At 61.2% G+C, this 219,663-nt stretch carries 223 protein-coding genes, 5 pseudogenes, 1 riboswitch and 1 other annotated feature (2 of these 230 only partly in view); of the genes and pseudogenes, 123 read left to right on the top strand and 105 right to left on the bottom strand.

What is annotated here, in order from left to right; translation table 11 throughout:
• From AC25BC_RS12970 to AC25BC_RS12940, 7 genes are all read left to right on the top strand, one after another.
• Positions 1-544: the 3' portion of an MYG1 family protein gene (locus tag AC25BC_RS12970; RefSeq protein ID WP_012758049.1), read on the top strand. Its footprint begins 380 nt before the window's first position; only the last 544 of its 924 coding nucleotides appear in the window; its start codon lies off the left edge, out of view; its stop codon occupies positions 542-544.
• Positions 545-766: 222 nt separating this feature from the next.
• Positions 767-1,156, top strand: coding sequence for a c-type cytochrome (locus AC25BC_RS12965; protein WP_012758048.1), 390 nt, complete (start codon positions 767-769; stop codon positions 1,154-1,156).
• A gap of 147 nt (positions 1,157-1,303) precedes the next feature.
• On the top strand, positions 1,304-2,122 hold the full coding sequence (locus tag AC25BC_RS12960) for a cytochrome c oxidase subunit II (protein WP_012758047.1): 819 nt from the start codon (positions 1,304-1,306) through the stop codon (positions 2,120-2,122).
• Positions 2,123-2,176: 54 nt separating this feature from the next.
• Positions 2,177-3,955, top strand: a complete 1,779-nt coding sequence (gene ctaD / locus AC25BC_RS12955) for a cytochrome c oxidase subunit I (RefSeq protein WP_012758046.1) — start codon at positions 2,177-2,179, stop codon at positions 3,953-3,955.
• On the top strand, positions 3,952-4,665 hold the full coding sequence (locus tag AC25BC_RS12950) for a cytochrome c oxidase subunit 3 (protein ID WP_012758045.1): 714 nt from the start codon (positions 3,952-3,954) through the stop codon (positions 4,663-4,665). Before ctaD ends, AC25BC_RS12950 begins: the two co-directional genes overlap by 4 nt.
• A gap of 11 nt (positions 4,666-4,676) precedes the next feature.
• Positions 4,677-5,396: a heme-copper oxidase subunit III family protein gene (locus AC25BC_RS12945; RefSeq protein ID WP_012758044.1), complete on the top strand. Its 720-nt coding sequence runs from the start codon at positions 4,677-4,679 to the stop codon at positions 5,394-5,396.
• Positions 5,397-5,403: 7 nt separating this feature from the next.
• Entirely contained in the window at positions 5,404-5,769 is a 366-nt protein-coding gene (locus AC25BC_RS12940) for a cytochrome C oxidase subunit IV family protein (protein ID WP_012758043.1), read from the top strand.
• 156 nt (positions 5,770-5,925) lie between these two features.
• Here the strand turns inward: AC25BC_RS12940 and AC25BC_RS12935 are convergent, their stop codons facing one another.
• The gene (locus tag AC25BC_RS12935; RefSeq protein ID WP_041935544.1) at positions 5,926-6,174 is read right to left on the bottom strand and encodes a hypothetical protein; all 249 of its coding nucleotides are present in this window, start codon (positions 6,172-6,174) and stop codon (positions 5,926-5,928) included.
• On the opposite strand from AC25BC_RS12935, the gene AC25BC_RS12930 reads away from it, so the two are divergent.
• Positions 6,173-7,693 (top strand): FAD-dependent monooxygenase, encoded by a 1,521-nt coding sequence (locus tag AC25BC_RS12930; RefSeq protein WP_012758042.1) that lies wholly within the window; start codon positions 6,173-6,175, stop codon positions 7,691-7,693. The two genes, AC25BC_RS12935 and AC25BC_RS12930, sit on opposite strands and share 2 nt — an antisense overlap.
• A gap of 203 nt (positions 7,694-7,896) precedes the next feature.
• Complete coding sequence (locus tag AC25BC_RS12925) at positions 7,897-8,478, top strand: dienelactone hydrolase family protein (RefSeq protein WP_012758041.1); 582 nt, start codon at positions 7,897-7,899, stop codon at positions 8,476-8,478.
• Between the two features lie 94 nt (positions 8,479-8,572).
• On the opposite strand, the gene AC25BC_RS12920 is transcribed toward AC25BC_RS12925, so the two are convergent.
• Together AC25BC_RS12920 and AC25BC_RS12915 are read right to left on the bottom strand one after the other, a co-directional pair.
• Positions 8,573-8,947 (bottom strand): VOC family protein, encoded by a 375-nt coding sequence (locus AC25BC_RS12920; protein WP_012758040.1) that lies wholly within the window; start codon positions 8,945-8,947, stop codon positions 8,573-8,575.
• A 9-nt stretch (positions 8,948-8,956) separates the two neighbouring features.
• Positions 8,957-9,133 carry a hypothetical protein gene (locus AC25BC_RS12915; protein WP_012758039.1) on the bottom strand — a complete coding sequence of 59 codons (177 nt, stop codon included), beginning with the start codon at positions 9,131-9,133 and terminating at the stop codon, positions 8,957-8,959.
• A 266-nt stretch (positions 9,134-9,399) separates the two neighbouring features.
• On the opposite strand from AC25BC_RS12915, the gene AC25BC_RS12910 reads away from it, so the two are divergent.
• From AC25BC_RS12910 to AC25BC_RS12885, 6 genes are all read left to right on the top strand, one after another.
• Positions 9,400-10,380 (top strand): SDR family oxidoreductase, encoded by a 981-nt coding sequence (locus AC25BC_RS12910; protein ID WP_012758038.1) that lies wholly within the window; start codon positions 9,400-9,402, stop codon positions 10,378-10,380.
• A gap of 249 nt (positions 10,381-10,629) precedes the next feature.
• Complete coding sequence (locus AC25BC_RS12905) at positions 10,630-11,703, top strand: helix-turn-helix domain-containing protein (RefSeq protein ID WP_012758037.1); 1,074 nt, start codon at positions 10,630-10,632, stop codon at positions 11,701-11,703.
• 278 nt (positions 11,704-11,981) lie between these two features.
• Positions 11,982-13,295 (top strand): efflux RND transporter periplasmic adaptor subunit, encoded by a 1,314-nt coding sequence (locus tag AC25BC_RS12900; RefSeq protein ID WP_012758036.1) that lies wholly within the window; start codon positions 11,982-11,984, stop codon positions 13,293-13,295.
• A complete protein-coding gene (locus AC25BC_RS12895; RefSeq protein ID WP_012758035.1) occupies positions 13,292-13,996 on the top strand; it encodes an ABC transporter ATP-binding protein in 705 nt (234 codons plus the stop codon). Before AC25BC_RS12900 ends, AC25BC_RS12895 begins: the two co-directional genes overlap by 4 nt.
• Entirely contained in the window at positions 13,993-15,132 is a 1,140-nt protein-coding gene (locus AC25BC_RS12890; protein WP_012758034.1) for an ABC transporter permease, read from the top strand. The genes AC25BC_RS12895 and AC25BC_RS12890 overlap by 4 nt, the downstream gene beginning before the upstream one ends.
• A gap of 4 nt (positions 15,133-15,136) precedes the next feature.
• Positions 15,137-16,339 carry an ABC transporter permease gene (locus AC25BC_RS12885; RefSeq protein WP_012758033.1) on the top strand — a complete coding sequence of 401 codons (1,203 nt, stop codon included), beginning with the start codon at positions 15,137-15,139 and terminating at the stop codon, positions 16,337-16,339.
• A gap of 97 nt (positions 16,340-16,436) precedes the next feature.
• Here the strand turns inward: AC25BC_RS12885 and AC25BC_RS12880 are convergent, their stop codons facing one another.
• The 3 genes from AC25BC_RS12880 to AC25BC_RS12870 form a co-directional block, all read right to left on the bottom strand.
• Entirely contained in the window at positions 16,437-17,315 is an 879-nt protein-coding gene (locus AC25BC_RS12880; protein WP_012758032.1) for an NmrA family NAD(P)-binding protein, read from the bottom strand.
• Between the two features lie 73 nt (positions 17,316-17,388).
• Positions 17,389-17,817 carry a limonene-1,2-epoxide hydrolase family protein gene (locus AC25BC_RS12875; protein WP_012758031.1) on the bottom strand — a complete coding sequence of 143 codons (429 nt, stop codon included), beginning with the start codon at positions 17,815-17,817 and terminating at the stop codon, positions 17,389-17,391.
• A 69-nt stretch (positions 17,818-17,886) separates the two neighbouring features.
• On the bottom strand, positions 17,887-18,783 hold the full coding sequence (locus AC25BC_RS12870) for a helix-turn-helix domain-containing protein (protein ID WP_012758030.1): 897 nt from the start codon (positions 18,781-18,783) through the stop codon (positions 17,887-17,889).
• A gap of 328 nt (positions 18,784-19,111) precedes the next feature.
• Between AC25BC_RS12870 and AC25BC_RS12865 the strand changes: the two genes are divergently transcribed.
• The 3 genes from AC25BC_RS12865 to AC25BC_RS12855 all read left to right on the top strand — a co-directional run bounded on the left by AC25BC_RS12865 (position 19,112) and on the right by AC25BC_RS12855 (position 24,048).
• Positions 19,112-20,083: a DMT family transporter gene (locus tag AC25BC_RS12865; protein ID WP_041935543.1), complete on the top strand. Its 972-nt coding sequence runs from the start codon at positions 19,112-19,114 to the stop codon at positions 20,081-20,083.
• 526 nt (positions 20,084-20,609) lie between these two features.
• Complete coding sequence (locus AC25BC_RS12860) at positions 20,610-22,097, top strand: right-handed parallel beta-helix repeat-containing protein (RefSeq protein ID WP_012758028.1); 1,488 nt, start codon at positions 20,610-20,612, stop codon at positions 22,095-22,097.
• A gap of 457 nt (positions 22,098-22,554) precedes the next feature.
• Positions 22,555-24,048 carry a right-handed parallel beta-helix repeat-containing protein gene (locus tag AC25BC_RS12855; RefSeq protein ID WP_012758027.1) on the top strand — a complete coding sequence of 498 codons (1,494 nt, stop codon included), beginning with the start codon at positions 22,555-22,557 and terminating at the stop codon, positions 24,046-24,048.
• A gap of 65 nt (positions 24,049-24,113) precedes the next feature.
• On the opposite strand, the gene AC25BC_RS12850 is transcribed toward AC25BC_RS12855, so the two are convergent.
• From AC25BC_RS12850 to AC25BC_RS12840, 3 genes are all read right to left on the bottom strand, one after another.
• The gene (locus AC25BC_RS12850; RefSeq protein ID WP_012758026.1) at positions 24,114-24,395 is read right to left on the bottom strand and encodes a hypothetical protein; all 282 of its coding nucleotides are present in this window, start codon (positions 24,393-24,395) and stop codon (positions 24,114-24,116) included.
• Positions 24,396-24,532: 137 nt separating this feature from the next.
• Positions 24,533-25,177: an NrsF family protein gene (locus tag AC25BC_RS12845; RefSeq protein WP_012758025.1), complete on the bottom strand. Its 645-nt coding sequence runs from the start codon at positions 25,175-25,177 to the stop codon at positions 24,533-24,535.
• The gene (locus tag AC25BC_RS12840) at positions 25,174-25,722 is read right to left on the bottom strand and encodes a sigma-70 family RNA polymerase sigma factor (RefSeq protein WP_012758024.1); all 549 of its coding nucleotides are present in this window, start codon (positions 25,720-25,722) and stop codon (positions 25,174-25,176) included. Before AC25BC_RS12840 ends, AC25BC_RS12845 begins: the two co-directional genes overlap by 4 nt.
• 235 nt (positions 25,723-25,957) lie before the next feature.
• On the opposite strand from AC25BC_RS12840, the gene AC25BC_RS12835 reads away from it, so the two are divergent.
• The 3 genes from AC25BC_RS12835 (at position 25,958) to AC25BC_RS12825 (ending at position 27,945) form a co-directional block, all read left to right on the top strand.
• On the top strand, positions 25,958-26,242 hold the full coding sequence (locus AC25BC_RS12835; RefSeq protein WP_012758023.1) for a pentapeptide MXKDX repeat protein: 285 nt from the start codon (positions 25,958-25,960) through the stop codon (positions 26,240-26,242).
• 87 nt (positions 26,243-26,329) lie between these two features.
• Complete coding sequence (locus tag AC25BC_RS12830) at positions 26,330-27,172, top strand: cytochrome b/b6 domain-containing protein (RefSeq protein ID WP_012758022.1); 843 nt, start codon at positions 26,330-26,332, stop codon at positions 27,170-27,172.
• Positions 27,169-27,945 (top strand): molybdopterin-binding protein, encoded by a 777-nt coding sequence (locus tag AC25BC_RS12825; protein WP_012758021.1) that lies wholly within the window; start codon positions 27,169-27,171, stop codon positions 27,943-27,945. The genes AC25BC_RS12830 and AC25BC_RS12825 overlap by 4 nt, the downstream gene beginning before the upstream one ends.
• 100 nt (positions 27,946-28,045) lie before the next feature.
• Here AC25BC_RS12825 and AC25BC_RS12820 read toward each other — a convergent pair whose 3' ends face one another.
• Complete coding sequence (locus AC25BC_RS12820; protein ID WP_012758020.1) at positions 28,046-28,822, bottom strand: dioxygenase family protein; 777 nt, start codon at positions 28,820-28,822, stop codon at positions 28,046-28,048.
• A gap of 343 nt (positions 28,823-29,165) precedes the next feature.
• On the opposite strand from AC25BC_RS12820, the gene AC25BC_RS12815 reads away from it, so the two are divergent.
• Complete coding sequence (locus AC25BC_RS12815; protein ID WP_012758019.1) at positions 29,166-30,746, top strand: Na+/H+ antiporter; 1,581 nt, start codon at positions 29,166-29,168, stop codon at positions 30,744-30,746.
• 85 nt (positions 30,747-30,831) lie between these two features.
• Here AC25BC_RS12815 and AC25BC_RS12810 read toward each other — a convergent pair whose 3' ends face one another.
• Positions 30,832-32,733 carry a potassium transporter Kup gene (locus tag AC25BC_RS12810; RefSeq protein WP_113545934.1) on the bottom strand — a complete coding sequence of 634 codons (1,902 nt, stop codon included), beginning with the start codon at positions 32,731-32,733 and terminating at the stop codon, positions 30,832-30,834.
• 342 nt (positions 32,734-33,075) lie between these two features.
• On the opposite strand from AC25BC_RS12810, the gene tyrS reads away from it, so the two are divergent.
• The 3 genes from tyrS to AC25BC_RS12795 all read left to right on the top strand — a co-directional run bounded on the left by tyrS (position 33,076) and on the right by AC25BC_RS12795 (position 36,730).
• Complete coding sequence (tyrS, locus tag AC25BC_RS12805; protein WP_206642360.1) at positions 33,076-34,341, top strand: tyrosine--tRNA ligase; 1,266 nt, start codon at positions 33,076-33,078, stop codon at positions 34,339-34,341.
• Between the two features lie 289 nt (positions 34,342-34,630).
• Positions 34,631-35,806: an MFS transporter gene (locus tag AC25BC_RS12800; RefSeq protein ID WP_113545948.1), complete on the top strand. Its 1,176-nt coding sequence runs from the start codon at positions 34,631-34,633 to the stop codon at positions 35,804-35,806.
• A gap of 501 nt (positions 35,807-36,307) precedes the next feature.
• Positions 36,308-36,730: a TIGR02594 family protein gene (locus tag AC25BC_RS12795; RefSeq protein ID WP_012758016.1), complete on the top strand. Its 423-nt coding sequence runs from the start codon at positions 36,308-36,310 to the stop codon at positions 36,728-36,730.
• A gap of 68 nt (positions 36,731-36,798) precedes the next feature.
• Here the strand turns inward: AC25BC_RS12795 and AC25BC_RS12790 are convergent, their stop codons facing one another.
• Positions 36,799-37,584 carry a class I SAM-dependent methyltransferase gene (locus tag AC25BC_RS12790; protein WP_113545932.1) on the bottom strand — a complete coding sequence of 262 codons (786 nt, stop codon included), beginning with the start codon at positions 37,582-37,584 and terminating at the stop codon, positions 36,799-36,801.
• A gap of 154 nt (positions 37,585-37,738) precedes the next feature.
• Between AC25BC_RS12790 and AC25BC_RS12785 the strand changes: the two genes are divergently transcribed.
• A complete protein-coding gene (locus AC25BC_RS12785; RefSeq protein ID WP_113545931.1) occupies positions 37,739-38,215 on the top strand; it encodes a GNAT family N-acetyltransferase in 477 nt (158 codons plus the stop codon).
• A 114-nt stretch (positions 38,216-38,329) separates the two neighbouring features.
• On the opposite strand, the gene AC25BC_RS12780 is transcribed toward AC25BC_RS12785, so the two are convergent.
• Positions 38,330-38,650, bottom strand: a complete 321-nt coding sequence (locus tag AC25BC_RS12780; RefSeq protein ID WP_128438374.1) for a low molecular weight protein tyrosine phosphatase family protein — start codon at positions 38,648-38,650, stop codon at positions 38,330-38,332.
• A gap of 77 nt (positions 38,651-38,727) precedes the next feature.
• The gene (locus AC25BC_RS12775; RefSeq protein ID WP_113545929.1) at positions 38,728-40,131 is read right to left on the bottom strand and encodes a pyridoxal phosphate-dependent decarboxylase family protein; all 1,404 of its coding nucleotides are present in this window, start codon (positions 40,129-40,131) and stop codon (positions 38,728-38,730) included.
• 314 nt (positions 40,132-40,445) lie between these two features.
• Between AC25BC_RS12775 and AC25BC_RS12770 the strand changes: the two genes are divergently transcribed.
• From AC25BC_RS12770 to AC25BC_RS12760, 3 genes and pseudogenes are all read left to right on the top strand, one after another.
• A complete protein-coding gene (locus AC25BC_RS12770) occupies positions 40,446-40,895 on the top strand; it encodes a hypothetical protein (protein ID WP_113545928.1) in 450 nt (149 codons plus the stop codon).
• A 135-nt stretch (positions 40,896-41,030) separates the two neighbouring features.
• Positions 41,031-41,537, top strand: coding sequence for a GNAT family N-acetyltransferase (locus AC25BC_RS12765; protein WP_113545927.1), 507 nt, complete (start codon positions 41,031-41,033; stop codon positions 41,535-41,537).
• 62 nt (positions 41,538-41,599) lie between these two features.
• Positions 41,600-42,070: pseudogene (locus tag AC25BC_RS12760) on the top strand (ornithine cyclodeaminase family protein); the annotation flags it as partial.
• 15 nt (positions 42,071-42,085) lie between these two features.
• On the opposite strand, the gene dapB reads toward AC25BC_RS12760, so the two are convergent.
• Both dapB and AC25BC_RS12750 read right to left on the bottom strand, forming a co-directional pair.
• Complete coding sequence (dapB, locus tag AC25BC_RS12755) at positions 42,086-42,856, bottom strand: 4-hydroxy-tetrahydrodipicolinate reductase (protein ID WP_113545926.1); 771 nt, start codon at positions 42,854-42,856, stop codon at positions 42,086-42,088.
• A 131-nt stretch (positions 42,857-42,987) separates the two neighbouring features.
• Positions 42,988-43,203 carry a hypothetical protein gene (locus AC25BC_RS12750; RefSeq protein WP_029870545.1) on the bottom strand — a complete coding sequence of 72 codons (216 nt, stop codon included), beginning with the start codon at positions 43,201-43,203 and terminating at the stop codon, positions 42,988-42,990.
• 193 nt (positions 43,204-43,396) lie between these two features.
• On the opposite strand from AC25BC_RS12750, the gene AC25BC_RS12745 reads away from it, so the two are divergent.
• Together AC25BC_RS12745 and AC25BC_RS12740 are read left to right on the top strand one after the other, a co-directional pair.
• On the top strand, positions 43,397-43,786 hold the full coding sequence (locus AC25BC_RS12745) for a VOC family protein (RefSeq protein ID WP_062941689.1): 390 nt from the start codon (positions 43,397-43,399) through the stop codon (positions 43,784-43,786).
• 222 nt (positions 43,787-44,008) lie between these two features.
• The gene (locus tag AC25BC_RS12740) at positions 44,009-45,013 is read left to right on the top strand and encodes a carbon-nitrogen hydrolase family protein (RefSeq protein ID WP_128438375.1); all 1,005 of its coding nucleotides are present in this window, start codon (positions 44,009-44,011) and stop codon (positions 45,011-45,013) included.
• Between the two features lie 189 nt (positions 45,014-45,202).
• Here the strand turns inward: AC25BC_RS12740 and AC25BC_RS12735 are convergent, their stop codons facing one another.
• Positions 45,203-45,847 carry a histidine phosphatase family protein gene (locus AC25BC_RS12735; RefSeq protein ID WP_128438376.1) on the bottom strand — a complete coding sequence of 215 codons (645 nt, stop codon included), beginning with the start codon at positions 45,845-45,847 and terminating at the stop codon, positions 45,203-45,205.
• Between the two features lie 268 nt (positions 45,848-46,115).
• A complete protein-coding gene (locus tag AC25BC_RS12730) occupies positions 46,116-46,589 on the bottom strand; it encodes a nucleotidyltransferase family protein (protein WP_313903784.1) in 474 nt (157 codons plus the stop codon).
• A gap of 140 nt (positions 46,590-46,729) precedes the next feature.
• Here AC25BC_RS12730 and AC25BC_RS12725 point away from each other — a divergent pair, with 140 nt between their 5' ends.
• Positions 46,730-47,203: a VOC family protein gene (locus tag AC25BC_RS12725; RefSeq protein WP_128438377.1), complete on the top strand. Its 474-nt coding sequence runs from the start codon at positions 46,730-46,732 to the stop codon at positions 47,201-47,203.
• 78 nt (positions 47,204-47,281) lie between these two features.
• Here the strand turns inward: AC25BC_RS12725 and AC25BC_RS12720 are convergent, their stop codons facing one another.
• A complete protein-coding gene (locus AC25BC_RS12720) occupies positions 47,282-47,683 on the bottom strand; it encodes a GFA family protein (protein ID WP_012758003.1) in 402 nt (133 codons plus the stop codon).
• Positions 47,684-47,789: 106 nt separating this feature from the next.
• A complete protein-coding gene (locus AC25BC_RS12715) occupies positions 47,790-48,794 on the bottom strand; it encodes a LysR family transcriptional regulator (protein ID WP_012758002.1) in 1,005 nt (334 codons plus the stop codon).
• Between the two features lie 130 nt (positions 48,795-48,924).
• On the opposite strand from AC25BC_RS12715, the gene AC25BC_RS12710 reads away from it, so the two are divergent.
• Both AC25BC_RS12710 and AC25BC_RS12705 read left to right on the top strand, forming a co-directional pair.
• Entirely contained in the window at positions 48,925-49,449 is a 525-nt protein-coding gene (locus AC25BC_RS12710) for a YybH family protein (protein ID WP_245459799.1), read from the top strand.
• 164 nt (positions 49,450-49,613) lie between these two features.
• Positions 49,614-51,494, top strand: a complete 1,881-nt coding sequence (locus AC25BC_RS12705; RefSeq protein ID WP_128438379.1) for an ABC transporter ATP-binding protein — start codon at positions 49,614-49,616, stop codon at positions 51,492-51,494.
• Between the two features lie 31 nt (positions 51,495-51,525).
• Here AC25BC_RS12705 and AC25BC_RS12700 read toward each other — a convergent pair whose 3' ends face one another.
• From AC25BC_RS12700 to AC25BC_RS12685, 4 genes are read right to left on the bottom strand one after another with little or no spacing between them, the layout of a single operon-like run.
• On the bottom strand, positions 51,526-51,972 hold the full coding sequence (locus tag AC25BC_RS12700; RefSeq protein WP_244432221.1) for a LysE family translocator: 447 nt from the start codon (positions 51,970-51,972) through the stop codon (positions 51,526-51,528).
• 11 nt (positions 51,973-51,983) lie between these two features.
• Positions 51,984-52,139, bottom strand: coding sequence for a hypothetical protein (locus AC25BC_RS12695; RefSeq protein ID WP_244432220.1), 156 nt, complete (start codon positions 52,137-52,139; stop codon positions 51,984-51,986).
• A 29-nt stretch (positions 52,140-52,168) separates the two neighbouring features.
• Positions 52,169-52,456, bottom strand: a complete 288-nt coding sequence (locus tag AC25BC_RS12690) for a hypothetical protein (RefSeq protein WP_041935542.1) — start codon at positions 52,454-52,456, stop codon at positions 52,169-52,171.
• A gap of 3 nt (positions 52,457-52,459) precedes the next feature.
• Positions 52,460-53,236, bottom strand: coding sequence for a phosphodiester glycosidase family protein (locus AC25BC_RS12685; protein WP_012757998.1), 777 nt, complete (start codon positions 53,234-53,236; stop codon positions 52,460-52,462).
• A gap of 252 nt (positions 53,237-53,488) precedes the next feature.
• Between AC25BC_RS12685 and AC25BC_RS12680 the strand changes: the two are divergent.
• A pseudogene (locus AC25BC_RS12680) lies at positions 53,489-53,871 on the top strand (VOC family protein).
• 41 nt (positions 53,872-53,912) lie between these two features.
• On the opposite strand, the gene AC25BC_RS12675 reads toward AC25BC_RS12680, so the two are convergent.
• The gene (locus tag AC25BC_RS12675; RefSeq protein WP_012757996.1) at positions 53,913-54,743 is read right to left on the bottom strand and encodes a class I SAM-dependent methyltransferase; all 831 of its coding nucleotides are present in this window, start codon (positions 54,741-54,743) and stop codon (positions 53,913-53,915) included.
• A 342-nt stretch (positions 54,744-55,085) separates the two neighbouring features.
• Between AC25BC_RS12675 and AC25BC_RS12670 the strand changes: the two genes are divergently transcribed.
• Complete coding sequence (locus tag AC25BC_RS12670; RefSeq protein ID WP_012757995.1) at positions 55,086-55,676, top strand: TetR/AcrR family transcriptional regulator; 591 nt, start codon at positions 55,086-55,088, stop codon at positions 55,674-55,676.
• 97 nt (positions 55,677-55,773) lie between these two features.
• Here the strand turns inward: AC25BC_RS12670 and AC25BC_RS12665 are convergent, their stop codons facing one another.
• On the bottom strand, positions 55,774-55,947 hold the full coding sequence (locus AC25BC_RS12665; RefSeq protein WP_012757994.1) for a hypothetical protein: 174 nt from the start codon (positions 55,945-55,947) through the stop codon (positions 55,774-55,776).
• 346 nt (positions 55,948-56,293) lie between these two features.
• Positions 56,294-57,505, bottom strand: coding sequence for an argininosuccinate synthase (locus tag AC25BC_RS12660; protein WP_128438380.1), 1,212 nt, complete (start codon positions 57,503-57,505; stop codon positions 56,294-56,296).
• 124 nt (positions 57,506-57,629) lie between these two features.
• On the opposite strand from AC25BC_RS12660, the gene AC25BC_RS12655 reads away from it, so the two are divergent.
• Positions 57,630-58,097 (top strand): Lrp/AsnC family transcriptional regulator, encoded by a 468-nt coding sequence (locus AC25BC_RS12655; protein ID WP_003540841.1) that lies wholly within the window; start codon positions 57,630-57,632, stop codon positions 58,095-58,097.
• Between the two features lie 17 nt (positions 58,098-58,114).
• Here AC25BC_RS12655 and AC25BC_RS12650 read toward each other — a convergent pair whose 3' ends face one another.
• On the bottom strand, positions 58,115-58,483 hold the full coding sequence (locus tag AC25BC_RS12650; protein WP_012757991.1) for a hypothetical protein: 369 nt from the start codon (positions 58,481-58,483) through the stop codon (positions 58,115-58,117).
• Between the two features lie 122 nt (positions 58,484-58,605).
• Here AC25BC_RS12650 and AC25BC_RS12645 point away from each other — a divergent pair, with 122 nt between their 5' ends.
• On the top strand, positions 58,606-59,040 hold the full coding sequence (locus AC25BC_RS12645; protein WP_012757990.1) for a MarR family winged helix-turn-helix transcriptional regulator: 435 nt from the start codon (positions 58,606-58,608) through the stop codon (positions 59,038-59,040).
• Positions 59,041-59,113: 73 nt separating this feature from the next.
• On the opposite strand, the gene AC25BC_RS12640 is transcribed toward AC25BC_RS12645, so the two are convergent.
• Positions 59,114-59,845, bottom strand: a complete 732-nt coding sequence (locus AC25BC_RS12640) for an SDR family oxidoreductase (RefSeq protein ID WP_012757989.1) — start codon at positions 59,843-59,845, stop codon at positions 59,114-59,116.
• A gap of 43 nt (positions 59,846-59,888) precedes the next feature.
• Positions 59,889-60,368, bottom strand: a complete 480-nt coding sequence (locus tag AC25BC_RS12635; RefSeq protein WP_012757988.1) for a VOC family protein — start codon at positions 60,366-60,368, stop codon at positions 59,889-59,891.
• A 178-nt stretch (positions 60,369-60,546) separates the two neighbouring features.
• Here AC25BC_RS12635 and AC25BC_RS12630 point away from each other — a divergent pair, with 178 nt between their 5' ends.
• Positions 60,547-61,434 (top strand): transcriptional regulator GcvA, encoded by an 888-nt coding sequence (locus tag AC25BC_RS12630; protein WP_128438381.1) that lies wholly within the window; start codon positions 60,547-60,549, stop codon positions 61,432-61,434.
• 152 nt (positions 61,435-61,586) lie between these two features.
• On the opposite strand, the gene AC25BC_RS12625 is transcribed toward AC25BC_RS12630, so the two are convergent.
• The gene (locus AC25BC_RS12625) at positions 61,587-62,399 is read right to left on the bottom strand and encodes a hypothetical protein (protein ID WP_026157403.1); all 813 of its coding nucleotides are present in this window, start codon (positions 62,397-62,399) and stop codon (positions 61,587-61,589) included.
• Between the two features lie 146 nt (positions 62,400-62,545).
• Between AC25BC_RS12625 and AC25BC_RS12620 the strand changes: the two genes are divergently transcribed.
• Positions 62,546-63,421 (top strand): bifunctional helix-turn-helix transcriptional regulator/GNAT family N-acetyltransferase, encoded by an 876-nt coding sequence (locus AC25BC_RS12620; protein WP_128406301.1) that lies wholly within the window; start codon positions 62,546-62,548, stop codon positions 63,419-63,421.
• Between the two features lie 140 nt (positions 63,422-63,561).
• Here AC25BC_RS12620 and AC25BC_RS12615 read toward each other — a convergent pair whose 3' ends face one another.
• Positions 63,562-64,593, bottom strand: a complete 1,032-nt coding sequence (locus AC25BC_RS12615) for an aldo/keto reductase (RefSeq protein ID WP_128438382.1) — start codon at positions 64,591-64,593, stop codon at positions 63,562-63,564.
• 138 nt (positions 64,594-64,731) lie between these two features.
• Between AC25BC_RS12615 and AC25BC_RS12610 the strand changes: the two genes are divergently transcribed.
• Entirely contained in the window at positions 64,732-65,352 is a 621-nt protein-coding gene (locus tag AC25BC_RS12610; RefSeq protein WP_041935541.1) for a TetR/AcrR family transcriptional regulator, read from the top strand.
• A gap of 67 nt (positions 65,353-65,419) precedes the next feature.
• Here the strand turns inward: AC25BC_RS12610 and AC25BC_RS12605 are convergent, their stop codons facing one another.
• Complete coding sequence (locus AC25BC_RS12605) at positions 65,420-66,073, bottom strand: O-methyltransferase (RefSeq protein ID WP_012757982.1); 654 nt, start codon at positions 66,071-66,073, stop codon at positions 65,420-65,422.
• 88 nt (positions 66,074-66,161) lie between these two features.
• Here AC25BC_RS12605 and AC25BC_RS12600 point away from each other — a divergent pair, with 88 nt between their 5' ends.
• Positions 66,162-66,806, top strand: coding sequence for a TetR/AcrR family transcriptional regulator (locus AC25BC_RS12600; RefSeq protein ID WP_012757981.1), 645 nt, complete (start codon positions 66,162-66,164; stop codon positions 66,804-66,806).
• Positions 66,807-66,950: 144 nt separating this feature from the next.
• Here the strand turns inward: AC25BC_RS12600 and AC25BC_RS12595 are convergent, their stop codons facing one another.
• Complete coding sequence (locus AC25BC_RS12595; protein ID WP_012757980.1) at positions 66,951-67,154, bottom strand: hypothetical protein; 204 nt, start codon at positions 67,152-67,154, stop codon at positions 66,951-66,953.
• 188 nt (positions 67,155-67,342) lie between these two features.
• Positions 67,343-67,984, bottom strand: coding sequence for a dihydrofolate reductase family protein (locus AC25BC_RS12590; protein ID WP_128438383.1), 642 nt, complete (start codon positions 67,982-67,984; stop codon positions 67,343-67,345).
• Between the two features lie 92 nt (positions 67,985-68,076).
• Here AC25BC_RS12590 and AC25BC_RS12585 point away from each other — a divergent pair, with 92 nt between their 5' ends.
• Entirely contained in the window at positions 68,077-68,598 is a 522-nt protein-coding gene (locus tag AC25BC_RS12585) for a winged helix-turn-helix transcriptional regulator (protein WP_012757978.1), read from the top strand.
• A gap of 25 nt (positions 68,599-68,623) precedes the next feature.
• Here AC25BC_RS12585 and AC25BC_RS12580 read toward each other — a convergent pair whose 3' ends face one another.
• The 3 genes from AC25BC_RS12580 to AC25BC_RS12570 are packed head-to-tail and all read right to left on the bottom strand — an operon-like array spanning position 68,624 to position 71,228.
• Positions 68,624-69,427, bottom strand: a complete 804-nt coding sequence (locus tag AC25BC_RS12580) for an ABC transporter permease (RefSeq protein WP_012757977.1) — start codon at positions 69,425-69,427, stop codon at positions 68,624-68,626.
• A gap of 2 nt (positions 69,428-69,429) precedes the next feature.
• A complete protein-coding gene (locus AC25BC_RS12575; protein WP_012757976.1) occupies positions 69,430-70,230 on the bottom strand; it encodes an ABC transporter permease in 801 nt (266 codons plus the stop codon).
• Complete coding sequence (locus tag AC25BC_RS12570) at positions 70,227-71,228, bottom strand: ABC transporter ATP-binding protein (RefSeq protein WP_012757975.1); 1,002 nt, start codon at positions 71,226-71,228, stop codon at positions 70,227-70,229. Before AC25BC_RS12570 ends, AC25BC_RS12575 begins: the two co-directional genes overlap by 4 nt.
• Positions 71,229-71,391: 163 nt before the next feature.
• Here AC25BC_RS12570 and AC25BC_RS12565 point away from each other — a divergent pair, with 163 nt between their 5' ends.
• Positions 71,392-71,934, top strand: a complete 543-nt coding sequence (locus tag AC25BC_RS12565; RefSeq protein ID WP_012757974.1) for an NADPH-dependent FMN reductase — start codon at positions 71,392-71,394, stop codon at positions 71,932-71,934.
• Between the two features lie 16 nt (positions 71,935-71,950).
• Here AC25BC_RS12565 and AC25BC_RS12560 read toward each other — a convergent pair whose 3' ends face one another.
• The gene (locus AC25BC_RS12560) at positions 71,951-72,097 is read right to left on the bottom strand and encodes a hypothetical protein (protein ID WP_012757973.1); all 147 of its coding nucleotides are present in this window, start codon (positions 72,095-72,097) and stop codon (positions 71,951-71,953) included.
• A 140-nt stretch (positions 72,098-72,237) separates the two neighbouring features.
• On the opposite strand from AC25BC_RS12560, the gene AC25BC_RS12555 reads away from it, so the two are divergent.
• The 3 genes from AC25BC_RS12555 (at position 72,238) to AC25BC_RS12545 (ending at position 75,372) form a co-directional block, all read left to right on the top strand.
• On the top strand, positions 72,238-72,909 hold the full coding sequence (locus AC25BC_RS12555; protein WP_012757972.1) for a response regulator transcription factor: 672 nt from the start codon (positions 72,238-72,240) through the stop codon (positions 72,907-72,909).
• On the top strand, positions 72,909-74,261 hold the full coding sequence (locus AC25BC_RS12550) for a sensor histidine kinase (RefSeq protein WP_128438443.1): 1,353 nt from the start codon (positions 72,909-72,911) through the stop codon (positions 74,259-74,261). Before AC25BC_RS12555 ends, AC25BC_RS12550 begins: the two co-directional genes overlap by 1 nt.
• 211 nt (positions 74,262-74,472) lie before the next feature.
• On the top strand, positions 74,473-75,372 hold the full coding sequence (locus tag AC25BC_RS12545; RefSeq protein ID WP_017994463.1) for a DUF3313 domain-containing protein: 900 nt from the start codon (positions 74,473-74,475) through the stop codon (positions 75,370-75,372).
• A gap of 131 nt (positions 75,373-75,503) precedes the next feature.
• Here AC25BC_RS12545 and AC25BC_RS12540 read toward each other — a convergent pair whose 3' ends face one another.
• The 3 genes from AC25BC_RS12540 to AC25BC_RS12530 form a co-directional block, all read right to left on the bottom strand.
• Positions 75,504-76,094, bottom strand: a complete 591-nt coding sequence (locus AC25BC_RS12540; protein WP_012757969.1) for a GNAT family N-acetyltransferase — start codon at positions 76,092-76,094, stop codon at positions 75,504-75,506.
• Positions 76,095-76,349: 255 nt separating this feature from the next.
• Positions 76,350-76,871, bottom strand: coding sequence for a BA14K family protein (locus tag AC25BC_RS12535; RefSeq protein ID WP_012757968.1), 522 nt, complete (start codon positions 76,869-76,871; stop codon positions 76,350-76,352).
• A gap of 266 nt (positions 76,872-77,137) precedes the next feature.
• Positions 77,138-77,620, bottom strand: coding sequence for a BA14K family protein (locus AC25BC_RS12530; RefSeq protein ID WP_012757966.1), 483 nt, complete (start codon positions 77,618-77,620; stop codon positions 77,138-77,140).
• A gap of 448 nt (positions 77,621-78,068) precedes the next feature.
• On the opposite strand from AC25BC_RS12530, the gene AC25BC_RS12525 reads away from it, so the two are divergent.
• Both AC25BC_RS12525 and AC25BC_RS12520 read left to right on the top strand, forming a co-directional pair.
• A complete protein-coding gene (locus AC25BC_RS12525; protein WP_245459800.1) occupies positions 78,069-79,061 on the top strand; it encodes a calcium-binding protein in 993 nt (330 codons plus the stop codon).
• Complete coding sequence (locus tag AC25BC_RS12520) at positions 79,057-79,125, top strand: hypothetical protein (RefSeq protein ID WP_487778560.1); 69 nt, start codon at positions 79,057-79,059, stop codon at positions 79,123-79,125. The genes AC25BC_RS12525 and AC25BC_RS12520 overlap by 5 nt, the downstream gene beginning before the upstream one ends.
• A 159-nt stretch (positions 79,126-79,284) precedes the next feature.
• Here AC25BC_RS12520 and AC25BC_RS12515 read toward each other — a convergent pair whose 3' ends face one another.
• The 3 genes from AC25BC_RS12515 to AC25BC_RS12505 form a co-directional block, all read right to left on the bottom strand.
• The gene (locus tag AC25BC_RS12515) at positions 79,285-79,494 is read right to left on the bottom strand and encodes a hypothetical protein (protein WP_012757964.1); all 210 of its coding nucleotides are present in this window, start codon (positions 79,492-79,494) and stop codon (positions 79,285-79,287) included.
• Positions 79,495-79,690: 196 nt separating this feature from the next.
• A complete protein-coding gene (locus AC25BC_RS12510; protein WP_012757963.1) occupies positions 79,691-79,972 on the bottom strand; it encodes a hypothetical protein in 282 nt (93 codons plus the stop codon).
• 43 nt (positions 79,973-80,015) lie between these two features.
• Positions 80,016-80,852: an alpha/beta fold hydrolase gene (locus tag AC25BC_RS12505; RefSeq protein WP_012757962.1), complete on the bottom strand. Its 837-nt coding sequence runs from the start codon at positions 80,850-80,852 to the stop codon at positions 80,016-80,018.
• A 593-nt stretch (positions 80,853-81,445) separates the two neighbouring features.
• Between AC25BC_RS12505 and AC25BC_RS12500 the strand changes: the two genes are divergently transcribed.
• Positions 81,446-82,402: a S1C family serine protease gene (locus AC25BC_RS12500; protein WP_128438384.1), complete on the top strand. Its 957-nt coding sequence runs from the start codon at positions 81,446-81,448 to the stop codon at positions 82,400-82,402.
• Between the two features lie 38 nt (positions 82,403-82,440).
• On the opposite strand, the gene dusA is transcribed toward AC25BC_RS12500, so the two are convergent.
• The 9 genes from dusA to AC25BC_RS12455 all read right to left on the bottom strand — a co-directional run bounded on the left by dusA (position 82,441) and on the right by AC25BC_RS12455 (position 97,013).
• Positions 82,441-83,442 carry a tRNA dihydrouridine(20/20a) synthase DusA gene (gene dusA / locus AC25BC_RS12495; RefSeq protein WP_012757960.1) on the bottom strand — a complete coding sequence of 334 codons (1,002 nt, stop codon included), beginning with the start codon at positions 83,440-83,442 and terminating at the stop codon, positions 82,441-82,443.
• A 179-nt stretch (positions 83,443-83,621) separates the two neighbouring features.
• Complete coding sequence (locus AC25BC_RS12490) at positions 83,622-83,834, bottom strand: cold-shock protein (RefSeq protein ID WP_003540801.1); 213 nt, start codon at positions 83,832-83,834, stop codon at positions 83,622-83,624.
• A gap of 217 nt (positions 83,835-84,051) precedes the next feature.
• Complete coding sequence (locus AC25BC_RS12485) at positions 84,052-84,180, bottom strand: hypothetical protein (protein WP_260687155.1); 129 nt, start codon at positions 84,178-84,180, stop codon at positions 84,052-84,054.
• A gap of 197 nt (positions 84,181-84,377) precedes the next feature.
• Positions 84,378-84,845, bottom strand: a complete 468-nt coding sequence (locus tag AC25BC_RS12480) for a DUF3828 domain-containing protein (RefSeq protein ID WP_012757959.1) — start codon at positions 84,843-84,845, stop codon at positions 84,378-84,380.
• Between the two features lie 228 nt (positions 84,846-85,073).
• Positions 85,074-87,902: a metal-binding protein gene (locus tag AC25BC_RS12475; protein ID WP_128438385.1), complete on the bottom strand. Its 2,829-nt coding sequence runs from the start codon at positions 87,900-87,902 to the stop codon at positions 85,074-85,076.
• Between the two features lie 227 nt (positions 87,903-88,129).
• Positions 88,130-90,928 (bottom strand): metal-binding protein, encoded by a 2,799-nt coding sequence (locus AC25BC_RS12470; protein ID WP_012757957.1) that lies wholly within the window; start codon positions 90,926-90,928, stop codon positions 88,130-88,132.
• A 381-nt stretch (positions 90,929-91,309) separates the two neighbouring features.
• The gene (locus tag AC25BC_RS12465; RefSeq protein WP_026157400.1) at positions 91,310-91,696 is read right to left on the bottom strand and encodes a GNAT family N-acetyltransferase; all 387 of its coding nucleotides are present in this window, start codon (positions 91,694-91,696) and stop codon (positions 91,310-91,312) included.
• A 203-nt stretch (positions 91,697-91,899) separates the two neighbouring features.
• Positions 91,900-94,893 carry an excinuclease ABC subunit UvrB gene (uvrB, locus tag AC25BC_RS12460; protein ID WP_012757955.1) on the bottom strand — a complete coding sequence of 998 codons (2,994 nt, stop codon included), beginning with the start codon at positions 94,891-94,893 and terminating at the stop codon, positions 91,900-91,902.
• A gap of 329 nt (positions 94,894-95,222) precedes the next feature.
• On the bottom strand, positions 95,223-97,013 hold the full coding sequence (locus AC25BC_RS12455; RefSeq protein ID WP_012757954.1) for a glycoside hydrolase family 15 protein: 1,791 nt from the start codon (positions 97,011-97,013) through the stop codon (positions 95,223-95,225).
• Between the two features lie 795 nt (positions 97,014-97,808).
• Between AC25BC_RS12455 and AC25BC_RS12450 the strand changes: the two genes are divergently transcribed.
• Both AC25BC_RS12450 and AC25BC_RS12445 read left to right on the top strand, forming a co-directional pair.
• Positions 97,809-98,201 carry a DUF982 domain-containing protein gene (locus tag AC25BC_RS12450; RefSeq protein ID WP_012757952.1) on the top strand — a complete coding sequence of 131 codons (393 nt, stop codon included), beginning with the start codon at positions 97,809-97,811 and terminating at the stop codon, positions 98,199-98,201.
• Positions 98,202-98,351: 150 nt separating this feature from the next.
• Positions 98,352-98,741, top strand: coding sequence for a hypothetical protein (locus AC25BC_RS12445; protein ID WP_012757951.1), 390 nt, complete (start codon positions 98,352-98,354; stop codon positions 98,739-98,741).
• A 259-nt stretch (positions 98,742-99,000) separates the two neighbouring features.
• Here AC25BC_RS12445 and AC25BC_RS12440 read toward each other — a convergent pair whose 3' ends face one another.
• Positions 99,001-99,768, bottom strand: a complete 768-nt coding sequence (locus AC25BC_RS12440) for an adenylate/guanylate cyclase domain-containing protein (protein WP_026157398.1) — start codon at positions 99,766-99,768, stop codon at positions 99,001-99,003.
• 244 nt (positions 99,769-100,012) lie between these two features.
• Here AC25BC_RS12440 and AC25BC_RS12435 point away from each other — a divergent pair, with 244 nt between their 5' ends.
• On the top strand, positions 100,013-101,752 hold the full coding sequence (locus AC25BC_RS12435) for a rhomboid family intramembrane serine protease (RefSeq protein WP_128438386.1): 1,740 nt from the start codon (positions 100,013-100,015) through the stop codon (positions 101,750-101,752).
• A 220-nt stretch (positions 101,753-101,972) separates the two neighbouring features.
• Positions 101,973-104,189 carry an adenylate/guanylate cyclase domain-containing protein gene (locus AC25BC_RS12430; RefSeq protein ID WP_017994447.1) on the top strand — a complete coding sequence of 739 codons (2,217 nt, stop codon included), beginning with the start codon at positions 101,973-101,975 and terminating at the stop codon, positions 104,187-104,189.
• A 19-nt stretch (positions 104,190-104,208) separates the two neighbouring features.
• Here AC25BC_RS12430 and AC25BC_RS12425 read toward each other — a convergent pair whose 3' ends face one another.
• Together AC25BC_RS12425 and AC25BC_RS12420 are read right to left on the bottom strand one after the other, a co-directional pair.
• Positions 104,209-104,700 (bottom strand): YHS domain-containing (seleno)protein, encoded by a 492-nt coding sequence (locus AC25BC_RS12425; RefSeq protein WP_041935540.1) that lies wholly within the window; start codon positions 104,698-104,700, stop codon positions 104,209-104,211.
• Between the two features lie 78 nt (positions 104,701-104,778).
• A complete protein-coding gene (locus AC25BC_RS12420; protein WP_080518550.1) occupies positions 104,779-105,426 on the bottom strand; it encodes an ankyrin repeat domain-containing protein in 648 nt (215 codons plus the stop codon).
• Between the two features lie 210 nt (positions 105,427-105,636).
• Between AC25BC_RS12420 and AC25BC_RS12415 the strand changes: the two genes are divergently transcribed.
• From AC25BC_RS12415 to AC25BC_RS12395, 5 genes are all read left to right on the top strand, one after another.
• Positions 105,637-106,425 carry a DUF899 domain-containing protein gene (locus AC25BC_RS12415; RefSeq protein ID WP_012757945.1) on the top strand — a complete coding sequence of 263 codons (789 nt, stop codon included), beginning with the start codon at positions 105,637-105,639 and terminating at the stop codon, positions 106,423-106,425.
• Between the two features lie 271 nt (positions 106,426-106,696).
• Entirely contained in the window at positions 106,697-108,454 is a 1,758-nt protein-coding gene (locus AC25BC_RS12410; RefSeq protein WP_017994444.1) for a phospholipase D-like domain-containing protein, read from the top strand.
• A gap of 280 nt (positions 108,455-108,734) precedes the next feature.
• Positions 108,735-109,112: a response regulator gene (locus AC25BC_RS12405; protein WP_012757943.1), complete on the top strand. Its 378-nt coding sequence runs from the start codon at positions 108,735-108,737 to the stop codon at positions 109,110-109,112.
• Between the two features lie 76 nt (positions 109,113-109,188).
• Entirely contained in the window at positions 109,189-109,440 is a 252-nt protein-coding gene (locus AC25BC_RS12400; protein WP_012757942.1) for a hypothetical protein, read from the top strand.
• 144 nt (positions 109,441-109,584) lie between these two features.
• Positions 109,585-109,640, top strand: a sequence feature (sul1 is cis-regulatory element that is thought to sense ions involved in sulfur or methionine metabolism; They are found in Alphaproteobacteria).
• Positions 109,641-109,710: 70 nt separating this feature from the next.
• The gene (locus tag AC25BC_RS12395; RefSeq protein ID WP_012757941.1) at positions 109,711-111,177 is read left to right on the top strand and encodes a SulP family inorganic anion transporter; all 1,467 of its coding nucleotides are present in this window, start codon (positions 109,711-109,713) and stop codon (positions 111,175-111,177) included.
• 137 nt (positions 111,178-111,314) lie between these two features.
• Here the strand turns inward: AC25BC_RS12395 and AC25BC_RS12390 are convergent, their stop codons facing one another.
• A complete protein-coding gene (locus AC25BC_RS12390; protein WP_012757940.1) occupies positions 111,315-112,238 on the bottom strand; it encodes a LysR family transcriptional regulator in 924 nt (307 codons plus the stop codon).
• A gap of 100 nt (positions 112,239-112,338) precedes the next feature.
• Here AC25BC_RS12390 and AC25BC_RS12385 point away from each other — a divergent pair, with 100 nt between their 5' ends.
• Complete coding sequence (locus AC25BC_RS12385; protein ID WP_012757939.1) at positions 112,339-113,211, top strand: NmrA/HSCARG family protein; 873 nt, start codon at positions 112,339-112,341, stop codon at positions 113,209-113,211.
• 299 nt (positions 113,212-113,510) lie between these two features.
• On the opposite strand, the gene AC25BC_RS12380 is transcribed toward AC25BC_RS12385, so the two are convergent.
• Positions 113,511-114,248 (bottom strand): SDR family oxidoreductase, encoded by a 738-nt coding sequence (locus AC25BC_RS12380; RefSeq protein WP_012757938.1) that lies wholly within the window; start codon positions 114,246-114,248, stop codon positions 113,511-113,513.
• Positions 114,249-114,341: 93 nt separating this feature from the next.
• Between AC25BC_RS12380 and AC25BC_RS12375 the strand changes: the two genes are divergently transcribed.
• From AC25BC_RS12375 to AC25BC_RS12365, 3 genes are all read left to right on the top strand, one after another.
• Complete coding sequence (locus AC25BC_RS12375; RefSeq protein WP_012757937.1) at positions 114,342-115,253, top strand: AraC family transcriptional regulator; 912 nt, start codon at positions 114,342-114,344, stop codon at positions 115,251-115,253.
• Between the two features lie 82 nt (positions 115,254-115,335).
• Positions 115,336-116,145 carry a class I SAM-dependent methyltransferase gene (locus tag AC25BC_RS12370; protein ID WP_012757936.1) on the top strand — a complete coding sequence of 270 codons (810 nt, stop codon included), beginning with the start codon at positions 115,336-115,338 and terminating at the stop codon, positions 116,143-116,145.
• Between the two features lie 438 nt (positions 116,146-116,583).
• A complete protein-coding gene (locus tag AC25BC_RS12365) occupies positions 116,584-117,834 on the top strand; it encodes an MFS transporter (protein WP_012757935.1) in 1,251 nt (416 codons plus the stop codon).
• Between the two features lie 79 nt (positions 117,835-117,913).
• Here AC25BC_RS12365 and AC25BC_RS12360 read toward each other — a convergent pair whose 3' ends face one another.
• Positions 117,914-118,741, bottom strand: a complete 828-nt coding sequence (locus AC25BC_RS12360) for an RDD family protein (RefSeq protein WP_012757934.1) — start codon at positions 118,739-118,741, stop codon at positions 117,914-117,916.
• A gap of 313 nt (positions 118,742-119,054) precedes the next feature.
• Here AC25BC_RS12360 and AC25BC_RS12355 point away from each other — a divergent pair, with 313 nt between their 5' ends.
• The 3 genes from AC25BC_RS12355 to AC25BC_RS12345 all read left to right on the top strand — a co-directional run bounded on the left by AC25BC_RS12355 (position 119,055) and on the right by AC25BC_RS12345 (position 122,424).
• Entirely contained in the window at positions 119,055-119,402 is a 348-nt protein-coding gene (locus tag AC25BC_RS12355) for a DMT family protein (RefSeq protein ID WP_012757933.1), read from the top strand.
• Positions 119,403-119,613: 211 nt separating this feature from the next.
• The gene (locus tag AC25BC_RS12350; RefSeq protein WP_012757932.1) at positions 119,614-121,125 is read left to right on the top strand and encodes a DUF1800 domain-containing protein; all 1,512 of its coding nucleotides are present in this window, start codon (positions 119,614-119,616) and stop codon (positions 121,123-121,125) included.
• A gap of 114 nt (positions 121,126-121,239) precedes the next feature.
• Complete coding sequence (locus tag AC25BC_RS12345; RefSeq protein ID WP_128438388.1) at positions 121,240-122,424, top strand: DUF1501 domain-containing protein; 1,185 nt, start codon at positions 121,240-121,242, stop codon at positions 122,422-122,424.
• 101 nt (positions 122,425-122,525) lie between these two features.
• Here AC25BC_RS12345 and AC25BC_RS12340 read toward each other — a convergent pair whose 3' ends face one another.
• Positions 122,526-123,515, bottom strand: a complete 990-nt coding sequence (locus tag AC25BC_RS12340) for an aldo/keto reductase (RefSeq protein WP_017994438.1) — start codon at positions 123,513-123,515, stop codon at positions 122,526-122,528.
• 155 nt (positions 123,516-123,670) lie between these two features.
• Here AC25BC_RS12340 and AC25BC_RS12335 point away from each other — a divergent pair, with 155 nt between their 5' ends.
• The 5 genes from AC25BC_RS12335 to AC25BC_RS12315 all read left to right on the top strand — a co-directional run bounded on the left by AC25BC_RS12335 (position 123,671) and on the right by AC25BC_RS12315 (position 127,546).
• Positions 123,671-124,570, top strand: coding sequence for a LysR family transcriptional regulator (locus tag AC25BC_RS12335; protein WP_012757929.1), 900 nt, complete (start codon positions 123,671-123,673; stop codon positions 124,568-124,570).
• A gap of 141 nt (positions 124,571-124,711) precedes the next feature.
• On the top strand, positions 124,712-125,800 hold the full coding sequence (locus AC25BC_RS12330) for an alpha/beta hydrolase (RefSeq protein WP_128438389.1): 1,089 nt from the start codon (positions 124,712-124,714) through the stop codon (positions 125,798-125,800).
• A gap of 25 nt (positions 125,801-125,825) precedes the next feature.
• Positions 125,826-126,242 (top strand): carboxymuconolactone decarboxylase family protein, encoded by a 417-nt coding sequence (locus tag AC25BC_RS12325; RefSeq protein WP_012757927.1) that lies wholly within the window; start codon positions 125,826-125,828, stop codon positions 126,240-126,242.
• Positions 126,243-126,313: 71 nt separating this feature from the next.
• Positions 126,314-126,796, top strand: a complete 483-nt coding sequence (locus AC25BC_RS12320) for a cytochrome P460 family protein (protein ID WP_113545884.1) — start codon at positions 126,314-126,316, stop codon at positions 126,794-126,796.
• A gap of 33 nt (positions 126,797-126,829) precedes the next feature.
• Positions 126,830-127,546, top strand: a complete 717-nt coding sequence (locus tag AC25BC_RS12315) for a DUF4405 domain-containing protein (protein WP_012757925.1) — start codon at positions 126,830-126,832, stop codon at positions 127,544-127,546.
• A gap of 255 nt (positions 127,547-127,801) precedes the next feature.
• On the opposite strand, the gene AC25BC_RS12310 is transcribed toward AC25BC_RS12315, so the two are convergent.
• Positions 127,802-128,389, bottom strand: coding sequence for a hypothetical protein (locus AC25BC_RS12310; protein ID WP_012757924.1), 588 nt, complete (start codon positions 128,387-128,389; stop codon positions 127,802-127,804).
• A gap of 19 nt (positions 128,390-128,408) precedes the next feature.
• Complete coding sequence (locus tag AC25BC_RS12305) at positions 128,409-128,795, bottom strand: acyl-CoA thioesterase (protein ID WP_012757923.1); 387 nt, start codon at positions 128,793-128,795, stop codon at positions 128,409-128,411.
• Positions 128,796-129,085: 290 nt separating this feature from the next.
• Here AC25BC_RS12305 and AC25BC_RS12300 point away from each other — a divergent pair, with 290 nt between their 5' ends.
• The 3 genes from AC25BC_RS12300 (at position 129,086) to AC25BC_RS12290 (ending at position 132,855) form a co-directional block, all read left to right on the top strand.
• Entirely contained in the window at positions 129,086-130,903 is a 1,818-nt protein-coding gene (locus tag AC25BC_RS12300) for a methyl-accepting chemotaxis protein (RefSeq protein WP_012757922.1), read from the top strand.
• A gap of 150 nt (positions 130,904-131,053) precedes the next feature.
• Complete coding sequence (locus AC25BC_RS12295; protein ID WP_113545882.1) at positions 131,054-132,370, top strand: extensin-like domain-containing protein; 1,317 nt, start codon at positions 131,054-131,056, stop codon at positions 132,368-132,370.
• Between the two features lie 137 nt (positions 132,371-132,507).
• A complete protein-coding gene (locus AC25BC_RS12290; protein WP_012757920.1) occupies positions 132,508-132,855 on the top strand; it encodes a CAP-Gly domain-containing protein in 348 nt (115 codons plus the stop codon).
• A gap of 17 nt (positions 132,856-132,872) precedes the next feature.
• Here AC25BC_RS12290 and AC25BC_RS12285 read toward each other — a convergent pair whose 3' ends face one another.
• A complete protein-coding gene (locus AC25BC_RS12285) occupies positions 132,873-133,670 on the bottom strand; it encodes a class I SAM-dependent methyltransferase (protein WP_012757919.1) in 798 nt (265 codons plus the stop codon).
• A 262-nt stretch (positions 133,671-133,932) separates the two neighbouring features.
• On the opposite strand from AC25BC_RS12285, the gene AC25BC_RS12280 reads away from it, so the two are divergent.
• Together AC25BC_RS12280 and AC25BC_RS12275 are read left to right on the top strand one after the other, a co-directional pair.
• Entirely contained in the window at positions 133,933-134,328 is a 396-nt protein-coding gene (locus AC25BC_RS12280; RefSeq protein ID WP_012757918.1) for an Ohr family peroxiredoxin, read from the top strand.
• A gap of 117 nt (positions 134,329-134,445) precedes the next feature.
• Complete coding sequence (locus AC25BC_RS12275; RefSeq protein WP_012757917.1) at positions 134,446-135,507, top strand: DUF3095 family protein; 1,062 nt, start codon at positions 134,446-134,448, stop codon at positions 135,505-135,507.
• Positions 135,508-135,548: 41 nt separating this feature from the next.
• On the opposite strand, the gene AC25BC_RS12270 is transcribed toward AC25BC_RS12275, so the two are convergent.
• Positions 135,549-135,965, bottom strand: a complete 417-nt coding sequence (locus AC25BC_RS12270) for an NUDIX domain-containing protein (protein WP_012757916.1) — start codon at positions 135,963-135,965, stop codon at positions 135,549-135,551.
• A gap of 231 nt (positions 135,966-136,196) precedes the next feature.
• On the opposite strand from AC25BC_RS12270, the gene AC25BC_RS12265 reads away from it, so the two are divergent.
• Positions 136,197-137,498, top strand: coding sequence for an epoxide hydrolase family protein (locus tag AC25BC_RS12265; protein WP_487778519.1), 1,302 nt, complete (start codon positions 136,197-136,199; stop codon positions 137,496-137,498).
• A 32-nt stretch (positions 137,499-137,530) separates the two neighbouring features.
• Here the strand turns inward: AC25BC_RS12265 and AC25BC_RS12260 are convergent, their stop codons facing one another.
• Together AC25BC_RS12260 and AC25BC_RS12255 are read right to left on the bottom strand one after the other, a co-directional pair.
• Entirely contained in the window at positions 137,531-138,004 is a 474-nt protein-coding gene (locus tag AC25BC_RS12260; protein WP_018074510.1) for a MarR family winged helix-turn-helix transcriptional regulator, read from the bottom strand.
• Between the two features lie 151 nt (positions 138,005-138,155).
• Complete coding sequence (locus AC25BC_RS12255) at positions 138,156-139,211, bottom strand: GlxA family transcriptional regulator (protein ID WP_128438444.1); 1,056 nt, start codon at positions 139,209-139,211, stop codon at positions 138,156-138,158.
• Between the two features lie 162 nt (positions 139,212-139,373).
• Between AC25BC_RS12255 and AC25BC_RS12250 the strand changes: the two are divergent.
• The 6 genes and pseudogenes from AC25BC_RS12250 to AC25BC_RS12225 all read left to right on the top strand — a co-directional run bounded on the left by AC25BC_RS12250 (position 139,374) and on the right by AC25BC_RS12225 (position 144,984).
• Positions 139,374-140,253, top strand: a pseudogene (locus AC25BC_RS12250) (ABC transporter substrate-binding protein).
• A gap of 183 nt (positions 140,254-140,436) precedes the next feature.
• On the top strand, positions 140,437-141,189 hold the full coding sequence (locus AC25BC_RS12245) for an amino acid ABC transporter ATP-binding protein (protein WP_029870632.1): 753 nt from the start codon (positions 140,437-140,439) through the stop codon (positions 141,187-141,189).
• A 7-nt stretch (positions 141,190-141,196) separates the two neighbouring features.
• Positions 141,197-141,856, top strand: a complete 660-nt coding sequence (locus AC25BC_RS12240; RefSeq protein ID WP_017994424.1) for an amino acid ABC transporter permease — start codon at positions 141,197-141,199, stop codon at positions 141,854-141,856.
• On the top strand, positions 141,853-142,515 hold the full coding sequence (locus AC25BC_RS12235; RefSeq protein ID WP_012757909.1) for an amino acid ABC transporter permease: 663 nt from the start codon (positions 141,853-141,855) through the stop codon (positions 142,513-142,515). The genes AC25BC_RS12240 and AC25BC_RS12235 overlap by 4 nt, the downstream gene beginning before the upstream one ends.
• Before the next feature lie 23 nt (positions 142,516-142,538).
• Complete coding sequence (locus tag AC25BC_RS12230) at positions 142,539-143,768, top strand: Atu1372/SO_1960 family protein (protein WP_012757908.1); 1,230 nt, start codon at positions 142,539-142,541, stop codon at positions 143,766-143,768.
• A 1-nt stretch (position 143,769) separates the two neighbouring features.
• A complete protein-coding gene (locus AC25BC_RS12225; RefSeq protein WP_128438391.1) occupies positions 143,770-144,984 on the top strand; it encodes an FAD-dependent oxidoreductase in 1,215 nt (404 codons plus the stop codon).
• Positions 144,985-145,174: 190 nt separating this feature from the next.
• On the opposite strand, the gene AC25BC_RS12220 is transcribed toward AC25BC_RS12225, so the two are convergent.
• Positions 145,175-145,945, bottom strand: a complete 771-nt coding sequence (locus AC25BC_RS12220) for a siderophore-interacting protein (protein WP_012757906.1) — start codon at positions 145,943-145,945, stop codon at positions 145,175-145,177.
• A gap of 262 nt (positions 145,946-146,207) precedes the next feature.
• Between AC25BC_RS12220 and AC25BC_RS12215 the strand changes: the two genes are divergently transcribed.
• Both AC25BC_RS12215 and AC25BC_RS12210 read left to right on the top strand, forming a co-directional pair.
• Positions 146,208-146,819 (top strand): O-methyltransferase, encoded by a 612-nt coding sequence (locus AC25BC_RS12215; protein ID WP_012757905.1) that lies wholly within the window; start codon positions 146,208-146,210, stop codon positions 146,817-146,819.
• A 120-nt stretch (positions 146,820-146,939) separates the two neighbouring features.
• On the top strand, positions 146,940-147,335 hold the full coding sequence (locus AC25BC_RS12210; protein ID WP_003540671.1) for a hypothetical protein: 396 nt from the start codon (positions 146,940-146,942) through the stop codon (positions 147,333-147,335).
• A 5-nt stretch (positions 147,336-147,340) separates the two neighbouring features.
• Here the strand turns inward: AC25BC_RS12210 and AC25BC_RS12205 are convergent, their stop codons facing one another.
• Complete coding sequence (locus AC25BC_RS12205) at positions 147,341-148,033, bottom strand: GntR family transcriptional regulator (protein ID WP_012757904.1); 693 nt, start codon at positions 148,031-148,033, stop codon at positions 147,341-147,343.
• Positions 148,034-148,404: 371 nt separating this feature from the next.
• On the opposite strand from AC25BC_RS12205, the gene AC25BC_RS12200 reads away from it, so the two are divergent.
• A complete protein-coding gene (locus AC25BC_RS12200; protein WP_012757903.1) occupies positions 148,405-149,187 on the top strand; it encodes an alpha/beta fold hydrolase in 783 nt (260 codons plus the stop codon).
• Positions 149,188-149,226: 39 nt separating this feature from the next.
• Here AC25BC_RS12200 and AC25BC_RS12195 read toward each other — a convergent pair.
• Positions 149,227-150,733, bottom strand: a pseudogene (locus AC25BC_RS12195) (epoxide hydrolase family protein).
• Between the two features lie 42 nt (positions 150,734-150,775).
• Positions 150,776-151,447, bottom strand: a complete 672-nt coding sequence (locus tag AC25BC_RS12190) for a TetR/AcrR family transcriptional regulator (RefSeq protein ID WP_012757901.1) — start codon at positions 151,445-151,447, stop codon at positions 150,776-150,778.
• Between the two features lie 93 nt (positions 151,448-151,540).
• Here AC25BC_RS12190 and AC25BC_RS12185 point away from each other — a divergent pair, with 93 nt between their 5' ends.
• The 3 genes from AC25BC_RS12185 (at position 151,541) to AC25BC_RS12175 (ending at position 153,928) form a co-directional block, all read left to right on the top strand.
• Positions 151,541-152,161, top strand: coding sequence for an NAD(P)H-dependent oxidoreductase (locus AC25BC_RS12185; RefSeq protein ID WP_012757900.1), 621 nt, complete (start codon positions 151,541-151,543; stop codon positions 152,159-152,161).
• 82 nt (positions 152,162-152,243) lie between these two features.
• Entirely contained in the window at positions 152,244-153,203 is a 960-nt protein-coding gene (locus AC25BC_RS12180) for an acetylxylan esterase (protein WP_012757899.1), read from the top strand.
• Entirely contained in the window at positions 153,200-153,928 is a 729-nt protein-coding gene (locus AC25BC_RS12175) for an esterase family protein (RefSeq protein ID WP_012757898.1), read from the top strand. Before AC25BC_RS12180 ends, AC25BC_RS12175 begins: the two co-directional genes overlap by 4 nt.
• 16 nt (positions 153,929-153,944) lie before the next feature.
• Here AC25BC_RS12175 and AC25BC_RS12170 read toward each other — a convergent pair whose 3' ends face one another.
• The 13 genes from AC25BC_RS12170 to AC25BC_RS12110 form a co-directional block, all read right to left on the bottom strand.
• Complete coding sequence (locus AC25BC_RS12170) at positions 153,945-154,937, bottom strand: dihydroxyacetone kinase subunit DhaK (protein ID WP_012757897.1); 993 nt, start codon at positions 154,935-154,937, stop codon at positions 153,945-153,947.
• 51 nt (positions 154,938-154,988) lie between these two features.
• The gene (locus AC25BC_RS12165) at positions 154,989-155,402 is read right to left on the bottom strand and encodes a hypothetical protein (protein WP_011652427.1); all 414 of its coding nucleotides are present in this window, start codon (positions 155,400-155,402) and stop codon (positions 154,989-154,991) included.
• A gap of 1 nt (position 155,403) precedes the next feature.
• On the bottom strand, positions 155,404-157,008 hold the full coding sequence (locus tag AC25BC_RS12160; RefSeq protein ID WP_012757896.1) for a putative PEP-binding protein: 1,605 nt from the start codon (positions 157,006-157,008) through the stop codon (positions 155,404-155,406).
• Entirely contained in the window at positions 156,992-157,336 is a 345-nt protein-coding gene (locus AC25BC_RS12155; protein ID WP_017994418.1) for an HPr family phosphocarrier protein, read from the bottom strand. The genes AC25BC_RS12160 and AC25BC_RS12155 overlap by 17 nt, the downstream gene beginning before the upstream one ends.
• On the bottom strand, positions 157,336-157,734 hold the full coding sequence (gene dhaM, locus AC25BC_RS12150; protein ID WP_003540653.1) for a dihydroxyacetone kinase phosphoryl donor subunit DhaM: 399 nt from the start codon (positions 157,732-157,734) through the stop codon (positions 157,336-157,338). The genes AC25BC_RS12155 and dhaM overlap by 1 nt, the downstream gene beginning before the upstream one ends.
• Entirely contained in the window at positions 157,731-158,351 is a 621-nt protein-coding gene (gene dhaL / locus AC25BC_RS12145) for a dihydroxyacetone kinase subunit DhaL (protein ID WP_017994417.1), read from the bottom strand. The genes dhaM and dhaL overlap by 4 nt, the downstream gene beginning before the upstream one ends.
• Before the next feature lie 46 nt (positions 158,352-158,397).
• Positions 158,398-160,041 (bottom strand): dihydroxyacetone kinase subunit DhaK, encoded by a 1,644-nt coding sequence (locus AC25BC_RS12140; protein WP_487778518.1) that lies wholly within the window; start codon positions 160,039-160,041, stop codon positions 158,398-158,400.
• 53 nt (positions 160,042-160,094) lie between these two features.
• A complete protein-coding gene (locus AC25BC_RS12135; protein WP_012757893.1) occupies positions 160,095-161,123 on the bottom strand; it encodes an ABC transporter ATP-binding protein in 1,029 nt (342 codons plus the stop codon).
• Positions 161,116-162,213: an ABC transporter ATP-binding protein gene (locus AC25BC_RS12130; protein WP_012757892.1), complete on the bottom strand. Its 1,098-nt coding sequence runs from the start codon at positions 162,211-162,213 to the stop codon at positions 161,116-161,118. The genes AC25BC_RS12135 and AC25BC_RS12130 overlap by 8 nt, the downstream gene beginning before the upstream one ends.
• 3 nt (positions 162,214-162,216) lie before the next feature.
• Positions 162,217-162,429: a hypothetical protein gene (locus AC25BC_RS12125; RefSeq protein ID WP_003560267.1), complete on the bottom strand. Its 213-nt coding sequence runs from the start codon at positions 162,427-162,429 to the stop codon at positions 162,217-162,219.
• On the bottom strand, positions 162,426-163,379 hold the full coding sequence (locus AC25BC_RS12120) for a carbohydrate ABC transporter permease (protein ID WP_017994415.1): 954 nt from the start codon (positions 163,377-163,379) through the stop codon (positions 162,426-162,428). Before AC25BC_RS12120 ends, AC25BC_RS12125 begins: the two co-directional genes overlap by 4 nt.
• On the bottom strand, positions 163,376-164,344 hold the full coding sequence (locus tag AC25BC_RS12115) for a carbohydrate ABC transporter permease (RefSeq protein ID WP_017994414.1): 969 nt from the start codon (positions 164,342-164,344) through the stop codon (positions 163,376-163,378). Before AC25BC_RS12115 ends, AC25BC_RS12120 begins: the two co-directional genes overlap by 4 nt.
• 123 nt (positions 164,345-164,467) lie before the next feature.
• Positions 164,468-165,793: an ABC transporter substrate-binding protein gene (locus AC25BC_RS12110; RefSeq protein WP_011652417.1), complete on the bottom strand. Its 1,326-nt coding sequence runs from the start codon at positions 165,791-165,793 to the stop codon at positions 164,468-164,470.
• 71 nt (positions 165,794-165,864) lie between these two features.
• Between AC25BC_RS12110 and AC25BC_RS12105 the strand changes: the two genes are divergently transcribed.
• The 6 genes from AC25BC_RS12105 (at position 165,865) to AC25BC_RS12080 (ending at position 172,830) form a co-directional block, all read left to right on the top strand.
• Positions 165,865-166,215, top strand: coding sequence for a hypothetical protein (locus AC25BC_RS12105; RefSeq protein ID WP_245274017.1), 351 nt, complete (start codon positions 165,865-165,867; stop codon positions 166,213-166,215).
• 149 nt (positions 166,216-166,364) lie between these two features.
• A complete protein-coding gene (locus AC25BC_RS12100; protein WP_017994413.1) occupies positions 166,365-167,810 on the top strand; it encodes an MFS transporter in 1,446 nt (481 codons plus the stop codon).
• A gap of 277 nt (positions 167,811-168,087) precedes the next feature.
• The gene (locus AC25BC_RS12095; protein WP_012757887.1) at positions 168,088-169,152 is read left to right on the top strand and encodes a sensor histidine kinase; all 1,065 of its coding nucleotides are present in this window, start codon (positions 168,088-168,090) and stop codon (positions 169,150-169,152) included.
• Between the two features lie 120 nt (positions 169,153-169,272).
• Positions 169,273-169,824, top strand: coding sequence for a DUF924 family protein (locus AC25BC_RS12090; protein ID WP_128438392.1), 552 nt, complete (start codon positions 169,273-169,275; stop codon positions 169,822-169,824).
• Positions 169,825-169,916: 92 nt separating this feature from the next.
• The gene (locus tag AC25BC_RS12085) at positions 169,917-172,451 is read left to right on the top strand and encodes a mechanosensitive ion channel family protein (RefSeq protein ID WP_017994412.1); all 2,535 of its coding nucleotides are present in this window, start codon (positions 169,917-169,919) and stop codon (positions 172,449-172,451) included.
• Positions 172,452-172,563: 112 nt separating this feature from the next.
• Positions 172,564-172,830: a hypothetical protein gene (locus AC25BC_RS12080; RefSeq protein ID WP_017994411.1), complete on the top strand. Its 267-nt coding sequence runs from the start codon at positions 172,564-172,566 to the stop codon at positions 172,828-172,830.
• A gap of 21 nt (positions 172,831-172,851) precedes the next feature.
• Here the strand turns inward: AC25BC_RS12080 and arsK are convergent, their stop codons facing one another.
• Genes arsK through AC25BC_RS12045 form a run of 7 tightly spaced genes read right to left on the bottom strand, consistent with a single transcriptional unit; the run spans position 172,852 to position 177,239 of the window.
• Entirely contained in the window at positions 172,852-174,087 is a 1,236-nt protein-coding gene (gene arsK / locus AC25BC_RS12075) for an arsenite efflux MFS transporter ArsK (protein ID WP_012757883.1), read from the bottom strand.
• On the bottom strand, positions 174,084-174,809 hold the full coding sequence (arsH, locus tag AC25BC_RS12070) for an arsenical resistance protein ArsH (protein WP_012757882.1): 726 nt from the start codon (positions 174,807-174,809) through the stop codon (positions 174,084-174,086). The genes arsK and arsH overlap by 4 nt, the downstream gene beginning before the upstream one ends.
• On the bottom strand, positions 174,784-175,212 hold the full coding sequence (arsC, locus tag AC25BC_RS12065; RefSeq protein WP_012757881.1) for an arsenate reductase (glutaredoxin): 429 nt from the start codon (positions 175,210-175,212) through the stop codon (positions 174,784-174,786). Before arsC ends, arsH begins: the two co-directional genes overlap by 26 nt.
• Positions 175,209-175,916: an aquaporin gene (locus AC25BC_RS12060; RefSeq protein ID WP_012757880.1), complete on the bottom strand. Its 708-nt coding sequence runs from the start codon at positions 175,914-175,916 to the stop codon at positions 175,209-175,211. Before AC25BC_RS12060 ends, arsC begins: the two co-directional genes overlap by 4 nt.
• Positions 175,913-176,356 (bottom strand): arsenic resistance N-acetyltransferase ArsN2, encoded by a 444-nt coding sequence (gene arsN2, locus AC25BC_RS12055; RefSeq protein ID WP_011652407.1) that lies wholly within the window; start codon positions 176,354-176,356, stop codon positions 175,913-175,915. The genes AC25BC_RS12060 and arsN2 overlap by 4 nt, the downstream gene beginning before the upstream one ends.
• Positions 176,356-176,886 (bottom strand): arsenate reductase ArsC, encoded by a 531-nt coding sequence (locus tag AC25BC_RS12050; protein ID WP_128438393.1) that lies wholly within the window; start codon positions 176,884-176,886, stop codon positions 176,356-176,358. The genes arsN2 and AC25BC_RS12050 overlap by 1 nt, the downstream gene beginning before the upstream one ends.
• Positions 176,883-177,239, bottom strand: coding sequence for an ArsR/SmtB family transcription factor (locus AC25BC_RS12045; protein WP_012757878.1), 357 nt, complete (start codon positions 177,237-177,239; stop codon positions 176,883-176,885). The genes AC25BC_RS12050 and AC25BC_RS12045 overlap by 4 nt, the downstream gene beginning before the upstream one ends.
• 42 nt (positions 177,240-177,281) lie before the next feature.
• On the opposite strand from AC25BC_RS12045, the gene AC25BC_RS12040 reads away from it, so the two are divergent.
• The 3 genes from AC25BC_RS12040 (at position 177,282) to AC25BC_RS12030 (ending at position 179,073) form a co-directional block, all read left to right on the top strand.
• Entirely contained in the window at positions 177,282-177,806 is a 525-nt protein-coding gene (locus AC25BC_RS12040; protein WP_017994409.1) for a DUF6428 family protein, read from the top strand.
• 132 nt (positions 177,807-177,938) lie between these two features.
• Entirely contained in the window at positions 177,939-178,442 is a 504-nt protein-coding gene (locus AC25BC_RS12035; protein WP_128438394.1) for a DinB family protein, read from the top strand.
• A gap of 79 nt (positions 178,443-178,521) precedes the next feature.
• On the top strand, positions 178,522-179,073 hold the full coding sequence (locus AC25BC_RS12030) for a TetR/AcrR family transcriptional regulator (protein ID WP_245459802.1): 552 nt from the start codon (positions 178,522-178,524) through the stop codon (positions 179,071-179,073).
• On the opposite strand, the gene AC25BC_RS12025 is transcribed toward AC25BC_RS12030, so the two are convergent.
• Positions 179,059-180,042 carry a squalene cyclase gene (locus tag AC25BC_RS12025; RefSeq protein WP_128438395.1) on the bottom strand — a complete coding sequence of 328 codons (984 nt, stop codon included), beginning with the start codon at positions 180,040-180,042 and terminating at the stop codon, positions 179,059-179,061. The two genes, AC25BC_RS12030 and AC25BC_RS12025, sit on opposite strands and share 15 nt — an antisense overlap.
• Positions 180,043-180,389: 347 nt before the next feature.
• On the opposite strand from AC25BC_RS12025, the gene AC25BC_RS12020 reads away from it, so the two are divergent.
• Entirely contained in the window at positions 180,390-181,220 is an 831-nt protein-coding gene (locus tag AC25BC_RS12020; RefSeq protein WP_012757872.1) for a response regulator, read from the top strand.
• A gap of 186 nt (positions 181,221-181,406) precedes the next feature.
• Positions 181,407-182,738: a diguanylate cyclase gene (locus AC25BC_RS12015; protein WP_012757871.1), complete on the top strand. Its 1,332-nt coding sequence runs from the start codon at positions 181,407-181,409 to the stop codon at positions 182,736-182,738.
• Between the two features lie 113 nt (positions 182,739-182,851).
• On the opposite strand, the gene AC25BC_RS12010 is transcribed toward AC25BC_RS12015, so the two are convergent.
• On the bottom strand, positions 182,852-183,871 hold the full coding sequence (locus AC25BC_RS12010; RefSeq protein WP_003540607.1) for a GlxA family transcriptional regulator: 1,020 nt from the start codon (positions 183,869-183,871) through the stop codon (positions 182,852-182,854).
• Positions 183,872-184,338: 467 nt separating this feature from the next.
• Between AC25BC_RS12010 and AC25BC_RS12005 the strand changes: the two genes are divergently transcribed.
• A complete protein-coding gene (locus AC25BC_RS12005; protein WP_128438396.1) occupies positions 184,339-187,131 on the top strand; it encodes a DEAD/DEAH box helicase family protein in 2,793 nt (930 codons plus the stop codon).
• A gap of 186 nt (positions 187,132-187,317) precedes the next feature.
• Here AC25BC_RS12005 and AC25BC_RS12000 read toward each other — a convergent pair whose 3' ends face one another.
• The 6 genes from AC25BC_RS12000 to AC25BC_RS11975 form a co-directional block, all read right to left on the bottom strand.
• Positions 187,318-187,518: a hypothetical protein gene (locus AC25BC_RS12000; protein WP_012757869.1), complete on the bottom strand. Its 201-nt coding sequence runs from the start codon at positions 187,516-187,518 to the stop codon at positions 187,318-187,320.
• 341 nt (positions 187,519-187,859) lie between these two features.
• Positions 187,860-188,507 carry a MarC family protein gene (locus AC25BC_RS11995; RefSeq protein WP_012757868.1) on the bottom strand — a complete coding sequence of 216 codons (648 nt, stop codon included), beginning with the start codon at positions 188,505-188,507 and terminating at the stop codon, positions 187,860-187,862.
• Positions 188,508-188,613: 106 nt separating this feature from the next.
• Positions 188,614-189,018, bottom strand: a complete 405-nt coding sequence (locus tag AC25BC_RS11990) for a hypothetical protein (protein WP_128438397.1) — start codon at positions 189,016-189,018, stop codon at positions 188,614-188,616.
• 54 nt (positions 189,019-189,072) lie between these two features.
• Positions 189,073-191,229, bottom strand: coding sequence for a mechanosensitive ion channel family protein (locus tag AC25BC_RS11985; RefSeq protein ID WP_012757866.1), 2,157 nt, complete (start codon positions 191,227-191,229; stop codon positions 189,073-189,075).
• A 50-nt stretch (positions 191,230-191,279) separates the two neighbouring features.
• Positions 191,280-192,695, bottom strand: coding sequence for an alpha/beta hydrolase (locus AC25BC_RS11980; RefSeq protein ID WP_012757865.1), 1,416 nt, complete (start codon positions 192,693-192,695; stop codon positions 191,280-191,282).
• A gap of 143 nt (positions 192,696-192,838) precedes the next feature.
• Complete coding sequence (locus AC25BC_RS11975) at positions 192,839-194,659, bottom strand: adenylate cyclase (protein ID WP_128438398.1); 1,821 nt, start codon at positions 194,657-194,659, stop codon at positions 192,839-192,841.
• Between the two features lie 146 nt (positions 194,660-194,805).
• Here AC25BC_RS11975 and AC25BC_RS11970 point away from each other — a divergent pair, with 146 nt between their 5' ends.
• The 10 genes from AC25BC_RS11970 to AC25BC_RS11925 all read left to right on the top strand — a co-directional run bounded on the left by AC25BC_RS11970 (position 194,806) and on the right by AC25BC_RS11925 (position 201,806).
• Positions 194,806-195,063: a hypothetical protein gene (locus AC25BC_RS11970; RefSeq protein ID WP_128438399.1), complete on the top strand. Its 258-nt coding sequence runs from the start codon at positions 194,806-194,808 to the stop codon at positions 195,061-195,063.
• Positions 195,064-195,228: 165 nt separating this feature from the next.
• On the top strand, positions 195,229-196,335 hold the full coding sequence (locus tag AC25BC_RS11965) for an HlyD family secretion protein (RefSeq protein WP_128438400.1): 1,107 nt from the start codon (positions 195,229-195,231) through the stop codon (positions 196,333-196,335).
• Complete coding sequence (locus AC25BC_RS11960; RefSeq protein ID WP_128438401.1) at positions 196,325-197,350, top strand: DUF2955 domain-containing protein; 1,026 nt, start codon at positions 196,325-196,327, stop codon at positions 197,348-197,350. The genes AC25BC_RS11965 and AC25BC_RS11960 overlap by 11 nt, the downstream gene beginning before the upstream one ends.
• A 92-nt stretch (positions 197,351-197,442) precedes the next feature.
• Complete coding sequence (locus AC25BC_RS11955) at positions 197,443-198,810, top strand: DUF3300 domain-containing protein (protein WP_128438402.1); 1,368 nt, start codon at positions 197,443-197,445, stop codon at positions 198,808-198,810.
• A 20-nt stretch (positions 198,811-198,830) separates the two neighbouring features.
• Positions 198,831-199,787 carry a DUF2950 domain-containing protein gene (locus tag AC25BC_RS11950; protein ID WP_017994393.1) on the top strand — a complete coding sequence of 319 codons (957 nt, stop codon included), beginning with the start codon at positions 198,831-198,833 and terminating at the stop codon, positions 199,785-199,787.
• Between the two features lie 80 nt (positions 199,788-199,867).
• Positions 199,868-200,101, top strand: a complete 234-nt coding sequence (locus AC25BC_RS11945) for a DUF2171 domain-containing protein (RefSeq protein ID WP_012757858.1) — start codon at positions 199,868-199,870, stop codon at positions 200,099-200,101.
• A 107-nt stretch (positions 200,102-200,208) separates the two neighbouring features.
• Positions 200,209-200,418 (top strand): hypervirulence associated TUDOR domain-containing protein, encoded by a 210-nt coding sequence (locus AC25BC_RS11940; protein WP_012757857.1) that lies wholly within the window; start codon positions 200,209-200,211, stop codon positions 200,416-200,418.
• A 38-nt stretch (positions 200,419-200,456) separates the two neighbouring features.
• A complete protein-coding gene (locus tag AC25BC_RS11935; RefSeq protein ID WP_003560205.1) occupies positions 200,457-200,642 on the top strand; it encodes a DUF3008 family protein in 186 nt (61 codons plus the stop codon).
• Between the two features lie 212 nt (positions 200,643-200,854).
• Positions 200,855-201,337: a transcription elongation factor GreA gene (gene greA / locus AC25BC_RS11930; protein WP_012757856.1), complete on the top strand. Its 483-nt coding sequence runs from the start codon at positions 200,855-200,857 to the stop codon at positions 201,335-201,337.
• Between the two features lie 109 nt (positions 201,338-201,446).
• On the top strand, positions 201,447-201,806 hold the full coding sequence (locus AC25BC_RS11925; RefSeq protein ID WP_128438403.1) for a hypothetical protein: 360 nt from the start codon (positions 201,447-201,449) through the stop codon (positions 201,804-201,806).
• 48 nt (positions 201,807-201,854) lie between these two features.
• Here the strand turns inward: AC25BC_RS11925 and AC25BC_RS11920 are convergent, their stop codons facing one another.
• Positions 201,855-202,748 carry a LysR family transcriptional regulator ArgP gene (locus AC25BC_RS11920; RefSeq protein ID WP_012757854.1) on the bottom strand — a complete coding sequence of 298 codons (894 nt, stop codon included), beginning with the start codon at positions 202,746-202,748 and terminating at the stop codon, positions 201,855-201,857.
• Between the two features lie 100 nt (positions 202,749-202,848).
• Between AC25BC_RS11920 and AC25BC_RS11915 the strand changes: the two genes are divergently transcribed.
• Positions 202,849-203,457: a LysE/ArgO family amino acid transporter gene (locus tag AC25BC_RS11915; RefSeq protein ID WP_012757853.1), complete on the top strand. Its 609-nt coding sequence runs from the start codon at positions 202,849-202,851 to the stop codon at positions 203,455-203,457.
• Between the two features lie 98 nt (positions 203,458-203,555).
• Here the strand turns inward: AC25BC_RS11915 and AC25BC_RS11910 are convergent, their stop codons facing one another.
• Complete coding sequence (locus AC25BC_RS11910; RefSeq protein WP_012757852.1) at positions 203,556-203,744, bottom strand: hypothetical protein; 189 nt, start codon at positions 203,742-203,744, stop codon at positions 203,556-203,558.
• A gap of 73 nt (positions 203,745-203,817) precedes the next feature.
• On the opposite strand from AC25BC_RS11910, the gene AC25BC_RS11905 reads away from it, so the two are divergent.
• Together AC25BC_RS11905 and AC25BC_RS11900 are read left to right on the top strand one after the other, a co-directional pair.
• Positions 203,818-204,759, top strand: a complete 942-nt coding sequence (locus tag AC25BC_RS11905; protein WP_171598639.1) for a LysR family transcriptional regulator — start codon at positions 203,818-203,820, stop codon at positions 204,757-204,759.
• 169 nt (positions 204,760-204,928) lie between these two features.
• Entirely contained in the window at positions 204,929-205,084 is a 156-nt protein-coding gene (locus AC25BC_RS11900; RefSeq protein WP_003560194.1) for an entericidin domain-containing protein, read from the top strand.
• Positions 205,085-205,159: 75 nt separating this feature from the next.
• Here AC25BC_RS11900 and AC25BC_RS11895 read toward each other — a convergent pair whose 3' ends face one another.
• The gene (locus AC25BC_RS11895) at positions 205,160-205,522 is read right to left on the bottom strand and encodes a hypothetical protein (RefSeq protein WP_171815690.1); all 363 of its coding nucleotides are present in this window, start codon (positions 205,520-205,522) and stop codon (positions 205,160-205,162) included.
• A gap of 20 nt (positions 205,523-205,542) precedes the next feature.
• Positions 205,543-206,544 carry a glycine betaine ABC transporter substrate-binding protein gene (locus AC25BC_RS11890; RefSeq protein ID WP_171815689.1) on the bottom strand — a complete coding sequence of 334 codons (1,002 nt, stop codon included), beginning with the start codon at positions 206,542-206,544 and terminating at the stop codon, positions 205,543-205,545.
• A 629-nt stretch (positions 206,545-207,173) separates the two neighbouring features.
• Between AC25BC_RS11890 and AC25BC_RS11885 the strand changes: the two genes are divergently transcribed.
• A complete protein-coding gene (locus AC25BC_RS11885) occupies positions 207,174-208,628 on the top strand; it encodes a cobyric acid synthase (RefSeq protein ID WP_128438445.1) in 1,455 nt (484 codons plus the stop codon).
• Positions 208,629-208,750: 122 nt separating this feature from the next.
• On the top strand, positions 208,751-209,521 hold the full coding sequence (locus tag AC25BC_RS11880) for an SDR family oxidoreductase (protein ID WP_012757847.1): 771 nt from the start codon (positions 208,751-208,753) through the stop codon (positions 209,519-209,521).
• Between the two features lie 79 nt (positions 209,522-209,600).
• Here the strand turns inward: AC25BC_RS11880 and AC25BC_RS11875 are convergent, their stop codons facing one another.
• Complete coding sequence (locus AC25BC_RS11875) at positions 209,601-210,734, bottom strand: helix-turn-helix transcriptional regulator (RefSeq protein ID WP_012757846.1); 1,134 nt, start codon at positions 210,732-210,734, stop codon at positions 209,601-209,603.
• Between the two features lie 186 nt (positions 210,735-210,920).
• Between AC25BC_RS11875 and AC25BC_RS11870 the strand changes: the two genes are divergently transcribed.
• The 4 genes and pseudogenes from AC25BC_RS11870 to AC25BC_RS11855 all read left to right on the top strand — a co-directional run bounded on the left by AC25BC_RS11870 (position 210,921) and on the right by AC25BC_RS11855 (position 213,430).
• The gene (locus AC25BC_RS11870; protein ID WP_012757845.1) at positions 210,921-211,406 is read left to right on the top strand and encodes a hypothetical protein; all 486 of its coding nucleotides are present in this window, start codon (positions 210,921-210,923) and stop codon (positions 211,404-211,406) included.
• 42 nt (positions 211,407-211,448) lie between these two features.
• Complete coding sequence (locus tag AC25BC_RS11865) at positions 211,449-211,721, top strand: DUF4242 domain-containing protein (protein ID WP_003560176.1); 273 nt, start codon at positions 211,449-211,451, stop codon at positions 211,719-211,721.
• An 89-nt stretch (positions 211,722-211,810) separates the two neighbouring features.
• Positions 211,811-212,032, top strand: coding sequence for a DUF1127 domain-containing protein (locus AC25BC_RS11860; protein ID WP_012757844.1), 222 nt, complete (start codon positions 211,811-211,813; stop codon positions 212,030-212,032).
• A gap of 103 nt (positions 212,033-212,135) precedes the next feature.
• Positions 212,136-213,430 (top strand): annotated as a pseudogene (locus AC25BC_RS11855) (adenylate/guanylate cyclase domain-containing protein).
• A gap of 21 nt (positions 213,431-213,451) precedes the next feature.
• On the opposite strand, the gene AC25BC_RS11850 reads toward AC25BC_RS11855, so the two are convergent.
• Complete coding sequence (locus tag AC25BC_RS11850) at positions 213,452-215,242, bottom strand: chloride channel protein (RefSeq protein WP_012757842.1); 1,791 nt, start codon at positions 215,240-215,242, stop codon at positions 213,452-213,454.
• 259 nt (positions 215,243-215,501) lie between these two features.
• Positions 215,502-215,898, top strand: a riboswitch (cobalamin riboswitch).
• A 376-nt stretch (positions 215,899-216,274) separates the two neighbouring features.
• On the opposite strand from AC25BC_RS11850, the gene cobU reads away from it, so the two are divergent.
• The 3 genes in view from cobU to cobN are tightly spaced (at most 4 nt apart) and all read left to right on the top strand, a layout consistent with a single transcriptional unit that may run on beyond the window.
• On the top strand, positions 216,275-216,784 hold the full coding sequence (gene cobU / locus AC25BC_RS11845; protein WP_012757841.1) for a bifunctional adenosylcobinamide kinase/adenosylcobinamide-phosphate guanylyltransferase: 510 nt from the start codon (positions 216,275-216,277) through the stop codon (positions 216,782-216,784).
• Positions 216,785-216,788: 4 nt separating this feature from the next.
• The gene (gene cobW, locus AC25BC_RS11840; RefSeq protein WP_012757840.1) at positions 216,789-217,838 is read left to right on the top strand and encodes a cobalamin biosynthesis protein CobW; all 1,050 of its coding nucleotides are present in this window, start codon (positions 216,789-216,791) and stop codon (positions 217,836-217,838) included.
• A gap of 4 nt (positions 217,839-217,842) precedes the next feature.
• Positions 217,843-219,663 carry the start of a cobaltochelatase subunit CobN gene (gene cobN, locus AC25BC_RS11835; protein WP_487778556.1) on the top strand. 2,349 nt of this gene lie beyond the right edge of the window, so only the first 1,821 of its 4,170 coding nucleotides appear in the window; its start codon is at positions 217,843-217,845; its stop codon lies beyond the right edge, outside the window.

Below are 219,663 nucleotides of genomic sequence, written 5' to 3'. Positions count from 1 at the left end.
GCTCAGCCCCTCGGGGCCGTTGGCCGGGCTGACGCTGCCGGCGCTGCTGGAAACCCTGAAACCAGTTTTCGACGAAGCGGACCCCGAGGCCGATAACCGCGCCTTCCACGCGGCCCTCGCCATTGCCCGCAGTTTCGTCGAGGCCAGGATCGCCCAGAGTGCCGCGAAATTGCGGGCCGAGGCGATCGTGCATCGGGCAATCGAGGCTGCGGGGCAGGGGCGTGTTCTGGAATTGCCGAGGGGCATGCCCTTCCGTCCCGCCATCCTCAAGGCGGGCGCCGATCACCTGCTGTTCGTCGTTCACCCGCGCGAAAAGGATTGGTGCGTGACCGGCATTCGCCGCGCCGAGGAGGGGTTCGAACTCAGGGCAGACCTGCCGGGGGCCTGGGCCGGGCTCACCAATGGCGCACTGGAGGCGGTTTGCGGCATAGAGGGCGCGAGCTTCTGCCACAACGGCCGCTTCATCGCCGCAGCCGGGACCCGCGAGGCGGCGCTTGCCATGGCCGAGCTGGCGGTAAAAGAGGCGCTTTCGATCCGGGGGTAGGTCAAATGGCGGCAGCCGAGGATAGCTGGCCGGATTTTCGATATCAAGGCGGTTATCCCCAGGCCACCGGACATCAGATGGCGTTCAACTGGCCCCAATTTTGGAGCCGATTGACTTGCTGCCGCGAAGGACTAAGCTTTATCCCATAACAACCACTACTCCCACGCGAGAGATTGCGGAGGGTGCAAGTGGCTGGCAACCTTGAGGAGGATGAGGTTTGCCATGGATTACCGTATTGTTCTGCTGATCGCCACATCCGTCATTGCTCTTTCCTCTGGTAACGCCGGAGCGCAGGAGGGCGATGCGACGGCGGGTGCCACTGTTTTCAAAAAATGCGCGACCTGTCATGTCGCCGATTCCGATACGAACAAGGTCGGCCCGTCGCTGAACGGGCTGTTCGGCCGGAAGGCCGGAACGCATCCTAATTTCGCCTACTCGGCCGGGATGAAGGCGGCCGGCGAGGGTGGTCTCGTCTGGGACGAGACGGTGCTGCGCGATTATCTGCACAATCCGAAGGCGAAGGTGAAGGGCACGAAGATGGCCTTCGTCGGCGTGAAGGACGACCAGGAGATCACCGATCTCATCGCCTATCTCAAGCAATACTCGAAATGACGGGCAATACTCCAAATGACGGGCTGCGGCCGGTGGTGCATGCCTAAATTGCCGTAATTGCCGATATTTTCTATCTGTGCGATAATAAACACGGACTTTTTTGCGGAATGCGGTTTCACGGGTCGACCTGCTCGAGGAGGAGCGGACATGGCTGTCGTGCTGATCCTCGTCCTGATTGTCGTCGGCTCCGTGCTGTTCCATGTGCTGAGCCCGTGGTGGTGGACGCCGATCGCGTCCAACTGGACCTATATCGACAGCACCCTCGTCATCACCTTCTGGATCACCGGCGTCGTCTTCGTGGCGGTGGTTTTGTTCATGGCCTACTGCGTGTTCCGCTTCCGGCACAAGCCGGGCAACAAGGCGCATTACGAGCCTGAGAACCGCAGGCTGGAATTGCTGCTGGGAGGGGGAACGGCGGTCGGCGTTGCGGCGATGCTGGCGCCCGGCCTGATCGTCTGGAACCAGTTCATCACGGTGCCTGCCGATGCCGCGTCGGTCGAGGTCGTCAGCCAGCAATGGCTGTGGAGCTTCCGGTTGCCCGGAGCCGACGGAAAGCTCGGCCGCGCTGAGACGCGCGACGTCACCCCCGAAAACCCGCTCGGCCTTGATAAAAACGACGCAAGCGGCCTCGACGACGTCATCATCGAGGGCGGCGAGCTGCATCTGCCGATCGGCAAGCCGGTCCACATATTGCTGCGCTCGGTCGATGTGCTCCACGATTTCTACGTGCCGGAATTCCGCGCCAAGATGGACATGATCCCCGGCATGATCACCTATTTCTGGTTCACGCCGACGCGGACAGGGACCTTCGAGATTCTCTGCGCCGAACTCTGCGGCGTCGGCCATCCGCAAATGCGCGGCACCGTCGTCGTTGACGAGGATGCGGACTACCAGACCTGGCTCGGGCAGCAGCAGACATTCACCCAGTTGACGGCGTCATCGGGAGAGCTACCGCCGGCAAACTGAACCGGCCGGAGGCCGCGTGCCGGTTCAAGGACCGGCGGGAAGGGAAGAGAGATCATGGTCGAGATTCCATCCGACAGCGCAGGCGCCATCCCCTCTGCCGAAGTCGAGGATGTCGAGCTTTATCATCCACACAGCTGGTGGACCAAATATGTGTTCAGCCAGGATGCCAAGATCATCGCCGTGCAATATTCGCTGACGGCGATCGCAATCGGCCTGGTGGCGCTGGTGCTCTCCTGGCTGATGCGGATTCAGCTCGCCTTTCCCGGCTATTTCGCCTTCATCGATGCCGATCACTATTACCAGTTCATCACCATGCACGGCATGATCATGGTGATCTATCTACTGACCGCGCTCTTCCTCGGCGGCTTCGGCAATTACCTCATTCCGCTGATGGTCGGCGCGCGCGATATGGTGTTTCCCTACGCCAACATGCTGAGCTACTGGATCTATCTGCTCGCGGTGCTGATCCTCGCTGCGGGCTTCTTCGCCCCCGGCGGCCCGACGGGGGCGGGCTGGACGCTTTATCCGCCGCAATCGGTTCTGTCAGGCACACCAGGCGGCAAGGACTGGGGCATCCTGCTGATGCTTTCGTCGCTGATCGTCTTCATCATCGGCTTCACCATGGGCGGGCTGAACTATGTGGTGACGGTGCTGCAGGGACGCGCGCGCGGCATGACGCTAATGCGGATGCCGCTTACCGTCTGGGGCATCTTCACCGCGACCGTGATGGCGCTGCTCGCCTTTCCCGCGCTCTTCGTCGCCTGCGTCATGATGATGTTCGACCGCGTGCTCGGCACCAGCTTCTTCATGCCCGCCATCGTCGAAATGGGCACGCAACTCCAGCACGGCGGCGGTAGCCCGATCCTGTTCCAGCACCTGTTCTGGTTTTTCGGGCATCCCGAGGTCTATATCGTAGCACTGCCTGCCTTCGGCATCGTTTCGGATCTGATCAGCACGCATGCGCGCAAGAACATCTTCGGCTACCGGATGATGGTCTGGGCGATCGTCATCATCGGCGCGCTCAGCTTCGTCGTCTGGGCGCACCACATGTATGTCAGCGGCATGAACCCGGCCTTTGGCTTCTTCTTCGCCACCACGACGCTGATCATCGCTGTGCCCACGGCGATCAAGGTCTATAACTGGGTGCTGACGCTGTGGCGCGGCGATATCCACCTGACGCTGCCGATGCTCTTTGCGCTCGCCTTTATCGTCACCTTCGTCAATGGCGGTCTGACCGGCCTCTTCCTCGGCAACGTCGTCGTCGACGTGCCGCTGTCGGATACGATGTTCGTCGTCGCGCATTTCCACATGGTCATGGGTGTGGCGCCGATCCTTGTCATCTTCGGGGCGATCTATCACTGGTATCCGAAGGTGACGGGACGCATGCTCGACGACATGCTCGGCCATATCCACTTCTGGATCACTTTCCTCGGCACCTATGCGATCTTCTTTCCGATGCATTATCTCGGTCTGCTCGGGGTGCCGCGCCGTTACTTCGAGATGGGAGAGACGGCTTTCGTTCCGCCTTCGGCCCACACGCTGAACATTTTCATCACCGTCATGGCGCTTGTTGTCGGAGCCGGGCAGATGGTCTTCCTGTTCAATCTCGTCTGGAGCCTTTTCCGGGGCAGGGAGGCCGGCGGCAATCCGTGGCGGGCAACGACGCTCGAATGGCAGACGCCGCAGACGCCGCCGGCCCACGGTAACTGGGGCAAGGATCTGCCGGTCGTCTACCGCTGGGCCTATGACTACAGCGTGCCGGGGGCGGCTGAGGATTTCATCCCGCAGAATGTGCCGTCAAGCGACGGCGTCACCCGGGAGGTCCACGCATGAACGTCATCCTGGTCTTCCTTGCTGCAATCGGCGCCATCATCATCTGGTGGCTTTCCGGGCAGCGGCTGACCTCGAAGCCCTGGCTGGAAACTGGATCGGTGCAACTGCCGGATCATCACAGCACTGAGCGGCGGCCGATGCCGGCGGTGAAGATCGGCCTCTTCGTGTTTCTCGGCGTCGTTGGCGCGCTCTTCAGCCTTGCCGTCAGCGCCTATTTCATGCGTGCGGCGTCCGCCGACTGGTGGGCGATGCCGGTTCCCCGGCTGCTCTGGGTGAACACCGCGGCACTTGCCTTGAGCAGTGCCTCGCTGCAATGGGCGAAACGAGAAGCGGGGCAGGGCCGCATGGAAAACCTGCGGCCGGCGCTTGCCGCCGCGTTTGTCCTTGCCGTCGCTTTTCTCGTCGGACAGGTCCAGGCATGGCGGGAGCTGGTGGCGGCCGGCTACGTGCTAGTCGACAATCCCGCCAACAGCTTCTTCTACATGCTGACCGGCCTGCACGGGCTGCATATCCTCGGCGGGCTTGCCGTGCTCGCGCACACGACGGTCAGAGCATTTTCAACCGACGTCGCGCCGGAGAGGCTGCGCCTCAGCGTCGATCTTTCCGCCATCTATTCGCATTTCATGCTCGCCGTCTGGCTCTTGCTCTTTGCGCTCTTTGCCGGCTGGGCGAATGATTTCGTCGATCTCTGCCGCACACTACTGAACTAAGGGGTTTGCAGATGGCACAGACTATCGAGACACATGGCGGGGCAGACCTCAGGCCGGCCGGTCTGCGCGGTGTCGCGTCCGATTTCAGCTCCGATCAGCGGGCCTTCAAGACCGCCTCCTGGGGCAAGGCGATGATGTGGATCTTCCTGCTCAGCGACACCTTCGTCTTCGGCTGTTTCCTGATCGCCTATATGACCGCCCGCATGTCGACGCCCGTTCCATGGCCCAATCCGAGCGAGGTCTTCGCGCTCCATATCGGCGGCCAGGACGTGCCGCTGATCCTGATCGCGATTATGACTTTCGTGCTGATCTCGAGCAGCGGCACCATGGCGATGGCGGTCAATTTCGGCTATCGCCGCGACCGCCGCACGACTGCGATCCTGATGCTGCTGACGGCGGTTCTCGGGGCATGTTTCGTCGGCATGCAGGCCTTCGAATGGACGAAGCTGATCACCGAAGGTGTGCGCCCCTGGGAGAACCCGTGGGGGGCGGCACAGTTCGGATCGACCTTCTTCATGATCACAGGCTTTCACGGCACTCACGTGACGATCGGCGTCATCTTCCTCCTCATCGTCGCCCGCAAGGTCTGGCGGGGCGATTTCGATGAGGAACGGCGCGGCTTCTTCACCAGCCGGAAAGGCCGCTACGAAGCCGTCGAGATCATGGGCCTCTACTGGCACTTCGTCGACCTGGTCTGGGTCTTCATCTTCGCGTTTTTTTATCTGTGGTGAGGTCGTCATGAGCGAGACAGCAGCGCACGCACAAACCCAAACGGTGCATGTACAAGCACACACCGGACAGCAGCATCCGCTCCGGCTCTATTTCCTCGTCTGGGGCCTGCTCTTCGTGCTCAGCGCGGCGTCCTACATGGTCGATTATCTCGGCGTCCAGAGCTACTTGAGGTGGACGCTGATCCTCGTGTTCATGATGCTGAAGGCCGGGCTGATCGTTGCCGTCTTCATGCATATGGCCTGGGAACGGCTGGCGCTCGTCTACGCCATCCTGCTGCCGCCGCTGCTGGTGCTGGTTTTCGTGGCGCTGATGGTATCGGAAGCGGACTACACGATCTTCACGCGGCTGGCCTTCTTTGGTGCGGCGCCGTAGGCCAGCGTTCGCCGATGTCTCACACGGCAAATCGGGAGAGCGTCTGCTCTGCCGGGCTGCTGTGATGAAATCGGCCGACTGGCAGATCAGCGCATCTCCCTCACGTCAGACCTGGCATAAGCGGCATTCCCCCGCCGTAAGGGCTTCTCCGTCAGGTCAGACCTTCAGAAGAGCATATCTTCTGTTGCCGATCGATCGCCCGGCGGCTATGTTGCCGATGTCGGAAAAGGCATGACTTGGTGTGGTTGGCCCAAGTCCTTTCGGAAACGAAAGCTCTGTTCCTTGCCTCGTGCATGAGTTCTCCACGACGAACAACGGACGCTGTTCAAGCGTCTCATTGTTCGTCCGCGTGGTTCTCGAAACGACGAACTGCTCCGGTCGAACGACCATAAAGGAGTAGTTCATGCCCGATTTTCTTGTGATTCATGATGTTGTGATTTCAGGTGCAGGCCCGGTCGGTCTGTTTCTGGCCTGCGAGCTGCGGCTGGCCGGCCTCTCGGTGTTGGTGCTGGAGCAGGCCGAAGACCCGCATTCGCCGTTGAAGCGGCTGCCGTTCGGCATGCGCGGCCTTTCCGCGCCGACCATCGAAGCCTTCTATCGTCGCGGGCTGCTGGATGACATCATGGCTCCGCAACGCGAAAAAGATCAATGGACTTCAGCGCATTGGATGCAGCAGCCGCGTCGCCCGGGCGGCCATTTCGCCGGCATTCAGTTCTTTCACGACACCATCGACACCTCGACGTGGCCCTATCGCCTGCCAGGTCCGGCCGGCACCAGCATGGCGGTCGAGATGGAGCATCTCGAATTCGTCCTGGCCGCCCGCGCAAGCGCGATGGGTGTCGAGACCCGGCGCGGGCTCGGTGTCGATGGCTTCGATCAGTCGGGCGGAGGCGTGACCGTTCGCGCGGGTGGCGAGATCTTTCTCGGACGATGGCTCATCGGTTGTGACGGCGGGCGCAGCACCGTGCGCAGGGCAGGCGGGTTTGAATTCGTTGGCACCGATCCCGAGTTCACCGGCTATTCCGTTCAAGTCGAGATGGCCGATCCGGAGAAGCTCGTCCCAGGCCGCCATTACACGCCGACAGGCATGTATACCTACCAAAAGCCCGGCACCATCGCGATGGTCGATTTCGATGGGGGCGCGTTTCACCGAACGCAACCGATCACGCCCGAGCATGTGCAATCGGTGTTGCGGCATATTTCCGGCGCCGATGTCACGGTGACGGGCCTTGAGCTTGCCACCACCTGGACGGATCGCGCCTACCAGGCGACGGCTTACCGCAAGGGCAGGGTGCTGCTTGCGGGTGACGCTGCGCACATCCATTCCCCGTTGGGCGGCCAGGGCCTGAACCTCGGGCTCGGCGACGCGATGAATCTTGGATGGAAGCTTGCAGCGACGATCCGCGGCGATGCGCCGGAGGGCCTGCTCGACAGCTATTTCTGCGAACGGCATCCAGTGGGAGCGCAGATTCTCGACTGGTCGCGCGCCCAGGTCGCACTGATGCGGCCGAGCCGGAGTTCGCGCGCGCTCGAAGCCATCATCCGCGACCTGATCGACACGCGTGACGGCGCGACATACTTTGCCGAGCGCGTCTGGGGTGTTTCTCTCTGCTACGATCTTGGCGGCAGTCACCCGCTGGTCGGCCGCAGCGCTCCTGATTTCGAGCTGGCCGACGGCACGAAGCTCGGTGATCACTTCAGGCAGGGCAAAGGCCTGCTTTTGGACTTTGACGCCGGTGCACCGCTGCAAGCGCTGGCAAGCCGCTGGAATGTGATCACCTATGTCGCCAGTGACGCCAGGGATCGGCTGGGGTTGAGCGCGCTGCTCGTGCGCCCCGACGGCTTCGTGGCGTGGGCTGGTGAGGCTGTGCCTGACAATGAGGAAGCCGCGCAGGCCGCATCGCGGTGGTTCGGCAAAGCCTGAAACTATGAATGGAGCAATCGATGTACAGCTCTCGGAGAGGTTCTTCAACCTTATCAGTCCGGTAGAGCGTCAGGAGGTTTCCCGCCTATCGGTTTCCGGCGGGTTTTCAGATGTTGTTTCGGCAACGTGTCCGCACTCTTTCCGGCGAGGCGGCGACGCTGTAGAGTGGCGATGCGCCCGACCGTCCCGCCCGGAGGCTCCTTATGGCTGAGATCCTGTTGTTCCATCACGCACAGGGGCTGACCCCGGGTGTGCGTGCGTTTGCCGACGATATCAGGGCAGCCGGTCACATCGTGCACACGCCCGATCTGTTTGACGGGCGCACATTCCCAAGCATCGAAGCGGGGATCGCCTATATCGGCGAGATCGGATTCGACGCCGTGCGGGAGCGCGGCGTGCGCCTCGCCGACGACTTGCCTGCCGGGCTCTTCTATGCCGGGTTCTCGTTCGGTGTGCTGCCGGCGCAGAAGCTGGCGCAGACGCGTCCCGGCGCCCGCGGGGCTCTGCTCTTCTATTCCTGCCTGCCGATCAGCGGCGAATGGGCCTTCGGACCCTGGCCGGCCGGCGTCGCGGTGCAGATCCACGGCATGGACAACGACCCGATCTTCGTCGGCGAGGGCGATATCGATGCCGCCCGCGAGATCGTGGAGAAGGTCGAGGACGCGGAGCTTTTCCTGTACCCAGGCGATCAGCATTACTTCGCCGACAGCTCACTGCCCTCCTATGATGCGGATGCGACCGCGCTGCTCACCCTCCGCGTGATCGAGTTCCTGAATCGCGTCTGATCCAGACATTCCGCGGGAGATCCGGTTGGTTCTGGTTAGCAGTCCGGAGATGGGTGCCGTTCATCCTGTAGCGCGCCTTTCGGCCCGGATCGGACTATTCGGACGCCACGCAGAAATTGTTGCCTTCGGGATCATTCAAGACCGTGTAGCCATCCGCTTCGCGGACGAAGCTCGCTCCCAGGGATAGAAGCCGTTCTACCTCCCTGGTCCGATCGGGGGTGGCAATATCGAGATGAAGCCGGTTGCGGGCCGGACGCTCCCCCTGGCGAAGGTGGAAGCAAATGCGGGTTCCGGGACCTTCGACCATCACGGTCGGGTCAGTCTCGGGTGTCAATCCGACCGCGGCAAGGCGGGCCAGTTCTTCGTCGTCATATGGCATCACGTCGTAACCATCGAGCGCTTCCGCCCAGAACCGGGCGACACGCGAGGGGATGTCGCAATCGATGACGATTTCTTTCAGCCTTGCCATGGAACCTCTTCAAGAATTGTTGGGCCGGCGACAGCAAACGCGTTCGACGAGAGCGCCACCGACGGCCGGCAGCAATGCGAAAAGCACGAGCTGCGGTGTCTCCGTCAGCTCCAACAGGCCAGACATGAGGAAGGCGACCAATAATCCTGCCAGCACCCCGGCTGCATAGGGCAGATAATCCTTCAAGAAAGCCTCCGTCTTGTGCTGATCTCAAACAGAAGGGGCATTATTGGCTTGAGATAGAGATCTTTGCGGTATCGGCAATGGCTGGTTGCGGCCGAACCTCACGTCGTCCGATCCGGCTTATGCGGAATGCCACCGCGTTGGTTTACGGGACAGGTCGACCCAAACGACGTGAGCCGGTGCACGTGTTTTGCAGGAGACGACCGATTTCTTTCGCGCTATGAAGACTGACCGCATATCCCGCCACATCCGACACCGAGGTCCTTCCCATGGCTTTGAAAATCCTTTTCGTTGGCGGTACCGGCCAGATTTCCTATCCGTGCGTCGAACGCGCCGTGGTTCAGGGCCACGATGTCAGCGTCTATAACCGCAGCTTGAGAGGCGACCCATTGCCTGCGGGGGTTACCTCGATCGTCGGCGATCTCGCGGCGCCCACCTATGCGGACTTGGCCAAGGCCAATTATGACGTCGTGTGCCAGTTCATTGCCTTTACGCCCGATCAAGTCGCGCGTGACATCAATGTGTTTGCCGGGCACTGCGGCCAGTACATCTTCATCTCTTCGGCTTCGGTCTATGAAAAGCCGCCGCGCCATTATGTGATTACCGAGCAGACACCGGCGATCAACCCCTACTGGCGCTATAGCCAGGACAAGATTGCCTGCGAGACGCTGCTCAAGAATTCCGAGAATCTCGCCTGGACCATCGTTCGTCCCAGTCACACCGTTCGCACGGGCCTGCCCATCATGATGGGCGACAGCGATGTCATGGCGAGACGCATGCTGGATGGCGAGCCCACCATCGTGGCGGGCGATGGCCACACGCCCTGGACACTGACCCGCTCGGTTGATTTCGCGGTGCCCTTTGTCGGGCTTTTCGGCAAGCCGGCGGCGTTGAACGAGATCTTCCACATCACCTCCGACCGCGCCCATATCTGGAACGATATTCAAACGACGATCGCCAGATTGCTTGATGTCGAGGCCAGGATCGTGCACGTGCCGACGGACACGCTGGTCCGGTACAATCCGGAGTGGGTTGGCCCGCTGCGTGGCGACAAGGCATGGTCGGCGATCTTTGACAATTCAAAGGTCAAAAGCGTTGCGGGCGACTTCACCTGCGCCGAGAGCCTTGATGAAATTCTGGCGGAGCCGATCATGCATCTCAAGCAGCGCCTGGCCAAGAACCGTCCGCCAAAGGGCGATCTCGATGCTTTGGTCGATCGGATCTGCGCAGCACAAAGCGATCTCGGGTAGGCGGGGCCCTCGAAGAGCGCGTGCATGGTATTTTATGATCCGCGCTCGCCTGTCGGCGCGCGCCACTGCGGAATGCCAACCGGCGCACGGTTCGCCACAATGATCGCCGCCACTTGTCCTCGACGCAGAATCTGCAGGGCGGCCCCGGACCGTCGGACGAGGGATGGCCCGGCATATCGCTCACAAAAAAATCCCAGCCTAACGCGTCCTAAAACATGATGGAGGTCGCGCCGGGTGAGGATCTCGGCAATGATGGCCATCCATTCGCCACTCCGATCCTATCAGGCCATGCTGTTCATTCCGCTTCCCTTCGTCGTTGCCCTTCTGCTGCTCATCCTCTTCGTCACCGTCCTCAGGCGCGACGAGGAGGCGCAGCCCAACCTGCCGTTTCTGGCATTGATCCTGCTTGCCGTGCTGCAATCCGTCCTCTCCGGCCTGCGCTGGGGCTACGGAGTGCAGGCGGTAGGCGTGATCGCGCCGGTCACCGCGGCGATGGTGCCGCCGCTTGCCTATGCCGGGGTTTCCAGGCTGGTAAGGACGAGCCGGCGGCCGCTGGCGGCGCGGATTGCGCTGCATGCCGTGCCCACGGCCGTCATCCTCTTATTGATGGTGGTCTGGCGGGATGTGATTGATATCGCGCTGGTGCTTGTCTTCGTCGGTTATGCCCTGGCGATCCTGCTTCTGATGCGGCCGGGCGCGGATGCGCTTCGGCTTGCGCCCTTCGAGGGAGCGGTGCCGGCCTATCGGGCCATCATCTTCGCGGCGGCGGCGCTATGCCTGTCGGCCTCGGTCGATATCTTCGTCTTTTTCGATTTCACATGGGCGCATGGCGAGCATGCGCTGACGCTGATCAGCGTCAGCAATCTCGCGGTTCTCGTCATCCTCGGCATTGCGGCAGCCGCCGCCAGCCGAAGCCGGGCGCCGGCCGAGACGATGGAGGCGGTGCTGAAGTTCGAAACGACCGAGGACAAAGAGACGATCGCCACCGTCGATGCGCTGATGGAGGCAAGGAAACTCTATCGCGACGCCAATCTCAATCTCGACCGGCTGGCCCGCAAGGCCGGCATTCCCGCCCGCCAGATCTCGACGGCGATCAACCGGGCGATGGACAAGAACGTCTCGCAATATGTCAATGACCACAGGATCGGCGAGGCCTGCCGGCTGCTTGCCGCTACCCAGAAATCGGTGACCGAGGTGATGTTCGAGGTCGGCTTCCAGACCAAGTCCAACTTCAACCGCGAATTCCGCCGCGTGACCGACATGACGCCGCTTGCCTGGCGGGAGAGGAAGGGCGGGGCGGGGGGCTCTCCGGCCTCGTCCTGAGGTGCGTCCTCTCAGCTCCCACCTCCGCAATCACCCGCCCTCGTGGTTCGAGACGGCCCCCCGGGCCTCCTCACCATGAGGGCTAATCGCAGGTGTCTTTCCGCGCTGAGTGATTGGTGTATCTCAGATCGTGAGAGGAGGCCTCCAGGCTCATCCTGAGGTGCCCCCGCAGGGGCCTCGAAGGATGGGCTGGCCACCGCGTCGCTCTAACAATGCGCCACTCGCCCTCGTGGTTCGAGACGGCCCTTCGGGCTTCCTCACCACGAGGGCTGACCGGTGTGCCTAGCCGCGCCACGTACACAATCGCGATCGAGGACTGTCAGAAACGTGTTCGAGGTCGCGGTTTTGCCGCTGTTGGTCATTGTGGCGGCATGAACACGACATCAGAACATGACCGAGACCTTGCCGCCAAGCTGAGATCACTTTCGATCAGGCTCGCGGCTTTCAAGACAGAGCCGCCGGAGCCTCGTGCCCGACGGTGGGTGATCCCTGGAGCAATGCTGGCCCTTGCCACGACGGCATCGCTGGCGGTGGTTCTTTTCTATCGGCCCGATACGCTGGAGCGCATCGAGACTGTGCTTGCGGGTTTCATAGGCAAGGACGAGGCCGCAATATCCGTCGATGGAACAGACGTGCCCGCCGCCGATCCGATCCGGGCTCTGCCCTCCAATGACCCAGCGGACAGGGCATGGCCGCCCCGGGAAGTCACCGGCTCCGGCTACGTCGTGGCATCCGACATCGCCACCGTCTTCTCCAAATATGAGGGGCGGATCGTCACTGTTGAAGTCGAGGCCGGCGACCGGGTGGCGGTGGGGCAGGTTCTGGTGCGGCTCGATGATGCAGGTGCGCGCTTTGCGCTTGAGGGCGCCGAGATTGCCAGGCGGTCGGCGGAGCTAGCGCTGGCGGCGAAGAGTATTGATCTCTCGCAGGCGCGGTCTTCGCTCACGCGGATCGAGCGGCTGGCCGGGCGCGATGCGATGTCGGCGCAGACACTGGAGGAGGCGAAGACGGCGTTCGACACTGCCGAGAATGCCGCCCTGCAGGCACGGCAGGACGTGGCCAAGGCCGATCTCGATATCGACAGGGCGCGCGAGCAGGTGGAGGCGCTGACCGTCCGGGCGCCGATATCAGGCACAGTTACGCGGCTTACCGCGCATGTCGGCGACACCGTGCTGTCGCGCGAGGACAGCGTGCGGGAGAATGAAAGCCTGCTTGCGATTGCCGACATGGCAAACATGGTCATCGATGCCGATGTGGCGGAGGCGAATATCGCGTTGATGCGGCCAGGCTTGCGTGGTGAGGCTGCGCTCGACGGCTTTCCCGACCTGCCCTTTGCGGTGGAAGTATCGAAGATCGCTCCGGTGATTTCGCGCGAGAAGGGGACGGTGACGCTTCGCCTGTCGCTCTCCTCGCCGCCGCCAGACATGCGCCCCGCCATGGCCGCGCGCATCCGCCTTGTGGTGGGTGAGGCCGCAACCTCTGTTCCCACAGCCTCTAATCCCCCGGGCACCGGCGCACACACGGGCGGACCTACGACCTTTCGGCCGCAGGCCGGGGATACCAGAGACCAGAAGCAAGGAGCAGAGCGATGACCGACACTCAAGAACCTTATATCGCGCTTCGCGGCGTCAGGAAGGCATTCAGGATCGGCGCGGAGACGATCCCGATCTTTTCCGGGCTCGACCTTTCCATAGCACGCGGCGATTTCGTCGCCGTCATGGGGCCGTCGGGCTCGGGGAAATCGACACTGCTCAATATGCTCGGCGGTATCGACAGCCCCGACGGAGGGGAGATCAGGATCGGCCGCAGCCATCTCGAGCAGATGGGCGAGGGCGCCAGAGCCGCATGGCGGGCACACAGCATGGGCATCGTCTTCCAGTTCTACAATCTGCTGCCGATGCTGAATGCGGGCGAGAATATCGAGCTGCCGCTGCTGTTGAAACCGCTCAAGCGCAAGGAGCGGCGGGCGCGCGTCGAAACCGTGATGGATCTGGTCGGGCTCTCCGGGCGGCAGCGGCAGTTTCCATCCAGCATGTCCGGCGGGCAGCTGCAGCGTGTCGGCATCGCCCGCGCCATCGTCAGCGATCCTGATCTGCTTCTCTGCGACGAGCCGACCGGGGATCTGGATCGGAAATCGGCGAATGATATCCTGGAGATGCTCGGCTTTCTTAATCGAGAACTGCGGAAGACCATCATTATGGTGACGCATGATCCCGAGGCGGCTTCCTTTGCCCGGCGCACGCTGCATCTCAATAAGGGCGAATTCGTTGAGCAGGAAAGGTTGGCCCAATGACCTTCTTCCAGCTGATGCGCCGCAATGCTTGGCGCAAGCCGCTCAGGGCCACGCTTCTGATGTTCTCGGTCGGCGTCGCCTTCCTGATCTATGGGCTGACGGCGAGCTTTCTCAGCGGCTCGCAAGGGGCGGCCGGGGCGAGCGATACGCTGCTCGGCGTCTTCAACAGATCGGGGCGGGCGCAGCCGCTGCCGCTTGGCTATCTCAACAGGATCGCCGCCGATAGCGATGTCGCCGCCGTCGCCTACATGACGCGCATGCGGGGCTTCGTCGATGTCGAGAAGAATGTCGTGATGACGAGCGCGGTCGATCCACGATTGATCGCCGCGGCCAATGGCGACGAGCTCAGGCTGACGCCGCAGCTGATATCAGCGCTGGAAGAGGGCCGTGACCGGGTGCTGGTCGGCCGGGCGCTGGCGGAGGCGCAGGGCTGGTCGGTCGGCCAGCGCATCGGCGTCACCAGCCACCTGACAAGGGAAGACGGCAGCCGCAACTGGAGTTTTGAGATCTCCGGCATCTTCGAGGGGGCCGACGCCAGCACCGACACCTATTTCATGATCGCCCGCTATGATGCCGTCAATGCGGCGCGCGCCCGCGGCAAGGATACAGTCGATGGCTTCGTGGTGCGACCGCGATCGGGCGTTTCATCTGCCGTGCTGGCGGCAAGAATCGACGCGCTGTTTGCCAATTCGGCGGCACCGACGCGCACTCAATCAGAAAAGCAGTTCCTCGAGGCTTTCTTGCGGCAGTTCGCCGATATCGGCCTGATCGTCAGCCTCGTCGTCGGCGCCGCCTTCGTGACGATCCTGATGATCGTGGTCAACACCATGCTCTTTGCCGTGAGGGAGCGCAGCTTCGAGATCGGCGTCATGAAGGTGCTCGGCTTTTCCAGGGGGCGGATCATTGCGTTGATCCTCGGCGAGACACTGTTCGTCTTCGCCGTCGGCGGGGCGGGTGGGCTCGTTCTCGCCAAGCTCGCGACGCTGTTTGCCGGGCCGGAATTCGGCCTCGCCTTCACCTCGTCCGTGCTGCTGAAATCCGTCGCCATCATCGCCGGTCTCGGCCTCCTGACTGGATTGCTGCCTGCCGCCAATGCCATGCGCCTGCCCATCGTCAACGCTTTCAGAACGAGATAGTCGAATGTCATTAACGCTCAAGCAGATCTTTCTCATGATCAGAGTCAATCTCGGCAGCCTGCCGCGGCGGCTGTGGATCTCGCTGTCGATGGTACTCTCGGTGGCGCTCGTGGTGGCGGTGCTTGCGGGTTTTCTCGCCATGGCCAGGGGCTTTGAGGCAGCCCTTCAAGGCGCGGGTTCGACCGGCATCGCCGTCATTCTCGGCGGCGGCACCAACCAGGAGACCGGCTCGGATGTGCCGGCCGAAGCGATCCGCAGCCTGACCGCCGCAACCGGCGGGATCGGCGTGGCGCGGAATGCCGCGGGCGGCCTGGCGCTGTCGCGCGAGATCGTCGTTGCCGTCGATGTCACTAGGGCAAGCGACGGCGCCGATCAGACGCTGTCGCTGCGGGGCATGGATCTGGCCGGCCCCGGCTTGCGCGACCGCGCCACGCTGTCGGCGGGCAGGCTGTTTTCACCAGGCGCCCGCGATATCGTCGTCGGCGCCCGCATCGCCGATGAATTCTCCGGCTTCGCCGTCGGCGACAAGGTGCGACTCGGCGCGGTCGACTGGACGGTCGTCGGGCATTTCACGTCAGGCGGCAGCGCCTTCGAATCCGAGATCTGGGCGGATCTGGAGGCGGTGCAATCGGCCTTCGATCGGCAGGGGCAGGTGCAGAGCCTGCGCGTGCGGCTTGCGGGGGCAGGCGGGTTGCCTGTGTTGCAGGAGCATCTCTCCGTATTTCCCGGTGCGCCGCTCACCGCCGTCTCCGAGGCCGATCTTTATGCCGCGCAATCTGAGCGTACCGCGAGCCTCATCCGCCTGTTCGGCTGGCCGCTGGCGCTGTTGATGGCGGTCGGCGCCACCGCTGGCGCGCTGAACACGATGATGAGTTCGGTCTCCGACCGCACGGTCGAAATCGCCACGCTGCGCCTGCTCGGCTTCGGCCGCCTGCCGGCCTTCACTGCCACCTGGGTCGAGGCCGTGCTTCTCTCAGTCGCAGGCGTCGCCCTCGGCATCCTCGCCTCATGGCTCGCCTTCAACGGCTGGCAGGCCAGTACGATGGGCGCTGACAATACCAAGATGGCCTTCCAGCTCGACGTCAGCGCCGACGTCGCGCTCACCGCCGGACTGCTGGGACTTGCCATCGGCATAATCGGCGGCGCGTTGCCGGCACTTGCGGCGACACGGCTGTCGCTGACCTCGGCTTTGCGGGCGAGAGGGTAGAGGCTTGCTGCTTAAACCTGCCTGGCGGGTGAAATCATCACTGCGAACAGCGGATTGCTCTTGCAGTCCGCTCGACTGCAAGAGCCAGGTTTCGACGTCACTGCGGCGGAAGAAGCGGCCGGAGCGCGTCGATCAGTTCGGTCGCGCCATGGCGAACTTCGCCTGTCTGTGGTTCGATGTCGATCAGCCCGCCTTTGTTGTGAGCGTCGTAGAGGTTGATCAGCAGTTCGGTGGCGCTCGGACTCAAGGCGCGCTCAAAGCTCTCCTTCCATTGCGAGCGGGGCACGGCCTGTGCTTCAACTGTTCGGCCAAGCAGCTGGCTCAGCGCCGCCGCCACATCATTGGCGCTGTACCGGCGCGGTCCTTCGGCATGAACAACCTGCGGGTTTTCCTCGGTGGCGGGCTGCAGCAGCAAGCCCGCGGCAATCAAGCCGAGGTCTGCCGCCGAAATCGTTGGGAACTTCATGTCGACCGGGTCGTGAAAGCTCGGCAGGGTAGCTGACGCAATGGCGACCGGAATGACGAGGCCCCATCCTTCCATATGTTCGGCCGATCGCAGGAAGATCTTGTGGGCATCGAGTTGGCGAAGCCGCTCCTCGAACACCCGGAACATAGTGGGCATTCCGACGTCTTCGGCGATATGAGCGCCGTAGTCGGAAATTGCCAGCACTCGTTTCGGGCGCGCTTGCCCGAGCGCCTCGGCAAGGCCTTCGATCGATTGCCGCATTTCGCCGACCGCGTCCTCGGCCCGTAGCGGGGGTGGGAGGATGACCTGGACGGCATCCGCACCGGCAATCGACCTGGCGAGCGCTGCAGGATCCCGCAGGTCGGCGAGCGCAATCTCGCAGCCGATTTCGCTGAGCGGCGCTGCCTTTGCCTCGTCGCGCAGAATCGCTCTGACCGGCAGGCCCGCCTTGCGCAGTGCCAATGATGTTGAATAGCCCACCTTTCCGGCGGCTCCGACAATTGCAAACATATTTGATGTCCTGGTTATGGTGAGAAACGACCAAGGGGTCGACGGTCGTTCGGCATGATTTGAGCGCCGTGGCCTAATCAGGCTGCGCCCCTAAAGCTGCAGCAAAGCCGGCGGTGTCGAAGTAATCGCGCCAACGTGCGATCTTTTTGCCCTCGATCTCCAAGACCCCGAGCGCCCGGACCGTAAGAATGATCGAGCCGTCCGGCCGGCAGAAATGATCGAGCCGTTCGGCATAGACCCGATCGCCGGCGCCGGAAAGGACGAGATCCTCGACCCGCAAATGGTCGAATTTTACCGGAAACGCGCGCGCGAAATTCCGGGCTTCGACAGGCCCGACTGTGGTGGCGACGCCGACATTCTCCCAGACGGTCGCCTCGGTGAAGTATGCGTCGAACGAATTCCAGAAACCGTCCGGCGTCGCCACGGTCGCGTCGAAGAATTCCTTGACGAGCTGGACGGGCTGCGATGTCCCGGATTCGGTGTGTGCAAGACTTGATGACATTCCCTGAACTCCTTTCCCTGCTGAAGACGGGCAAGGAGTAGGGAGCCGTTCGCAATCCGTCGCACAGATTCAGGCGGTTCTTTGCAATTTCGGTCGGATTTCGCTTGCCTGGCGAGCGATCTCGCCCGGCGTCTGGCCGAGGATACGGCGCATCGTCGAGGCCATATGGCTCTGATGGGCAAAACCGGCGGCAAGAGCGACCTCGCTTGCCGGCATCGTCGTCGTGGCGATCAGCGCGCGTGCATATTCAATGCGGCGACGGATCACATATTGATGCACTGGCGTTCCGGTGCTGTTTCGAAACAGTGTTTTGAGACGAGTCATGCTGACACCTGCGACCGTCGCCAGATCGGCAAGATGAAGTTTCCGATCAAGGTTCGTCTCGATAAAATCGGTCAGCATTCGCAGCTGGCGCGTCGACATTTTTGCTGCGCCGGAGCGTTCCGAGTGCTGCCGGCCGCCATCGGCGGTTTCAATCAGCCGGACCGCCAATGCGTTCGCGAGATGATCGATGTAGAGCGGATCAGATGGCGTATCGGCCTCGAGATCCGCCCTTATGGCCCAACCGATCGCTTCGATGCGGGCGTCGCGAAGTTGAAGCCGGGGGATCAGATCGACCATGGCGGCATCTCTTCCAAGATCCTCGGCAACCTGGTCCAGGAGCGATGGGCGAAGGCTCAACCGCAGAATCTGGCAGTCCGCATCGTCCTCCCAGGAGCCGTCCATTCCCGCTGGAACGAAATCGATGTCGCCATGCCTCTGCAAGCGCCGCATCCGTTTGCCGCCACAGGAGCAATCCGCCCTGACGGGAGGGCCGACGTGGATCCCCAGACTGTGCAGTTCACCGTCCCGAACGCGTGACAGCCCACGCGGGACACGCAGGAGAGCGGCATCGAGCCCGCTCCACGCTCTTCCGGCGCTTGAAAGGAGAATGTCAGGCGAAGGCTGCAGGGAGAGGAGTGTCATATCCGGATGTGCTCAAGCCTCAACGTTTTGAACAATGCTATCCCTCAATCGTCGTCGCAGCAACGCATCAACTGAGCGGTGGCTTTACCTAGATGCCTGCTTCTGGCGCGAAGCCGACGCCGCCCTGACCGCCGGCCTGCTCGGCCTCGCCATCCTCGGCGGTGTCCTGCCGGCGCTTGCCGCGACACGGCAACCGCGCTTGTCCTTGCACGGCGGTGGCGAGGACTCCGGACCAAGGTGAACGGCATCCAGGGGGTGTTGTACTCACAACAGGCGGAGCGCCGCCGCCCATCTGTGCAGCCCACGGAAATTGTGGCATAACTGAGCCATGGCAATGAATGTCTTGGCGGTCCATCGCGACACGGTCGGGACGGAACAGGCGGCAGGCAATTCGCTTGCCGCCGCCTATTCCGTGGGCGTTCTCTGTTGGCTGCTGTCGGCCGGCGTCTATATCGCGGCGAAATGGGTTTCTACCGAGATGCCGCCCTGGGCGCTCTGCTTCTGGCGCGTGCTGATCGCCTTCGCGATCCTGATGCCGATCGTGCGCCGGCATTTTGGCGACATGGTCGCGCTGGTGCGGGCTCGCGCCCTCGAACTGCTTCTCATTGGCGGTGTGGGACTGGCGATCTGCCAGGGCATGATTTTTGTCGGTCTCGAACATGCCGATGCCACCACTGCCGGCATCATCATCGCTCTGATCCCGATCATCACCATGATCCTTGCCCGTTTAATGCTGGCCGAGCCGATGGGACGCTGGCAGGTGATCGGATCGATCCTGGCCTTTCTCGGGATCGTGGTCATCATCATCAAGGGCAGTCCGGCCGCGCTGATGCGGCTCGACTTCAACCCGGGTGAACTGTGGATCGTCGCCGGCGCGTTCTGTTTCAGCCTCTATACCGTCCTGCTCCGCCGCGCGAAATTCGACATGAATCGCCTTGCGCTCCTGGTGCTGCTGCTCGGCGCGGCGGTGCTGACGGCGCTGCCCTTCTACCTCTTCGAGCTATTCTCAGACGAGCGCTCGACGCTCAACGGCAGCGGGCTCATCTCGCTCGCCTATGTCGCGATCCCCGGCGGGGCGGTCATGTACTACCTCTTCAATCGCAGCATCGAGGCACTGGGGGCGGCTCGGGCGGGTGTCCTCCTCTACATTCAGACCATCTTCATCGCCGTGCTCGCCTATCTGATCCTCGGCGAGCAGTTGCAACGCTATCACCTCGAAGGCGCGGCACTCATCATTGCCGGCTTGCTTCTCATCATCCTGCTGAAGCCGAAGATCAAGGCCGAAGCGGCTACTGCATAATTCCTTAAATCGGGATCGATTTAAGGATAAAATTATGCAGCAATTCAAAGTGCTACAGCGTCCTTTGCGCGTCTGAAAAGACGCGCGGCGCTGTAGGGCCTGAGGTCTCCCCATCGCTGCGACATGGTTGCCGCTGACCTCGGCTTTGAGGGTGAGGGGGTTAGGGTTTCACCTTGGATTGCGCCTTTCGCTTACGCTCAAGGCGTTCGTCGTTGGCGCTCCTCACGCCTTGAGCGTAAGCGAAGGCAAGAATCACATGGCGTACAGACCGAAGGCGACGTGCGCCTCGCGCAAACACGCCGCGATTTATTCACCTCGAAGTCGCCGATTTCTCGGCCCAAGTTGTAACTTTCGTCACACCAGGCAATTGCCTGTGGAATGAGGCTCGCGAACCCGCCCGCTGCCCCATTGACAACATCTTATCGCCTTCTTGCCGTGGCCGGTTGCCCCGCCGCGTCCGATCGGCCGATTCCTGGACGATCCCGGCGGCGACATAGCGATCCGACGAACAGGGCAACATGGCGATATGACAGTCTACTATGTGAACTCAGCGAGTGGCTCCGACCGCAACAGCGGAACGGGCCAGACATCGGCTTTTGCGACTTTGTCCAAAGTGGAATCCTTGAAGCTGAAACCGGGCGACAGCGTGCTTCTTGCCAAGGGGAGCGTGTTCAACGAGCAGTTCGATATCAAATATTCCGGCAGCGAGAGTGCGCCGATCAAGATCGGCAGTTACGGGACGGGTGCGGCACCCGTCATCCACAGCAGCGGCGACGGCATCCACAGTCTCTATGCCTCGAACATCGTCATCGAGAACCTGAAGATATCGAATACCGGGGGGGCGGGCATTTATGGCGGCAGTATCACGAACTGGACGGTCCGCGACGTCGAGATCGCCAAGACGGGATTGTCGGAAAACTCAGGTGCCGTCACCTTCCGGAGCAGCAAGAACGTCACGGTCGAAGACAGCACGATATCGGGCGTCAAAGGCGACGGCTTCTGGATCGAGAAGGTCAACGGCATCAAGATTCTCAACAACACCGTCACCAACGCCCATGGCGCGACGGCCGATGGCGTGCAGGTGAACGACAGCAGCAACATTCTGATCAAGGGCAATCATCTCGACCAGACGCATGCCGATAGCCCGAAGGGCGTCATCGCGCTCGTCAGGCCGGTGAATGCCGTGGTCGAGGACAATGTGATCATGGGCGGCGGCTTCGGCGTCAGCGCCCAGGCGGGCAAGAACGTCGCCATCCGCGACAACGACATATCGGGATTTCACGGCTACAGCTGGTCCTTCGCCGTCGGTCTCGGCGACACCGGCAATACGCGAGACTACGATATCGCGGGCAACCACATCCATGACGGCGCTTGGGGCGTGGTCATCTCCGCGGCCGGCAGCCCCAGCTATGTCCGCACGAATATCAAGGTCCACGACAATGTCTTCGACGACCTCTCACAGGCGGCGTTAAAGGTCGACAGGCCGGCATCCGGCTCCTTTTCCAACAATACGATCGAGACCGGCACCAAGGCCACCAGCATTTCCCCTTCCATCGTCGACGCGCACACCTTCTCCGTCAGCAACAACCATACGGTCGCCAATGTCGAGACGGCGCTGGCGAGCCCAGTTGCCAAGACTGCCGCAGCGACGGAGGCGGCCGTGGATCCGGCGGTTGTCGCCGTCCATGACAATTTGAAGATCTTCACCGATACGGGTGCTGCCCATCACGGCAATCTCCTCGAAAACGACAGCTCGGACAATGACACCCTGGTGCTGCGCCGATTCGGGGACGAAACCGTCGGCAAGCACGGCCTGACGCTGACCGGGGAATACGGTGACATCCACGTGGACCGGGAAGGCAACTATGCCTACACGCTCGATGAAACGAAGCTCCCTGACCATAGCGGACATGTGAGCGAGTCGTTCAGCTACGGGATCAACGATGGAACCTCGCATCACAGCGACGGGGATACGCTGACCGTCTTCATCCATCTGGATGGCTTGCTGAGCTGAGGTGAGCGTGCCTCGGCACTACGCCGGGGAGGCTGCTTCCGGGGAAGACTCCCTGGGGAAGCGTTGCTCCTGCCACCAAATGGCTCCGCAGCGCCCCTCATCCGGCTGCCGCCGGGTGAGGGTAAGGGGCATGCCACACGGCCTCAACCTTTCTGGCTTGCGACTGACCTGAAACAGGACGCTGCTCCTCCCACGACCATTCGTCGCCGAGGCGTACGATACCGTTCGTTCACCTTTCGGTCGTTGTTGTGTAGATTGTTTGCGTATAAGTTGTAGTCTCGAAGATGCAGCCACCGCCAGGCGCTTCTCGGGACCAAGGCAGGCCCACAGGGTCTGCCAACCGCCGTGAAGGCAATATCGAAGACCTTCTTGAACATGGCCTTTAGCCCCGACCGCATCCGATCCACGCGTCGCAGCCGATCCAGACGGCTGCGCGGCAATTCGAGAACAAGGCGATATGGCAATCTATTATGTGAATCCGGCAATAGGCTCCAACGGCAACAGTGGAACGAGCGAGGACACGCCGTTTGCATCGTTCTGGGCGGTGGAAAACCTGAAGCTGCAGCCGGGCGACAGCGTGCTGCTCGCCGCCGGAAGCGTGTTCAACGACCAGCTCGACCTGAAATATTCCGGCACAGTGAATGCCCCGATCACCATCGGCAGCTACGGGGTCGGCGATGCGCCGGTCATCCATAGCCCCAACGACGGCATCCACAGCCTCTATGCATCGAACATCGTCATCGAGAACATCAAGATCTCCGACACCGGCGGTGCGGCCATCTATGGCGGCTCTGTTTCGAACTGGACGGTCCGCAATGTCGAGGTCGATCACACCGGACTGGCGGGCAAGTCAGGATCGATCACCTTCCGGACCGGCTCGAACATCACCATCGAAAACAGCACGATCAACGACGTCAACGGCGATGGCGTCTGGATCGAAAAAGTCAACGGCGTCAATTTTCTCAACAACACCGTCACCAATGCCCACGGCACCGCGGCAGATGCCGTCCAGATGAACGACAGCAGCAATATTGTGATCAGCGGCAATTACCTTGACCAGACCGGCGCAGCTACGCCGAAGGGCGTAATCGCGCTCGTTCGGCCCGTAAATGCCTTGGTCGAGGACAACGCGATCATCGGTGGCGGATTTGGGATCGGCGCGCAAGCCGGCACCAACGTCGCTATTCACGACAACGATATTTCAGGTTATGGCGGCTACAGCTGGTCCTATGCCATCGGTCTCGGCGATCAGGGCAATACGCGGGACTACGATATATCGGGCAATTACATCCATGACGGCGTATGGGGCGTGGCGATCAGTGCCGCCGGCACGACCAGTTACGTTCGCGAAGATATCAATATCTACGGCAACGTTTTCGATGACCTGTCCTCAGCGGCGCTGAAGGTCGACAGACCGGCATCCGGCTCCTTCCACGACAATGTCATCGCCAGCGATGTCACGCCCTACAGCATATCGCCTGCCATCATCGCCGCGAACACCTTTCCCGTCAGCAACAACACGACGCTCAACGAGGCCCAGGCGACGATGCTTGCGAGCAGCGATAGTCTCGCGGTCGGCGATGTGACGCACACGGACACGGCGCCTGCGCTTGTCGCAACCCATGACAGCCTGAAAATCACCTCCGACCTGGACGCCGCCCATTACGGCAATCTCCTCGAAAACGACAGCTCGGCCAATGGAACCCTGCTGCTTCGCCGCTTCGAGGGCGAGTTCGTCAACAAGGACGGCGTGACGCTGACCGGCCAATACGGCACCATCCATGTCGACGGCGATGGCGACTATAGCTATACGGTCGACGCGGCGAAGCTCGCCGGGCTTAGCGGAGAGGTGAGCGACACCTTCCACTACAAGATCTCCGATGGGACTTCGCTACATTTCGACACGGATACACTGAGCATCTCCATCCATGTCGATGACCTGCTGATCTGATAGGGACGCCGGCAGCAAACGGCTTGCATCATCGCTGCGGCAGTCCGCCCAGCCCTTGCGAAGTCTCATTGATCGCCGAGCAGGATACTAATGACGTCGACTTCGATTTCCGCGCAGATGATCTCGTATTCGGTGATGACTGCGGGATCGGCCGATCTATCCCGGCGCATGCGATCGAGGACGGTGCAGGCTTCGCCGTAGGCGCCGCACAATTCATAAAAATGGGGCTGGCTCGCCGCAACTGCTCTGATCGTTGCCCGCGTCGCAGGCAGCCTCATCATCAGCCTGGCCAGCCCCTGTTCCGCGGACTGCCGGGTGAGGTGGGCTACGCCTTCGTTCCTGACCATGCCGTCATTCCTTGCTGCGTGTGTTTTCCGATCCAAGGGGGTACGCAATACTCATCCCCCGACTAGTACGCAGGAATGCTGCATCTGGTTTCATGCCGGATGAAGGATTAGTGGCGCAGTGCCGCAAACAGCCGGTGCTACCAGCGCAGGAGGCGGGGGCCGAGCAGCGCGCCGATTGCGCCGGTCAAAAGGATGCCAAGCGAATACCAGAGGGTGACGAAGGGCAGGCCGTTTTCCGTGCAGAACCAGGAATAGACCCAGGCGCCGGATGCGCCGGCGGCAATGCCGGCGATGAAGCCTGCGATGCCGAGGTTGCTCGGGGCGCCGCCACGGAGAACCCAGGTATTTGCGATCAGGATCGGCATGGCAAAGGCAAAGATCAGCAGCGGGCAATGCAGGGCGGAGGAGCCAAGCACCAGCACGGGATAGCTTGCGGCCGGCGACAAAGCGAGCTGGACGGCCGCCATGACGGCGAGGGCGAGTATGATGGCCGCGGCAATCCCGAAAAAGCGCCCCTCCGAGCCATCCGGCCGGGACAGGCGGTAAACGGCTGCGAAGGCGGCGATTGCAAGCAGGGCATTGTAGGCGGACTTAATCCAGAAGACCGGCAGCATCAGCGCCTGCGCCATGTCGGTGCGAAGGCCGAGGACGATAAGCATCAGCAGCAGCGAGACTGCTAAGGCCGGCAGGATGGCGAGCGCGAAGCGGCGTTCGAGCGCATGTCTCGGCACCGGCTTCAGATCCCGGACAAGGCTGTCGATCACGTCCTCAGTCTCTCTCACATCCCACCTCGCAATCTTGCCGCCAGCGCCTTGATACCTCTGTGTACGCCAACCTTGACCGCCGATTCCGACTGTCCGGTGCGGCTTGCCGTATCGGCCACCGACTGCCCCTCGAGCTTGATCTGACGGATCAGTTCCTGCTGGTGCTGCGGCAGGCCGTTCAACAACCGTTCGACATCCATGCGCGCTGCAATCGCATCCTCCCTGAAGTCGTCTTCGATCTCCTCGTCCAATTCCATTTCCGCCTTGTACCGGCCGCCATGCTTTCGGTGGTGGTCGATCAGCTTGTAGCGGGCAATCGAGAAGAACCACGCGGTGAACGGCCGCTCCCTGTCATAGGTCGCCCGGCGCGAATGCAGCGCCAGCAACGTCTCCTGCACGAGATCTTCCGTGTCGGATTTCGCGGTAGTGCCGATCCGCCCGCCATAATAACCGACGAGCAGGGTTCGCAACGTCACGAGCAGACGCCGATAGGCTGCCTCGTCTCCGTCTAGGGAAAGAAGCATCAGCATCTTCAGTGCTTGTTCCGAATGGGCGCTCGTCATGTCGTCTGCAATATCATTCGGGTGGATGACGCTTTGGTTACAGGCGGGTTCAAAAAATCTTCCGGCGGCAATTCAAAGTGTACAGCGTCCTTTGCGCGTTTCGAAAAGACGCGCGGCGCTCTAGCGCTATCACATAAGCGTGAGGCTGTAACCGTCTTCGCAAGGGGATCGAATTCAGGACTGTGAGCCGTCGGCGGGTGCCGGCGGACATGTCAATCGATCCGAGGAGACCCTCATGACCAAGATCCTTTCCAGCCTTGCCGCCTGCAGCTTCGTCATCGGCCTGTCGCTTGCCGGTGCTGCCAGCGCCCAGAGCAGCGATGCCATGAAGAAAGACAGCATGAAGACCGACACGATGTCGAAGGATGCGATGTCCAAGGATGCAATGTCGAAGGACGCAATGAAGAAGGACACCATGGCGACCGGCAGCACCAAGGCCGACTGCATGCACAACGCCGGCATGGAGAAGGACACGATGAAGAAGGACACGATGACGAAGGCCTGCGACGCGATGAAGTAAGCTTTGGGCGCGGCCGCTGAAACTATTTGGCCGGCGGCCGCGTCCTTTTCTCGCGAAGACCTTTCATATCGATCCGGAGGAATTACCATGGCCACGACTGATGCCGGCATGGCGAGCGGAGGCACGCTCTTCTACCGCCATGGCCTGCTGGTGCGCCTGTCGCACTGGGTAAACGTGCTGTGCATGACGGTGCTGCTGTACAGCGGCCTGCAGATATTCAACGCCCATCCGGCGCTCTATTGGGGCCAGTACGGCGCCGACAACGATCCGTCCTTTATTTCCATGGAAGCGGAACAGGAAGGCGATGCGCTGAAGGGCGTGACGCGCATCGGCGGATTGAGCTTCGACACGACGGGCATACTCGGGGTTTCGAATGTCGACGGCGAGGCTGCGGTACGTGGTTTTCCGAACTGGCTGACCTTGCCGAGCTACCAGGATCTGGCATCGGGCCGGCGCTGGCATTTCTTCTTTGCCTGGCTGTTCGTCATCAACGGCTTCATCTATCTCGCCTATGGTTTTATCAGCCGGCATTTCCGCCGCGATCTGCTGCCGGCGGCCGTAGAACTGAAGCCTTCGCATCTCGGCCATGAGATCGTCAGTCACGCCCGGCTGCGCTTTCCCAAGGGGGCCGAGGCACGCCATTATAATACGCTGCAGAAACTCGCCTATGTCGCCGTGATCTTCGTTCTGCTGCCGCTGATGATCGGGACGGGGCTTACCATGTCGCCGGGCTTCAATGCGGTTGCGCCTTGGCTGCTCGATCTGTTCGGCGGCCGGCAATCGGCCCGCACGCTGCATTTCCTGACCGCTTTTTCGCTCGTCGCCTTCGTCGCCGTGCATGTGGCGATGGTGCTGGTTTCGGGTGTGTTCAACAATCTGCGCTCGATGATCACCGGTTACTACGATATCGAGCAGGGAGGAAAGTCATGAGCCGCATCATCACCAGGCGTCGCTTCCTGATCGGCGCGACCATGACGGCATCGGCGCTGGGGCTCGCCGGCTGCGATGCGCTCGTCGAAAGCGATCGGACGAAATCGGTGCTGAAGATCGCCGAAGGCTTCAGTATGAAGACGCAACGCTTCTTGCTCGGTGACGACGCGCTCGCCCGCGAATTCACGGAAGCCGATATCTCGCCGACCTTCCGGGCCAACGGCACGAGCATGCCAGATAATGCCCGCTATATCGACTGGATGAACCAGCGATTTTCAAGCTGGAAGCTCGAGGTCGGCGGGCTGGTCGACAGGCCGATGCAGCTGACGCTGGCGGATCTGAAAGCCCTGCCGGCCCGCACGCAGATCACGAGGCATGACTGCGTCGAAGGCTGGAGCGCGATCGGCAAATGGACCGGCGTGCCGCTCGGTGCGCTGCTTCAGACGGCGGGCCTCAAACCCGAAGCCCGCTACATCGTCTTCCACTGCGCCGACGAATATGAAAAGACGCTCGACGGCAGCGGCTGGTACTATGAAAGCATCGATCTCGTCGATGCGTTCCACCCCCAGACGATCCTTGCCCATACCATGAACGGCCGCGATCTCGAAGTCGCCCATGGCGCGCCGCTTCGGCTCCGGGTCGAGCGCCAACTCGGCTACAAGCAGGCAAAATACCTGACCGGCATCGAAGCCGTCGCCGATCTCGGCCAGCTCTACGGCGGCAATGGCGGCTTCTGGGAGGATCGCGGTTATGAATGGTATGCGGGCATATAGTCCCCGACCGATATGCCGACCTTGACGCTTTCCTCGTCTCGGGTTCCACGGCCGGAGAGGTCGTCGTGATCGAGGGTGTGGAACCTCGCCGCTGCCCCGCTCAGGTAGAGAGGCCGATGGTGATGGTAGCGGACAGCACGCCGCTATCGAGCTTTTCGAAATCGAAGATGTGGTCGGCCGCATCCTCCGGGATGAGGCCGTCCTCGTCGTTGCGCGTATCGCGGGCAGGGCGTCCAATATAGTCCGGATGCTCGCCATAGATGATATCGCTCAGCACATCATCGAAATAGATCTGGCTGACGAGAAGCTCCTTGCCCTCGACGAGGATGAGGCAGTGAACATGCGGCGTACGGCCCTTGTACCATCCGGGATAGGCCGTCAAAAAGCTTGCCTGCCCCTTGGCATCCGTCAGTTGGCGCCCGCGGAAGGCAAGCCCGCTGATGGCCTCGGCATCGCCAAGTGTACACATCTGCGCAGCCTCGCGGCCGGAATAGATGCCGCGGTGATCGGTATGCCAGATTTCGATATCGGCATTTTCGACCGGCCGGCAATCGGCTGCGTGGACGATCCGAACGGCCAACCGCAAAGGCAGCCCGGCCTTTCCGTCCGAGATGTCCTGACGAGCCGGGACATTGTTAACATGGCAGGGGCCAAGGGTCTGGGCGACGGTTACGACGCAATTCGGACGGCTGCGGAAGAGCGGCTCGGGCAGCTTTTCCAAGGTAACCGATTTCGTGCCGCCGCTCACGAAATCCGTTCCCTTCCAGTCGAATGTCCTGGCGGCAACAACGACATGCCGCCGTGGCCAGATCGCCACCGCAGCCACGGATGATGCGACAATGGCCGCACCTCCAAGTACAAGGGTTCGCCTCCTCATCTGTCTTCCTTTGCCTCAAGACGCAGGATTTAAGGAGGATGCGCGGAAAATTCCAATTAAATCCAGGCAATGATCGGCGCCAACGAGATCATCGGCATCAGATGCCCGCAGAGCCGTTAGCTGGGTTCGAAGTGGCCATTCCAGTTCGCGCAACGTATTGACGAGAAAGCGTATTCTGCCGATGTTAGCAAGTGGACGGTTGCTCAAAGGCGTCTCGTCGATTCAATCGCGCAAAGACTGCTGTAACGCGTTGAATTGCTGGATAATTTTGTCCTTGAATCGATTCCGCTTTGAAATATGCAGTAGGCATCCAAAATTCGTTTCCGAGCCGGGGCAGAGGCATATGGAACCAACACACTTGTTCGAGCTCGTCATCGCGATGTTTCTTGCGATCATCGCGCTGCATTATGCCGCCCACCGGCTCGGACTGCCGCCGTCCGTCGCGCTGCTGACCGGCGGCGCCTTGCTGGCGTTTGTGCCGGGGTTGCCGGCGATATCAGTCGATCCGGAGCTGGTGCTCGTCATCTTCCTGCCGCCGCTCCTCATGGACGGCGCTTGGGCCATCGCGCTGGCGCGGTTGCGGCGCCATATGATCGGCATCGCCTCGCTGGCCGTCGGCGCGGTGTTGTTCACCTGTGCGGTGGTGGCCGTCGTGGCCCATCTTATCTTTCCGTCGCTTCCCTGGGCCGCCTGCGCGGCCCTTGGCGCGATCGTTGCACCGCCGGACGCGGTCTCGGCGCGCGCCGTGCTCGAGCGCGTCAGGCTGCCGCGGCGGCTGCAGATTCTATTGGAAGGCGAGAGCCTGCTCAACGATGCGAGCGGCCTGGTTCTTTTCCGTTTTGCCGTTGCCGCCGTCGCAACCGGAGCCTTCAGCGCGGGGGAGGCGGTCGGCAGCTTCTTCGTGCTGGCGCTCGGCGGCGCCGTCGTCGGCGTCGTTGTGGGGACGGCATGGGTCAAGCTCGCCCGGCGTCTCGGCGACGAATATCTGATCATCGCAGCCACGGTGCTGCTTGCCTGGATTTCCTATCTGCTCGGAGAGTTGCTGCATGTTTCCGGCGTCATCGCCACCGTCACCACCGGCCTGATCGCGTCCTGGCACCAGCACACCGTATTTTCGGCCGCAACGCGCATGCGCGGCACGTCGTTCTGGACCGTGATGATCTTCCTGATGGAGGCTTCAGTCTTCACGTTGATCGGGTTGTCGCTGCGGGATGTCGTCGAACGCGGCGGCGGCTTAACCACCGTGATCGCGACGATGGGACTAGCGATGCTGGCGATCCTCCTCACGCTGGTGGTGGCGCGGTTTGCCTGGGTTTTCGCCTCCGATCTCATCATCAAGTTCTGTGCGGCCCTGGGGGTGACGCGAGCTCAGCCGCTCGGCGTCGGCGGCGCGACGGTTCTCAGCTGGGCAGGTGTGCGCGGCGTGATCACGCTCGCCCTGGCGCTCAGCCTGCCCGAGGGGTTCCCGGGCCGTGACTTCATCCTTGCCACATCCTTCGCCGTCATTCTCGGAACCGTGCTGGTGCAGGGCACGACATTGGGGCGGGTGATTGCCTGGGCGCGGCTGGCACCGGAGACGGAAAGAGCGCGCCTCACCATGAGCCAGGCCGAAGCCGCCATGGCACAGGTGCAACTCGGGATCGTCAAAAACCTGGCATATGACGCAAAGGGAACGCTCATCCACCCGCAATTGCTGGAGCGCTATCAGCGCAGGGCCACAGCGATCGTCGACTATGCCGAGAGAACGGAGCATTACGTACCGGTGCTCCATGCTCATTTCGACGTCGTTCTCGAAGCAGTTGCCACGGGACGCCGGGAGCTTATTCGCCTCCATCGCGCCGGCGACATCGACGACGAAACGTTAGACGAGCTGGAACGGGATCTCGATCTCGAGGAACTGAGCGCGATCTCGGCCAAGGCGTGAGGTTCAGCGCTTTGCGCCTTCGGCTTCATCGTCAACGCATTGCGATATCTAGGCTGATACCTGCGCGATCCTGATGTCGCCTACCCTAAATGGCGATTTGTTCGCCGAGTTCGACGACGCGGTTGGAGGGCAGGTTGAAATAGTCGGAAGGGTCAATCGCCAAGCCTTCCAGCGCCATGAATATGCGCTCCTGCCAGGCGGGCAACCCGGTGTTCGGCGTCCTGACGAGGTTCCGGCGGCCGAGATAGAAGGAGGTCCTCATGATCTCGAACTTGAAGCCGCCCTCCCGGCAAAGAGCCAATGCCCTGGTGACGTCAGGGTCGTCCATGAAGCCGAAGGTGATGTCGAGGCGGACGAAACGCGGCGAGAGTTGGCTGATCTTGATGCGGCGGCTGTCGGGAACATAAGGTTCGTCCTCGGTCCAGACGGTCAGGATGACGTTCTGTTCGTGGAGCACGTGGTTGTGCTTGAGATTGTGGAGCAGAACGTTCGGCGTCCGATCCGGGACGCTGGTCAGGAAGACTGCCGTTCCCGGAACGGTGACCGGCGAATGGTCCGACTTTCGCTCGATCGACCTGATGAAGGAATCGAGCGGGATCTCGTTGTTGGCCCGCAGTCTCTTCAGATAGGCCTGGCCTCGGGTCCATGTCCACATCAGGATCATGATCGCTAGCGCAAGGGCGACCGGAACCCAGCCGCCATCGTAGATCTTCAGCAGATTGGCCGCCAGGAACATGACTTCGATGGTGAAGAGCGGCAGCAGCCAGGCGGCGGCGAGCACGAGGGAGTAGCCCCAGACGACCCGAAGGAACTGGAAGACCAGCATGGTCGAGATGACCATGGTTCCCGTCACGGAGATGCCGTAGGCGGTCGCCAGCGACTCGGAGTCGCCGAAGGAAAAGATCAGCATCAGCACGCCGACCAGCAGGAGAAGATTGACGGCCGGCACGTAGATCTGGCCGGTGTTGGTCTCCGACGTGAACTTGATCCTGAGCCTCGGCAGGAAGCCGAGGTGAACCGCCGAGCGGGACAGCGAAAATGCACCTGTGATCACCGCCTGGCTGGCGATGATCGTTGCCATCGTCGCCAGGAGAACCATCGGCGGCAAGGCCCAGTCGGGATACATCAGAAAGAACGGGTTGCTCGCCGTTTCGGGATGGGCGAGAACCAGCGCGCCTTGCCCGAGGTAATTCAGCAGCAATGCGGGAAAGACAAGCACGAACCATGCCATTTGGATCGGGCGGCGTCCGAAATGCCCGAGATCGGCATAGAGTGCCTCAGCACCCGTCACCGTCAGAAAAACGGCGCCGAGCACGATGAGGCCGACGCTGCCGGCATGGGTGAGGAACAGGAATGCATTGGCCGGATTGAGCGCGGCCAGGATCCTCCAGTCGTCGCCGATATGGATCAGGCCGCCAGCCGCCATGGCTAGAAACCACAACACCGTGATCGGCCCGAAAAGCTTGGAAACGGCGGCCGTTCCCCTCGACTGGACGGCAAACAGAACGATCATGATTGCCGCCGATGCAAGCGGGACGTATTCGGCAAAGGCGGGTGTGATCAGTTTCAGGCCTTCGAGCGCCGACATGACCGACAAGGCAGGCGTGATCATCGCATCGCCGATGAAGAGGGCGGCGCCAATCAGGCCGGCGAAAAAGAGCACCGGCACGTTTCGTCCCATCTTCTTCATCAGGAGGGCGAGGAGCGAAAGCGCGCCGCCTTCGCCGTCATTGTCTGCCCTGAGAAGGAAGAGCACATATTTGAAGGTCACGATGATCGTCAGCGTCCAGACCATCAGCGAAATCAGACCGATGACCTCGGCCTCATGCACGCCATCGGCGGCAAACGGCCTCAGCGCCTCGCGAAAGGCATAAAGCGGGCTGGTGCCGATATCGCCATAGACGACGCCGACCGCGCCGATGACCAGTCCGACAAAGCCCTTCCCGCCGGCACCATCCCCCGTCTTATCCATATGCGTCGACGTCATGGTTCCCCGCTCATGCCACTTGCCTATGAGAACAAACATATGCCGCATTGCAGAACGGCAAGCAAATTGATGCGGGTGCGAATTTTTTGTGAGGGACAGATGCGGAGATGGGAGGGGCGTTGCGATCCGTTCAAATATCGCCAGTTCGCATCCCCTTGTGATTGCGCTGTCGCATGATAAAAAGAATACATGACCTGCGCCCTGAACCTTTCGAGCTTGTATTACACGCTGCTCCCATAGAGCGGCGCAAGGTCATATTCCTGACACTTGAGACGCCGCACGGTCGGCGGCACGTGTGTCAACAGATGGTCTCCGGCCTCATCGGCCCAAATGGAGACCCTCGTGATACTATCCCCCCAGCCCACCGGACCTAGATCCGACTTTCTTCGCACTTTGAGCGAGCGCGGCTTCCTGCATCAATGCACCGACTTGGCAGCACTAGACAGCTGGCTTTGTTCAGGGGCCGGCACGGCCTATAACGGCTTCGATCTTACCGCCGACAGCCTGCATGTCGGGCATCTCATTCCGATCATGATGCTGCGGTGGTTCCAGAAGACCGGTAACAAACCCATCGCTTTGCTCGGCGGCGCGACAAGCCGCCTGGGCGATCCGAGCTTCCGCGACACGTCGCGTCCCCTTCTCAATCAAGAGCAGATCACGAAAAACCTGATCGGCATCCGGCGTGTCTTCGAGCGGTTCCTCGCTTTCGGGGACAACCCGACCGATGCTGTCATGGTCAACAATTCCGACTGGTTGGGCGGGCTCAACTACCTCGATTTCCTGCGCGATATCGGGCCGCATTTTTCAGTCAACCGGATGCTCACATCGGAGAGTGTGCGCCAACGGTTGGAACGAGAGCAATCGCTGTCATTGCTGGAATTCAACTACATGGTCATGCAGGCCTACGACTTCCATATCCTCGCAGAAAGCTGCGGCTGCCTGCTTCAACTGGGTGGCTCCGACCAGTGGGGCAATATTGTCAGCGGCGTCGAATTTGGACGGCGGATCGGTGGACGCACTCTGTTTGGATTGACTGCCCCGCTGCTAACGACGACGTCGGGCGCGAAGATGGGCAAGAGCGTTTCAGGGGCGGTTTGGCTCAACGCCGATCGGCTGTCGCCCTATGAGTTCTGGCAATTTTGGAGAAACACCGGGGATACCGATGTGGGGCGTTTCCTCAGGCTGTTCACCGAGTTACCCTTAGGCGAAATTGCACGCCTCGAAGTGCTTCGGGATTCCGAGATCAACGAAGCGAAAAAGATCCTTGCCGACCAGATCACGAGGCTGTGCCACGGGCTCGATGCGGCAGTACCAGCTTCCGAAACTTCCCGGCGCATCTTCGAAGCGGGCGAGGTGCCGGCGGGTCTTCCGACGGTCAGGCTCCCGCATAGCCTTCGCGGTGCCTTTCCGCTCGTTGACGCCATGGTCGTTGCCGGGCTCGCCAAGTCGAAAAGCGAAGCACGCCGATTGATCGTCGGCGGCGGTGTGCGGGTGAATGGCCGCAGCGCAAACGATGAGGCAATGCGGCTTGTCGACGCCGACATCCAGAACGGCGTGATCCGGCTATCGGTCGGCAAGAAGCGACACGTCCTCCTTCAGCCGGTTTAGCGTGGTCTGTTCAATTCGGAGAGCGGGCAACCTCGAACCTCCTTGTCGCGCTCTCTGCGGGTGCCGTTGACAAGGTGGCCCTTCGGCCCGACTTATTTTGCAGCCTTCAATTGGAGCGGCTGCTCGGCATTGAATTGTGAAATCAGCGGCGGCGGCATCATGCTGACAGGGAATGTCAGCAGCGGTGGTCGATAATCCTGAGATCGCGGGTTTCTCAGCCAGTCGCCATTTCGTCGGAATGTCCGGTTATGCCGCCGATATCCCGCCCCAATCGGAGCAGAGTGCCGAGATGAAGCCGCACCACCGCATTTTCTTCATCCAGTTTGCCGTGGCCCTTTCCTTAGGCGCGTTTGTTTCGCGGCTGCCCGACCTTCAGCTCAAGTTCAGCTTGACCGAAGGGGAGCTTGGCCTTCTGCTCGCCGTCCTGTCCTCCGGGGTTCTCTGCGGATTGACATTCTCGGTGAGGTTGATCGAGAAGCTCGGTGCGCGCACCACCGCTTTCGTCACCGTCTTTGGTGCGGCGCTGTTTTTCGCGCTGATCCCCTGGATGCCTTCAGCTCTTCTGGCGGTGCCATTGTTCTTCATTGCCGGCGTTTTCACCGGAGCATTCGAGATCAACGCCAATATCGAAACCGATCGCCATGAGGCGCTGCTTGGCTACCGCATCATGAGCCGGGCTCACGGGATGTGGAGCCTCGGCTTCTGCATCACCGCCCTTGTTGCCGCCGGCATGCGGCAGGCTGCCGTCTCCATCGAACTGCATAGCTTCATCGTCCTGGTGACGGTCTTGATTGCCGGGTCGATCGTTTTCTCCGGGATCGAGAATGCGCCCCGGCGGCAGGACGCTCACCCCGGAGATACGCCGATCATCGCTTTTCCCACGATCGGACTGCTCCCGCTTTGCCTTGTCGCCGCAGCTCCGCTTCTTGCCGAAGGCGCAAGCGTCGATTGGTCGGCGATCTATATGCGCGACGTATTCGCGGTCGAACCCTTCGTCGGCGGGCTCGGCGTGACCATTTTCTCCTCGTTCATCGCCATCGGGCGGCTCGGCATGGACCCTGTCATCGACCGTTTCAATCCGCGGCCGGTCGCCATCACTCTCCTTGGGATCGCGGCCATCGGTGTTGTCATGGTTGCGACAGCGATACACCCTGCTATCGCGCTCGCAGGCTTTGGCCTGGCAGGTATCGGCTGCTCTTCAGTCTATCCGCTTGCCATCTCGGCTGCGGCCCGACGCACGGATCGACCCGCACCCGTCAACGTTGCAGCGCTCGGGCAGACGACGTTCCTTGTGTTTTTCGCCGGGCCGCCACTACTCGGTTTCGTTGCCGAACACTTCGGCATCCGCTTTTCGTACTGGGCGGTCGTCCCTGTTCTCGCCGCAGCACTGCTGGTCACCAGGGCACTTGCTGTTGATCCTGCACCGGTCACAGGCCAACCCGAACCGGCGCAACCACACGGTTGACCCGCCACGCCGGCCTGCGCTGTCGTAAGCTCGTTCACGTCCGCAACCGGAGGGGCAACCTCCGGCTTTCGCTGGTGAATTTGGCGAACTCAATGTATTTCCTATCGCGCCGAAGTATTATTGGCGGTTATCGGAAATATAGCTCGTATAGGTGAGGGGTTAATTCCGCGCGCTGTCGTCAACTCTTGGCGAATGGTTTTGCTGCTCAAGCATTGCGGACACAGTCCATCTCCTTTGAATGGACCTGGTTGCGATGGCGAGACTCCAGCCTTTCGGCCTAGCAAAACATATGTATTGCGGGGTTTGTGATGGCGGTCTCCGGCCGCAAGGGGAGGCTCGCCCACGGTGCTCTGCGCCTCGCTTCGGACAAATTTCCGCCGCCAAAATGCCAGTATTAGTTGTTTCTAAATCACGCCATAATTCGCATCTACGTTGCCGCGCCTGTTTTATTCTTCGCCACATTTCGGAATTTCAACATTATACAAACAATGGTGGGTAACTATGAAGGTTATTCTCGTCATCGTCCTCACGGCGCTTGCCGTGCCCTGTGAGGCGGACATGCTCGGCACGGCGTCCAAGTACAAGAGCATGCACGAACGCTCCATCTCCTTCCTCAGCATCAATCCGCGCAGGGTATCGTGGTGCGGGGCGTTCCTGGCCTTTGTCGCCAAGCGATCTTCGCGGCAACCGCCGCCCAACCCCAACATGGCGGCGTCCTGGAGGAAGTTCGGCAAGCCGGTCGGCGTCCGCTCCGCCAGGCGAGGGGATGTCGTGGTGATCCGCACCGGTCGGCGCTTTCATGTCAGCCTGTTCGATCACATCGACCAGCGCCGGCAGTACGTCTACCTGTTCGGCGGCAACCAATCCAATCGAGTCCAGCTGTCGCGCTATCGCGCCAGCTCGGTGGTCGCCGTGCGACGATGATGTTGGGTGAGAACCCGGGTGAGAACTCACCCTCCTTCCAAACCTCGGTGGCGGCGGGAAAACAGGCCTTACGCCTTGCGCGCCCTGATGTGGAGGAAGATCGGCGCGATGCGGGTATCGGCGACCATTGGCTCGGCGAGCGCCACCTCGACTGACGCCATCGGCTCGCCGAAAGCTTCGATCGTCAGCCCCGCTTCGACGATCATCGACACCCAGGTCGACAGCGTCCGGTGAAAACGCGGAACGGCGAACGGCGTCAGCGTCGCCCGTTCGGCCTCGGGGATGGAGGAAAAGATCCAGCGCTCGACCCGGCCGTCGCTTTCGTCGAAATAATCGGCGATCTCCACCGCGACGGGCTCGCCGGCCTGATTGCGGATATTGCGGCGCGTCGGCGGCACGAAACAGGGGTGCAGGATCGAAAACTGCAGGAAGCCGCCCGATTTCAGGACCCGGTGGATGCCTTTCAGCACCTCGCGCTGGTCGGCCATGTCCATCATCGACATGAAGGCGGTGACGAAATCGAAGCTCGCCTCCGGGAAATCGATGCCCTGGCCGTCGCCGAGCACGTAGTCGATGCCGAGCGGCGCTTCTGCCTCGCTCTCGCGGGCATAACGAATGAAGGTCGGGGCGATGTCGAGCCCGGTCATGCGGGCGCCGAGACGGGCGACGGCGCGGGTGTTGGAACCTTCGCCGCAGCCAAGGTCGAGCCCAGCAAGGCCTGCGACCGGCGGCAGCATCTTCAGAAAGGCCGGCGTGTTCAGCGCGTCGCGATATTTGTCATAGCCGGCGCGGCTATAGATCGTCCAGGTCTCAGCATTGCTCTCCCAATGGGCGGCGACATCATTGGCGTTCATCACTCTCCTCCTTGTCCGATCTGAACGGGCGGGGAGCTATAAGCGCAGCCTGTGGCAATGGGAAGACCGGTGGTCCACTGTAAGCGATTCACGCCTATGGATCATGATCAAGTTCGCGTGCACAATCATGCGATCGAGAGGATAGGGGGCTGCTGTGTCCGACGAAGTGATCATCCGCGAACTGGCTGGCCTCGATCAGATGATGACAATTTTCCCGCTGTACAGCCAGGTTAGTCGCCTGAGTGAGGCCGTGGTTTGCCAACGACTTTCAGCCATGTTTGCACAGAACAACTACCGCTGCATAGCAGCATACATCGACGAACGGATGGTGGGTGCGTCGGGTTTTTGGACTGGCACTCAGTTGTGGTGCGGCAAGTATGTCGAGGCGGACAATGTGGTGGTAGACAGCGCCCTGCGCAGTCAGGGCATCGGCGGCAAGATGATGGCGTGGATCGAGGCGGAGGCGGAGCGGACTGAATGCGCGGTGATCCGTATCGCCATGGTGCTGGGCAGGGAGCTTACGCATCAGTTCTACGCGAGAAACGGCTACTTCGACGACGGCCTGTTGATGGTGAAAGCCCTAAGTCGCGGTGCGGCTGAGTTTCCGGAATACGTCTCTCAACAAGTTTGACCATCGGCCCTCGCAGCTTGGCCGCAAGTTGCCACCATTAGAGCAACGCGGGCGGACGGAAGAATTGCACGCCTTCTTGTTTGGGGCGGCGATTTTAGGGTCGCATGACCGAGCTTAGAGATGCCGAGGCACCTTTGCCTTCAGCAACTGAACGAGCGCGGGGTCCATGAAATCGTAGTCATCAGGAATATGAAGGCAGATCAACCGCTTGTCATTGAGAGCTGACCGGTACTTGCCCTGGACTTTCGAACGATGAGCCTTCTCCATGACGAAGACGATATCGGCCCATTCGATCAGCTCGTTCGATAGCGGGTTTTCGGCATCGTTATTGGTGCCGGCCGAGGAGACTTCGATCTCCGGCCAGCCTGCGAAGACCTGTTCGGCCGTCGGGCTGCGAAGTTTGTTCTGACTGCAGACGAACAGGATGTTTTTCACGTTTCGATCTCTCTTGGAGTGAGCGAGGCCGGCGATAGCACAATTCCGTGCCGGGGCGAACCAAGGGAGTTGATGCGTCACCCCAGGCTCACACTCTTGAACGCGGCGATGATGCTTTGGGCGGCGAGTTGGGCCTCATCTGACGTCGTCTGGAAATTGGTGACGGAGAGGCGCAGCACGTCGCGGCCGCGCCATTTGGCGCCGCCGGCGAAGATGATGCCGTCCGCCTGAATCTTTTCGATCGTCTTTCGCGTCAGCGCGTCGCCTTCTTCAGAGGGCAGGTCGGGTCCGAAACGGATGACGAGCTGGTTCAGCGTTACCTCGTTCAGAATGGCGATGCCCGGTTTCTGCGACAGGAGATCGGCCACCAGCCGCGCTGAGGCGCAGCACTGGTCGATCAAGGCGGCGATGCCGTCGCGGCCGAGATGTTTCAGCATCGCCCAGGTGGCAAAGCCGCGCGCCCGTCTCGAAAGCTCGGGCACGTAGTGTGAGGGATCGCGTTCGCCTTCGCCGGCGAGCGGCAGGTAGCTCGCGGCGATCGTCATGGCGCGGCGATGGGCGAGCTCGTTGCGGACGATGGCATAGCCGCAATCATAGGGTGTCTGCAGCCACTTGTGGCCGTCGGTCGCCCAGCTGTCGGCCGCTTCGATGCCGCGGCTGAGGTGGTTGGTCTTCACGGATGCCTGCGCCCAGAGGCCAAAGGCGCCATCGATATGCACCCAGGCGCGCTTCGCCTTCAAGAGCGGGATGATGGCGGCGAAATCGTCGAAGGCGCCAGTATTGATCTGCCCCGCCTGGAGAACGGTGATGACGGGTCCAGAGACAGTATCGAGCGTGCCCGCCAGCGCGGCCGGGTCTATCCGTCCCATCGCGTCGGTGGGCAGGCGCAGCACGCGATCATGCCCGAGGCCGAGGAATTGCAACGCGGAGAAGACGGTCGTGTGGGCGTCATCGCCGATCAGCACGGTAATCTCAGGCGCCCCAAACAGGCCCTTTGCGTCGGCATCCCAGCCCACCTGGCGCAGCACCTCGCCGCGGGCGGCGGCAAGGCAGGTGAAGTTCGCCACCGTTGCGCCGGTGACGAAGCCGACCGAGCTTTCGGCCGGCAGCTTCAGGAGATCGAGAAGCCATCTCGCCGCGACGGTCTCGACGGCTGCCGCGGCCGGGGCGGCGGTATGGTTTCCGGCATTCTGGCCCCAGGCGCTGGTGAGGAAATCGGCCGCGACGCCGACCGGATGGGAGCCGCCGATGACCCAGCCGAAAAAGCGCGGTCCAGTGGTTGCATGCAGCCCGGGCTCGGCGCCGTCCGAGAGACGCCTGATGACATCAAGCATATCGGAACCTGCCGCCGGCAGCGGCTCTTCGAAACAGGCTAGCGAGGCTGCGTAGTCGTGGGTTGGCATATGGCGGGCGGGCGTTGCCTGCCGGAACGCGGCCGCAAGGCGGGCGGCTTCCTGAAACAGAGTTGCAATTGCCGTCATGCGGATCCCCCCTGCCGCCACCGATCCTGGAGGCCTCACCCTCGAAAGCAGGCTGCCGGCACACGCAATCTAGCCCATATCGCCGAGGCTGTCTTCGCCTGGCAGATCTCGGATCTGGGGTTCCGGGGCCTTCCCTGGGCTTGCCGAGACCTCAAGACAAATTGAGCATCGGGGAGGCGCTTCCTAAATATCTACAATAACTACCTTATCCCGTTCTGTGCATTTTTGAAATTTCGCGGCTCTTGTTGAAAATGATTGCCTTCGCTTCAAGTATCGTTCAATGATGCGGAAATATCATTTGCACCATTGTCAAGTTGGTGCTGCCAATCAGCGAGGGATATGCACTGAAATATTTCCTTCTCTACGCGCTGACGTGCACGTTGGTCGGGATAGTTCTTCTCTTCATCATCCGTGAAGTTGTACCGTTCACGATCGACAAGCCAACCGATCAATTGGTCGCCGGACCAACTGATGAGCCAGTTGCCGGAGCAACCGAGCAATCAGCGGCCGGACCAACCGGTGTGCCGTTGAACGCGGCAACCGGCAAGCCGGTGCCGGGGGCAACCGGCAAGCCGGTGCCGGGGGCAACCGGCAAGCCGGTGCCGGGGCCAAAAACCGATCAGTCCGCCGCCCAGCCAGCCGATCCCCTGGTCGTCCGATCCACCGGCCAGCCGGTCGACGGGCCAGCCCGTGAACCGGTGGTCGGGCCAACTGGCGAACCGGTCGTCCGGAAGGGCGGTCGGCTGGGGAGCCCGGCGCAGTGATCGGCGCTGAGATGATGGATTTCCGTTCGATTTCGTCACTTCGAGCATATGCTGAACTACGAAGCTTCCTGGCACCGGTTGCATCGGCTGAGGCCATCTGTATTGACAGTACCTCTCATCTTGCAGGAGGTCCCGATGGATGGAAGTGGCACGACGATCAGGCATGTCAGGGCAGACGAAGTGGAGGCTTTCCGGCGCATCCGTCTGGAAGCGCTTCGAACCGAACCGTCCCTCTTTGCAAGCCGCTACGAGGACTGGGAGGCTCTTTCTCTCGAGGAGTGGCGCAATCGCCTGAATGAGCCGGTTTTCATCGCCTTTCAGGGTGACGAACCCGTCGGCATAACCGGCCTGGTTCGACAGCGGTCGAGCAAGATGGCCCATCGCGCGACGATCATCATGGTTTACGTCAGAAGGAGCCTGCGCGGAACGGGCCTTGCCGGCAAGCTGCTCGGCGCGGTGGCCGATCGCGCGCGCGATACCGGCATCTTGCAACTGGAACTCTTCGTCAGCGCGGAGAACCCGGCGGCAATACGCTTCTATCAACGGGAAGGCTTCTCCGAGATCGGCAGGATTCCCGGCGGGGTTCTGGAGGAGGGCAGGGAGATCGACGACGTTATGATGGCTCGCCGTCTGGTCGGTTAGGTCTCACGCCGATGTTTCAGCGCATGTCGGTTTGCCTCACCTATTGACCTCAAGCGGGGTTGCAGCTCTATAGCCGCGACGAGAAAAATCGCTCCGCCTTTGCAACTGAGATGCAGCACACCTTGGGTATAGAAGTAGAGCCTGCCGGCAGCGCCTCTGAAGCCGTCGATGACGCCGACATCGTCATTTGCGCGACGACGAGCCGAACGCCCGTCATCCATGCGCGGGATTTGAAACCCGGCGTGCATGTCAACACCGTTGGCCCGAAAACGCATGAGGGATATGAACTCGGCCTGGATATCGCCGATGTCGCAGCCGTGATCGCGACGGACTCTCCCGAACAGACGCGCGCCTATGCTTCGCCGTTTTTCCTGGCCGGCTCCGGCAATGAGCACCGCATCGCCGACCTTGCCGATATCATGGCCGGGAAGGCGGCCGGGCGAGGATCTCCTGGCGATACGACGCTGTTTTGCTCCGTCGGATTGGCTGGAACCGAAGTCGTCGTCGCCTCGGCAATCCTCGATATGCTGTGAGCCTGTTTCCCTTATTCACGCCAGACCCAGCACATCCCGCATGGCGTATTGGCCGGGTGGGCGCCCTGCGATCCAGCGGGCGGCGGCAAGTGCGCCGCGGGCGAACATGCCGCGGTCGAGAGCCGAATGCGAGAGCGTCACGACTTCTTCGGCGGCGGCAAACAGGACGCTGTGTTCTCCGACGAGCCCGCCGGCCCGCAACACGGCAAAGCCGATTTCACCGGGCGGCCGCTCGCCGGTGATGCCGTCACGCCCGCGCCGCTCGACGGATGCGAGGGAAACGCCACGGCCCTCGGCGGCGGCTTCGCCAAGCATCAGCGCCGTACCCGACGGCGCGTCGATCTTCCTGTTGTGATGGGCTTCGAGGATTTCGATATCCCAGCCATTCGCGGGAAGGGCGCGGGCGGCCTGGGCGACGAGGCCGACCAGCATGTTGACGCCGATGGAGAAATTACCGGAGCGCAGGATTGGAATCGCGCGGGCGGCCTCTGCGATCCGTTCGAGCTCATCCGGCTCGAAACCCGTCGCCCCGATCACCAGGGCAGGTCCGCCGGCGGAAGCGCACAGGCCGGCAAGTTCGGCGGCAGCACGTCCCGTCGTGAAATCCAGGATCACGTCGGCGGCCTTAATCGCGGACGAACGGTCAATCAGCCCGGCGCCTGCGGAGCCCTCGCGGCCGATGCCGCCGACGAACGCAAAATCCGGATCGGCCGCCAGCAGCGGCAGGATGGCACGACCCATGCGGCCATTCGCGCCGGCGACGGCTATTTTGATTGGTGAGGTCACGGACTTTCCTTGGCTGGCGATATTCCCGACGGACGGCTGTTTGCATCGTCATTACGCCGGCGAACGGGATCTGCAACTACCGCACTTGCGCTCCCGGCGCAAAGCAGGGATCTCTTCTGGTCGTCAGGTGCTTACCAGTTGCCGGGGTCGGCAGTGTGATCGATGCTGGCGAAGTCGTCTGCCTTTTGCCGGTCCAGCTTCACCTCCGTGGCAGCCTTCGTCTCGTCGGTGACCGAGTAGCGGTCGGGGATCGGTCCCCTTGATAGTTCCTGATACAGGAGCAAGGCGGCCTCCTCGGCGGTGTCGGCCTCGATCTCCCGGGTGATTGATACGGTGAACTTGTGCATGGCTTCGGCCCTCTCGATCCGTGCGCCGGCGTGTGCGTGGCTTGCACAGTCTGACACGAGTTTTGTGTCGATGACACTAAAACTGCTCGCTTAGAATTTGATTCATGCGACGGCTTCAGGTCTTTGTTTTTATGAATGTCGTGGTGCCGAGCCGCCGCACAGTTTTGGGCGAACTCAGCCGAGGAGATAGATCATGCGCCTGAATCAAGTAACCGTTACGATGCCTGACCTCGATGCGGGCTGGAACTTCTACTGCGCTCTCGGTCTCAAGCCCGTCGTCGACGCCCGTCCTCGCTATGCGCGCTTCGTCTGCCCGGACGGGGACAGCACCTTCTCCCTGCATCAGGGCGAAGGCGGCGGTGGCGGCACCACGGTGTATTTCGAGTGCGAGAAGCTGGACGAGACGGTCGGCAGTCTCAGCGAGGCCGGTCTTCGTTTCGTCACCGGACCGGAGGATAAGAGCTGGCTCTGGCGCGAGGCGGAGCTTTTCGACCCCGGCGGCAACCGCATCATCCTTTATTTCGCCGGATCGAACCGCACCGATCCGCCGTGGCGCGTGGATAAGGCGGAACGCCCGAAGTAAGGCGCCTCGGGCCTGCCGATTTCGGCCATTCCCCGAATTGACGAATCGCGGTCGCCTCGGCATCTTTGTGTCGGCGTGGCCTAACGCCGAACCTCCCAGGACCTTCCCCAGCAGGGTCTTCAACCGGAGGCAAAGGGACTTTCGTCTCGGGTCGTGATCCTTGGTCCTGATGTTTCGGGCCTGTTGCTGGGGAACGATGTCCGGAACGTGAGAGGCCCTGATATGACTGAGAATGGAAATTTCAAACGGCGGGTGCGTGCGCGCGCCGCCAAGACGGGTGAATCCTATACCGCCGCCCGCATGCATGTTCTTCCCAGGTCGGCGAACGATGCACTGCCTGAGGCAAGACGCTTGCGTCTCGCCGTGGCCCAGACCACCCATGCCGACGATCCCCGCGATGCCGACAAGCTTCGCTGGAGCGGACAGGAGATGCGCCTGCTGATGCGGCAGGCGCGAGAGGCAGGGGCGCGGCTTATTCACTTTCCCGAAGGAACGACATCATCGCCGAACAAGCGCATCATGTCGGAAATCGGGCCAAGAGAGATCGGGCCTTCCGATTGGCGACGGTTCGAATGGGTGGTGCTTCGTGAGGAGCTGGATACAACGCGCAAACTGGCGCACGAACTCGGCCTCTGGGCGATCATCGGCTCGGTGCATCCGCTGACGCCGCCGCACCGGCCGCACAACAGCCTTTATGTCGTCTCCGATCGCGGCGAACTGGTGACGCGCTACGACGAGCGCCTGCTGTCCAACACCAAGATCTCCTTCATGTACACGCCGGGTTCGATCCCCGTGACCTTCGAGGTCGACGGCATCCGCTTCGGCTGTGCGCTCGGCATGGAGTGCAACTTTCCTCAAATTTTCACCGAATACGAGCGGCTCGATGTCCACTGCGTGCTGTTTTCGTCCACTGGGGGGACGTCGGCCAATGATACCTCCTTCGCCGCCGAGGTGCAGGGGTATGCGGCGAGCAACAGGTACTGGGTGAGTTTCTCCATACTGGCACATCCCGGTTTAGCCGATCCGGCCTCTTCCGGGATTGTCGCTCCCGGTGGCCGGTGGGCGGCGCAATGCCCTGCGGATGGAACGGCCGCGATATCGCTCGCCGATATCGACGACAATCACGGCGATATTGCCCGGCCGTGGCGGCGCAAAGCGCTGAGCGGCCTCTACGAGCCGCACCGCGTGGCCGGCGACCCGCGCAGCGACGGGCGGGATATGTTTTAGAGCCGCGTCGAACCTCATCCATGCGACGCGCTTGCCCAGTGATTTTCCAGTGGCTAGCTCAGTTAAGTTTTATCACCGGTGGCTCGACTCCAGCGGTGATGCAGCACCAAAAGAGCCTCACTCTAAGGGGCCTGAAGGTCGATGTTCGCAAGTCGAGGCGTCAACCGATGGCATTGAGCCGCGTTATAGTCAGCATTGGCGGCCGGGCTGGCACTCAGGGAGGAACCCTTCCTCAGCGACCACGTCGGATATCATATCAGCCGAACCGCTTACCAAACTGAACTCACCGTCGCAAAGACAATAAAACCCGTCTTGGGGAACGGGCAATTCCAGCATTTCCTGCTTTGAAAGGCCGGCATATACTCCACGCACCAATCTGCCAAACAGCCCGTGAGAAATCGCAACTGTCGGTCCATGTATGCCTACGATCCAGTCCTTTGCTCGCGCACAGGCAGCATCGAAGCTCTCCCCGTCTGGAGATTTGAAATACCAATCGAAAGCGTCGGACCCGTCCAGCATTCCTGGAAACTCGTTGTCGATCTCGAACTTGGTCATGCCGTCCCAAGAACCGACAGTCACCTCCACTAGCCGCGATTCCGGACGGGCCGCCAGCGGCAACACCCGTTCGATGCGAGCCGCAGTCTCCTGCGTTCTGCCGAGAGGGCTGACATGGAGTTGGAATGATTGTTGGCTCCCTGCCATTTCCTTTTTCAGAAGCTTCGCCATCTGTTCTGCCTGTTCGATGCCGCGCTCTGTAAGCGGTGAATCTTTTTGGCCCTGGAACCGACCTAAGGTGTTCCAAATGGTCTCGCCGTGGCCAAGCAGGTAAATCATTGGTGTTGTCCAAAATGAATTGATGAAACAATTAGCTGAGCTACCCGCCCGAGGGCCGATTGTAGCAGCTAGGTCGTGCGACAGTTCAATGATGACCGCAATTGGCGTGATCCAGGCGAGCCCGACGTTTTTCTACTGGCTCAAAGCTAGCAAGGACCTCATTGGACCTCCTCGCTCGATGCCGCTGGCTCGACACGCAGCCACGGCCAGCGCTGCTGATATTGTCTGCATTTGCGGGCGAACAATTCGGGCTGAGCGTTAAGTGGGTTCACCTGAGTATGCCGTGCCACATATCGTCGAGGTAATCGGGTGCATAGAGGCTGGCGTCATGAACTCTCACCCCTAGCCGAGTACAGGAGATGAGATAACGATCAACGCCGTCTTCAGTGCATTTGAAGGCAGGGAAGTCTTTGCCAAACTTCTCGCCATACCAGAGGTGGACGCGAGCCTGGTTCTTTATGTCAACTTTGTCTGCGAGGTCTCCCAGCAAGGCCTTGCCACGACGGATTACTTTGTCCTCGGCTTCCCATGAGAGATCGTGGTCGTCAAAATAAAAAATGTCATAATCTTTGATGCCGTGCTCTGGATCATTTCCGGTCTTCAAGTTCCATACTGTCTGAAAGAGGCAGCCAGCCGTCAGCATACATTGCGGCAGGCCCAGAGCCGGCAATTTCTCCAGGAGCAGATGGTTGACCGGATTAAGCCGAATGCGGGCTAGAAATTGTTCAGGGGTGATGGTCACGCTTATCCCTTCCTCTCTGCGATCATAGTCGATTCTCGTCTCGCGATCGTCCGCGTAAAATTGCTTCCATGGGCTGGAGAAAGACGGTTTGCCTCTTATTTCAGTGGGCAATGCGAAACGAAGAGCGAAAGGACAGCGCAATGGCAAAGAACACGATCTGCGTATGGTACGACAAAGAGGCTGAGGCGGCTGCCCGTTTCTATGCCGCGACTTTTCCCGATAGCGCCGTGGGTGCGGTCAATCGTGCACCGGGAGATTATCCTGACGGCAAGCAGGGAGACGTACTGGTCGTGGAATTCACCGTTGCCGGCATTCCTTGCATCGGCCTGAACGGCGGTCCTGCGTTCAAACACAACGAAGCCTTCTCATTTCAGATCGCAACCGACGATCAGGAAGAAACCGATCGCTATTGGAACGCGATCGTCGGCAATGGCGGCCAGGAAAGCGAGTGCGGCTGGTGCAAGGACAAGTGGGGCGTGTCGTGGCAGATTACGCCGCGCATCCTCTCCGAAGCGCTCTCGGCAGGCGGTGGCCAGGCAAAGCGTGCTTTTGACGCGATGATGACCATGAGGAAGATCGACATTGCGGCGATCGAGGCGGCGCGGCGCGGCTGAGATGGCCTTGCGCAGGACGATGTTTTGCCAGGGTTCGCATCTGGCGCGATCCGGCCCGGGGCGATCTTCGCAGTCGGCTCAGAACCAGAGATCGCGCACGCAGCGCCCCTTGGATGGAAGGTCTTCAAACGTGTCCAGGCCGTCGAAATGATCGATAGGCAGATGCTGAACGAGATCCGGCGGCGCAAGCCGCATGTTGACGGCCATGCGCCGGCGGCCATCCTTTGGAAGCCGCAGGCCGCGCCAACTCAAGACACAGGCGCAGGATGGGCAAAACAATATTTCGAGAGACGGCTCGTCCCTGTCGGCGCGGGCGTAGGAGGCGGTCTCACCGGTGAGAGCGATGCGCTCTCCTTCGTAGTCATAGGCCCATAGCGTACCGTAGCGTCGGCAGAGCGTGCAGTTGCAGGCGGTGATCGAGCCCGGATCACCTTCGAGTGTCCAGCTTGCCTTGCCGCAATGACATGAGCCCGTCAGCATGAGCGTCGGTTCGATCCTGCTCTCTGTTCAAGGACGGCATCCTGCCTCAATCGCGCGATGACCGCAATTGGGCGATCCAGGCGCCAGGTCTTATGCTATCGGCGGCTCAAGTGCCTGCCTTTCTCCGGGCCGGAGGACTTCCGCTGTGAGCTCCGGTTTTATCTATCGCGTTATCCATGGATGCCTGCAGGAGTCTTACCAGCCAGGCCACGCCTTCGTCACGTATTGCCGCCTTTGGCGCAGTCGCGTTTATGGCGAAGCGTCCGAGTGGCAGGGGAGGATTGACGCTGACGACGCCGAACCGCGCTGCATGCATTTCGACGAAACGGCGTGGCAAGGCCGAGATAAAATCTGTCTCCGCAAGCACGGCGAGCGCGAGCATGAAGTTCGGGACCGTCAGCGCCACCCGCCTGGAGCATCCATGGCTGGCCAACAGATTGTCGACAAAGCCATGTGTATCGCCCAGATGCGAGACCACAAGGTGCTGCGCGGCGCAGTAGGTGGCCAGGGTCTGATCTATCAGAAAAGGGTGGCACTGACGGGCAGCGATGACAAAATCCTCCTCGTAGAGCAGCAGGCTTGCAAAGCGGATTGGAAACCCGGCCTGAGGAATGATGGCGATGTCCATATCACGGGCTTCCAACGCGGCTAGCGCATCGCGCCAAGCCAGATCAGGCGATGGCTCGCCTTGTTTGGGCAGCAATTGCCGGACGCTGATTGCGATGCCGGGAGCGAACTTGGCCAGCAGGTCGAGCAATGGCGGTAGAAACACAGACGAAACGCCATCCGGCGCGCCGATCGTAAATCGTCGCTGAGAGTGGGCTGGATCGAATGGCTCCGCTGTCGCCACCACGCTGCGAACACGTGCCAATATGTCGGCGATGGGTGCCGCAAGTTCTTCGGCCCGATCTGTCGGAACGACGCCCTTCGGTGTTTTAAGAAATAGTGGGTCGCCCAGCAGCATGCGCAGCCGGCCAAGGCCGTGACTGATCGCGGATGGCGAGAGGTTCAACCGCTGCCCCGAACGCCCGACATGGCGCTCCTCCATGACAGTCTCGAACAGCACGAGCAGGTTGAGGTCGATTCTGGATAGATCAATGTGGTTCAGCATATTGCTGAAATCATATCATTGGATTCATTACCCTGAAAATGGGAGATAACGACCATCCGACGGCTGCCACCGACAGGAAGACCCCATGTCCCCCTTTAAGAACAAAACATCGCTTGGCGACGATGAGCCCATGCGCGAGTCCAAAAGCATTTCCCGTCGAGCCGCTCTGGCAATGGCGATCGCCGCGACAGGGCGCGTTGCGCATGCCGCCCCGGCATCCGATCAGGCATTGCCAGACATCATCAGCCGCACAGAACAACAGGCGGCGGCTTTCATGGCCGGCGACATGACAAGGTGGGCGAGCCTCATCCGGCTCGATGACGATTTCACCCTGATGCAGCCCTTCGGTGGTCCGGCGAGCCATGGCTTCGACGACAGTCCGGAGCGTCTGGCCGAGCTCGCCCGGTTCTTCCGCAATGGCGGCGGAACCCTCGAGGTGGAAAAGTCCTATGTCAGTGGCGACCTGATCGTATTGGTGATGATCGAGCGCCAGCATGGTGAGGTAGGCGGTCTGCCCGACCAGAACTGGTCGCTGCGCGTGACTCAGGTCTATCGCCGGCATGGATCAGACTGGCGGCTCGCCCACCGTCATGCCGACCCCCTGGTCGGGAAGATCTCGCTGGAACAGGCCGCAGCCCTGGCCCGGGGCGAGTGATGTCCGTCCGGATTGAAAACAATCGCGTGCTGCGGACGTCTCGTGGTCACGGCTTTTTCAGCGATTTTCTGAAATTTCTAATTGAGACTGCAGCCTGAAGATGATTGTCTGCCACCTTGCGTAGCTGAGTCCACGCCTCCTCCCGATTTTAATCCGAGTGGCCCATGTCGATTTCAGATGCGATCTATCGTCCTTTCGAAAGCCTGATCCGGCCGCTCGATATTCCCTACCGGCCACTGCCGTCCAAGGGGCCGGTGGCAGTGCTCCTGCATTTCATCTCGATGTTTCGCGGCGTGCTGATTGTGGTGACGCTTTGCACCATGGCGAACGAGGCCATGAATCTAAGCATTGTCTGGGGGCTGTCGGTCATCGTCGACGGTGTTACGCAACAGGGTGCATCCGCTTTCCTGGCGAGTGAATGGCCGCTGCTGACCTTCCTCGGCCTGCTGCTCTTTCCGGCCATGCCGATCGCCTCGTTCCTCGTCAACACGCTGACTTCGCATACGCTCGGCATCGGCATGCCGGCCGCCATCCAGTGGCAGGGCCACAAGGCGGTGGAGCGGCAGGATCTCGGCTTCTTCCATGATCTCTACGCCGGCCAGGTCGCCTCGCGCCTGCAGCAGGTGGCCTCTGCTGTCCAGCAGCAGCTCATTTCCGCCTTCCAGTCCATTCCACGCTTCCTGATGCAGATGGTGGGCTCCGTGATCCTACTCAGCGCCTTGTCCTGGCAACTCGCCGTGCCGACCGTCATCTGGATCACGCTCAACGTCCTGCTCGCCGTCAGGCTGGCACCGATCTTTACCGAGCGCGCTCGCCGCTCCGCCAAGCGGCGCAGCCTGATCGCCGGCGCCATCACCGATCTCTACACCAACATGCAGATGGTCAAGCAGTTCGCCGCTGAAGACAGCGAGGCGGGCACCATCCGCGGTATTATCGGCAAGTCGATCGAGACGCAGCAAAGCGAACAACGCATTTATCGCACAGCCGAGCTGACGGTCGTCGTCCTCAACGTGCTGCACTGGCTGTCCATTCTGTCGATCGGCTTTACCGGCCTCGTCGAGGGGTTCGTGACGATCGGCGAATTTACCGGCGCCGTCTATGTCCTCCAACGGCTGTCCGGCCACACCTTCACCTTCCTGCAAATGGGCCAACAGATCTTCCAGGCGATCGGCACGATCAAGGATGCCATGCCTGTTATGACGACACCGCCCACTATCACCGACCGGACGGATGCGAAGAACCTCGTGGTCGAGCGTGGTGAAATCCGTTTCGAAAATGTCCGCTTCGCCTACAAGTCCGGCAAGCCTGTTATCGATGACCTGTCGCTGACGGTTCGGCCCGGCGAAAAGGTAGGGCTCGTCGGCCTCTCCGGTGCCGGCAAGACGACGCTGGTGAGCCTGCTGCTGCGTTTTTACGACATAGAGGATGGTGCGATCTTCATCGACGGGCAGGATATCCGCGCCGTCACCCAGGCGAGCCTGCGCCGCTCCATCGGGGTCATCGCGCAGGACGTCGCGCTGCTGCACCGTTCGGTCGGCGACAATATCCGTTACGGCCGGCCGGAGGCGACGAAGGACGAGATCGAAGCGGTGGCGAAGATTGCGAGTGCCGATGTCTTCATCGCCGATCTTTCCGACGGCGAAGGCCGCAAGGGCTACGAGGCCTTCGTCGGCGACCGCGGCATCAAACTGTCAGGCGGCCAGCGCCAGCGCGTAGCCATCGCCCGCGTTCTCCTGAAGGACGCGCCGATCCTGGTGCTCGACGAGGCGACCTCCGCCCTCGACAGCGAATCCGAAGCCGCCATCCAGGAAAGGCTCAACCTCGTCATGGAGGGAAAGACGGTGATCGCCATTGCACACCGCCTGTCGACCATCGCCAGGATGGACCGGATCGTCGTGCTCGATCACGGGCGCATCGTGGAGGAGGGCAGGCCGGACGAACTGGTCGAACAAGACGGCTTGTTCGCGCGCCTATGGAAACGCCAGACCGGCGGCTTCATTCCCGAAGATATCGACGAACCCTTGCCGGCCTCGCCTACGACCTGAGTGGCTGGTCCTCACGAAAACCGGGATAACATCAGCGGGCTAGGAGCAGGCGACTGCCGATGAGGATCAGGGCGGCGCTCATCACGCGCTCGATGCCGGCCTTGAACCGCAGGAAGCTGGCGGAAACGCGCGGGTTCGAAAAGAAAAAGGCCAGGCCGCAATACCAGAGGGCCGAAAGAAGGAAGCAGGTCAGGGCGATGACGCAATAGAGCCAGATCGGCGCATGTGCAGGGATGACAAGCGCAAAGATACTTCCGAAGAAAGCCACTGATTTCGGATTGGTCATGCTGACGACGTAAGCGAGGCGCATCGCGGAGCGCCATGTGACTTCGGTCGGCCCCGTCGTCTTCAACGGCTTGGCCGCGCCGCGGATCATCTTCAGGCCCAGCCAGATCAGATACAGCGCGCCGACCACCTGCAACGTCACATGCAGCCAATCGAAATGCGTCAGCAGAAAGCCAAGCCCCGCCATCGCCATGACGGCCCAGGTCAGGGATGCGAACGCAAGCCGAGACCCGCAAAGAGCCCGGCGGCGCGTGATACCGTCATGCTTGTGTTGGTGACGATGATGAAATTCGGTCCGGGGCTGACGAGGGAGACGATGTAGACGCTGACGAGCAAGGCGAGTGAATCGATGTATTCCATCCGGCTTTCCTATTTTGCAGGCCGGGAGCCTATGCGAAGCAGGCGGTTTTTGAAAGGCTCGCCCTCCCAAGCATGATGCATCCGCGTACGGGATTGGCACCTTCTCCATCGCCGCACCCCTTGACGATGGCGGCGACCGTCCTGCCTATTGCCGGGAAGGGAAACGGGGGCAGGGTGGTCATGATCAATCCGTCGAGCAGGTCGGGCAGGCGCGACCACGATGGCACCATCCGTCCCCTGGTAACGGCGACCTCCCGCTTCGGTTCCGAAGGCAAACTGATGAGATGCCAGGTCCGGCTGAAAGCGGATTCCCTCATGCGCTATTCGACGAGCCCGAAGATAGGGCCGTAGCCGCCGTGCCAGGATCGGTCGTTGCGGCCCATTTCGGGATTGTAAAGTCCGACACCGCGTCCGCCATCGAGAAACAAGGCGTCGGGGCATTTCAGATGGTCGCGGAAGAGCCGTGCAAAATCGTGGAAATTCACCCCGTCTTCGCTGATCGCGAAACGAACCGCGCCACCGTCGCAGACGCCGACACCGCTGCGGCGGGTCCGGTCCGTCGATCCGACGATGAAGATCGGGTTCAGTTTGTTAGCGATGACAAGCATCGGGCCGGATTGCGTGGCGAACCGCACTTTGGGGCGATGCTTCAGAAATTCATCGGTCGGGAGTATGCCGGCGCTTGCTTCACTCAGAAAAAATATGCCGTTCGGCTTCCTATAGAAATTCGGTACCTGGCCCGAGGAGCTTTCGGCCTTTGTCGTATTGGCGGGCTGCAATTCCCTGCTGTTCTCAACGTAAAGCCCCATCGGGGAAAAATCGACCCGGTACATCCCGGCGTTGACGGCGAAAGCCAGCATTCGCCCCTCGGCGTGAACGGCTTCGGCTAGGCTTGAAAAAGCGCGATATGGCGCGCCATCGGCATTCTTCCAGAACAATCGCAGGTCGGCTTTACCTGGTTCAAGCGCACAGACAACGTATTTCGCCTCTTCGAAGCTTTCCTGCTCACACGGTTGCGCATGCGCCGGATGCGGGTATGTCATCGTTGCTGCCAGCATGATGGCCGCGGCGAGTATGCCATGTTTGAGATGGGTCATTGGTGCAGGACTCTCGTTCATATATCGCCAATGAAGCGTTTATCTATGAGATTGCAATAGTTTGGTGCGGCGAGTGGGGAGGGGTTTCGAGCTCGCAGGTAGCAAAGAGATCCACTATCGCCGCCCTAGTTAGTTTTCGACCTGCTGCAGCGATCCGCTAATTTTTCGCATGACCTCAATCGGGTGTTCTTTTTATGTTCTCATGTTTGCAATGTGAATTCACCCGATCTTGGAGCAGCAAAAGGGAAGACCATGCGTGTCTACGTAACCGTCGGCGCAATCGATTCCGTCAAATCGAATGGCTTTTATGATGCGACCTTGGCAACGATCGGGTGGAGCAAACATGGGGAATTTCCCGGATGGAGCGCCTATTCCGAAGGCGGGAAGGGTGACGGTTTCGTTCTATGGGTTTGCACGCCGTTCAACGGCGAACCGGCGAGCGCCGGAAATGGCTCGATGGTTGGTTTCATGGCCAAGTCCCATGCCGAGGTGAACGCTTTTTACGATGCTGCCTTGACAAACGGCGGAACGGACGACGGCGCGCCTGGTTTACGTCCGCACTACGGGCCGAACTGGTATTCCGCTTATGTGCGTGACCGGCCGGAAACAAGATTGCTGTCGTCTACGACAGCTGAGGCCAGCTCGATTGCAGCAACTCGACATCTCGGGGATTTCCCTATTTCCCGGCGAATATGATGCGGGGACCGGCGCCGCGGTCCGGCGCATCCCGGGGCAGACCGAAGAAGCGTTTTGCCATTTCGGTCGGGCCGATATCCTCCAGAGATGTGAAGCCCAGGCTCAGCAATCGGTTCGCAAGATCCTCGGGATCGAAGTGCGTCAGCCATGGCTCGCCGGCCGCGGCCGTGCGCGCGCCCATTTCCGCGGCGCGGGCACGGCGTTCGGGCGAATAGTTTTCGAGGGGTTCACCGTAGTCGAAGACGATGGATGCGCTCGGCAGGCTGGCGACGAAGCGCAACAGCGTAAAGACCGACGCCTCCGTGAGATATGGCACGACGCCAAGCCAGATGAAGAAAGACGGTGCTTCGGGCTCGAAGCCGGAATCGACGAGACGCGTTTTCAAATCCTCATGTTCGAAATCGACGGGAACGAATGTCGGCAGGCTTTGCGTCAGTCCGGTCTCGCTGAGCCGCATCTGCTTCCAGCTCTGCGTGGCGGGATGATCGACTTCGAAGACCTTCAGGCCGGCATGGGGATTGCGCAGTGCAAAGGTGTCGAGCCCGGCGCCGAGGATGACGGCTTGCCTGTCGCCCCTTGCGACGGAGAGGTCAAGGCAGTCTTCGGCATATCGGCTTCGCGCCGCCACGAACAGGCGAAAGGATCGCGTGGCGGGGTCCTGCGCTTTCAGATCGGCCTCGGCGCAGGCCGCCTCGCCGAGGATGCGGCGGGCGTAGGGGTCAAAGAAAATGGCGCCGCCATCCACACGCTGGTGTGCTGCTCGATAGGCTGCCGCACCCATCGCGGTGCGGCTTGGTTCGGATGCTCGCATGAAGGCCTCTTTCTCTGTAAACCTTGGTTTGTAAACCTTGTCAGTGCCGGGACGCGGCGCCCAGGAGAGCCTCACTTTGAGGTGACCGCAGGGCCTCGAAGGGCGAGGCGGGCGTCGGATGCATGCAAGAAGTAGTGTTGAGCGTGTCCTTCGAGGCTTCGCCCTTCAGGATGAGGTGGATTGGAGGATGCCGCGCGCCCAAAAAAATGAAGGCATTGGGGATGCCGCCCAATGAGGGACGTTGGAGGATACAGCCCCCAATCGCGATCTCCTCTCATCATGCCCTTGTCATGGGAGGCAGACTAGAGCATGATTTTAACACTGTAAAGATTAGATCGAGACATGGCCACGCACGACGGATTGACCCGCTATCATCACGGCAATTTGCGCCCCACGCTGCTGTCCGTGGCGCGGGCGCTGCTGGAGGAGGGAGGCCCGACTGCGCTGAGCATGCGGGAGATCGGCCGTCGTGCCGGCGTCTCGGCTCCGGCGGCATACCATTATTTTAACAGCCTGGACGCCATCGCGGCAGCACTCGCCGAACAAGGGTTTGCCGAACTCAGCGAAAGCATCGATGCCGCGCTAGCCGGTCCTCGACGCAATCTGCTCGCCGGCGGCATCGCCTATGTCGCCTTTGCCCGCGCGAATCCCGGTCTCTACCGGCTGATGTTCGGGGAGGGCTTTCAGGCCTATTCCAAAGGAAATGAGGCGATACGCGCCTTGCGGATGCAGGTCTACCGGCAGATGAAGGACGACCTGGAAAAGCGGCTGACGCCCGAGGACGTGCCGAACGCCGCGCTCTTTCTCTGGTCGCTGACGCATGGCCTCGCCTTGCTGATGATAGACGGCCAGGTCGAACCCGGCGCCGATCCCGACGCCAAGGTCGAGGATATCCTGAAGCTCGCCGGCATGGGGTTGCCTGCCGCGAGATAGGCTATCGACGCGCTCGGGTTTCATCCATCCCGCATGGGCGATCCAGCCAGGATCGCTTCGATCCTATTGTCGACGGCGATGCCGGGACATTCAATCGCTACCAGGCGGTACGGGCGGTGCCGAGCGCGGTCGTATGAGAGGATGAGACCTGGGCGACCTGCGCCTTGAGCGACACGACGCAGTTTCCCGGAACGCTGAGATTGTGCGACGTCAAGTGTTTCAGCAATGTCTCGGCGTCGCGCTTTTCGGTTAGCGGAAATGTCACAGTCATGCGAGTTCTCCAACGAATAAACTGAGCATCCGCACAAATTAATGTCTAAATTCTTTTGCGCTGCAACAAGAAAATTTTAACGATAAAATTAAAATCGATTAGCTTTCGGAGTGGCTATTTTAAAATCGTTTGAAATTGGATTCGGGGCTTCTCCATGGATGCCTGGACTGCTTCGGCCAACCGCGAGGGAAGATGCCGTCAATGCGGGCATTGACCTATCCGCCCATCTGACCCTCGCAGCTTATTGGGATCCGAACCGCTCCGTTTCGTCCGGTTCCTGCCGGTCGAAGTAAAGGCGTTTGGAGCGTCGAGCGTTGAGTGCGCTGGCTGACGTAAGATCGGGCGGTCATCTGCCGTTGCGGGCGGCCCAGCTCCTGAGCCGCAATCCGTTGAGCCTGATGAAACCTTCCGCGTCGTGATGATCGAAGGCGATGGTGCTTTCTTCGAAGGTGACGAGGTCGGCGGAGTAGAGGGAGCAGGGGGAGGCGCGGGAGATAACCGAGGCGCTTCCCTTGTAGAGCCTGAGCGTCACTTCGCCGCTGACGAAAGCCTGGCTGTGGTCGATCAGGGCTTGCAGCATTTCCCGCTCGGGCGCGAACCAGAAGCCGTTGTAGATCATCTCGGCGTAGCGGGGCATGATTTCATCCTTCAGATGGGCGGCGGCGCGATCGAGCGTGATCGATTCAATGCCGCGATGCGCGGAAAGCAGGATCGTGCCTCCGGGCGTCTCGTATATTCCCCTCGACTTCATGCCGATGAAGCGGTTTTCGACCAGATCGAGCCGCCCGATGCCGTGCCGGCTGCCTAGTCCATTGAGCTCGGTCAGCAATGCGGCCGGGGTCATGGACTTGCCGTTCACCGAAACCGGATCGCCCCTCTCGAAACCGATGGTGATGATCTCAGGCGTGTCGGGCGCGTCGACCGGATCGACCGTGCGCTGATAGACATGATCGGGCGCAACTTCCGCCGGATTTTCGAGAATCTTGCCTTCGGTCGAGGTGTGCAGCAGGTTGGCGTCGGTCGAGAACGGCGCCTCGCCGTGCTTGTCGCTGGGCACCGGGATCCGATGCTTTTCGGCATATTCCAGAAGCTGTAAGCGGGAGCGGATGTTCCATTGGCGCCAGGGCGCTATGACCTTGATCGACGGGTCGAGCGCATTGACCGCCAGTTCGAACCGGATCTGATCATTGCCCTTGCCGGTCGCGCCGTGGGCAACGGCATCGGCGCCGACCTCCCGGGCTATGCCAACCAGATGCTTGGCAATCAGCGGCCGTGCGATGGAAGTGCCCAGCAGATATTGCCCCTCATAGAGCGCGTTCGCCCGCAGCATTGGAAAGACGAAATCGCGGACGAATTCCTCGCGCAGATCGACGATACGGATGTCCTTGACCCCCGCCATCTCCGCCTTGGCTCGCGCCGGCTCGAGCTCCTCGCCCTGGCCGAGATCGGCGGTGAACGTCACCACCTCGCATCCGTAGGTTTCCTGCAACCATTTGAGGATGATCGAGGTATCCAGTCCGCCCGAATAAGAAAGCACAATTTTCTCTATCTTCGTCATTTACCCATCTCCATCTCGATGCTGGAACGATAGGCCAAGTCCTGCGCAATGAGCTTGCGAAGCATCCGTAAAGTTGCGAAAGTTTAGCATATCATGCCATTTCAGCATGAATGGGAGCTATGAAATGCCAGTCATCCTGGACCCGATCGACCGCCATATCCTGCGCGTACTTCAGCGTGACGGGCGTATTTCGAATGTCGATCTGGCGAGGGAGGTAGGGCTGTCGCCTTCGCCGTGCCTGCGTCGCGTCCGGTTGCTGGAAGAGGCCGGGATCATCGATCGCTACGTTGCCGTGCTGGACCCTGCAAAGGTCGGGGCGGGACTGACGGTTTTTGCCCGCGTCTGGTTCAAGACCCAGGATGCTGAGGTCACGCTCCGCTTCGCCGAAGCCGTCAGGCGGTTTCCCGAGGTGATGGAATGCTATCTGACGACAGGAGAATGTGATGCCGTGCTTCGGATCGTCACCGCCGATCTGCATAGCTACTGGCGTTTTCAGGCCGATCACCTGACGCGCATTCCGAGCGTCCTCAGCGTCAAAACCGACGTGCCGATGGAGACGCTGAAGCGAAGCTTCGAGCTGCCGTTGAGATAGGCGTCGTGGCTCGATCCTTATCCGAGAGAAGAGGCGCTCCGGCTCCTTGCCAGCCAGACGAGGCCAGTGACCAGGAGCAGGATCATCACGGTATGGGTGATGTAATCGAGGTTGGTTTGCGGGCCGACGCCGACGGCGATGGTGAAGGCGCCGACGATGGTGCCGAGGAGGGCGAAGGACTGGGCGAAGATCGCAGCCGTTCGGCTCCATGATCGGTCAAGGCCGAGCGAGATCAGGCCGAGAAGGAGTACCGCTGATATCACCGCTTCGGCAATCATCGCCTGCCGGTGTTCGTGTCCTTCTAGGACGAACCCGGCATGGGTGAGCGAGGCAATGGCATAAAGACAGGTTTCGATCAGGAAGAGGATGGCGACAGCTGAACGCATGGCATGGCTCCGTAGCAAGGTGGACGCCCAATGGACTTTCCGGGGAAGTCGCCGATAAGGTTTGATTGATACGATAATTTGAGTAATAAAACTATTTTTCAAGTGTGTTGTGAGGATATTTGATGCCTTCTGCCTCCGACCGCCATGCCAAAGCCGCCGCCTCGGCGTGGCGGATGATGTTCGATCTCTTGATGAAATCGGCGCCACAGCGGCTGGAAAGCCTTCAGGCGAGGGGGCTGACGCCAAACGATTCCAGGGCTCTGTTCACCTTGCACGACGAGGGGGAGCCGATCAGCATGCTTGCCCGCCAATGGGGGTGCGACGCCTCGACCGCGACATGGCTGGTCGACCGGCTGGAGCGTGCGGGTCTTGCCGAACGCGTAACCCCGGAACGTGACCGCCGCGTCAAGCTGGTACGGCTGACCGGCAAGGGCGCGGCCACCAAGGATGAGCTTTTGACGGAGCATTATCGCCCGCCGGCGGAACTCCGGCACCTTTCGACCGGAGAGCTCGAAGAACTGGCCAGGCTGCTTGCCAAGACCGAAGGAGAGGGGTGACGGGGTTCGGGACCGATTGCCGTTTACCGCACTCCCTAGACGATCGCATAGAGATGAGAGCGGTTCATCCCGGCTAGATCAGTCTTTGACCGCCATCCACATGGATCGTCTCGCCGGTCGTGAAATCGCTCTCCATGAGGTAGATGTAGGCGCTGGCGACATCGGCGAGGGTGGCGATGCGGCCTGCGGGCAGGCGCCCGGCCATGTCCTTGAGATAGCCGGATTTGGCGCTTCCGACGAGTACATCCCACATTGGGGTATCCACCCAGCCGGGGGAGACGACGTTGACCCGCGAAGGCGCAAGTTCGAGGGCCAGGCCGTGGGCGAAGTAGCTGAATGAACCGGCAATCGCCGCCACGACCGCTCCGCCCGGTACGGGCGGCCGATCCTTGTTGATCCCCGAGGTAATCGTCATCGACCCGCCACGCTTGAGATATGGCGATGCATGCTTGGCGAGGGCGATGGTGCCGATCAGCTTGTTGTCGACGAAGCGCCTGATGACGTCGAGGTCGAGGGCTTCGATCGGTGCGCCCGGCGGCGGCGTGCCGGCCGTGGTAACGAGGTGGTCGAACTCCCCAACCGTCTCGAAGAGGCGAGTGAGATCGGCCTCCCGCTCGAGATCGGCGGCAAAGCTTCGCAGGTGGGGAGGCCCGCCGAGCTCTTCTTCCGCAGCCTGCAGTTTTTCCTCGGAGCGCCCGGCGATGACGACATTGGCGCCGCGTTCGAGAGTGGCCGCGGCAACGCCGAGGCCGATGCCAGAACTACCGCCGAAAATAATAATGGTTTTTCCTGTGAGCGAGGTCATGGCTGCTCTCGTTTGCTGATGAGGTTCGGAGCGTGGACGGCATCTAGCCGGCATAGGCCGCTTCAAGATCGGCGATGATGATCTTCTGCATTTTGTACATGGCCTGGAGCGTCCGCTCCGCTTTCTTGCGGTCGGGATCGCCGATAAGGCGGAGCGTGATCTCCGGGCAGACCTGCCAATTGACGCCGAATTTGTCCCGCAGCCAGCCGCAGGCCCGCTCCGAGCCACCGCGCGATGTCAACGCTTCCCAGTAATAGTCGGTCTCGGCCTGATCCCTGGTTTCGATGAAGAACGAGACGGCGTCGTTGAAGCCGTCGCCGGGGCCTGCGTTGAATGTCCTGAGCCTGAGGTCTTCGAGCGCGAAATCGTAGGTGGCGATTGGCACAGTGCGGTTCGTTCCTGAGACCCAGTCCGGCACCTCCGTGGAGCCGAGTTTCTTCGCGTTTCTGAAGACAGAGAGATAAAAATCGCGGGCTTCTTCAGCCTGGGTGTTGAACCAGAGGAAGGGGAAAATCGTTGCCATGGTCGGTTGCTCCGCAACATCGGATATAGGTGATAGGAAATCACAGATCGTCTCGTTGGCGCCGATGTCGTCTCGTAACGAGACGCGGCGCTCATCCAGAACATATGAAGCGCATGGCTGGACGACAAACCAGATTTCGGCAATGATCTGTGATCAAAACTCACAAATGAGCCGAGCTATGCCGAGACGATTGCCGCCGCTGAACGCCCTGCCGAGCTTTGAGGCGGCCGCGCGCCATCTGAGCTTTTCCCGGGCCGCCGACGAACTGAACGTGACGCATGGCGCGATCAGCAGGGCGATCAAGCACCTCGAGGAGCAACTCGACGTGCAACTGTTCGAAAGGGGAACGCGGTCGGTCCGTCTGACCGCCATTGGAGAGCCTTATGCGCAGTCGGTCCGCGAAGCGCTCGATCTGTTGGCGGCGGCGACGAAATCCGCATCGGCCCGCCATTTGGACAAGACGCTCAATGTCAGCACGTCAGACGGATTTGCCGGCCGGTGGCTGGTGCCGCGGCTCTATCGTTTCCATCAGGCCAACCGCGACATCGATGTGCGGATATCGACGACAGGCCGGCTGACGACCTTCCTCGCCGACGGCATCGACATCGCAATCCGCTATGGCGGAGGCGAATATCCTGGGCTCACATCGGAATTTCTGACCGGCGAAGAGGTCTTTCCCGTCTGCAGCCCAAGGCTTCTGGAGGGCGCACACCCCCTGCGAGCACCTGGCGATCTGAAGCATCACACCCTCATTCACGATGGATTCCCCATCGACTGGGCGACCTGGCTGCGCAGTGCCGATGTCAGGGATGTCGATCCGAAGAGCGGCCTGACCTTCGACTCTGCCACCTTCGCCGTCGAATCCGCCGTGCAGGGGGAAGGCGTGGTCCTGGGGCGCACGATGCTAGTCGCTGCCGACCTTGCCGCGGGTCGGCTGGTCAGACCCTTCAGGCAGGCACTGACATCCGCGTCGCAGTATTTCGTGGTCTATCCGCCGCGCGCAATTCACCAGCGCAAGGTGAAGGCATTTCGTGATTGGCTGCTTGCCGAAATCAGTCATTCTTGAGATGCCGGGTGCAACAGGGCCTTGGCTGTCGCACTTTGAATTGTTGCTCGATGCCTTGGAAGCCATAGCCGCATCCCGATTTGACGGATGCGTCGAATGCAACATGACGACGGCGATCTATATGGCACGGCTACGTTCCTCAGATGCGGCCACTAGTCGACCTGGATATGAATATGGTCGTCGTGGCGGGCGGCGCGGCAGCCTTGAAAGCGGATATGGCCATCGGTGATCCCAAGCGCGTTCTTCAGATGCGGCTCGATGAAGATCTTCTGCAGGCCGAAGCGCGTCACACCTTCGCTCGTCAACCAGCCGATCGCGGCCGACGTACGCTGCTCCTCGATCCGATAGGCCGGAAACAGAGACTGCAGCGCATCGAAGTTCCAGCGGGTGGTGAGCCAGTCGTTGCGCCCTTCGCATGGTAGTTCGTCGCCGGGGACGGGTTGCTCGAAGGCGAAATAGCCGATTGGGGAGCGGGTGGCGCCATTCAGGAAGGCACCGTCCACATCCTTGTAATAATAGGCGAAGTCGAGCTTTTTCCCGTCGGCATGCGACAGGTGCGGCAGCAGCGGAAAGCCGTTCACAAAGGGGAAATTCGCATCCAGCGCGACGGTAATGGTTCCGGGAAATTCCTTGTCCATGTGGGCGGCAAGCGCCTTTGCCAGATCGCGTACCTCGGGTGTGACGTAGTTGCGGTTCAGCAGGCAATAGATCGGGGAGCGGACCACCAGCCTGTCCGCGGCGTTGGCGACGCAGGAGATGGGAACTCGCCCGAAGATCGGCGCGGCGAGGCTCGCGACAAAGGTGGCGCCGGCATAGCAAAGCAGGAAGATCGCAAGCTTTGCCAGAAACCGCCGTAAGCCCGAGGCGCGTGAGGCGGCCAGCGCCGCGAGATAGGCGATGCCGCCGATCTGGGTCAGCAGCGTCAGGATGAGAACGATCAGGGCGTGAAGGGCAAAACGGAACACGGGAAGGCCTTCGGAACGTTGCCATCCCATAGGCGAGGCGATGCTGCTGCGCAAGGCGGATGGCGGGGAAGTGCGCAGCTCATTTATGCCCTTCCTTTGAGTGCTCAGAATTGACAGGAGGAATTAGCTGACTAAAGTCAGATAATATGACTTACGATCCTGTCGCTCGTGTCCGTCGCTTCAACCGTGCCGTCACCTCCGAAGTCGGCGCTCTCGGTACGTCTTTCCTCGGACGCGGCCGTCCGCTGGGTGCTGCCCGCGTCCTCAATTCAATCGGCCGGGGGCAATCGGATGTTGCGGTAATCCGCGATTATCTCGGTCTCGACTCCGGCTTGATGAGCCGTCTGCTGCGCAGTCTGGAAGAGGAGGGTCTGATCGAGACGCTACCGAACCCTCAGGACGCGCGTCGCCGCGTTGCCCGATTGACCGAAACCGGCCGTTCCGAGTTTCAGGCTTATGAAGCGCTTTCCAATGCGCAGGCGAAAACATTTCTGGCGCGCCATCGGCGCCCGGACGAACTGCTGCGCGCCATGGATATCGTTGCTTCCTCGCTGAGACGCGAGCAGATCTTGCTCGAGGAGAAAGATCCTCGGCACGAGGACGCCAGCTATTGTCTGAACGAATATTACGGCGAACTCGCACGCCGCTTCGAGAAGGGTTTCGATGTATCGCTTTCTCGCGATCCCGACGCCAAGGATATGATCCGTCCGCACGGTGCATTCCTGGTGGCCATGTCGGATGGCCTGCCGATCGGCTGTGTCGGGCTGAAGGGCAATGGCGGCGAGGTCGCGGAGATCAAAAGGCTCTGGGTCGCCCCGTCTGCGCGTGGTCTTGGGCTCGCAACGCGCCTTATGACGGCCGCCGAGAACATCGCCCGCGAGCTATCCATCAAGCTCCTGCGTCTGGATACGAATAGCGCGCTGCCCGAGGCAACGCAGCTTTATCGTGGAACCGGCTGGAGTGAGATCGACCGTTTCAATGACGATCCATACCCGGACACGTTCTTTGAGAAACGCCTTTAAGTGACGCTCGCTTTGCGCTGCCCGAATTAGGGGAGGCGCCGCTGCCCGGCCCTTCGCATGGCTCAGGGCGTTCGGCCCTGCGATCGATTCACTGGATAGATCGCTCCTGCTTCGCAGGGCCGGGCCTCACTCCCTGCCAGTCAGGCGGCGAAGCGCTCCGCTATCGGGCGGCGGCGCAGGTTCGGCTGCGTTACCGCAGGCGGGTTATAGGCCGCCTCCAACGGGCCGGTGTCGGTGCCGGGCGGGACGACCGCGTCGATCCGGTCGAGGATTTCGTCCGTCAAACTCACCCCGGCGCCGGCAAGCAGATCGTCGAAGTGCTCCATCGTGCGCGGGCCGATGATGGCCGAGGTGACGGCGGGATGGGCGATGGTGAAGGCCATCGCCATGTGGGCCAGTGCAAGCCCTGCCTGTTGGGCGAGCGGGATGAGCCGTTCGACCGCGTCCAGCCGGCGCTCGTCGTTCATCTGCCTGGGGAAGCGTTTGGCGCGGGCGCTGTCGGGCTGCGGCGCGCCCTTGCGGTATTTGCCGGTGAGCATGCCCATCGCGAGCGGGCTCCACACCATCGCGCCCATTCCATAGCGCTCGCAGGCGGGCAGCACTTCGCGTTCGATGCTACGATTGAGGATCGAATAGGGTGGCTGCTCGGCGCGGAAACGTGCCAGCCCGCGGCGCTCGGAAACCCATTGCGCCTCGACGATTTCCGAGACGGGGAAGGTCGACGATCCCACGGCACGCACCTTGCCCGCCTGTATCAGGTCGGTGAGGGCCGATAGCGTCTCCTCGATGTCGGTATCGGGTGCCGGCCGGTGGATCAGGTAGAGATCGATATGGTCGGTCTGCAGGCGACGGAGCGAATCCTCGACTGCGCGGATCAGCCAGCGGCGCGAATTGCCCTGTCGGTTCGGGTCGTCGCCCATCGGCAGATGTGCCTTGGTGGCGAGCACGACGTCGTCGCGCCGGCCCTTGAGCGCCTTGCCGACGATCTCCTCGGATTCGCCGCGGCTGTAGATATCGGCGGTGTCGATGAAGTTTATACCGGCATCGAGAGCCTTGTGGATGATCCGGATCGAATCCTCGTGGTCAGGATTGCCGGCGGCGCCGAACATCATCGCGCCGAGGCAATAGGGGCTGACCTTGATGCCAGTTCTTCCAAGCGTGCGGTATTGCATGGTCTGTTCCTTTTATTGGGGAGGCGGACTTCGTGCGCATCGATGTGGCCAACACCGTCGCGCTGTGTTAATTTGCATAAACGGAACCGTATTCCGTTTATATACGGAACAATGTTCCGTTTTGCAAGCGGGTGAATGATGGGCGGCGACGAGAGCAAAGAGCAGGAAGACGGGCTGAAGCCCGGGGAAAGGGCGGACAGGCGCGTGCGCGCCGACGCCAAGCGAAATCTCGACGGGCTGCTTCAGGCGGCATTGACGGTGTTTGCGACCTCCGGTGTCGATGCCCCGGTGCGTGAGATCGCGGAAAAGGCCGGCGTCGGCATCGGCACCGTCTACCGGCATTTTCCCGAGCGTTCCGACCTCGTCGTCGCCGTCTTCCGCCGCGAAATCGACGCCTGTGCTGACGCTGCGCCGATCCTTGCCGCCAAACATGCGCCGGGCGAAGCGCTGGCCAAATGGATGCAGCGTTTCGTGGATTTCATCGCGGCCAAGCGCGGGCTTGCGGCGGCCCTGCACTCCGGCAACCCAGCCTTCGATGCCTTGCCCGCCTACTTCCAGCAGCGGCTGCAGCCGGCCCTTCGCTCGCTTCTCGACGCCGCCGCTGCCGCCGGCGAGGTCCGCACCGATATCGCCGCCGAGGATCTTTTGAATGCGGCCGCAAGCCTTAGCATGCACGCCTACGCCCAAGGGTCCGAACATGCCCGGCGCATGGTGTCCCTGCTGGTCGACGGGCTGCGCTACGGCGCTGTACAGCGGTGACGCCCCGACAATGAAACACGCCATTGCCCGGCCGGCACGCGCGCTCGGCCGGGCAACGAACTTGGCTTCAGGTCCGCATCGACAGCTCGATATCCTCTTCGAATGGCGTCGAGAGGTAGCCGGCTGCAGGCGAGCGTACGCGGGCAAGGTATTCCGGGCAGAGGTCGGCATTGTCGGCGATGATGAGGGCGCCAGGCCTCAGGCGGTCTTCCACCAGTTCCAGAATATCGCGATAGAGCGCCTTGGCGCCATCGAGGAACAGCAGGTCGATCGTTTCCGGGAGGTCCGTGCTCAGGGTCTCAAGGGCATCGCCTTCGCGGATCTCGACGAGGTCGATGAGGCCGCCGGCCGTCAGGTTGGCGCGGGCGCGGACCAGCTTCGACGGCTCGAACTCGCTGGTGATCAGCCGACCGCCGCCATTGTCGCGCAGCGCGGCTGCGAGATGGAGGGTCGAGATGCCGAAGGATGTGCCGAATTCGACGATAGTTCGTGCGCGGCTGCTTCGCGTCAGCATGTAGAGCAGCACGCCGGCCTCCCTGGAGACGGGAAGCCAGAGATCCTTTAGGCGCCCGTAAAGGTCGAGATATTCGGTCTTGCTGCCGATCAGGCGCATTCGCTCATCACCTGATAAGCCTGACATTGCCGGGCTCGTCGCCGCAGCGGCTTCTTCGAATAGACCGTTGAGCAGGGGCGCCAGCGGGGCGGTGGTCAGTGTCGTCATGCAAAATCTCCTGGATGACCGCTTCTTGTGTGGGGCGAAAAATACGAGTAATTCGTCGCATCTGCTATTCGCATTGCGGAGCGCTGCCATGACCGATCGTCCAAGAGCCCGGATTTCCTCACGAAAACAGCCCAAACAGGCTCGATCGAGCGAGCTCGTGGCGGCGATCCTGGATGCCGCTGCTCAGGTTTTGGCGCGGGAAGGCGCCCAGCGCTTCACTACGGCGCGGGTGGCCGAAAGGGCGGGCGTCAGCATCGGATCACTCTACCAGTATTTCCCCAACAAGGCGGCGATCCTCTTCCGCCTGCAGAGCGACGAATGGCGGCAGACGACGGACATGCTCGGCGGCATCCTCGCCGATGCGCAAAGGCCGCCGCTCGAACGGCTGCGCCGCCTCGTCCATGCCTTCCTCCGCTCGGAGTGCGAGGAGGCGGCGATGCGCGTGGCGCTCCATGACGCAGCACCTCTTTATCGCGATGCACCGGAGGCGCAGGCGGCGAGGGCATCGGGCGACCGCATCGTCGAACTGTTCATGCAGGAAGTGCTGCCTTCTGCGCCGGAGGCGACACGGGTGCTCGCCGGCGACCTGATCACCACGACCCTCGGCACAGTGGGAAAGCAGTTCTCGGAGGCACCCCGGAGCGATGCGGAGATCGAAGCCTATGCCGACGCCATGGCCGATATGTTCTGTGCCTACCTCGAACAGCTTAGGGCTGGCCGGGACGGGGCATGATGTTCCGGCTGCGATCTGTTGGGCCTGGTGTTCCTGGATGCTGGTGTTCCGGGGCGGCGGCGCGAGGGAGCGGTAAGCGAAAGCGCTGCATCCCAGCGCCTGTCATCGCAGAATGCTATGGTGCTTAGATGGAGGGAGAGGGTTCTACTGGTTGTCCAGTTGCTTCGACAGCTCGGCAAAAAGCCCGTCGTGGTTAGTGTTCATCTGGACGAGATCGACGGCGACGGTGATGGCGTGGCGTCCTTCTATGCTGTCGATGTCGAGTTTCCTCTCGCAGCACCATTGCCGAACGGCATCGGTGACGATGGTTATTTCATCATCGTTGAGCGAGATGAGCGACAGGAGCATCTTCGTATCTTCCATGAAGCGGCAAGAGCACCTATGTCTCTCAAGCGGTCGCGTCGATGATCCGATGGCGTTTACTCTACGCTCATTCCGCAGCAATACCACGGCCATTTTGACACGGCTTGGTGACAGCCGAACGATCCCGACAGGCGGCCGTCAGGGCGGCACCTGCCAGGATTGCTTCGACTCGTTTATTTCGCCAGCACGATATGCGTGGCGTGTTCGGTTGCGACATGCTCGGCGACGCGGAAGCCGAGGGCCGGGAGGTCGATGCCTGTGAACATCGCCTCGCCCTTGCCGAGCACGACCGGCGAGACGGCGAAATGCAGTTCGTCGATCAGGCCGGCCTGCAGGTACTGACGGACGGTGCTGACGCCGCCGCCGATTTTCACATCCTTGCCGCCGGCCGCAGTCTTCGCCTTGTCAAGCGCTTCCTCGACGCCGCCGGTGACGAAGTGAAACGTCGTGCCGCCCTCCATGACGATCGGTTCGCGGGGATAATGCGTCAGGATATAGGTCGGCGCGTGATAGGGCGGGTTCGGTCCCCACCAGCCCTTCCAGGCATCATACGGCCAATCGCCGCGGATGGGGCCGAACATGTTGCGTCCGAGAATGAAGGCGCCGAAATTGGCCATGCCGCGGGCCGCATAACCCTCGTCGACGCCTTCAGAACCGCCGTCCTTTCCGATCATCGCGCGGAAGGTGCGGGTACGGAAAAACCATTCGAACATCTCCGTCCCCCGCTTGCCCAGCGGATCGGTCATGCTTTGCTCCGGCCCGGCGCCGAAACCATCCACGGAAAGGGAAAATGCTGCGACACGCACCTTGGACATGCTACTCTCCTCCATCTGATTGCGATTTGAAACTAGTTGCGTTGTTGCATAAGTGATCCTATATTGCAACCAGTTTTTCGAGGAGAGAATTGGTGGATATTGAACTGCGGTCGGGCTGCCCGATCAACCTGACGATGGAAGTGCTGGGCGACCGGTGGAGCCTCATCATCATCCGGGACATCATGTTTGGCAACCGCCGCCATTTCCGCGATCTTCTGACCCATTCGGAGGAGGGGATTGCCTCCAACATTCTGGCCGCCAGGCTGAAGCGTCTGCTCTCGCTCGGATTCATCAGCAAGCGGGACGATCCGAGCCACAGTCAGAAAGCGATCTACAGCCTCCTGGAGCCAGCGATTCAGCTCGTGCCGGTCTTTGCCATGATCGGCGCCTGGGGACGGCGGCATCTGCCTGTGAGCGAGGAGCTGAGCATCCGCGCACAGCTTCTCGAAGAAGGCGGACCGCCGCTTTGGGACGAGTTTATGGAGGATCTCCGGCAGATCCACATCGCCGACCCGATCGGCGGCGCCAACGGTACATGCACCTCACCGGTGCTGGTGAAGCTGACTGCGGCATTCCTCGAGGTTCGCGCGAGATCGTTGTCGCAGGCATCCTGATATCGAGGAAGGTCGGTCGGCTCGATCAGCCGCCGGCACCCTGGTATTTGCCGGTGGCGTACCGCCAGTGAGTGATTGCCATCAAGACCCAGATCGGCCCGGCCACAAGAGACGCCGGCCCGGCCCAGTCCCCGAGGATCGGGATGGGTTTGCCTAGCAGGGCGCCGACAGGGACCGAGCTGGTGAGGGCCAGCGGAACCGCGGTGATGAGGATGGTCTGGATGCCGCCCGGAAAAATATTGAGCGGGTAGCGCGTCAATTCCCAAAAGCCGAAGAAGATCGAGAACAGGTGGTTGGACCGCACCCAGATCAGCGCTGTGGCGCCGATCATGGTGATGAGTGCCCCCGTCAGCAGCGTCGCGCTGATAAGCGCAGCAATTAAGAATGACGCGGACCAGACCGACCAGGTGAAGTCGACGGACAGAACTGCCCAAGCCATCAGCGCCACTGCGAGGATGACGTGGCCGGCATAGCCGATATTAAGGCCGGAAAAGACCAGATAGGCCCAAGGGCTGAAAGGCTTGACCAACAGCGTGTCGTAAGTGCCGAGCCGTACCAGTTCTTCGAGCTCGCGCAGCTGCACGAAGCTCATCGCAGCGCCGAGCGAATAAGCCAGCAGCTGGAAGCTGAACAGCAGCGCAAGCTCCGGCCAGGTCCAGCCGCCGAGCGTGTCGAAGCGGGCAAGCAGGATTCCGATGGTGGCGAAGACGCTGCCATAGGAAAGGATCTGCGCAAGGCGGTCGAGCCAGAAAGCGCCGCGATATTCCATCTTGGAGCGGACGTGCATCCGCACCAGCAGCGGAAGGACGCGCAGGTGGTGCATGAGCATGATCAACCTCCCTGCACCGTGATGCGGCCGGAGGCGCAGCGCCACAGCCAAAGGACGCCGGCCAGGAACAACGCGGCCCAGGCAAGGCCCAGGCCGAAATGGAGCCAGACATCGGCAGTGGAAAGCCTGCCGAGATAGACGGCATTGGGATAATAGACCACCCAGGCGAAGGGCAGGTGGCGGGCAATCGTGGCCAGCGGTTCGGGGAAGAACCAGAACGGTATCAGCAGGCCCGAGAACAATTGCAGCAGGGCGCCCAGGATCCAGTCCAGCGAGAAGCTCGTCATCAGCCAGAAGGCGACGAGGCCGAAGAGCGCCGACATCAGGAACAGCAGCGTAAAGGACAGCGCCCAGAAGGCGATGAACATCAGGCCATCGAACAGGCTTGCCGGCGGCAGCATGCCGTAAAACAACGCAGTAAAGGCGATGGTCGGAATGACCTGGGTCATCAGGCGATAACCGAAGCTGCCGCATTCGTTGGCGAAGAGATAGAGCGGATAGGACAAGGGCTTGAGCAGCCATACCGCGATATCGCCTGTCTTGAGCGACCGGCCGATTTCGCCGATGATCCTTTCAGGGCGGGTTGCGCCCATCACCGCGCCGCCGAGCAGGGCATAGGTCACCATCTGCTGCAGGGAAACGCCGTCGACTACGATGCCGCCGATGCCGGCATAGGCCGCCTGCCAGATGGCGACACGCGCGAAGACCTGCACGAGTTTGCCGAAGATATTGGCCCATACTTCGTTGCGGTAGGCGAGCTGCGAATGGAAGGAACTGCGCGCGAAGGCGAAATAGGCGCTCATGATGCCAGAGCCTTGGCATTGCGCCGCTGGTAGAAGGTGCGGATGACCTCTTCGATGTCGGGCTCGTGCAGCGCCACATCCTTGAGATCGCGGCCGTTGCCGACCTCCGACAGGATCGTGACCAGCGAGATATCTTCACGCTCGATGAGATAGTTCTTGCGCAGGCCCTCGTCGCTGACGAGGGCCGCGGTGCGCAATGGCAGCGGTCCAGGGTCACTGGCAAATTCGAGTGTCAGCCGCCGGGCCGAGCCCAATGCTGCGCGCAGGCTCTTCAACTCGCCGTCGAAGATGAGCCTGCTATGATCGACCATGATCAGCCGCGGGCAGATAGTCTCGATGTCCTGCAGATCATGGGTGGTGAGGATGAGGGTGACGCCGCGCTCACGGTTGATCTCGGCGAGAAAACGCCGCACGGCATCCTTGGCGACCACATCAAGACCGATGGTCGGTTCGTCCAGAAAGAGGATCTTGGGATCGTGCAGCAGCGACATCACGATCTCGGCGCGCATGCGCTGGCCGAGGCTGAGTTGGCGCACTGCGCGGTCGAGAAAGGGCGTCAAGTCGAGCAACTCGCTGAAGCGTCGGAGATTATCCGCATAGCGGGCGGCGGGGATGTCGTAGATACGCTGGTGCAAGGTAAAACTGTCGACCAGCGGCAGGTCCCACCACAGCTGGCTGCGCTGGCCAAAAACGACGCCGATCTCGCGGGCATTGTCCATCCGCTTCAGATGTGGCGTCCGGCCGAGCACCGAGAGCGTGCCGTCGCTCGGCACCAGGATGCCGGTCATCATCTTGATCATCGTCGATTTGCCGGCGCCATTCGGGCCGAGATAGCCAACGGCTTCGCCTGCCGCGATGTCGAAACCGATGTCGGAAACGGCCAGGACTTCCGTATATTCGTTGGTCACCAACGTCTTCAGCGCGCCCATCAGGCCCGGAAATCTCTTGTGCTGCCGGAAGCGTTTGCTGACGCCCCGCGCCTCGATCAAAGCCGACATGTGTATTTCCTCAAGGGGTAATTCCAGCCGATTCGGCAGCAGCACCCAAGCTAACGCGGGGCTCGGCCAGTTCAAGCTAAAGTCGCTTTTGGGGCGCTACTCAATCGCGCCTAGCCTAGCCTTTTGCGTTGACAGCCATGATCAATCGATTCCTGTTAGGGTCATGAAGATTCTCGCAATATCCGGCAGCGCCCGGCGCAATTCCACCAATACCGCCATGCTGCAGGCTGTTCGCGCCGTTGCGCCAAATGAGATCGAGATTTCGATCTTCGACGGTGTGGGGCGGTTGCCGGTATTCTCGCCCGATCTCGAGGGAGAGCATCTGCCGGAGGCGGTGCGGGATCTCATCGATGTGATCGCTCAGAGTGACGGGGTGATCATTGCCAGCCCGGAATATGTCCGATCCATCCCGGGCGGCCTCAAGAACGCGATCGATTGGCTCGTGTCAGGAGAGCAGATCGTCCATAAGCCGATCGCCCTGCTGCACGCATCACATCGCGGCGACGACATGCTGGCGGGTCTTCGCACCGTTCTTGCGACCATTACCGACCGGTTCGCGGGCGATATTTTCCTCAGGCTTCCTTTGATGAAGTTGGAGCCGACCGAGGTGTTCAACACCATTGAGGCAGCGGAGAACCGTTTCAAGGTGCAGGCCTATCTTCAGGCATTCTCGGCCTATTGTATGGCAGACAGTAAGACCGCCTGAGGGTTCGCTCGCTGCATCATCGGACGTCCATCAGCAGGCCGTTCTCGAATGCCGTCTTTTCGTGAAGCGTGTGCAGAATGACGAGTGGGGCTGCGAGCAGCGCGGCAAGGATGAAGGCGGAGAGAAAGTGTCTCGTCAGGAGACGGAGGATAGGTCGGATCATCTTGATCTCCAGCTGCTGCGGATAGTCTTTGTGCTGGACCTCAACAATTGCAGCAGCATGACCGGCTGCCTTGCAAGCTCCGCAATGCTGCCGCAACCCTTGTGGCAGACAGAAGGGGTGAGCGAGACAATGGACGGGCGATGCGGATACTGCTGATAGAGGATGAGAGGGAGCTGGCCGAGGCGCTGTCGGCCGCACTCGGCAAACATGGGATCGTCACCGACCACACGATGCATCTGGCAGACGCCGTCGAGCTGACGCGGCAGAACCTCTACGATGCGATCCTGCTCGACCGCCGCCTGCCCGACGGGGAGGGGCTGAGCTTCATTCCGGATCTGAGGCGGACGGGGAAGGATACGCCGATCATCGTGCTGACGGCGCTGAACGAACCGAAGGAGCGGATCGAAGGCCTCGACCTCGGGGCCGACGACTATCTCGGTAAGCCGTTCCTGGTGGAGGAGCTGATGGCGCGGCTCAGGGCCGTGCTGCGGCGATCGCCTGAACTGGCGGAACTCAAGATCACGGCCGGACGAATGGTGATCGACCCGCTGCATCTGAGCGTCACCGTCGATGCCGTGCCGCTGGACCTGCCCCGACGCGAACTTTTGGTGCTGGCCGCACTGGCTAGGCGCAACGAGAAGACCGTGCTGCGTTCGACGCTGGAGGCGGCGGTTTATAATTACGAGGAGGAAATCCAGTCGAATGCGCTCGACGCGCATATATCGCGGTTGCGCAAGCGGCTGATCGATGCCGGCGCCGGCGTAGCGATCCATAATATCCGCGGCGTCGGCTATCTCATGAAGGAAGAATGATGCGCGAGGCGACCAAGTCGAACCTTTCACTCTGGTGGACGCTCAGCTGGCAGCTCAGTATCGTTTTCGTGGCTGTTGTTGCGACTGTCATCATCGGGCTTTGCATTTACGCCACCAGCATCCTCTCACCCAATGAAGGAATGCAGGTTCAGCTGACTGCAGCCCTCGAGGAAGCTCTTACGCGTGACTCGCGGGGCAGGATCGTCATAGCTGATAGCCCGCGTCTCAGGTCGTTCAAGGCTGAGAACAACAGGCTCTGGTTTTTCGTCGCAACACCCAGTGGAGAAACGGCCTCCTATGGCGTAATGCCGGCGCCCTATGCGGACCTAGCCCGGTACGTTTACCTCATCAAAGACGCCGACATACGAGGGGCGTCTGGTACGACCGAGGTCGCCTCCATCGACCGTGTCGACACGGCAGAAGGCGAGTACAGAGTGATGTACGGCGGAAACGCCAGCAGAAGCTCCGCATTTCTGGCAATACTCGGCAAAACCTACCTCATTTACACACCACTTTTGGCCATCGCTTTGCCCGGGGTTTTTCTAACGATCCCCCGCGTCGTAGCGCGCGCTTTGGCCGGCGTGAAGGATATAGCGAGCAAGGCATCGGAAATCGAACCCCGCCGGCAAGGAGCCCGATTGCCGGTGGATGGTATTCCCACGGAAATCGCACCATTGGTGATTGCTTTTAACGGAACGCTTGAGCGGCTTGAGAACGAGTTTAAGAAACGTCAGCGCTTCCTGCTCGACGCGGCGCATGAGCTCCGGACCCCGATCGCCATCATGCAGACGCGGATCGACGGCATGCCAGACGGGCGCGAGCGGCAGCGGCTGCTCGATGACGTGGCGCGGCTTGGGCAGGCGGCCGAGCAACTGCTCGATTTTGAGCGCAACGATCAGGCGGCTGACCTCGACGAACCGGTCGATCTCGTCGAGATCGCCCGAATGACGGTTGCCGATCTCGCGCCGCTGGCGATTGTCGCCGGCTACCAAATTTCGTTTCAAAGCGAGGTCGAGAGGCTCGAACGCAAAGGCAGCCCGTCGGCGCTACCGAGCGCGGTGAGCAACCTCGTACGCAATGCCATCGACCACGGAGGCAACAGCGGTATGATCGCGGTTTCTGTGTCGGGTTCACCTTCCGGCGGCGAGCGGATCACGGTCACCGACGAAGGGCCGGGCATTCCGGCTGAACACCGGGAGTTGGTTTTCGAGCCCTTCTATCGCGTCACCCCGAAGAGCAAGGGCGCCGGTCTCGGCCTCAGCCTCGTCAAGCAGATCGTCGCAAATCATGGCGGCGAGGTTAGCATCGAGAGCAGTGCTGCAGGGACGCGGGTGACGATCGAACTCGCATAAAGGTCGGGCCTGCTTGAGCAGTATCCGCCCCCCGAGCCTTTCCTGGTTCTGATCAGGAAAGGCTCTGGATCTGTAATGTTGCGGCAATTGTCGACCGCCACTTTCGCCCGACACTAGAGCGCCGCGCGTCCGACAGGACGCGCCAAGGACGCTCTAGCGTTTTAAACCTGCGCATAATCCTTTCCGAAAATCGATCTCGATTTTCGGGGTTATGCGCTATCGGCGACGGAGGCCAGACAGCGTGCGCAGCAATCCATTTCCATTTTCCCTCCCCGTGGCGTCGAGAGGCTTGTCCCTCGCTCTGCCGGTGGCGCTCGCCATGGCCGCGGCCGGGTGCAGCTCGGTGCCGCTAAAGGAGGCCGGCACGCTCTCCTCCTACGGCAATCTCGGCGCGCCGAAGGGCAAGCTGTCGAAATCGCGCGTCTATGTCGATGGGACGCGCCTTAGTCCGGCAAAGACGGTCAGCATCGTGCCGACGACCTTCGCTTTCAACGCCGCGACCCGCGTCAAATCGAACGCCGACCGCGTGATGGTGGCGAACGCTCTGGACCGGGCGCTCTGCATTTCGCTCAGTGACAAATACCAGCTGGTCTCTGCCGGCCAGCCGGCAGATCTGACTATCCGCTCGGTCGTCACCGACATTGTGCCGACCAACAAGGCGATGGCGGGTGTTTCGACCGTCGTGACCGTCGGCACCGGTTTCGTACTGCCCGTCAGCGTGCCCCGGCTGCCGGCCGGCCTTGGCGGACTGGCGGTCGAGGCGGAGGCCGTCGACAGCGGTGGTGTGCAGCGGGCGGCAATCGTCTGGTCGCGCGGGGCAAACTCGCTGCAGAACAACCCCCGCGTTTCCGAAGTCGGCGATGCCTATAGCCTGGCTTCGAAATTCAGCAGCGAGTTTTCCCGCATGCTGATCAAGGGCAAGGAGCCTAAGGGATTGGATATCTCGCTGCCCTCAGGGCATCGGATGAAATCCTGGCTCGGCGGCAAACCGAAATACGCCGCCTGCGACGCCTTCGGCCGGCCGCCCGGACTGATGGGCGCCGTGGCCGCCAAATACGGCGCGCCGCCGCAGTGGACCGAGAAGAAGCCGAAACCGGCCGCGACCTATTGAGAGACAATACGCAGCGACGCCGCGAGCTGCTGCGCGACCAGCACTCAGCCCCACCCCAGGCTGACGGGACGGACGGAGCAAGGGCGGGCAAGGCCCGTGCTCCGTCCGTCTGAAAATCCGTCGGCTGCACGTCAGCCGGCGATTCCGGGCCTCAGCCAGAAATACAGTTTGATCTGATCGGGCCTGTCGGAGGGATGCGGGCCGCGCATGAACAATTCGCCGCCATTGCGCTCGATCACGCGCCGCGAGGCATCGTTATCCTCGTTGCAGAGGATGACGAGGCGGTCGAGGCCTTCCTTCGATGCCAGTGCCAACAGCAGTCTCAACGCAGCGGTCGCGTGGCCGTTGCGCTGTTTCCACGGCACGACGGAATACCCGACATGACCCGACACCTCGGGCGGCAGCTCCTCTATGCCCGCTTGAAAACGCAGGCTGATGCTGCCGCAGAATTCGCCGTCCCAGATCCAGAACAGACGGGTGGTGAGAGGCGGCGATCCGGACCCGGCGTGCGGTTTGCCATCACGAATGAGATCGTCGGGGAACTTCGCCCGGTCCTGGCGCAGCCGCTGAAGTTCACCGCGAACATAGGTTTCGTCGCCTGCGCGGCGCGGATCGGGAGACCAGCCGGCGGCGAGCGCCGCTTCGAAGCCCGACAGGTTTTCCATATCCGGCGGCAGCAGGATGACGGGCCCGGCGGGCTTTGTTGTCTCTCCGGATGTCATTCCGCACCTAAAGCACGTCGCGATCCTTTAGATTCGCTCCTGACGCATCTTTCTATCCAACGCATGTCGTTATCGCAAAACGGCTGCGCACTATTGCGCGACATGCTTTAGGTTCGTGTCGCCCAACTGAGCGAGTCGACCATGACCGCGCAGACCAGCACGGCCGACCGGCGATCGGAAGCCGTGTAGCGGGCTTCCGATCATCAAAAAAGCCCCGCATCTTCATGCGAGGCTTGCTCTGATGCGTGGGCCGGATTACCGGCACTGGCGGCGCGGGCCATAATTCGGCTGATAGGTATTGTCGTAGGCGCGGTATGACCGATAGCGGCTATAGCAGTATTCAGCATGCGAAGAACCATAGGCACGTGCGCGCGGCTGCGAAGCAATGATGCCGCCGAGGAGGGCGCCTGCTGCCAGGCCGCCGATGATGGCGCCGTTATTGTCATATCGGTTATCATATCGGCGATACCGGCGATCGTGACGGCGATCCCAGCCATAACGGTCGTCGCGGTCGTAGCGGCGATCGCGGTAGCTGCGGCGGTCGCGGTCTCGATCGTTGTCGCGGTCGCGGTTGCGGTAGGATCTGCGGTTATCGCCGTTGCCCGAGCAGACGATGGAGTAAGGGTTGCAGGCGACTGTCATGATCCGGGCATCGATACTTTGAGGCGCCGGCTGGGCCGATTGCATCGGGCTCGCCACGAAGGCCGGGGCCGCCGAGGCCGGCATTCCCGAGAAGGCCGTCGCTATCGACAGGGCAATGATGCCGAATTTGTTCATTTCACTCACCTTGGGTCAACGGATGTATTGGGGGATAACGCGGGGGAAGGGAATAGGTTTCATTTTGGGATCGGGAGGGATTATGTATGTGCGTATCTGCTAACGTACCGTGCTTTCATACATATAGAGCTGGTCGATAGGGGGCAAGGCGATTTGCTGGACGGCGTGACAGTCTACGGTGTCCCCGGGAGAGCCGCGTAACGGGCATTCGGGTATCAAAAAGCCCCGCATCTTCATGCGAGGCTTGCTCCAATGGAACGGGCCGGCTAGCGGCACTGGCGGCGTGGGCCGTAGTTCGGCTGGTAGGTATTGTCATAGGCGCGATAGGACCGATAACGGCTATAGCAATACTCCGCATGCGAACCAGAACTGTAGGCACGCGTGCGCGGCTGCGAAGCGATGATACCGCCGAGGAGGGCGCCGGCCGCCAGACCGCCGATAATGGCACCGGTATTGTCATGGCGGCGATACCGGCGATCATAGCGACGATCCCAGCCATAACGGTCGTCGCGGTCGTAATTCCGGTCACGATAGTGATTGCGGTTGCGATACCACCTGCGATTATTGCCGAACTGACCCGGGCAGTTCGTGAAGTTATTGCAGCCGACGGTCGTGATGCGGGCATCGGTGCTTTGAGACGTCGGCTGCGCCGATTGCACCGGGCTCGGCACAAAAGCCAGGCCTGCCGAGGCGGGCATTCCGGAGAAGGCCGTCGTTATCGACAGGGCAATAATGGCGAATCTGTTCATTTCACTCACCTTGGGTAAACGGATGTATCGGGGGATAACGCAGCGGAAGGGAATAGGTTTCATTTTGGGATGGAATGAGGCGGTGTATGTGCGTGGGTGCTAACGCAGCTGGGTTGCGCGCACTGCTGGACGGCAAATCGGCCGGCCCATATGGGGTCTCGCGAGCACTCCAGAGCAACCGCAGCCCGAGTGCGACAAGGAAGGGGGCGGCCACCTTCATGACGAAGAACAGGATGGCAGAGCGCGGAACGGCATGTTCAACCTCCCAGAAGGGCCGCCAAGGCCCAGAGGGGGACGGGATTTACTGGAGGGGCGCGGGGGCCGGTCATTCTTGCAATAGGTACCGTTAACACAACAGACATCTCAGGGTGGTAATTCCCTCCAAACAGAGCTTGGCTACCGGCGGCGGTTGATGCCACCGGGGCGCGTCTTGCCGGGGACTGGAAGAATGCCGAATTGGCGCGTGCGGCGGACGGCCCTGATCCTTGGGTTGGGCCTGATTTTGTCGATTAGCATCTACGATAGGACATCGCGTGACAGCGGGCGGGTCGTCAACAACATCATCCTTACATCCGATCCCGACAGTAACCAACAGATCCATGCCGGTGCGGGCGATGATGTGGTGTATGGCCGAGGCGGACAGGATGAAATCCGAGGTGACGAGGGAGATGACACGCTCTACGGCAACGAGGATGACGATCTTCTGACCGGCGGCACCGGCAACGACACCTACGGCTATGCCCGCGGCGACGGCAACGACACCATTGTGGAAACGATCGAGGATAGCGGCGACGCCGACACGCTGATCTTTTCCGATATCGGCCCCGGTGATATCGGCCTTCGCCAGGAGGGTGACGATCTCATCATTGCGATCAGGATGAGTGCGGCAGATGCCGCCAAGAACGTATCAATTCTCGAGGAAGCGAGGCTTGCGGCCAAGAGCGACGGCAGGCTCACCTGGGCGCTTGAAAGGACTGCCGCACGTATGGCCGCGGGCGGGTCGATCCTCATCGAGTCGGGACGATCAGGTGGCGATAAGGGGATCGAAAGCATCAGGTTCAGCGACGGGACAATCTGGTCGAAGCAGGACATCGCCGCGCATATCAGTGGGGTTCTGCCCGAGGGTATTGCCGGCACTGTCGGCCGGGAAACTCTAGAAGGCACGATGGGCGACGATCTGATCATCGGACTTGAAGGAAACGACACGCTTTCCGGATCCTTTGGCGACGACACCTATGTCTATACCAGCGGCGATGGCTCCGACGTCATCGATGACATCGTCAACATGTCGAACGAGATCGACACGCTTCGCCTGACCGATCTCACCGCTTCCGACGTGATGTTGCTGCGGAATGCGGCAAAGCTGATGGTGATCGTCAAGCCCACGGGCGAAGTGATCACCGTCGAGAAGCAGTTCTTGGCCGAGCTATTGGGGCATTGAAAAGATCGAATTTTCCGATGGATTGTCCTGGGATAGGGACAAGATTCTTGTGCGCTTGCGCTAGGTGCTGAACCGGAATGACTGCGCCGACCCCATCGTCGTATGTTCATGCAGCGGCGGCGCAAGTTTCTGCGCCGTGGGTCTCCATGTGCGTGTCAAAGCCGGTAAATGGCGGGAGGAGTCGGTCCGCTCTCGTTGTGCTAACGTGAGGCCGCTATCAGGCTCACCTTCCGCCGGCCAGCAACAGAAGCTGCCTTTCGTCATGCACACCCTGGCGGTAAAGCTCGATGATGAGGGCGCCCAGACGGTCGGCCTCCTTGCTCGATCTGTCGATCTTTAGCCCGCTACAGAGAGCTTCGTGGACACGCCTGCACACATCGAGGTCCTCGGAGGCGAGCGGTTCGTCACGCGTGCTGAACAGCTTGTCTGACATCGCAATCTGCCCTTTTTTGGATGCCGTGAATCGCTTTCGTGAAAAAAGATAATTTCGCGATCTTTGCTCTGCAAGATGGGCGAAGGTCCGAAATTCAAAAAGAATTCTGGGCACGCACGGGAAGATACCGGCGAGGGCGGCAGGGCATGGATATGAGACCGATCGGCGTGTCGACAGGATAGAGTGAGCGTGAGATCTACTTGGTTGCGGGGTCCTTGGCGCCCAGCTGCGACAGCCGCAGCTCTTTCAGCCGCTTGGTTTTTTCCCGGCGGGCCCGCTGCTCCGCTTCGATGGTTTCCTTGGCGGCGCGCTCGGTGTTTTCGAAACGATCCTGCCGGTAAGCCTTTGATGAGGGTTCACGTTCTCTTTTCATGGCCGCTAAACGCAAATCGCCGAAAACGGTTTCATAGGAAAATGAGTCACTGGCCGTCAATCGATCGACGTGGCCAGAATGCCGGCGTGCGGGATGGCAAGCCATCGTGGCAACCGGGCGCCTGATCGGCGCCCGGCAACATCACGGATCAGCCTTTGATGAAGGCGAGGATGTCGGGATTTATGATGTCGGCATGGGTGGTGCACATGCCGTGCGGGAATTTCTCGTAAACCTTCAGCGTGGCGTTCTGCAGAAGCTTGGACGAGAGCAGGGCGGAGTCGGCGATCGGCACGATCTGGTCGTCGTCGCCGTGCATGACGAAGGTCGGCACGGTGATGATCTTCAGGTCTTCGGTGAAGTCAGTTTCCGAAAAGGCCTTGATGCCATCGTAATGCGCCTTGGCGCCGCCGATCATGCCTTGGCGCCACCAATTGTTGATGATTGGCTCCGACACTTTCGCGCCCGGCCGGTTGAAGCTGTAGAACGGGCCGGCCGGCAGATCGCGATAGAATTGCGAGCGGTTGGCGGCGAGCTGCTTGCGCAGGTCGTCGAAGACTTCGATCGGCAGGCCGCCGGGATTGGCATCCGTTTTCACCATGAGAGGCGGCACGGCGCCGATGATCACCAGCTTTGCGACGCGGCCCTGCGGCTGGCCGTGGCGGGCGACGTAATGGGTCGCTTCGCCGCCGCCGGTGGAGTGGCCGACATGGACGGTGTTCCTGAGATCGAGATGCTCGACGACGGCTGCGGCATCGGCGGCGTAGTGATCCATGTCGTGACCGTCGCCCACCTGGGTCGAGCGGCCGTGGCCTCGCCGATCATGGGCGACGACCCGGTAGCCCTTCTCAAGGAAGAACAGCATCTGGGCATCCCAGTCGTCGGAGCAGAGCGGCCAGCCGTGATGAAACATGATCGGCTGAGCGCTCTTCGGCCCCCAATCCTTGTAGAAGATTTCGACGCCGTCCTTGGTGGTAACCGTGCTCATCTTTTGGCTCCGTTGGTTGGGGTTGGTTGGATTAATGCGGTCAGAAGTTTGCGCTGTTGCCTGCAGAATTGACAAGGCCACGAGCGCCGTTGGGCCGGAGGCTAGGGGCAAGAAGGTCGCGCCTGATCAACCCGAATATGTTGATGTGCTTATTGAGTTCCTCTTTCTATTCTATTGATATGACAGAAGTTTGTATGTCTACGCGAGATGGGTATAGCACCCGCCCATTTCGCATGACGCGCGGGAGCCCGGGTGATCCTCGCCTGGCTGCTTTGCGCTGCGAACATTGTTTTAATCCACTGTATCTCGGCTGTCGGCCACCTCAGGCTAGTTCGTCACGGGCGAGACGAACGTCTGCAATGAGCCATTTTTTTATTATTCGTTCAATATATCCGTCCGGGTAGTTCAATATATCTGTCCGGGGTAGGTGTGTTCCCATTCTGCCGCCGTGCATGCCGCTGCTGGCGCACACTTGAACGCGGTTCATCGCCCAACCATCTAATCCTCATACAACAGCGCCATGGCGGACCGTCGCAACCGCGACGGCTTCGCCGGCGGCGGGACGGCCGTTACTGCCGCCTGAGGATTCAATAATGGGTTACATGGACAAGCAGATAGCGCCTCAGAATGATGGGGCGCTGATCGATGCCTATTCGCAATCGATCGCAGCAGCAGTCGATACGGTCGGGCCAGCAGTCAGCCGGATCGAGAGGGTGGGAGGCCGGCAGGGGCAGGGGTCCGGCTTCGCGGTCTCGCCTGATGGCCTGATCATCACCAACAACCATGTCGTTGACGATGCCAAGGTCGTTCGCATCACCACGCCTGACGGTTTCGTTACCGAGGGCCGCGTGCTTGGCCGGGATGTGGATACCGATATCGCCCTCATTCGCGCCAATACAAGCACCGGCGCCTGGGCGAAGCTCGGAGATTCCCAGCGCCTGCGCAGGGGCCATATCGCGATCGCGATCGGAAACCCGCTCGGCTTCGAATGGACGGTTTCGGCCGGTATCGTCTCGGCGCTCGGCCGGTCGATGCGGGCGGCCAGCGGCCGGCCGATGGAAGATGTCATCCAGACCGATGCGGCGCTCAATCCCGGCAACTCGGGCGGGCCACTGGTGTCTTCGGGCGGGGAGGTCATTGGCGTCAACACCGCCGTCATCCAGGGCGCGCAGAGCATCGCCTTTGCCGTGGCGTCGAATACGGCCAATTTCGTGGTTTCGGAGATTCTTCGCTATGGCCAGGTCAGGCGCGCCTTCATCGGCATAGCAGGCGATACGATCGTGCTGCCGCGCCGGGTGGCGCTTGCCGCAGGCACGACGCAGACGACCTCGGTTCGCATCCGGCGCGTCGAAGCCGACGGGCCGGCGGCAAAGGGAGGGCTGCAGGAGGGCGATTATATTCTCGCCATCGATGGCAGCCCGGTCGGCGGCGTCGATGATATCGTCCGATTGATGGATGGCAGCAGGATCGGCAGGGATACGGAAATCCTGGTGTTCTCGCTGGCGGGCCGGATCGAGACGAAGATCTTGCTGCCGATGGCGCGGTCCTGACGCTTCACCTCAGCGCCATGACTAGGCATCACCTCACGTCAGGCGCTGACTGCTTCCTGATCCGTCCCCGAGAAATCCACTGCCGCAAAGGCCGCCGCCAACACTTCCGGCCCGGCGCCGGTTTTTGCCGCATCGGTTGAGAGGATCTGACGGTAGCGGCGGGCGCCGGGCAGGCCGGTGAAGAGACCGACCATGTGGCGGGCCACGTGCTGTAGCCGGCCGCCGCCGGCGATGTGGCGTTCGGCATAGGCCATCATCCGGTTACAGAGCGCCTCCCAATCCGGTTCGGCCGCAGGCGCACCAAAGAAGCGCTGGTCGATGTCGGCAAGGATCGCGGCATTCTGGTAGGCGGCGCGGCCAAGCATGACGCCGTCGACATGTTCGAGATGGACGGCGGCTTCGTCGAGCGTGCGGATACCGCCGTTGATGCCGATGAAGACATCGGGCCAGCGCTGCTTCATCCGATAGACGATCTCGTAGTCGAGCGGCGGGATCTCGCGGTTTTCTTTGGGGCTCAGACCCTTCAGCCATGCCTTGCGGGCATGGATCCAGATCGCGTCGGCGCCGGCATCGAGAACGCGGCTGATCAGCTCGGGCAGCGCCTGTTCCGGCTCCTGCTCGTCGACGCCGATCCGGCATTTCACCGTTACCGGCGCGGTCGCAACCCTCTTCATTGCCGCGATGCATTCGGCCACCGTTTCCGGCGTCAACATCAGGCAGGCGCCGAAGGTGCCGGACTGCACCCGGTCGGAAGGGCAGCCGACATTGAGGTTGATCTCGTCATAGCCATAGGGCTGGGCGATTTTCACCGCTTCGGTAAGCTTTGCCGGGTCCGATCCGCCGAGCTGCAGCGCCAGCGGATGCTCGGCGGCGTCATGACCGAGCAGCCGATCGCGCGGGCCGTGGATGATCGCATCGGCCACCACCATCTCGGTATAGAGCAGCGCCTCGCGGCTGATCTGGCGGTGGAAATAGCGGCAATGCCGATCCGTCCAGTCGATCATCGGGGCGACTGCAAAAATCGGCCTCTTCTGCGTCATCGACGTTCCACTGTTCCTTGTTACCGCGCCGCAGTGCGGTGCCCCCGCCGCAGGGGCGGGCATCTATAAAGGGCGCATATAACACTTGCCAATGTGATCGACAAATGACCGCCGATCACCACAAACAGAAACGGCGCCCCTTGCGGAGCGCCGTTATGCCGCGCGAGCGGAAGTCTGACTTACGAAGCCGAGATGTTGACAGCCTTCGGGCCCTTGCCCATGCGGTCCGGCTCGGTGTCGAAGGTAACCTGCTGGCCTTCGCGCAGCGACTGGATGCCAGAAGCCTGCAACGCAGAGATATGGACAAAAACGTCCTTTGCGCCGCCGTCCGGCGTGATGAAACCAAAACCCTTGTCCTGGTTGAAGAATTTTACGGTGCCCTTGGTGGCCATTGGGATCGTCCTTTTCCCTTAGTCTGTGTAGTATCCGCGCCCCCGAGAGGAAGCGGACGGCTTTAGCTTTCGCCCCGATCGATTGGGACGAAGGGTCAGTCGGAGAAGTCACGTACGGGGAAAGAACGTCTACGTAGGCGGGTAGTCCCGCGCCGCCTTCCAAACGGAAGGGATTACCACATCAGTCCAGTCACCGGCATGCAAATGCCCGAGTAAGTCAATTCGTGCCAGCATTTCGGGCAAAAAGCAAGCGGGATTCTTTTGGCATGCCTGCATCGATGTCGGGAAATGCCGAAGATTCAGATACTTGACGATGGGTTAACGGATTCTTGCGCGGCTGTGCCATATCGGGATTCCGTGCCGAAACGGGATGAGCGGCAGATTCGATAGCCGGGCAGGTTTTTTGTTCGTGGGCGGGGCGGCAGGCACGCCGATCAGTCTCATGGTGAGGGTGAGGAGCGGAGCAATCGATCCAGTGAATTGATTGCCCGTGACAAACGCAGGGTCGCCTCGACCGGGAGGGCGGGTGGCTGGGCTGCCAGCCTACTGCGCATCCCCCAGCAACCCGCTCAGGCTCCAGGGATTATCCCCCTTCTGATTGGCGATGTCGTCGACCTTCCAGCCGCCGTGTTCGCGTACCAGCGTATAGAAGAGCGTCACCTCTTCGCCGTTTTCGAACTCCACCTCCACCTCGGCCTTGTCATCCAGCAGGATCGGCTGGCCGATCCTGACGTCGCTGGCGGTGCCATCCTGGCCAGCGATGACGGGATCGAAGTCGATCGCACCGACATCGCCCTCTGCCGTGTTGTCGAGATCGGTCTGGAGGAGCTTGGTCAGGTGGTCGGAGAAGAAGGCGGAATAGGGCGAGGGCGCCTCGGCGTCGCTGTTGTCGGTGTCGTAGCTATAGAGCGCCTTGAGCAGCGCCTTCGGCGTCTTGTAGGTCGCTGCCGATGCAGGCAAGGCTGCGAGCGCCGAGACGGCGAGGGCGAGGATGAATGTGGGCAGGCGCATGCGGGCTCTCCTCGGATCGGCAGGAAATCATAGCCGAATCGGGTGCGAAGGGGGAGCAGCAATTTGGACCGGGCGGTAAGCCGAACTCCCTCTTCTACCCAGTGGGGAAAAGAGATTCGGTGGGGCACCTTGTTCCGCCTGATCGATACGGGGGCTTGCTGACCGCAAGCACCCCGTTTTGAAGGCCATTGGCGACGCATTTCTGCGTCGCCTGGAATCCAGTCGCAGTTAGATCAACGCCTCATGCGAGAAGCTCGAAACCGCCGGCTCGAAGACGTCCTTCACGGCGACCGTGAAATCGTGGCTGGTGACGTTTCCGGCCGTGTCGTAGGCTTCGGCAGTGTAGGTCAGGTTGTGGGTGCTTTCGTAGTCGATTGCAGCCTTCGTCTGGATCTTGTTGCCGACGAGCTTGAAGATGCCGTCGGCATCATCCGTCAGCCGCCATTTTACCGTGCCGCCTTCTGGATCGACCGCCGAGAGAAGGCCGACCGAGGTGCCGATCGCGACATTCTCGGAGATCGAGCTGCGCGAGAAGGCGAGATTGGTCGGCGCCTTGTTGACAGGTGCTTCGTTGACGTCGAGGACATTGATCGTGATGTCCTTTTCGACCGTGACCTTGCCGTCGGAAACGGCAACCTTGATCGTGTGCGACTTGTCGGTCTCGTAATCCAGCGCCTTGGAGGTGACGATACGGTCGCCCTTTATCCGGAAATGATCGTTGGCTCCGTCGAGCAGCGTATAGGTGAGGGCGTCGCCATCGGCGTCCTTGGCGCTGAGCAGGCCAACGGTGGTCCAGATCGGCGTGTCCTCTGAGAGGGCGGTCTTCGAAAGCTGGAAATTGGTCGGCGCGGTGTTATTGCTTGTGAAAGTTTCCGTGGCGAAATCGTAGACGCCGTCGGCAAAACGGGCGAATTCAACATCAGTCAGCGTATCCTTGCCCTCCAGGGCGCTCGTCAGGATGTGGCTGCCATTGTCGATCGCGAAGGAATAGCTGGCGAAATCGCCGGAGAAGACGGCCGTGTCGATGCCGGTGCCTCCAAAGAGCATGTCGTTCCCGCCATAGCCATCAATTCTGTCATTACCAGCTCCACCGTCGAATATGTCGTTACCATCGGTGCCTTCAAGTTGGTCGCTGCCGCCACCGGTCGCGACGTCAATACCGAAGGCCGTGCCACTGATATATGCCGAACGGGTGGCCAACTCGTCCGAGAGATCGACATGGGCACTGTCGGTCAATGTCAAGGAGATGATGCTTTCGTATCCCGGCTCGTAGACTACGATTTTGTCGAAACTTTCGAACTGCGCAGCCGAACCAATAGCGCCCGCTCCGCCCAATTCGAGGATTTCGAAATTTTGGATCGTCAGGCCGCTCAGATTATAGGCTTGCAGCGTGTCGGTGTCGGCACCGCCATTGAGTGTTCCGGACGCCTCGACATCGGAGCCGCGAAACACAGTTACGGTGTCGTTGCCGTTGCCTGCATCTATATCGAAGATTTTTGCATCGGCGTAGTCGTCACCATCGGTGATCGTATCATCGCCCGCACCGCCTCTCAGGACGTCATTGCCGGAGTAGCCATCGATAACGTCATTGCCGGCGCCGCCGTCGAAAATGTCGTTGCCATCAGTACCTTCAAGTTGATCATTGCCGCCACCGGTCGTGACGTCGATGCCGAAGGCATTGCCGCTGATATGCGCCGAACGGGTGGCCAGTTCACCAGCAAGGTCGACGTGAACCCCGTCCGTCAATTTCAACGAGATGGCATAGCTATCGTAGTTTGGATCGTCGTAGACGACGATCTTTTCAAAGCTTTCAAACTGCGCCGCCGAACCAATAGTTTCCATTCCCCCCGTCTCAAGAATTTCGAAATTCTTGATCGTCAAGCCGGTCAGATTATAGGCTTGCAGCGTGTCGGTGTCGGCACCGCCATCAACTATTCCCGAATTTTCGATACTGTATGCGATCTGCAGGTTCACGGTATCATTGCCGTCGCCCCCATCTATATCGAAGACTTCTGGAGGGCCGAAAAAGTCACCGTCGCCGATCGTGTCGTTACCCGTTCCACCCCTGATCACATCATTTCCGGCGCCCCCATAGACTTGGTCGTTGCCTTCGCCGCCGGTCAACAGGTCATTTCCAGCATTGCCATGCAATGTGTCGTTGCCGGCGCCGCCGTCGAAAATGTCGTTACCGGCTGTTCCGACGAAATTGTCATTACCGGCGCCCGTCGTGACGTCTATGCCGAAGGCGGTGCCTGTGATGGAGGTCCGACGGGCTGCCAGCTCGTCGGAGAGATCGACATGAACGCCATCCGCCAATATCAAGGAGATGACGGAACTGTCGTAGATCGGATTGTCACCGTAGATGATCTTGTCGAAGCTTTCGAACTGAGCAGCCGAACCGGCAAGGTGGATCCCTCCCGTTTCAAGAATTTCGAAGTTCTGTATCGTAAAAGCGGTCAGATTGTTCAAGCCGGAAAGAACGTCGATCCCGTTGCCGCCATCGATCGCCCCTGTCAGCGATTCATCGCTTGCTAATATAATTACTTTGTCGTCGCCGTCCCCTGCATCGATCGTCGTTTTCGGTGTGTTAAAGTGCGCAGAGTCGGTGATCGTGTCATTGCCCGCGCCACCATTGATCTTGTCATTACCTTGCCCGCCGTCGAGCGTGTCGTTGCCGTCCCCGCCATTCAGCGTGTCATTACCAGCTCCACCTCGGATCGTATCTTCTCCGGCACCGCCGTTCAGCGTGTCTGCGCCATCGTCGCCATTTAGCGTATCGTTGCCTTCTCCGCCATTCAGCGTGTCATTGCCATTTCCGCCCGATATAGTGTCGTTGCCCCTGCCGGTTGTAATCGCATTGGCACTGCTCGAGCCCGTTATTTCTGCGGAAACCGAGTCCAACTCATCGGCAAGGTTTATCGTGCCGAAATCCGACACCTTCAGAGTGACCATGGCGAGAGGATTATCGGCGGAGTAGCGGATGACGTCGTACGCCTCGAACTGCGCACCGGTCTTGATAACTGTAGCGCCGTTCGTGTCCAGAATATTCAAGGCCATGTAAACTTTCCAGAAGATGCGTTGGATTCTGCAAGAACGAATTGTGTCTTTTCTGCCGTTCCGGGTGGAGAAGGTTCGTGGGGGCAGCCCTCTTATTCGGAAAGACTGCGACCTTAGGCTGTGCGTTCGGTGCGGTGGTAGCGCCCGCGTGCTCGTTTAAAGGAGCACGCGGGCGCATCCTGCCCTTGTCGCGGGACCCATTTCTGCGTCCCGCCACAGTGTTGTGGCTAGATCAACGCCTCATGCGACAAGCTCGAAACCGACGCCTCGAAGACGTCCTTCACGGCGAGCGTGAAATCGTGGCCCGTGAAGTTTCCGGCCGCGTCGTAGGCTTCGGCGGTGAAGGTCAGGCTATGGGTGCTTTCATAATCGATCGCCGCCTTTGTCTGGATCTTGTTGCCGACCAGCTTGAAGATGCCGTCGGCATCGTCCGTCAGACGCCATTTCACGGCGCCGCCTTCCGGATCGACGGCTGTGAGAAGGCCGACCGAGGTGCCGATCGCGACATTCTCGGAGACCGAGCTGCGCGAGAAGGCGAGCTTGGTCGGCGCCTGATTGACAGGGGCTTCGTTGACGTCGAGGACATTGATCGTGATGTCCTTCTCCACGGTGACCTTGCCGTCCGAAACTGCCACCTTGATCGTGTGCGACTTGTCGGTCTCGTAGTCGAATTCCTTCGAGGTAACGATGCGGTTGCCCTTTATCCGGAAGTGATCATTCGCCCCGTCAATCAGCGTATAGGTGAGGGCGTCGCCATCGGCGTCCTTGGCGCTGAGCAGGCCAACCGTGGTCCAGATCGGCGTGTCCTCTGAGAGGGCGGTCTTCGAAAGCTGGATATTGGTCGGCGCGGCATTTCCCTTAGGCGTAAAAGTTTCCGTGGCGAAATCGTAGACGCCGTCGGCAAAGCGCGCCAATTCGACGTCTGTCAGCGTATCCGTCCCTTCCCCGGCGCTCGTCAGGATGTGATCGCCATTATTCAATGCGAAGGAATAATTGGCGAAATTGCCGGAGAATATTGCCGTATCGATGCCGTCGCCGCCATTGATGGTGTCGTCGCCGGCGCCACCGGTCAATTTGTCATTGCCGGCATTGCCATTGAGGATATCGTTGCCGCCGTTGCCGTCGAAAATATCGTTGCCGTCGGTGCCTGTGAACTCGTCGTCGCCGCTGCCGGTCTTGACGTCAATGCCGAAGGCGTGGCCGTCGATGAATGATCCGAGATCTCCCAGCTCGTCGGAGAGATCGAGGTGGGCGCTGTCCGTCAGTGCCACTGAGGCGCGAAAATCGCCGAAGGGATCGGTCGACCAAACGATCTTGTCGAAGCTTTCGAGCTGCGCGCTCGATCCGGCAACCGACCATCCGGCCGTTTCAAGAATCTCGACGTTCTTGATCGTCAGGCCCTGGAGCGAGCTTATCTGCAGCGTATCGATCCCGGCGCCGCCATCGATCGTTCCGGAATTCATTGGGGCGAATGTCTCAAGAGTTATGGCATCGTTACCGTCGCCTGCATCGATATCAACCACTTCAGAGGCAAGGCCAAAAAGCTCACCATCGGAGATCGTATCGTTACCCGCGCCGCCTCTGATAACGTCGTTTCCAAGGTCGCCGGATATGTGGTCGTTGCCGTCACCGCCATTCAGCGTGTCATTGCCATTTCCGCCCTGGATCAGATCGTTTCCGGCGCCGCCGTTCAGCGTGTCTGCGCCGTCACCGCCATTGATGTTATCGTTGCCTGCGCCTGTCGTGATCGCATTATCGCCACTTGAGCCCGTCACATTTGCGGAGCCGGAGCCCAGTTCGTCGGCAAGGTCCACCGCCCCGGAATCCGAGACGACCAGATTGACCGCGACGAGAGGATTGATTTCGGAGTCGCGGATGACGTCGTAAGCTTCGAACTCAGCGCCGGTCTTGGTAATTGTGGCGCCGTTTGTGTCCAGGATATTCAGCGGAGTACCCGGCTCGGTGCTGTTGAGCGTGAAGGTTTCCGTCGCGAAGTCGTAAACGCCATCGGCAAAGCGCGCGAATTCGACGTCTGTCAGCCTATCCGTGCCTTCCAGCGCGCTCGTCACGACACGGCTGCCATTGTCGATCTCGAAGGAATATTCGGCAAAATTGCCGGCGAATGCCGCCGTGTCGATGCCGGCGCCGCCATTGATGGTGTCGTTGCCGTCGCCGCCGGTCAATTTGTCATTGCCGTCGTTGCCATTGATGAGGTCGCTGCCGCCGCTGCCGTCGAAAATGTCGTTGACGTCGCTGCCCGCAAACTCATCATTGCCGTCGCCGGTTTTGACGTCAATGCCGGAGAAGCCGCGGACAAGGGTCCCGAGATCTCCCAGTTCGTCGGAAAGATCGAGGTGGGCGCTATCCGTCACTACCAGTGAGGGGTCAAAATTGAAGACTGGATCGGTCGATCTGGCGATCTTATCAAAGCTTTCGAACTGTGCACTCGAACCGCTAACCCGAAAATCTGCCAATTCAAGCACTTCGACGTTCTTGATCGTCAGGCCCCGGAGCGCCGAGGCACGCAACGTATCGATCCCGGCACCGCCATCGATCGTTCCCGATATCAGTGGAGCGAATCTCTCAATGGTTATCAAATCGTCGCCGTCGCCGCCGTCAATGTCGACGATTTCTGACTGGAGGCTGCCATCAGGTCCGAGCACAAAGCCAAAACCACCATCAGTGATCCTGTCGTTGCCGTCACCGCCGATCAGTTTGTCGTTGCCGGCGTTGCCGTAGATCGTATCGTCGCCGCCGCCGCCGCTCAGCGTGTCCGCGCCTTCGCCGCCTGAGATGTTGTCGTTGCCGGCGCCCGTCGTGACCGTGCTGCCGCCGCTCGATACCGTCACGTTCGCCGATACCAAGCCCAACTCGTCGGCCAGATCTGCCGCCGAGGAATCGGAAACAGTGAGAGAGACAGGTGCGGAAGGGCTGGTTTCAGAGTCGCGGATAACATCGTAAGCTTCGAACTCAGCGCCGGTCTTGGTAACTGTGGCGCCGTTCGTGTCCAGAATATTCAAGGCCATATATATCTTTCCCCAAAAGATGCGTTGTACTCGGCAATATGAGACATCCCCGAAAAAACTGTTTTATTGCTCGGCGGACGACAACCCCTCGGGGATCTATGCCAATCCCTGATTAAGTTTTCAATGCAAAATTGTGTCTTTTCATTGCTTTTTTAATGAAAAACTAAGGATGAAATACTGGGGAAACGAATTTTAATTTGAGAACTCAAAGTCATGGTTTGGTTTCGTAAATAGTATTATCTTTCATTTTCGGGCGGGATGCTCTCGCGAAAATTGTGTTTTCAGCGGGTTTGTCGGTAGCGCTGCGCCGCGCGACCATTCGCGTCACTATCGCAGGTTGGTGTTTGGCTTCGACTTGTTCAGACTTCCCGCGCGGAAGAACTACACGAGCTTGATGAGTCCTGCCTTCGTCGGCCTGAATCCACAGGCGCGGTAGAAGCTGGTCAGATGCGGTTCGAAATCGACATGCAGCCACTCGGCGCCGCGCTCCCCCGCAACCCGCGTCGCTTCCCTGACCAGCCGCGTCGCGATCCCCTGCCGGCGCATGTCAGGGTGAACCGAGGTGTCGAGGATGAAGGCATGGATGCCGCCATCCCAGGCGACATTGACGAAGCCGACGAGCCGGTCGTCCTGATAGGCGCCGATATGGGCGAGGCTGCGGGAGAGGATGGGGGTGAAATCGCGGTTGTGCGGGCTGCCCCAGGCGGCGGAAAAGAGCGCGTTCAGTTCGGCGGCGGAGGGGAAGGGGTCGATGCAAATTTCTGGCATGGGGAATTCCGTCTGTGGACACGCTGCAAGCCAGAAAGGCTGATCCATAAAATCGCCCATGGTGTCTCCAAAGCGATTGCCTAGACACGCACCCATGGTGTTAGCATCCGAGATTCGTCAACCGCGCCGATTACGAAAGGCGCGGCTGACCCAGCGACACACAAACCATCTTAAACCAGGCCGCCTGGTTGGCCGGTTTGTCGTTACCGCCCCGGCCGCCCAGTCTTCCCCTTCGTCCGCCCCTTGCGCTTCTGCTCGCCCGGGTCCTCATAGCTCCCCACGCCCGTCTTCCCACGCACGACCGGCCGCACGTCATCACGCTCCGGCTGGCCTTCGAGCAGCGGTGAAAACCGCTTCGTGCTTTTGGCGGCATCCGGCTTTTCCGGCAGTGCGCCGGTGACCGGCTTTTCGGTTCGGCCGACCGTCATTTCATCGAGGTCGTTCTTGCGGAAGAGGGTCTTCTTTGTGGGCTCGGCAATGTCGCGGCCCATCTCATCCAGAGCGGGTTTGCGGAAGAGGGGGGTGGTGGTGTCGGTGCCTGGGCCCATGTCGTCGATCGAGGGTTTGGCGAAGTAGGAGGGGGTGGGCCCCTCATCCGCCCTGCCGGGCACCTTCTCGCCGGCTGGGAGAAGGGACTCGCGGGTCGCTTTGGCGTTCCGTCTGACGCCTTCCATCGCCTTCGCTTCCTCGCGGGCCATCGGGTCGTCCATGGCGGCGAGTTCCACGGCTTTGAGGCGTTTGATTTCGTCGCGGAGGCGGGCGGCTTTTTCGAAGTCTAGGTCGGCGGCGGCGTCGCGCATGCTCTTTTCGAGCGCGTTGAGATGGGTCTGCAGGTTGTTGCCGACGAGGTTGCCGCCATCGGCGAAACCCTTGCCCGAGGTGCCCGAGATATCGGCGCGGACGTGGTCGCGTTCGTAGACGCTGTCGAGGATGTCGTTGATCCTGGCCTTGACCGATTCCGGCGTGATGCCGTGTTCCTGGTTATAGACCATCTGCTTTTCGCGGCGGCGGCTGGTTTCCTCCATCGCCCGCTTCATCGAGCCGGTGATCTGGTCGGCATAGAGGATGACCTTGCCGTCGACGTTGCGCGCGGCGCGGCCGATCGTCTGGATCAGCGAGGTTTCGGAGCGCAGGAAGCCTTCCTTGTCGGCGTCGAGGATGGCGACGAAGCCGCATTCGGGAATGTCGAGGCCTTCGCGCAGAAGGTTGATGCCGACGAGCACGTCGAAGGCGCCGAGGCGGAGATCGCGGAGGATCTCGATCCGCTCCAGCGTGTCGATGTCGGAGTGCATGTAGCGCACACGCACGCCCTGCTCATGCAGATATTCGGTCAGGTCCTCGGCCATGCGCTTGGTCAGCACGGTGCAGAGGGTGCGATAGCCCTTGGCAGCGGTCTCGCGGATTTCGCCGAGCACGTCGTCGACCTGGCTGCGGGCCGAGCGGACCTCGACCGGCGGGTCGATCAGGCCGGTCGGGCGGATCACCTGTTCGGCGAAGACGCCGCCCGATTGTTCCATCTCCCAGCCGCCCGGCGTGGCCGAAACGGCGATGGTGTCGGGGCGCATGGCGTCCCATTCCTCGAAGCGCAGCGGCCGGTTGTCCATGCAGGAGGGCAGGCGGAAGCCGTATTCGGCCAGCGTCGCCTTGCGCCTGAAGTCGCCCCGGTACATGCCGCCGATCTGCGGCACGGTGACGTGGCTTTCGTCGATGAAGACGAGGGCGTTGTCGGGGATATATTCGAACAGCGTCGGCGGCGGATCGCCGGGGTCGCGGCCGGTGAGATAACGCGAATAGTTCTCGATGCCCTGGCAGGAGCCTGTGGCTTCGAGCATTTCGATATCGTAGCGGGTGCGCTGCTCCAGGCGCTGGGCCTCCAGCAGGCGGCCGGCCTTTTCCAGCTCGGCCAGGCGTAACCTCAGCTCTTCCTTGATCGACTTGATGGCGCCGTTCAGCGTCGGGCGCGGGGTGACATAGTGCGAATTGGCGTAGATCTTCACCGATTTCAGGTCGCCGACCTTCTGGCCGGTGAGCGGGTCGAACTCAGTGATGGCGTCGATTTCGTCGCCGAACATCGAGATGCGCCAGGCGGCATCCTCAAGGTGGGCGGGGAAAAGCTCGATCGTATCGCCGCGCACGCGGAAGGAACCGCGGGTGAAATCCATGTCGCGGCGCTTGTATTGCTGGGCGACGAGGTCGGCCAGCAGCTGGCGCTGGTCGAGCCGGTCGCCGACCGACATCTGGAAGGTCATCGCCGTATAGGTTTCGACCGAGCCGATACCGTAGATGCAGGAGACCGAGGCGACGATGATGCAGTCGTCGCGTTCGAGCAGCGAGCGCGTCGCCGAGTGGCGCATGCGGTCGATCTGCTCGTTGATCGAGGATTCTTTCTCGATATAGGTGTCGGAGCGCGGCACATAGGCTTCCGGCTGGTAATAATCGTAGTAGGAAACGAAATATTCCACCGCATTGTCGGGGAAGAAGTTCTTGAATTCGGAATAGAGCTGGGCGGCCAGCGTCTTGTTCGGCGCCAGGATGACGGCCGGGCGCTGCGTTGCCTCGATCACCTTGGCCATGGTGAAGGTCTTGCCGGAGCCGGTGACGCCGAGCAGCACCTGGCTGCGGTCGCCATTCTCCAGTCCCTCGACGAGGTCGCGGATGGCTGTGGGCTGGTCGCCGGCCGGCTCGTAATCCGACTGCATGCGAATGGCGATGCCGCCTTCTGACTTGTCGGGCCGGGCAGGGCGGTGCGGCGTCCAGATCTTGCCGTTCTTGTGCAGCGGATTGCCGCTCTCGATCAGCGCCGACAGCGCCTCGACCGTGGCGGTGACGGCAGTGCCGGCCTGCAGCGACGAGGCCTCCTCCAGCGTCGTATCCATGCCGGAGACGGGATTGAGGCCGGCGGCCGCGCGCGTCTTCGGGTCGGTCGAGCCGCCCATGGAGGTGCCGCGCGCCGATTTCGACGCGCTGACGCCGCCGTCGCTGGTTTTCGTCCTGGCGGCGATTTCCACCTTCTTGCGATGTTTGCCGGCCTTGGAGGCGATCTGGCGCTGGGTCTCGACGCCCGAGGTTTCGGCATCGGCCTCCAGCTGCTTCACCCAATCGGCAACCGAGCCTGAGAGGGGGGCTCCCTCAAAAGACGATTGAGGGGCTTCCTCGAAGCCATTCGGGGCGGGGGATTTCTTCGGAGATTTGGCCATGGCGCGAATATGGAGAGAGTCAGCGCGAAAGTGAAGAGGGAAAGAGTACAAAAGGGAAACGAATGAATCGTTCGGATTTTTGAATAGTCTCCCGGTCGCGTGATACTAAGAGACCCCGCCCCAAACCCCTCCTGTAGGATGCCGGGGTCGAGCCACGGGTCTCGACCCGTCCTTCGGACCCCCACAAGTGGGAGGGGCTTAACCTGCCGCGCCGGCTTTCCAAATCCTCAACGTTTCGGAAGAGGCAAGGCGGTGCCGCCGGATTAGCCCCTCCCACCTGTGGGAGGGGTTGGGGAGGGGTCTTTCTTCAGCGGTTCTTACCACACTCATCACGCCGAACGCTGGTCCGCCGGCCCCTCCAGCCGCGCGAGGTTCAACGCACTGTTGATCAACCCGACATGGCTGAAGGCCTGCGGGAAGTTGCCGAGCATGCGGCGGGCGGCGGGATCATATTCTTCCGCCAGAAGCCCGACATCGTTGCAGATAGAAAGCAGCCGCTCGAACAGGCGCAGCGCATCGTCGCGGCGGCCGATCATGCCGAGGGCGTCGACGAGCCAGAAGCTGCAGGCGAGGAACGCGCCTTCGCCTGGCGGCAGGCCGTCGTCCACCTCCTGCGTCTCGTAGCGCAGCAGCAGGCCATCGCGCAGCAGCCTGCGCTCGATCGCCTCGACTGTCGCGACATAGCGCGGATCATCAGGCGGGATGAAGCCGACCATGCCGAGATGCAGCAGGCTGGCATCAAGCGCCTTGGAGCCGTAGGCCTGCACGAAACAGCCGAGTTCGGGATCGAAAGCCTTCTCGCAAACCTCGGCATGGATGTGATCTGCGAGCGTGCGCCAACGTACGGCGGCCTCGGGCTCGCCGTCCGCCTCGGCAATCTGGACGGCGCGGTCGAAGGCCACCCAGGCCATGACCTTCGAATAGGTGAAATGCTGGCGCTGGCCGCGCACCTCCCAGATGCCTTCATCGGGCTCCATCCAGATTTTTTCGAGAAAGGGCAGAATGGCCGCCGCCAGTTCGCGTCCGCGGTGATGCGGCGGAAGCCCGCCCTTGCGGGCCTGCAGCAGGGCGTCGGCCACCTCGCCATAGACATCGAGCTGCACCTGTTCGGCAGCGGCATTGCCGATGCGTACGGGTGTCGAGCCCTCGTAGCCACTCAGCCAGGGAACCTGCCATTCCAGCAGATTGCGCTCGCCGGCGACGCCATACATGATCTGCATCTGCGCCGGGGCGCCGGCGACCGCGCGCAGCAGCCAGCTGCGCCAGGCACTGGCTTCCTCGTAATAGCCGAGTTTCATCAGGGCGAGCAGGGTCAGCGTCGCGTCGCGCAGCCAGCAATAGCGGTAGTCCCAGTTGCGCGGCCCGCCGATCTTTTCCGGCAGGGAGGTTGTCGCCGCGGCGACGATGCCGCCCGTCGGCATGTAGGTCAGTGCCTTGAGCGTGATGAGCGAGCGTTTGACCTGTTCCGTCCACCGGCCCACTTTCGGGCATTTCGCGGCAAAGGATTGCCAGAATTCCTCCGTGTCCGGCAGCGCATATTCCACCTGCCGCTGAGCCGGCTGCGGCATATGCGAGGGGGACCAGGTCAGGGTGAAGATCTGGCTCTCGCCAGCGGCAACCTGGAAGGAGCCGACCGTGCTCAGGCCGCGGCCTTCGAGCGGGACGGCGCAATTCATGGTTAGCCTGTCCGGGCCGGCAATGGCGGTGATGCCGCCATCCTCGCCATGCGTGACCCAGGGAACGGTTCGGCCGTAATCGAAGCGAAGGTTGAGCTCCATATCGAAGGCGACAGTGCCGCTCTTGCCCTCGACGATGCGCATCAGATCGCTCGTGCCATCGCGAAGCGGCATGAAGTCGATGAGAACGGCGGTGCCGGTCTCGGTCTGAAACTCGGTTTCGAGAATGAGCGTGTCGTTGCGGTAGCGGCGCGTGACGCGGACATTTTCACCTGACGGTGACAGCGACCAGAAGCCGTTATCCTCGGCGCCGAGCAGGGCGGCAAAACAGGCGGGGGAATCGAAGCGCGGAAAACAGAGCCAGTCGATCGAGCCGTTCTTCGAGACGAGTGCGGCGGTTTCGCAATCGCCGATGAGCGCGTAGTCCTCAATGGGTACCGACACCGGAGCCTCCTTTGCATAGCAGTCGGGCTTTTAGGTAGAGGCCGTGCGCGGAGGTCAAGCGCGGAAACTAACGGGGCGGTAGGCGTGCCGGCTATCGTGCAAACTCCGGATATCAATTGTGGGAAGACCGCAGCTTTGACTGCCGCGCTCTGACGGATGATATCTCCACTGAAAGCGCGTTTCCCTTGTTCGCCATTGCCCAGGTGAATTCCGACGACCGCCGGGCGTCCGTCGTCGCTCGTGGTCAAGAGCGGACCTCCACTAGCGCCACTGCCGCAGTCGCAAAGGTGGCGAAGCTCAGGACCACCGGTCGGACTGACTTGACACAGGCTGAGGACGATTTGGTTACGGTCGCTTACGAAGCCGGCAAACCGAGCCGGAAAGCGGCGCGCCCTCAAAAGACGATTGAGGGGCCTCCTCGAAGCCATTCTGGGCGGGGGATTTCTTCGGAGATCTGGCCATGGCGGGAATATGGAGAGTCAGCGCGGAGGGAAGAGGGAAAGAGTACCAAAGGGAAACGAACTGTGTGTTCGGAAGATGGAATAGTTTACAAACTTATGGCGCTGCGAGCCGACGCACCCGCCCCGCCCTTCGAGGCCCCTTGCGGGGCGCCTCAGGGTGAGGCTCTCTTGAGCGTTGGCGCGGCATCCTCCAGCGCCGGCTATCGGCTACGGCATGCTCCAACGCCCCTCATGCTGAGGTGCGCAGCCCCCAGGGCGAAGCCTCGAAGCACGCGCCGCAGCGTGGCTGCTGGCAGCCATTGCTTTAGCCTGGAATGGATTACCGGCGCCCGTGATGTCCGGCGGCGATCATTCGGCCCAATACTGGAACCGAGATCGGTCTCCCGCAGTTAGTTTCCCAGTCACTTCACTTCTAGGTGCAACTGCCATTAGCGACCATTCTGCCTTCTGGGAAACCCCCATCTCGATCGACCTTGATACCGGCGAGCGGCTGGTTCTGCGCTCACCGCAGGATGCGCTTTATGCACTCGTCTCCGACTGGCCGGTCAATGGCGGCGTCCACCAGCAAAGGGCGATCGATTTTTGCCGCGCCTGGCTTGCCGGGCGGATGCCGGCCGAGACGGTGCGGCAGGCTTTCATCCTGGCCGCGTTGGAAGCCGGCGTTACGATCAATGATGATGAAGATGAAGACGGGGCCGGAAGCTCTGTTGTGAACCCTTCAGTGTAGGTGTGCCGACACTGATATATCCACGTCACGCGGCCGGCATCCTGCAGTCGCAACAATATTCCTATGAAGTATTGCAAATATTATTCTCGCTGTGTTTGTAGGAATACGCAGCGTTTATTTGCGCTCCGATTCTTTTAGGGATTCAGCTGAATGAAAATGAAAGTCCTTGTTTGCGTCGCGCTGCTGGCTCTCGCCGGCTGCAATGCGCCGGTGTCGCAATCCGTTGCGGATTCCCAGCGTCCTCCCTCGAGTGACGTCCGGCAGAATTTCATCAACATCGTGTTCAAGAGAAGCTACAGGCACGAAGCAGGAGAAGTCGTATGGGCCCGCATTTCCAGCGTGGTGGTGCTTGAACCTGAGAAAAAGATCTATGCTTACTGCGTGCGTTTGGTGGCCAAGCGCGGCTGGGGAGACTGGGCCTACCTCGGTGTCTCCTTCACGGATGGCAAAATATTAGGGGCGACGGTGAATGACGATCGCTGCCGCGACAAGCGGCTGCGCTACTACCCGTTTCCTGAGCTGACCGGCATGAAGACCTGACGCAGGGCGAAGGTTCCGGCCGCGTCGTCGTTCAAGGCTTTGTTGAGCGGCGGCGCGACGGCGGCGTTGGGGGGCGGCACCTCCAGCCTTCTTCATCCTGCGGTGCGCAGCCTGCAGGGCGGAGCAATGGCATAGAGATAAGCCATGTTCGTTTCCGGAAGATTAATTGGCTTGCAATTTGACGAGTTCGGCAACCACAGCGTGAGAAACAGCGGCTGCCACGTTGAGGACAGATAGACGCTGGGAAGAGGTTGGCAGCTCAGCGCTTGGCCAGCACTCGTGCCTGCACCGGCTGCTCGATCCCCTTGAGCACAAGCATGCGGGTTTCGGCGCCTGCCGCAAGGTCGGCGGCCTTCGCGGCTGTTTCGGAGGAGATCAGGATCTCGCCGGCGGCGGCCTGGGATTCGAGCCTTGCGGCCTGATTGACAACGCCGCCGATGGCGGTGAAATCGCTGCGAAAGCTTGAGAATTCGCCGATCTGGACCTCACCGGAATGGATGCCGACGCCGACGCCGAGGGTGCGGCCGGGTAATGCCTCGAGCACCAGACCGCTTAGCGCGGCGGCGCAGTTTCGCTGGATCTCCTGCGCGGCCAGGATCGCGGCGCCGGCGTGATCCTTTCTGACGATCGGAAAATTGAAGATCGCCATCAGGCCGTCGCCCATCTGCTTGTTGACGATGCCGTCATGCGCCCAGATCGCTTGCGCGCAACGATCCTGAAACAGGCTGACGATCTCGCTCAGCTGCACCGCCTCGATGCGCTCCGAAAGATCCGTGAAGCCCCTGATATCGGCAAAGAGGATGGTGGCGTCAACGGTGATCTGGCGCTGCTTCTTGACGTACTGGAAGGAGCGTTCGCAGATCGTGCAGATATCCGGGTTCATCTTGCTGCGCGTGATGCCGAGGGCGCGGAAGGGCAGGGCAAGCGGACCGCCGATCGGGATCGGCACATGCATCTGGTCCCAGCAGCCGCGACAAATCCTGGCGCTGCCGTGCCTGGTTGGCTCACTCGATGAGGCTGTCGTCATGTCGCGCAATCCATCGCCTGATAACCAAGAAATAAGCTTCCGATACTCGCCTGCTTTTTGCAACTCTGCTGATGGTCTGGGGTGACGATGACCTGAAGTATTTCATATCGAATTATGATGCGTTCATTTTGTTGAGGATGTCGAAACCCATCTTGCAAAATGCTATTCCCGGTAGATAAATTCGATCCAGTGTCATCGCCTTGTCTACAAGGTGCAGTCGATACTTTTTTAGCGAGAAGTTTGGATGACGTCTGAAGAATTGCGCAGATCGGAATATGCCTACAACAAACGTAAATTGCTCCTGATCTTCCTGGTTATAGTTGCCATCACGGCAGGAATCATTTGGCTAGGCTTCCATCCACCTGGGGATAAGGACCCTCGTGTGGCTTGGTTCTTCGTGGTGCCGGGTGCAGCGTTTTTTGGCATCCTAGCATTGCTGCTGCTGCCCAAGCTATTCTCCGTGGAGCCGGGACTCGTCATGTCGACGGCCGGAATCCGTTTGCCGAATTTCCCCGGCCAGATACTGCCGTGGTCTGCCATTCAAAGCATTGGCAGAGTCCAGACCAAATATGCGGATAACATCATTCTTCACCTTGATCCCACTGCCGCCAGGACCTTGGTCAGACGGGGGCTGACGAGCCGGCTGCCGGAATGGTTTGTTGGTTCACGCGCCAAGGTCGGCGTTGCTCTGAAGCTCTTGCGGGGCAATTCGGACAGGATATTCGATGAGTTCGTCGAATTGCTGTCCGAAGCTTACGAAGCCGAACGCCAAACCATGCAGGAAGATGGCTCGACCGCCCCGGATGATGAAGACGAAGCGTTGGAACCCGCTCTCAACAGCGGCGGGCATCCTATATTCACCTACATTCTTCTCGCCACTCTGATTGCGGTCTATGCCGGCGAACTAACCTTCGGTCTCGAGCCGCCCGTCGCCGGCACTCCCACCAATTGGACTCTCTTCGTCCTCGGTGGGACGTTTCGTCAAAGCATTGTCGAGCATGGTCAATGGTGGCGGCTGTTTACCGCACCCTTCATGCATGGAGGTATCCTCCATCTCGCGTTCAATTGCGTTTCCTTATGGTTCGCAGGAGGGCTCTTTGAACGGCTGATCGGCTGGCGCTGGTTTGCAGCGATTTTTTTCGCAAGCGCGCTTGGCGGGTCTGTCGCATCGGTGTGGATCAATGCGCCGAACACGATCGGGGTCGGCGCCTCCGGCGGGATTGTCGGTCTTTTTGCAGCCGTGATCGCTGCCAGCTTCCGTTTCCGCTCAGGGCCGATTGCAGATACCCTGCGGATCGGGGCAGCTCAAATTCTCATTCCCTCCCTGCTGCCATTCCTTTCGGCAGCAAGAGGCGGTGAGAACATCGATTATGCCGGACATTTCGGCGGCGCCTTGATCGGGGCCGCGCTATCGTCGCTGCTGTTGGCTTTCTGGCCGAGAGAACGCCCGACGCCTCGTTTCGGCGCGGCGGCGACAGCCTTCAGCACTCTGTTCGTTATTATAGCACGGGCATCGCTTTGGCCGATCAGCAATACACGTCAATTCATCGTCAATGACCCCATGGCGAACTATTTCGCAGGAAAGTACGAGCAAGCCGCGACAGGGTTCGCCATTAGGACAACCGAGAATCCCCCGACGGCTCCCTATTATCATCTCTGGCGCTTTATGGCTCAAAGCCGGGGCAATGATACAAAGGCAATCGCCGATCTCAAGATCGCGGCCAGTAAAACCGACCAGGGAACATGGCCCTATCCCGTTTTCAGTCTCTTTCTCGGCGATTTGAAACCAGATGAACTGATGGCGAAGGCGGCCGATAGCAACCAGCGTTGCGAGGCCACATTTTACAATGGCGAATGGTATCTGTTGGGCGGCAACACCCAGGAGGCGCGCCGACGTTTCGAGGCCGCCTTGTCCTCCTGCCCCACGACATACATGGAATATGACGGCGCGAAGGGTGAATTGAACAGCCTCGGCGTGCAGTAATTCTGTGCCCGCTCGGGCCCGAAACCGACCGGGATCGGGAAAAGGCGGATGAATTCGCCAGTATCGATCACACCGCCGTGGCAGGCGGCAGACGTCTGCTTTATCTGTGTGATCGACAGCATCGCTAAGTTGAATATCGCGAGCGCCGACGATAGCATCGCGGCAGGACATACTGTAGAATATTTTTAGTAATACATTCGCTCTCCAGGAAAGACCGGGGATGGAGCGCCGTCTTGCAGCAATCCTGATCGCTGATGTCGTCGGTTACAGTCGATTGAGCCAGATCGACGAAGAGGGCACCCGTGCGCGTTTTCAGGCGGACCAGAACGATGTCTTCGAGCCGGCGATTGCGCGTCACCATGGCCGGCTGGTCAAAACCATGGGCGATGGTCTGCTGGTCGAATTTCAGAGTGTCGTCGATGCCTTGCGCTGCGCGGTGGAGGTTCAGCAACTGAAAGCGACGCAGAGTGCCGCGGCACTGCCGGAGCATCGGCTCGAGTTCCGGATCGGCATCAATCTCGGCGATATCATCGTCGAGGGCGAAGACATCCAGGGCGACGGCGTCAATGTCGCCGATCGAATACAGGCGCTGGCCGAACCGGGCGGCATCGCCATATCGGGCACGACATACGACCAGGTGAAATCGAAAGTCCCGGTCGGTTTTGCTTCGCTTGGCGAACAGCGGTTGAAGAGCATCACCGAACCGGTCCGGGTCTATCGCGTCCTGCTTGACCCCACTTCTGCCGGTAAAACCCTCACAAGCCGGAGGCGCCTGCCGAGACGCCGCCTCGTTGCAGGCATCGCAGCGGCCGTTGTCCTTGCTCTTGCGGGCGCAGGACTCTGGTGGCAGCCGTGGATGCCGGCAGAACCGCCGGGGCCTGCCGAACGTTTCGCCTATCCGTTGCCGGACAGGCCCTCTGTCGCGGTTCTGCCATTCATCAATGTCAGCGGCGACAGCGAGCACGACCATCTCGCAGAGGGTTTGACGGACGATCTGATCACCGAATTGTCCAAAGTATCAGGCCTCTTCGTCATCGCCCGCCACTCGGTCTTCGCCATCCAGGGCTCCGTCGGCAAGATCCAGGACGTGGCCGCCGAACTCGGCGTGAAATATGTGCTCGAAGGAACCTTGCAGCGCGCCGGGCCGCGGCTGCGGATCAATGTCAAGCTGATCGACGCAGTCACCGGCCTGTCGCTTTGGGCCGAGCGCTACGATCGCCAATATGCCGACCTCTTTGCCGTTCAGGACGATGTGATCGGCAAGATCATCTCGGCCCTGTCGGTCAAGCTCAGCGCGCGCGAGCGCGACCAACTGGCCCGGATCCCGACCGAAAATCTCGAAGCCTACGATTATTACATGCGGGCCGAGCAGGAAGGCTTCATCTTGAGGGATGTCGACACCTATCGCCGGACGCTGTCCTTCTACCAAAAGGCGATCGATCTCGATCCGGGCTTTGCCAATGCCCATGCGGGAATCGCCCGCGTCGCTGTCGATGTCTGGCGCAACGACTATAATTACCTCTGGTCGGCCGCCGTCGCCCGCAAGATCGCCTATGACGCCGCCGGGCAAGCTCTCAAGCTGGATCCCAACAATGCCAGGGCGCACACGGTGCTTGCCCTGCTGCAATGGGTGGATGGACGCGAGACGGAGGCCAAAAATTCCGCCAACATGGCGGTTGCGATGGAGCCGAACGATGCGGAGGCCGCCGCCAATCTCGCTCTCATTCTGGTCCACACCGGAAGCAGCGGGCAGGCGATCACGGAGATGGAAAAGGCTTTGCGGCTCGACCCTTCGCCGGCGTCGAGCTTTCAACTGCTGGCGGGGATCGTGTTTTATACCGCGGGCGATGATCAGCGCGCGATCTCGCTGATAGAGCCGACGCTCGACAGCCTGCCGAAGGTCGAGCCGGCACGCGAATACCTGGCGGCGGCCTATGCCGACCAGGGCAATGAAACCAAGGCTGCAGCGGAGACGGCAAAGCTGCTGGAGCTCTTCCCGGAAAGCAATCTCACCTATTACGGCTATCTCTATGACTACTGGCGGGACGGCGATCTGCAGCGCCATCTGGCCGCATTGCGCAAGGCCGGCATTCCCGAATGGCCCTTCGGTTTTACAGGCAATCAAGCCGACAGGCTCGGCGAGGCAGACCTGCGCAATCTCGTCGACGGCAAGAGCTGGACCGGCAAGCACAAGAACGGCACGGATTTCACCCAGTTTTTCGACAAGGCTGGAAACACTGCCTATCGCAGTGCCAATACCAACATCACCGGTATCGCCGAGGTGCGAGGCGACAGTCTCTGCGAAAAATTCGACGGCTATTTTCTCGACCGGATGGTGTGCGGATATGTTTACCGCAACACGTCAGGTGAACAGCGCGACAGGCCATACGTCCATGTCACGCCGCGCGCCTTGACGTTCTTTTCACCCACACCCTGACGGGTCGGGCGTTGCGGCTTCATTTCGTATCCGGCTGCTGCCAGACGGTGTGCATCTTCTCCGAAATCAGCGTCTGCTGAACTTCGGACCAATGCTTCTTCGAGTCGGTCACCTTGGTCGGATTTTTCTCCATGCCTTCGGCCGCGCCGGGGTCATAGCTCAGGTACAGTTTGCCATCGATGATCCGCCAGGCTTTCGGATCGATATTGGTGGTCACTGTCCCGAAAGACACGCCGTCGGCGCAATAGCCGCCATATTGCGGCGCATATTTGGACGGATCGCCCTTGAAGAGGTCGCGATTTCTAGCGCTGGCGAAATACCAAGTCGCGCCAAGCCAGTGGTGGGAATATGTCTCGGATCCTTCGACGGCCTGGTTTTCAGTGAAATAGGCGACCGGGTCGTAACCCTTGATCGCGACATCGCCGAAATAGCCGGTATTGACGAGTTCCTCGGCCCCCGCAGGCTGAAGCAAGGAAAGCAGCATGACCGCAGCGCCAACAGCCACGCCCATTCGCTTTCCGGATTTTCGCGCATGATAAGACATAACAAGCTCCATTCCTGGACGCGGTCTGTTACCTCAAGCGAAATGCTATTGCCGTTTGGTGCATTCCTTGTAGAGCGGTTCGCCCACAAGCTCGGCTTTCTGGCAAACAGCACCGGCTTCCATGAGTAATTTGGCCGTATCCCAATGCGCCCGCCACCCGGCTTGAGTGAGAGGCGTGTACCCGTTTCTTTCCGTCGCTTCGACATCCGCGCTCTTCGTCAGCAGAAAAGCGACCACGTCGGTGCGGCCCTCTTCGGCGGCGCCGTGCAGCGGCGACATCTGATAGAAATTCTTCCTGTCGTTGACATCAGCTCCCTCGGCGACAAGCCGTTTCACCACCTCCAGATTTCCTCCATAGGCTGCTGCATGCAGTGCCGTCAGCCCACCCTTGTTGCGAACTTCGATGTCGGCGCCGCGATCCAGCAAAAGAACGACGACATCGGCATGGCCGGCCAATGACGCGATAATCAGCGCCGGCTCGCCCGCCTCATCGAGCTCCGACAGATCGGAGCCGTGGTCCAGCAACTGTGTGACGCGGGCGATATCGCCATCCTTGGCCGCTTCGTGCAAAGGACCTGCCCACGATGGGATGACGCCAATGACAAGCGCAGCAACAGTCGCGATAAAAACATTCACGGGCACGATCTCGGTTTGATCAGGGTTCGTATGCGCCGTTTTGTGGTGTTGTAGCACGTGTGCAATTCGTAAACAAGATTACGCTAATGGACGCGCTCCCGGCCAAGACCACTCGCGCACCAAGGCTGCGACCGGCGGGTTCCAGGGAATACGGTCACACTTGTTACTCCCCCTGTTCGATTTCCGATGCGAAACTATCTCAGACCAATGCGCGATGAACCGGGCTTCCAAGCCTGGGAAATCGCCCCAATGAGGAGATTGAAAGCCATGACTGCTTCAGCCGAGAATGGGAAAAGCGGACAAGCCATGCGCAAACCGCCGGTCGTGTCGCCGCAGACCTGGGAGGCGGCCCGCGCGCAGTTGCTCGTCAAGGAAAAGGCTGAGACCCGCGCCCGCGACGCACTCGCCGCCGAGCGCCGACGCATGCCGTGGATGGCGGTGGAGAAGGCCTATGCGTTTGAGGGGCCTCAGGGCAAAGTCAGTCTGCTCGACCTGTTCGATAACAGACATCAGCTCATCCTCTACCGCGCGTTTTACGAGCCTGGCGTGTTCGGCTGGCCCGACCATGCCTGCCGCGGCTGCTCGATGGTGGCCGATCAGGTCGCCCATGTCGCCCATCTCAACGCCCGCGACACGACGCTGGTCTTTGCCTCGCGTGCGCCGCAGGCCGACATTGCACGGCTGAAGGCGCGGATGGGCTGGACGATGCCGTGGGTCACGATCACCGACAGCTTCGACAAGGACTTCGGCGTCGACGAGTGGCACGGCACCAACGTATTCTACCGCGACGGCGAGCGCATCTTCCGCACCTATTTCATCAACAACCGCGGCGACGAGCAGATGGGCGGCACCTGGAACTACCTCGACATCACGCCGCTCGGCCGCCAGGAAGTCTGGGAGGAATCGCCCGCGGGCTATCCGCAGACCCCGACCTACAAGTGGTGGAACTGGCACGACAGCTATGTGCCGGACGCCGAGCCCGACAAGAAATGGGTCGAGGTCTCCGATGCCGGCGAGGCGGCGTTCCGGGCCGAGAGCGCAAACGAGAAACCGTAGGGTCGGTTCGGCCGGATCCTCCGTCCTCGCGGCAGGAGGATACGGCGGTCCGCATGAAAGTCTGGCGAACCGCAGATTTCCTTTCAAGGCAGCGCCGGTCGTCGACGATCGAGCCAACGATTGACGACTGTGCGACAGGGGCAACGTCCCCGAACGCGCTTGCGCCATACCGCCTCTTCCCTGCACCTTCTGCGCGCAAAATTTCACCGACATATCTCCTTACTGTCACGGAACCGTGCTAGATTTCGCCCGATTTCCAGGGGAGGCGGGCATGGATACGGATTTTCGTGTGACCGGCGGGAATGCGGCTGCGCTTTTTGCGCTGACCATCCATCGCGGCGACGGCATGGTGCTGATCGGCATGGACTGGAAGAATGGCCGGCCGCCTGCCGATTTCGTTGGTTTCGCCATCCAGTATCGTGAGCCGGATACTGATTTCTTCAAGACGGTGCATAACCGCATCGGCTTTCCCGGCCAACTGGTTCCCGAAGATGGCATCCGCACCACGGAAGCGCCGATCCAGAAGTTCCGATGGGTGCATTTTCCCTTCAATGCCGATCTGCCCGGCAAGTTCACCTACCGCGTCACGCCAAAGTTCATGGATGCCGCGGGCGCGCTGACATCGGGCGAGGCGCAGGAGGCGGAACTGGCGCTGATGCGAGAGACCATTCCCGGCAAGCTCAACGTCGCCTTCACCCGTGGCTTCGTCTCGTCGCAGGCCTTCGTGCGCAATTTTGCCGCCGGCGGACCCATCATCACGCTGGTGCCACCGGATGGCGACCAGGGACTGGACTTCGTGCCGACCCATGCCGATGCCGAGCGGGCGCTCGCCTGGATGGGCTTCGAGGCGCGGGCCGAAACGCTCGATCTGCTCGACAGGGCGCACGCTGCCGGCGCCGAAGTGCGCGCCATCGCCTATGACCTCAACCTGCCCGAGGTGGTCACCCGGCTGGAAGCGCTGGGGCCGAAGCTCAAGATCATCATCGACGACAGCGCCAGCACCAAGGGCCATGGTCGCCCGAATTCGCCGGAGACAAGGGCGGCGGAGCGGCTGATCGCCTCGGCGGGTGCTGCCAACGTCAAGCGCCAGCATATGGCCAACCTGCAGCATCAGAAATCGATCGCGGTCAGCGGCGGCGGCATCTCGACCGTGCTTTACGGTTCGACCAATCTCAGCTGGCGCGGGCTCTATGTACAGTCGAACAACAGCCTGGCCGTCCACAGCGACAAGGCGATCGAGGATTATTTCACCGCCTTCGAGAGCTATTTTACCGCCAAGCGCGCCGACCATTTCCGCGCCTCGCCAAGTTCTGCCGGCTGGATCGATCTCGGCCTTGACGGCGTCGACGCCAAGGTCGCTTTCTCTCCGCACAGCGACGCCAATGGCCGGCTGGACGAGATCGGCGCAGATATCGATACCGCGCGGTCCAGCGTGTTCTTCTCGCTCGCCTTTCTCGGCCAGATGACCAAGGGGGCGATCGGCCCGGCATTGGGGCGCGCCCTGGAGCGCCCCGATATGCATGTGATGGGCATTGCCGATGCCGAGGTGCGGGCCGGCAATCTGGGCCTGACCGTGCTCACTCCTGACAACCGTCGGCGGGTGGTACGGTCGGCGGCGTTGACGGGCAACGTGCCGCCGCCCTTCGTGACCGAACCCTCGGGCCTGTCAGGCATCGACGGCAAACAGCGCGGCACGCGGATGCATCACAAGTTCGTCGTGCTCGACTTCGACAAGCCGACGGCGCGGGTCTATCTCGGCTCCTACAATTTCTCCGAACCCGCCGATGATGAGAACGGCGAGAACCTCGTCGTCGTGCGCGACCGAACGGTTGCGACCAGCTACATGATCGAGGCGCTCAGGATGTACGACCACTATATCTTCCGCGTCGCCTCCGAAGCGAGCAACGGCCCGGCCCGTCCGCTGGAGCTCAAACACCCGCCTCAGCCCGGCGGCACGCCCTGGTTCGAACGCGACTGGACCGACCCCATCCGCGCCCGGGACCGGGAGTTGTTTGCGCGGGCGGAGTAATGTCGCTGGTCAGGATGGCCCTTGAACCTCAACCATTCCACGCGGGTGATTTCGAAAGGCGGTCCTTCGCTTTGGGGACGATGGCCTTGTCCGTCGAAGAGTATGAAAAGTGGCTGTCCGCATGGCCGAAGGGCCATGGAGCACCTGACATCCCGAAGTCAAATTAATACTTTGCCGGTTGCCAACATATTCTTCTCAAGGTGGAAACATTCCGGGGTCGGTTGCGTTTTACCCGCTACCGGCAGTGCGACCGACATCCCGTCTAGGAGGAGGCTTATTCATGAAGGTAATGATCGTCGAAGATGAGAATTTTATCGCTCTGGAGCTCGAACGCATTGCGCAAGAGGCAGGACACCAGACTATCGGGCCGGTATCGACGGTGGAGCAGGCTCTCGCCCACGCAAAAAGAAGCGATGTCGCGCTCGTCGATCTCAGTCTCTCCGATGGGCTGAGCGGCTCCCAGCTCGCGCGGCGGCTGATCGACCGCCATGGGGTTGACGTGATCTTCGTGACCGGCAGTCCCGAGAATGTCGGCCACGGTATCGAAGGCGCGCTCGATGTGATCTCCAAGCCCTTCACCGATGAGAGGATCGCCAGCGCGCTCTCGCGGGCGGAGGAGCGACGCAAAAACTTCGACAGCAGCAAGGCTGCGTTCTGAACAGCATCAAGGCTGCGTGTTATAAGAGGAAATCGACGTCGCTCAGGCCGCTGCGCCTGCCCGAGGAGAAGTCCGAATGAAATACGCGCTCATTGCCGTTCTCTTCGCTCTCTCGGCCTGCGCCAGCGCCGGGGATCCGCAACCTCTTCCCGGCAGCCTCACCTATGGCGGAAAGGTTCTCCGTTCGCCTTACCGTCCGGGAACGGTGGTCAAGAATACCTTTCTTGGCGATTTCGGTTACCGTGTGTTCGAGACCTATGTCGTCCAGCCGGACGGGACGCTGAAGCTGACCTCACAGAGCACCGGGCCGGACTTCCTCTGGCAGTGAGGACTTCCGGTTCCTCGGCGTCCAAGCGAAGGGGTGAGCAGAGTGCCGTCCGGTGAGAGGATGACGGCTCGCGTTTTCGCTTTCGTCCTTGGCAATTGAATGTTGCGCTGCAGTAAAGATCTCGTCTATACCGCAGGCATTCACCACGGACCCGGTGAGATCCCGGGTGGCTCTTCTGGCCGCCGATCCGCCAGACAACGCAAAACCTGCATGCCATCACGCGACCGCTCGAAAGAGTGGGGCCGGCTATGCTTTGCGAGAATCCTTCCTATGTTGCTTTCCTCCATCCGTCGTGATTGGTCCGCCAATCCCATGCGCGAAATGCTTGCCGGAGCGGTGGCGACCTTCGCCCTCATCCCCGAGGTGATCGCCTTTTCCTTCGTGGCGGGGGTCGATCCCGAGGTTGGTCTGTTCGCCTCTTTCGTGATCAGCATCGTCATTGCCTTTACCGGTGGACGCCCGGCGATGATTTCGGCGGCGGCCGGGTCGGTGGCACTGGTCGCGGCACCGCTGGTGCATGCTCACGGCTTGCCCTATCTTTTTGCGGCCGGGCTGCTGGCGGGGTTAATCCAGATCGTCTTCGGCCTGCTGCGGCTAGGCGTGCTGATGCGCTTCGTGTCGAAATCGGTCCGCACCGGCTTCGTCAATGCGCTGGCCATTCTGATCTTTGCCGCGCAGATGCCGCATATTGTCGGCGCCGGCTGGATGGAATATGCCGTGCTGGTTGCCGGGCTCGTCATCATTTACCTGACGCCGCGGATCACCACGGCGATCCCGTCGCCGCTGATCTGCATCCTGATCCTGACCGTCGCTTCGCTGGCGCTCGGGCTTCCCGTCCTCACCGTTGCCGACCTCGGCAAGCTGCCGGATTCGCTGCCTGTTTTCGGCTGGCCGGCGGTGCCGCTGACGCTGGAAACGCTTCGGATCATCGCCGGACCCGCATTTGCCATCGCCATGGTCGGGCTGCTGGAATCGATGATGACGGCGAGTGTCGTCGACGATCTCACGGATACGCCGAGTTCGAAGAACCGCGAATGCACCGGTCTCGGTCTCGCCAACGCGGCCGCGAGCCTGTTCGGCGGCATTGCCGGCTGCGGCATGATCGGCCAGACAGTCAGCAACGTGAAATATGGCGGGCGCGGCCGGCTCTCGACGCTGTTTGCCGGCGCGTTCCTGCTGATCCTGATGGTGCTCCTGAAGCCGTGGGTGTCCGAGGTTCCCGTCGCCGTGCTGGTGGCGATCATGGTCATGGTATCGATCGACACGTTCGACTGGTCGTCGCTTAGATCCGTTGTGGTTCATCCTCGGATGTCGAGCGCCGTGATGGTGGCGACCGTCATCGTCACCGTCTTCACCGCCAACCTGGCGCTCGGGGTGACGGTCGGCGTGCTGCTCAGCGGCGTGTTCTTCACCTTCAAGGTTGCCAGCCTGCTGCGGGTGGACGTCGCGCCCGACACAACGACCGGGCGACTGACCTACCGCGTGTCTGGCCAGGTGTTCTTTGCCTCCGCCGACGTCTTCGTCGAAGCCTTCGACGTTCAGGACGCGATCGGTAGGTCCGTGCTGATCGACGTGTCCGAAGCGCATTTCTGGGACATCACCGCCGTTGCCGCACTCGACAAGGTCGTCCAACGGTTCGGGGCGCATGGCATTGCGGTGGAGGTCGTCGGCCTCAACCAGGCGAGCGCGACCTTGATCGGGAGCCTCGACAGCAAGGTGGTGCTGAAAGAGGTGTGACGGCGCGAGCGAGGGCGGATTTCCTCGAGCATGATGCCGAAAATTGTGAGCGGTTTTCGGACGACATCATGTTCTGACTATATAATGTAGAACAGGATTCAAATTTTTGGGCCGACCCGGCCTAAAATCTTCCTGTTCTAGCGCGAGACGATTGCGAAATCATCGCCCCCGCCGGTTCCTGTGGCGTTCAGCCGTCTGACGGCCAGTTCAATGAATGCCTTGACCAAAGGCGGCAGGTGTCGGCTGCTGGGATAGACGACATGCAAGCCGCCGGCCGGGGTCGTATAGCCGTCGAGAACACGGCGCAGCCGCCCGTCCTTGATGCAGGCTTCGGCGAATCGGTGCGGCAATTGGGCGATGCCATGGCCGGCGATCGCGGCGGCCATCACCGCCTGCATCTCGTTGGCGGCGAAGCGGCCCGAAACCGCGACCGTTTCCTGACCGTGCGGACCTTCCAACAACCATTGCGCATGGGCAGCCTGGCCGGCGATGACGCAGTCGTGGCGGACCAGATCTTCAGGTGCAGCGGGCGGGCCGCGGCGGGCGAGATAATCCGGGCTTGCGCAGAGAAGGCGGTGCAACGAGCCGAGTTTGCGGGCGACCAAGGTAGAATCTTCGAGGATGCCGGTGCGGAAGGCGAGGTCTATACCGCTTTCGACGAGGTTCAGCCTGTCGTCGGTCAGGCGCAGTTCGACCCTCGCCTTCGGGCAGGTCGAAAGAAATTCGAAGATCGCATCCTGGAGGAAGTGGCCGCCGAAGCCGACTGGTGCCGATATGCGGATCGTGCCGGCAGGCTCCGCACGCGCTTCCGCAAGCCGCTGGTTGGCTCCCTCGATCGTGCGCAGCGCCTGGCTGCTTTCTTCGTAGTAGAGACGCCCCGAAGCCGTCAGGTTGAGGCTGCGGGTCGTGCGCTGCAGCAGCCGCACGCCGAGTTCGCGTTCCAGCGCGGCGATGCGGCGGCTGACCGTCGTCTTCGGCATGCCGAGCAAGCGCGCGGCGGCGGTGAAGCTGCCCGCTTCGACGACGCGGGCGAAGATCATGATATCGTTGAGATCGAGCATTGTATCCTTGGTTGGCACGATGTTTTCCAATTATATGCCATTATGGTTCAATGCGACAGGCCCTAACTTTGCTGCATCAGTCACAACAAGGAGCAGGCAGATGAGCAACACACGAAGCGTACTGGTCACAGGCGCCACCGGCCAGCAAGGCGGCGCGGTTGTACGCGCGTTGATGACGCGGGGACACCGCGTCAAGGCGATCACCCGCCGGCCCGAGAGCGACGGCGCGAAGCGGCTGACCGCGGCAGGAGTCCAGGTCGTCGCCGGCGATCTTGACGACGCGGCATCCGTGGCGGCAGCAGCAGAGGGCGTCGACGCGGTGTTCCTGATGGGCAACAGCTACGAAGCCGGAACGGAGGCGGAAACCCGTCAGGGCATTGCCGCCGCCGATGCGGCAAAGGCCGCCGGCATCGGCCACCTGATCTATTCCTCCGTCGCCGATGCCCACAAGACGACCGGCATTCCGCATTTCGACAGCAAGTATCTCGTCGAGAAGCACATTGCAGGCCTCGGCATCCCTTACACGATCAGCGCACCCGTCGCCTTCATGGAGAACACCGTGGCGCCCTGGGCGATCGACGGGCTGCGCCAGGGCGTCTATGCCGCAGCGCTGCCGCCCGCCCGTGTGCTGCAACAGGTCACCATCGATGACATCGGCGCTTTCGTCGCGACGTTGGCCGAGAGGCGCGAGCAAGTGTTCGGCAAACGTTTCGACATCGCGGGCGACGAATTGTCGGGCGAGCAGCAGGCGAAGATCTTGTCCGAGGTGTTCGGCCGCCCAATCACTTACCGGGAATTGCCGATCGCGGCGATACGGCAGCAGAGCGAGGATACGGCGCTGATGTTCGAATGGTTCGACCGTACCGGTTACGACGTCGATCTTGCCGCCCTGCGCCGCGATTTTCCTGAGGTCGGCTGGCACAGCTACGCCGACTGGGCGAAGGGGTTCGATTGGAGTGTGGCGGCTTGGTGAATTCGCTGTGACACCGGTGATCTGACCGGTGTCACCGACAGGTGATGCCTTGATGGCCTTCGCCACACCCTCCGTCATCCTCGGGCTCTACATTTGAGCCGAGGATCCATGCCACGGCCGCTTACGGGTGCCGCGTGGATGCTCGGGTCAAGCCCGGGCATGACGGAGAGCAGGGGGCATGTCCGAACTCTACATCGCAGAATTGAAGAGCGCTGGACCGGCAGATCGATCGCTTCCACGCCGCATGGCGATTGTCCTGCTGTTCAAGATAGACAGGAGCCGCCGCTGCCAACGATACCTCACGCCTGAGCGGTGGGCCTAACAACGATGTCGCTGATATCGACATCGGCGGGTTGCTCGATGGCGAAGGCGATGGCGCGGGCGATGGCATCGGGTGAAATCGCCATCTCGTCCATGCGCTTTGCCATCTCGGCCTTGATCTCTGGGCTGGTCATGGAGCCGGCGAAATCGGTTCTTATAAACCCCGGCGAGATGTTGGTGACGCGCAGATGCGGGCCGGCCTCCAGCCGCAGGCCCTCGGCGATGGTGCGCATGGCGTTTTTCGTGCCGGCATAGACGGCCATGGTCGGCTTGATGATGAGGCCGGCGGTCGAGAGCGTGTTGACGAAGTGGCCGGAACCCTGCCGGCGGAACACCGGCAAGGCTGCGGCGATGCCATAGAGCGGGCCCTTGATGTTGACGTCGATCATCTCCTCCCAATCCTCGACCCGCAGTTCATCAAGAAGGGAGATGGGCCCGATGCCGGCATTGTTGATCATTACGTCGATCCTGCCATAGCTGTTGCAGGCAAGCGCCACGAGAGCTGTGAGGTCCTCGCGCTTTTTCACGTCCATGGCGAGGCAGATGGCCTCGCCGCCTTTTTCGGCGATGCGTCGTGCCAGGGCCTGCAGTCGGTCGGCGCGGCGGGCTCCAAGCACGAGCTTTGCGCCGCGCTCGGCCAGCAGCAGCGCCGTGGCTTCGCCGATGCCGCTGCTGGCGCCCGTGATTGCAATAACCTTGTCCTTGATATCAGACATCTTCGTTCTCCTTTGTGCCTTTGAGGATTGCAGGTGCTGCCTGGAGAATCTATGCTAGTTGCTCCATGATTTCGTCTAGATCGTCCAGAACCCATGATCGATCCCTTGTCCGATGTCTTTTCGCTGCTCGACATAGAGAGTGCGCGCTGCACACGTTTCGAGGTCGGCGGGCAATGGGCGTTTCGTTTTCCAGCCAAGCCCGCGCTCAAATTCGTTGCTGTCCTCCGCGGCGCGTGTTCGATCGTTCTGCCGGGTGAGCCGCCATTTTCGCTTGTCGCGGGCGACACCTTCCTGCTTGCCAATGCGCCCGCCTATGTGATCGCCAACGATCTCGATCGGGAGCCGGAGGACGGGATCGCCTTCTTCGACTGGGAGCATTCCGACATCGCCCGGCACGGCAGTGACGAGACCGCGCTGATCGGCGGCACCTTCGTCATCGGAGGCGGCAACGCCCGGCTGCTGCTCGACGCGCTGCCGCCGTTCATTCATATCCCGGCCAGCGACCGCGCCGCCGCGCTGCTCAGCACTACGCTCGCAACCCTCGACGACGAACTCGAGGCCGGGCAGATGGGCTCGACGCTGATGACGCGGCGCATGGGCGACATCCTGCTCGTGCAGGCGCTGCGGGCCTATGTCGGCCGGAAGGGTGCTGCCGAAACGGGATGGATCGGCGCGCTGACAAATCCGCAGATCGGCGCGGCGATCAGCCTGATCCACAACAGCCCCGGCCATCGCTGGACGGTCGAGGCGCTGGCGACCCGGATCGGCATGTCGCGCTCCGCCTTTGCGCAACGCTTCAAGGAACTGGTCGGCGTTGCGCCGCTCGACTATGTCACGCGCTGGCGCATGCATCGCGCCCGCGAAGCCCTGCGCCGAGAGGATGTCTCGGTCGCCGGCCTTGCCGCGGCACTCGGATATTCCTCCGAAAGCGCCTTCGGAAACGCGTTCAAGCGTGTCTTCGGGCGCGCACCGAAGCGCTACTGGTCGGACGCGAAGATCGGGTGAGAACGGCTGTTCCGCTTGCTAGGGTTGCTGGGGAATCCTATTGTCCGGCGGCGGACCATCGTCCTTGAAGGGGGAGACTTCAATGCCGTCGAGTTTCAATGTCGAAAGTGCGGATGGTTATGAGCGGCTGATGGGGCGCTGGAGCAGGAGGCTGGCGCCGATGCTGGTCGATTTCGCCGGTCTCGCGGATGGCGATCGCGTGCTCGATGTCGGCTGCGGCACCGGCAGCCTGGCGTTCACTTTGGCGGAAACGCCCGGCCTGGAGGAGATCGTCGCTATCGACTATTCGCCCGTCTTCGTCGAAGCGGCCAGGCGGCGCAATACCGACCCGCGCATATCCATCCAGCAGGCCGATGCCTGCGCGCTGCCGTTCGAGGACGGCCGCTTCGACAGGGCGATGTCGCTGCTTGTACTGCATTTCGTGCCGGAGGCGGGAAAGGCGGTATCCGAGATGCGCCGTGTGGTGCGCCCGGGCGGCGTGGTTTCCGCCGCCGTCTGGGACCATTATGGCGGCATGTCCGGCATGCGGATGATGTGGGATACGGTGGCGATGCTCGACGAGAACGCGCTGGCGATGCGCCGCAGATATTGTTTCCAGCCGATGATGCGGCGGGGGGAAATGAAGGAGAGCTTCATCGCGCAGGGCCTAGCCGATGTCGAGGAGACCTCGCTGTTGATCCGGATGGAATATCTTTCCTTCGAGGATTACTGGGATCCGATCGCCTCCGGCGAGGGACCGCTCGGCAAATATGTTGCCGGTCTGGACCCGGCGAAGCGAAAGGCCGTCGATGCCGCCGTCAGGGCCGCTTATGAGGCTGGGGAGCCGAATGGGCCGCGGTCGTTCGCGTCGGTGGCGTGGGCGTGCCGGGGCAGGGTGCCGGGCGGTGGATAGCGGTGTGTGATGCCGGCGACGGTTGATAGACAGAGAGTTTGCGCCACGTCCAAGAGAGCCTCATCCTGAGGCGCCCCGAAGGGGCCTCGAAGGGCGGCGCGGGCGCGCCGGCGTCAAATGGACACACGGAGCAGCGTTGCGGCGTGTCCTTCGAGGCTCCGCCCTACGGGCTCCGCGTCTCAGGATGAGGGATGTTGGAGGATGCCGCGCCCAAGGGCAGGGCGCAGCACGGTCGTATGCCTGCGACAAGGAGCCGCGTGGGACGTCACCCGATCACGGCAATCGTGATGGAACACGGGCAGCATTGCTGACGTTATTGCCCGCTGTCGCCGACTGCAAACGCAGCCGCAACAGCATCACCCGCCCGTTTCGGGCACCCCTTCCGACGGCATCCGGAATTGCCCGCCTCGCCGCCGCTTTCGGACGGAGGAATATCAGATGTCCGCTTTGGAAAGCCTGCGCCGGCTGACGCCGCAGCAGCGCAACACCGTCATCGCCAGCTATCTCGGCTGGACGCTCGATGCCTTCGATTTCTTCATTCTCGTCTTCGTTCTCAAATATATCGCCGAGGAATTCCACACCGACGTTCCTGCCGTCTCGGTTGCGATCTTCCTGACGCTAGCCATGCGGGCGCTCGGCGCGCTGATCTTCGGGCTGGCGGCCGACCGTTACGGGCGGCGCATCACGCTGATGGCCGACGTGCTGCTTTATTCGCTGTTCGAATTCCTGACCGGCTTCTCCACGGGGCTCACGATGTTTCTCGTGCTCCGAGCGCTCTACGGCATCGCCATGGGTGGTGAATGGGGCGTCGGCGCCTCGCTTGTTATGGAGACGGTGCCGGAGGAAAGCCGCGGTATCGTTTCCGGCATCCTGCAGGCCGGCTATCCCTCGGGCTATCTGATCGCCTCGATCGCGTTCTTCCTGCTCTTCCCGGTCATCGGCTGGCGTGGCATGTTTTTTGTTGGCGCGGTGCCGGCGCTGCTGGTGCTCTACATCAGACGCAATGTCGAGGAGAGCCCAGCCTTCCTGAAGCGGAAGGCCGAGGGGCGCCGGCCGTTCCTGACGGTCTTGCGCGAAAACATTCCGCTGTTCATCTGGGCGGTGCTCCTGATGACGGCCTTCAACTTCTTCAGCCACGGCACGCAGGATATCTACCCGACCTTCCTCGAGACCCAGCGCAACTATTCGAGCTATACGGTCGGCGCGATCGCCATCGTCTACAATATCGGGGCGATCTGCGGCGGGCTGTTTTTCGGGGCACTGTCGCAGCGGATCGGCCGGAAGAAGGCCATCGTCATCGCCGCACTGATCGCCGTGCCCGTCGCGCCGCTCTGGGCCTATGCGCCGGGGCCGGTGCTGCTCGCCATCGGCGCTTTCCTGATGCAGTTCTTCGTCCAGGGCGCTTGGGGCATCGTGCCGGTGCATCTGAACGAACTGTCACCCGACGAGGTGCGCGGCACCTTTCCTGGCTTCGCCTACCAGCTCGGCAACCTGCTGGCCTCTGGCAATGCTACGCTGCAGGCGGGGCTGGCCGCCCGCTGGGACGGCGACTATGCCTATGCGCTCCTGATCGTTGCGGCCGTGGTGGCGCTCATCGTCGCGGCCCTTGCCGGCTTCGGCTACGAGAAGAAGGATGTCCGCTTCGGCACGGAGGAGGCCGAGGAACCGCATGGCGCGATGCGAATCTAGCGCTGCCTGCGGTTACGAAGGCCGGCGGCAGTTGTCGCCGGCCTTTCTTTGTGCCCTGTTGCCCGATCCCGGATGCCTTTCAGGCACTCACCACCTTGCAGGCGCAGATGCGATCGTAAAATGTCTGTCCCTTCCAGACGATGAACGGCCATACCCACCAAGCCACGACCGCTATAGTCCAGATAAAGTACGATTTGGCGGTGCCATGGTCCTCAGGCGTGTATCCGCTGCGGAACATTCCAAGCAACGCGTCGAAGTCTTCCGTGGGATAGACCGGGAGCAGCGAGATTGCGAAAACGGCGGCGCTGAAAAGAAGATTCGGGCTGAATTTCAGGATCTCGCGTTTAAACGCGGTGCCGAAGTCGGGATTTTTTCCATCGACGGATTGGACTCTCAGGAAGAAAACCGCCTTTCCGAATGTGCGGCGGCTATTGGCAGAAAAACAGGCGAAAGCCAAGGCTATCAGTGCGGTGTTGGCTATGCCTGACATCAAGCTGGAATATGCAGGTATGGTTTTGGTCAGTGGATAGTTGTTTGCGTCGATAGGGATGGTTAGCACCTGCGCCGGTGTCACGTAGTCCCAAGGCTCGATTGCAACATTTATTTGCAAATATTTCTGTTTTCGCCAATCGATTTGACTTACCTCGCAAATCTCACTGGTGCGAATTTCCGTGGCTCTCAACGGCCATCCCGCGTCAATTCGCTGTGCAAGTTGATCGGGCACCGCCTCGCTGCATTCCATGGAAGTCCGGCCGTGCAAAAGGAAGTCCAAGGGAGAAATCGTTGAAAAGTAGTAGACGGCTATGAGGATGGCAGCCTGAAAGATGATGATGTCGACGGTATAGGCAGCGAAGCGTCGCCAGAAGTGGCGGGAAGGCAGAGGCGGCATCTGCGGTGTAGTGTCCATGTCGCCCCCAATGTCCACGCTACCTGATCCAACACGTTGATTCGTTTCAACATGAAGTAGCAAAAATGCATGATCTTATCACAGAGGTATCATGCTCTTGCGAGTCCAGTTCTGGGGCGATTTCTGGGCCTGGAAGGCGAGCCGCCGCGCGACCTGCCGGCCATCCGCATCGCCTCGATGGCGTGACGATATGCCGACCGTCCTCGAGCGTTGTGGGGCTTGTCGCCGAACGCCGCCATGCTAGGTAAGGGCTGCCGGCATCGATCTCCTGCTGCCGGATGAAACCTTCCCCTCCGCAGCCCCGAGTTTTTCCATGTCATTTTCTCCCGCCGCCCTCTGGCCCGTCGTCATGCTGTTTGCCTCCAACATCTTCATGACATTTGCCTGGTACGGGCATCTCAAGCACAAGAACAGCGCCATCTTCCTCGCCATCATCGTCAGCTGGGGCATCGCCTTTTTCGAATATTGCCTGGCGGTGCCGGCCAACCGTATCGGTTCGGCGGTCTATACGACAGCACAGCTGAAGACGATGCAGGAGGTGATCACGCTGATCGTCTTTGCCGGCTTCTCGATCTTCTGGCTCGGCGAGAACCTGACCTGGAACCATGCGATCGGCTTCGCCCTGATCGCAATCGGGGCATCTTTCATCTTTCGTGCATAAACTTTAGCCTTTTCAATAGATTACAAATTGTCCATGTCTAGATATCGCCACATTTCCTACAGATTGGCGTCGCAATCGGCTGGCAGCCTGTCAGTTCAAGCATTTCCGGGTCGCGGAAATGCTCTGACGTTTGTTTGACGCAATTCCGGACGCAAAACCGCGACGCGCTTTTGCTGGAATTGCTTTAGCGGTGATCATGAGGTGAACGGCCATGAGCCTGTCTTTCCCGACCATGGCGGCGATCCGGTTCGGCTATGGTTTCCGGCCGGGCGAGGCGCCGCCGAGCAGCAAGGACGAGCTCATCGACCAGCTGCGCAAGGGGGCGGCGGCGACGCCGGACTTTCCCCTCGGCGGCCCCAACATGCGCCACCAGGCGATCCTCAGCCTGCAGGAGCAGTTGCAGCAGATCCGACAAGACGCCAAGACGGTGACCGACGATACGACGCAGCGCGAGATGCGCAAAGGGGTGCAGCGTCAGGCGCAGCAGCAATTCCAGCACGATGCGAACCTGCGGCTGATGCAGGCCGTGTTGTCGCCGTACGGCTTCTACGAGAGGCTTTCGACCTTCTGGACCAATCATTTCTCCACCAGCGCCAACAAGAGCCTGCCGATGCGCCTCATCGTGCCGCTCTACGAGGCCGAGGCGATCCGGCCGTTCATATCAGGCACGTTCGGCGATCTCTTGCGCAATGCCACCGCCCATCCGGCCATGCTGATCTATCTCGATCAGGCGGATTCGCTCGGGCCGGATTCGGCCGGCGGCATCAAGCGCAACAAGGGGCTCAATGAAAATCTCGGCCGCGAACTGCTGGAACTGCACACGCTCGGCGCCGGCAGCGGCTATAGTCAAGCGGACGTCACGGCGGCAGCCATGGTGCTGACGGGGCTCACCATCGACCGCAAGGAGATGGACATCGCGTTCCGGCCGAATATTTCGGAGCCCGGGACACATGAGGTGCTCGGCGTCAGTTATGGCGGGCGCAGGCGCTCGCGCGACGATTATCTCGACATGCTCGACGATCTCGCCCTCCATCCGAAGACGGCGGCGCATATCAGCCGCAAGCTGGCGGTGCATTTCATCGCCGACCAGCCCGATGAGGGGATGGTGTCCGACATGGCCGAAGCCTGGAAGAAAACGGATGGCGACCTGACCGCCGTCTACACCGCCATGCTCGACCATCCCGCCGCCTGGCGCGACGAGGGCGCCAAGGCGCGCCAGCCTTTCGACTATGTCGTCACCGGCCTGAGGGCGTTGAATGCGGGACCGGTCAACGGCGTTGTCGGCAGTTTCCTGGCGGCCAACCAGCAGGGCACGGACGAGGGCGACATGGCGGCGAATACGCCTGGCATGGCTGGATCGCCGGTGACGACCGATCCCGCCGGCGAGGCAAGGGAGAAGCGCCTCAAAGCCTTCCAGACGGCGCGGGCGCTGGGGCAGGGGGCACTCAGGCGCATGGGCCAGCCGACCTGGCTGCCGCCGAGTCCGGCCGGTTTCGAGGAAGGCTTCTCCGCCTGGATCACCGGCAGCCAGCTCGCCGAGCGGCTGGCCTGGGCAAGGCGGGCCGCAGCCCAGTTCGGCCGGGATGAGGATCCGCGCGAATTCCTGAAGTCGACGCTTGCCGATGCCGCCCGAGACGAGACGATCCGCGTGGTGTCGCAGGCGCCGAACAAGATCAGCGGGTTGACGCTGGTGCTGGCATCGCCCGAATTCAATCGCCGCTGAGCAGACTTTCGTTGGCAAGCCAACGCTTCGTCTGCTTAGCTCCTTTGTTTTGTCGCAGGTTCTGGCTGGAAAACCGTCGGACACTTTTCCGGAACCTGCTTAGGAGGCCCGCCAATGACGATGCCCATGAACCGGATTTCGCTGTCCCGCCGCGGCTTTCTGACCTCTGCCTGCTGTCTTGCCGCTGCCCCCGCCTTCACGCCGGTCACTTTCGCGGCGATGCCGGGTGACAAGCGTTTCGTCACCATCGTGCTGCGCGGCGCGATGGACGGGCTGGATCTGGTGCAGCCCTATGGCGATGCCGGCTTTGCGGCGCTTAGGCCGACACTGGCGCTGACGCCCGATACCGGACTTCTCGATCTAGATGGCCATTTCGGCCTCAATCCGGCTGCCGCAGAGCTGATGCCGCTGTGGAAGAGCCGCGAGCTTGCCTTCGTGCACGCGGTGTCGACGCCCTACCGCGACCAGCGCAGCCATTTCGACGGGCAGGACATGCTGGAATCCGGCGGCGAGCATGTCGCCGAGGAAAAGACCGGCTGGCTGAACCGGGCGCTCGCCGTCATTCCGCGCTCGGATGCGCGCAAGGCGATCGACATCAACACTTCGACGGAGCTGATCCTCTCCGGACCCAACAATGTCGATGTCTGGGCGTCGGATTCCAATCTGGCGCCGGCGCGTGACGAGATGCAGTTCCTGGCGCGGCTCTATGCCGGCGATCCGCCGTTCGCCGAGGCGCTTGCCGAGGCGACGCGGGCCAATAGCGCCTCGATGATCATCGAGCCGGAGGGCCAGCGCGGCGCAAAGATCGCCGATGTGGCGGCGCTCGCGGCCAACATGCTGAAGGGCGATTACCGCATCGCCAGCTTCTCGATATCAGGCTGGGACACGCATATCGGCCAGGCCGGCCAGTTCAAGCGGCCGGTGCAGGACCTTTCGCAGGCGATCAATACGTTGAAGACCACGCTCGGGCCTGAGATCTGGGCAAAGACGGTGGTGCTTGCCATGACCGAGTTCGGCCGCACTGTGCGTCAGAACGGCTCAGCCGGCACCGACCACGGCACCGGCGGCTGCGCGCTGCTATCAGGCGGCACCATCAACGGCGGCCGCATCCTCGGCCGTTGGCCGGGCATCGGCGACGGCCAACTGCTCGACGACCGCGACCTGATGCCGACCGCCGACGTGCGCGAGCTCGCCGCGGCAATGCTCTACCGGCAGTTCGATGTAAGCGCCGATGATTTGACCGGGAAGATCTTTCCGGGGCTGGGGTTCGACAAAGGGTCGCAGTTTCTGCGTGGGTGAGGCACGGTCCCGCAAAGCGGGAGCGATCGATCCAGTGAATCGATCGCAGGGCCGAACGCCCTGAGCCCAAGCGAAGGGCCGGGCGGCATCGGCGACAGGCGCTATCGGCCGGTCATCTTGAGCGCTGCCTCGGGAAGCCGCTCGCCGTGAACCTCGATGCCGGAGAGGGCGGCATCGATTTCGGCGAGGTCCTCGGGCAGCAGGTCGACGTCTATCGCCCCGAGATTTTCTTCCAGCCGGTGCTGCTTCGTTGTACCCGGGATCGGGACGATCCATGGCTTTTGGGCCAGCAGCCAGGAGAGGGCGATTTGCGCGGGCGTTGCGCCCTTGCGGTCGCCGATACGCCTGATCAGGTCGACGAGTGCAAAATTGGCCTTGCGCGCCTCGAGCGAAAAACGCGGCACGCTGTTGCGGAAATCGCTTGGATCGAACTTGGTGTTCTCGTCGATCTTGCCGGTCAGGAAGCCTGCGCCGAGTGGGCTGAAGGGCACGAAGCCGATGCCGAGTTCCTCAAGGGTGGGCAGCAGTTCCGCCTCGGGGCCGCGCCAGAAGAGCGAATATTCACTCTGGACGGCGGTGACTTTTTGAACGGCATGGGCGCGGCGGATCGTCTGGACGCCGGCTTCGGAAAGACCGAAATGTTTGACCTTGCCGGCTGCGATCAGGTCCTTGACGGCACCGGCCACGTCTTCGATCGGCACGTCGGGATCGACGCGGTGCTGGTAGAACAGGTCGATGTGGTCCGTCTTCAGACGGCGCAGGCAGGCATCGGCAACCGCCTTGACATGTTCGGGGCGGCTGTTGGTGCCGCCGCGGCGTTCACCTGTTTGCTGATCGATATCAAAGCCGAATTTGGTGGCGATGACCACCTGGTCGCGGATCGGTGCGAGCGCTTTGCCGACAAGCTCTTCATTGACGAAAGGGCCATAGGCTTCGGCCGTGTCGAACAAGGTGACGCCCTGCTGATGGGCGGTGCGCATCAATTTGATCATGTCGCCCTCGTCGGCGGGCGGGCCGTAAGCGGCACTCATGCTCATGCAGCCGAGACCAAGTGCCGAGACTTCGAGGCCGCCGATATTGCGTCTTTTCATGGTCGTATCCGTTCCTGGTTTTGCATGGGCTCGGGCAGTCCGTTCCGCGGTGCGGGAGCAGCCGGGCTTGCCGTCGGGTTGACGCGAACTTAGTCCTCGTGTCAGCTTTCGATTAGATGCTGTAATGCGCATGGACCTATAAGACGGACTAATGAATGCCCCTGGACAACAATTTCAACGAACTCGTGGCCTTTCTGACCGTCGCCCGGGAACGGAGTTTTACCCGGGCGGCCGCGAAGCTCGGCGTGTCGCAGTCGGCGTTGAGCCAGACGGTACGCGGTCTCGAAGAGAAGCTCGGGCTGCGCCTTTTGACCCGCACGACCAGAAGCGTGTCGCCGACACAGGCAGGAGAACGTCTGTTGGAGCGGGTCGGACCCAGATTCGAGGAGATCCAGTTCGAGATCGCCGCCTTGAGCGAAATGCGTGAGCGGCCGGCTGGCACGATTCGCATCACGGCAGGCGAGCATCCTGCGATTTCCGTCCTTGCCCCAGCATTGGCGCGGTTTCTTCCTGATCATCCGGATATCAATGTCGAGGTGATCGTCGACTACGGCCTGACCGACATCGTCGCCGAGCGCTACGACGCCGGCATCAGGCTCGGCGAGCATTTGGCAAAGGACATGATCGCGGTCCGGATCGGTCCTGAAATATGCATGGCAGTTGTTGGAGCGCCCTCCTATTTCGAGCACCATCCGCGCCCGGATATCCCGCAGGATCTGACGGCTCACAACTGCATCAATATGCGGCTGCCGACACACGGAACGATATATCCCTGGGAATTCGAGAAGGATGGACGTGAACTGCGCGTCCGTGTCGAGGGCCAGACGGTGTTCAACAACATCGCCATGCGGATCGGCGCCGTGCTGGACGGACTGGGGCTGGCCTACATGCCTGAGGACCAGGTTCAGTCCTACATTGAAGACGGGCGGCTGATCCGGATTCTGGAGGACTGGTGCCAGCCCTTTCCAGGATACCATCTCTACTATCCGAACAGGCGGCATGCATCTCCCGCCTTCACCCTGTTCGTCGATGCGCTCCGCTATAGAGGAAAGTAATGCCGATTTTATTCCATCACGGCTTATCAACAGCTTGTGATTAATTAGTCTACCTAATAGACCCTAGCTGTCCGAGGCGTCTAATCCTTTCGGTCCGATGCCGTTACCTTCTCGCCATCTGAAACGAAGCGAGAAGCCGACATGCGATATGGATTGTCCAACACCCTGGCCGCATTGCTGCTTGCCTCAGCGCAGCTTGCCGCGCCATTGGCGACGGCTGCCGATGCGGCAAAGCCCGAGCCATTGGTCATCGAGGAGCAGGGCAGCTTTGCCGTCGGGGGAACCAGTACGACGGCGCCCGGAACCTTCGATCCGCTGAAACCTCTCGATCCCTCAGGGCAGACCTATCACGGCGATCATGCCTTTGCCTTCTATCAGGTGCCGGCAAACCCGCGTCAGTATCCGATCGTGATGTGGCACGGTGCCGGACAATTCTCCAAGACCTGGGAGACGACGCCCGACGGCCGCGAGGGCTTCCAGAACATCTTCCTGCGTCGAGGTTTCTCCACCTATCTCGTCGACCAGCCGCGCCGGGGCGGCGCCGGGCGGAGCATGGCCGAGACGGTGGTGAAGCCGACAGCGGACGAGCAGCTCTGGTTCAACCAGTTTCGCGTCGGCACCTGGCCGACCTATTTCGACGGCGTGCAATTCTCCCGCGATCCGGAAGCGCTGAACCAGTACTTCCGTGCGATGACGCCGAACATCGGGCCGTTCGATATGGACGTTGTGTCGAATGCGGTGGCAAAGCTGTTCGAGAAAATCGGTCCCGGCATTCTTTTCACCCATTCGCAGGGCGGCGGACCGGGCTGGCTGACGGCCATCAAGAGCGACAAGGTCAAAGCCGTCGTCGCCTTCGAACCCGGCAGCAGCTTCGTGTTCCCGGCAGGCGAGGTTCCCGCCGATATGCCGAGCGCCTTCGACACGCTGAAGGGCGTGCCGGTACCGATGGATGACTTTATCAAACTGACGAAGATCCCGATCGTCATCTATTACGGCGACAACATCCCAGACCAGCCGACGACGATGCCGGCGCAGGACAGCTGGCGGGTACGCCTGGCAATGGCCCGCCTGTGGCGCGATACGGTGAACAAGCATGGCGGTGATGTCACCGTCGTGCACCTTCCCGAGATCGGCATCCGCGGCAACACCCACTTCGCGTTCTCCGACCTGAACAACGTAGAGATCGCCGACCTGGTCTCGGCTTTCCTTAGCGAGAAGAAGCTCGACTGATCTCGGAAATTATGAGGTGAAGACCATGAAACAACTGTTGGGAAACTTGATGCTGTCCGCCAGCATGATGCTGGCTGTTCTGCCGGGCGTCGTCAGCGCTCAGGCACCGGCCGAAGGCGACGACAAGTCCCGGCGTTCGCGCGCCCAGCAACTGATGGGTGCGACCGCGCCGAAGCTGGCTGAACTGACCGACGACGTCCTTTATGGCGACATATGGGAGCGCCCGCAGTTGTCGAAGCGGGATCGCAGCCTGGTGACCGTTGCCGCGCTGATCGCAATGAACCGGCCCGACCAGCTCAGATCCCATCTAGCCATGGCCCGCCAGAACGGTGTGTCCGAGGACGAGCTGATCGAGACGATCACCCACCTTGCCTTCTACGCCGGCTGGCCGAATGCGGTCTCGGCCGTTGCCGTCGCTAAGGACGTCTTCGGACGTGAATGAGGCGATTGGCCTGCCGCTTTTGCCGAAGCCGGTCGCCCGAATGTTCCGCACAAAACCAGGAAAAGACATCCATGCGTCATCTCATCAAGCGCATTTCCATTCTCTTTGCCATGGCCGGCGCCGTAGTTCTGGTCGGCTGGAACGTCGATGCCGAACCGAACCGGACGACGCTGCCCGAATTGGCGGGCCTTGTCCATTACACGACCGTCAGGCGCGGCAACGTGACCGAACACATCATGACGACGAACGAAGCGATCGAGGCTGTGAAGAATGGGCAGCCCGTTCCAGACGGTACGCACTTCGTGCTGGTCGATTACCGTGATGGGGAAATCTATCGCACCTTCGTCATGGAAAAGGGTTCCGGCTGGGGCAGCGATTATGACGAAGACCGTCGCACTGGCGACTGGCAGTTCCAATGGTTCAAGCCTGACGGCGGCGTCAACATGGCCGAGAATACGGCGCGATGCCAATCCTGTCATTCGTCCAGGGCCGACGAAGACTTCCTCTACACGCTCGACGCTCTCAAGGAGTTTGACGGAGCCGTCATTGACTAGGCCGGATCGAATCTCCGGCGAGGGCGTCGCATCGTGAGTCCTTTTTTCGTGATCCGCCTCGTGCTTGACTTCACCGCCGCTGGGCTGCTCTTGGCCGCGCTCGCCTACTGGTGGCTCGACAACACCTCGCATGAGCTGATCGGCACCAGCATGTTCATCCTTCTCCTATCGCACAACGTCTTCAACAGGCGGTGGTGGGCGAGGCTTCCGAAGGTGGAGCGCGGCAAGCGGAGCTTTCTGACAATTGCTTCGAATATCTCGATCGCCTTGGCGATATCAGCTTTGCTGGTGACCAGTCTGCTGATATCGCGCAGCGTGTTTGCTTTCCTTCCCGTCAGCGGCCGGCCGACGGCGCGCGAAATTCACATCCTTGCGGCCTATTGGGTGTTCATCCTCGCAGCCGCCCATCTCGGCCTCCACTGGTCGATGATCATGGCGGTCATAGGCAGATTGCTGCGGGTCGGTGCCCCAAACCCGATCAGGACCGCTTCCCTTCGCGTAGCCGCGAGCGCAATAGCGGCGTGGGGCATCCACAGCCTGTTCGTCATGGGAATCGGAGACAGGCTCATTGCCCGGCCATCGATCGATTTCTGGGACTTCCAGGAGTCCACGATCGGGTTCTTCCTGCATCACATCGCGATCCTGGGGACGTGTGCGTGCGCTGCTCATTATGCGGTCGTCTGGCTTCGGGGGGTGATTAGGGTGCCCGCGCGTGTGATATTCGCGCTGGCGGTGATGCTGTGGCGGTGAGGGGGCAACCTCTCTTCCGTCATTCCTGTGCTCGTCACAGGAATCCAGCCACGGCGTGTCCGCGCCGTGAATGACTTGCCAGAACGAAGGGACTCTCCCGCGCCCAAGGACTTGGGCGCACTGGATTCCTTTGACAGGCACAGGAATGAAGGAGAGGCTGTGTATCGCCGCCGCCCGGCCCTTCGCACGGCTCAGGGCGTTCGGCCCTGTGATCGATCCACTGGATCGATCACTCCCGCGAAGCGGGACCGGGCCTCACCCCAACACATCATAAAGCCTGAAAATGAAGCTGATCTGGTAGATCAGGTTGGCGATGATGAAGGCGGTGTGGAAGCGGCGGTTGGGGGTCCAGGCGGCGATGGCGCAGAGGAGGATGTAGATGATGTTGCGGGCTGGGTACTCCCAGCCGAGCGAGAGGATGCGCTCATGGCCCTTGATTGCCGTGTCGAGAATATCGACGGCGTAGGTGAGGCCGAGGATGCCGAAGAACCATTTGCGCCGCGAGATGAAATATTCCTCGTAGCCGCCATATTCGTCGAGCGAGGCAGGAAAGAGCAGGGCGCAGAGCAGGAAGAACAGACTGCAGAAGCAGATGAGGAAGAGATAGATGCCGAAGCCGATCGCCGGCACCGCCTGCAGGCGATATTCCCACCACCAGATATGGATGATGAACAGGAACATCGACAGCGCCCAGCCGAGATGGATGGGATAGACCTTGGCCTTGGCGGGATGCTGGACGATGCCGGCAAGGCCGGTGAGCACTCTGGCGAGTGAAAGGCTGATGACCATGCCCATCACCACCTTGATGTGAAGGAAGACTTCCGGCGAGCCGACCGTTTCCATGCTTTCGATCCTTAGGCTGTCACTCCTCGGGGACTTGCTTCGGTTTGCCCTCTTCGTCGAGTGCCACCATGATGAAGGTGCCGGCGGTGACCTTTTCCTGCTGGTTGTAGCGCGAACGATGCGCCCAGGCTTCGACGATCAGCGTGATCGAGGTGCGGCCGACACGGTCGATATCAGTATAGACGGAAAGCGTGTCGCCGATCTTGACCGGCAGCTCGAAGGCCATCTCTTTGACGGCGGCGGTGACGACGCGGCCCTTGGCGCGCTCGGCCGCACGGATGCCTGAGGCAAGGTCCATCTGCGCCATGACCCAGCCACCGAAGATATCGCCGGCCGGATTGGCGTCGCCCGGCATGGCAAGCGTCCTCAGCGTCAGTTCGCCTCTCGGCTTGGCGGCATCGGTCATCAAGTCTTCTCCATCTGGTGCGGGCCACGGGCCGGCGATTCACTGGGAAGCACCCTAGTGCAAAGGCTGTGGGGTGTAAAAGACGGCAAGGCCAAGCGCTACGGACGGCCGACGGGAAAAATGTTGCTGCCGTTTCCGATTGAAATTTCATTCGATTTCAAATGGTTGAATTTTGCAGCTTTCACCTGACCTTACGTTATTTAATATTTTTCTAATTAAGCTTTACGCTCCAGTAATACCGGCAATTCAGAATGCGATCGATCTCAAATACAAGAATCGCCGGGAACCTCATGCGCAACGTCAAGATTTCCACCCGCCTTTACTGCCTCGTCGCATTCGCGCTTGCCGTGCTCGCTGCGACGATGGTCTTCTTTCTGAACTATTCCTATTCTGAGCTGGAAGCGGAGCGGAAGGCGGGGCTGGCGCAAATGGATGCAACGGCGCTCGGCATCTTCGACAAATATTACAAGATGGAACAGGCGGGCACGATGACCCGCGAACAGGCGCAGGCGGCCGCCAAGGACGTGATCGGCGCGATGCGCTACGGCGCCGACGGTTATTTCTGGATCAACGACATGCACCCCACCATGGTGATGCACCCGATCAAGCCGCAGCTGAACGGCACCGATATCTCCCAGATGAAGGATCCGACCGGCAAGTTCCTGTTCGTCGAGTTCGTCAACAAGGTGAAGAAGGACGGCAAGGGCTTCGTCGATTATCTTTGGCCGAAGCCGGGCGCCGACCAGCCAGTGCTGAAATATTCCTATGTCGCAGGTTTCGAGCCCTGGGGCTGGATCGTCGGCACCGGTGTCTATGCGGATGACCTTGCCGCGCTCTATCGCCAGAACGCGATGTGGGCCGCGCTGCTCTGCCTGCTTGGCGCCGCCGCAACGATTGCCATCGCCTATGCCATCGTGCGTAGCGTGACTGCACCGATCGCCCGGCTGAAGGCGGCGATGAACGCGATTGCGGCCGAAGAAGCATCGGTGGAGATATCAGGCAGCGACCGTCGCGACGAGATCGGCCAGATGGCCAAGGCGCTGCTGGTGCTGCGCGATTCCGTCGACGAGCGCAGCGCGTTGCGCGGGCGGGAAGACGAAAGACAGCAGCAGATCGAGGAAGAGCGCCGCGGCAACGAGGCAAGCCTGCGTTCAGCATCCGAGCGGCAAACCCAAGCGATGCAGGCGCTCGGCGTCGGCCTTGAGAAGCTGGCGGGCGGCGACCTCACGGTTGCGATCGGCGATATCGGCGAGGATTACGCCAAGCTGAGGAGCGATTTCAACGCCGCCGTCGATGCGCTGAACGGCGTCATCCATGCGATCGCCGAATCGAGCCATGTCGTCAACGAAAGCGCTTCCGACATCAGCGAGGCAACCGGCAACCTGTCAAAGCGCACGGAGCAGCAGGCGGCCGCACTCGAAGAGACGGCGGCAGCGCTCGACGAGATCACCGCGACGGTCAAGACGGCATCCGAACGGGCGAACGAGGCGCGCGAGATGGTGGCCGAGACCAAGGCGAGTGCCGGAAAATCCGGCGAGATCGTCCGCAATGCGGTGACGGCGATGGGCAGGATCGAGGATTCCTCCAACCGCATCGGTCAGATCATCTCGGTCATCGACGAAATCGCCTTCCAGACGAACCTTCTGGCGCTGAATGCCGGCGTCGAGGCTGCGCGGGCGGGCGAGGCGGGCCGCGGCTTTGCCGTCGTCGCCCAGGAAGTGCGCGAACTCGCCCAGCGTTCCGCCAATGCGGCCAAGGAGATCAAGGAACTGATCAGCCGGTCGGCGACGGAGGTCGAGGGTGGGGTGGCGCTGGTGCGCTCGACGGGCGAAGCGCTGCTGGAGATCGAGGCGCTGGTCAACCAGGTCAACGATCACGTCGCATCAATCGCGACGGCGGCGCGCGAGCAGTCGACCGGGCTGAACGAGATCAACGGCTCCGTCAATCACATGGACCAGATGACGCAGCAGAATGCCGCCATGGTCGAGGAGACGACGGCGGCAAGCCGCACGCTCGCCGACGAGAGCACTCAGTTGAAGACGCTGCTTTCGAATTTCCGCCTGCGCGCCGAGCAGTCGGCGGTGACCCGATACACACGGGCAGCGTGAGGAAGCGGAGAGATGAAAGGCCGGGAAACCGGCCTTTTTCAATCCGTCGCGTTCAGATTGTGCCGGTAAGTTTTCATTCACCGTTTTTAATTAAAATTGGAGTGAGTTTTTTCGGTCACTGCCCAGCCAGCCTGCGGAAGCGATAAGAGTATGGCGTTTGTTTCCTTTCCTCGGCGAACCCTTTTGCCCGTTATCCTCTCGGCGGCGCTGACGACCTGTTCGATCAGCGACGGACTGGTGCCGCCCGCCAATGTCGACAACGGCACCAGGGTCAGTTCGATCTCGCCCGCGCGGGCACCAGCGGCGCGCATGGCGCCTTCGGTCCGAATGGCGCCGGTGGAAAGCCAGGCCTCCTATCCGGTTTCCAGCGCGCCCGTCGGCAATAGCCAGGGCTCCGTCGATTACCTCGACACGCCAAACCTCGCCGGCACCGGCCACGCGGCACGAGCCGCTCCGCCGCAAACCGCACCGGGACGTAAGCTGCCGATGATCGACAGCGACGAGGCGCTGGCGCAGCAGAACCAGAACTGGGGCGGCACGCAAGATCTTGCGATCCCGTCCGGCGGCGTCAACATGGATGACGATCTCGGGGCGGAGCCGGTCGTCGGGCTGGCACAGGAACAACAGCAGCAGATCGCCGAGGGCAATGCCACCGAGCCTGTTGTCGACGGCATCGGCACCGACAATCCAACGCAACTCAACCAGCCGATGCGCCAGCCCGTACCGCAGGCGATGCCGCAGCCGGCGGCCGAGGCACAGATGAGCCGGGCGCCCGCCTGGAACGACGGCAGCCCTGTGGTGGCGCCATCACGTGTTCCCGAAGAGGACGAGAGCGAAGAGGTCGCGATGCTGCGGCCGAATAATCCGATGATGAGCGAGCCGGCAGCACCCGTCGATCCCAGCGTCATGCCGTCCTCCGAGCTTGCCTGCCGGCGCGAGCTGAAGCGCATGGGCGTGCTCTTCGACGACAAGCCACCGATCTCGAATGGGCCGGCCTGCCAGGTGCCCTATCCCGTGTCGTTGAAGGGGCTTTCCGGCAATATCGGCGTCCGCCCGGCCGTAACGCTGAACTGTCAGGTGACGCTTGCCTTCGCCAAATGGGTGAAAAACGAACTGGCGCCGTCCGCCCGCTATCGTTACTGGTCCGGCATCAAGACGATCCAGCCGCTCGGCGGCTATTCCTGCCGGCGCATGAACAACAGCCGGCAGAAATACAATCCGATGTCGGAACACGCCCGCGGCAACGCCATCGACGTCGGCAAGTTCGTGCTGAAGAACGGCCACGAGATCGACGTGCGCAAGAAGGGCCTGTTCTCGCTGCGTGAGGGGCGGCTGCTGAAGGCGGTGCGCAGCGACAGCTGCCGCTATTTCAACACCGTGCTCGGCCCCGGCAGCAACCCGGAGCATTGGAACCACTTCCACTTCGATCTTCGCTCCCGCAAGAGCGGTAAGGCCTATTGCGACTGATGCCTGTCCTCCTACACCATGCGGCGGGTGCCGATGTTGCGGCCGCAATTGGGCCGGGCTGGCAGAAAACGGTTCATCCCCGCCGCAGGGCACGCTATAGATCGGCCAAGCGGATTGCCGTTTCGAGAGTTTGATCCATGAGCTATGATTTCCATGTCGGCCAGAAGGTCGTCTGCATCAACGATACCTTCAAGCATGTCAGCATCGACCAACTGATCCGCAAGGGCGAGATCTATACGATCCGCTGGGTGGGCGAATATACGCATTATATCGACGGCACCTTCATCGGGGTGAAGCTCGCGGAGATCAACCGCGGCAATGATGACGGGCCGGAAGGTTATGGCGCGGCCGACATGCCTTATCGCGCGACGCGGTTCCGGCCGCTGGTGAAAGACAAGATCTCGTCACTGCGCAAGCTGTTGGCGCCGACGCCCGATGCGCCGGTCGAACCGAAGGAAAAAATCAGGAAGAAAGAGAAGGTCTGACCGCCCCAAGACACCGATCAGGCCGTCTTTCTGCTCAGGAACAGCGCAGTCTCTTTGCTGACCTCAAGCATGCCGTTGCGTTGGCTGAAGGCATCGGCAACGGCTTGACGGAACCTGGTGAGCTGGAGCTCGCTGGCGCCGTCGCCGGGCGGATAGGAGGTGAGCGCCAGGAAGACATCCTCGGGCTCAGTGATCCGCAGGCTCGCCGGATGCTGCGACATGGTCACGTTTCCAAACTGCGACCGCATCGATCGTTCGGCAGCGTCATATCCAAAGGCTTCGGCAGCCGGGTCGGATGGAGCGCTGCCGAATACGGTCGTCAGCGCGTAGATCTCGCGCATATTGCCGGCGCCGTTGGTTGTGACCGCGAGCAAGCCGCCCGGCCTCAGCACTCTTGACATATCCGCGATGCCTGCGGCCGGGTCGGGCAGATGATAGAGCATATGCATCGCGACCACGGCATCGAAAGCGTCATCTTCAAAGGGGAGCGCGGCTGCGTCGGCCTGGCAGCCCCGGACGGAGCCGAATGGCAGGGTGCTGCAACGCGCCACCGCCTCGTCGACCATGCCTTGCGAAAGGTCGGCGAGCGTCAGGTCAAGATTCTCCGGCAGCAGACCTGCCGTGGCTGCCCAGAACCAGGCCGGTCCGCAGCCGACGTCGAGGACACGATCGCCTGGCTTCAGGGACAGTTGCGCCGCAACCCATGGAAACCAGGCCGTCTCGGCGATGGTGTATTGGCTATGCAGTCGAGCCCGCGCGGCGAGCTTCCTGCTGTCGCCATACTGTCCCGCATTGTCTGCTGTTATGGAGGACATGGCATCTCTCTGGGCTTCTTCACGGGCGCCGCGAGCTTGTTTGCAGAAACTATAGAGAGCTCTGCCCCCGGACAAGACCTGACTTTGTGGGGGCGAGCCGAGCTGCCGTTGAGGGATTGCCTTGGCGCGACGAGACTGGCTGTGAAAAATAAATCGTATCCGATTAAATCGGAATGGTGTTGACATCAGTTTTAGCGAAGCGTATTAGAGCGCATACGATTTAATCGGACACGTACAAAACTAAAACCGAAAGGATATCACCATGACCGAGAAGCTTCTTTTTACCGGCAAAACCCACATCTCCGGCGGTCGCAATGGCTCCGCACGCAGCAGCGACGGCACGATCGACATCAAACTGCCGCAACCGCATCCGACTGCCGAAAACCTGTTCGGCATCGCCTGGTCTGCCTGCTATATCGGCGCCATCGAGTTTGCCGCTTCGCAGCGGAAGATCACGCTGCCTGATGGTCCAGAGGTCGATGCGGAGATCGATCTCAACGTCGATAATGGCTCCTTCTTCCTCAGGGCGCGCCTCAATGTCAGCCTGCCCGGCATCGATCGCGACGTTGCGCAGGAATTGATCGACGCAGCCCATGGCATCTGCCCCTATTCCAAGGCGACACACGGCAATATCGACGTCGAGACTACGCTTGTCTGAGCGGGGAAGGGCGGACCTCACCGCCAGAGGATTTCATGCGGAGGGCCTGCCGATCGGCCGGCAGACCCCTTCTTGAGGTAGCAGGCACCGGAACCTTGCCGATCTGGAGAACATGCCATGATCAATAGCCACGCCCAGCCACACCAGGCCTATGACGAGTTTTCGCTCGTACTCGACCCAGCCGTCTATGAGCCGCTGCCCGAGGATTGGCTGATCGGCATCACCGACGTCGTCAGCTCGACGCTGGCGATCAAGTCGGGACGCTATGAAGATGTCAACTTCGCAGGCGCATCTGTTATCGCCGCTCTCGGTAATGCCTGGGGTTCGTTCGATTTCCCCTTCGTGTTTCGTGGAGACGGGGCGGCATTCGCCTTGCCGCCGCACGGCATCATGGCCGCGACCTCGGCGTTGCGGCAGGTCGCGAGCTTTGCAAGAAGCGATCTCGATCTCACCCTTCGTATCGGGTTGCTCACGGTGCGCGAAATCCGCAATAGTGGGCGCGACGTAAGAGTTGCGCGCTATGCGGCTTCGGAAAACGCGACCTATGCGATGTTTGCAGGGGGAGGGCTCAAATGGGCGGAGCAGCAGATCAAGAGCGGCAGGTATCTGGTCAGGCCGGGCCGCTACGCGACGAAGCCCGATCTGACCGGACTGAGCTGCGACTGGACGCCATTCCCGAGCCAGCAGGGCGAGATCCTGTCGCTGCTGGTCGAGCCGGATGACGATACGAGCCCGGAGGTCTTTGCGGCGCTGGCGAAGCGTGTACTTGCCGTCTTCGATGCGCCGTCGCACCGGTCTCATCCGGTTCCCGTAGATATGGCTATCCCCAGGGATATTGCCATGCCCAAAGGCAGCGGGAAGCGCGTCGATGCGAAACGCTGGTCGGAGGTCGCCTCCCATTCGGATTTCCGCAAATTCGATGACGGTTTGCGCCTGACGCTGGACTGCACGCGCGAACAGATCGACAGGGTCGAAACCATGCTTCTTCTGGCAAGGGCGCGCGGCGAGATCAATTTCGGACTGCACCGCCAGTCGCATGCGCTGATGACCTGCCTCGTGCCATCAGGCAGCCCGGATTCGCATCTGCATTTCCTCGACGGAATGGGCGGCGGTTATGCCAAGGCGGCCGAGATGATGGAGGCCGGTGCGCTTGGCGACGTCCTGCATCATGCTCGCTGAAGACCCGTCCAGCCGGAGAGACGTCGTGGCCGCCTATCAACCTAAGCGGGCGTGCCTGTTTCCCGCATGGCCAGATTTGCCAGCATTTCAGTGAGCTGAGGCAACGCCAATTCGGTTTCTTTTTCTATCTCGGCGGCGGTGAACCATCTGAGCTCGGTGTGTTCATCACCGACAAGTCGCGGCCGGCCGTGCCATTTATCGACGTGATAAACATGGAAGGTGACGGATGCTTCGGGCGGGTCTTCCGATACGAACCGTCCTAGAAACTGCCAGAGCTCCGACGTCACGCCTATTTCTTCCATCAATTCCCGGCACATTGCCGTCTCGGCGTCTTCGCCCTCTTCGATATGGCCGCCCGGGAGGCTCCAGCGATCCGGGTGCACTTTGCGCTCGGAACTGCGCCTGGCCAGAAGAACGGTTCCATTCTGGCTCAAGACGCCCATCGCGATGTCGGGCATGCATTCTCCTCTCCTCATCGATCTCGCGCCGATGCTGCCCGGAGCTACGGTTCTTTGCAATGACCGGTGTCCATCAAGCCCCTCGACTCATAGTCTGACCGTATAGGTTGACCCCCGACGTTGCCCAGGAGCATAGTCCCCGGACAGACGCGAATGACCTGCTGATGCGAACGAGGTCGGTCAGTCGATCTTCGTCCGTTTCCGAACAGATCAAACGGAGAGGAGAGCGTCATGCCACCCACATCCCTATCAACGCCCACGCGGCGCGAACTGCTTGCGGCCACGGCCGCCGCCGGAGCCATGAGTATGCTTGCCGGGACGCGTAGCGCTCAGGCAAACGGCGACGGGGTTAGCCCCTTCAGCGTCAATTTCCCCGAGGATCAGCTTGACGATCTGCGCCGGCGCGTCGCGACCACCCGTTGGCCTGACAAGGAAACCGTCGCGGACGATACCCAGGGCGTGCAGCTCGCAACGATCCAGAAACTCGCGAAGCATTGGGCGACGGATTACGACTGGCGCAAGATGGAGGCGCGGCTCAATGCGCTGCCGCAGTTCATCACCGAGATCGACGGGCTGGATATCCACTTCATTCACGTGCGCTCCCAGCATAAAAATGCGCTGCCGTTGATCGTCACACATGGATGGCCTGGCTCGATCATCGAGCAGTTGAAGATCATCGAACCGCTCACCGATCCGACAGCGCATGGCGGGAGCGAAGAGGACGCATTTGACGTGGTGATCCCGTCTTTGCCGGGCTACGGCTTTTCCGGGAAACCGACGGGGTCGGGGAACTGGAACCCGCCGCGCATCGCCCACGCCTGGGTGACGCTGATGCAACGTCTCGGCTACACGAAGTTCGTGGCGCAGGGTGGCGACTGGGGCAACGCGGTCACCGAATTGATGGCGGTGCAGGAGCCGCCGGGATTGCTCGGCATCCATACGAACATGGCGGCCACGGTTCCGGCTGACATCGCCAAGGCTCTTGCCGCCGGCGGCATGCCGCCCGCCGACCTGTCGCCGGACGAAAGGCGCGCCTTCGATCAGCTCGACGATTTCTACAAGAACGGACTGGGCTATGCGATCGAGATGAACAACCGGCCGCAGACCCTCTACGGGATCGTCAACTCGCCGGTCGGGCTTGCGTCGTGGATGCTCGATCACGACATCCGCAGTTACCGGATGATCGCCCGCGTTTTCGACGGAGAGCCCGAGGGGTTGACGAAGGACGATATCCTCGACAACGTCACGCTCTACTGGCTGACGAACACCGCAATCTCCTCGGCACGCCTCTATTGGGACAACGCGCACCATCCGTCGGGCGGGTTCTTCGACCCCCGGGGCATCAAGATCCCGGTGGCGGTCAGTGCTTTTCCGGATGAGATCTACCAGGCGCCGCAGAGCTGGGCGGAGAAGGCCTATCCGAAGCTCATCCACTACAACCGGCTGCCGAAGGGCGGTCACTTCGCCGCCTGGGAACAGCCGATGGCTTTCACTGCCGAGCTCAGGACTGCGTTCCGGCCGCTGCGGCAGTAGACTCAGGCGGGATCAGGCGACTGAGGCCGCGATCACGATTTCTCCGGTTCGCCCTGAGTTGACCGCAGCAGGTTGTCGCGCAGCGTCGTCACCGATTTCTGCACGACGGGAAAGTCGTCGCCGAGGCCGATGGCGCCAAGCAGCGCGTTGCCGGGATCGGTTTCAACGAGTTGGCGTCCTGCCGGCGTCAGGCTGACCCGCACCTGCCGTTCGTCGGCAGGATCGCGGTGACGGGTGATAAAACCATTCGACTCCAGCTTCTTGAGGATGGGCGTCAGCGTGTTGGATTCGAGGAACATCTTTTCCCCCAACACCCCGACGGTCTGGTCGTCCTCTTCGGAGAGAGCCACCATGGCGATGTATTGGGTATAGGTCAGGCCAAGCTCGTCCAGGATCGGCTTATAGGCGCGGCCGAAGGCGAGATTTGCCGAATAGACCGCGAAGCACAGGAAATTCGAAAGTTTCCTGCCTTCCTTGCCCGCTGGCGGGGAGGCGGGCGCAGGCATATCCGGCCCCTTAGCTGCTTTAGATGTCGGCATCGGTCCATCCTGTCCAAGCTTTCTGACGATGACATCTATATATATATCGCATCCGATTAAATCGCAATAGTGTCGAAGTCGGTTTTCGATCCTGCCGTTTGTGGTGACTCGACAAAGATCAGCGGAAACTCCTGGGAGGCTTCCCATACTTCTTGCGAAAAGCGGTCGCGAAATGGGCGGAGTCGGAGAATCCGATTTCAAAGGCGATCGCCGTCATGGGCAGTGTGCTGTTTTCGACTAGAAACCGGCCATAGCGCAATCTCGTCTCGACGATAAAACGCTTCGGGGTCATGCCGATATTGTCCTGGAACAGACGCGCGAACTGGCGTGGTGACAGGCCGACCAGAGAGGCCACCTGTTCCGGTGAGACGTCGCGGCCTTTCCGACTCTCGATGAGAACAACGGCTCGCTGTATGCGCGAATCTTCTGTGCGGCGAAATGTTGTGGCGCGGCCGTGATCGAAGGCGCTCATGTGCTTCTGCTCCGAGAGCGAAAGCTGGTGCACGGCCTTGGCCGCCCGATCCGGCCCGCAATGCGTGCGGATGAGCTCCGTCATCAGCGACAGGATCGATACGCCGCCAGGCACGGTAATGCGGCCGTTTTCGATCAGGAAGTCATCGCGCGTGGAGAAGGCAAGGCGCGGGAAGGCAATTCGGAAATCCTCCGCGTGAAAGGGATGAACGCACGCCTTGCGTCCGGCGAGCAGTCCCTCCTGCGCCAATACGAAGGCGCCCGTACACACACCAATGAGCGGGACACCTGCCGATGCCGCCACCCTGAGATAGTCGCGATGCTTGCTAGGTGCGGCGCGCAGATGTGGCAGGAGGCCGCCGATAACGACGACGTAGTCGAAGTCGGTCGGGTTAATGTAGGGCGCATCGGCGTGAACCCGGATGCCGCAGCTGGCGACCGCTGCATGGCCGGGAGCCCCCATGATCGACCAGCGACAATGCAATGGACGGGAATTGTCGGCAAAGTCCGCCGCATGCCTGAGAGGCTCGACGATACCCGTCAGCGACATCATCGGGAAAGTCGGCCAGAGGAGAATGCCGACAGAGAGATCGGCCTTTCGGTCGCGTGCGAGCAGAAGCCGCTCGGCCCAAAGATCGTCGAGCCAGCGCACATAGTCCGGCTCGTTGGCAGATATTTCGGAAGGTTCCTCGGATGTGATCATGGCGTGTGGCGATGATAGAGTCATCATGTCCTTTTTTCAAAGAAAATGTCCGATTTATAAAATTCAGCCGCAGCCTTCAGTGTCAAGTTTCCTCTCGTCGAACACGACTTCCGGGGACAGAAACCACCGGACCGGGGAACCAACAAATCAAGGATCAGAACAATGGCACTTTCTCTTTCGAGAAGGATGGTGACGTGCGCTCTGCTGGCAGGCAGCTTCATGTCCCTTTCATCTATCGCCAATGCTTTCGAACTTGCCGAGCAGGGCAAGCTGACGGTTGCCTTCACCGGCGACATGCCCGGCTCCGGCTGGCAGGACGGGAAGCTGGTAGGCTATGACGGTGAAATCATGCAACGCATTGCCGAGAAGCTCGGCCTCAAGATTTCAGCCTGCCCTCATGGAATGGTCGGGTACGATCGCCTCCGTTCAGTCGGGCCGCGTCGACGTCATGCTCGGCACCATGGGCTGGACCGAAAAACGCACGAAGATCATGACGCTGTCCGAGCCGATCCACTACTTCAAGAACGGCATCATGCAATCGACGAAGACGAGCTGGGACAAGCTTTCTGATCTGGAAGGCAAGAAGATCGGCACGATCACCGGCTTTTCGTTCGTCCCTGAACTGAAGAGCATCAAAGATCTCCAGCTTTCGCTCTACGACACTTCCGATGCGGCCGTGCGCGATCTTATCGCCGGGCGCATCGACGCTGTCATCGGCGATCCGCCGGTGATCTCCTACGCCATCAAGCAGAACCCCGATTGGAATATGCACTTCCTCGCCTTCACCGATAACAGTCCGGATTTTCCGCTGCTGACCGGTCTCGGCCAGGTCGTTTATGGCCTCAACCAGAAGAACGACGATCTGCGCCAGAAGATGGACGCCATCATCGCCGACATGTGGAAGACTTGCGAGATGAAGGAAATCGGCGCCCGCTACGGATTGTCGTCGGATGTCTGGTTCAAGCCTGCGGGTCAAAACTTCCGCGCCGGTGTCGATCGCCCCGCAGATTACAAGCTGCCGTCCTGCGCAGCTGGCGGCTGAACGGCCGTGTGGACGGAAGCAGCAGTCGGCAGCTTTCGTCCACCCTCTTCGCCTACTGCATAATTCCTTAAATCGGAATCGATTTCAGGAGAAAATTATGCAGCAATTCAAAGTGCTACAGCGTCCTTGGCGCGTCTGAAAAGACGCGCGGCGCTGTAGATATAATCGCATAAGGAAACGGCGATGAATGCGCTTCTGAGCGTTGCAGGCCTGCGCAAGAGCTATGGTCCTATCGAAGTTCTCAAAGGTATCGATTTCGACGTCGCGCCAGGTGAGAAGATTGCCCTGATCGGCCCTTCCGGCTCCGGGAAATCCACCTGTCTGCGCTGCATGAATTTTCTGGAAAAGCCCAGTGCTGGCGAGATCCGCCTCGATGGCGAGCGGATCGGTACGCGCAATGGCCGTATCATGAGCGACCGGCAACTTGCACCGCAGCGCGCCGAGATGGGCATGGTCTTCCAGCTCTTCAATCTCTGGCCGCATCTGTCGGTGACGGAAAACGTGGCGATCGCGGCGCGCAAGGTGCGCGGTCTGCCTGCCGCCGAGGCACGCGAACTGGCTTTGGAGATGCTGGCCAAAGTCCATATGACGCACCGCGCCGAAGCCTCACCACTCGAGCTGTCCGGCGGCCAGCAACAGCGCGTCGCGATTGCGCGGGCGCTTGCCCAGAAGCCAAAGCTCATGCTGTTCGACGAGCCGACATCGGCACTCGATCCCGAACTGGTCCAGGAGGTTCTGAAAGTGATGGAGGAGCTGGCAGACGAAGGGCGCACGATGCTGATCGTCACGCACGAGATCGCGTTTGCACGCGAGATTGCCGACCGCGTTCTGTTTCTCGACGGCGGCACGATCGTGGAATCCGGCCCGGCACGCCAGGTCATAACCGCTCCTCGGGAAGCGCGCACGCAAGCGTTTCTCAACAAGATCCGGCACTAGGCGTGTCATGATTGGATTTTCCGTATTCTTCTCGGTCGTCCAGGGGCTCGTCGCCGGGCTTGGCGTAACCGTTTTCGTCACGATCGCCTCGCTCGTGTTCGCAGCCGCTTTCGGGTTCCTTCTCGCTCTGCTCAGGCAATTTGCCGGGATCAGGTTCATCAATCTCGCGATCGATGCCTGCTGCGAGATTCTCTGCAATGTGCCGGCCTTGACGCATCTGTTTATCCTCTACTTCGGGCTTGCCAGCCTCGGCGTGAAATTGACGTCGATCACGGCGGCCATCCTGGGCCTCGGGCTCATCGGGGCGGCGATCACCTGCGCAATCTTTCGCGCCGGTTTCGCCGCGCTGCCTGGCGGGCAGGCGGAGGCGGCGCTTGCTGCAGGGCTGACCCCACTCCAGACCATCTTTGAGATCCTGACGCCGCAGGCCATGCGGATAGCGCTTCCGGGGCTCGGAAACTACGCGGTGCAGCTTCTCAAGGATACATCCGTCGTCTCGGCCATTGCGGCGCCGGAAATCATGTTCTTCGCCCGTTCAATGGTGACGTCGTCCTTCCAGACAACAATGATCTATGCGACGGCGGCGGCACTCTACCTGTTGCTGAGCCTGCCATTGATGCAGGCAACGCAGTTCCTCGAAAGACGTTACGGGAGATTGAAAGGATGAGTGCTTTCCTGGCGCCCTATGGCGATTATGGTGCCGAATGGCTGCCTCTGCTGCTGCGGGCGATGGTGAATACGGCCCTGCTTTCCGTTTGTGCGTTTGCCCTGGCATTCGTTTTCGGCCTGCTGCTTTCGCTCTGCCAGAAATCCAGTTTCGCAGCGCTGCGGTATTTTGCGGCTCTCTATGTGACGATCGTGCGTGGCGTGCCGCTGCTGGCGGTTCTGTTTCTGATTTATTTCGGCTTGCCGGGTGTCGGGATTGTCCTTGATGCTTTCGGCGCGGCGATTGCGGGCCTGGCGTTGTGTTTCGCGGCCCAGGTCGCAGAGCTTTTCCGCGCCGGCCTGAAGGCTATACCGGCCGGGCAGAGCGAAGCCGCGTTGGCCGCGGGCTTTACCCCGGCCCAGAGCTTCGTCCTGATAATCCTGCCGCAGGTCGCCCGTGTCATTCTGGCGCCGATGATCATCACCTTCGTCTCGCTGCTCAAGGATTCTTCTCTCGCTTCGCTGATTACCGTCAACGAACTGGTCCTCACCGGGCGGTCCATGGCGACCGAGTATTTCCTGCCCTTGCAAATCTACATTGCCGTCGGCCTCTGCTATTTCGCGATAGCCTGGCCTTTCTCGGTCCTCTCGCGCCGGCTAGCCCTTTCGGCCGCCCGCTAACTCGTCATCACAAGGCCAAGACCATGACCATTGAAACGACCGTTGCCACGGGCAACGCACGTCGGCATGCAACGCAATCGCATGAACCTCGCTGGCCGGTGATCCTCATGACACCCGACGTTAGCGAGGCGCCCGATGCGCCGACCGAAACGGAGTATGTGGTGCGTGCCAACTATGCGGACGCCATAGCCGAGGCCGGGGGAATTCCGTTGATCCTACCTTATAACACCCGGAACCTGGCATCTGCGTTGGCGCTCGCCGATGGCATCGTCCTCACCGGTGCGCGGCCGGGGACTGAGGTGACAGGCGCGCGCAGACAGTTCGAAACTCAGCTGGTCGAGCAGGCCTTGAAAACGGGCAAGCCGCTTCTCGGCATATGCCACGGGATGCAACTGATCGGCGAATGCCTTGGAGGCGAATTTCAAACCGAGCTGCCGGCCGCGGCCGTATCCCACATCCCGCAAGATATCCCCGACGTTTTGGCGCACGAGATCATCGTCGAGGAAGGCAGCGTGCTGACCGATTGGGTGGGGAAGGGGCCGGCACGCGTCAACAGCCTGCACCGGCATGCTTTGGCCGGCCGAGGACGCTTCCGTGTCGCCGCGCGGGCGCCGGACGGAACCATCGAAGCATTCGAAGGGGACACGGACGGCTTTTGCCTGGGCATCCAGTGGCACCCCGAATACCGGCTGAGCGAACTCGACAGGAATATCATGAGGGCCTTCGTCGACCGCAGCGCAGAAGCAGCAGTCCGCAAGGCACACGATGCTTCATCGGCTGGAAGCAATCGCGTACGCGAACGGCTGGCACAGCTCGAGCTTGCTCTGCCGGAAGCATCCTCGCCGCCAGGCGCATTTTCCGGGGCTGTGCGGACCGGCAGCATCATCACCGTTTCCGGTCAGGTGCCGCTGAAGGATGGTGTGGTGCTGCGGACGGGACATCTCGGAGCATCCGTCTCCATCGAAGAGGGGCGAGAATGCGCGCGCTGGGCGCTTCTCAATGCGCTTGCGCAGCTGGAAGGGGCTGCGGGCGGCTTTGACAACATCCTGGGCTTCGTCCGGCTCGCGGGCTATGTCGCGGCGGATGCTGCTTTCGAGCGCCACGGCGCCGTCATCGATGGGGCTTCCGAATTGCTCCGAGAGCTCTTCCCGGATCGATGGGCGCATGCCCGCATCGCAATCGGCGTAACATCCCTGCCGCGCGGGGTTCCTGTTGAAGTCGAGTTGACGGCCGTCGTCGGCGACGAGGCTTGAGATGGCGCGCGTTGCGGTGATCGGCGCCGGCGTCATCGGCGTATCGTCGGCCTATCTTCTGGCCCGGGCGGGGCATGATGTGACACTTATCGATGCGGCAAGCGAGCCCGGCATGGGGGCGAGTGCCGGCAACGCCGCGCAGCTGTCCTGGGCCTACGGTGACGCAATGGCATCACCAGCCCTGCTGAAGCATCTGCCAGCCATTGCGATGGGCCGCGATCCAGCCTTCCGGATCCACTGGCAACTCGATCGGGACTTTCTCTGCTGGGGGCTGAAATTCCTTGCCAATACACCGTTCAGGCGTTGGTGGAACAATACAGAGGAGATCCTGCGCCTTGCCGAGCAATCCCGTCACGATCTCGCAATCCTGCTTAAGGAAACCGATATCGAATTCGACTATCGTGTCGCCGGAAAACTGCACCTCTATGCCGATCGGCAAAGTTTTTCTGCCGCCGATTCCAGTGTCGCGCGCAAGAATGCCCTCGGCTTCGAACAGCGCCTGCTGACGCGAGTGGAGGCGGAAAACATCGAGCCTGCGCTCGCCGCGTATCAGGGAGAGATTGCCGGGGCCGTTTACACTCCCGGTGATGCCCTCGGCGATGCGGCCGGATTTTGCCGCCAGCTGACCGCCTGGATGATCGAGCGCCGGCAGGTGTCGGTGCTTTTCGGCAGGAGGGTCTCGAGCTTCGTCCAAGCGGGAGGCGTGCTGACGGGGCTGAGGTTCGAAGACCGCGATGAGCTTCACGTCGATGCAGCCATCGTCGCCGCAGGACCGCAGATCCGTTCCCTCATATCCGATTTGCCCGAGGCCCGAGACATACGCCCCATCAGAGGCTACTCGCTCACCGTTCCAAGAACTGGCCTTGCACCAAGTATCAGCCTGACAGACGTCAAGCGAAAGCTTGCCTTTGCAGCCATCGGCGACCGTTTTCGTGCCGCCGGACTGGCAGATATCGAGCGTTCTGGGGCCGGTTTTGATGCCGGACGTTTCGAGACGCTGAGGCTGGCCGCGTCTGTTGTGCTGCCCGACCTTTTCGAGCGTTCGGACGAACTGATGAGATGGTCGGGCGAGAGGCCGATGACGCCGACCTCCAAACCCATTATCGCCGCCTCCCGACACATCAAAGGTCTCTACATCAATGCCGGTCACGGCATGCTGGGTTGGACGCTTGCATTGGGCTCTGCCCGCCGCGTGGTCGATCTCCTCTTTCAATAAGTCGGTGGCTGGCGCCCGGTGCCTACAGTTGCTGACGCTCTTCCACCTGCCGCAGCGTTCCGGCAGAGGCTGCCGAGACTTCGCTCAATTCATACCTCTTCACATCCATCTGATCGTTCCGGATCATAAAATCCGGAACGAAGGGAGTCAGAGCTCATCACCAAATGGAATCCGGAATGCGAGGTTGGTCCTAGCCGAATTTCTCGGTCGTATCGGCCTTGCCGAAGACCCAGTAGCCGGAAGCCTTGATCCAGCCGAGCGGGCAACCTCGTTCCAGCAGGTAGGCGCGGATATCGCGTGTCACCGAGGCTTCCGCCGCGACCCAGATGAAGGTCTCCGGCTGGACATCGACCGTACTCAACAGTTTCAGCAGTGCTGCGGCATCGGTTGCCTGCGAAAGCGGCCGGTGCACCCAGTGGAGGTGCAGCTCGGCTGATGTCTCGAAGGTCTGCTCTTCCAACGGGCCGGTGACGGCTGCGATTGTGGTGACGACGGTTCCGGCGCCGATTTCCTCGATCCGGCGGCCGATCGCCGGCAGTGCTGTTTCGTCGCCGATCAGCAGCCATCGTTTTACGGTCTTCGAGACTACGGCGGAGCCTCTTGGTCCGCCGATCTCGAGCCTGTCGCCCGGGTTGGCGTCGATCGCCCATTTCGTCACCGGACCTGCCTCATGCAAGGCAAAGTCGATAGTCAATCTCCGCTCGGCATTGTCATAGCGGCGCGGCGTGTAGTCACGGCGCTCTTCTCCACCATCGGCAGTGGGAATGAAGATCTTGATGTGGTCGTCAGCACCGAGACTGATGAAATCGGCGAGATCGTCACCTGCCAATACGACCCGGCGCATGCTCGGAGTGATATCGACGACGCTTTCGACTGTCAGTAAGCGCCGCCGCGTGTCGTGGCGAATCCGCTCGATGCCAGGGGTCGATGAAGCTTGATCTTTGAATTGATTGCTATCCATGTGTCCTTCCGGGGCTTCTGAAGCTCGATCCGCAGGACACAGTCGCGCAGATCGAAGCCGCAAAGCCGTTCGATCATACGCGTTGAGTGACGTTAACGCTTACGTGGCCGGGTGACCCGACCATTGACGGCATGATGTAGCCGACGGCGGCGGCATGTGCAACCGCAAGGGAGCTAGCAATGGCGATGATTGCCAAAGTTTAACTTTCCGGTGCCGTTCCGGTTGGGCAATGATCGGCCGATCAGCGGTTATGGAGAAGACAATGGACAGCAGAATCCAGGACGTGCTCGACATCTATCACGCGATGATCGAGACGGAGCATAACAGCCCGCGCGAGCTGCCTCCGGGCGGCCGCGATGGAGGACAGGATCAGCGGTTGCGCGCGGTCGGGCCCGCGACCGGGCAGTTCATCAATATCCTCGCCAAGAGCCTCAAGAGCCCGACCATTCTCGAACTCGGCACCTCCTTCGGTTATTCCGGGATATGGCTGGCGGAAGCCGCGCGCGCTTCCGGCGGGCGGCTGATCACCATGGAAATGCACGACTACAAGTCTGGCTACGCACGAGACATGGCCGTCAAGGCAGGGCTCGCCGAGCATGTGGAATTCAAGGTCGGCGATGCCGTCCAGATGATCGGCGCGCTTTCCTCCGGCATCGACTTCGTGCTGGTGGATCTGTGGAAGGATCTCTACGTTCCCTGCCTCGAAGCCTTCTACCCCAAGCTCAATCCAGGCGCGATCATTGTCGCCGACAACATGCTGCGCCCGGGAGGCGATGATCTCAAACGCTATGGTGAGGCTGTCCGTGCCAAGCCCGGGATATCAAGCGTGCTGCTGCCGGTCGGCAGCGGGCTTGAGGTCAGTCGGTTCGATTGAGGCTGACGTGAGATTAGCGGCCATTTTGTTTTTAGTTGCAGCAAAAAAGATGACACGTTTGAAGCTAATTTCCGACACTTTCCCGATCAAAGCTCCGCCATCGCGAGCTTTGGAGATGTGATGTCGGGCATTCTTATCGCCACCCTGTTGGCAACGGTTTCAGCAAAGATTCCTGCCGGATTTTCCAGCGGTGACCTGCTTTATTCTGATTGCGGCGGCTCCCGGCAGTTTGTCGTCGGATATGTCGCGGGTTGGTTGGACAAGTGGAACCGGGACGAGTATTTGGCCCGCCGTATTTTCACTGAAGTCGTTCCTGCGCCGAAAGCAATGGTGAACTCGGCGTATTTTGCCAACTCCGTTGGGGTAAACGTCTGTGTGCCGGTTGGAACGACCGCGGAAGCAATCGGCAATACGTTGTGTACATTCCTGGAAGAGAATCCCGGCATTCGCGAGGCCACCGGCGACGAGCTGATGACGACGTTGATCGCCTATAAATACCGCTGCCCCGTGCCGTAGGAACGTCAAACTCCCCCCGGCTTGTTGGTTTCGATGAAACGGCTGAGCGAGGTGGCGGCGTTCAGCATGTGGGCGCGCATGCGCCGGGATGCCATCTCGCCGTCGCCTTCGGCGATCGCCTGCATGATTGCCTCGTGTTCGTCCCGGGATCGGCGGAGCCGTTCGCCCTGGCGCAGCTGCGTGCGCCGAAAGGCATTCAGGCGGTTGCGCACGGCGATCGCCTGTTCGGCAAGGAAGCTATTGTGGGTGGCGTGATAGATGGCTTCATGGAATTGGCGGTTGAAGCTGTCATAGGCATCGAAATCGCCGGTCTCGACGATCGACTCTGAGAGGTCGTGCAGTTCGATCAGATGGCTGCGTTCCAGCGGTGTCATGCGGTAGGTGGCGAGCCTGACGCAAATGGCCTCGATCTCGGCCACCGTCTCGAACATCTCCATGATGCGCTCCGGTGTCATACGGGCAACGACGCCGCCGCGCCGGGCGCGAAGCTCGACGAGGCCGCCCGCCGCCAGCTGACGCAGCGCTTCGCGAACCGGCGTGCGGGAGGCGCCGAAGCGATCGGCAAGCTGCTGTTCGTCCAACGCTGCGCCCGCCGCCAGCGTGCCGGTGGCGATCTCGTCCGTCAGGGCGTTGCGAATGCGGTCGGAGAGCAACCCGCGATCATCGCCGTCATCCTCGGTTTCGAAACCACTCGCCATTTCCGTTATCTCCGATCTGTTTCAGCATCGACGGCTCGATCGATTGTGTATGCAAATGCGATTGACGTGCCGCTAGGCGTATACACTGATAGCATCACGAAGGTGTTACGTATTCAATAATTGACTTTATATCAGATGGGAATACATAAATCTCCAGCAAGCAGGCTTCTGCATACACGAAGCCGCTTCCAATACCGATTTGAATACGACGGGAACCGCAACGCGACGAAGGCCAGCGCATCGCGCCGGGCAAAGCGAACTGTTCCGACACGGCATCACAGACCAACCGATTTTGACTTGGCTTCGGTTCTTCGGTCCCGAGCCGACATGCTTTCGATCCTTCAATTCCTGGACGCACAAGGAACCAGATCATGATGATGAACAGACGGACTTTCTCGGCTGCCCTTGTTGCCGGCGCCGCCGCTTCTCTGCTTGCCACCCGCGGCATGGCCGCGACACCCTCTGCCGTTAAGGCGCGCAACGTCGTGCTGGCGCACGGGCTGTTTGCCGACGGCTCGTGCTGGACCGAGGTGATCGCCCGCCTGCAGGCGGCCGGGCTCAACGCCACGGCGGTGCAGAACCCGCTGACGACGTTGCCCGAGGCCGTCGCTGCCGTGAAGCGGGTGCTCGACCGACAGGATGGCCCGACGGTTCTGGTCGGGCATTCGTTTTCCGGCATGATGGTCACCGAGGCCGGCGTGCACCCTGACGTTTCGGCGCTCGTCTATGTCGCGGCGCGGGCGCCGGATGCAGGTGAGGATTATACCGCTCTCGCCAAAACCTTCCCGACGCCGCCGGCGTCCGCCGGCATCGTCTTCGACGCCGACGAAGGTCGGCTGGGCGAGGAAGCATTCCTGCGTGATTTTGCCGGCGACCTGCCGGAGGCGAAGGCCAAAGTGCTTTATGCCGTGCAGCAGCCATTTCAAAAGGCGCTGCTGACCGGCAAGACGACACAGGCTGCCTGGCGTTCGAAGCCGAGCTGGTATGCCGTTTCGACCGAGGATCGGACGATAAATCCCGATCTCGAACGCTTCATGGCCAAGCGCATGGGGGCGAAGACCATTGAAATCCAGGCCAGCCATCTGTCGTTGATCTCCCACCCGGACGAGATCACAAAGCTGATCCTCACGGCGGCGGGGCAGAATACGGACTGATGCCGAGGCCGGAAAGCGGCAGGGCCGTTCGCCGGCTGGTCACCGGCGCAGCGGCCTGAACGCTGCTCGAAGCTCGGCGGAGAAGAGCTCGGGCTGCTCCCAGGCGGCGAAGTGGCCGCCCTTGTCGACCTTGTGGAAATAGATAAGGTTGCGATAGGCGCGACGGGCCCATGTCTCCGGGGCCTGATAGCTCTCCCCAGGAAAGACGGTGATGGCGACCGGAAGCGCGATCTTGGAGGTCTTCTCCCCGGCCGCAAGGACGGGACTGCGCCCGCCGCCATATTCCCAGTAGATCCGGGCCGAGGAAGCGGCGCTGTTGGTCAACCAGTAAAGCGTGATGTCGTCGAGCACCTCGTCGGGAGACTTTTCGGGATCGCTGCTGTCGTAGGTCCAGTGCGTGAAGCCTGGATGACCGAGCGTCCATGCCGCAAGGCCGGCCGGGGAATCCGATATGGCGTAGCCGATCGTCTGCGGTCTCGTGCCCATCATCGTGGCATAGGACCTGTTCCCCATCTTGGCTGCGGCGCTGAGGGCATCGAACGCCGCGCGTTCCTCGGTGGAGAGTCGCTGCGGCGCTGGCCCGCCAGCGGCGAGCACCGCGGCAACTTCGGGCGGCACGACAGCCGGCAGGTTGATGTGGATGCCGAGCAGACCTTGTGGCGCGAGCCGTGCCATCGCGCCGGAGACCGGCGAGCCCCAGTCGCCGCCCTGGGCGACGTAGCTGCTGTAAGCGAGGCGCTTCATCAGTTCTGCCCAGGCCCGCGCGATGCGGTCCCCAACCGGTGCCGGTCGGCTTGCCGGAGAAGCCGTAGCCCGGCATCGACGGAATGACCACGTCGAACGCATCTTCGGCGCGTCCGCCATGAGCGGTCGGATCGGTGAGCGGGCCGATGATCTTGAGGTTCTCGAATACCGATCCCGGCCAGCCATGGGTGATGATGACGGGCAGGGCATTCGGATGTTTCGAGTGGACGTGAATGAAGTGGATGTCTAGGCCGTCGATCTCGGTGATGAATTGCGGCAGCGCGTTCAGCTTCGCTTCCGCCTTTCGCCAGTCGTAGCCGGTGCCCCAATAATCGACGAGCGGCTTGATCTTTTCGAGCTGTATGCCCTGCGTCTGGTCGTCGACCGTCTCGCGTTCGGGCCAGCGTGTTGCCAGCACGCGCCGGCGAAGGTCGAGGAGGTCCGCCTCGGGAGTGTCGACGCGAAACGGGCGGATCGCATCTCCCGTGGCAGCCGATGCCGGATAGGACGGAAACAGGCTGGTCGCGCCCACGGCGGCGATCCCGATCGCCGCGGTGGTCAGGAACCTGCGCCGGTCGCGGTTCGGGGATTCCGAGCCGGCACTTGTGAGCATTTTGAAGAGCATGGTCATGGCATTGTCCTTTGAAGCAGACGCCTTGGGCAAGACTTCGATGAGTTCGGCCGTCGTCAGAATAGCATGGGCGTAGGTCGGGCCGTTCGGCTTGTGCGCAGCATGCATCATTAGGTGCGAGAAGGCGGCCGTCGCGTCGCTCGCCAGGGTCGCGAAATAACCGAGTTCCATGACGAAGCGGGCGGTGGATTCGATACAGGTATCCCCGCCGGATCATCTCGATGCGAGGCCGGCCGTATTGCGCAGGTGATCGGGATGCGTGCCGCCGCCCATACTTCTCGCCACCATCGCGACGATGGTTTCGAAGAGTTCGTTCTTTGCCTCGACGGCGGTGATGTCGCCCGACGCGGCGGCATAAGAGAGGGCTTCGGCGGCGCCGAGCATGGCCCAGAGGCCGGCTGCGGCGATCGTGCCGGCACCGGTAAAGGGCGAAAGCGCGATGCGGCATTTCTCGATGAAGGCCGCTTCGTATTCGCGCTTGATCCTTTCGAGTTCCGGCGAGCCGGCAAGTGCTGCGATCACACCGGGGATTTCGCGGCCCTGAAGAAGCACGCAGTCGACATAGGAGGTGGCGATGACTGTGGCCCGGTCGGCGAGCGACGGCTGGCTTGCCGCAAGGGCTGCGTCCATCACAGCCGTCTGGCGGGCGTCGAATTCGCGGTAGAGCGCTGCGAGCAGGCCGGGGCGGGTTTCGAAATGATCATAGACCACGGGTTTCGTTACGCCCGCCAGCTCTGAAAGCCGGCCGAGGGTCAGCGCTTCCGTTCCTTCGTCACGGACGATCTGCCAAGCGACGTCGAGCAACTGGCGATGCCGATCCTGCCGCGACAGGCGGCGGCGCGGTTGCGGATTGGTCGGCTGACCTGTTGTTTCGGCGCTTGACATCGCTATATACCAAAAGTAACTTACTGAAAGTAGCTTACCAAAGGTATACAGCCCGCGACTTCCGTCCGCAATCATTCAACGGGAGTTTTCTGCATGCACGCGCTCATCGTCGTCGCGCATCCCGATCCCCGGTCGCTTACCCATGGCGTTGCTGCGCATCTCGCCGAGGGCATCACTCTTTCCGATGCCGGCCATTCCTTCGAGATCGCCGATCTTGCGGCCGAGGCCTTCGATCCTCGCTTCAGTGCTGCCGATATCGCCCTGCATCTCAGGGAAGGGGTGTTGCCCGCCGATGTTGCCGCCGAGCAGGCAAGAATCGATCGCGCCGATGCGCTGGTGCTCGTCTATCCCGTCTATTGGTGGTCGATGCCGGGGCTGCTCAAGGGATGGATCGACCGGGTCTTCACCAATGGCTGGGCTTACGACTACGGCGCGGATGCTAGGCTGGTGAAGCGGCTTGGCCGACTGCCGGTGCATCTGGTCGGCCTCGGCGGCGCTGATGTCAGGACCTATGCGCGGCACGGTTATTTCGGCGCGATGAAGACGCAAATCGATCATGGGATCTTCGACTATTGCGGCGCCCGGGTCGTGACATCAGAGGTGCTGTTCGAAGCCGGACCGGACCATGCGACCGCTCATCTGGAGGCTGCGCGTGCCGTTGGCCGCAGGCTCTTCGTCACATCCGGGCGATACGAGGCGACTGACGCCGCGTAAAGGTGTCCGAGTGTCGGTAAGGTTTATCGGCTGGCTAAGGCAGAGTCTTGCGCCGCCGGCCTTTTCACGAGACAAGCCTTGGATGACTATTCCGACGACACATCCCTTCGCCTTCGATCCAACCTACGGCATGAAGCTTGACGAGCTTCTTGCGGTCGAGCCGCCCGAAGCCCCTGAGGGTTTCGATGTGTTCTGGAAGGCGCGTTATCTCGAGGCGCTGACGGTCGATCCGCAGCCGGTGCTTTCCCGCAGCCGGATCACCCATCCCGACTGGCATGTGCTCGACCTCGTCTATCTCTCGACCGGCGAGTTCCGGATCGGCGGCTGGCTGCTCCTGCCGCGGGAAGGGCAGGTGCGGCGCGGCCTCGTCGTCGGGCACGGTTACGGCGGGCGGGATGGTCCTGATTTCGATCTACCGGTCAGGGAAACGGCGCTCATATTTCCCTGCTGCCGCGGGCTGTCGCTCAGCGCCCATCCGCCGATCTCCGAGAACCCGTCCTGGCATGTGCTGCACGACATCGACACACCGGAGGCCTATATCATCGGCGGCTGCGTCGAGGATATCTGGCTCGCTGTTTCGACGCTTACGGCACTTTATCCCTGGCTTTCAGGGTATATCGGCTATAGCGGCATCAGCTTTGGCGGCGGTGTCGGAGCAATGGCGATCGCCTACGACGAGCGCATCGATCGCGGCCATCTGGCGCTGCCGAGTTTCGGGCATCAGCCGCTGCGGCTGATGCTGCCGAGCGTCGGCAGTGCGGAATCGGTGCAGGAATATCAGGCTGAACATGGAAACGTGCTGGAAACGCTGCGCTTCTACGATGCGGCGACCGCCGCCAGCCGGATCAAGGTGCCGATGTTGACGGCCGTCGCCCTTTTCGATCCTGCCGTCGCGCCACCCTGCCAGTTCGCTGTCGCGAATGCGATACCAAAATTTAATGAAATCTTCATCCTGGATGCGGGGCATTTCGACTATCCTGGCAGCGCTGAGCAAGAGGCGGTTCTCCGCGACAAGGTGAGACAGTTTTTCAGGGTGCCATGAACCGCGAATATCTGCGCTGGTATAGTCAGCGGCTGCATCGAGACATGGAGATGCTGGTGTTCGGCCATGCCGGCGCCAAGGTGCTGGTCTTTCCGACGCGAGACGGGCGTTTCTTCGAATATGAACAGCTCGGCCTGGTCGCGAGTCTCGCCGACAAGCTGGAAGCTGGCCATCTCCAGCTCTATTGCATCGAGGGCCTGGCGGCAGAGACCTTCTATGGCTTTCACCGTCACCCCGCCGAGCGCATCCGCCGGCATGGTGCCCTTGAGGATTACATTCTCAACGAGGTGCTGCCGCTGATGGCGACGAAAAATCCACATGACTGCACCATCGTGCATGGCTGCAGCCTCGGGGCCTTCCAGGCGGCGAGCCTGTTCTTTCGCCATCCGCATCTCTTTCGCAAGCTCGTCGCCTTTTCCGGCCGTTACGACCTGACGACGAAGGTGGAATCCTTCGGCGACCTGTTCGACGGCTATTACGATGACAGCGTCTATTTCCACACGCCGGCGCATTTTCTTCCAGGGCTCGGCAGCGACTGGCGGCTCGACAGGCTGCGTGAGCGCGACATCGTTCTCACCATCGGCGACGCCGACCCTTTCCTCGGCAACAACCGCTATCTCAGCCGGCTGCTCGGCGAAAAGAATATCGGCCATCAGCTGTATGTCTGGGACGGACGCGCCCACCGCGCCGGCGCCTGGCGAAAGATGGCAGCGCTTTACCTCTGACACCCTCGGGATGCCGTCACGGCCAACGCAAAGCCGCCGTCGCAACCGGCGCGTCCCAGAGCGCGATCTCCTCGTCGGTCAGCAAGGCAAGGGTGACCGACAGTCCCTGCATGTCGAGCGAGGTGACGTAGGTTCCCACAAGTGAGCGCTCGATCGGGATGCCTCTTTCCTCGATGAAGCGGCGGGCGCCATTATAGGCGAGGTAGAGTTCAGCCGGCGGCGTGCCGCCGAGGCCGTTGACGAAGAGCAGTGCGCGGGTACCCGGCGCCACCGCGATATCGCCGGCGATGGTTTCGCAGAGATGGCCGATGATGGCGTCGGAGGCGGCGAAGGGCTGCCTGGCATGGCCGGGCTCGCCATGGATGCCGACGCCCATTTCCATGTCGCCCGGCCCAAGCGAAAATGTCGTGCGCTCGGTCTGCGGCACCGTCACGCCGTTCAGCGCGACACCCATCGAGCGGATGCGGGTGTTCAATCCTTCGCCAAGCTGCTTCAATTCGGCAAGCGACATGCCGCGTTCGGCCGCAGCACCCAGGAGCTTTTCGACGATCAGCGTTCCGGCAACGCCGCGCCGGCCATTGCCTTCGCCGGACCTTGATGTCTCGATATCGTCGCTGACGACGACCATGTCGATGTTGTGGCGGTCGCCGGCCATCTCGATCGCCATTTCGAAATTCATCAGATCGCCGTCGTAATTCTTGACCACGAGCAGGCAGCCGGCGCCGGTATCGGCCTCTTCGATGGCGGCGATGATCTGGCTCGGTGTGGGAGAGGTGAAGATATGGCCGACGCAGGCGGCATCCAACATGCCGTGGCCGACGAAGCCGATATGCATCGGCTCATGACCGGCGCCGCCGCCTGATATAAGCGCCACCTTTTCAGGCGTGAGATGGCGACGGCGGATGAACCTGCGCTCGGGGCCGAACACTACGAAGGCCTCATGGGCGCGCACGAAGCCTTCGACGCTTTCGGCGACCATGGTTTCCGCAGTGTTCATGAATTTCTTCATCAAGCCCCTCCCAAGGCCAAAAGCATTACGTCACGTCAACCCGCTCACTACTCACTGCTCACTCGCCCCTGAAATCGCGACGATCTTCTGCACCAGATCGGAGATCGCCTCTTCCAATAGGCGGTTTTTCCTGTCATCGCCGAAGTCGGGCACCATCAGCGAAAGGTGCCGCAATTTCTCGGAATGGCCGAGGTCCGGCAGCTTGCCGGGATGGGCGGCCTGATAGGCTTCGAGAAAGCGCTCCTGTTCGGCGGCGCTGAAATGGCAGACGCGGACGATCGTGGCGAGATGGCGCGCCGGCAGCGGCGTCGCATAGGTCGGGCTGGTGATTTGGGTGACGAAGCTGCGATGTTTTCCAAGCGCCGTCGCCAGGCGCTGGCGCGTGCCGGATGGCCTGTTGTCGATGATCTGCGCCAGAATGGACTTGTAGGCGATAATGGCGTCTTCGGTGTCTTCGCGCGCCATTCTACTCTCCGGCTGCCCTTGTGCCATCGGCGTTGAGGCCGATGATCGCCGATCTTATCGCGGGACGCCGGGCCGGCGCCACGGAAAAATGCCTAAGACCGGCGGCGAGCAGGCCGGGCAGATAGTGCGGATTGCCGGCCATGTCGCCGCAGATGCTGACTGGCTTGCCGGCGGTCAGCTTCACCGCCTGGGCAAGCAGCCGGAGCACGGCGGGTGCTGCCTTGCCGGTATCGGCATCGATATCGTCGCGGGCGGAGGCGGCGAGATACTGGGTAAGATCGTTGGTTCCGAACGAGAAGAACGCCGCAGATCCGAAGGTGTCGAGCATCAAAGCGGCAGCCGGTACCTCCACCATCATGCCGATCGGCGGCATTCGGTGGTGCAGGGCGCGGCGGCCGAGCTTTTCGGCTTCCTCCCGGAAGATGTCGCGCATCCTGTCGATTTCGTCGGGAAAGGTCACCATCGGCAGCATTACGGACAGCCTACCGAAGACGGCGGCGCGCAGCAGGGCGCGGGCTTGGACGCGGGCGATTTCCGGCCGGGCAAGCAGCAGTCGGATGCCGCGTAGGCCCGAGGCAAGAGCCGGCAGATCTTCCAGGCCGGGGAGCGGCTTGTCGCCGCCGATATCGAGCATGCGGATCGTTACCGGCCTGTCGCCTGCCTGCTCCAGCACGCGGCGATAGATCGCCAACTGCTGTTCCTCATTGGCGGCATCGGCCACTGAGGTTATCGAAAATTCCGAGCGCATCAGGCCGACGCCTGCCGTTGCCGGATCGAGCGCATCGATCTCGGCGGGATCGTTGATGTTGATCGAGAGCAGGATCGGCACGCCGTCCGCCGTGCGCAACTCGCCGCCGGTGGTTTGCGTGTCGCCGGCGGGTTCTTGTGCAGGCACGAGCGGTGGGATCAGCATGCTGCCCGCCTGCAGGATGACCGCACCGGCGTTGCCATCCACGCTGACAGGATCTCCGTCTGCGGCTGAAAAGCGGCCTGTGCCGATCACCATCGGCACCGATTTCGCCCGGGCGAGCAGGGCGACATGGCCGGCGGTGCTGCCTGCGAACAGCGCGATGCCGCCGCCTTTCGACCAGTCATGGGCGAGAAAGCGGCTCGGCTCCATGTCCTTGCCGACGAAGACCGAGCCGGGCGGGAAATCGGCAATCGGGGTGCCGGCGAGCGCGCCGAGCACGCGGTTCTTGATGTCGAGAATATCGACGGCGCGTGCCCGCATCTGCTCCTCGTCGGCCGCTTCGAGTTCGCCGATATAGGCGTCGAGGGTGGCGACCCAGGCAAAGACGACATTCTCGTCGGCTTCCAGGCGTGCGCCGGTCGCTTCCGCGATCGAGGGATCGCGCAGCACCTCGATCTGGAAATCGATGATATCCCGGCTTTCGGCGTCGGCTCCATCGGCAAGGTGCTCGAGTTCGCTGATCGAGATGTCGATCGCCTTCTCCAGCGCACCGTATCCCCCGACGGCTCGGGACGCAGGGGCGGTGTCGGGCTGCTCGGCAGCGGAAGGAGCCTTCGGCTCCTCCGCGAGAAAGGCCGGGCCGGATGCGATGCCCGGGGATGCGCTCTTGGCTTGCAGTCTAAGCGGTTCGGCCATGTTTCTTTTCCTCATCGAAGTTGCGCTCGATGAGTTCCTTCAGGGCGCGGATCGCCTCTTCGGCGAGAATGCCGTCGGCCCGTATTCTAAGGATCGACCCTTTTCGGATTCGCGCGCCCATGATCTTGATGATGCTCTTGCCGTTCAGCCAGACATCGCTGCCGTTGACGGCGATCTCGATCGAACAGGGGAAGGACTTGGCAAGCCGCGTGAAGGTGACGGAGGGGCGGGCATGCAGCCCGACGCCGTGCTTGACTTCTACCTCCGTCTGGCAATTCACATGCAATGGATCGGGCTCCTGTTTTTCACTACGCAATCCTGTTGTCATCAGGGGGACAGTTCCTCGGCTGTGGCGACGACCTTGGCCAGCGAAGCGCCCCCCGACGCCTCGGCGGCGGCGATGACGGCGCCTTCAACCAAAGGCGCGTTGCAGATGGAGACGAGGGCTGCGCGGGGAAGGCCCAGCATTTCGATCGCCATCTCGCTGTTCGTTTCAGCACCGCCGAGATCGACGAAGACGGCGACGCCGGCATCGGACCAAGCGGCCTCGATCGCCCTGAGGATACCGCCGGCATCGGTGCCGAGTTCGCCATGGACATTGCCGCCCGACCAGGCGAGCGGCACGCTGTCGCCCACCATCTGTCGCACCATATCGGCGATCCCCCTTGCCACCAGCGGCGAGTGGGAGACGATCACGATACCCACATTTGCGGTCTTTCCATTCATTGCGGACGATGCTCCCCGAGATAGCGGCAGATCGCCGTGGTCAGCAGCGCGCAGCTCGACGCGCCGGGATCGACATGGCCGATCGAGCGGTCGCCGAGATAGGCCGCGCGCCCGCGCATCGCCTTCATGTCAGCCGTGCGGCTGGCAGAACGTTCGGCCTTGCGGGCGACGTCACCGAGTGGAGACCGCTTCTCCAGCGCGGCATGCACGGGATAGAGCACGTCGAGCAGCGTCTTGTCGCCGGCATGCGCCCGCCCGCGCCTTGCGACGGCGTCGATTGCCTGTTTCAGCACGAGGGAAAAATCGGCTTTCTCGTTGCTTTTGCGAAGCTCGCGGCCGATCTCCATCAGCAGCGTGCCGTAGAGTGGCCCGGCGGCACCGCCGACATTCATCACCAGCGTCAGGCCGATCTTTTCCATGGCGTCGGGGAAGGGCAGGCTGGACAGGCTTTCGCCTTCGGCGCTCACTGCCTCACAGCCGCGCCGCATGTTGGTTCCGTGATCACCATCGCCGATGGCGCGATCGAGCGCGCAGAGGTGATCGCTGTTTGCCGCGATCGTCGCGCGGCACACCTCGATCAATCCTGCCACAAGCACCGGTTCCGCCTGCACTGCCATCCTCCTAGTCGCCGCGCCTCCCGCGGGCTTTCAAACGTCACATCGGTCAGGCGAGGCTTGCCGCCACACCGAACGCGCCGGCAACCGCGACGGCGCCGGGATCGGCAACGCCCGCCAGATCCCTTTCGCCGACATAGGAGGCGCGTCCGGCTTTCGCCTTCGTCATCGCCTTCGTCAACTCCGCCCCCGCTGCCGCAGCCTTTGCCGCGGCGGCGACATCGCCGGATGCGAGCGCCTGCAGGGCAGGCGACAACGCATCGACCATCGTCCGGTCGCCGACTCCGGCTCCGCCATAGAACGTCATCCTGTCGAGCCCGGCAAGAAGGGCTGCTGATATATCGGCCTTGTCAGCCATCGCCTTTGCTGCGGCGGTGAAGAAGATCGATAGCAGCACGCCACTCGATCCGCCCATGCTGGTGCCGAGGATATCGCCAAGCGAGGCAAGGGTTGCGGCCGGCCGGTCGAGCGGCAGTGTGTCGAGGCGGGCCAGCACGCTGCGGGCGCCCGTCGCCACCGTCGAGCCGGTATCACCGTCGCCGACGCGGCCATCCAGCCGGTTGAGTTCGCTTTCCTGCGAGATCAGATGTTCGCAGAGTGCCGTGATCAGGCGCCGGTTGTGGGCGTCATCTCCAGCTGCGCCGTTCGCGCCGTTCAATCCGGCTGATGTTCTCGGTGCGGCGATGATCTGGATCTCGTGGCGTTCGACGGCCGGCATCCAGGCATGCGGTTCGACCGCTGCCGTTAGCGCGGCCTCACGCACGGCGTCCAGCCGGATCAGCGACAGCGAGAAGCCGTTCATGTTGAGCGCGGTCATCATCGGCGCCGGGCCAATGATCAGCCGGACGCGGCGGCCAAGCGGCGAGGACAGCACGGCATTGGCAATGACGGTCATTTCAAGTGGCGGCACGGCGCCGAGATTGTTGATGAGGAGGGCGTGGCTTGCCCCTTCGCGCAGCGCAGGCGACAGGCGCGCCACCATGGTGGCGACGATATCGGCGACCGGCTGCAAAGTGATGCGTTCGACGCCGGGCTCGCCATGGATGCCAAGGCCGAGTTCGCCCTCGTTCTCGCCGAGACGGTCCTCATGCGCCTGACCGGGTACGCTGCAGGTGGAAAGCGACATACCGAGCGAGGCGATGTCGCCGGCTGCCGCGGCGGCATGGGCTGCGACCGTCTTCAGGTCCTCGCCCCTTTCGGCATGATAGCCAGCGATCTTGTGGACGAAGAGCGTGCCGGCGACACCGCGGGGCTGGTTGATCTCGGGGATGGCGATGTCGTCGGCGACGATGACCATTTCAACGTCGAAACCTTCGGTGCGCGCCTTTTCGGCGGCGAGGCCGAAATTCAGCCGGTCGCCAGTGTAGTTCTTGACGATCAGCAGGGCGCCCTTTTCGCCGGTCACGGCGCGGATCGCCGTCAGCACGGCATCGACGCTCGGCGAGGCGAAAATCTCGCCGGATACGGCAGCCGTCAGCATGCCCTTACCGACGAAGCCGGCATGGGAGGGCTCATGGCCGGCGCCGCCGCCGGATATGATCGCCACCTTCGACTTGTCCCAGTCCGCGCGCAGGATCACCTTGATGTCGGGAAAGCTGTCGAGGCGGGCAAGACGACCCTTGCTGCTCGTCAGAAGCAGACCGTCCAAGGCTTCGGTGACGATGTTTTCCCTGCGGTTGAAGAAGTGTTTCATCGATTGAGACCCGTCTGTTTGTTTTTCATGCCATCATCAAGTCTGTTTGCCGGTCAGGACAGGCGCTGTCCAGCCACATCGAAATAAAGCGGATCACGTAGCGTCAGGCTGATCCGGTCGCCCGGCGCAATCGCCAGATATGGATCCGCAAGTGTGACGAGCTTGTGTTCCCGCGCGGCCTGCCTGGGATCGCGGACCCTGATGTGCAGATGGTTCTGGTCGCCCAGATGTTCGATCCAGTCGATCTCGGCGTTGGCATCTTTGCCGACGACGATATCAAGATGTTCGGTGCGGGCGCCGACGGTTTTCGTGCCGGCCGGCGGCTGACCGCCCGGGAGCAGGTCCGCCGGCAGAAGGTTGATATGCGGCTGGCCGAGGCGGGCGGCGACATGCAGGTTGGCGGGATTGCCGTAGATTTCGCGCGGCGTTCCCACTTGCATCAGCCGTCCCTCGGCGACGATGCCGATGCGGTCGGCCATGGTCATGGCTTCCACCTGGTCGTGGGTGACATAGAGTAAAGTCGAGCCCAGTTCCTTCTGGATACGCTTGAGCTCCAGGCGCAGTTCGGCGCGCAGCTTGGCGTCGAGCGAGGACAGCGGCTCGTCCATCAGGTAGATCGCCGGCCGGCGCACCAGCGCCCGGCCGATCGCGACACGCTGCATCTCGCCGCCGGAAAGCCTGGTAGAGCGGTTCTCCAGCTTGTGGTCGATCCGGACCATGCGCGCGACTTCGCGCACGCGCCGGTCGATCTCCGCAGTGCTGAGTTTGCGGACCGGCGCCTTCAGCGGGAAGGCGAGGTTCTCGTAAACCGTCATATGCGGATAGAGCGAATATTGCTGGAAGACGAAGGCGACGTCGCGTTCGGCGGGCGCTTCGGCGGCGACATTGCGGCCGCCGATCTCGATGCCACCGCTGTCGGGCTTTTCGAGGCCGGCGATCAGCCGCAGCGTCGTGGTCTTGCCGGCGCCTGTGGGACCGAGCAGCACGACGAACTCGCCGTCGCGGATCGAAAGATCGAGGTCGGCCAAAGCCTGGGTGTCGCCGAAGCGCTTGGCGAGGTTCCTGAGGACGACATTAGCCATGCCGGGTCTCCTGATAGAGCGAGGACGGTACGGCACGGCCCGATGTGCAGTCGAAGAGCGCGAGTTTCGCCGGGTTGAATTCGAGGCCGACCCTTTCGCCGATCTGGAAGCTGCGATTGGCGGGAACGCGGGCCTTGATCAGGCCGCCCTGGGTTTCCACAGCCACGACCTGGTTAGTGCCGAGATATTCGCTGCCATAGACGGCACCGCGCAGCGCCGAGGCGTCGCTGAAGCGGATATGCTCCGGCCGGACGCCGAGCGCCAGTTGGCTTTCGGCCATGTCTTGGTGGATCTCAGGAACGGCGACATCGACGCCGTCGAGCAGGATCGACTTGTCGCCGCTTTTCAGGCCCGAGGTGAAGCGCATGAAGTTCATCGGCGGCGAGCCGATGAAATCGGCGACATACATGGTCGCCGGCTTGGCATAGATCTCCTGCGGCGTGCCGAACTGCTCGATGACGCCATGGTTCATGACGGCGATCTTGTCGGCCATCGCCATCGCCTCGTGCTGGTCGTGGGTGACGTAGACGGTGGTGGCATGGATGCGGTTGTGCAGTTCTCGCAGCTCGTGGACCATGATCTCGCGGAACTCGGCATCGAGCGTGCCGAGCGGCTCGTCCATCAGGAAGCATTTCGGGCGCCGGACGATGGCGCGGCCGAGCGCCACGCGCTGCCGGTCGCCGCCGGCAAGGCCCGAGACCGAGCGGTTGAGAATATGGTCGATCTGCAGCAGGCGGGCGGTCTCTTCGACGCGTTGACGGATTTCGGCTTTGGGCATGCCCTGCGACAGCAGCGGGAAGCCGATATTCTTACGCACGTTCATATGCGGGTAGAGCGCGAAGAGTTGGAAGACGAAGGCGATGTCGCGGGCGCTGGCGCGGTTGAAGGTGACATCCTCGCCGTCGAGATAGATCTTGCCGCTCGACGGCAGCTCGAGGCCGGCAATCATGCGAAGCGTCGTCGTCTTGCCGCAGCCTGATGGACCGAGCAGTGCCAGGAACTCGCCGTCATGGACGGTGAAGCTCGAATCCTCGACGGCGACGAAGCTGCCGAATTCCTTGCGGAGATTTTCGATCCGGATATCCGCCATGGTTCACTCCGGGAATTTCGAGACGATGATGAACATGACGGTGCCTGCGAGCAGGGTCACCAGCGAATAGGTGTAGAGCACCAGCAGGAAGGGCTGGAACAGCATCAGGAAGCCGAGCCCGATCAGCACGGTGGCGATGGTCTCCATCGGGCCGCGGCGCAGGAAGAACGGCCGCTTCGGACGGGCAGGGGTGCGTGTTTCGATCAGGTGGCTCATTTGCGGACGGCTCCGAAGGTGATGCCGCGCAGCAGCTGCTTACGCAGGAGAATGGTGAAGACGAGGATCGGGATCAGGAAGATCGTCGTTCCTGCAGCGACCGCCGGCCAGTCCTGGCCGCCTTCGCCGATGATCGTCGGGATGAAGGGTGGCGCGGTCTGGGCCTCGCCCGAGGTCAGAAGCGCGGCGAAGGCATATTCATTCCAGGCGAAGATCAGGCAGAAGATCGCGGTGGCGGCAATGCCGGTCGTTGCCTGCGGCAGCACGACCTTGCGGAAGGCCTGCAGCCTCGTATAGCCGTCGATCATCGCCGCTTCTTCATATTCGCGCGGGATTTCGTCGATGAAACCCTTGAGCAGCCAGACGGCGAGCGAGACATTGACGGCGGTATAGAGCAGGATCATGCCCAAGGCCGTGTCCGACAGGCCGAGCTCGCGGTACATCAGGTAGATCGGAATGGCGACGGCGATCGGCGGCATCATCCGCGTCGACAGGATGAAGAACATCAGGTCGTCGGCGAGCGGTATCTTGAAGCGGGAAAAACCGTAGGCGGCGAGCGTGCCGAGGAAGACCGCGAGGAAGGTGGAGCCGAAGGCGATCACCAGCGAATTGACGAAGCGCGGCAGGAAATTCGACGGGCCGGCGATCACCATATTGCGCTTGCGCGTCACCTCATCGCAGGTGCCGACCGGCGCCGGCAGCGAGGCGATATAATCAGGGGTCTGTCGCGTGCGCGTCGTGAACAGGTTACAATAGCCTTCGAGCGACGGCGAAAAGACGATCTTCGGGGGATAGCTGATCGAATCCGGCGGCGACTTGATGCTGGTCAGGAAGATCCAGACGAGCGGGATGAGGGTGATCAGCGCATAGAGGACGACGATCGTGCCGGCGATGCGCTTGCTGGACAGGCTCGGTTCGACGACCGAATGGGCTGAGTTGGCGGCGCTCATCGTTGCTTCACCTTGTTCAATGCCTTGACGTAGATGTTGGCGAGGCCGAACACCGCGACGAAGAGGATGATGGCGAAGGCCGAGGCCCGGCCGGTCGCCCAGCTTTCAAAGGCAGCGCGCTTCAACGTGATCGAGGCGACCTCGGTGACGGAGCCCGGACCGCCGCCGGTCAGCAGCGTCACCATGTCGAACATCTTGAAATTCTCGATGCCGCGGAAAAGCACGGCGAGCATGATGAAGGGCAGGGCCATCGGCACGGTGATCGACCAGAACTGGCGCCATGGCGAGGCGCGGTCGACTTCGGCCGCCTCGTAGATATAGTCTGGGATCGAGCGCAGGCCTGCCAGGCAGATCAGCATCACATAGGGCGTCCACATCCAGGTATCGACGATGATGATCGCCCAGGGCGCCAGTGTCACGTTGCCGAGCATCTGGATATCTGATGTCGGAATGCCGGATACCATCGACACGGCGTAGGCGAAGAGGCCGATCTGCGGCTCGTAAAGAAAGCGCCAGAAATTGCCGACCACGGCCGGCGACAGCATCATCGGGATGAGGATGATTGTCGTCCAGAAGGCATGGCCGCGAAACTTGCGGTCGATCAGATAGGCGAGCGTGAAGCCGATCACCGTCTGCAGCACGATCGTCCAGAAGACGAAATGCGCGGTGGTCTGCATCGCCTGCCAGATATCCGGATCGTTGAGGACGCGCTGGTAATTTCCGAAGCCGACACCCAGGACCGGCGCATTCGGCCGGTTGGCGCGGTAATTGGTGAAGGAGAGATAGACCGCCCAAAGCAGCGGAAAGATGTTGATCGCTAACAGCAGAGTGATGGCAGGCGCAATGAATAGCCAGGCGATCGCCCTGTCGGAGAGGCCGCGGACGCGCCGGGCGACCGAGGAGGGCGTTGCCCTCGCAGTCGCATCGGCTGCCTTCTCGACGATGGAGGAATGGGAAATGGTCAAGTCTTCACCTGGTATTTTTGGGGTACGGGGTCTATTAGGATATGAGAGATCTGGCGGCCCGGCTCGTCTGCCGATCCGGGCCGCCATCCTGACGAGGATGGCACGCATCAGGGATGACACGCGTCAGATCTTGCCGTCGTCCTTGAAGACGTCGCTCCAGTCTTTCACCAGACCGTCGAGCGCTTCCTTGGCAGTGCCGTTGCCGGCGACCACGTAATTATGGACGCGCTTCTGCATGGCCTGCAGCAGCGAGGCGTAGCTCGGCTCGGCCCAGAAATCCTTGACGATCGCCATCGAGTCCAGGAAGGCCTGGGCATAGGGCTGGCTCTTGGCAAAGCCTGGCGCATTGACGACGGAGTTCAGGCAGGAAAAACCGCCGAGTTCCCACCATTTGGCCTGTACATCGGGCTGTGCGAACCACTTGATGTATTGCAGGGCGGCATCGCGTTTGTCGGAATAGGAGACCACCGAGATGCCCTGGCCGCCGAGCTGGGCGAAATGCGCCTTTTCAGCCGGATTGGGGAAGAAGCCGATCCTGTCGCCGCCGACCTTCTCGTCCTTGTAAAGGCCGGGCCAAGTGAAGGCGAAGTTCATCTGCATGGCGACCTGGCCGGATTTGAAGGCGTCGGCGGATTCGACCATGTAGACGTTGGAGCTGCCGGGCGGGGTGCAGCAATCATAGAGCGACTTGTAGAATTCGAGGCCCTTGACCGCGTCGGCCGAGTTGACGAAGCCTTCCATGTCATAGGGCTTCTTCGGGTTCTCGTACTGGAAGCCCCAGTCGTAGAGCACGTTGGTGACGCCCATGGTGATGCCTTCGGAGCCGCGCTCGGTATAGATCGAGGCGCCGTAAACGGTCTTGCCGTCGATCTCACGCTTCTGGAAAAACTCGGCGATCTGCTTCAGTTCGTCGTAGGTCTTCGGCGCTGCGAGATCGTGGCCGTATTTCTCCTTGAATTCCTTCTGCAGTTCCGGCTTCTCGAACCAGTCCTTGCGGTAGGTCCAGCCGACGACGTCGCCCATGGCGGGCAGCGCCCAGTAGTTCGGGGTGTTCTTCGGCCATTCCGAGTAGCCGACGACCGTCGCCGGCACGAAGTCATCCATCTTGATGCCTTCCTTGTCGAAGAAGTCGTTGAGCTTGACGTAATGGCCGTTCTCTGCCGAGCCGCCGATCCACTGGCTGTCGCCGATGATCAGGTCGCAGAGCTTGCCGTGCGAATTCAGCTCGTTGAGGAAGCGATCGGCATAACTCGTCCAGGGAACGAATTCGAACTTCATCTGCGTGCCGGTCTTGGCGGTGAAATCCTTCGAGAGCTCGACCAGCGCATTGGCGGGGTCCCATGCGGCCCAGCACAGCGTCAGTTCATCGGCTTTGGCGAGATTGGGCAATGCCGACGACATGACGAATGCCGTGGCCAGCCCGAAAAGGGCTTTCGATGTTTTCTGCATAAGTTCCTCCCAGAACCAAGGGCCGGCTCCCCGCCGGCGTCGCATGTTCACCCACTTCAGAGAATGCTCACATGAACTCCTCAATCATCATGTTTAGCAATATGTTTAGTGATATCTATTTTTATAAACATTGCAAGCGCCAATCGTTGCTGCAATGCGACAGGTGTCGCGCCACATCGGCGGATAGTTTTGGGGCCGATCGTTTTTCGGCAGATCGCGAAAAATTCTTTGGCGAGCGTACCGATGCAGCGACATCTGGCCTCGCTGCGACATGGATCACACGGTATGGACTGCGCGCCGCTCCTGTTTTTCCCCGGAGCGGATCAAGCTTGGCCTCGCTTCGGCGGGGCCTTTTTCTTGAATCCTTTCTTGGGATCGATAGTGGCCAGCTATCCGGCTGCATCGGGAATATTCCTGCGTAGTGCGAGATTTAGCCTTTCCGGCCGGATGCAACGGGCGTATTCAGCCAGTGCGCGGCTTTCCATGTCCGCGCACCTCCGCGCGTCAGATCTTCGATCGGCTTCCTTCCCGTTTCCCTGCCGCGTCATCCGGAATTTTTATTGGCAGATCGATGACCACGGCAGAGACGAGCGAGAATGGGCAAGAGGCGGCGAGCGGCCGCCAGGCGAAGATCGTGGCGCTGGTCGTTGCCGTTTCCTTCTTCATGCAGATCCTCGACGGCACGATCGTTACCACCTCGTTGCCGCAGATGGCGGCAAGTTTCGGCGTGCAGCCGGTGTCGATGAGCATCGGCATCACCGTTTACATGCTGACGATGGCCGCTTTCATTCCGCTGTCCGGCTGGCTTGGCGATCGGTTCGGCGCACGCCGCATCTTCCTGATGTCGATCGCTGTCTTTACCGGCGCCTCGCTGTTTTGCGGGCTGTCCGGCAGCCTTGCGGAATTTGTGCTGTGGCGCGCCGTCCAGGGGGCGGGCAGTGCGCTGATGACGCCGGTCGGGCGCATCATCGTACTGAAAAATGCCCGCAAGTCGGAACTCGTCCAGGCGATCGCGCTGATCACCTGGCCGGCACTGACGGCGCCGGTGATCGGCCCGGTGCTCGGCGGCTTCATCACCACCTATGCCAGCTGGCACTGGAACTTCCTCATCAACATCCCGATCGGCATTCTCGGCATCGCGCTGGTGCTGCGTTTCGTGCCGGAGCAGCGCGAGACCAATCCGGGCCGGCTGGATCTCCTGGGCTTCGTCCTCAGCGCTGCGGGACTGACCTTTCTGCTCGCCGCGCTCGAACTCTCGGTCAAATGGGACGGCGGGCTTTTGCCCGTCATATCAATGCTGGCGGCGGGCATCGTACTGTCTGTCATGGCGACGCGGCATTTCCTTGCCGTCGACAATCCGCTGCTCGACCTTTCTGCCTTCCGCATCCAGACCTTCTCGATGTCGACGCTGTCGGCGGGCACGGCCTGCCGGATGGCCATCAATGCGACGCCGTTCCTGCTGCCTCTGCTGTTCCAGCTCGGCTTCGGCCTCAGCTCGATTGCCGCCGGCACCTATCTGCTCGTCTATTTCCTCGGCAATTTCAGCATGAAGGCGGTGACGACGCCGCTGCTGCGCTTCTTCGGCTTTCGCACAGTGCTTGGGGTCAACGGGCTGATCGCCGCGCTTTCGATCGTCGGCTGCGGTTTCCTCTCGCCGCAGACGCCGCCATTTTTCATCCACGCGCTGCTTTTCCTTGCCGGCCTGTCGCGCTCGATGGAATTCACCGCTTTGAACACGTTGGCCTTCGCCGATATCGGCCCGGCGCAGCGAAGCTCGGCCTCGACGCTGTCGAGCATGCTGCAGCAGGTATCGATGCTGCTCGGCGTGGCGGTGGCGGCGGCCGTGCTCAACATCGGCTCGGCTCTCAGGGGCGCCGACAATCCGGTTCTTGCCGATTTCCGCTGGGCTTTCGTCGTGGTCGGCGCGATCGGCGTCGTCTCGTCGCTGCGCTTCCTGCAATTGCCGGCGGAGGCGGGGGCCGAAGTATCCGGCCATCGGAAATTCCAGAAAAGTTAGCTTGCTGCGGAACCAATCGGGCCGCTCGGCGTTTATGCATCTCATTTCAGGTTCTTCGTTTCCCCATCTCCTTCAACGGCTTCCATGGGATCCTCCCCAGGCCAGGGTCATGTTCTGAAAATGCCGGATTCCCGACATCCTTCTTCCGCGCCGCCTGCAACAAGAGCGAGGGATAACCGCTGTTTACCCCGGGCGGCCAATACAATACGACATTGCCATGCGGACGACTCGGACGCTTGCGGGCGGTCGTCGCTGCGAGAGAACGCCGGGAGACCGAATGAGCAATTCTAGCGGCGATGCGGATGCCCTGATCCACATCCTCTATATCGACGACGACGAGGGGCTTGCCCTACTGATGCAGAAAAACCTGCGTGGGCGTGGCTTTTCGGTCGAGCGGGCCGAGAGCGGCGCGGCCGGCCTTGCGAGACTCGGCGAAGGCGGTATCGACGCCGTCTTGCTCGATCATATCCTGGCCGGCGAGACCGGCCTCGACATTCTGCCCTGCATCACGGCGATGCCGGATCATCCGCCGGTGATCTATGCGACGGGTTCGGACGATACCAGCATCGCGGTCGCGGCGCTGAAGGCCGGCGCCGACGATTACATGCTGAAGGGGATCTCAGCCGATTATTTCGACCTGCTCGCCGCCGCCCTCGAACAGGCGCTGGAGCGGGCGCGTTTTCGCCGCGAGACGGCGCAGGCGCAGGAGGTGATCCGCCAGCAGCGCGACCTTGCCGAAATGCTGCTTACCGAAGTCAATCACCGCATCGCCAACAGCCTCGGCCTCGTCGGCGCGCTGATCCGTATGCAATCCTCGATGACCACGGATCAAGTGGCGATCGACGCGCTGCACGAAACGCAGATGCGCATCAATGCCATCGCCAGCGTGCACCGCCGGCTCTATACCAACCGCCAGGTCGGCTCGGTGCAGGTCGACGAATATCTGAACAGCTTGCTCACCGAACTCGAAACCTCGATGCGCGACGACAAGCGACCGCACCGGATCGTGCTCACCGCGCAGCCGGTCAATCTGGCGACAGACAAGGTGATCACGCTCGGGCTGATCGTCAGCGAGCTCGTCACCAATGCCTTCAAATATGCCTATCCGGACAGCGTGCCGGGCGAGATCCGCGTCATCGTCGACCAGACGGACGAGGCATTGCGTGTCATCGTCGAGGATGACGGCGCCGGTTTCGACCCATCGAGCCCGGCCAGGGGAACCGGCCTTGGTACACGCATTTTGACGGCGATGGCCGCCAGCTTGAAATCGGATTTCGCCTATGACCCCGGCCACGACGGAACCAAGGCGACGCTGGTGTTTTCGTTGCACGAGGTGAAGTAGCGTTTGACGCTGGACTCGACGATGTTTCTCTCGTTCGCCGCTATACAACAGGCCGTTTGTCCCATCTCTACAATAGTTTACCGACATCACAGCAAGGAACATGACGCTAGGGGAGGAGACATGACGACGATTCGCACACCGAAGGAAGTCTATGATTTCTGGTTCGTCAGATGCGGCCGGGAGCTGTGGTTCCGCGCGACGCCTGACCTCGACGCGGAGATCAGCACGGTTTTTCACGATACCCATCAGGCCCTTGCCGCGGGTGTTGACGCCGAATGGCGGGCGGATGCGGAGAGCCGGCTGGCGGCTGTCATCGTGCTCGACCAGTTTCCCCGCAACATCTATCGCGGCACGGCGCTTGCCGTTGCGACCGATGGGCTGGCGCTTCGGGAAGCCAAAGTCGCGCTTGCGTCGGGCGCCGATCAGGCGGTCGAACCCGCATGCCGGACCTTTTTCTACATGCCGTTCGAACATGCCGAGGACCTTGGCGAGCAGGAGCGATCGGTGGAACTGTTCGGCGCGCTCGGCGATGCCGAATATCTCGATTATGCGATCCGCCACCGCGACGTGATCGCCACCTACGGCCGTTTTCCGCACCGCAATGTCATGCTCGGGCGGGAGTCCACGGCTGAGGAATGCGACTATCTCACCCGGCCCGATGCCGGTTTCTAAGGGTTTCCAGGGAGCTTCCGCCTTTCTGTCGCCTTTCTTTACTAAGACAAGCTGGCATTCTATTCCGACGACAACCTTTCCCGGAGGCGCTTTTGCGGCTGAGACCGATCCTGCTTCGCACCATTCTTCTGCTGACGCTGGCGGTCGCGGGCGCGCATTTCAAGGGTGTTGCGGCTTTCGCACAGGAGCCGCAGGCACCGACGGCCGTGCAGGCGCCGCTCGCCGATACGCCGTTCGACCAGGCGACAAAGGAGATCGACAAGGCGAAGGTCCAACTGACGGCGCTTCAGGACGGCGTCAAGCAGAATGCCGACAACGACGATGCCCTGGTCGGGCTTGCGACCAAGGCCGACGAGCTCAGCCGCGCCGTCATCACCATATCGGTCAATCTTAGGCCGCGTTTCGACCAGATCAAGAACCGGCTTGCCGAGATCGGCGATCCGCCGAAGGACGGACAGCCGCCGGAAGCCGAGGTCGTCACCCAGGAGCGCAACGCGCTCGCCGCCGAACGCGCGCAGATCAACGCGCTGACGGGCGATGCCGAAAACCTCTCGATCACGGTGACGAAGCTCGTCAACGAGATCACCGAGATGCGGCGGCGGCTGTTTGCCGATACGCTGCTCAGGCGCACCGAGATTTCGGTCTCGGTGCTCGACGATGCCGGCAGCGCCTTTGTGCACGAGGCCAGCGAATTCTCGCAGGCGCTGTCGAGCTGGGCCACCTTCGTCTGGAAATTCAAGCGTTTCCCGATGTTTGCCGCGATCTTCCTGTCGCTTGCCGCGGCGCTGATCCTGCTCTCCGGCAGCTACCGGCTGTTCGGCTCCTACCTGCAGCGCGACGAGGCTGTCGAGAACCCGTCCTATATCGGCCGGCTGTCGATCGCCTTCTGGTCGACGTTGATCCGCACCCTGGCGCTCTCGGTGCTGCTCGTCACCTCGTTCTTTTTCCTTAACGGGTTCAATGTGCTGAGGCCCGACATCGCACCTGTCATCGGCGCGCTGTTCGGGGCGATCGGGCTCGTCTATTTCGTCGGCCGCTTCGTCAATGCCATCTTCGCACCGCACGAACCGCGCTGGCGCCTCGTTCGGCTTTCCAATCTCGGCGCGCGCTCGATCGGCTACTGCCTGCTGGCGATGGCGATCGTCAACGCGCTTGATTATCTGTTTGGCACGATCGGCGAGGCGATGGGCTCGCCGCTGGTGCTGACCGTGGTCAGAAGCCTGATCGCCGCGCTGATCATCGGTCTGATCCTGATCGCGGTCTCCTTCGGCAAGCCCATGCTGGCCAGGAACGGCGATCCCGATGCGCCGGGAAGGCATTGGCCGCGCGGCATGGCGATCATCCTGCGGGTGGTCGGCGCCGGCCTCATCCTCACCGCGCTGACCGGTTATGTCGGGCTCGCGCGCTTCGTCGCCACACAGCTCATCATCACCGGCGCCGTCGTCGTCACCATGTATGTCGGCCTGCTCTCCGGCAAGGCGATATCCAGGCAGGAAAGCTTCGGCGACACCTTCTTCGCAAGCTTCCTGACACGCCGTTTCAAGCTCGGGCCGGTGGCGATCGACCAGGCCGGCCTGCTTGTCGGTCTTGCCATCTATGCGGTGGCGCTTCTCGTCGGCATCCCGCTGATCCTGCTGATGTGGGGCTTCCATGTGCAGGACCTGCAGATTCTTGCCTATAGGCTATTCACCGAGGTCAGGCTCGGCGGTATCAGCATCTCGCTGCTCGGCATCTGCACCGGCATCCTCTTGTTTGCCGGCGTCTACCTGCTGACGCGCTGGCTGCAGCGCTGGCTCGATGGCAATGTGATGGCCAGAAGCCATGTCGATCTCGGCGTGCGCAATTCGGTCAAGACGGGCATCGGCTATCTCGGCGTCGGCATCGCGGCGATCATCGGCGTTTCGGCGGCCGGCATCGATCTGTCGAGCTTCGCGCTCGTCGCCTCCGCACTTTCGGTCGGTATCGGTTTCGGCCTGCAGAACATCGTCTCCAACTTCGTCTCCGGCCTGATCCTGCTCGTCGAACGGCCGTTCAAGGTCGGCGACCATGTCGTTTCCGGCACGGCCGAAGGCATCGTCAAACGCATTTCGGTGCGCGCCACGGAGATCGAGACCTTCCGCAAGCAGTCGATCATCGTGCCGAATTCGGAGTTGATCAACGGCCTCGTCGGTAACTGGACACACCGCAACAAGATCGGTCGCTCGGAAATTCCGGTTTCCGTCGCCTACAACGCCGATCCGCAGCAGGTGATGGACATCCTGCTGGAACTGACGGCCAAGATACCGCTCGTCATGCGCAATCCGGAGCCGCATGTCGAATTCCTGCGCTTTGGGCCCTATTCGCTGGATTTCGAGCTGCGTTTCTTCCTCGCCGATATGGGTGACGGCATGGCGGTGCGCAACAATCTCAGGATCGAGATCCTTAAGCGCTTCAAGGCCGAGGGCATCGAGATCCCGCTGCCACAGACCGATCTTACCATCCATCGAGAGGCTCGTCCCGCGCTTGCCGATGCGGGCAGGGATCAACCCAACGAGCAGGAAAACTCGGCCGACACGCCCATGGAGGAGGAAGAGCAGCCGGTGCGGCAATTGCGCAGCAAGACGGCAGACGGCAATCGGAAAGGCTGAACGGGTCATTCAGCCATCATTCACAGCTATATGTGCATGATCTCCACTATCGGGATCGCTGCCGGGGGCAGCACCGATCGTTCGAGGGGAGGGCGCGCCAGCGCCGCCGCACATGATGGCAAGATTTGCCGCCGTTCTGCTTGTCCCGCTGCTTGCCGCACCCGCGGCTGAAGCGGCATCCATCACCAACACCGATCCAGCCGCCGTCGTGCTCGTCATCACCGAGAGCGGCCAGCGCGTCGAGGTTGTGGTCGATGCCGGCGCTTCGGAAAACCTCTGTGCTTCCGGCTGCTTCATGACGACGCCCGACGGCGACCGCATCGGGCTCGACGGCGGCGAGACGATCGACATCGTCAAGGGCTCGGCCGTCGTCAAGTAGCGCCTGTCCCGACTAATGCGCTCAAGCTTCTCCGGGATTGGGAACAGGTTCCGGCCGGGCAACAACCGGGCGCGTCAGCCGCGTGATGGCGAAGAATGCGGCAACGGCGACGGTGCTGAGCAATGCAGCGATCGATAGTGACCATGATACGCCGAGATAGCCCATCAGGAAGGCAAGCGCGAACGGCGCCATCGAGGAGACGACGAGACGAACCGACATGATTTGTCCTTGCCGCCGGCCGTAGCCATCGCTTCCGAAGAGCGCGAGCGGCAAGGTTCCGTAGACGATGCTGTTAAGCCCCGAGCCGAGGCCGAAGACGACGGCGAAGACCAGCGCACCAGGCACCGAGGGTGCGGTGGCGATGAGGATGACAAGGGCTGTCGGCAGCAAGATGGCGCAGATGATCGCGAGCATCACTTGCGACAAGCTCTCGCCAAAGACCATGTTGATGAGGCGGCTCAGCACCTGTGACGGGCCGAAGAGCGTTCCGACCACCACTGCCATGGCGCCGAGGCCGAGGGCCGACATCACAGGCACCATGTGAACCAGAAGCGCCGAGTTCACGAAGCTTTCCAAAGCAAAGCCTGTCACCATCAGGATAAAGGCCAGCCTGCGCACCGACGGCGGAAGGCTCGGCTCGGCGCGTTTTGCGGCCTCCTCTCCGGTCCGTCCCCTGGTTTGGCTGATGCCACGGGAGAGCCAGGCATGAATGGGAAGGCAGACAACGAGATTGAGCGCGGCGAAAATCAGATAGACGTTCTGCCATGAGAGATGCGCATGCAGCGCCGTGGTGATCGGCCAGAAAATGGTTGAGGCGAAGCCGGCGATTAGGGTCAGATAGGTGATGCTGCGCTGGGCGACCTGCGGCCTGATCTGCACGAGCAGGGCGAAGGCTGCGCCATATTGCACCAGGTTCGAGGCGATCTCGATGCCGATCAATGCCGCGACGAAAGCGATCTTTCCCGGCGCGAAGGCGCAGGCGACGAGGGCGGCGGCGGCAATCGCCGAGCCCGACGTCATGATCCTGCCTGCGCCGAAGCGATCAATCCACGTGCCCATGAGAGGTGCGGCCAGACCGCCGATCAGAAGGGCCACAGAGAGCGCGCCGAAGATCCATTCAGATGACCAGCCCAAATCACGGGCCATGTCGGGGGCGAGGATGCTGAAGCTGTAATAGAGCGATCCATAACCGATGATCTGCGTCAGCCCGAGCGCGGCAATGGCCGCTACCGGTGGTCGTTCGGTGCTGATTGTCATAGGGATCTGAGGCTCACGCGCTGTTCGAGCTTTTCGGCTTCTTCCTTCCTCTCGCTGTAGCGGTCGGTCAGATAGTTCGAGGCATCACGGGTCAGCAGCGTGAACTTCACCAGTTCCTCGCAGACGTCGACGACGCGGTCGTAATAGGACGAGGGTTTCATACGGCCGTCCGCGTCGAATTCTTGGAAAGCTTTTGCAACCGAGGACTGATTGGGAATTGCGATCATCCGCATCCATCGTCCAAGGATGCGGAGCTGGCTTACCGCATTGAAGGACTGGGAGCCGCCAGAGACCTGCATCACCGCCAGCGTCTTGCCTTGCGTCGGCCGAACAGAGCCGACCGACAATGGAATCCAGTCGATCTGCGCTTTCATGATGCCGGTCATCGCGCCATGACGTTCGGGGCTGACCCACACCTGGCCTTCAGACCATGCCGACCATTCGCGCAACTCCTGAACTTTCGGGTGGCTCGCCGGCGCCGCATCAGGCAGCGGCAGACCTTCCGGATTGAAGATGCGCACTTCGCAGCCGAAATATTCGAGCAGCCGCGCGGCCTCCTGTGCGAGGAAGCGGCTGTAGGACACTGCTCGCAACGAGCCATAAAGGATCAGGATGCGCGGCTTGTGCGTCGAGAACGCCGGCCTGAGCGCGTCCATATCCGGTTGACGCAGATGCATCGGTGATATGGCAGGCAAATCAGACAATGCGCTTGCCTCCGGCATCGAGCACCTTCTCGCCGTCTTCCTTGGTGAAGGCGCCCTGATGCGTTTCCGGCAGGATTTCGAGAACAAGTTCCGAGGGCCGCGACAGACGCGTGCCGAGCGGCGTGATGACGAAGGGCCGGTTGATCAGGATCGGGTTTTTCAGCATCGCGTCCAGCAATTGCTCGTCGGTAAGATCAGGGTTGTCGAGGCCGAGCTCCGCATAGGGCGTGCCCTTTTCGCGGATCGCCTCGCGAACGCTCAAACCGGCATCCGCAATCACCTTGATTAGCTGGTCGCGCGACGGCGAGTTTTTCAGATATTCGATAACGTTGGGCTCAATGCCGGCGTTCTGGATCATCGCAAGCGTGTTGCGCGAGGTGCCGCATTCGGGGTTGTGATAGATCGTAACATCTATGGTCATGAGGCGGATTCCGTCTTGGTGAGAGTTTCAGGATCGCGGGCTTCCATCAGCAGCCATCCCGCAAGCATCAGCGCCAGCAAGGCGCCGAGGACTTCAGCGGCGATAAACCCCGGTAGATCGATCGGGCGGATGCCGGAAAAGGTGTGCGTCAGCGATCGAGCAATCGCGACGGCGGGATTGGCAAAGGACGTGGAGGCGGTGAACCAGTAGGCGGCGGTGATATAAAGGCCGACCAGCCATGCCACGGCATCGGCGCGAAAGCGCACACCGGCTAAGATGACGAAGACGAGGCCGAAGGTTGCCGTCACTTCAGAGAGCCATTGCGCGCCGCCGGTGCGCACGGTTTCCGAGGCCTGCAGCACGGGAAGGGCGAACATCGCATGAGCGAGCATCGTTCCGGCAATGCCGCCGACGATCTGCGCGGCGATATAGGGGGGAACGGAGGAGGCAGGCAGTTCGCGCCGGAGCGCAAACACCAGCGACACGACCGGATTGAAATGAGCCCCGGAAATCGGGCCTAAGATCGTAATCAGGACGACGAGGATTGCCCCCGTTGCCAGCGTATTGCCGAGCAGCGCAAGCGCCGTATCGTCCGTCAGGCTATCCGCCATGATGCCCGAGCCGACGACGGTTGCTACGAGCAGCAGCGTGCCGAGCGCTTCGGCGACCAGTCGTCGAGACGGGGGAAACATCGGCGCGCTCATGCCGGCAGGCTCCGGACCATCAGGGCGGCCGATGCCGGGCACAGGCTTGCGGCCTGCCGCGTCGTCAGGATCTCGGCCGGCGCTTCATCGCGGGCGATCGGACGAAAGCCGAGCGATTGAAAGAAGGAGGCGGCTGTTTCTGTCAACAGATAGGCGGCAGTGGCGCCTTTCCTTTGTGCCTGATCGAGCAGGCTAAGGGTGATCGCATGGCCGAAGCCAAAGCCTTGCTGATCGGACAGCACGACAATGGAACGCAGGAGTACAGTCTCGCCATAGAGTTCCAGCCCGCCGAAGCCGACCGTCTCGCCGCCACGTGAAAACCGATAGAAGCTTCGGCCGGCGTCTGTGAGGTCATCGACCGGAAGCCCGGCGCCTGCGAGCGCGCCGCGAAGTCTGTCGTCGTGCCCTTCCAAGGCCTGCTGGTTCAAATCGAAACCCATCAGCTCGCCTTGGGCTGTTTAATGCTGGCGCCTTCCATGGTGCCGATCTGGCGCAGGTGCGATTCCAGGGCGAGCTTGTCGATCGAGGAAAGAGGCAGGCTCAAAAAGGCGCTGATCCGGTTCTTGAGGAAGCGGGCGGCCTGCGCGAAAGCGCGGCCTTTGTCGACTTCGCTGCCCTCGACGACAGCCGGGTCCTCGACGCCCCAATGGGCGGTCACCGGATGACCGATCCAGACGGGACAAGCCTCGCCGGCAGCGCTGTCGCAAACCGTAAAGATGAAGTCCATCTCCGGAGCGCCCGGCTCGGCGAATTCGTCCCAGCTCTTTGAACGGAGGCCGACTGTTGGGTAGCCCTGCGCCGCAAGCTCCTTCAGCGCATAGGGATTGACTTCACCCTTCGGCTGGCTGCCGGCCGAATAGGCCTTGAATCGACCCTTGCCTTCGGTCTCAAGGATGGATTCAGCCAAGATCGAGCGGGCAGAATTGCCCGTGCAGAGAAAGAGCACATTGTAAATGCGGTCAGGGGTCATTGCAATTTCTCCTTCATTTTAGGGGCGCAGCAGGCCGCGACCTCCGCGGCAGGTGCGCAGATTTCCGGATGCCCGGAACAGCAATCTTCCATCAGAAAGCGAACCAAGCCACCAAGTGCCTCGTAGTTCGCGGTGTAAATGATCGATCGGGATTCACGCTGTTGCGCGATCAACCCCGACCGTTCCAGCTCTTTCAGATGGAAGGAGATATTAGAGGGCGAGACCTCCGCCTTCTCAGCGATCGCGCCTGCCGCCATGCCGTCGGGACCCGAAACCACGAGCATGCGGACGATGTGAAGGCGGGTTTCCTGCGAGAGCGCGCCGAATGCGATGAGGGCTTGACGTTGATCCATATTTCAATAATCCTTGAATCATTGAAACGAGGATTAGCGCAAATGAACGTCATCGACAACAGCAAAATTCAAGAGAACGAAATCGATCTCGGCCTGCTGCTCAGTGTGCTTACCGGCGCCAAGGATTCTCCGCTGATTTTCTATTACGACGGCAAGGCGGTAAAGCCTGGCTATCATGTCACCGAGGTCAAGGCGGGCCAATTCTCGGCGTTGGATTGCGGCGCCAATCCTGAAGCGTGGGCGGAAATCTTCATCCAGCTCTGGGATATCGAGGAAGGCGACCGCACGCATATGCCGGCCGGCAAGTTCCATGCAATCATCCGCAAGGTTTCCGATCATGTGCAACTGGATGGTTCGGCGAAGCTGACCTTCGAAGTCAGCGACGGCGTGCGGCCAATGCAGCTTTATTGCGCAGCGATGCCGGTTCTCCGTGCCGGCGCCGTCCATGTTGCGCTTTCGCCGCGGCCGTCAAGCTGCAAGCCGCGCGACCGATGGCTGGCAGAGGAGAACAGCAAGGCGGCGGCCTGCTGTGGGCCGCAAGCGGCAGCGAGCGGCTGCTGCGCGTAACGACACATAAGAACGCGCGGCAGGGCAGGTGGCAGAGAGATCGGGATCGTATTGACTGACCACCAGTCAGTGATGTAGATGGAGGCTGCCGGTTTGATGCCGGCGCCACCCGTTTCATGCCCGGAGATTGCCATGAGCGCGCAGACCCTGTTGAACTCTCTGTTCCAATACAAAGCCAGCGTCGACGACGAGCTACTCGATGCCTTGAACGCGCTCGGCGTGGAGGCGCGATCCGATGAGTTCCGATCGGCCCTTCGCGTGTTCAATCACGCCCATCTCGTCGATCGCATCTTCACCGCCAATCTTCAACGGCTGGATCACTCCTATGCGGCGCGCTGGAGCAGCGAAGCGCCGCCCTTGGCACAGTTGTCCTCCGATATCCGGGATACGGATCGTTGGTATATCGATTATACCTCGCGTATAACGCCCGAGGAAATGGAGGAGGTCGTCGACTTCACCTTCACCGATGGCGGACGCGGGCGCATGTCCCGCGAGGAGATGCTGGCCCATGTGGTGACGCATGCCGGCTATCATCGCGGTGAAGTCGGTCGCCTGCTGCCTGATATCGAGAGCACCGCAATGCGCGACGTGTTTACCGGCTACCTGCACAGGACCGATCCCGCGCGCCGTCAATGAGAGTGGACCAGTCTTGCCGCCGGCCAATCCTGTTTCAAAACCGAGAACCAAGCCACCCGAAGAACGGCGCGACGAGCTGATGACCGCGGCTGAGCGGCTGTTTCTGGAAAAGGGCCTGGAGCAGACCACGATCGAGGAGATCACGACCGGGGCGGGGGTCGCCAAGGGCACCTTCTACCTGCACTTTTCCTCGAAGGCCGATGTTCTCCAGGCGCTGCGCGCCCGCTTCTTGCAGGGCGTGCTGGATGGCATCGTCGCGGCGGTCGAAGGACTGCGGTATGAGGATTGGCGCGGGAAGCTGGCGGCCTGGTCGACGGCATGCGCCACTGGCTATCTCGACGCGGCTGGGCTGCATCATCTCGCCTTCGTGGCGGCTCCTCCTGCAACGCGGGAGGGGCTTTCGCGCAACATCCTGATCGACCATCTGAACGAATTGCTTGCCGCTGGTGCTGGCGAGAATGCCTGGTCGGTCAGTGATCCCCGCTTTACGGCGGTGTTTCTGTTCAACGCCCTGCACGGTGTGGTCAATCAGCCCGGCATCGGTGAGACGCCCGCGGCCCGCGCCGAATTGCTGCGGGGGCTTGAGGGGCATTTCCTACGTGGGCTGGGATTGCCGTCAGGCATTGATTGAGAGCTGGGCATCCCACCATCTGAGCACCCGCATCGCCCGGAGCGTGATCCACCGCGAGGGCTTGCCTTGCCCGTCATCGACCTCGAACCACACTCGACCGGCAGGGCTGTTGTCGAGCGGCCAGCTGCCGTCCTGCAAGCGTCTGGACCGAAGGTGGTCGATTGCCTCACCGAGGCGCGGATCGGGGTCGGCGCCGGTCAGGATTGTGCTGGCGCGGAAATAGTCGAGCGCGCGCAAAATGTCGTAGCGCCACCGGTTCGGATGTAGGAAGTGCAGGAAGCGTTCGTCGGCCGGCTCGCCGGTGCCAAGGCGGCGGAAGAGGTTGCGGGCCAGCAGAAACTCCTCACCCGTCCTGCGCGCCTCTCGAGACCGATGCGTGCCGCCGGTCGATCTCTGGTATTCCAGCAAACCTTCCAGCACATTGATGGTGCTGGCGAAAGACGAGCGGACGGAGCCATTGATCCGCTCGCAGTTCCAGCCACCGTCGTCGAGACGCTCGCCGGCCAGCCTGTCGACGATGGGCGAGACGTCGATCCCCAAATAGGCGCCATCGGCAACGGTGCGGCCGTTGATGCACTCCTCTACTTCGCCTTCCCAGTAGGGCTGGCCGCCTTCTTCCCAACGGGCGTTGGCGCCGATCAATTTGACGGCGCGCCTGGCGCAATCGCAGGCGGGATCGAGACCGAACTCGCGCAATTGCGACAGCGAGAAGGTCGTGGCCGTCCACGGCTGGCCACGCTGCTTCCACTCGCGCGGGTCGAAACCGGCGGGCAGGAAGGCGCCGCCTGCCCATTGCCCGTCCTCATCCTGGCAGGAGAGCAGCCTGGCGCCCCAGCCCTCGGTCTCGACTTTGGCCCGCTCAGTCATCCACTCCCGCTCCGGAGCATCGAGCAGGTCGCGCATCACCTGCCATCGGATCGACGGGTCGGAGTCGAGAAGCCATTCGATCACCGTGTCGGATTGGATCATGGGCGAACCTGTCGGCGGGTCGGGGTCGATGGCTCGTTTATAATCGCTTCGGCCGAGCGGTGCCAGCCGGGTGGGCTCGTCGGCGGCCGGCTTACGCCAAGGAAGGCACGAAGCTGAAGATCAAAACCTCGGTTCGACCTATAATGCGACGGTTGTCGGCGAAAGCCTTTTCGATGCCGAGAATGCGGCGCTTCGCGCCCGATTTCTTAATCATATCCGCAAAGAAGTCGGAGGCGGCTCGATCGGGCCGCCTCTTCATTTATATCCAGGCGCGCCGATTAATAATTACTCAAATCAATTGATGTATCAGTTTGATCCGGGGACAGATTTTACATCAAAGGTTTGCTATGGCGTTTCTAGGTATTTCGGGGATGCAATATTCCGGGGAAATGTTTGCGGGTGCGCGCATTATTGTCGCGGAAGATTCCAACGTATTCACCTCGATGATCAGCAAACGCCTGAAGGAGCTGTTCGACATCGATGTCGAGATCTGCCGCAACTTCGAGGATCTGCAGGTTTCCTACGACAAGTCTTCCGATCCGATCACGCTGGCGATCTCGAATATCAACCTGCCCGGCGCCGAAAACGGCGAAGCGCTCGAATATCTGGTCGATCTCTCCATCCCGACCATCGTCTTCACCGGCACATTCCATGAAAACATGCGCGACAAGCTGATGGCCAAGGATATCGTCGACTATATCCTCAAGGACAATATCTTCGCCGTCGACCTGCTGGCGGAATCGATATGCCGCTTCCTCACCAATCATCGCCACCACGTGCTGATCGTCGACGATAGCGCGACTGCGCGCGCCCTGCTGTCGAGCCGGCTGAAGCGCTACAATTTCCGTGTCAGCGTCGCCGAGAGTGGCGGCAAGGCGCTGGAGATCCTGAAGGCCAACCGCGATATCGGCCTTGTCATCACCGACTACAACATGCCCGACATCGATGGCTTCGAACTGACGCGGCGCATCCGCGCCAGTATCGGCTCGCACGAGCTGCGCATCATCGGCGTTTCCTCCTCCTCGAACCGGCTGCTTTCGGCGCGATTCCTGAAGGCCGGCGGCAATGATTTCATGCTGCGTCCTTTCATCGACGAGGAGTTCTACTGCCGCGTCAACCAGAACCTCGATACGCTGCTGCAAATTCAATCGATGCGTAAGGAGCGGGCGGTTGCCTGACGACCCTTCCAGTATCGGTGTCGCCAGGGCGGCGGAAATGATGGTCGGGGACAGTCGTCGAATTTTTGCAATTACAAGTAACAGCGCCATTATTTGTCCCCTTCACGCGCACAGGTCTCTCGGTTATCGTCCCCGCCGGGGAGAGGGCCGAGTCGTGCCCGTCAGACGCATGGGGGAATAGCGGCTGTGGCTTTTCAAGCGGATTTTCTGCGGGATGGCATCGGGTTACGCTCCGGCGGGCTCAAAATACTTCTGGTTGAAGATTCCCGGATGTTTTCCGCCGTGCTCTGTCACCGGTTCCAGACGGAGCTGGGCCTTGCCGTCAAATCATGCCCGTCGCTGAAGGCTCTTCGCAAGGAACTTGCCGACGACGCTCACGGCTACACTATGGCCGTCGTCGATCTCAACCTGCCGGATTCGCCCTATGGCGAAGCGCTCGACTGCACGATCGAGCACGATATCCCGGCGATCGTCTTCACCGCGACATTCGATCTCAACACGCGCAACAGGATTATGGAGCGCAACGTCATCGATTACGTGCTGAAGGACAATGAATTCGCACTCGACAATCTGGTTGCCACCGTCCGGCGGGCGATCTCCAATCGCAAGACGCGGGTGCTCGTTGTCGACGATGTCGTCTCGGCGCGCCAGGTGCTCGTCGACCTGCTGAAGGCACAGCAATATCTCGTCGTCGAGGCAAATTCCGGGCTTGAGGCGCTGGCGGCGCTCGAGGCCTACAGCGATATCGAGCTCGTCGTCACCGATCACCACATGCCCGATATGAGCGGCTACGAGCTGACGCGGCGCATCCGCCATCGTTTCGGTTCGGACAGGCTGCGTGTCATCGGCGTTTCCTCCTCCAACGACCGCATGCTTTCGGCGAGTTTCCTCAAGGCCGGCGCCAGCGATTTCGTCTACCGGCCCTTCGTCGCCGAGGAGCTGCAATGCCGCATCGCCAACAATGCCGAAACGCTGGCGCAGATGCGGCAGCTGAGGGCGGCGGCGGCATGCGATTACCTGACCGGCCTCTATAACCGCCGCTATTTCTACGACAACGGCCCGAAGCTGGTGAACGAGTGCCTGCGGCTGAAGGTGCCGAGCTCCGTCGCTATTCTCGATATCGACCATTTCAAGCGGCTGAACGACACCTATGGCCACGAGATCGGCGACAAGGTGCTGAAGGCTGTCGCAAACAGGCTGTTCACGATCTTCGAAGGCAGCGACAATCTTCTCTCGCGGCTCGGGGGCGAGGAATTCGCCATCCTCTTCCCGCAGATGGATTCCGCTGCCGCGACCAAGCTTTGCGACGAGATCCGCTCGGACATTTCACGGCTGAAGGTCACGGCCGACGACGAGGAACTCGGCGTCACCATTTCGATCGGCATCGCCGAGATCGCCGGTTACGAAACCTTCGAAAATTACCTCAACGCCGCCGACCAGTTTCTCTACATGGCCAAGCACAGGGGCCGCAACCAGGTCTATTCCGACGCCAAGATGACGGAAGAGGCGGCCCAGTAGCGCCTCCCGGGGCGGGGCTAAACCGCCGCCCTTAGTCTCAGGCGGCGACGATCTTTCGCGTCAGGCGAGATCCGCTTTTTAATGTCTCAAGCGGCGACGGCCGTCTTATTGTCTCAAGCAGCAACCGCCTGGCGAGCGGTCGCCATGGTCATCTTGCGCTCGGCGCGCTCCTGCTGCGGCGAGCGATGGTAGAGTTCGCGATAACACTTGGAGAAATGCGAGGCGGAGACGAAGCCGCAGGCGACGGCGACCTCGACGACCGGCATCGAGGACTGCACTAGAAGGTGGCGCGCGCGATCGAGGCGGATTTCCAGATAGTAGCGGGCCGGCGAGCGGCCCATCTCCTGGCGGAACAGCCGTTCGATCTGGCGGCGGGAGAGGCCGGCGCCGTCGGCGATTTCGATCAGCGACAGTGGCTCGGCGAGATTGCCTTCCATCAACTCGATGATCGACAGAACCTTGGCGTTCTGCACGCCGAGGCGGGCGCGCAGCGGCAGGCGCTGGCGGTCGTGCGGGTTGCGCACGCGGTCAGTCAGGTGCTGCTCGCAGATGCGGTTGACAAGGCTTTCGCCGAAATCCTCGCCGACGAGGTTCAGCATCATGTCGAGCGAGGCGGTGCCGCCGGCGCAGGTGTAGAGGTTGCCGTCGATCTCGTAGAGATCGGCATAGACCTCCGCCTGCGGGAAGGCTTCCGAAAAGCCCGGCAGGTTTTCCCAGTGGATGGCGCAACGTTTGCCGTTCAGGAGGCCGGCCTGGGCAAGCACATGCGCGCCCGTACAGAGGCTGCCGACGGCGACGCCGCGATTGTAGCATTCACGCAACCAGGCATTGACCGACTTGTTGTTGAACTGCTCGACATCGATACCGGAACAGACGAGCACCATGCCCGGCCGATTTTCGCCGCCGAGATGACGGCGCTCCTCGGCGAGCGAGGAATTTGCCTCGACGCCGATGCCGCAGGATGAATAGACCTTTTCCCCGTCGACGGATGTCAGCCGCCAGGTATAGGCCTGATAGCCGAGCATGCGATTGGCGATGCGCAAGGTGTCCACGGCCGCCGAAAAGGGCAGCATGGTGAATTGCGGTACCATAAAAAAGACTACCGAACGCTTCTTGATCTGCATCCTGTTCATAGCGAAATCCATGCTCGAGGGGCGATGACACATTCGTCGCGCGGAATGCGTCGCGCCGATGTCCTGAAAGCGACACTGGCATGGAAAAATGCGGCCGGGAAGAGCAAATATGCGACATCGCCGGCGATTTGGCCGATCAAGCCGTGGGAACGGCTGCGGGCAAGGCAAAAGAGAGGCTCATAGACGACTGAAATTCAATGTTGAAAATGGCTTAGGAATGGACGATCAGGCCACGAAAAAGGCGGCGTTGCACGAGGCAGGCGCCGCCCTTATCTGGGGAGGAATGTCGCATTCATTACAGCCAGCTGATGTTCATTGCGCTGTCGTTGAAATTTCGTCAAAAGGCATGCGGGAAGCATAACTGGCGCTGCATGACCCACGCCAAGATGGTGCAGTGTTTCCTGAAGAGTATTTTAGTCGGAGCTTCCACAACGACTCGTCGCATTTAATCCAAAAGGCAGCATTGAATGAAGGACCTCGCTTTTCAGGGCACGTGGCGAGCATATCAGCAGAAGATACTTGATGATCTTGCAAATCTCATCGGCGATGACGGATTGCATATTGTCGCGGCACCCGGCTCCGGTAAAACGGTTTTAGGTCTTGAAGTGATGTGCAGGCTCGGCGAGGCGACTTTGATTCTGGCTCCGAGCAAGACCATCCGGGACCAATGGGCGCATCGGCTGCGCACGATGTTCCTGCCCCCCGACCTTGCGGAACCGGAGTGGATTTCCCACGATGTGAGAGCGCCCGGAACCGTCACGATCATCACCTATCAAGCTCTGCATGCGGCGTTCTCGGGCCATCCGTCCGAAGAAGAAGTCCTCGACGGTGAAGAGGAGGGCAGCGACGGGGCGGAATCCGGCGAACCAGGCAAGCAGGAAACGGAGAAGGCGAGAAAGAAAATCATCGCGAAGCTGCGCGAGGAGAAGGTTCGCACCCTTGTGCTCGATGAAGCGCACCATCTTAGAAACGAGTGGTGGAAGGCGCTGATGATGCTCAAGGAAGCACTAGGCCAACCCACTGTCGTCGCGCTGACAGCTACGCCTCCTTATGATGTAGATCCTCAGGAATGGGACCGCTATCAGGCGCTTTGCGGGCCGATCGACGGTGAAATTTCCGTGCCGGAACTTGTGTTGCAAGGCGATCTTTGCCCGCATCAGGATTATGTCCACTTCAGCCTGCCGAGTGCGCTGGAAGCACAGAAGCTGGCCGAGGTTCGCGCGCAGATCGGAGACTTCATTGAAACGCTGCTTGAGAGTGCAGAATTCAAAGAGGCAATTCTGCGCCATCCATGGATTACGCAGCCGATCGAGAATGTGGAGCATATACTGGACGATGCACGCTTTTTCTCCAGCATGCTCATCTTCCTGAATTCCCAATATGTCGACCTGCCGCAGTCGACTCTCGACATTCTCGGCGTCAAGGTGCGTGAAATACCGGATCTGACGCTTCAATGGATAGAGGTATTGCTGAACGGCGTTATCTACACCTATCGCAATGATTTCGAAGAAGCTGAACAGGCAATCCGCTGCCAGCAAGACAGGCTGAGGGAAATTAGGGCAGTGGAGCACAGCAGAGTGCGACTGACTGATCCACGATCGGTTCAGAAGCTGCTGGTATCAAGCGCGAGCAAGCTAAAAGCGATCGTCGATATTACCCGGCTCGAAAGCGCGTCGATGCGTGACGAACTCCGTATGGTTATCCTTTCCGACTATATAAGGAAGGATGCGCTGCCCACTGCCCTCGCGGACCTTCAGCCCATCGAGAGAATGGGCGTCGTGCCAATCTTCGAGACGCTGCGGCGGTCCGAACTTGATCTCAAGCTTGGAATTCTGACCGGGAGTCTGGTTGTCATTCCGGCGGGGTCAAAAGGAATTCTTGACGAGATCGCAGACCGTCTTGGTATAGGTGCAGAACATATCCGTTATCAACAGACGGCATTCGATGCCGGCTTTCTGAGCGTGGAACTTGGCGGCGAGCTGAGCCGCAATATTGTCCATATGATCACTGAACTGTTCAGTCGCGGCGGGATCACGGTCCTGGTCGGCACCCAAGCTTTGCTGGGTGAAGGATGGGACGCACCGTCCGTAAACACTTTGATCCTGGCAAGTACGGTGGGATCATACGTGCTCTCCAATCAGATGCGCGGTCGTGCCATTCGCATCGATCCTCGAAGCCCTCAGAAGGCCGCGAACGTCTGGCATCTGGCGGTCATCGACCCTGAAAAGCTCGAGCAGAGAATACCGCTGCGCTTCGGGAGGAAATCGACCGACAGAAAAGCGCCCGATCCCTATGACACCATGACAATAGACCTGGGCAGCGACGTCGATGCGCTAAAACGCCGATTTTACGCGTTTGAAGCTTTGTCCTTCGGCGAGCCTCCGCTGATCCAAAGCGGTTTTCAACGATTGATGCTGGGTACTGCCAAATGGAATGCGCGCGGTGTTGATGACATCAACAAAATGATGGAACGGAGGGCTGCAGACCGCAAATCACTGAAATTCCGCTGGCATAGCGCGCTGCACAGCAAACGCGCCGTTGCGAGGATGCAAGAAACATTGGAGAGCAACTATGCCCCTAAGGGGCTAGTTAACTGGAATACGACAAAGTTTCTGTTTGCGCACAGCGCCGCGCTCGCCGGCATGATCTTGAACGGATTTTTGCACAGCTTTCGCGTTACGCACATCCGATCGCTCCAACAACTGGAGTTGGTCCTGTTCGTTATGTTCGCAATACTGGCCATCTTCTGCTTGCCGGGTGCACTCAAAGCTAGTCTGTTGCTGCTGCGGAACGGCTCCCTGGAAGGGAGCATGGAGCAAGTGGGAATAACCGTTCTGGAGACGCTGCATCATATGGGCGTCATAAGGACCGAATTGGGAAAAGTGAGTGTCGAGGCGACGCTCGACCAAAACGGCATGATTTACTGCCGGCTTGAGGGTGCCACGACAATTGAGCGGTCCCGCTTTCTCGACGCTCTACGGGAAGTCCTCATTCCCCCACAGAATCCCCGCTACATTCTCGTCAGGTCGTCAAAATTCTGGCGGCTGAACCGGGTGGATTATCATGCAGTCCCGTCGATCATCGGCCGGAAAAGGGAGGATGCCATATATTTCGCCCAGCTGTGGCATCGTTACGTCGGTTATTCGGAACTTGTATACACGCGCAGTGCCCAGGGTCGCCTGAAACTGCTCCAATTCCGCGCGAAGTCATTCGCTTCTGCGTTTACAAGGAAAACCGATAGAATTAGCCGGTGGGAGTAATTGGGAAAGCCTGATGCTGGCTCCCACCTGCCGCGGCGCGTTTGCGCCTGATATGCAGTTGCGGGGCCATCCAATGCCGGAAAGGCGAGCGACAATCGATAAGCAGATTCGGGAATTCGGAAGAAGAAAAAGGTGGCGTTGCACGAGGCAGGCGCCGCCCTTATCTTGGGAGGAATGTCGCATTCATTACATGGTCCGGTGTTTGTTGTCGTCCGTGCTCGGCCAGCCGATGTCCTTGCGAATGTCGAAGGGCATAGCTTCGATTTCGCGGGCCGTCTGCCAGCGCGTCCAGGCGAGCACAAGCTTACGGGCATAATCTGCCAGGTCGAAGCGGCTTTCGCTGGAGGTGAGGGACTTACCACCACCGCGATAGGTGAGAGTGGTCATTTTCCGGTTCCTTTCTAGGGTCAAGGGCATGGTCGTCAATGGGAGGTTCGTCCATGTCCATGATCCTAATATGGGCCTTGAAAACTCATCATTCAAACGAATAGAACTTATGGATAACATCAGAGATATTGAATGATCGTTGCGTGCCCGCCGGCCGTCTATGGCACCTTTGCAGCCTGTCATCGAGCTTAATCCCCCGGCTTTCCGTGCAGGGGGATCGCAAATCTGCAGCTAAACATGATGCCGAGATGCGTGAGCGGTTTCGGACGACATCACGCTCTATTTCTTGATTTAGAGTCCCGGTTCAAATTTTAGGTCGGTCCGGCCGAAAATTGTCGGATCTAGTGTGCCGCGCCCGGGGTGATGATCCCGAGATTGCCAAGCCCGACGACGATCAACTGGACTGCGACTGCGGTCAGCAGAATGCCGAAGACCACCTCCGAGACGATCATGGTGACCGGCTTCATACGCTTGGCGAGCTTGTCGATGTTGGTGAACACCAGATAGTCCAACGCGCCGACGATCAGGATCAGGCCAATGACGAGTATCGCGCTGGTGATCGAGACGACTTCACCGGAGGCGATGATGATGACCGTAATGCCGACAGGATTGAGCAGGTAAGGGACCGCAAGCGGAAATACGGCCAGCTTGTCTGGATCGACTGGCGCCGCAATGTCGTCATGCGGCTTCTCTATCGGTCCTGATGCCATCTTGATCGCGATCAGCGCGAGGATGATGCCGCCGGCGACGGCGACGGCGCCGCCCGTGATGTGGAGAAGCCGCATCAGCAGAGCGCCGGTGGCGAAAAGGATCAGGGCCGTGACAACGGCGATCATAACCATCTGGCGCCCGATGCGCACCTTGGTTTGGGTATCGAAGGCGTGGGTCTTTTCCAGAAACGGCACCAGGGCAATCTTCGGCCCCATGCCGATCAGAAGCAGCAGGAGAAGTTTTCCGACGAGTGCGGCATCGATGACTGTGAAATCCATGGAACGTGCCCTCTAAATTTGTGACGCGGAAATTGAGACCCTCCCCAGCTGGGGGAGGATAGTGACGAAGAGAACCAAACGAACTCGCCGGTCTTTCTGCGAGCACTCAGCGCGGGCACACGTCCCAGAAGCCTGTCGTCTTGGCGGGCGAGGTGTAATACCAGCATTGACCGGACTGTGGCGGCGTACCTGCCAAGGACACGGCGGCAGCTCCGGCGACGAAACCGATGGCAGCACCTGCGGCGATGGCGGTCCCTGGACGCCAATAGCGGCGAGGGGCGACGACCACGACGCCACGCCGGACGGGCGGGCGAACGACTGGAGCGGTTCGGCGTCCGACCGCAGCGCATCCGCGTGGTCCGCAGGCTGCGGCGCCACAGCCTCTCGGACCGCATGCCGCCACGCCACGACGGGCGGCTTCGGCCGTTGCGGGAACGAGGACGGGCGCGCTGACCGTCATCATGACGGCAAGTGTCGCAAGCATGTGCGATAGAATGACCAGGATCTTCATTTCATTTCCTCCCATTGCTCTCGTGTTTCGTTTCATTGCCTAAAAGCGCCGGCCTCAGGCCGGGCCCGCAGCGGTGGCCGCGTTGTGAGCGGCGAGCGTCTGCTGGGCAGCGGCTGCAATAGCGTCGTCCCTGCCGCCCGAGACCTGGACAGTCGGCACGGCGAGCTTAATGCCGTTTTCGTTGAACGCCTCATGGATCATCCGCAGGGCCCGCCGCTTCAGCGTGAACTGCTGGCCCGGAAGTGTCATGACCTTCATCCGCAGGAGCAGGCCTGAGTCGCCGAGGCTGTCTATCCCCTGCATCTTCAACGGCTCGATCGTCGTCGGTTTGAACTCCGGATCCTCGAACAGTTCCAGGCCGATCTTCTTGATGATCTTGCGGGCCTTCTCGATGTCGGAATCGTAAGTGATGGTGATCGTCATCTTCTCGATCGCCCAGTCGCGGCTCATGTTCTGGACTGCTCCAAGCTCGCTGAAGGGCACGATGTAGACCGCGCCGCGCTGGTGCCGGAGCTTGATGGATCGCAGGCTGAAGGACTCGACGGTGCCCTTGTAGCTGCCGCTTTGGATATACTCTCCCACTCTGAAGGCGTCATCGAGCAGGTAGAACATCCCGCTGATCACGTCCTTGACAACAGTCTGCGCCCCGAAGCCGATCGCGACGCCAACCACGCCGGCGCCTGCGATCAGCGGACCGATTTCGACCCCCAGCGATGACAGTGCCATCATGATTGCGACGGCACTGAAGAGGATCATCAGGAAATTGCGAAGGATCGGTAGGAGTGTTCTGAGACGCGTGCGCCGCCGCTCTCGTTCGCTACCGACTTCCAGGACGGCCTCGGTGTCGCCGAGCTTGCGATCGATCAGCACTTTCACGACGCTCCAGGCAAGATCGACGACCAGAAGAATGATCCCGGCGCTGAGGAGGCCACGCACGAGGCGTAGAAGCGGCGAATCCTGCATCGTCATTTGCGTCAGCCTGATATCGAGCGCATCGGCAAGCAGGATGATGGCGCCGACGATCAGCGCCGCCCTGATGCCGCGCTCGACGATCACCGAGACGACGGTGCCTTTCTTGTGGCCGTCCTCTTCGTCCGTGGAAGAGCGCAGAATATTGTTGACCGACGCCTTGGTGAGGGCGATGGCACCGGGCAGGGCGGCACAGACCACGGCGATCCAGAACAGCCTCATGGCGCCGACCACCCACAACAGCCAGACGGCAACGAAATAGACTGTCCAGAGCCAGTTCCGCGTCCGCAGGCCGATCCGGCTCGCTTGACCGGCAGCCAATTGAGACGGCCGTCTCCAGACGGCTTCGATACCGATGAAAAGCAGCACGAGGCCGAGAGAATAGGCGGCGAGCTGTCGGGCCGGGACCGAAAAGCCGAGAGTACCGAGCAGGCGGATGCTCACCCAGCCAAAGGCATACCAGCCGACGAGATAGCCCAGGCGTTTTGCCCAGTGGCCGGCGGTATCGCTTGTGATCGGGACGACACGAAATCCACCCCCTTCCTCCGCCCGCGGCGCCAGGAACACGTCGAAAAGCGCGCTCGCCAGACGGAAGACGACAATTGCGAAGAGGTACCCGACGACGATCTCCCTGATGACTGGCGGCCATTGGAACAGCAGGAAGAAGCCAATGCTGCCGAGACCGAACGAAAGGACGTAACATGCCGCCCACAGAAGCCTCGCAGTCAATGCGGTCACTCTTTCCAGAACCGTCGCATAGGGTGCACGTGCCATCCATGAGCGCCAGCCGGCGCTGATCCACCAGAACAGCCATTGCGCGGCCAGACCGACGGCGACGAAGGCAGCGACCAGGAAGATCGGCCGCGTCCCGCCGTTCGCCTGGATGTCTTGGTCGAGTATGGCCGCACCACGCATCGTCTCCGAAGGAAAGGACTGGATAGCCCCGAGAAGGCCGGAGGCGTGGACACGGAACCGCATCGCAAATTCCGAGAATGAAGGGTCGGCGTTCGGCGTTGCGACGGGCGGTTCCGTCACGGCCTTGGCAGCTTCCGACTGCTGCTGCAGGAAGCGCTGGACATCCGGATCCGAGAACATGCCGATAAAGCGCTGGACACTTTCAGGCTGCGGGCTCGCAGGCGTCGCGCTCTGCGCCACGGCAATGGAGGCACAAAGGAGAATGGATGCCAGGGTGGCCCCGATGACAAGCGGCCTGACCATGCGGATCTTGGAAAGTAAAGGCATCGTCTATCCTGATCTCGATGAAGCTGTTGCGTCTGCCGGTTGCTGAAGCGCTATTGCCTGCATGTCTCCTTCGATCGGCCCGCGGCAGTGCACTCGGACGCCTTCGGTCGCGTACCCACGGGACCCGTGAGGCCGCTGACCTGGCCGGCGTAATTATCTCTGGTGTCGGCATCGACGACCGCGACCGGGGCGGCAAGGATCAGGCCGGCGGCGCTGCCCGCCGCCGCCGCCGTGCTCGTCGTCGCGGCGAGGATCTTGTCCCCGAGCCCGACCTTGCTGTCGGTCAGCGTCTGGCCGTCGGAAATCCGAGCGCCGATGAGCTGAACGACCTCGGGCGATTCCGCGAATTTTCCATGGTTCAGCCTGTCGCCCGCCTTGACCTTGGTGAGGTCGATCACGGTGATCTGGCTGTCGGCCAACTCTTTCTTGAAAGGGGCCTGCTCGGGATCGATGGCGCCGAGTCTGGCGACGTCGCCCCATACCCTGCGGGAAACCGCGAGCGCGCGGTCGTCTCGCGAAACGAACAGGGTGAAATTCGGATGCTGCTTGCCCATGTCGACGATCTGCTGGCGGAAGACATCGACATCCACGTCGGGCGAGGCCAGCATGACATTCTTGAACTTGGCAGGGAGGCGGCCGTTGCGGATCGCCATCTGCCGAAGCGCTTCCAGCGCCAGCCAGTTCCCCATCGAATGCGCCAGGATCGAGACTTCCTTCACCTCTGGATCCTTCGCGAGATACTGGAAGAGCATCTCCAATGCGTTGCGCGTGTAGTTGGTGCTCTCCCTGTCATAGCCATATGCGAGCAGACTTCCGCGCGACGGCCACGTCACCAGCACGGGCGCACTGTGGACGCCAGAATCCTTGACGATCTGAGCGAAGCGATAGACGGAATCTTCGAAACGGTTGTTGAAGCCATGGATGAACACCAGCACGCTGCGGTCGCGGCTCTTCCTGACAGAGGCGCTCAGCCATTTCTTGGCGTCGTCGCGCGTGATCTCCTCGGCTTTCAAGGTTGCGAAGTCCGTTGCCGGATTGGATGGAAGCCTTTTCGGCCAGGCGACTTCGCCGATCTTGCGGACGTTCGCAGGCGGGATGGATACGGTGATGTCGGCAAAGGCCGGGGCGAGTGCGCGTTCGCCCGTGAACATTTCGCCTTGGATCGTGGAGCGGCTGCGCGTCGTGGTCACGAGCATGGCGACCTTGGTGGCGTTCGGCGCGCTATCGGCAACCGGGATGAGCACGTTCTTCGGGTGGCCGCCGCATCCGGCCAATGCGCAGAGCAGCAGCAGAGCCGATATCCATTTCAAACCCAGAGCATTACCTAGTTTCTCCGAGCCACGGAAATGCTCTGTCTTTTTGTTTTCACGCAATTCCGGACGCAAAACCGCTGCGCACTTTTGCTGGAATTGCGCTAGGGAAGGGCTTGGTTGAATTCGGCCGTCAAGACATTTTGCTGTGCTCACTGGCGTTCCTCATAGCCCTGTCAAGTTTGTACGGGCCTCGACGCCGCACGCCGCGGCGGTCGAAGTCGGCACTGAGGTCAGACTATGCGAAGACGAGATGGCGTGCCCGTATGATCGGGTATGTTACGGTCGGGGAGACAGTATCAGCGAGGTTGCAGGTCCGAGGTGGCGGCAGTCGACGCAATTGCGTCGGGATCGGGCACCGTCATCCCCGCTTTGCGAAGTCCTTCGATCAGACGATCGCGATCTTCGGGCTGCATGTTGCGCATTGCGAGTTCCGTTACAATGTTCGGCAGGAAGTCTGGTCGCATGCCGACGAACACCTGTCCTTCCCGGCGGGCGTCGTCCATCATGCCAGCTTCTGCGTAGATGATGGCGGCAACAACATGGAATAGAGGGAACTTCTGCATGTTCGCCTGCCTGATCTCCAGCACGGCGGTGTGGTTGTCGCGGAGCATGTAGGCGGCCAGGGCTCGCGTTCCGTGGTAGAAGCCGCCGCTGCCTGGATTGAGCGCGATGGCCTGGTCCAGCAGGCTTGCTCCACGTTGCCACTGGCCAGCGATCGCAAGCCGCGTTCCGAACTCGCCCATCAGTTCGGTGTCATTGGGATTGGTGGCGAGCGCCTGCTCGCCCACACGAAGTGATTCAGCCAGCTGCCTGTCGAAGAACAGCGCCGTCATCAGCGCTTGAAGTCCGCGCGTATTGTTCGGATCGATCTGCGTTGCGCGCCTGGCGGCATCGAGTGCGCGCTGTATGGCCGAATCCTGGCCTGGTGTCGGATTGAACTTGTACCGGTCCTCATCGAGATAGACGATCGACAGCATTGCCCAGGCGGTCGCATAGCTCGGAAACCGCGCGACCGCAGCTTCTAGGCAATCCCGGACGCGCGCATGCGCTTCGGCGCTCAGTTCCGAACGATAGGCATAGAAGCGCAACGTGCACTCATACGCGCCGAGGTCGTCCGGCGGCGGACCGGCGGAGTCGATCTGTGCCATGACCCCGTAGGGTTGGGCGATGGCGGTCGCGACCTTTCTGGCGACATCCGTCTGGATCGCAAACAGGTCTCCCGATGCGAGATCATTGTCATAGTTCTCCGACCAGAGGATCTCGCCGTCCGAGGTATCGAGCAGTCTCGCCGTCACACGAAGACGCTTGCCCGACGTGCGTACCCCGCCGGCAAGGAGGTAGCGTGCGCCGAATTCGGCCCGAATCTCCGATGCGCCCACATCCGCGGGGAGGGACTTGGACGTTTCGCGGCCGAAGACCTTGATCTCCTTGAACCGTGGCAGGATGGTCATCAGTTCCTCGGTCAGGCCAGCCGTGTAGAGCTGTGCCTCCGGCCCTTCGCCGAGATTGGCAAAGGGAGCGACCACGAGGGCCGGACGATCGGGCGACAGGCTTGCAACGCGTTCGAGCGACGGAGCGGGAGATCGCGTCCCGATCCAATAGAGCGAAATAGTCACCGCAGCGAGCGCAGCAGCACCCGGCAACAACACCCGCCTTGCGCGCCACCAGCCTCCGGGGCGGACCTCAGAGGGCGATGTTTCGCCAGCGTCTTCGTCTCCAATTTCGGCTGACTCCGGACAGGACCAGGCGAAGGTTGGAACATATCCGCCTTTGGGGATGTCGATCCTGACAGGGTCATGCTGCCCGGCGACGAGATAATAGCGCTCGAGCGACCGCCGCAGCCGTCCGGCCTCGATCCTGACCACCGGATCGTCCTGGGTGAAGCCGGGATCCCGGCCGAACACCTCGATCGCGATCGAATAGGCTTTGATCCGGTTGCCCCGACCCTCGAGGGTTTCCGAGACGACATAGCGGAGAAACGCTGCCGCGCGACCGACGCCCGGAAATTCAGGGCTGGAGACGACACGTTCCAGTTGCTCGCTGATATCGTCGGCTTGAGGCGCCGGCCTTGAAGAAATGGGTGCAGCAGACCCCTCTGCTGGTATCGATGTCTGCATGTCTGTCCCCAATCCCCCGTGGAGTCACATCGCTGCCAGACCGTATGTTACGGTAACATACTCCACGAACCGATCGTCGTCCATGAAGATCGGGATCTGGCACACGTTGCGGTGGCGACGTCTCGAATGCCGGTAAGGAGTGGACCATGGACGAAGACGTGACCGCAGTCCGTCGGCAGTTTCCAGCCAGGATCAAGGCGATCGACGATCTCTCTGCCCGCAGTGAGGATTTTCGGGAAATCTGCAGGGACTTTGCCGACGCCCAATCGGCGCTGCAGAAATGGAACGTCTCGACCGATCCGAAACGCGACGAGCGCGTCGTCGAATACCAGGAGCTGATCGCCGAACTCTCCAAGGAGATAGAGGGCGCGCTTGACGCCTCGGTACCGCCAACCGCTCGCTGATGCGTGCAACCAGGCCGGCGGCAAGTCATCGCAAGGCGTATGTTACGGTTACCTACTTGCGTTCCATCGCCCGGCAACGACCATCGCGACACACGTCCAGTGCTGAACTTTGCGCGCTGAAACTTTGCGCTTCCACGAAACGAAACGCCTCCGAAGGATATTGCCGTGGTTTCCGAAAATTTGGACGAGCCTGCCATTTCCCCAACGCCTCGGAATCCACTCCGCAGGATAGCACTCATCATCGTCCTTTTGGCGCTCGCCCTGTTCGTTCTCTCCATCTTCATGGAGCGGCGCACGCCATCGACCTCGCAGGCTCAGGTCCAGGCCTATATCGTCGGCATCGCGCCCGAAGTCACCGGCCGGGTGGTGGAAGTCGGCGTCGCCGACAATTCGCGCGTCGAGGCCAATCAGATTCTCTTTCGTATCGATCCCGAGCGCTATGAACTCGCGGTCAGTGAGGCCGAGGCGAGCCTTGCAAGTGTCGGCCAGTCAATGGGCGCGTCAACGGCTGCTGTCGATGCGGCACAGGCAAAGCTTGTAACGGCCCAGGTCGATCGGGACAATCTTCGCGAACAAGCTGCGCGCGCCGCAGAGCTGGAAAAGAGGGGCGTGTATTCCAAAGCGCGGGCTGATTCAATCAAATCGGCTTTCGGTCAGTCAGAGGCGGCCGTCACCGGTGCTGAGGCTGAGTTGGCCAAGGCCAAGGAGCAGCTCGGGCCAAGTGGAAATGACAATCCGCAGCTCCGGGCAGCTCTGGCCGCGCTCGAAAAGGCACGACTCGATCTGCTGCGGACCACCGTTCAGGCACCTTCGGCCGGGGTCGTGACCAACCTCCAACTTACAACCGGTAAGGTCGTGTCGGCCGGACAGTCAGCCATGACCTTTATCGATGTCGGAACGATCTGGATCACCGCCGCCTTCAAGGAGAACAGCCTCGAGAAGGTGGCAGTCGGCAACCGGGCGGAAGTCCTTTTCGACGCGCTTCCCGGCCGGTTGTTTCCGGCGCAAGTCGAGAGCGTTGGTTTCGGCGTATCGCAAGGCAGCACGGACCCGAACACCGGATTGCCGACGATCCGGAGCGATAGCGGCTGGGTCCAGGAGCCGCAGCGGTTTCCAGTCCGGCTCATCATCGAGGAGGCGCAGAGGCCCAAGGGCGGCGTACGCTACGGATCGCAGGCGACCGTCGTCATCTACACCGGCGACAACCCGGTCACCAATGCCTGGGGATCGCTCTGGATCCGCATCATGTCGGTGCTGACCTATGTCCGCTGAGAGGAGCCCCGCGGTCGAGGAGCAGAAACGCAAGGGGCTGCGGGTTGCGTTCGCGGTCTCGATCGGCTTTACGCTCGCAGTCTATGCGGGCGCCATCGTGCCCTTCCTCGGTCCGCTCTTTGCCGCCCAGTTTCTGCTCGGAAGTTCGCGGCCGATGCCGCTCGGAAAGACCATCGGCGCGGCGATGATCATCCTGATCGTCGGGATGGCGATGATGGTTCTGACCAACGTGCTCGGCGCCCGTCCGGCGCCCTTCCTTCTGATCCTGGGGCTGACCTATTTTGCGTGCTTCGCCGCACAGTCGACGGGAAAGGGAGGACCGGCGGTCTTTCTCGTGCTCGTCGTTTCGATCATCGTGCCTCTGCTCGGCATCCTGAACAAGGAGCTCGCCAATTCCATCCTGTCCATCCTGGTCGCCGGGGTGTTGTCCGGCACGGCTCTGATGTGGTTCGCCCATGCGGTCTTTCCCGAGCCGTTCTCCCCGGAGGTTGAGGTGGCGATCGACGAGCGGCCGCCGGCCTTGGGTCGGGCGCTGGCAAACACGGTCATCCTTCTGGGCTCCGTCGTGATCTGCCTGACGAGCGACAACCTGACCGCTGCGGCGGTCATTCCGATCACCGTGGCGTCGCTGCTCGGGCAGCTCGACGTTGCCGCGAGTGCGCGAGTGGCGATCGGGCTCGTGCTCGTCAACCTGTTCGGCGGAGTGCTCGCCTCCGTTGCCTATGCCGCGCTATCGCTGCGCCCCAATCTTTTCTCGATCTTCCTCATCGTTCTCGTCGTCGTCCTCCTCATCGGAGGGCGCGCGGCTGGTCGCTCGAAGGACGCCCCGGTTTTTGCCGGCGCCCTGACAACCTTCCTGATCCTGTTCGGCCTCGGGGTCTCGCCTCTGCCGGGGAGTGCTGCAGAATCCTTCGCGACCCGCATCGTCTATGTCGCAGCGGCCTTGATCTACGCGCTGCTGTTTGCCGTCATCCTGTGGCCGCGGACGAGGGAAACGAAGAGGATATCGGCATGACATTTCCTCGCCACTGGAATGAATGTAAGTATATGTGAATATACTAAAGCCGGCAGCCTACACACCATGTCTGACCGCAAGGAGGATTTGAGATGGCTAGACCTCATGCATTGTTAATCGCCACGTGCCTGTTCCTGCCTTTTGCAGGGTTCCCGTTTTCGCCACATCCGATGCCGATCGCCGCCGCGCAGGAGCCTGCCGCTTCCAGTCCCGTCGCGGCGGAAGACGACGCGCCGGCGCCGCTGAGCGAGGACGAACTCGAAATCCTGGTAGCGCGGATTGCACTTTATCCGGACGAACTGGTCGCGCTCGTCACATCGGCGTCGCTCTATCCTCTGCAGGTCGTGGAAGCAGCCCGGTTTCTCGAAACCTTGAAGAAGCAGCCCGAGCTCAAGCCGAAGACGACGTGGGACGGCAGCATCGTATCGCTGCTGAACTATCCTCAGATCGTCACGATGATGAGCGAGGATCTGGACTGGACGCAGTCTCTCGGAGAGGCGCTCTCCTACCAGCAGAAGGACGTTCTGATCGCCATACAGCAACTGCGCGACAAAGCGGTCGCCGACGGCATCATCAAGAGCGACGACAAGATCAAGGTCAGCCAGGAGAACGACAATGTGGTGATCGTCTCCGCCAGTCCCGACAAGATCTACGTTCCGCAGTATGCGCCGGAGATGCTGTATGAACCGAACTATGTGGCCGCGCCGATCGGCTACTATTCCGAGCCCTATCCGAACTACTACTATCCGACCGCCACCTTTTTTGCCGGCGTGGTGACGGGAGCAGTGTGGGCGGCTGCCGTCGACTGGAACCGTTGGGGTGTATGGGGCGGGCGCTGGAACGGCAACGTTGATATCGACTGCAACAACTGCTTCAACAACATCAACGGCAAAGTGAATATCAACGACGTCGACTGGAAAAACGTCGACCGCAGCAAGATCGGGTTCGACAGTGCGCAGTTCAACAAGATCGACCGCAGCTCCTTCCGGACCAGTATCGAGGCGAACGGCAACAACAGGGTCGGAGCAAGAGGCAACGACCGTGCGAACACGGTCCGCGACCAGCCACGCAAAGTCAGCGTCAACGATGTCCGCAAGAGCAAGATCGATGCGGACAGGGTCAATGCTGCTCGCAACAAGGCAGGCAATTCGGGAGTGGTCTCCGGGGGCGGGAAGGGAGCGCAGGCTGCGCAGACCCGCAGGCCCGAGGCAAGGACGCCGAACAGGGCTGCCGAAAACGCAAGGCCCGGGGTCAACGCCAAACGCCCGGTCGCAAAGCCGAAGCCCGCGGCCCGGGTCGACAGCCGGCCGAGAAAGCCGTCGGCACTCGGCCAGGTCGATAGCGGCAGGCGCGCTGAGATGCAGTCCAACCGCGGCAGACAGGCCATGGCCGGCGGCAATCGCGGTGGCGGTCGTGGAGAAATCCGCCGCGGCGGTGGTGGCGGCGGCCGTCGTCGATAACCGGAAGAAGGAGGAAAGTCATGACCAGATCAGTCAGAAACATGCTTCTGGGTTCGGTGTTCGCTTTTGCGGTTCTCGCCACCAATCCGGTTTCCACATCTGCAGCGGAGCCATCCGATGCGACCGTCATCTCGGGCTTCGCCGCGCAGAGCGATCCGCCCGTATTCGAGACGCCGGAACAGGCCATCGACGCTTTCAAGGCGGCCTTGGCGGCTGATGATTTCGATAAGTTTACGGCGCTGCTGGGCATCGATGCAGCGAAAGCGAAAGCAGGCGAAGGGGTGATGGACACCTACGCACAGATCCGGGACGGCACAAGCAAGAAGATCGTCGTCAAGGACGTCGATAACCGCAAGATCATCGAGATCGGCGACAAATTATGGCCTCTGCCATTTCCGATCGTGAAGGGCGACGATGGCAAATGGGGTTTCGACACCTATGCCGGGTTCGAGGAGATCATCAATCGTCGCGTTGGCGAGAACGAATTGCAGACTATCGACACGATGCAGGCCTATGTCGACGCCCAAAAGGAATATTCTTCCGCCGACCACGATGATGACGGCGTCCTGGAGTATGCCCAGAAACTGATCAGCAGCGACGGCAAAACCGATGGTCTCTATTGGTCGCCTGATCTCGGCGAGGGTGATAGCCCGGCGGGCAATGCCCTCGAAGACAATGCGGCGCTTGATAAGGCCAAGGCCGGCGAGGGCTATTACGGCTATCGCTACAGGATCATCGACAGCCAGGGGCCGAACATCGCGGGCGGAGAGTTCGATTATGTGATCAACGGCAACATGATCGCAGGATTTGCCCTTATCGCCTGGCCGATCCGATATGGCGAAACCGGCGTGCACACCTTCGTCGTGAACGCGAACGGCACGGTCTACCAGGCCGATCTCGGCCGGGAGACCGAAAAAATAGCTGCTGGCGTCAGGACCTTCAATCCGGGTGACAATTGGGACGTGACTGCCGATTGAACACGGTGCGCGTGTTTGGAACCAAGTCTGCTCCACCTCGTTGCCGCTTCGTACCTGACAATGTTGCAAAGGAGGAAACGATGATTTCCGCAGAGCAGATCCGTGAACATATGGAAGTGCGGGCTGCCGACGGCACCCATGTCGGCACAGTCGATCACCTCGACGGCCCCACGCGCATCAAGCTGACGAAGCTCGATTCGGAGGACGGCAAGCACCACTTGATCCCGATCGATTGGGTCGATCACGTGGATGCTCACGTCCATCTGTCGAAGAACGCCAGGGATGTTCGAAGCCAGTGGGCCACCATCAACTGACAGCCGGTCGGCTGCGGCTTGCGGGCCGCAGCCTCCTTGGAACAGGATGATCAGAGCACGATGTCGTCCAAAAACTACTCACTCTTTTCGGCAAAAGGAGCCCGCCAATGTCGAAGCAATTGAAGAGGGGCGATGAGGTAAGCTGGAATACTAGCCAGGGAAAGACCGAGGGCAGGGTGGTCAAAAAGCAGAGCAGTCCGACGAAGATCAAAGGCCACAGCGTGAAGGCATCGAAGGCCGAGCCGCAATATATAGTCGAGAGCGACAAATCGGGAAAGCGCGCGGCACACAAGCCTGAGGAACTCAAGAAGCTTTGACGCCGGCGGCCGTTCTGTTCGAGCAAAAGGAGATCGATATGCCAGCCAAGTCCAAGGCCCAGCAGAAGGCGGCAGGCGCCGCACTTTCGGCCAAGCGTGGCGAGACGCCGAAGAGCGAACTCAAAGGCGCCTCGAAACAGATGGTGGAATCCATGAGCGAGAAACAGCTTGAGGAATTTGCATCGACCAAGAGGAAGGGCAAACCCCAGCACGTCTCGAAATAGGGGTGCCGAGCACCGCCATGCGTTACAGGACGTTCCCGCGCTTAACAGCTACGGGGCCGTGACCTTGAAAGCGGTTGCCTCTGCCGCCGGCGATGGCTGCCTATGAAGCAAGATTGGCGGTTCGTCCGCGGTCGGTGTATGGTTCCGACGATCGTTTCGAGGCAATTGCCCATCAGCTAGAAGAGCGCATCGCGCTAAAATGGAGTTCGAGATTGGCCGTCGCTTTTACCAAGGAAGAGAGTTTCGAAACCGCTTCGGAAACCCTGCTGCCCGATCGTCCGATTTCGGCTCATCCGAACCTTGTCACGGAAGCGGGGTTGAAGGCTCTGGAATTACAGTTCCAGCAGGCTCGCGAGGCCTATGATGCTGCGAGCCCAATCGAAGACGTGAACGAAAGGCGGCGGCAGGCGGCCAGTCCTTTGCGTGATCTTCGCTACTTAACGGCAAGACTTCGCACCGCTCAGCTCATGCCTTCCCCTACGTCAATCGATACTGTCGCCTTCGGCAGCACGGTGACTTTCCGTCGTGACGACGGGCGGGTGCAGACCTATCGCATCGTCGGAGAGGACGAGGCTGATCCGAAGGCCGGATCGATTTCCTATGTCTCGCCAGTCGCACGGCTTTTGATGGGCAAGGCTGTCGGCGATATGGTGGAGACAGGCGGCCAGGAACTGGAGATCATCGCCATCGCGTAGGAGAGCGCTATTCGCGTAGCCCTCTCATTATATTGGTACCATACGGTACTTTATTTATCGAACATTTACCATCCGTGGCTAGAACGATGACATTCCATCATCGAAAGTCATGCTCATGGTCAGCGCAATTTCCAGTTCTGCATCCACCATTTTGAGTTCAGCCGCTTCAACCTCGTCTTCCAGTTCCTCAGACCAACTTGCCTCTCTCGAGGCGCAGCTTGCCGAAAAGCAGGCAGCCCTGTCGGAAACGCAGGACGAGCAAGAGAAGGCCACGATCGAAAAATCTATCGATACGCTGGAGGCGAAGATCGCCAAGCTCGAAGCGAGCGAGAGCAGCCAAACTCAGGCGTCTGCTGCATCGAAGCCTGCCGGTGACGTTCCGAAAGAACTTTCCGGCGAAAGCGAGCGTATCGGCACGACGAATTTTGACGAGACCAGCGAGTTCGGCAGCCGCACGGCTTACGTCTGATAAAAGCGACCCGGTCACCGGGATGATGCCGCATTTTTGAGTGATGCATCAAAGACGGCGCTGGGCCACGGTGACGACTTCGCGCGTCAGATCCGCCAGGCGGTCGGCGGCGAGGCGATTTATCTGCCAGTAGAGCGAGACATCGAGCGGAGTGTCGGGCACCAGCTCGACTAGCCGTCCGGATGCGAGGTGCTCGCGGGTCAGCTGTGTCGGGTTCATTCCCCATCCCATGCCCGAAAGGCTCGCCTCGACGAAGCTCTGCGGCGACGGCAGCCAGTGGGTGGGATAATCGAGATCGCGTCCGAACGTTCGCCTGATCCAACTGCTCTGCAGCCTGTCCTTCTGATTGAAGGTGAGCGCCGGAGCGTTGCGGATCGCCTCTGATGTCACGCCCTGTGGAAAATGGCGCGCGACGAAATCGGGCGTTGCCGTGGCGTGGTAACGCAGAACCCCAAGGGCAAAACGCCTGCATCCGCGGACCGGCTTTTCCAGGCTGGTGACGGCGGCGATCACCCGCCCGCGCTGCAGCCATTCGGCGGTGTGGTCCTGATCGTCGACGGCGATATTCAGCAGATAGGAAGAGCTTTTGGCAAAATTCGACATGGCCTCGACGAACCATGTCCCGAGGCTATCGGCATTCGTCGCGATTTGAAGCGTGACCCTTTGGCGTGGTTCGTTGGGATCGACGAGGGCCGGCAGCTGCCCGAAGAGTTCTGCTTCGAGCATGCCGACATTTTCCATATGGCGGCAGAGCCATTCTCCCTTTTCGGTCGCCGTGCACGGCGTGCCTCTGACGATGAGGACGACGCCTAGGCGCTCCTCGAGCTGCTTCACGCGCTGGGAAATGGCCGAAGGCGTCACGTTCAGCGCGGTCGCGGCTCTTTCGAAGCTGCCTGTCTGGACAATGGTTGCGACGGCGCGAAGAGCGGGATAGTCGAGCATGGATTAGTTTTGCTTAATTGGAGTAAGATGGATTAATTAGCCTAATTCTCCTAATCGCGATAGCGCAGCCTCACCGAAATGAGGGGCGTTGGCCGAAGCGATGAATTTTTCGATCTATGGAACCGGCCTGATGATGGGCCTCAGCCTGATTGTCGCCATCGGCGCGCAGAACGCCTTCATCCTCCGCCAGGGCTTGCGCAACGAACATGTCTTTGCCGTCTGCCTCGCATGCGCTGTATCGGATGCCGCGCTTATCGTGCTTGGCGTGACCAGCCTGCAGCAAATCGCCAGGTTCATGCCATGGCTCGATCCGGTCATGCGCTATGGCGGAGCCGCATTTCTGGTCTTGTACGGAGCAAGAAGCCTCTATTCCGCCTTGAGATCGTCCGCTGCTCTGACGGCCGGGGAAGCAAAGTCGTCAAGCTTTCGGCAGACGCTCGCGACCTGCCTCGCACTCACCTGGCTCAATCCGCACGTCTATCTCGACACGGTCGTGCTGCTCGGCACGATATCGACGCGATATCCGGGAGAGCAGACTTCTTTCGCCGCAGGGGCGGTGACGGGCTCCTTCCTGTTCTTCTTTTCGCTCGGATATGGCGCAAAGCGGCTGCGGCCGATCTTCTCGAAACCCTCATCCTGGCGCATGCTGGAAACGCTCGTCGCTTTCACGATGTGGATCATAGCGTTCAAACTGCTGGGTGGGTTGTGATCGGCGTTCGGCGTTCGGCTGTCGGTGCGGCGCAGGTCGAGCGGAAGTTGCAAGTGGACCGGCAGCGATCTGAGCGGATTCAAAGCGATCAAGCGTCTCTACCGCGTTCCATCGCACGCGCGGCGCTCCGGGACGGTCAACTCTAGCTCGCGCTGGCAATCTGCCAGCAGATGTGGCGGAAAGCGCCTTAGCTCCCGGAGCGCATGCTCATGGTTGGCATCCCTGCGCCTCTGCGACTTGAATGCGGAAAGGGCCTGTACGATATTCCAGATGCTTGTTTGAGACATGTCGGGCCTCCTTTGCTGCATTTAGCTGCCGACACCCGAAATATGAGGGTCAATTGACATTCAATCAAACAAAATGATATGGGGTTATAAATCAGAAAAATTGAAAGATGCGACGATGAGCATTCCATTTCGCCGTCCCATTCCGCTGCTTGACAACGAAGTGCTGCGTACCTTCGTGGCTATCGCCGAGACAGGCAATTTTTCGACCGCCGCCGAGGCGGTCTTCCGTACGCCGTCGGCAGTGTCGATGCAGATCAAGAAGCTTGAAGAGCAACTGGGGGCAACGCTGTTTCTGCGCGACGCCCGTTCGGTGTCGCTGACACGCCACGGCGAGATGTTGCTATCCTATGCGCGCAACATGCTGGCGCTGTCGAACGAGGCGGTGTCGCGCTTCATCATGCCGGAACTCAGCGGCGTCGTGCGGCTCGGCGCGCCGGAAGATATCGGCGAACGGCTGCTACCGAGCATCCTGAAGAGTTTTGCCGAAAGCTATCCCGGCATCATGGTCGACGTGACCATCGACATGAGCATCGGGCTGAAGAAGCGCATGGAGGAGCAGCGGCTCGACTTGGCCTTGATCAACTGTGCGACACGGCCGTTCCCGACGGGCGGAGAGGTGGTGTTCCGCGAGCGGCTGGTCTGGGCTGGCGCCAAGTGCGGTTCGGCGCATCGCCGCGATCCGCTGCCGATCTCGATCTGGGAAGACGGCTGCATCTGGCGCCAGGAGGCGCTCTCCCAGCTCGAACGCAACAAGCGGCATTATCGCGTCGCCTATCTCAGCGGCCACACGATGGCGCAGCGCGCCGCCGTGCTTTCCGATCTCGCCATCGCGCCGTTGCCGCTGTCCTATGTCAACGAAGACATGGCGATCCTCGGGCCTCAGGAAGGGCTGCCGGAACTCGGCGCCTTCGATATCCGCCTGCTGACCGCCTCGCAGGTGTCGGGGCCGATCGAGACGGTGGCTGACAGCATTCGCGGCGCCTTTGCCGAGAGAGCAAAGGCGGTCGCCGCCTAGCTGCATCGGACAGGATTATGCTCCGATCGAAAGTGATGGCGCGTCCTATCGGACGCGCGGCTTTAGCCGGTGTTCTTATAACCAGTGAACCTTTTGGTTTGTCGTGCGTTATTGGCGCGGGACGGCAATTGTCGCCGTTCGGGGTTGATTTCAAACAAGGATATCCGAGATGACGACAACGGCCAAAATTGCCGCAGCTTTTATGGTTCTTCTTGCCCTTTCCTCCTGCGGCAACACGATCCGCGGTATAGGAAAAGATACGGCAAATACCGTGAACGCCACGCAGGATGCCGGCCGCTCGGTCGACCGCGCCGCGAAGAAGTAACGACCGTTCAGATCGCTGCTAGAATCGCCGGATCAGGTGCTGACCCCGGGGATCATCAGCCGGGTCCGGATCATCCTAACGGATGACCGGGGGATAAATCTTTTCCAGCCCGCCGGATCGGTCGAGACCGGTCCGGAAGGCCTGGTAGGCGGGATGTTGGCTGGAGCGGGCGGTTTCCGTAAGCCGGATCTGCAGCCGGTCCGGCGCATGGCTTCCGAGCCAGATTCCCAGATTTTCGAGCTTCAGCGAGTTCAGGAATCGCGATCCGGCGGCGAGATCGAGATGGCGGCGCAGGCCGTCGAGCAGGTTGTCGTCCTGGGCGGCGTTTTCCATGAGCAGCGCCAGGTATGACTTGTCGGTCTCCGACAGCCCAGCGAGCTTTTCCGCAACGGTTTCGCGGTCGGGAAAGGGAACATTGCCTGTCATCGAATCGTCCATGCTTGATCGTGTTTTGGCCGTTATAAGCTCGCCTTGACCTTCTCGGCTACATCGACTGGCACCCATTTCGTCCACAGGCTCTCGTAATTGCGAAGGAAATAGATCGCGGCATCCTCATTGGTTTCGCGGTTTTCGTCCTGCCAGGCGAGCACCTGGTTGATCGTCGCATTGTCCCATTTGCGGGTCTTGAGATAGGTCGTGACAGGTCCGGTGCGGCTGGCGAAGGACCTGGTCATCAATGTGAAGGCGCGCGAGACCGGGTAGGAGTTGAGCTCGGGCCTGGCGCAGCCGGCAACCGCGGTACAGCGGTCCCATTCATTCTTGTTGTGGCCGACGCCGAAGCTCAGGCGCGTCATGTCGTATTTGCCGAGGATGGCGGTCGGCGCCCAGTAATAACCGAGCCAGCCGACCTTGTTTTCGAAAGCGCGGGCAATCGACGCATCCAGCTGTTCGGGACTGCCGGTCTCGACAAGTTCGAAGCCCTTCTTGTCGGCGGCAAGCGCCTTGAACAGGTTGGTGGTCGATATCTGGCAGCTCCAATCGGCGGGGCAGTTGTAGACTGCGCCTTTCGACGGGTCGTCCTCAGCGGGGAAGAGTTCGGGATGTTTCAGCGCGCCTTCGACCGAGCGGATGTCGGGGTGGGCGTCGGCGATGAATTTCGGTATCCACCAACCCTCGACGGCGCCGTCAGCCAGGATTTCGGCCCCCTGGACCAACCGGCCGCTATTGACGGCTTGATCGAGCAGGGACCTGACGGAATTGATCCAGTATTCCGAGGCGATGTCGGGGGTGCCTTTCTCATTCATCGAGGCGAAGGTCGGCAGAGTGTCGCCATCGACAATGGTGACGGAACAGCCGTATCCCTTTTCCAGGATGATCTTATCGAAGCTCGCCGCAATGCCTGCGGAGGCCCATTTCATTTCGGCGATCGAAACGCTGCCGCATTCGGCGGCTTCAGCCGGCGCGACGATAGAAAGAGCCGCGGCAAAGACGGCCGGAATCAGAAACGTCTTCATCGTCATTCCCCGAATTCTTCTTAGGTGGACGTGCAGCAGGCTCTGAAATTCACCGACAAATCTCTCCGAGCACCCGAATGCCGGGGCGATACCGCAACAGGCTTTCCGGTTCATAGGCAAGCCATGTTCAACAATGGCGTGTTATGACGGAGCCTACGCGTTCGCTCGCAGAAATCAACCATCTTCTGCTCATGGTTGCGTGACTAAATTATTGAATTCGAAGAATTTATGTCAGCATTCCGAAACTGGCACCCTCGGGTGAAAAGCACGCTCTTGGCGACAGGCTGCGGATCTTCGGCAGAAATTTTGGCCAGAATGTCAAAAAAGATCAAAATTAACATTTGCGTAAGCCTTCAATAACTCTCCGGTAAGAATGTGCCGTTATCAGTTGGGGCGTGGCAGCAATGACCGCCGCTTCTCCGGTTCAGGTAGTGCGTACCGGAGAAAGCGAGCTTCGCCGTGTAAGGGCGAAGACGCCTGAGTTTTTCGGCAAACCGCGCAGAGCCAAGGCCATGCGCGGTTTTCGCGTTTGCGTGGGTACTTGTCCCAAGCTAAGTCTTGCGCCGGGCCAAGCTTGACCCGAGGTTGCCGCCCATTGTAGGCCTCGCCTGAACGAGAGGCGAATGCGGGCCATCATGGCAAGAGCGATCATGCTGCAGGGAACCGGCTCCGATGTCGGCAAGACGGTGCTGGTCGCAGGGCTCTGCCGACTGGCGGCCAATCGCGGGCTGACGGTCCGTCCGTTCAAGCCACAGAACATGTCGAACAATGCGGCGGTCGCCGATGACGGCGGCGAGATCGGCCGGGCGCAGTGGCTGCAGTCGCTGGCCGCGCGCACGCCATCCTCGGTCCACATGAACCCGGTGCTGCTCAAGCCGCAATCGGACAATGGCAGCCAGATCATCGTCCAGGGCAGGGTGTTCGGACAGGCAAAGGGACGCGACTATCAGCGGCTGAAGCCCGAGCTGCTCGGCGCCGTGCTCGAGAGTTTTGAAAAAGTGGCTGCGGGGACCGACCTCGTTATCGTCGAGGGCGCCGGATCGCCGGCCGAGATCAATCTCAGGGCTGGCGACATCGCCAATATGGGCTTTGCGACGCGGGCCGGCGTGCCTGTCGTGCTCGTCGGCGATATCGACCGCGGCGGTGTCATCGCCTCGCTGGTCGGCACGCATGCGATCCTCGACGAGGGCGACCGGGCGATGATTGCGGGCTATATCATCAACAAGTTCCGCGGCGACGTCTCGCTGTTCGATGACGGCATTCGCGCCATCGAAGGTTTTACCGGCTGGCCGTGTTTCGGCATCGTGCCTTGGCTGCGGGGTGCCGCGCGCCTGCCGGCCGAAGATTCGGTCGTGCTCGAACGGCTGGCGAGGGGCGGGGCGCGCGCGCTGAAGATCGCCGTGCCGGTGCTGCCACGTATCGCCAATTTCGACGATCTCGATCCACTGAGGACCGAGCCGGATGTTGAGTTGGTCTTCGTTCGCGCCGGCGAGCGGATGCCAGCCGATGCGAGCCTCGTTGTGCTTCCCGGCTCGAAATCGACAATATCGGATCTCGCCGACTTCAGGGTGCAGGGCTGGGACCGCGATCTCCAGGCGCATGTCAGGCGCGGCGGCCGGGTGATCGGCATCTGCGGCGGTTACCAGATGCTCGGCCGGACGGTGCACGATCCGCTCGGCATCGAGGGCGGGACGCTGGAGACACCGGGGCTTGCGCTTCTCGATGTCGAGACCGAGATGGCGCCGGAAAAGACCGTGCGCAACAGCCATGCCCGCTCGACCGAATATGACGCGCCGCTTGACGGCTACCAGATCCATCTCGGCATCACCCGCGGCCCGGATTGCAATCGGCCTTCGGCAATCATCGATGGAGCACCCGACGGGGCGCTTTCGTCCGACGGCCGGATCATGGGCACCTATCTGCATGGGCTCTTCGGCAGCGACACTTACCGCGCTCGACTGCTCCAAAGTTTCGGCCTATCAGGCGAGCGGAGGAATTACCGCGAGAGCGTCGAGCAGGCGCTCGACGACGTCGCCGGGGAATTGGAACGTCATCTCGATCCACGCTGGCTGGCCGGGCTGCTTGGTTAGGTCGGATGTGTACCGGACGGGGCTGCCTCACCATCATCCGGTCTCGTCGTTCGGCTATTGCCAAATTAGTTGACTGAGTCCATTAATTGTCGCGGCGGACCCGGTTGAGAGCGACGAAAACCATGAGCATATTGGACAGATTTTCGCTGGCAGGGCAGGTGGCGCTGGTGACCGGCGGTGGCCGTGGTCTGGGCTTCGAGATGGCGCGCGCCCTTGCCGAAGCCGGCGCGCATGTCATCGTCAACGGACGTACGGCGGCGACGCTGGAAAACGCCGTATCGACCATCCGGGCCGCGGGCGGCACGGCGGAGGTCGCGGCATTCGACGTCGCCGATCGCGAGGCACAGCGTGCTGCGATGGCCGATGTCGACAAGAACCATGGCCGTCTCGATATTTTGATCAACAATGTCGGCGCCCGCGACAGGCGGCCTCTGGCCGAATTCGACGATGATGCGATCATCGAGCTGCTGCGCACCGACCTGGCGGCGGCGATGACGCTTTCGCGCGACGCTGCCGTGTTGATGAAGCGGTGCAATCACGGCCGCCTGATCGCGGTGACCTCGATCAGCGGCCATGTCGTCATGCCCGGCGACTGCGTCTATCCGGCAGCCAAGCAGGGCCTGACCGGACTGATGCGCGGCATGGCAGTCGAATTCGGCCCGCACGGCATCACCAGCAACGCAATTGCGCCCGGCTGGTTTGCCACCGAGACGAACGCGGCGATGGCTGCGAACGAGGAATTCATGCCCTTCGTGCGCCAGCGCATCCCGGTCCAGCGCTGGGGACGGCCGGACGAGATCGCCGGCGCGGCGCTGTTTCTGGCAAGCGCCGCCGCTTCCTTCGTCAACGGCCATGTGCTGACGGTCGACGGCGGTATGACGGTCAGGATGTGAGCGGAGCCCGCAACTGCCGTGGCGCCGGCGTGCCTTTTCGCGTAATCCGCCCAATCGACCGAAGTTTGATGTCGACTTCTTAGGCGCGCCTGACAGGTGGGCTGAGTTCGCGTACGAGCTGCTGCAGGCTGCGCTGGTCTTCCGCTCCCGTCTTGTCGTAGATGGCGGCCAGTTGCGATTTCACGGTGCCGTCGGCAACGCCCTGCGCATTTGCAATCTCGGATCGCGTCATACCTTCGGACACGTAGCCGACCACGCGCCGTTCGGCAGGCGTGAGAGCAAAAAGGGCGGCAACGGCTTCGACGGCAGACTGGACCACCGTTCCAGCCGCGGCGAGAAAGATCGCCGCCGCCGCCCGGCTTTCGAAGCGTCCCCTTTCGGTGCGCCGCTGCAACGGCAGAACGTGGGCGACGGCGGGGCGCTCCGCCGAGGCAAGGGGAACATCGATCCCAGCGGCTGCGAGACTGATTTCGTCGCGCGCGCCAAGCGCCACTGCGTTGGAAAGGGCGGCGCCTGCATAACTATAGCGAGCGGCCAGACGGCCTGAAAGCGAGTGGACCACGTGCTGCTCGCGCAGCCGCGCTTCGGCGGCTTCATTGGCGAAGAGGATTGTCATGTCTTCTGCAACGATGAAGACCGCATGATCGAGGGCGTCGATGACCTCCCTGAGGACGGCGGCTTCGGCGCGCTCCATCTCGAACATGTCGTGGATCGTCACGGCACGGCGGATATGCGGACCGAGCAGCCCGATGATGTCGAAGACACGTCGCTCGCTCGGTTCGTATTGCACCGAAATGTTGATCGTCCCGACACGGGTCGGGCGCTTCAGCACGGCCATGTCGATCGAGTTTAGAACCCCATACCTGGCATGAAAGTTCTGGTGTAGCGCACCGCTTTTCCAGACGGCTTCGCCATCGGGTCCATAGAGGGAAAACATCCGCTCCAGCGTATCCGGCTGATCGATCTCCATTCGGTGGAGAAGGTGGAAGAACGGGACGTCCTTCGCATGCGCGACGAGGGTGCGGATGGCCTCTCCGTCGTCGCAGGCGATCTGGGCCAGCCGTGCGGAACGCGTGGTGGTGTCGAAGACGGCAAGCGTGGTTAGAAAACCGTTCACCTGACCATTGATCAGACGAAGAGCGTTTGGCCAGGCATCCTCCCGGGCCACGCAATCATAAATAGCGCCAATAATTTCCGACAGCTGCTGTTCCATGATCACAATCCTGCATCAGCCCGGCCAGCCCGGTCAATTGTCGCCGGCCACGGCGCCTTCATTTCCGGGATTTGCGGAAGATTTCATCCCCCATGCGGGAGATGTTTCATCGCGCGGATTTTTTACAACGCACTGCCGGCCGGAATCCAATCGGCTTGGACAACCAGAAATTGGAGGGCAATCTTCATGAAAGCGACAAAAGCGCCGATCGCGGCGCTTCTCATTATGGCAGCTCTTCCGGCTGCAGCGCTCGGCGGCGGCGGCCTGCCGGAACAGGTCCGGGAGGCCAATGCGCGCTTCCGGGACGTCAACCAGGCCGTCAAGGAAGGCTATTCGCCGATCCCGTGCACCAGCGGCATAGATGGAGGTGCGATGGGTATCCACTATGTCAGTGCCGACCTCATCAAGGATGAGGCCATTGATCTCTCCAGACCGGAGGCCGTGATGTACGAGCCTGACGAACACGGCAAGATGAAACTCGTCGCTGTCGAATACATCACGACGAAAGGTCCCGCCAATCTCGGCGGCCAGCTGTTCAGTTTCACGAACGCACCGAACCGCTACGGCCTTCCGGCTTTCTACGAGCTGCACGTCTGGGCATGGAAGAACAATCCGAGGGGACCGTTCGCCGACATGAACCCTGACGTCAGCTGCCGGCATGCGCACGGTTGATGAAGCTCCAGCTCACTCAAAACATCATGAAAGGATAAAACAATGCCGCAATTCGTTGTCGAACGAAACATTCCAGGTCTCGGGGACATGGACAAGGAAACTCTGCGCGAGATCTCGGCGAAATCCAACGCCGTCGTAGCGTCCCTCGGCGAACCCTATACCTGGATCACCAGCTATGTGACCGGGGACAAGATGTACTGCGTTCATGAGGCCGAGAGCGCGGAAGCGGTCTATCGGCACGCGGAAAAGGGTGGCTTTCCGGCGGACCGGGTGACGGAGATCACGACGCTCATCGGCCCACATTCGGCGCGCTAGGATGTCGGAACCGGCCGGCGAACGAGTCGCCGACCGGTTCTCCGGGTTGCGATCTTGCCATCGGCACGCGCAAATTCATGGGGATCACAATGAACGAGAAGCTCTTGTCCGGCGCGGTCGAGCTGCGACTGCGCAAAGTGATGGCGCTGCTTACCTCTCCGCTGCGCGCCCTTGTCGTCTGGCGACGCAGGCGATCGGCGGCAAATCAGCTTGGCGCCTTGCCAGATCACATGCTGAAAGACATTGCCTTGTCGAGGGGCGAAATACCCTTCGTCGCCTCCCAGGATGCAGACTGGAGCAGGTTCCGCTAGCGTCTCGTGGTGGGCGTCCGCATCGGGCGTAAAACCTCGCAATGCGTCGATAACGGTATCAATCTCTCTGCCATCTGCCCCGCGGTTGTGGTGGCCGAGCTCGATGGCTAGAAACATCGGTTTGGCCGGGCTATCACTGGATGTCGTGGCGACCCGGTTCGGATTGCCGCCCATTTGCCCGATTTGCCATCATAAGATTGTGGCGGCTCATGTGGAGGTTTAAAAATTAGCAATCATATTCAGTGGCTTATAGAACATGGAATCACAGCTGAGCATATCGCCGAGCTGATAGCCGGATTGTGCGATCGGTTGATCGCGGATGGCTTTCCGATCTGGCGGGGAAGCATTTCAATGCCGTCAATTCATCCCATGTATGGCGGCGTCTCGGCCAATTTCGTGCGCGGCGGTGCGACCACGATCGAGAATGCCGAATATGGCACTGCGGGAGTGCTGAATTTCGAAAAGACCCCGATCTATTTTCTTTTGGGCCGTGGCGAAACGTCAGGTCGCTGGAACATCGCCAAGGGTGAGGGTGTCGATGACTACCCGCAGCTTGCGGAATTCGCGCATAGCGGCGGCACGGATCACCTGGTCAGCCTGCTGGAGTTCCCGAAGGAGGCTGCGCTACGCGGCGTCAGCCTGTCCCTCACTAGCGACAGGCCGGGCGGATTTTCCGATGATCAACTGGCGATCGTCGCGAAGCTCTTCCCGGCGCTGGGGCTGGCTTGTTATCGTATCGCGGCAACGAAAACCGCATCGGATATCCTCGCCGTCTATACAGGCGCCAAGACAAGTGCACGCATCCTTGCAGGCGATATTCAGAGGGGAAAGGGAGGGGCGATCAATGCTGCGATCCTGCTTGCGGACCTGAGAAACTTCACGGCGCTGACCGAGGTTTATCAGCCGGGCGAAATCGCCGGGTTTCTGAATGAACATTTCGAGCTGATCGGCTGGCATGTCGAGGAAAATTCGGGCGAGATCCTCAAGTTCATGGGCGATAGCGTGCTGGCGATCTTTCCGACCGATGCTGAAGATCCGCAAAAGGCCTGCATGGCCGCTCTGGCTTCAGCAAGGAATATTCTAGAAGCCAACAAGGTGCTGAATGGTCAGCGGAGGAATGATGTAGGTCCTGACATCGGCGTCGATGTCGTGCTGCATCTCGGCGAGGTCTTCTACGGAAATATAGGCGCACGCGGCAGGCTTGATTTCACGGTGATCGGCAGCGCCGTCAACGAGGCTTCGCGGCTCGAAAAGCTCTGCGGCACGCTCGGGCACCATTTGCTGATGTCGGAGAGTTTCGCGGTCACCTCTGCCGTTGCCAGCGAATGTCTCGGCTCCTTCGAATTGCGCGGCGTTTCGAAGCCGGTCAACGTCTTCAAACTCGCCGGCACCGACTGACGACGGAGTGTTCCGACTTGCTCAGATCTCGCCTGAGACCTCGCGGCGGCGGCGGTCGAGTTCTTCGCTGTAGCGGCGCAGCGTATAGCTTTCGCTGAGCTGGCCGATCACCTTGCGTTCGATCAGGTTGTTGACGACGGCGAGCGCTTCGCTTTCGCTCTTGTCGAAGATCGCCGCCGCCTGCCTGGCATTCATCTGCGGCTGCAGGAAATCGTTGCGATAGTGGATGAAATCGGCAAGCGTCTTGCCCTCGTCCTGCGCATCGGTCGGATTGGCGTAAATCTCCGGCACCAGCACGAGGCCCGCATATTTGTCGCTCTCCTCGACGAGGATGACGCGCTGGGTCGAGCCGATCGGGAAGGCCTGCTTGAATTCCTCCAGAGAAATGCCCGCCCTTGCCGTCTTGACGTCGGCGCGCATCAGCTTGTCGACCGTCAGATTGCGGATCCAGCCGACATCATGGGCGCTGCGGATGCTTTCGCCGCGCAGGTGGAAGCGCCATGTGGCGAAGGAGTAGCCGAAGGTCGAACGCACGACCAGCGAGGAGGTGATGACGGCAGCGAGCACCAGCGCCGTGATCGGAAAGTCGCCGGTGATTTCGAGCGCCAGGAAGGTCATGGTCAGCGGCCCGCCGATGACGGCGACGGCAAGCGAACTCATGCCGACCACGGCATAGATGACGGGCGTCAGCGTCGCATCGGCGAAATAGGGGCCGCAATAGGCGAAGAGTTTGCCGAGCAGGGCTCCCATGAACAGAGAGGCGAAAAACAGGCCGCCCCTGAAGCCGGAGCCGATCGAGATCGCCGAGGCGAAGGATTTCAAAAGGAAGAGGCCGATCAGCGTCGGGATTGCCACGTCACGGGAAAGGTTGAGATGCAGCGCGCCGTGGCCGGCCGAAAGCACCTGCGGCGAGATCATCGCCAAGAGCCCGACGATGATGCCGCCGAGTGCCGGGCGGAAGGGTGGGGCGATCGAGCTCTTGCGCGCAAGCTCCTCGACAAAAGCGACGCCCTGCATGATCAGGATGCCGACACCGGCGCAGAACGCACCGAGCAGCAGCGCTGGGATATAATCGGCCGGCACGACCGAGCCGAAGCTGCCGATATCGATGGTGAAATCGCTGCCGGCGAGCAGCCTTGCGATCAGGGTGGAGACAAGGGCGGAGACGACGACAGGCGTCAGCGAGACGATCGTATAGGTGCCGATGATCAGCTCGAAAGCATAGAAGGCGCCGGTCAGCGGCGCGTTGAAGGCGGCGGCGATGGCGCCCGCCGCGCCGCAGCCAACGAGGGTGCGCAGGTCCGAGCGGCGAAGCTGCAGCTTCAGACCGAATTTCGAGGCGAGGCCGGCGGCAAGCTGGGTATAGCCGGCCTCCAGGCCGACGGAGGCGCCGAAACCGTTGGAGATCAGGTTCTGCACGGCAACGATGATGCTGTCGGTCAAGGACAGGCGGCCGCCATGCAGCGCATTGGCCTCGATCGGGTCGACCATCGGTTTCTTGCGTCGTTTCGCCAGCACGAAAAGCAGCAGGCCGAGCAGGGCGCCGCCGATAACCGGGGCGGTGAGCAGCAGCAGCTTGTTCTCGATCTCGGAGGAGCTCAACCTTTCGCTGTCGGCAATGCCGAAGACCAGCTGATGCAGCTCGTTGGAGACGTAGCTCATGCCGGTGACGGCAAGACCCGAGATGATGCCGACGACGGCGCCCGCCAGCGACAGGCCGACCTCGCTGCGCCGGGTCAGCGCCCTCAGGCGTCCCGGATCAAAGAAAACACGCAGCGCGCGGAAACCGCGCCGATCCAATTTCATAAGCATGGCTAGACAACTAGGCGGGGAGAGGCCCGGTCAAGGGCGGAGATGGTCGGGCACTCCGCTTGCGACGCAATTGCGGCGAAAAGCCGGAGCGCGGGATAAATATTTATCACGTAAGTCTCTGATAAAAGACGATATTTTAGGTAGAGTAAGTCGTGTTGGCGTGGGCGCTCCAACCGGCCGGCTATTCCCTAGCCGTGAAGGCCGGTTGACTTCACCCCTGCGCTTGCCTAACCATCCCGATAACGGATGGTCGACTGACCATCCTGACATAACGGATGGTTCCGGATCGGTGTTGCGCCCTTCCGGATGAAAAGGGAATGTGACGGGGCGGACCCAAGCCGGGCGCCTTCATCACAGCCGACCCCGCGACTGTAGAGCGGTCAGGGTCTTCCATCCGGCACTAAGCCCTTCCGGCCGGCGGCTTGCAATCATGCAAGCGGGCGGGATGGGCGACATGCCGGAAAAGCCACTGGATATGCATGGTGATCAACCGGGGTCGGACGCCTCTCAAGTCTACGAATCGTCCACCTTTTCACTGATGCAGCCGGGAAGGCGAGGATGATCCGCTGGCACGATCAGGGCGACCGGTTTCCGGTCCGCCCCGATCGCGGCCGATAACCGCGAGCCAGGAGACCTGCCATGCGGCCGGGCGAGAAGCCCACACCTGGGCACTATGCCCGTTGCCAGCACGGAGGTTGTCTTGGCTGAACGATTGAATTCGGCGCGGCCTGGTGCAGGGCGCGCGACGCCTCCAAGCAGTGCTGCAAGAGGTGTGCTTTCGGCCGTTTATGTCGAATGCTGGGTCCCCCCCTCTGTCCTGCCGGACATCTCCCCCACAAGGAGGGAGATCGGCAAGCAGCACGACCGTCGCCCTACATCAATTGTTTGGAGAAAAGCTCTCGGCGATTCAATCTCCCCCCTTGTGGGTGAGATGTCCGGCAGGACAGAGGGGGGTGTCACACCCTCAGTAGCCGAGAAAGGTGCACTCGGAACAAGCCACGGCTACGCACTCTCCCTGAGGGGCGTTTGAGCATGACTGCCACCTTCATCCTCGGCGGCGTACGCTCCGGCAAATCCCGTTTCGCCGAAGACCTCGTGACGGCCGCCGGACTCGACCGCCATTACCTTGCGACCGGCCGCGCATGGGACGAGGAGATGCAGGCGCGCATCGCCCAACACAAGGTCGACCGCGGTCCGTCCTGGACGACGCATGAGGAGCCGCTCGATCTTGTCGGCAAGCTCACCGCCATCGACGGACCGGGGCGCATCGTGCTGATCGACTGTCTGACGCTCTGGATCACCAATCTGATGATGGAGGAGCGGAACATGGCGGCGGAATTCGCCGCCCTTGCCGATTTCCTGCCCGCCGCGAAAGCGCGGCTCGTTTTCGTTTCCAATGAGGTCGGTCTCGGCATCGTGCCCGACAATCGCATGGCGCGGGATTTTCGCGATCATGCCGGCCGGCTGCACCAATCGATCGCGGCGAAGGCCGCCGAAGTCTATTTCATCGCGGCAGGCCTGCCGCTGAAAATGAAGGGTTAAGTCCATGAACCAGCAGAAGATTCCCGCAACCGTCATCACCGGCTTTCTCGGCGCCGGCAAGACGACGATGATCCGCAACCTGCTCACCAATGCCGGCGGCAAGAAGATTGCGTTGATCATCAACGAATTCGGCGATCTCGGCGTTGACGGCGATGTGCTGAAGGGCTGCGGTGCGGAGAATTGCACCGAGGACGATATCATCGAGCTGACCAATGGCTGCATCTGCTGCACCGTCGCCGATGACTTCATTCCGACGATGACCAAGCTGCTCGAGCGCGAACAGCGTCCTGACCATATCGTCATCGAGACTTCGGGGCTTGCCCTGCCGCAGCCGCTGGTCGCCGCCTTCAACTGGCCCGACATCCGCACGCAGGTGACCGTCGACGGCGTCATCACGGTGGTCGACAGCGCTGCGGTTGCCGCCGGCCGTTTCGCCGACGACCATGATGCCGTCGATGCGCGCCGTGCCGAGGATGAATCGCTCGATCACGAAAGCCCGATCGAGGAGCTGTTCGAGGACCAACTCACCTGCGCCGACCTCATCGTGCTCAACAAGACCGACCTGATCGATGCTGCCGGCCTTATCAGGGTGCGTGACGAGGTCGCCTCCCGCACCGCCCGCAAGCCTGTCATGATCGAGGCACGGAACGGCGAGGTGTCTGCCGGCATCCTGCTCGGCCTCGGCATCGGCACGGAGGACGATATCGCCAATCGCAAGTCGCATCACGAGTTGGAGCATGAGGACGGTGCGCCGCACGACCATGACGAATTCGACAGCTTCGTCGTCGAGCTCGGCCCGGTCGCCGATCCCGCCGGCTTCATCGCGGCGCTGAAGACGATCATATCAGCCCATGACGTGCTGCGTCTCAAGGGTTTCGTCGATGTCTCGGGCAAGCCGATGCGCCTGCAGCTCCAGGCCGTCGGCAGCCGCATCGACCATTATTTCGACCGCGCCTGGGGCGCGAGCGAAAAGCGCGCCACGCGCCTCGTCGTCATCGGCCTGCACGAAATGGATCAGGACGCGGTGAGGGCGGCGATCGAAGCGCTGGCGTAACCCGATGCATCTGCTTCTGGCTCAACAGGGAACGATCAGCGACGGCGAGGAGGCAATCGACCTCGGGCAGACGCCGGGCGATATCCTGTTCCTGTCGGCGGCCGACAGCGAGCTTGCCGCGATCGCAACCGCCCATCGCGAGCGCCGGGCGGGGCCTTCGCTCCGGCTCGCCAGCTTGCTGAGCCTCAAGCATCCGATGTCTGTTGATACCTATGTCGAGCGCACGGTGCGGCATGCGAAGCTGATCATCGTGCGTGCGCTCGGCGGCGCCAGCTATTTCCACTATGCGCTGGAGGCGCTGCATGCGGCAGCAGCGCGCGCCGGTGCGCTGATCGCGGTGCTGCCGGGCGACGCCAGGCCGGATGCGGGGCTGGTGCCTTTCTCCAACGTTGATCTCGACGATCTCAACGCGCTCTGGGCCTATCTGATCGAGGGCGGCGATGCCAACGCGCGGGCCTTTCTCGACTATGCCGAGGCGATGCTGTCTGGCGCCGAGAAGCCGGCGCCGGCTGTGCCTTTGATGAAGGCTGGCATCTGGTGGCCGGGGCGGGGACTGATCGGGGTTGAGGAGTGGCGGCGGATTGTTGCTTCGCTCCAGGGTGCGCCTTTGGGTGTGGCACCCCCCTCTGTCCTGCCGGACATCTCCCCCACAAGGGGGGAGATCAGGGATGAGAGGTCTCGCTCCATCTCCTCGGCCGAAGGCACGGTATCCTCCAACGTTTCTTTTGTGCGAAGCCCAAGCGACTTGCCGATCTCCCCCCTTGTGGGGGAGATGTCCGGCAGGACAGAGGGGGGTACTACGAACTCGACGCAACAGGCATCCCCCATCGTCGCCATCAGCTTCTACCGCGCCCTCGTCCAAAGCGGCGAGACCGGGCCGATCGAAGCTCTGATCGAAGCGCTGGTGACACTCGGCCTCCGCCCGCTGCCGGTCTTTGCCTATAGCCTCAAGGATCCGGTTTCCACAGGCATTCTCGAAAGCGTGTTTTCGACGCTGAAACCCGATGTCGTCATCAACACCACGGGCTTTGCCGTCTCGGCACCGGGTGCGGACCGGCAGGCGACGGTGCTGGAGGCGAATGAGGCGATCGTGTTGCAGGCGATCCTGTCGGCCTCGTCGAGGGAGGCATGGGCGGCTTCCTCGCAGGGCCTGTCGGCGCGCGATCTCGGCATGAACGTGGCGCTGCTGCCTGAAGTCGATGGCCGGGTGCTGGCGCGGGCGATCTCCTTCAAGACGGCAGCGCGCTACGATGCTGCCGTCGAGACGAATATTGTCGCCAGCGAGCCGGATACCGGGCGGGTGCGCTATACGGCCGAGCTTGCCGCCAACTGGGCGCGGCTGCGGAAAACATCGGCCCATGACCGGCGCATCGCGCTCGTCATGGCGAATTATCCGAACCGGGACGGTCGACTTGGCAACGGCGTCGGCTTGGATACGCCGGCCGGGACCACTGAGGTGCTGAAGGCTATGCGGGCTGTGGGTTATCCGGTCGCCGAGATTCCCGCCGACGGCGATGCGCTGATCCGCCACCTGATGGAAGGGCCGACCAATTCCGGTTCCGATGGAAAGATCATCCGCGAGACGCTTTCCCTGAGTCTGTACAACAGCTTCCTGGAATCTCTTCCCGATAAGATTCAAGATGAGGTGAGAGCCCGCTGGGGCAATCCGCAAGACGATCCGTATTTTCGCGAGGGCGTCTTCGCCCTGCCTTTCGCGCGTTTCGGCGAGGTGCTTGTCGGCATCCAGCCGGCGCGCGGCTATAATATCGATCCGAAGGAAAGTTATCATTCGCCGGATCTCGTGCCGCCGCACGGTTATCTCGCC

The sequence above is a fragment of the Rhizobium sp. WSM409 genome (assembly GCF_057653825.1).
This window is presented reverse-complemented; position numbering and strand designations above follow the sequence as displayed.

What these genes read in the sequence shown, in the direction of transcription:
- AC25BC_RS12965 (WP_012758048.1), top strand. Translation starts at nt 767, where the DNA reads ATGGATTACCGTATTGTTCTGCTGATCGCCACATCCGTCATTGCTCTT.
- AC25BC_RS12960 (WP_012758047.1), top strand. Translation starts at nt 1,304, where the DNA reads ATGGCTGTCGTGCTGATCCTCGTCCTGATTGTCGTCGGCTCCGTGCTG.
- ctaD (WP_012758046.1), top strand. Translation starts at nt 2,177, where the DNA reads ATGGTCGAGATTCCATCCGACAGCGCAGGCGCCATCCCCTCTGCCGAA.
- AC25BC_RS12950 (WP_012758045.1), top strand. Translation starts at nt 3,952, where the DNA reads ATGAACGTCATCCTGGTCTTCCTTGCTGCAATCGGCGCCATCATCATC.
- AC25BC_RS12945 (WP_012758044.1), top strand. Translation starts at nt 4,677, where the DNA reads ATGGCACAGACTATCGAGACACATGGCGGGGCAGACCTCAGGCCGGCC.
- AC25BC_RS12940 (WP_012758043.1), top strand. Translation starts at nt 5,404, where the DNA reads ATGAGCGAGACAGCAGCGCACGCACAAACCCAAACGGTGCATGTACAA.
- AC25BC_RS12930 (WP_012758042.1), top strand. Translation starts at nt 6,173, where the DNA reads ATGCCCGATTTTCTTGTGATTCATGATGTTGTGATTTCAGGTGCAGGC.
- AC25BC_RS12935 (WP_041935544.1), bottom strand. Translation starts at nt 6,174, where the DNA reads ATGAACTACTCCTTTATGGTCGTTCGACCGGAGCAGTTCGTCGTTTCG.
- AC25BC_RS12925 (WP_012758041.1), top strand. Translation starts at nt 7,897, where the DNA reads ATGGCTGAGATCCTGTTGTTCCATCACGCACAGGGGCTGACCCCGGGT.
- AC25BC_RS12920 (WP_012758040.1), bottom strand. Translation starts at nt 8,947, where the DNA reads ATGGCAAGGCTGAAAGAAATCGTCATCGATTGCGACATCCCCTCGCGT.
- AC25BC_RS12910 (WP_012758038.1), top strand. Translation starts at nt 9,400, where the DNA reads ATGGCTTTGAAAATCCTTTTCGTTGGCGGTACCGGCCAGATTTCCTAT.
- AC25BC_RS12905 (WP_012758037.1), top strand. Translation starts at nt 10,630, where the DNA reads ATGATGGCCATCCATTCGCCACTCCGATCCTATCAGGCCATGCTGTTC.
- AC25BC_RS12895 (WP_012758035.1), top strand. Translation starts at nt 13,292, where the DNA reads ATGACCGACACTCAAGAACCTTATATCGCGCTTCGCGGCGTCAGGAAG.
- AC25BC_RS12890 (WP_012758034.1), top strand. Translation starts at nt 13,993, where the DNA reads ATGACCTTCTTCCAGCTGATGCGCCGCAATGCTTGGCGCAAGCCGCTC.
- AC25BC_RS12885 (WP_012758033.1), top strand. Translation starts at nt 15,137, where the DNA reads ATGTCATTAACGCTCAAGCAGATCTTTCTCATGATCAGAGTCAATCTC.
- AC25BC_RS12880 (WP_012758032.1), bottom strand. Translation starts at nt 17,315, where the DNA reads ATGTTTGCAATTGTCGGAGCCGCCGGAAAGGTGGGCTATTCAACATCA.
- AC25BC_RS12875 (WP_012758031.1), bottom strand. Translation starts at nt 17,817, where the DNA reads ATGTCATCAAGTCTTGCACACACCGAATCCGGGACATCGCAGCCCGTC.
- AC25BC_RS12870 (WP_012758030.1), bottom strand. Translation starts at nt 18,783, where the DNA reads ATGACACTCCTCTCCCTGCAGCCTTCGCCTGACATTCTCCTTTCAAGC.
- AC25BC_RS12865 (WP_041935543.1), top strand. Translation starts at nt 19,112, where the DNA reads ATGGCAATGAATGTCTTGGCGGTCCATCGCGACACGGTCGGGACGGAA.
- AC25BC_RS12860 (WP_012758028.1), top strand. Translation starts at nt 20,610, where the DNA reads ATGACAGTCTACTATGTGAACTCAGCGAGTGGCTCCGACCGCAACAGC.
- AC25BC_RS12855 (WP_012758027.1), top strand. Translation starts at nt 22,555, where the DNA reads ATGGCAATCTATTATGTGAATCCGGCAATAGGCTCCAACGGCAACAGT.
- AC25BC_RS12850 (WP_012758026.1), bottom strand. Translation starts at nt 24,395, where the DNA reads ATGGTCAGGAACGAAGGCGTAGCCCACCTCACCCGGCAGTCCGCGGAA.
- AC25BC_RS12840 (WP_012758024.1), bottom strand. Translation starts at nt 25,722, where the DNA reads ATGACGAGCGCCCATTCGGAACAAGCACTGAAGATGCTGATGCTTCTT.
- AC25BC_RS12835 (WP_012758023.1), top strand. Translation starts at nt 25,958, where the DNA reads ATGACCAAGATCCTTTCCAGCCTTGCCGCCTGCAGCTTCGTCATCGGC.
- AC25BC_RS12830 (WP_012758022.1), top strand. Translation starts at nt 26,330, where the DNA reads ATGGCCACGACTGATGCCGGCATGGCGAGCGGAGGCACGCTCTTCTAC.
- AC25BC_RS12825 (WP_012758021.1), top strand. Translation starts at nt 27,169, where the DNA reads ATGAGCCGCATCATCACCAGGCGTCGCTTCCTGATCGGCGCGACCATG.
- AC25BC_RS12820 (WP_012758020.1), bottom strand. Translation starts at nt 28,822, where the DNA reads ATGAGGAGGCGAACCCTTGTACTTGGAGGTGCGGCCATTGTCGCATCA.
- AC25BC_RS12815 (WP_012758019.1), top strand. Translation starts at nt 29,166, where the DNA reads ATGGAACCAACACACTTGTTCGAGCTCGTCATCGCGATGTTTCTTGCG.
- AC25BC_RS12810 (WP_113545934.1), bottom strand. Translation starts at nt 32,733, where the DNA reads ATGACGTCGACGCATATGGATAAGACGGGGGATGGTGCCGGCGGGAAG.
- AC25BC_RS12800 (WP_113545948.1), top strand. Translation starts at nt 34,631, where the DNA reads ATGAAGCCGCACCACCGCATTTTCTTCATCCAGTTTGCCGTGGCCCTT.
- AC25BC_RS12795 (WP_012758016.1), top strand. Translation starts at nt 36,308, where the DNA reads ATGAAGGTTATTCTCGTCATCGTCCTCACGGCGCTTGCCGTGCCCTGT.
- AC25BC_RS12790 (WP_113545932.1), bottom strand. Translation starts at nt 37,584, where the DNA reads ATGAACGCCAATGATGTCGCCGCCCATTGGGAGAGCAATGCTGAGACC.
- AC25BC_RS12775 (WP_113545929.1), bottom strand. Translation starts at nt 40,131, where the DNA reads ATGACGGCAATTGCAACTCTGTTTCAGGAAGCCGCCCGCCTTGCGGCC.
- AC25BC_RS12765 (WP_113545927.1), top strand. Translation starts at nt 41,031, where the DNA reads ATGGATGGAAGTGGCACGACGATCAGGCATGTCAGGGCAGACGAAGTG.
- AC25BC_RS12750 (WP_029870545.1), bottom strand. Translation starts at nt 43,203, where the DNA reads ATGCACAAGTTCACCGTATCAATCACCCGGGAGATCGAGGCCGACACC.
- AC25BC_RS12745 (WP_062941689.1), top strand. Translation starts at nt 43,397, where the DNA reads ATGCGCCTGAATCAAGTAACCGTTACGATGCCTGACCTCGATGCGGGC.
- AC25BC_RS12740 (WP_128438375.1), top strand. Translation starts at nt 44,009, where the DNA reads ATGACTGAGAATGGAAATTTCAAACGGCGGGTGCGTGCGCGCGCCGCC.
- AC25BC_RS12735 (WP_128438376.1), bottom strand. Translation starts at nt 45,847, where the DNA reads ATGATTTACCTGCTTGGCCACGGCGAGACCATTTGGAACACCTTAGGT.
- AC25BC_RS12725 (WP_128438377.1), top strand. Translation starts at nt 46,730, where the DNA reads ATGGCAAAGAACACGATCTGCGTATGGTACGACAAAGAGGCTGAGGCG.
- AC25BC_RS12720 (WP_012758003.1), bottom strand. Translation starts at nt 47,683, where the DNA reads ATGCTGACGGGCTCATGTCATTGCGGCAAGGCAAGCTGGACACTCGAA.
- AC25BC_RS12715 (WP_012758002.1), bottom strand. Translation starts at nt 48,794, where the DNA reads ATGCTGAACCACATTGATCTATCCAGAATCGACCTCAACCTGCTCGTG.
- AC25BC_RS12710 (WP_245459799.1), top strand. Translation starts at nt 48,925, where the DNA reads ATGCGCGAGTCCAAAAGCATTTCCCGTCGAGCCGCTCTGGCAATGGCG.
- AC25BC_RS12705 (WP_128438379.1), top strand. Translation starts at nt 49,614, where the DNA reads ATGTCGATTTCAGATGCGATCTATCGTCCTTTCGAAAGCCTGATCCGG.
- AC25BC_RS12700 (WP_244432221.1), bottom strand. Translation starts at nt 51,972, where the DNA reads ATGGCGATGGCGGGGCTTGGCTTTCTGCTGACGCATTTCGATTGGCTG.
- AC25BC_RS12695 (WP_244432220.1), bottom strand. Translation starts at nt 52,139, where the DNA reads ATGGAATACATCGATTCACTCGCCTTGCTCGTCAGCGTCTACATCGTC.
- AC25BC_RS12690 (WP_041935542.1), bottom strand. Translation starts at nt 52,456, where the DNA reads ATGAGGGAATCCGCTTTCAGCCGGACCTGGCATCTCATCAGTTTGCCT.
- AC25BC_RS12685 (WP_012757998.1), bottom strand. Translation starts at nt 53,236, where the DNA reads ATGACCCATCTCAAACATGGCATACTCGCCGCGGCCATCATGCTGGCA.
- AC25BC_RS12675 (WP_012757996.1), bottom strand. Translation starts at nt 54,743, where the DNA reads ATGCGAGCATCCGAACCAAGCCGCACCGCGATGGGTGCGGCAGCCTAT.
- AC25BC_RS12670 (WP_012757995.1), top strand. Translation starts at nt 55,086, where the DNA reads ATGGCCACGCACGACGGATTGACCCGCTATCATCACGGCAATTTGCGC.
- AC25BC_RS12665 (WP_012757994.1), bottom strand. Translation starts at nt 55,947, where the DNA reads ATGACTGTGACATTTCCGCTAACCGAAAAGCGCGACGCCGAGACATTG.
- AC25BC_RS12660 (WP_128438380.1), bottom strand. Translation starts at nt 57,505, where the DNA reads ATGACGAAGATAGAGAAAATTGTGCTTTCTTATTCGGGCGGACTGGAT.
- AC25BC_RS12655 (WP_003540841.1), top strand. Translation starts at nt 57,630, where the DNA reads ATGCCAGTCATCCTGGACCCGATCGACCGCCATATCCTGCGCGTACTT.
- AC25BC_RS12650 (WP_012757991.1), bottom strand. Translation starts at nt 58,483, where the DNA reads ATGCGTTCAGCTGTCGCCATCCTCTTCCTGATCGAAACCTGTCTTTAT.
- AC25BC_RS12645 (WP_012757990.1), top strand. Translation starts at nt 58,606, where the DNA reads ATGCCTTCTGCCTCCGACCGCCATGCCAAAGCCGCCGCCTCGGCGTGG.
- AC25BC_RS12640 (WP_012757989.1), bottom strand. Translation starts at nt 59,845, where the DNA reads ATGACCTCGCTCACAGGAAAAACCATTATTATTTTCGGCGGTAGTTCT.
- AC25BC_RS12635 (WP_012757988.1), bottom strand. Translation starts at nt 60,368, where the DNA reads ATGGCAACGATTTTCCCCTTCCTCTGGTTCAACACCCAGGCTGAAGAA.
- AC25BC_RS12630 (WP_128438381.1), top strand. Translation starts at nt 60,547, where the DNA reads ATGCCGAGACGATTGCCGCCGCTGAACGCCCTGCCGAGCTTTGAGGCG.
- AC25BC_RS12620 (WP_128406301.1), top strand. Translation starts at nt 62,546, where the DNA reads ATGACTTACGATCCTGTCGCTCGTGTCCGTCGCTTCAACCGTGCCGTC.
- AC25BC_RS12615 (WP_128438382.1), bottom strand. Translation starts at nt 64,593, where the DNA reads ATGCAATACCGCACGCTTGGAAGAACTGGCATCAAGGTCAGCCCCTAT.
- AC25BC_RS12610 (WP_041935541.1), top strand. Translation starts at nt 64,732, where the DNA reads ATGGGCGGCGACGAGAGCAAAGAGCAGGAAGACGGGCTGAAGCCCGGG.
- AC25BC_RS12605 (WP_012757982.1), bottom strand. Translation starts at nt 66,073, where the DNA reads ATGACGACACTGACCACCGCCCCGCTGGCGCCCCTGCTCAACGGTCTA.
- AC25BC_RS12600 (WP_012757981.1), top strand. Translation starts at nt 66,162, where the DNA reads ATGACCGATCGTCCAAGAGCCCGGATTTCCTCACGAAAACAGCCCAAA.
- AC25BC_RS12595 (WP_012757980.1), bottom strand. Translation starts at nt 67,154, where the DNA reads ATGCTCCTGTCGCTCATCTCGCTCAACGATGATGAAATAACCATCGTC.
- AC25BC_RS12590 (WP_128438383.1), bottom strand. Translation starts at nt 67,984, where the DNA reads ATGTCCAAGGTGCGTGTCGCAGCATTTTCCCTTTCCGTGGATGGTTTC.
- AC25BC_RS12580 (WP_012757977.1), bottom strand. Translation starts at nt 69,427, where the DNA reads ATGCTCATGCACCACCTGCGCGTCCTTCCGCTGCTGGTGCGGATGCAC.
- AC25BC_RS12575 (WP_012757976.1), bottom strand. Translation starts at nt 70,230, where the DNA reads ATGAGCGCCTATTTCGCCTTCGCGCGCAGTTCCTTCCATTCGCAGCTC.
- AC25BC_RS12570 (WP_012757975.1), bottom strand. Translation starts at nt 71,228, where the DNA reads ATGTCGGCTTTGATCGAGGCGCGGGGCGTCAGCAAACGCTTCCGGCAG.
- AC25BC_RS12565 (WP_012757974.1), top strand. Translation starts at nt 71,392, where the DNA reads ATGAAGATTCTCGCAATATCCGGCAGCGCCCGGCGCAATTCCACCAAT.
- AC25BC_RS12560 (WP_012757973.1), bottom strand. Translation starts at nt 72,097, where the DNA reads ATGATCCGACCTATCCTCCGTCTCCTGACGAGACACTTTCTCTCCGCC.
- AC25BC_RS12555 (WP_012757972.1), top strand. Translation starts at nt 72,238, where the DNA reads ATGCGGATACTGCTGATAGAGGATGAGAGGGAGCTGGCCGAGGCGCTG.
- AC25BC_RS12550 (WP_128438443.1), top strand. Translation starts at nt 72,909, where the DNA reads ATGCGCGAGGCGACCAAGTCGAACCTTTCACTCTGGTGGACGCTCAGC.
- AC25BC_RS12545 (WP_017994463.1), top strand. Translation starts at nt 74,473, where the DNA reads ATGCGCTATCGGCGACGGAGGCCAGACAGCGTGCGCAGCAATCCATTT.
- AC25BC_RS12540 (WP_012757969.1), bottom strand. Translation starts at nt 76,094, where the DNA reads ATGACATCCGGAGAGACAACAAAGCCCGCCGGGCCCGTCATCCTGCTG.
- AC25BC_RS12535 (WP_012757968.1), bottom strand. Translation starts at nt 76,871, where the DNA reads ATGAACAAATTCGGCATCATTGCCCTGTCGATAGCGACGGCCTTCTCG.
- AC25BC_RS12530 (WP_012757966.1), bottom strand. Translation starts at nt 77,620, where the DNA reads ATGAACAGATTCGCCATTATTGCCCTGTCGATAACGACGGCCTTCTCC.
- AC25BC_RS12525 (WP_245459800.1), top strand. Translation starts at nt 78,069, where the DNA reads ATGCCGAATTGGCGCGTGCGGCGGACGGCCCTGATCCTTGGGTTGGGC.
- AC25BC_RS12515 (WP_012757964.1), bottom strand. Translation starts at nt 79,494, where the DNA reads ATGTCAGACAAGCTGTTCAGCACGCGTGACGAACCGCTCGCCTCCGAG.
- AC25BC_RS12510 (WP_012757963.1), bottom strand. Translation starts at nt 79,972, where the DNA reads ATGGCTTGCCATCCCGCACGCCGGCATTCTGGCCACGTCGATCGATTG.
- AC25BC_RS12505 (WP_012757962.1), bottom strand. Translation starts at nt 80,852, where the DNA reads ATGAGCACGGTTACCACCAAGGACGGCGTCGAAATCTTCTACAAGGAT.
- AC25BC_RS12500 (WP_128438384.1), top strand. Translation starts at nt 81,446, where the DNA reads ATGGGTTACATGGACAAGCAGATAGCGCCTCAGAATGATGGGGCGCTG.
- dusA (WP_012757960.1), bottom strand. Translation starts at nt 83,442, where the DNA reads ATGACGCAGAAGAGGCCGATTTTTGCAGTCGCCCCGATGATCGACTGG.
- AC25BC_RS12490 (WP_003540801.1), bottom strand. Translation starts at nt 83,834, where the DNA reads ATGGCCACCAAGGGCACCGTAAAATTCTTCAACCAGGACAAGGGTTTT.
- AC25BC_RS12485 (WP_260687155.1), bottom strand. Translation starts at nt 84,180, where the DNA reads ATGGCACAGCCGCGCAAGAATCCGTTAACCCATCGTCAAGTATCTGAA.
- AC25BC_RS12480 (WP_012757959.1), bottom strand. Translation starts at nt 84,845, where the DNA reads ATGCGCCTGCCCACATTCATCCTCGCCCTCGCCGTCTCGGCGCTCGCA.
- AC25BC_RS12475 (WP_128438385.1), bottom strand. Translation starts at nt 87,902, where the DNA reads ATGGCCTTGAATATTCTGGACACGAACGGCGCTACAGTTATCAAGACC.
- AC25BC_RS12470 (WP_012757957.1), bottom strand. Translation starts at nt 90,928, where the DNA reads ATGGCCTTGAATATTCTGGACACGAACGGCGCCACAGTTACCAAGACC.
- AC25BC_RS12465 (WP_026157400.1), bottom strand. Translation starts at nt 91,696, where the DNA reads ATGCCAGAAATTTGCATCGACCCCTTCCCCTCCGCCGCCGAACTGAAC.
- uvrB (WP_012757955.1), bottom strand. Translation starts at nt 94,893, where the DNA reads ATGGCCAAATCTCCGAAGAAATCCCCCGCCCCGAATGGCTTCGAGGAA.
- AC25BC_RS12450 (WP_012757952.1), top strand. Translation starts at nt 97,809, where the DNA reads ATGTCCGGCGGCGATCATTCGGCCCAATACTGGAACCGAGATCGGTCT.
- AC25BC_RS12445 (WP_012757951.1), top strand. Translation starts at nt 98,352, where the DNA reads ATGAAAATGAAAGTCCTTGTTTGCGTCGCGCTGCTGGCTCTCGCCGGC.
- AC25BC_RS12440 (WP_026157398.1), bottom strand. Translation starts at nt 99,768, where the DNA reads ATGACGACAGCCTCATCGAGTGAGCCAACCAGGCACGGCAGCGCCAGG.
- AC25BC_RS12435 (WP_128438386.1), top strand. Translation starts at nt 100,013, where the DNA reads ATGACGTCTGAAGAATTGCGCAGATCGGAATATGCCTACAACAAACGT.
- AC25BC_RS12430 (WP_017994447.1), top strand. Translation starts at nt 101,973, where the DNA reads ATGGAGCGCCGTCTTGCAGCAATCCTGATCGCTGATGTCGTCGGTTAC.
- AC25BC_RS12425 (WP_041935540.1), bottom strand. Translation starts at nt 104,700, where the DNA reads ATGGGCGTGGCTGTTGGCGCTGCGGTCATGCTGCTTTCCTTGCTTCAG.
- AC25BC_RS12415 (WP_012757945.1), top strand. Translation starts at nt 105,637, where the DNA reads ATGACTGCTTCAGCCGAGAATGGGAAAAGCGGACAAGCCATGCGCAAA.
- AC25BC_RS12410 (WP_017994444.1), top strand. Translation starts at nt 106,697, where the DNA reads ATGGATACGGATTTTCGTGTGACCGGCGGGAATGCGGCTGCGCTTTTT.
- AC25BC_RS12405 (WP_012757943.1), top strand. Translation starts at nt 108,735, where the DNA reads ATGAAGGTAATGATCGTCGAAGATGAGAATTTTATCGCTCTGGAGCTC.
- AC25BC_RS12400 (WP_012757942.1), top strand. Translation starts at nt 109,189, where the DNA reads ATGAAATACGCGCTCATTGCCGTTCTCTTCGCTCTCTCGGCCTGCGCC.
- AC25BC_RS12395 (WP_012757941.1), top strand. Translation starts at nt 109,711, where the DNA reads ATGTTGCTTTCCTCCATCCGTCGTGATTGGTCCGCCAATCCCATGCGC.
- AC25BC_RS12390 (WP_012757940.1), bottom strand. Translation starts at nt 112,238, where the DNA reads ATGCTCGATCTCAACGATATCATGATCTTCGCCCGCGTCGTCGAAGCG.
- AC25BC_RS12385 (WP_012757939.1), top strand. Translation starts at nt 112,339, where the DNA reads ATGAGCAACACACGAAGCGTACTGGTCACAGGCGCCACCGGCCAGCAA.
- AC25BC_RS12380 (WP_012757938.1), bottom strand. Translation starts at nt 114,248, where the DNA reads ATGTCTGATATCAAGGACAAGGTTATTGCAATCACGGGCGCCAGCAGC.
- AC25BC_RS12375 (WP_012757937.1), top strand. Translation starts at nt 114,342, where the DNA reads ATGATCGATCCCTTGTCCGATGTCTTTTCGCTGCTCGACATAGAGAGT.
- AC25BC_RS12370 (WP_012757936.1), top strand. Translation starts at nt 115,336, where the DNA reads ATGCCGTCGAGTTTCAATGTCGAAAGTGCGGATGGTTATGAGCGGCTG.
- AC25BC_RS12365 (WP_012757935.1), top strand. Translation starts at nt 116,584, where the DNA reads ATGTCCGCTTTGGAAAGCCTGCGCCGGCTGACGCCGCAGCAGCGCAAC.
- AC25BC_RS12360 (WP_012757934.1), bottom strand. Translation starts at nt 118,741, where the DNA reads ATGGACACTACACCGCAGATGCCGCCTCTGCCTTCCCGCCACTTCTGG.
- AC25BC_RS12355 (WP_012757933.1), top strand. Translation starts at nt 119,055, where the DNA reads ATGTCATTTTCTCCCGCCGCCCTCTGGCCCGTCGTCATGCTGTTTGCC.
- AC25BC_RS12350 (WP_012757932.1), top strand. Translation starts at nt 119,614, where the DNA reads ATGAGCCTGTCTTTCCCGACCATGGCGGCGATCCGGTTCGGCTATGGT.
- AC25BC_RS12345 (WP_128438388.1), top strand. Translation starts at nt 121,240, where the DNA reads ATGACGATGCCCATGAACCGGATTTCGCTGTCCCGCCGCGGCTTTCTG.
- AC25BC_RS12340 (WP_017994438.1), bottom strand. Translation starts at nt 123,515, where the DNA reads ATGAAAAGACGCAATATCGGCGGCCTCGAAGTCTCGGCACTTGGTCTC.
- AC25BC_RS12335 (WP_012757929.1), top strand. Translation starts at nt 123,671, where the DNA reads ATGCCCCTGGACAACAATTTCAACGAACTCGTGGCCTTTCTGACCGTC.
- AC25BC_RS12330 (WP_128438389.1), top strand. Translation starts at nt 124,712, where the DNA reads ATGCGATATGGATTGTCCAACACCCTGGCCGCATTGCTGCTTGCCTCA.
- AC25BC_RS12325 (WP_012757927.1), top strand. Translation starts at nt 125,826, where the DNA reads ATGAAACAACTGTTGGGAAACTTGATGCTGTCCGCCAGCATGATGCTG.
- AC25BC_RS12320 (WP_113545884.1), top strand. Translation starts at nt 126,314, where the DNA reads ATGCGTCATCTCATCAAGCGCATTTCCATTCTCTTTGCCATGGCCGGC.
- AC25BC_RS12310 (WP_012757924.1), bottom strand. Translation starts at nt 128,389, where the DNA reads ATGGAAACGGTCGGCTCGCCGGAAGTCTTCCTTCACATCAAGGTGGTG.
- AC25BC_RS12305 (WP_012757923.1), bottom strand. Translation starts at nt 128,795, where the DNA reads ATGACCGATGCCGCCAAGCCGAGAGGCGAACTGACGCTGAGGACGCTT.
- AC25BC_RS12300 (WP_012757922.1), top strand. Translation starts at nt 129,086, where the DNA reads ATGCGCAACGTCAAGATTTCCACCCGCCTTTACTGCCTCGTCGCATTC.
- AC25BC_RS12295 (WP_113545882.1), top strand. Translation starts at nt 131,054, where the DNA reads ATGGCGTTTGTTTCCTTTCCTCGGCGAACCCTTTTGCCCGTTATCCTC.
- AC25BC_RS12290 (WP_012757920.1), top strand. Translation starts at nt 132,508, where the DNA reads ATGAGCTATGATTTCCATGTCGGCCAGAAGGTCGTCTGCATCAACGAT.
- AC25BC_RS12285 (WP_012757919.1), bottom strand. Translation starts at nt 133,670, where the DNA reads ATGTCCTCCATAACAGCAGACAATGCGGGACAGTATGGCGACAGCAGG.
- AC25BC_RS12280 (WP_012757918.1), top strand. Translation starts at nt 133,933, where the DNA reads ATGACCGAGAAGCTTCTTTTTACCGGCAAAACCCACATCTCCGGCGGT.
- AC25BC_RS12275 (WP_012757917.1), top strand. Translation starts at nt 134,446, where the DNA reads ATGATCAATAGCCACGCCCAGCCACACCAGGCCTATGACGAGTTTTCG.
- AC25BC_RS12270 (WP_012757916.1), bottom strand. Translation starts at nt 135,965, where the DNA reads ATGCCCGACATCGCGATGGGCGTCTTGAGCCAGAATGGAACCGTTCTT.
- AC25BC_RS12265 (WP_487778519.1), top strand. Translation starts at nt 136,197, where the DNA reads ATGCCACCCACATCCCTATCAACGCCCACGCGGCGCGAACTGCTTGCG.
- AC25BC_RS12260 (WP_018074510.1), bottom strand. Translation starts at nt 138,004, where the DNA reads ATGCCTGCGCCCGCCTCCCCGCCAGCGGGCAAGGAAGGCAGGAAACTT.
- AC25BC_RS12255 (WP_128438444.1), bottom strand. Translation starts at nt 139,211, where the DNA reads ATGATCACATCCGAGGAACCTTCCGAAATATCTGCCAACGAGCCGGAC.
- AC25BC_RS12245 (WP_029870632.1), top strand. Translation starts at nt 140,437, where the DNA reads ATGAATGCGCTTCTGAGCGTTGCAGGCCTGCGCAAGAGCTATGGTCCT.
- AC25BC_RS12240 (WP_017994424.1), top strand. Translation starts at nt 141,197, where the DNA reads ATGATTGGATTTTCCGTATTCTTCTCGGTCGTCCAGGGGCTCGTCGCC.
- AC25BC_RS12235 (WP_012757909.1), top strand. Translation starts at nt 141,853, where the DNA reads ATGAGTGCTTTCCTGGCGCCCTATGGCGATTATGGTGCCGAATGGCTG.
- AC25BC_RS12230 (WP_012757908.1), top strand. Translation starts at nt 142,539, where the DNA reads ATGACCATTGAAACGACCGTTGCCACGGGCAACGCACGTCGGCATGCA.
- AC25BC_RS12225 (WP_128438391.1), top strand. Translation starts at nt 143,770, where the DNA reads ATGGCGCGCGTTGCGGTGATCGGCGCCGGCGTCATCGGCGTATCGTCG.
- AC25BC_RS12220 (WP_012757906.1), bottom strand. Translation starts at nt 145,945, where the DNA reads ATGGATAGCAATCAATTCAAAGATCAAGCTTCATCGACCCCTGGCATC.
- AC25BC_RS12215 (WP_012757905.1), top strand. Translation starts at nt 146,208, where the DNA reads ATGGACAGCAGAATCCAGGACGTGCTCGACATCTATCACGCGATGATC.
- AC25BC_RS12210 (WP_003540671.1), top strand. Translation starts at nt 146,940, where the DNA reads ATGTCGGGCATTCTTATCGCCACCCTGTTGGCAACGGTTTCAGCAAAG.
- AC25BC_RS12205 (WP_012757904.1), bottom strand. Translation starts at nt 148,033, where the DNA reads ATGGCGAGTGGTTTCGAAACCGAGGATGACGGCGATGATCGCGGGTTG.
- AC25BC_RS12200 (WP_012757903.1), top strand. Translation starts at nt 148,405, where the DNA reads ATGATGATGAACAGACGGACTTTCTCGGCTGCCCTTGTTGCCGGCGCC.
- AC25BC_RS12190 (WP_012757901.1), bottom strand. Translation starts at nt 151,447, where the DNA reads ATGTCAAGCGCCGAAACAACAGGTCAGCCGACCAATCCGCAACCGCGC.
- AC25BC_RS12185 (WP_012757900.1), top strand. Translation starts at nt 151,541, where the DNA reads ATGCACGCGCTCATCGTCGTCGCGCATCCCGATCCCCGGTCGCTTACC.
- AC25BC_RS12180 (WP_012757899.1), top strand. Translation starts at nt 152,244, where the DNA reads ATGACTATTCCGACGACACATCCCTTCGCCTTCGATCCAACCTACGGC.
- AC25BC_RS12175 (WP_012757898.1), top strand. Translation starts at nt 153,200, where the DNA reads ATGAACCGCGAATATCTGCGCTGGTATAGTCAGCGGCTGCATCGAGAC.
- AC25BC_RS12170 (WP_012757897.1), bottom strand. Translation starts at nt 154,937, where the DNA reads ATGAAGAAATTCATGAACACTGCGGAAACCATGGTCGCCGAAAGCGTC.
- AC25BC_RS12165 (WP_011652427.1), bottom strand. Translation starts at nt 155,402, where the DNA reads ATGGCGCGCGAAGACACCGAAGACGCCATTATCGCCTACAAGTCCATT.
- AC25BC_RS12160 (WP_012757896.1), bottom strand. Translation starts at nt 157,008, where the DNA reads ATGGCCGAACCGCTTAGACTGCAAGCCAAGAGCGCATCCCCGGGCATC.
- AC25BC_RS12155 (WP_017994418.1), bottom strand. Translation starts at nt 157,336, where the DNA reads ATGACAACAGGATTGCGTAGTGAAAAACAGGAGCCCGATCCATTGCAT.
- dhaM (WP_003540653.1), bottom strand. Translation starts at nt 157,734, where the DNA reads ATGAATGGAAAGACCGCAAATGTGGGTATCGTGATCGTCTCCCACTCG.
- dhaL (WP_017994417.1), bottom strand. Translation starts at nt 158,351, where the DNA reads ATGGCAGTGCAGGCGGAACCGGTGCTTGTGGCAGGATTGATCGAGGTG.
- AC25BC_RS12140 (WP_487778518.1), bottom strand. Translation starts at nt 160,041, where the DNA reads ATGAAACACTTCTTCAACCGCAGGGAAAACATCGTCACCGAAGCCTTG.
- AC25BC_RS12135 (WP_012757893.1), bottom strand. Translation starts at nt 161,123, where the DNA reads ATGGCTAATGTCGTCCTCAGGAACCTCGCCAAGCGCTTCGGCGACACC.
- AC25BC_RS12130 (WP_012757892.1), bottom strand. Translation starts at nt 162,213, where the DNA reads ATGGCGGATATCCGGATCGAAAATCTCCGCAAGGAATTCGGCAGCTTC.
- AC25BC_RS12125 (WP_003560267.1), bottom strand. Translation starts at nt 162,429, where the DNA reads ATGAGCCACCTGATCGAAACACGCACCCCTGCCCGTCCGAAGCGGCCG.
- AC25BC_RS12120 (WP_017994415.1), bottom strand. Translation starts at nt 163,379, where the DNA reads ATGAGCGCCGCCAACTCAGCCCATTCGGTCGTCGAACCGAGCCTGTCC.
- AC25BC_RS12110 (WP_011652417.1), bottom strand. Translation starts at nt 165,793, where the DNA reads ATGCAGAAAACATCGAAAGCCCTTTTCGGGCTGGCCACGGCATTCGTC.
- AC25BC_RS12105 (WP_245274017.1), top strand. Translation starts at nt 165,865, where the DNA reads ATGAACTCCTCAATCATCATGTTTAGCAATATGTTTAGTGATATCTAT.
- AC25BC_RS12100 (WP_017994413.1), top strand. Translation starts at nt 166,365, where the DNA reads ATGACCACGGCAGAGACGAGCGAGAATGGGCAAGAGGCGGCGAGCGGC.
- AC25BC_RS12095 (WP_012757887.1), top strand. Translation starts at nt 168,088, where the DNA reads ATGAGCAATTCTAGCGGCGATGCGGATGCCCTGATCCACATCCTCTAT.
- AC25BC_RS12090 (WP_128438392.1), top strand. Translation starts at nt 169,273, where the DNA reads ATGACGACGATTCGCACACCGAAGGAAGTCTATGATTTCTGGTTCGTC.
- AC25BC_RS12080 (WP_017994411.1), top strand. Translation starts at nt 172,564, where the DNA reads ATGATGGCAAGATTTGCCGCCGTTCTGCTTGTCCCGCTGCTTGCCGCA.
- arsK (WP_012757883.1), bottom strand. Translation starts at nt 174,087, where the DNA reads ATGACAATCAGCACCGAACGACCACCGGTAGCGGCCATTGCCGCGCTC.
- arsH (WP_012757882.1), bottom strand. Translation starts at nt 174,809, where the DNA reads ATGCCGGAGGCAAGCGCATTGTCTGATTTGCCTGCCATATCACCGATG.
- arsC (WP_012757881.1), bottom strand. Translation starts at nt 175,212, where the DNA reads ATGACCATAGATGTTACGATCTATCACAACCCCGAATGCGGCACCTCG.
- AC25BC_RS12060 (WP_012757880.1), bottom strand. Translation starts at nt 175,916, where the DNA reads ATGAGCGCGCCGATGTTTCCCCCGTCTCGACGACTGGTCGCCGAAGCG.
- arsN2 (WP_011652407.1), bottom strand. Translation starts at nt 176,356, where the DNA reads ATGGGTTTCGATTTGAACCAGCAGGCCTTGGAAGGGCACGACGACAGA.
- AC25BC_RS12050 (WP_128438393.1), bottom strand. Translation starts at nt 176,886, where the DNA reads ATGACCCCTGACCGCATTTACAATGTGCTCTTTCTCTGCACGGGCAAT.
- AC25BC_RS12045 (WP_012757878.1), bottom strand. Translation starts at nt 177,239, where the DNA reads ATGGATCAACGTCAAGCCCTCATCGCATTCGGCGCGCTCTCGCAGGAA.
- AC25BC_RS12040 (WP_017994409.1), top strand. Translation starts at nt 177,282, where the DNA reads ATGAACGTCATCGACAACAGCAAAATTCAAGAGAACGAAATCGATCTC.
- AC25BC_RS12035 (WP_128438394.1), top strand. Translation starts at nt 177,939, where the DNA reads ATGAGCGCGCAGACCCTGTTGAACTCTCTGTTCCAATACAAAGCCAGC.
- AC25BC_RS12030 (WP_245459802.1), top strand. Translation starts at nt 178,522, where the DNA reads ATGACCGCGGCTGAGCGGCTGTTTCTGGAAAAGGGCCTGGAGCAGACC.
- AC25BC_RS12025 (WP_128438395.1), bottom strand. Translation starts at nt 180,042, where the DNA reads ATGATCCAATCCGACACGGTGATCGAATGGCTTCTCGACTCCGACCCG.
- AC25BC_RS12020 (WP_012757872.1), top strand. Translation starts at nt 180,390, where the DNA reads ATGGCGTTTCTAGGTATTTCGGGGATGCAATATTCCGGGGAAATGTTT.
- AC25BC_RS12010 (WP_003540607.1), bottom strand. Translation starts at nt 183,871, where the DNA reads ATGAACAGGATGCAGATCAAGAAGCGTTCGGTAGTCTTTTTTATGGTA.
- AC25BC_RS12005 (WP_128438396.1), top strand. Translation starts at nt 184,339, where the DNA reads ATGAAGGACCTCGCTTTTCAGGGCACGTGGCGAGCATATCAGCAGAAG.
- AC25BC_RS12000 (WP_012757869.1), bottom strand. Translation starts at nt 187,518, where the DNA reads ATGACCACTCTCACCTATCGCGGTGGTGGTAAGTCCCTCACCTCCAGC.
- AC25BC_RS11995 (WP_012757868.1), bottom strand. Translation starts at nt 188,507, where the DNA reads ATGGATTTCACAGTCATCGATGCCGCACTCGTCGGAAAACTTCTCCTG.
- AC25BC_RS11990 (WP_128438397.1), bottom strand. Translation starts at nt 189,018, where the DNA reads ATGAAGATCCTGGTCATTCTATCGCACATGCTTGCGACACTTGCCGTC.
- AC25BC_RS11985 (WP_012757866.1), bottom strand. Translation starts at nt 191,229, where the DNA reads ATGCCTTTACTTTCCAAGATCCGCATGGTCAGGCCGCTTGTCATCGGG.
- AC25BC_RS11975 (WP_128438398.1), bottom strand. Translation starts at nt 194,659, where the DNA reads ATGCAGACATCGATACCAGCAGAGGGGTCTGCTGCACCCATTTCTTCA.
- AC25BC_RS11970 (WP_128438399.1), top strand. Translation starts at nt 194,806, where the DNA reads ATGGACGAAGACGTGACCGCAGTCCGTCGGCAGTTTCCAGCCAGGATC.
- AC25BC_RS11960 (WP_128438401.1), top strand. Translation starts at nt 196,325, where the DNA reads ATGTCCGCTGAGAGGAGCCCCGCGGTCGAGGAGCAGAAACGCAAGGGG.
- AC25BC_RS11955 (WP_128438402.1), top strand. Translation starts at nt 197,443, where the DNA reads ATGGCTAGACCTCATGCATTGTTAATCGCCACGTGCCTGTTCCTGCCT.
- AC25BC_RS11950 (WP_017994393.1), top strand. Translation starts at nt 198,831, where the DNA reads ATGACCAGATCAGTCAGAAACATGCTTCTGGGTTCGGTGTTCGCTTTT.
- AC25BC_RS11945 (WP_012757858.1), top strand. Translation starts at nt 199,868, where the DNA reads ATGATTTCCGCAGAGCAGATCCGTGAACATATGGAAGTGCGGGCTGCC.
- AC25BC_RS11940 (WP_012757857.1), top strand. Translation starts at nt 200,209, where the DNA reads ATGTCGAAGCAATTGAAGAGGGGCGATGAGGTAAGCTGGAATACTAGC.
- AC25BC_RS11935 (WP_003560205.1), top strand. Translation starts at nt 200,457, where the DNA reads ATGCCAGCCAAGTCCAAGGCCCAGCAGAAGGCGGCAGGCGCCGCACTT.
- AC25BC_RS11925 (WP_128438403.1), top strand. Translation starts at nt 201,447, where the DNA reads ATGCTCATGGTCAGCGCAATTTCCAGTTCTGCATCCACCATTTTGAGT.
- AC25BC_RS11920 (WP_012757854.1), bottom strand. Translation starts at nt 202,748, where the DNA reads ATGCTCGACTATCCCGCTCTTCGCGCCGTCGCAACCATTGTCCAGACA.
- AC25BC_RS11915 (WP_012757853.1), top strand. Translation starts at nt 202,849, where the DNA reads ATGAATTTTTCGATCTATGGAACCGGCCTGATGATGGGCCTCAGCCTG.
- AC25BC_RS11910 (WP_012757852.1), bottom strand. Translation starts at nt 203,744, where the DNA reads ATGTCTCAAACAAGCATCTGGAATATCGTACAGGCCCTTTCCGCATTC.
- AC25BC_RS11905 (WP_171598639.1), top strand. Translation starts at nt 203,818, where the DNA reads ATGATATGGGGTTATAAATCAGAAAAATTGAAAGATGCGACGATGAGC.
- AC25BC_RS11900 (WP_003560194.1), top strand. Translation starts at nt 204,929, where the DNA reads ATGACGACAACGGCCAAAATTGCCGCAGCTTTTATGGTTCTTCTTGCC.
- AC25BC_RS11895 (WP_171815690.1), bottom strand. Translation starts at nt 205,522, where the DNA reads ATGGACGATTCGATGACAGGCAATGTTCCCTTTCCCGACCGCGAAACC.
- AC25BC_RS11890 (WP_171815689.1), bottom strand. Translation starts at nt 206,544, where the DNA reads ATGACGATGAAGACGTTTCTGATTCCGGCCGTCTTTGCCGCGGCTCTT.
- AC25BC_RS11885 (WP_128438445.1), top strand. Translation starts at nt 207,174, where the DNA reads ATGGCAAGAGCGATCATGCTGCAGGGAACCGGCTCCGATGTCGGCAAG.
- AC25BC_RS11880 (WP_012757847.1), top strand. Translation starts at nt 208,751, where the DNA reads ATGAGCATATTGGACAGATTTTCGCTGGCAGGGCAGGTGGCGCTGGTG.
- AC25BC_RS11875 (WP_012757846.1), bottom strand. Translation starts at nt 210,734, where the DNA reads ATGGAACAGCAGCTGTCGGAAATTATTGGCGCTATTTATGATTGCGTG.
- AC25BC_RS11870 (WP_012757845.1), top strand. Translation starts at nt 210,921, where the DNA reads ATGAAAGCGACAAAAGCGCCGATCGCGGCGCTTCTCATTATGGCAGCT.
- AC25BC_RS11865 (WP_003560176.1), top strand. Translation starts at nt 211,449, where the DNA reads ATGCCGCAATTCGTTGTCGAACGAAACATTCCAGGTCTCGGGGACATG.
- AC25BC_RS11860 (WP_012757844.1), top strand. Translation starts at nt 211,811, where the DNA reads ATGAACGAGAAGCTCTTGTCCGGCGCGGTCGAGCTGCGACTGCGCAAA.
- AC25BC_RS11850 (WP_012757842.1), bottom strand. Translation starts at nt 215,242, where the DNA reads ATGCTTATGAAATTGGATCGGCGCGGTTTCCGCGCGCTGCGTGTTTTC.
- cobU (WP_012757841.1), top strand. Translation starts at nt 216,275, where the DNA reads ATGACTGCCACCTTCATCCTCGGCGGCGTACGCTCCGGCAAATCCCGT.
- cobW (WP_012757840.1), top strand. Translation starts at nt 216,789, where the DNA reads ATGAACCAGCAGAAGATTCCCGCAACCGTCATCACCGGCTTTCTCGGC.